224 protein-coding genes, 1 tRNA gene and 1 riboswitch (2 of these 226 running past the window's edge) are annotated in these 224,399 nt (G+C 72.9%); of the genes, 91 read left to right on the forward strand and 134 right to left on the reverse strand.

What is annotated here, in order from left to right:
* The 6 genes from yajC to pdxT all read right to left on the reverse strand — a co-directional run.
* Positions 1–270 carry the 5' portion of a preprotein translocase subunit YajC gene (gene yajC / locus SHK17_RS12585; protein WP_172274466.1) on the reverse strand. It extends 30 nt beyond the left edge of the window, so 270 of the gene's 300 nt are visible here — the first part of the coding sequence; its start codon is at positions 268–270; the stop codon falls past the left edge of the window.
* A 79-nt stretch (positions 271–349) separates the two neighbouring features.
* Positions 350–1,456, reverse strand: a complete 1,107-nt coding sequence (gene ruvB / locus SHK17_RS12590; RefSeq protein WP_172274463.1) for a Holliday junction branch migration DNA helicase RuvB — start codon at positions 1,454–1,456, stop codon at positions 350–352.
* A gap of 16 nt (positions 1,457–1,472) precedes the next feature.
* On the reverse strand, positions 1,473–2,072 hold the full coding sequence (gene ruvA / locus SHK17_RS12595; protein WP_322425383.1) for a Holliday junction branch migration protein RuvA: 600 nt from the start codon (positions 2,070–2,072) through the stop codon (positions 1,473–1,475).
* The gene (ruvC, locus tag SHK17_RS12600; protein WP_322919424.1) at positions 2,069–2,614 is read right to left on the reverse strand and encodes a crossover junction endodeoxyribonuclease RuvC; all 546 of its coding nucleotides are present in this window, start codon (positions 2,612–2,614) and stop codon (positions 2,069–2,071) included. Before ruvC ends, ruvA begins: the two co-directional genes overlap by 4 nt.
* A gap of 111 nt (positions 2,615–2,725) precedes the next feature.
* Positions 2,726–3,511 carry a YebC/PmpR family DNA-binding transcriptional regulator gene (locus tag SHK17_RS12605; protein WP_172274454.1) on the reverse strand — a complete coding sequence of 262 codons (786 nt, stop codon included), beginning with the start codon at positions 3,509–3,511 and terminating at the stop codon, positions 2,726–2,728.
* 37 nt (positions 3,512–3,548) lie between these two features.
* The gene (gene pdxT, locus SHK17_RS12610; RefSeq protein WP_322919426.1) at positions 3,549–4,145 is read right to left on the reverse strand and encodes a pyridoxal 5'-phosphate synthase glutaminase subunit PdxT; all 597 of its coding nucleotides are present in this window, start codon (positions 4,143–4,145) and stop codon (positions 3,549–3,551) included.
* A gap of 44 nt (positions 4,146–4,189) precedes the next feature.
* Between pdxT and SHK17_RS12615 the strand changes: the two genes are divergently transcribed.
* A complete protein-coding gene (locus tag SHK17_RS12615; RefSeq protein WP_322919427.1) occupies positions 4,190–5,326 on the forward strand; it encodes a serine hydrolase domain-containing protein in 1,137 nt (378 codons plus the stop codon).
* Between the two features lie 16 nt (positions 5,327–5,342).
* Here the strand turns inward: SHK17_RS12615 and pdxS are convergent, their stop codons facing one another.
* The 4 genes from pdxS to SHK17_RS12635 form a co-directional block, all read right to left on the reverse strand.
* Positions 5,343–6,263, reverse strand: coding sequence for a pyridoxal 5'-phosphate synthase lyase subunit PdxS (pdxS, locus tag SHK17_RS12620; protein ID WP_172274448.1), 921 nt, complete (start codon positions 6,261–6,263; stop codon positions 5,343–5,345).
* Between the two features lie 86 nt (positions 6,264–6,349).
* Positions 6,350–6,973 (reverse strand): phosphatidylinositol phosphate synthase, encoded by a 624-nt coding sequence (gene pgsA / locus SHK17_RS12625; RefSeq protein ID WP_322919428.1) that lies wholly within the window; start codon positions 6,971–6,973, stop codon positions 6,350–6,352.
* Positions 6,974–6,995: 22 nt separating this feature from the next.
* Positions 6,996–7,685: a class I SAM-dependent methyltransferase gene (locus tag SHK17_RS12630; RefSeq protein ID WP_322919429.1), complete on the reverse strand. Its 690-nt coding sequence runs from the start codon at positions 7,683–7,685 to the stop codon at positions 6,996–6,998.
* A gap of 16 nt (positions 7,686–7,701) precedes the next feature.
* On the reverse strand, positions 7,702–8,478 hold the full coding sequence (locus SHK17_RS12635; protein WP_322425389.1) for an inositol monophosphatase family protein: 777 nt from the start codon (positions 8,476–8,478) through the stop codon (positions 7,702–7,704).
* Between the two features lie 71 nt (positions 8,479–8,549).
* Here SHK17_RS12635 and SHK17_RS12640 point away from each other — a divergent pair, with 71 nt between their 5' ends.
* The 3 genes from SHK17_RS12640 to SHK17_RS12650 are packed head-to-tail and all read left to right on the forward strand — an operon-like array spanning position 8,550 to position 9,825.
* Entirely contained in the window at positions 8,550–8,687 is a 138-nt protein-coding gene (locus SHK17_RS12640) for a hypothetical protein (RefSeq protein ID WP_172274439.1), read from the forward strand.
* Positions 8,684–9,364 (forward strand): Rossmann-fold NAD(P)-binding domain-containing protein, encoded by a 681-nt coding sequence (locus SHK17_RS12645; protein WP_322919431.1) that lies wholly within the window; start codon positions 8,684–8,686, stop codon positions 9,362–9,364. The genes SHK17_RS12640 and SHK17_RS12645 overlap by 4 nt, the downstream gene beginning before the upstream one ends.
* Positions 9,310–9,825 (forward strand): Rossmann-fold NAD(P)-binding domain-containing protein, encoded by a 516-nt coding sequence (locus tag SHK17_RS12650; protein WP_322919432.1) that lies wholly within the window; start codon positions 9,310–9,312, stop codon positions 9,823–9,825. Before SHK17_RS12645 ends, SHK17_RS12650 begins: the two co-directional genes overlap by 55 nt.
* Here the strand turns inward: SHK17_RS12650 and SHK17_RS12655 are convergent.
* Positions 9,810–10,340: an HIT family protein gene (locus SHK17_RS12655; protein WP_322919433.1), complete on the reverse strand. Its 531-nt coding sequence runs from the start codon at positions 10,338–10,340 to the stop codon at positions 9,810–9,812. The two genes, SHK17_RS12650 and SHK17_RS12655, sit on opposite strands and share 16 nt — an antisense overlap.
* 22 nt (positions 10,341–10,362) lie before the next feature.
* Here SHK17_RS12655 and SHK17_RS12660 point away from each other — a divergent pair, with 22 nt between their 5' ends.
* A complete protein-coding gene (locus tag SHK17_RS12660) occupies positions 10,363–10,839 on the forward strand; it encodes a GNAT family N-acetyltransferase (protein ID WP_322919434.1) in 477 nt (158 codons plus the stop codon).
* Between the two features lie 73 nt (positions 10,840–10,912).
* On the opposite strand, the gene SHK17_RS12665 is transcribed toward SHK17_RS12660, so the two are convergent.
* A complete protein-coding gene (locus SHK17_RS12665; protein ID WP_322919435.1) occupies positions 10,913–11,554 on the reverse strand; it encodes a TetR/AcrR family transcriptional regulator in 642 nt (213 codons plus the stop codon).
* Between the two features lie 74 nt (positions 11,555–11,628).
* Between SHK17_RS12665 and SHK17_RS12670 the strand changes: the two genes are divergently transcribed.
* The 4 genes from SHK17_RS12670 to SHK17_RS12685 all read left to right on the forward strand — a co-directional run bounded on the left by SHK17_RS12670 (position 11,629) and on the right by SHK17_RS12685 (position 13,926).
* The gene (locus tag SHK17_RS12670) at positions 11,629–11,979 is read left to right on the forward strand and encodes a DoxX family protein (RefSeq protein ID WP_322919436.1); all 351 of its coding nucleotides are present in this window, start codon (positions 11,629–11,631) and stop codon (positions 11,977–11,979) included.
* A 30-nt stretch (positions 11,980–12,009) separates the two neighbouring features.
* Complete coding sequence (locus SHK17_RS12675) at positions 12,010–12,621, forward strand: cupin domain-containing protein (RefSeq protein WP_322919437.1); 612 nt, start codon at positions 12,010–12,012, stop codon at positions 12,619–12,621.
* A 67-nt stretch (positions 12,622–12,688) separates the two neighbouring features.
* On the forward strand, positions 12,689–13,330 hold the full coding sequence (locus SHK17_RS12680; protein WP_322919438.1) for a hypothetical protein: 642 nt from the start codon (positions 12,689–12,691) through the stop codon (positions 13,328–13,330).
* 59 nt (positions 13,331–13,389) lie between these two features.
* Entirely contained in the window at positions 13,390–13,926 is a 537-nt protein-coding gene (locus SHK17_RS12685) for a hypothetical protein (RefSeq protein WP_322919439.1), read from the forward strand.
* A gap of 15 nt (positions 13,927–13,941) precedes the next feature.
* On the opposite strand, the gene SHK17_RS12690 is transcribed toward SHK17_RS12685, so the two are convergent.
* The 8 genes from SHK17_RS12690 to SHK17_RS12725 form a co-directional block, all read right to left on the reverse strand.
* Positions 13,942–14,322: a hypothetical protein gene (locus SHK17_RS12690; protein WP_322919440.1), complete on the reverse strand. Its 381-nt coding sequence runs from the start codon at positions 14,320–14,322 to the stop codon at positions 13,942–13,944.
* Between the two features lie 98 nt (positions 14,323–14,420).
* Positions 14,421–15,374: an HNH endonuclease signature motif containing protein gene (locus SHK17_RS12695; RefSeq protein WP_322919441.1), complete on the reverse strand. Its 954-nt coding sequence runs from the start codon at positions 15,372–15,374 to the stop codon at positions 14,421–14,423.
* A 662-nt stretch (positions 15,375–16,036) separates the two neighbouring features.
* Positions 16,037–17,188 carry a MalY/PatB family protein gene (locus SHK17_RS12700; protein ID WP_322919442.1) on the reverse strand — a complete coding sequence of 384 codons (1,152 nt, stop codon included), beginning with the start codon at positions 17,186–17,188 and terminating at the stop codon, positions 16,037–16,039.
* Positions 17,189–17,195: 7 nt separating this feature from the next.
* Positions 17,196–19,187, reverse strand: coding sequence for a threonine--tRNA ligase (thrS, locus tag SHK17_RS12705; RefSeq protein WP_322919443.1), 1,992 nt, complete (start codon positions 19,185–19,187; stop codon positions 17,196–17,198).
* Positions 19,188–19,284: 97 nt separating this feature from the next.
* Positions 19,285–19,848: a DUF4142 domain-containing protein gene (locus SHK17_RS12710; protein ID WP_322919444.1), complete on the reverse strand. Its 564-nt coding sequence runs from the start codon at positions 19,846–19,848 to the stop codon at positions 19,285–19,287.
* Positions 19,731–20,633 carry an alpha/beta fold hydrolase gene (locus tag SHK17_RS12715; RefSeq protein WP_322919445.1) on the reverse strand — a complete coding sequence of 301 codons (903 nt, stop codon included), beginning with the start codon at positions 20,631–20,633 and terminating at the stop codon, positions 19,731–19,733. Before SHK17_RS12715 ends, SHK17_RS12710 begins: the two co-directional genes overlap by 118 nt.
* Positions 20,630–21,577, reverse strand: a complete 948-nt coding sequence (locus SHK17_RS12720; protein WP_322919446.1) for an SDR family NAD(P)-dependent oxidoreductase — start codon at positions 21,575–21,577, stop codon at positions 20,630–20,632. The genes SHK17_RS12715 and SHK17_RS12720 overlap by 4 nt, the downstream gene beginning before the upstream one ends.
* A complete protein-coding gene (locus SHK17_RS12725; protein ID WP_172274386.1) occupies positions 21,574–22,665 on the reverse strand; it encodes a YihY/virulence factor BrkB family protein in 1,092 nt (363 codons plus the stop codon). The genes SHK17_RS12720 and SHK17_RS12725 overlap by 4 nt, the downstream gene beginning before the upstream one ends.
* A gap of 74 nt (positions 22,666–22,739) precedes the next feature.
* Between SHK17_RS12725 and SHK17_RS12730 the strand changes: the two genes are divergently transcribed.
* Positions 22,740–23,204: an MSMEG_6728 family protein gene (locus tag SHK17_RS12730; RefSeq protein WP_322919447.1), complete on the forward strand. Its 465-nt coding sequence runs from the start codon at positions 22,740–22,742 to the stop codon at positions 23,202–23,204.
* On the opposite strand, the gene SHK17_RS12735 is transcribed toward SHK17_RS12730, so the two are convergent.
* The 3 genes from SHK17_RS12735 to SHK17_RS12745 are packed head-to-tail and all read right to left on the reverse strand — an operon-like array spanning position 23,171 to position 26,557.
* Positions 23,171–23,827: an HAD-IA family hydrolase gene (locus SHK17_RS12735; RefSeq protein ID WP_172274377.1), complete on the reverse strand. Its 657-nt coding sequence runs from the start codon at positions 23,825–23,827 to the stop codon at positions 23,171–23,173. The two genes, SHK17_RS12730 and SHK17_RS12735, sit on opposite strands and share 34 nt — an antisense overlap.
* Entirely contained in the window at positions 23,824–25,662 is a 1,839-nt protein-coding gene (locus tag SHK17_RS12740; protein ID WP_322919448.1) for an ABC transporter ATP-binding protein, read from the reverse strand. The genes SHK17_RS12735 and SHK17_RS12740 overlap by 4 nt, the downstream gene beginning before the upstream one ends.
* A gap of 10 nt (positions 25,663–25,672) precedes the next feature.
* Complete coding sequence (locus SHK17_RS12745) at positions 25,673–26,557, reverse strand: DICT sensory domain-containing protein (protein WP_172274372.1); 885 nt, start codon at positions 26,555–26,557, stop codon at positions 25,673–25,675.
* Positions 26,558–26,648: 91 nt separating this feature from the next.
* On the opposite strand from SHK17_RS12745, the gene SHK17_RS12750 reads away from it, so the two are divergent.
* The 16 genes from SHK17_RS12750 (at position 26,649) to SHK17_RS12825 (ending at position 42,396) form a co-directional block, all read left to right on the forward strand.
* Entirely contained in the window at positions 26,649–27,689 is a 1,041-nt protein-coding gene (locus SHK17_RS12750; RefSeq protein WP_322919450.1) for a polyprenyl synthetase family protein, read from the forward strand.
* Positions 27,686–28,570 (forward strand): phytoene/squalene synthase family protein, encoded by an 885-nt coding sequence (locus SHK17_RS12755; RefSeq protein WP_322919451.1) that lies wholly within the window; start codon positions 27,686–27,688, stop codon positions 28,568–28,570. The genes SHK17_RS12750 and SHK17_RS12755 overlap by 4 nt, the downstream gene beginning before the upstream one ends.
* Positions 28,567–30,198, forward strand: a complete 1,632-nt coding sequence (gene crtI, locus SHK17_RS12760; RefSeq protein WP_322919452.1) for a phytoene desaturase family protein — start codon at positions 28,567–28,569, stop codon at positions 30,196–30,198. The genes SHK17_RS12755 and crtI overlap by 4 nt, the downstream gene beginning before the upstream one ends.
* Positions 30,195–30,548 (forward strand): lycopene cyclase domain-containing protein, encoded by a 354-nt coding sequence (locus SHK17_RS12765; RefSeq protein WP_216652637.1) that lies wholly within the window; start codon positions 30,195–30,197, stop codon positions 30,546–30,548. The genes crtI and SHK17_RS12765 overlap by 4 nt, the downstream gene beginning before the upstream one ends.
* On the forward strand, positions 30,545–30,910 hold the full coding sequence (locus tag SHK17_RS12770; protein WP_322919454.1) for a lycopene cyclase domain-containing protein: 366 nt from the start codon (positions 30,545–30,547) through the stop codon (positions 30,908–30,910). The genes SHK17_RS12765 and SHK17_RS12770 overlap by 4 nt, the downstream gene beginning before the upstream one ends.
* On the forward strand, positions 30,907–32,301 hold the full coding sequence (locus tag SHK17_RS12775) for a cytochrome P450 (protein ID WP_322919456.1): 1,395 nt from the start codon (positions 30,907–30,909) through the stop codon (positions 32,299–32,301). Before SHK17_RS12770 ends, SHK17_RS12775 begins: the two co-directional genes overlap by 4 nt.
* Positions 32,298–33,464 carry a glycosyltransferase gene (locus tag SHK17_RS12780; RefSeq protein WP_322919457.1) on the forward strand — a complete coding sequence of 389 codons (1,167 nt, stop codon included), beginning with the start codon at positions 32,298–32,300 and terminating at the stop codon, positions 33,462–33,464. Before SHK17_RS12775 ends, SHK17_RS12780 begins: the two co-directional genes overlap by 4 nt.
* Entirely contained in the window at positions 33,464–33,970 is a 507-nt protein-coding gene (locus SHK17_RS12785) for a glycosyl-4,4'-diaponeurosporenoate acyltransferase CrtO family protein (protein WP_172274341.1), read from the forward strand. The genes SHK17_RS12780 and SHK17_RS12785 overlap by 1 nt, the downstream gene beginning before the upstream one ends.
* A complete protein-coding gene (locus tag SHK17_RS12790; RefSeq protein ID WP_322919458.1) occupies positions 33,960–34,844 on the forward strand; it encodes a phosphatase PAP2 family protein in 885 nt (294 codons plus the stop codon). The genes SHK17_RS12785 and SHK17_RS12790 overlap by 11 nt, the downstream gene beginning before the upstream one ends.
* Positions 34,841–35,701 (forward strand): UbiA family prenyltransferase, encoded by an 861-nt coding sequence (locus tag SHK17_RS12795; RefSeq protein WP_322919459.1) that lies wholly within the window; start codon positions 34,841–34,843, stop codon positions 35,699–35,701. The genes SHK17_RS12790 and SHK17_RS12795 overlap by 4 nt, the downstream gene beginning before the upstream one ends.
* On the forward strand, positions 35,698–36,912 hold the full coding sequence (locus SHK17_RS12800; protein ID WP_322919460.1) for an NAD(P)/FAD-dependent oxidoreductase: 1,215 nt from the start codon (positions 35,698–35,700) through the stop codon (positions 36,910–36,912). The genes SHK17_RS12795 and SHK17_RS12800 overlap by 4 nt, the downstream gene beginning before the upstream one ends.
* A 1-nt stretch (position 36,913) precedes the next feature.
* Positions 36,914–37,990: a type III polyketide synthase gene (locus tag SHK17_RS12805; protein WP_322919461.1), complete on the forward strand. Its 1,077-nt coding sequence runs from the start codon at positions 36,914–36,916 to the stop codon at positions 37,988–37,990.
* The gene (locus SHK17_RS12810) at positions 37,987–38,544 is read left to right on the forward strand and encodes an isoprenylcysteine carboxyl methyltransferase family protein (RefSeq protein ID WP_322425420.1); all 558 of its coding nucleotides are present in this window, start codon (positions 37,987–37,989) and stop codon (positions 38,542–38,544) included. The genes SHK17_RS12805 and SHK17_RS12810 overlap by 4 nt, the downstream gene beginning before the upstream one ends.
* On the forward strand, positions 38,537–39,571 hold the full coding sequence (locus SHK17_RS12815) for an NAD(P)/FAD-dependent oxidoreductase (RefSeq protein ID WP_322919462.1): 1,035 nt from the start codon (positions 38,537–38,539) through the stop codon (positions 39,569–39,571). The genes SHK17_RS12810 and SHK17_RS12815 overlap by 8 nt, the downstream gene beginning before the upstream one ends.
* Positions 39,568–40,155 carry an isopentenyl-diphosphate Delta-isomerase gene (gene idi / locus SHK17_RS12820; RefSeq protein ID WP_322919463.1) on the forward strand — a complete coding sequence of 196 codons (588 nt, stop codon included), beginning with the start codon at positions 39,568–39,570 and terminating at the stop codon, positions 40,153–40,155. The genes SHK17_RS12815 and idi overlap by 4 nt, the downstream gene beginning before the upstream one ends.
* Positions 40,156–40,254: 99 nt before the next feature.
* Complete coding sequence (locus SHK17_RS12825; RefSeq protein WP_322919464.1) at positions 40,255–42,396, forward strand: SpoIIE family protein phosphatase; 2,142 nt, start codon at positions 40,255–40,257, stop codon at positions 42,394–42,396.
* Here SHK17_RS12825 and SHK17_RS12830 read toward each other — a convergent pair.
* The gene (locus SHK17_RS12830; protein WP_172274315.1) at positions 42,384–42,533 is read right to left on the reverse strand and encodes a hypothetical protein; all 150 of its coding nucleotides are present in this window, start codon (positions 42,531–42,533) and stop codon (positions 42,384–42,386) included. The genes SHK17_RS12825 and SHK17_RS12830 overlap by 13 nt on opposite strands.
* A 148-nt stretch (positions 42,534–42,681) precedes the next feature.
* Between SHK17_RS12830 and SHK17_RS12835 the strand changes: the two genes are divergently transcribed.
* From SHK17_RS12835 to SHK17_RS12845, 3 genes are read left to right on the forward strand one after another with little or no spacing between them, the layout of a single operon-like run.
* Positions 42,682–43,374: a hypothetical protein gene (locus SHK17_RS12835; protein WP_322919465.1), complete on the forward strand. Its 693-nt coding sequence runs from the start codon at positions 42,682–42,684 to the stop codon at positions 43,372–43,374.
* Between the two features lie 5 nt (positions 43,375–43,379).
* Positions 43,380–44,939 carry a DNA polymerase Y family protein gene (locus tag SHK17_RS12840; protein ID WP_322922032.1) on the forward strand — a complete coding sequence of 520 codons (1,560 nt, stop codon included), beginning with the start codon at positions 43,380–43,382 and terminating at the stop codon, positions 44,937–44,939.
* Between the two features lie 24 nt (positions 44,940–44,963).
* Complete coding sequence (locus SHK17_RS12845) at positions 44,964–48,359, forward strand: error-prone DNA polymerase (protein WP_322919466.1); 3,396 nt, start codon at positions 44,964–44,966, stop codon at positions 48,357–48,359.
* A gap of 1 nt (position 48,360) precedes the next feature.
* Here SHK17_RS12845 and SHK17_RS12850 read toward each other — a convergent pair whose 3' ends face one another.
* On the reverse strand, positions 48,361–48,765 hold the full coding sequence (locus tag SHK17_RS12850) for a DUF1622 domain-containing protein (RefSeq protein ID WP_322425426.1): 405 nt from the start codon (positions 48,763–48,765) through the stop codon (positions 48,361–48,363).
* An 86-nt stretch (positions 48,766–48,851) separates the two neighbouring features.
* Between SHK17_RS12850 and SHK17_RS12855 the strand changes: the two genes are divergently transcribed.
* Both SHK17_RS12855 and SHK17_RS12860 read left to right on the forward strand, forming a co-directional pair.
* On the forward strand, positions 48,852–49,325 hold the full coding sequence (locus SHK17_RS12855; protein ID WP_322919467.1) for an SRPBCC family protein: 474 nt from the start codon (positions 48,852–48,854) through the stop codon (positions 49,323–49,325).
* A 39-nt stretch (positions 49,326–49,364) separates the two neighbouring features.
* Positions 49,365–50,153 (forward strand): hypothetical protein, encoded by a 789-nt coding sequence (locus SHK17_RS12860; protein WP_322919468.1) that lies wholly within the window; start codon positions 49,365–49,367, stop codon positions 50,151–50,153.
* Positions 50,154–50,239: 86 nt separating this feature from the next.
* Here the strand turns inward: SHK17_RS12860 and SHK17_RS12865 are convergent.
* Together SHK17_RS12865 and SHK17_RS12870 are read right to left on the reverse strand one after the other, a co-directional pair.
* A tRNA-Val gene (locus SHK17_RS12865) sits at positions 50,240–50,311 on the reverse strand.
* Between the two features lie 48 nt (positions 50,312–50,359).
* The gene (locus tag SHK17_RS12870; RefSeq protein ID WP_172274300.1) at positions 50,360–50,839 is read right to left on the reverse strand and encodes a PGPGW domain-containing protein; all 480 of its coding nucleotides are present in this window, start codon (positions 50,837–50,839) and stop codon (positions 50,360–50,362) included.
* Positions 50,840–51,042: 203 nt separating this feature from the next.
* Here SHK17_RS12870 and SHK17_RS12875 point away from each other — a divergent pair, with 203 nt between their 5' ends.
* Positions 51,043–51,477 carry an SsgA family sporulation/cell division regulator gene (locus SHK17_RS12875; RefSeq protein WP_322919469.1) on the forward strand — a complete coding sequence of 145 codons (435 nt, stop codon included), beginning with the start codon at positions 51,043–51,045 and terminating at the stop codon, positions 51,475–51,477.
* Positions 51,478–51,488: 11 nt separating this feature from the next.
* Here SHK17_RS12875 and SHK17_RS12880 read toward each other — a convergent pair whose 3' ends face one another.
* From SHK17_RS12880 to SHK17_RS12930, 11 genes are all read right to left on the reverse strand, one after another.
* Positions 51,489–53,309: an ABC transporter ATP-binding protein gene (locus tag SHK17_RS12880; RefSeq protein WP_322919470.1), complete on the reverse strand. Its 1,821-nt coding sequence runs from the start codon at positions 53,307–53,309 to the stop codon at positions 51,489–51,491.
* The gene (locus tag SHK17_RS12885) at positions 53,306–55,138 is read right to left on the reverse strand and encodes an ABC transporter ATP-binding protein (protein ID WP_322919471.1); all 1,833 of its coding nucleotides are present in this window, start codon (positions 55,136–55,138) and stop codon (positions 53,306–53,308) included. Before SHK17_RS12885 ends, SHK17_RS12880 begins: the two co-directional genes overlap by 4 nt.
* A gap of 112 nt (positions 55,139–55,250) precedes the next feature.
* Complete coding sequence (locus SHK17_RS12890; RefSeq protein WP_322919472.1) at positions 55,251–55,985, reverse strand: amino acid ABC transporter ATP-binding protein; 735 nt, start codon at positions 55,983–55,985, stop codon at positions 55,251–55,253.
* Positions 55,982–56,866, reverse strand: coding sequence for an amino acid ABC transporter permease (locus SHK17_RS12895; RefSeq protein WP_322425431.1), 885 nt, complete (start codon positions 56,864–56,866; stop codon positions 55,982–55,984). The genes SHK17_RS12890 and SHK17_RS12895 overlap by 4 nt, the downstream gene beginning before the upstream one ends.
* Positions 56,866–57,774 (reverse strand): ABC transporter substrate-binding protein, encoded by a 909-nt coding sequence (locus SHK17_RS12900; protein WP_172274282.1) that lies wholly within the window; start codon positions 57,772–57,774, stop codon positions 56,866–56,868. The genes SHK17_RS12895 and SHK17_RS12900 overlap by 1 nt, the downstream gene beginning before the upstream one ends.
* Positions 57,775–57,784: 10 nt before the next feature.
* Positions 57,785–58,576 carry an imidazole glycerol phosphate synthase subunit HisF gene (hisF, locus tag SHK17_RS12905; protein WP_322425432.1) on the reverse strand — a complete coding sequence of 264 codons (792 nt, stop codon included), beginning with the start codon at positions 58,574–58,576 and terminating at the stop codon, positions 57,785–57,787.
* Positions 58,573–59,019 carry an NUDIX hydrolase gene (locus tag SHK17_RS12910; protein WP_322425433.1) on the reverse strand — a complete coding sequence of 149 codons (447 nt, stop codon included), beginning with the start codon at positions 59,017–59,019 and terminating at the stop codon, positions 58,573–58,575. The genes hisF and SHK17_RS12910 overlap by 4 nt, the downstream gene beginning before the upstream one ends.
* Before the next feature lie 2 nt (positions 59,020–59,021).
* Positions 59,022–59,768 (reverse strand): bifunctional 1-(5-phosphoribosyl)-5-((5-phosphoribosylamino)methylideneamino)imidazole-4-carboxamide isomerase/phosphoribosylanthranilate isomerase PriA, encoded by a 747-nt coding sequence (gene priA, locus SHK17_RS12915; RefSeq protein WP_322919473.1) that lies wholly within the window; start codon positions 59,766–59,768, stop codon positions 59,022–59,024.
* A gap of 128 nt (positions 59,769–59,896) precedes the next feature.
* Positions 59,897–60,724, reverse strand: coding sequence for a DUF2382 domain-containing protein (locus SHK17_RS12920; protein WP_172274270.1), 828 nt, complete (start codon positions 60,722–60,724; stop codon positions 59,897–59,899).
* A 123-nt stretch (positions 60,725–60,847) separates the two neighbouring features.
* A complete protein-coding gene (locus SHK17_RS12925; RefSeq protein ID WP_322919474.1) occupies positions 60,848–60,994 on the reverse strand; it encodes a hypothetical protein in 147 nt (48 codons plus the stop codon).
* Positions 60,995–61,255: 261 nt separating this feature from the next.
* Positions 61,256–62,668, reverse strand: a complete 1,413-nt coding sequence (locus SHK17_RS12930; RefSeq protein WP_322919475.1) for an HNH endonuclease signature motif containing protein — start codon at positions 62,666–62,668, stop codon at positions 61,256–61,258.
* Between the two features lie 347 nt (positions 62,669–63,015).
* On the opposite strand from SHK17_RS12930, the gene SHK17_RS12935 reads away from it, so the two are divergent.
* Positions 63,016–63,522, forward strand: coding sequence for a hypothetical protein (locus tag SHK17_RS12935; protein ID WP_322919476.1), 507 nt, complete (start codon positions 63,016–63,018; stop codon positions 63,520–63,522).
* On the opposite strand, the gene SHK17_RS12940 is transcribed toward SHK17_RS12935, so the two are convergent.
* From SHK17_RS12940 to hisD, 5 genes are read right to left on the reverse strand one after another with little or no spacing between them, the layout of a single operon-like run.
* Positions 63,519–64,151: a hemerythrin domain-containing protein gene (locus SHK17_RS12940; RefSeq protein ID WP_322919477.1), complete on the reverse strand. Its 633-nt coding sequence runs from the start codon at positions 64,149–64,151 to the stop codon at positions 63,519–63,521. The two genes, SHK17_RS12935 and SHK17_RS12940, sit on opposite strands and share 4 nt — an antisense overlap.
* A 16-nt stretch (positions 64,152–64,167) precedes the next feature.
* Positions 64,168–64,809: an imidazole glycerol phosphate synthase subunit HisH gene (hisH, locus tag SHK17_RS12945; protein WP_172274255.1), complete on the reverse strand. Its 642-nt coding sequence runs from the start codon at positions 64,807–64,809 to the stop codon at positions 64,168–64,170.
* Positions 64,806–65,414, reverse strand: a complete 609-nt coding sequence (hisB, locus tag SHK17_RS12950; RefSeq protein WP_172274252.1) for an imidazoleglycerol-phosphate dehydratase HisB — start codon at positions 65,412–65,414, stop codon at positions 64,806–64,808. Before hisB ends, hisH begins: the two co-directional genes overlap by 4 nt.
* Positions 65,411–66,538 carry a histidinol-phosphate transaminase gene (locus SHK17_RS12955; RefSeq protein ID WP_322919479.1) on the reverse strand — a complete coding sequence of 376 codons (1,128 nt, stop codon included), beginning with the start codon at positions 66,536–66,538 and terminating at the stop codon, positions 65,411–65,413. Before SHK17_RS12955 ends, hisB begins: the two co-directional genes overlap by 4 nt.
* The gene (gene hisD, locus SHK17_RS12960; protein ID WP_405030414.1) at positions 66,535–67,851 is read right to left on the reverse strand and encodes a histidinol dehydrogenase; all 1,317 of its coding nucleotides are present in this window, start codon (positions 67,849–67,851) and stop codon (positions 66,535–66,537) included. Before hisD ends, SHK17_RS12955 begins: the two co-directional genes overlap by 4 nt.
* An 85-nt stretch (positions 67,852–67,936) precedes the next feature.
* Between hisD and SHK17_RS12965 the strand changes: the two genes are divergently transcribed.
* Together SHK17_RS12965 and ybaK are read left to right on the forward strand one after the other, a co-directional pair.
* Positions 67,937–68,602, forward strand: a complete 666-nt coding sequence (locus tag SHK17_RS12965; protein ID WP_322919481.1) for an LON peptidase substrate-binding domain-containing protein — start codon at positions 67,937–67,939, stop codon at positions 68,600–68,602.
* A gap of 25 nt (positions 68,603–68,627) precedes the next feature.
* The gene (gene ybaK, locus SHK17_RS12970; protein ID WP_322919482.1) at positions 68,628–69,122 is read left to right on the forward strand and encodes a Cys-tRNA(Pro) deacylase; all 495 of its coding nucleotides are present in this window, start codon (positions 68,628–68,630) and stop codon (positions 69,120–69,122) included.
* Between the two features lie 5 nt (positions 69,123–69,127).
* On the opposite strand, the gene SHK17_RS12975 is transcribed toward ybaK, so the two are convergent.
* The 28 genes from SHK17_RS12975 to mraZ form a co-directional block, all read right to left on the reverse strand.
* A complete protein-coding gene (locus tag SHK17_RS12975; RefSeq protein WP_322919484.1) occupies positions 69,128–70,750 on the reverse strand; it encodes a DUF3352 domain-containing protein in 1,623 nt (540 codons plus the stop codon).
* Positions 70,751–70,819: 69 nt separating this feature from the next.
* Positions 70,820–71,389 carry a hypothetical protein gene (locus SHK17_RS12980; RefSeq protein ID WP_322919485.1) on the reverse strand — a complete coding sequence of 190 codons (570 nt, stop codon included), beginning with the start codon at positions 71,387–71,389 and terminating at the stop codon, positions 70,820–70,822.
* On the reverse strand, positions 71,386–74,943 hold the full coding sequence (gene dnaE / locus SHK17_RS12985; protein WP_172274234.1) for a DNA polymerase III subunit alpha: 3,558 nt from the start codon (positions 74,941–74,943) through the stop codon (positions 71,386–71,388). Before dnaE ends, SHK17_RS12980 begins: the two co-directional genes overlap by 4 nt.
* Positions 74,944–75,037: 94 nt before the next feature.
* Complete coding sequence (locus SHK17_RS12990) at positions 75,038–76,042, reverse strand: DUF2332 domain-containing protein (RefSeq protein ID WP_322919486.1); 1,005 nt, start codon at positions 76,040–76,042, stop codon at positions 75,038–75,040.
* 30 nt (positions 76,043–76,072) lie between these two features.
* Complete coding sequence (locus SHK17_RS12995; protein WP_322919487.1) at positions 76,073–76,585, reverse strand: DUF6886 family protein; 513 nt, start codon at positions 76,583–76,585, stop codon at positions 76,073–76,075.
* A gap of 36 nt (positions 76,586–76,621) precedes the next feature.
* The gene (locus SHK17_RS13000; protein ID WP_322919490.1) at positions 76,622–77,338 is read right to left on the reverse strand and encodes a GNAT family N-acetyltransferase; all 717 of its coding nucleotides are present in this window, start codon (positions 77,336–77,338) and stop codon (positions 76,622–76,624) included.
* 4 nt (positions 77,339–77,342) lie between these two features.
* A complete protein-coding gene (locus SHK17_RS13005) occupies positions 77,343–78,281 on the reverse strand; it encodes an RluA family pseudouridine synthase (protein WP_172274222.1) in 939 nt (312 codons plus the stop codon).
* Positions 78,278–78,859, reverse strand: a complete 582-nt coding sequence (gene lspA, locus SHK17_RS13010; RefSeq protein WP_322919491.1) for a signal peptidase II — start codon at positions 78,857–78,859, stop codon at positions 78,278–78,280. Before lspA ends, SHK17_RS13005 begins: the two co-directional genes overlap by 4 nt.
* Positions 78,832–79,626 carry a TraR/DksA family transcriptional regulator gene (locus tag SHK17_RS13015; protein WP_322919492.1) on the reverse strand — a complete coding sequence of 265 codons (795 nt, stop codon included), beginning with the start codon at positions 79,624–79,626 and terminating at the stop codon, positions 78,832–78,834. Before SHK17_RS13015 ends, lspA begins: the two co-directional genes overlap by 28 nt.
* 156 nt (positions 79,627–79,782) lie before the next feature.
* The gene (locus SHK17_RS13020) at positions 79,783–80,535 is read right to left on the reverse strand and encodes a DivIVA domain-containing protein (RefSeq protein WP_172274213.1); all 753 of its coding nucleotides are present in this window, start codon (positions 80,533–80,535) and stop codon (positions 79,783–79,785) included.
* A gap of 111 nt (positions 80,536–80,646) precedes the next feature.
* Positions 80,647–80,940, reverse strand: coding sequence for a YggT family protein (locus SHK17_RS13025; protein ID WP_172274210.1), 294 nt, complete (start codon positions 80,938–80,940; stop codon positions 80,647–80,649).
* A 14-nt stretch (positions 80,941–80,954) separates the two neighbouring features.
* Positions 80,955–81,440 (reverse strand): cell division protein SepF, encoded by a 486-nt coding sequence (locus tag SHK17_RS13030; protein WP_172274207.1) that lies wholly within the window; start codon positions 81,438–81,440, stop codon positions 80,955–80,957.
* Between the two features lie 61 nt (positions 81,441–81,501).
* Positions 81,502–82,209: a YggS family pyridoxal phosphate-dependent enzyme gene (locus SHK17_RS13035; RefSeq protein ID WP_322919493.1), complete on the reverse strand. Its 708-nt coding sequence runs from the start codon at positions 82,207–82,209 to the stop codon at positions 81,502–81,504.
* Positions 82,206–82,901, reverse strand: coding sequence for a polyphenol oxidase family protein (locus tag SHK17_RS13040; RefSeq protein ID WP_322919494.1), 696 nt, complete (start codon positions 82,899–82,901; stop codon positions 82,206–82,208). Before SHK17_RS13040 ends, SHK17_RS13035 begins: the two co-directional genes overlap by 4 nt.
* Before the next feature lie 10 nt (positions 82,902–82,911).
* A complete protein-coding gene (gene ftsZ, locus SHK17_RS13045; protein WP_172274198.1) occupies positions 82,912–84,117 on the reverse strand; it encodes a cell division protein FtsZ in 1,206 nt (401 codons plus the stop codon).
* Between the two features lie 248 nt (positions 84,118–84,365).
* A complete protein-coding gene (locus SHK17_RS13050) occupies positions 84,366–85,100 on the reverse strand; it encodes a cell division protein FtsQ/DivIB (RefSeq protein ID WP_322919495.1) in 735 nt (244 codons plus the stop codon).
* Positions 85,101–86,513, reverse strand: coding sequence for a UDP-N-acetylmuramate--L-alanine ligase (gene murC, locus SHK17_RS13055; protein ID WP_322919496.1), 1,413 nt, complete (start codon positions 86,511–86,513; stop codon positions 85,101–85,103).
* A complete protein-coding gene (gene murG / locus SHK17_RS13060) occupies positions 86,510–87,601 on the reverse strand; it encodes an undecaprenyldiphospho-muramoylpentapeptide beta-N-acetylglucosaminyltransferase (RefSeq protein WP_322919498.1) in 1,092 nt (363 codons plus the stop codon). The genes murC and murG overlap by 4 nt, the downstream gene beginning before the upstream one ends.
* 10 nt (positions 87,602–87,611) lie before the next feature.
* Entirely contained in the window at positions 87,612–88,970 is a 1,359-nt protein-coding gene (ftsW, locus tag SHK17_RS13065) for a putative lipid II flippase FtsW (protein WP_172274186.1), read from the reverse strand.
* A 22-nt stretch (positions 88,971–88,992) separates the two neighbouring features.
* Positions 88,993–90,516 (reverse strand): UDP-N-acetylmuramoyl-L-alanine--D-glutamate ligase, encoded by a 1,524-nt coding sequence (murD, locus tag SHK17_RS13070; protein ID WP_172274183.1) that lies wholly within the window; start codon positions 90,514–90,516, stop codon positions 88,993–88,995.
* Positions 90,509–91,621, reverse strand: a complete 1,113-nt coding sequence (mraY, locus tag SHK17_RS13075; protein WP_322425454.1) for a phospho-N-acetylmuramoyl-pentapeptide-transferase — start codon at positions 91,619–91,621, stop codon at positions 90,509–90,511. The genes murD and mraY overlap by 8 nt, the downstream gene beginning before the upstream one ends.
* Positions 91,618–93,012 (reverse strand): UDP-N-acetylmuramoyl-tripeptide--D-alanyl-D-alanine ligase, encoded by a 1,395-nt coding sequence (locus SHK17_RS13080; RefSeq protein ID WP_322919499.1) that lies wholly within the window; start codon positions 93,010–93,012, stop codon positions 91,618–91,620. Before SHK17_RS13080 ends, mraY begins: the two co-directional genes overlap by 4 nt.
* The gene (locus SHK17_RS13085; RefSeq protein WP_449867022.1) at positions 93,009–94,568 is read right to left on the reverse strand and encodes a UDP-N-acetylmuramoyl-L-alanyl-D-glutamate--2,6-diaminopimelate ligase; all 1,560 of its coding nucleotides are present in this window, start codon (positions 94,566–94,568) and stop codon (positions 93,009–93,011) included. The genes SHK17_RS13080 and SHK17_RS13085 overlap by 4 nt, the downstream gene beginning before the upstream one ends.
* Before the next feature lie 17 nt (positions 94,569–94,585).
* The gene (locus SHK17_RS13090) at positions 94,586–96,313 is read right to left on the reverse strand and encodes a peptidoglycan D,D-transpeptidase FtsI family protein (protein WP_322919500.1); all 1,728 of its coding nucleotides are present in this window, start codon (positions 96,311–96,313) and stop codon (positions 94,586–94,588) included.
* Between the two features lie 131 nt (positions 96,314–96,444).
* Complete coding sequence (locus tag SHK17_RS13095) at positions 96,445–97,038, reverse strand: hypothetical protein (RefSeq protein ID WP_322919501.1); 594 nt, start codon at positions 97,036–97,038, stop codon at positions 96,445–96,447.
* Positions 97,035–98,024 (reverse strand): 16S rRNA (cytosine(1402)-N(4))-methyltransferase RsmH, encoded by a 990-nt coding sequence (gene rsmH / locus SHK17_RS13100; RefSeq protein ID WP_322425457.1) that lies wholly within the window; start codon positions 98,022–98,024, stop codon positions 97,035–97,037. Before rsmH ends, SHK17_RS13095 begins: the two co-directional genes overlap by 4 nt.
* Positions 98,025–98,037: 13 nt before the next feature.
* A complete protein-coding gene (locus tag SHK17_RS13105; RefSeq protein ID WP_172274162.1) occupies positions 98,038–98,199 on the reverse strand; it encodes a hypothetical protein in 162 nt (53 codons plus the stop codon).
* A 282-nt stretch (positions 98,200–98,481) separates the two neighbouring features.
* Positions 98,482–98,910 carry a division/cell wall cluster transcriptional repressor MraZ gene (gene mraZ / locus SHK17_RS13110; protein ID WP_172274159.1) on the reverse strand — a complete coding sequence of 143 codons (429 nt, stop codon included), beginning with the start codon at positions 98,908–98,910 and terminating at the stop codon, positions 98,482–98,484.
* Positions 98,911–99,290: 380 nt separating this feature from the next.
* Between mraZ and SHK17_RS13115 the strand changes: the two genes are divergently transcribed.
* From SHK17_RS13115 to SHK17_RS13125, 3 genes are read left to right on the forward strand one after another with little or no spacing between them, the layout of a single operon-like run.
* Entirely contained in the window at positions 99,291–100,271 is a 981-nt protein-coding gene (locus SHK17_RS13115) for an AAA family ATPase (RefSeq protein WP_322425459.1), read from the forward strand.
* Positions 100,264–101,532 carry a DUF58 domain-containing protein gene (locus tag SHK17_RS13120; RefSeq protein WP_172274153.1) on the forward strand — a complete coding sequence of 423 codons (1,269 nt, stop codon included), beginning with the start codon at positions 100,264–100,266 and terminating at the stop codon, positions 101,530–101,532. Before SHK17_RS13115 ends, SHK17_RS13120 begins: the two co-directional genes overlap by 8 nt.
* Positions 101,529–103,904, forward strand: coding sequence for a transglutaminase family protein (locus SHK17_RS13125; protein WP_322919503.1), 2,376 nt, complete (start codon positions 101,529–101,531; stop codon positions 103,902–103,904). The genes SHK17_RS13120 and SHK17_RS13125 overlap by 4 nt, the downstream gene beginning before the upstream one ends.
* A gap of 200 nt (positions 103,905–104,104) precedes the next feature.
* Here SHK17_RS13125 and SHK17_RS13130 read toward each other — a convergent pair whose 3' ends face one another.
* From SHK17_RS13130 to SHK17_RS13160, 7 genes are all read right to left on the reverse strand, one after another.
* Positions 104,105–104,542, reverse strand: a complete 438-nt coding sequence (locus SHK17_RS13130) for a DUF3040 domain-containing protein (protein WP_172274147.1) — start codon at positions 104,540–104,542, stop codon at positions 104,105–104,107.
* A 141-nt stretch (positions 104,543–104,683) separates the two neighbouring features.
* A complete protein-coding gene (gene dinB, locus SHK17_RS13135) occupies positions 104,684–105,853 on the reverse strand; it encodes a DNA polymerase IV (protein WP_322919504.1) in 1,170 nt (389 codons plus the stop codon).
* Between the two features lie 81 nt (positions 105,854–105,934).
* Positions 105,935–106,675 carry a methyltransferase domain-containing protein gene (locus tag SHK17_RS13140; protein ID WP_172274144.1) on the reverse strand — a complete coding sequence of 247 codons (741 nt, stop codon included), beginning with the start codon at positions 106,673–106,675 and terminating at the stop codon, positions 105,935–105,937.
* A gap of 37 nt (positions 106,676–106,712) precedes the next feature.
* The gene (locus SHK17_RS13145) at positions 106,713–110,597 is read right to left on the reverse strand and encodes a DNA polymerase III subunit alpha (protein ID WP_322919505.1); all 3,885 of its coding nucleotides are present in this window, start codon (positions 110,595–110,597) and stop codon (positions 106,713–106,715) included.
* Positions 110,587–110,988, reverse strand: coding sequence for an SAV_6107 family HEPN domain-containing protein (locus SHK17_RS13150; RefSeq protein ID WP_172275095.1), 402 nt, complete (start codon positions 110,986–110,988; stop codon positions 110,587–110,589). The genes SHK17_RS13145 and SHK17_RS13150 overlap by 11 nt, the downstream gene beginning before the upstream one ends.
* Before the next feature lie 13 nt (positions 110,989–111,001).
* Complete coding sequence (locus SHK17_RS13155; RefSeq protein WP_322425464.1) at positions 111,002–111,304, reverse strand: DUF6504 family protein; 303 nt, start codon at positions 111,302–111,304, stop codon at positions 111,002–111,004.
* Positions 111,305–111,479: 175 nt separating this feature from the next.
* Positions 111,480–111,947 (reverse strand): hypothetical protein, encoded by a 468-nt coding sequence (locus tag SHK17_RS13160; RefSeq protein ID WP_172274135.1) that lies wholly within the window; start codon positions 111,945–111,947, stop codon positions 111,480–111,482.
* A gap of 44 nt (positions 111,948–111,991) precedes the next feature.
* Between SHK17_RS13160 and SHK17_RS13165 the strand changes: the two genes are divergently transcribed.
* The 3 genes from SHK17_RS13165 to SHK17_RS13175 are packed head-to-tail and all read left to right on the forward strand — an operon-like array spanning position 111,992 to position 114,454.
* Complete coding sequence (locus SHK17_RS13165) at positions 111,992–112,495, forward strand: YbaK/EbsC family protein (protein ID WP_322425465.1); 504 nt, start codon at positions 111,992–111,994, stop codon at positions 112,493–112,495.
* Positions 112,496–112,523: 28 nt separating this feature from the next.
* Positions 112,524–113,114 carry a DUF4126 domain-containing protein gene (locus tag SHK17_RS13170; protein ID WP_322425466.1) on the forward strand — a complete coding sequence of 197 codons (591 nt, stop codon included), beginning with the start codon at positions 112,524–112,526 and terminating at the stop codon, positions 113,112–113,114.
* A gap of 26 nt (positions 113,115–113,140) precedes the next feature.
* The gene (locus tag SHK17_RS13175) at positions 113,141–114,454 is read left to right on the forward strand and encodes a phytoene desaturase family protein (RefSeq protein ID WP_322919506.1); all 1,314 of its coding nucleotides are present in this window, start codon (positions 113,141–113,143) and stop codon (positions 114,452–114,454) included.
* Position 114,455: 1 nt separating this feature from the next.
* Here the strand turns inward: SHK17_RS13175 and SHK17_RS13180 are convergent, their stop codons facing one another.
* Together SHK17_RS13180 and metF are read right to left on the reverse strand one after the other, a co-directional pair.
* Complete coding sequence (locus SHK17_RS13180) at positions 114,456–115,064, reverse strand: SIMPL domain-containing protein (protein ID WP_322919507.1); 609 nt, start codon at positions 115,062–115,064, stop codon at positions 114,456–114,458.
* Between the two features lie 36 nt (positions 115,065–115,100).
* The gene (gene metF / locus SHK17_RS13185; RefSeq protein ID WP_322919508.1) at positions 115,101–115,991 is read right to left on the reverse strand and encodes a methylenetetrahydrofolate reductase [NAD(P)H]; all 891 of its coding nucleotides are present in this window, start codon (positions 115,989–115,991) and stop codon (positions 115,101–115,103) included.
* Positions 115,992–116,054: 63 nt separating this feature from the next.
* Between metF and SHK17_RS13190 the strand changes: the two genes are divergently transcribed.
* Positions 116,055–117,119, forward strand: coding sequence for a polyprenyl synthetase family protein (locus SHK17_RS13190; protein WP_322919510.1), 1,065 nt, complete (start codon positions 116,055–116,057; stop codon positions 117,117–117,119).
* A 35-nt stretch (positions 117,120–117,154) separates the two neighbouring features.
* Here the strand turns inward: SHK17_RS13190 and SHK17_RS13195 are convergent, their stop codons facing one another.
* Genes SHK17_RS13195 through SHK17_RS13205 form a run of 3 tightly spaced genes read right to left on the reverse strand, consistent with a single transcriptional unit; the run spans position 117,155 to position 118,499 of the window.
* On the reverse strand, positions 117,155–117,589 hold the full coding sequence (locus SHK17_RS13195) for a barstar family protein (protein WP_172274114.1): 435 nt from the start codon (positions 117,587–117,589) through the stop codon (positions 117,155–117,157).
* Positions 117,586–118,128, reverse strand: coding sequence for a ribonuclease domain-containing protein (locus SHK17_RS13200; RefSeq protein ID WP_322919511.1), 543 nt, complete (start codon positions 118,126–118,128; stop codon positions 117,586–117,588). The genes SHK17_RS13195 and SHK17_RS13200 overlap by 4 nt, the downstream gene beginning before the upstream one ends.
* Positions 118,128–118,499, reverse strand: a complete 372-nt coding sequence (locus SHK17_RS13205; protein ID WP_172274111.1) for a helix-turn-helix domain-containing protein — start codon at positions 118,497–118,499, stop codon at positions 118,128–118,130. The genes SHK17_RS13200 and SHK17_RS13205 overlap by 1 nt, the downstream gene beginning before the upstream one ends.
* Before the next feature lie 73 nt (positions 118,500–118,572).
* On the opposite strand from SHK17_RS13205, the gene SHK17_RS13210 reads away from it, so the two are divergent.
* The 5 genes from SHK17_RS13210 to SHK17_RS13230 all read left to right on the forward strand — a co-directional run bounded on the left by SHK17_RS13210 (position 118,573) and on the right by SHK17_RS13230 (position 124,790).
* Positions 118,573–119,376 (forward strand): glycoside hydrolase family 16 protein, encoded by an 804-nt coding sequence (locus tag SHK17_RS13210; RefSeq protein WP_322919512.1) that lies wholly within the window; start codon positions 118,573–118,575, stop codon positions 119,374–119,376.
* Positions 119,377–119,534: 158 nt separating this feature from the next.
* Positions 119,535–120,308 carry a lytic transglycosylase domain-containing protein gene (locus SHK17_RS13215; protein WP_322919514.1) on the forward strand — a complete coding sequence of 258 codons (774 nt, stop codon included), beginning with the start codon at positions 119,535–119,537 and terminating at the stop codon, positions 120,306–120,308.
* A gap of 166 nt (positions 120,309–120,474) precedes the next feature.
* Complete coding sequence (locus SHK17_RS13220) at positions 120,475–122,637, forward strand: Stk1 family PASTA domain-containing Ser/Thr kinase (RefSeq protein WP_322919515.1); 2,163 nt, start codon at positions 120,475–120,477, stop codon at positions 122,635–122,637.
* A 17-nt stretch (positions 122,638–122,654) separates the two neighbouring features.
* A complete protein-coding gene (locus SHK17_RS13225; protein ID WP_322919516.1) occupies positions 122,655–123,554 on the forward strand; it encodes a DMT family transporter in 900 nt (299 codons plus the stop codon).
* Between the two features lie 102 nt (positions 123,555–123,656).
* Complete coding sequence (locus SHK17_RS13230; protein ID WP_322919518.1) at positions 123,657–124,790, forward strand: zinc ribbon domain-containing protein; 1,134 nt, start codon at positions 123,657–123,659, stop codon at positions 124,788–124,790.
* Here the strand turns inward: SHK17_RS13230 and SHK17_RS13235 are convergent.
* From SHK17_RS13235 to SHK17_RS13250, 4 genes are all read right to left on the reverse strand, one after another.
* A complete protein-coding gene (locus tag SHK17_RS13235) occupies positions 124,768–125,769 on the reverse strand; it encodes a threonine aldolase family protein (protein WP_322919519.1) in 1,002 nt (333 codons plus the stop codon). The two genes, SHK17_RS13230 and SHK17_RS13235, sit on opposite strands and share 23 nt — an antisense overlap.
* A gap of 98 nt (positions 125,770–125,867) precedes the next feature.
* On the reverse strand, positions 125,868–127,205 hold the full coding sequence (locus SHK17_RS13240; RefSeq protein ID WP_322919521.1) for a class II 3-deoxy-7-phosphoheptulonate synthase: 1,338 nt from the start codon (positions 127,203–127,205) through the stop codon (positions 125,868–125,870).
* 74 nt (positions 127,206–127,279) lie between these two features.
* Positions 127,280–128,641: a metallophosphoesterase family protein gene (locus SHK17_RS13245; protein WP_322919522.1), complete on the reverse strand. Its 1,362-nt coding sequence runs from the start codon at positions 128,639–128,641 to the stop codon at positions 127,280–127,282.
* Positions 128,642–128,704: 63 nt separating this feature from the next.
* The gene (locus tag SHK17_RS13250) at positions 128,705–130,159 is read right to left on the reverse strand and encodes an APC family permease (protein WP_322425478.1); all 1,455 of its coding nucleotides are present in this window, start codon (positions 130,157–130,159) and stop codon (positions 128,705–128,707) included.
* A 167-nt stretch (positions 130,160–130,326) separates the two neighbouring features.
* On the opposite strand from SHK17_RS13250, the gene SHK17_RS13255 reads away from it, so the two are divergent.
* The gene (locus tag SHK17_RS13255) at positions 130,327–131,523 is read left to right on the forward strand and encodes a pyrophosphate--fructose-6-phosphate 1-phosphotransferase (protein ID WP_322919523.1); all 1,197 of its coding nucleotides are present in this window, start codon (positions 130,327–130,329) and stop codon (positions 131,521–131,523) included.
* 345 nt (positions 131,524–131,868) lie between these two features.
* Here SHK17_RS13255 and SHK17_RS13260 read toward each other — a convergent pair whose 3' ends face one another.
* Positions 131,869–133,083, reverse strand: a complete 1,215-nt coding sequence (locus tag SHK17_RS13260) for an MFS transporter (protein ID WP_172274085.1) — start codon at positions 133,081–133,083, stop codon at positions 131,869–131,871.
* Between the two features lie 66 nt (positions 133,084–133,149).
* On the opposite strand from SHK17_RS13260, the gene SHK17_RS13265 reads away from it, so the two are divergent.
* Positions 133,150–134,016, forward strand: a complete 867-nt coding sequence (locus SHK17_RS13265) for a DUF1028 domain-containing protein (protein ID WP_322919524.1) — start codon at positions 133,150–133,152, stop codon at positions 134,014–134,016.
* Positions 134,013–135,482: a glycerol kinase GlpK gene (gene glpK / locus SHK17_RS13270; protein ID WP_322919525.1), complete on the forward strand. Its 1,470-nt coding sequence runs from the start codon at positions 134,013–134,015 to the stop codon at positions 135,480–135,482. The genes SHK17_RS13265 and glpK overlap by 4 nt, the downstream gene beginning before the upstream one ends.
* On the opposite strand, the gene SHK17_RS13275 is transcribed toward glpK, so the two are convergent.
* The 3 genes from SHK17_RS13275 to SHK17_RS13285 are packed head-to-tail and all read right to left on the reverse strand — an operon-like array spanning position 135,479 to position 137,778.
* Positions 135,479–136,393: a hypothetical protein gene (locus SHK17_RS13275; protein ID WP_322919526.1), complete on the reverse strand. Its 915-nt coding sequence runs from the start codon at positions 136,391–136,393 to the stop codon at positions 135,479–135,481. The genes glpK and SHK17_RS13275 overlap by 4 nt on opposite strands.
* Positions 136,394–136,402: 9 nt before the next feature.
* Entirely contained in the window at positions 136,403–136,885 is a 483-nt protein-coding gene (locus SHK17_RS13280) for a GNAT family N-acetyltransferase (protein WP_322919527.1), read from the reverse strand.
* On the reverse strand, positions 136,882–137,778 hold the full coding sequence (locus tag SHK17_RS13285) for an arylamine N-acetyltransferase family protein (RefSeq protein ID WP_322919528.1): 897 nt from the start codon (positions 137,776–137,778) through the stop codon (positions 136,882–136,884). The genes SHK17_RS13280 and SHK17_RS13285 overlap by 4 nt, the downstream gene beginning before the upstream one ends.
* 213 nt (positions 137,779–137,991) lie before the next feature.
* Between SHK17_RS13285 and SHK17_RS13290 the strand changes: the two genes are divergently transcribed.
* The 3 genes from SHK17_RS13290 (at position 137,992) to SHK17_RS13300 (ending at position 140,563) form a co-directional block, all read left to right on the forward strand.
* Positions 137,992–138,855, forward strand: coding sequence for a DUF4397 domain-containing protein (locus tag SHK17_RS13290; protein ID WP_322919529.1), 864 nt, complete (start codon positions 137,992–137,994; stop codon positions 138,853–138,855).
* 185 nt (positions 138,856–139,040) lie between these two features.
* Entirely contained in the window at positions 139,041–139,508 is a 468-nt protein-coding gene (locus SHK17_RS13295; protein ID WP_172274064.1) for a sortase domain-containing protein, read from the forward strand.
* Positions 139,505–140,563 (forward strand): hypothetical protein, encoded by a 1,059-nt coding sequence (locus SHK17_RS13300; RefSeq protein ID WP_322919530.1) that lies wholly within the window; start codon positions 139,505–139,507, stop codon positions 140,561–140,563. Before SHK17_RS13295 ends, SHK17_RS13300 begins: the two co-directional genes overlap by 4 nt.
* Before the next feature lie 30 nt (positions 140,564–140,593).
* Here the strand turns inward: SHK17_RS13300 and SHK17_RS13305 are convergent, their stop codons facing one another.
* Genes SHK17_RS13305 through SHK17_RS13325 form a run of 5 tightly spaced genes read right to left on the reverse strand, consistent with a single transcriptional unit; the run spans position 140,594 to position 144,549 of the window.
* Complete coding sequence (locus tag SHK17_RS13305) at positions 140,594–141,238, reverse strand: response regulator transcription factor (RefSeq protein ID WP_322919531.1); 645 nt, start codon at positions 141,236–141,238, stop codon at positions 140,594–140,596.
* Between the two features lie 53 nt (positions 141,239–141,291).
* Entirely contained in the window at positions 141,292–141,810 is a 519-nt protein-coding gene (locus SHK17_RS13310; protein ID WP_172274058.1) for a flavin reductase, read from the reverse strand.
* A gap of 4 nt (positions 141,811–141,814) precedes the next feature.
* Positions 141,815–142,948 carry a MacS family sensor histidine kinase gene (gene macS, locus SHK17_RS13315; RefSeq protein ID WP_322919532.1) on the reverse strand — a complete coding sequence of 378 codons (1,134 nt, stop codon included), beginning with the start codon at positions 142,946–142,948 and terminating at the stop codon, positions 141,815–141,817.
* Between the two features lie 29 nt (positions 142,949–142,977).
* A complete protein-coding gene (locus SHK17_RS13320; protein WP_322919534.1) occupies positions 142,978–143,730 on the reverse strand; it encodes a lysophospholipid acyltransferase family protein in 753 nt (250 codons plus the stop codon).
* Positions 143,731–143,739: 9 nt separating this feature from the next.
* Complete coding sequence (locus tag SHK17_RS13325) at positions 143,740–144,549, reverse strand: alpha/beta hydrolase (protein WP_322919535.1); 810 nt, start codon at positions 144,547–144,549, stop codon at positions 143,740–143,742.
* A 95-nt stretch (positions 144,550–144,644) separates the two neighbouring features.
* Between SHK17_RS13325 and SHK17_RS13330 the strand changes: the two genes are divergently transcribed.
* Positions 144,645–145,211, forward strand: a complete 567-nt coding sequence (locus tag SHK17_RS13330; protein WP_172274049.1) for a hypothetical protein — start codon at positions 144,645–144,647, stop codon at positions 145,209–145,211.
* Positions 145,212–145,239: 28 nt separating this feature from the next.
* Positions 145,240–146,478, forward strand: a complete 1,239-nt coding sequence (locus tag SHK17_RS13335) for an ornithine cyclodeaminase family domain (protein ID WP_322919536.1) — start codon at positions 145,240–145,242, stop codon at positions 146,476–146,478.
* Here the strand turns inward: SHK17_RS13335 and SHK17_RS13340 are convergent.
* From SHK17_RS13340 to SHK17_RS13350, 3 genes are all read right to left on the reverse strand, one after another.
* A complete protein-coding gene (locus SHK17_RS13340; protein WP_322919538.1) occupies positions 146,463–147,467 on the reverse strand; it encodes an ROK family protein in 1,005 nt (334 codons plus the stop codon). The genes SHK17_RS13335 and SHK17_RS13340 overlap by 16 nt on opposite strands.
* 3 nt (positions 147,468–147,470) lie before the next feature.
* Positions 147,471–147,875 (reverse strand): hypothetical protein, encoded by a 405-nt coding sequence (locus SHK17_RS13345; protein WP_322919539.1) that lies wholly within the window; start codon positions 147,873–147,875, stop codon positions 147,471–147,473.
* Between the two features lie 118 nt (positions 147,876–147,993).
* The gene (locus tag SHK17_RS13350; RefSeq protein WP_172274037.1) at positions 147,994–148,431 is read right to left on the reverse strand and encodes an SRPBCC family protein; all 438 of its coding nucleotides are present in this window, start codon (positions 148,429–148,431) and stop codon (positions 147,994–147,996) included.
* Positions 148,432–148,583: 152 nt separating this feature from the next.
* On the opposite strand from SHK17_RS13350, the gene SHK17_RS13355 reads away from it, so the two are divergent.
* The 10 genes from SHK17_RS13355 (at position 148,584) to SHK17_RS13400 (ending at position 159,781) form a co-directional block, all read left to right on the forward strand.
* Entirely contained in the window at positions 148,584–150,380 is a 1,797-nt protein-coding gene (locus SHK17_RS13355; RefSeq protein WP_322425494.1) for an AMP-dependent synthetase/ligase, read from the forward strand.
* A 280-nt stretch (positions 150,381–150,660) separates the two neighbouring features.
* Positions 150,661–151,437, forward strand: a complete 777-nt coding sequence (cpaB, locus tag SHK17_RS13360) for a Flp pilus assembly protein CpaB (RefSeq protein ID WP_172274031.1) — start codon at positions 150,661–150,663, stop codon at positions 151,435–151,437.
* Positions 151,434–152,681, forward strand: a complete 1,248-nt coding sequence (locus tag SHK17_RS13365) for an AAA family ATPase (RefSeq protein WP_322919540.1) — start codon at positions 151,434–151,436, stop codon at positions 152,679–152,681. Before cpaB ends, SHK17_RS13365 begins: the two co-directional genes overlap by 4 nt.
* 1 nt (position 152,682) lies before the next feature.
* Complete coding sequence (locus SHK17_RS13370) at positions 152,683–154,101, forward strand: ATPase, T2SS/T4P/T4SS family (protein WP_172274025.1); 1,419 nt, start codon at positions 152,683–152,685, stop codon at positions 154,099–154,101.
* Complete coding sequence (locus SHK17_RS13375) at positions 154,098–156,011, forward strand: type II secretion system F family protein (RefSeq protein ID WP_322919541.1); 1,914 nt, start codon at positions 154,098–154,100, stop codon at positions 156,009–156,011. Before SHK17_RS13370 ends, SHK17_RS13375 begins: the two co-directional genes overlap by 4 nt.
* Positions 156,012–156,015: 4 nt before the next feature.
* On the forward strand, positions 156,016–156,942 hold the full coding sequence (locus SHK17_RS13380) for a type II secretion system F family protein (RefSeq protein WP_172274019.1): 927 nt from the start codon (positions 156,016–156,018) through the stop codon (positions 156,940–156,942).
* Positions 156,943–156,949: 7 nt separating this feature from the next.
* A complete protein-coding gene (locus SHK17_RS13385; RefSeq protein ID WP_322919542.1) occupies positions 156,950–158,524 on the forward strand; it encodes a sensor histidine kinase in 1,575 nt (524 codons plus the stop codon).
* Positions 158,499–159,146, forward strand: a complete 648-nt coding sequence (locus SHK17_RS13390; protein ID WP_172274013.1) for a response regulator — start codon at positions 158,499–158,501, stop codon at positions 159,144–159,146. Before SHK17_RS13385 ends, SHK17_RS13390 begins: the two co-directional genes overlap by 26 nt.
* Positions 159,147–159,333: 187 nt before the next feature.
* Positions 159,334–159,525: a Flp family type IVb pilin gene (locus tag SHK17_RS13395; RefSeq protein WP_172274010.1), complete on the forward strand. Its 192-nt coding sequence runs from the start codon at positions 159,334–159,336 to the stop codon at positions 159,523–159,525.
* A 91-nt stretch (positions 159,526–159,616) separates the two neighbouring features.
* Positions 159,617–159,781 (forward strand): Flp family type IVb pilin, encoded by a 165-nt coding sequence (locus SHK17_RS13400; protein WP_172274007.1) that lies wholly within the window; start codon positions 159,617–159,619, stop codon positions 159,779–159,781.
* 81 nt (positions 159,782–159,862) lie between these two features.
* On the opposite strand, the gene SHK17_RS13405 is transcribed toward SHK17_RS13400, so the two are convergent.
* From SHK17_RS13405 to SHK17_RS13425, 5 genes are all read right to left on the reverse strand, one after another.
* Positions 159,863–161,080, reverse strand: coding sequence for a hypothetical protein (locus tag SHK17_RS13405; RefSeq protein ID WP_322425497.1), 1,218 nt, complete (start codon positions 161,078–161,080; stop codon positions 159,863–159,865).
* A 61-nt stretch (positions 161,081–161,141) separates the two neighbouring features.
* Positions 161,142–162,065: a C40 family peptidase gene (locus SHK17_RS13410; protein ID WP_322919543.1), complete on the reverse strand. Its 924-nt coding sequence runs from the start codon at positions 162,063–162,065 to the stop codon at positions 161,142–161,144.
* A gap of 99 nt (positions 162,066–162,164) precedes the next feature.
* Positions 162,165–162,286: riboswitch (cyclic di-AMP (ydaO/yuaA leader) on the reverse strand.
* Between the two features lie 141 nt (positions 162,287–162,427).
* Positions 162,428–162,634 carry a hypothetical protein gene (locus tag SHK17_RS13415; RefSeq protein ID WP_172273998.1) on the reverse strand — a complete coding sequence of 69 codons (207 nt, stop codon included), beginning with the start codon at positions 162,632–162,634 and terminating at the stop codon, positions 162,428–162,430.
* A gap of 90 nt (positions 162,635–162,724) precedes the next feature.
* Positions 162,725–163,966, reverse strand: coding sequence for an NYN domain-containing protein (locus tag SHK17_RS13420; protein WP_322919544.1), 1,242 nt, complete (start codon positions 163,964–163,966; stop codon positions 162,725–162,727).
* 10 nt (positions 163,967–163,976) lie between these two features.
* Positions 163,977–164,252 (reverse strand): hypothetical protein, encoded by a 276-nt coding sequence (locus SHK17_RS13425; protein WP_172273992.1) that lies wholly within the window; start codon positions 164,250–164,252, stop codon positions 163,977–163,979.
* 104 nt (positions 164,253–164,356) lie between these two features.
* Here SHK17_RS13425 and SHK17_RS13430 point away from each other — a divergent pair, with 104 nt between their 5' ends.
* Positions 164,357–166,147, forward strand: a complete 1,791-nt coding sequence (locus SHK17_RS13430; protein ID WP_322919545.1) for a DEDD exonuclease domain-containing protein — start codon at positions 164,357–164,359, stop codon at positions 166,145–166,147.
* A 60-nt stretch (positions 166,148–166,207) separates the two neighbouring features.
* Here SHK17_RS13430 and SHK17_RS13435 read toward each other — a convergent pair whose 3' ends face one another.
* A complete protein-coding gene (locus SHK17_RS13435; RefSeq protein ID WP_172273986.1) occupies positions 166,208–166,486 on the reverse strand; it encodes an Lrp/AsnC family transcriptional regulator in 279 nt (92 codons plus the stop codon).
* A 160-nt stretch (positions 166,487–166,646) separates the two neighbouring features.
* Between SHK17_RS13435 and SHK17_RS13440 the strand changes: the two genes are divergently transcribed.
* Complete coding sequence (locus tag SHK17_RS13440) at positions 166,647–171,272, forward strand: Ig-like domain repeat protein (protein ID WP_322919546.1); 4,626 nt, start codon at positions 166,647–166,649, stop codon at positions 171,270–171,272.
* 42 nt (positions 171,273–171,314) lie between these two features.
* On the forward strand, positions 171,315–171,938 hold the full coding sequence (locus SHK17_RS13445; protein ID WP_322919547.1) for a hypothetical protein: 624 nt from the start codon (positions 171,315–171,317) through the stop codon (positions 171,936–171,938).
* On the opposite strand, the gene trpD is transcribed toward SHK17_RS13445, so the two are convergent.
* The 3 genes from trpD to SHK17_RS13460 all read right to left on the reverse strand — a co-directional run bounded on the left by trpD (position 171,920) and on the right by SHK17_RS13460 (position 174,384).
* Positions 171,920–172,960: an anthranilate phosphoribosyltransferase gene (trpD, locus tag SHK17_RS13450; RefSeq protein ID WP_322919548.1), complete on the reverse strand. Its 1,041-nt coding sequence runs from the start codon at positions 172,958–172,960 to the stop codon at positions 171,920–171,922. The genes SHK17_RS13445 and trpD overlap by 19 nt on opposite strands.
* Before the next feature lie 70 nt (positions 172,961–173,030).
* Complete coding sequence (locus tag SHK17_RS13455) at positions 173,031–173,444, reverse strand: Rv3143 family two-component system response regulator (RefSeq protein ID WP_172273974.1); 414 nt, start codon at positions 173,442–173,444, stop codon at positions 173,031–173,033.
* A gap of 28 nt (positions 173,445–173,472) precedes the next feature.
* Positions 173,473–174,384 carry a cytochrome c oxidase assembly protein gene (locus SHK17_RS13460; protein WP_322919549.1) on the reverse strand — a complete coding sequence of 304 codons (912 nt, stop codon included), beginning with the start codon at positions 174,382–174,384 and terminating at the stop codon, positions 173,473–173,475.
* A gap of 74 nt (positions 174,385–174,458) precedes the next feature.
* Between SHK17_RS13460 and ctaE the strand changes: the two genes are divergently transcribed.
* From ctaE to qcrB, 4 genes are read left to right on the forward strand one after another with little or no spacing between them, the layout of a single operon-like run.
* A complete protein-coding gene (ctaE, locus tag SHK17_RS13465; protein ID WP_172273968.1) occupies positions 174,459–175,097 on the forward strand; it encodes an aa3-type cytochrome oxidase subunit III in 639 nt (212 codons plus the stop codon).
* 30 nt (positions 175,098–175,127) lie between these two features.
* Positions 175,128–176,000: a cytochrome bc1 complex diheme cytochrome c subunit gene (gene qcrC / locus SHK17_RS13470; RefSeq protein ID WP_322919551.1), complete on the forward strand. Its 873-nt coding sequence runs from the start codon at positions 175,128–175,130 to the stop codon at positions 175,998–176,000.
* The gene (gene qcrA, locus SHK17_RS13475) at positions 175,997–177,136 is read left to right on the forward strand and encodes a cytochrome bc1 complex Rieske iron-sulfur subunit (protein ID WP_172273962.1); all 1,140 of its coding nucleotides are present in this window, start codon (positions 175,997–175,999) and stop codon (positions 177,134–177,136) included. Before qcrC ends, qcrA begins: the two co-directional genes overlap by 4 nt.
* Entirely contained in the window at positions 177,133–178,899 is a 1,767-nt protein-coding gene (qcrB, locus tag SHK17_RS13480) for a cytochrome bc1 complex cytochrome b subunit (protein ID WP_405030375.1), read from the forward strand. The genes qcrA and qcrB overlap by 4 nt, the downstream gene beginning before the upstream one ends.
* A gap of 91 nt (positions 178,900–178,990) precedes the next feature.
* On the opposite strand, the gene SHK17_RS13485 is transcribed toward qcrB, so the two are convergent.
* The 5 genes from SHK17_RS13485 to ctaC all read right to left on the reverse strand — a co-directional run bounded on the left by SHK17_RS13485 (position 178,991) and on the right by ctaC (position 184,703).
* Positions 178,991–180,154, reverse strand: a complete 1,164-nt coding sequence (locus tag SHK17_RS13485) for an RtcB family protein (protein ID WP_322919553.1) — start codon at positions 180,152–180,154, stop codon at positions 178,991–178,993.
* A gap of 92 nt (positions 180,155–180,246) precedes the next feature.
* Positions 180,247–181,482 carry a L,D-transpeptidase gene (locus SHK17_RS13490; RefSeq protein WP_322919555.1) on the reverse strand — a complete coding sequence of 412 codons (1,236 nt, stop codon included), beginning with the start codon at positions 181,480–181,482 and terminating at the stop codon, positions 180,247–180,249.
* A gap of 139 nt (positions 181,483–181,621) precedes the next feature.
* Positions 181,622–182,020: a cytochrome c oxidase subunit 4 gene (locus SHK17_RS13495; RefSeq protein ID WP_172273953.1), complete on the reverse strand. Its 399-nt coding sequence runs from the start codon at positions 182,018–182,020 to the stop codon at positions 181,622–181,624.
* Entirely contained in the window at positions 182,017–183,759 is a 1,743-nt protein-coding gene (gene ctaD, locus SHK17_RS13500; protein WP_322425540.1) for an aa3-type cytochrome oxidase subunit I, read from the reverse strand. Before ctaD ends, SHK17_RS13495 begins: the two co-directional genes overlap by 4 nt.
* A gap of 29 nt (positions 183,760–183,788) precedes the next feature.
* Complete coding sequence (gene ctaC / locus SHK17_RS13505) at positions 183,789–184,703, reverse strand: aa3-type cytochrome oxidase subunit II (protein WP_322425501.1); 915 nt, start codon at positions 184,701–184,703, stop codon at positions 183,789–183,791.
* 173 nt (positions 184,704–184,876) lie between these two features.
* Here ctaC and SHK17_RS13510 point away from each other — a divergent pair, with 173 nt between their 5' ends.
* A complete protein-coding gene (locus SHK17_RS13510; protein WP_322919556.1) occupies positions 184,877–186,004 on the forward strand; it encodes a cysteine desulfurase family protein in 1,128 nt (375 codons plus the stop codon).
* Complete coding sequence (locus SHK17_RS13515) at positions 186,001–186,252, forward strand: sulfurtransferase TusA family protein (RefSeq protein WP_322425503.1); 252 nt, start codon at positions 186,001–186,003, stop codon at positions 186,250–186,252. Before SHK17_RS13510 ends, SHK17_RS13515 begins: the two co-directional genes overlap by 4 nt.
* Before the next feature lie 45 nt (positions 186,253–186,297).
* Here the strand turns inward: SHK17_RS13515 and SHK17_RS13520 are convergent, their stop codons facing one another.
* Positions 186,298–187,284: a PfkB family carbohydrate kinase gene (locus tag SHK17_RS13520; RefSeq protein ID WP_172273947.1), complete on the reverse strand. Its 987-nt coding sequence runs from the start codon at positions 187,282–187,284 to the stop codon at positions 186,298–186,300.
* Between the two features lie 64 nt (positions 187,285–187,348).
* Between SHK17_RS13520 and SHK17_RS13525 the strand changes: the two genes are divergently transcribed.
* Positions 187,349–187,603, forward strand: a complete 255-nt coding sequence (locus SHK17_RS13525; protein ID WP_172273944.1) for a hypothetical protein — start codon at positions 187,349–187,351, stop codon at positions 187,601–187,603.
* 104 nt (positions 187,604–187,707) lie between these two features.
* On the opposite strand, the gene erpA is transcribed toward SHK17_RS13525, so the two are convergent.
* From erpA to SHK17_RS13540, 3 genes are all read right to left on the reverse strand, one after another.
* On the reverse strand, positions 187,708–188,067 hold the full coding sequence (gene erpA / locus SHK17_RS13530) for an iron-sulfur cluster insertion protein ErpA (RefSeq protein ID WP_090971856.1): 360 nt from the start codon (positions 188,065–188,067) through the stop codon (positions 187,708–187,710).
* A gap of 258 nt (positions 188,068–188,325) precedes the next feature.
* On the reverse strand, positions 188,326–189,285 hold the full coding sequence (locus SHK17_RS13535) for a hypothetical protein (protein ID WP_322919558.1): 960 nt from the start codon (positions 189,283–189,285) through the stop codon (positions 188,326–188,328).
* A gap of 297 nt (positions 189,286–189,582) precedes the next feature.
* Positions 189,583–190,665 carry a glycerate kinase family protein gene (locus SHK17_RS13540; RefSeq protein WP_322919559.1) on the reverse strand — a complete coding sequence of 361 codons (1,083 nt, stop codon included), beginning with the start codon at positions 190,663–190,665 and terminating at the stop codon, positions 189,583–189,585.
* 61 nt (positions 190,666–190,726) lie between these two features.
* Between SHK17_RS13540 and SHK17_RS13545 the strand changes: the two genes are divergently transcribed.
* Positions 190,727–191,143, forward strand: coding sequence for an SRPBCC domain-containing protein (locus SHK17_RS13545; RefSeq protein WP_322919560.1), 417 nt, complete (start codon positions 190,727–190,729; stop codon positions 191,141–191,143).
* Positions 191,140–192,027 (forward strand): GNAT family N-acetyltransferase, encoded by an 888-nt coding sequence (locus tag SHK17_RS13550; protein ID WP_322919561.1) that lies wholly within the window; start codon positions 191,140–191,142, stop codon positions 192,025–192,027. The genes SHK17_RS13545 and SHK17_RS13550 overlap by 4 nt, the downstream gene beginning before the upstream one ends.
* A gap of 7 nt (positions 192,028–192,034) precedes the next feature.
* Here SHK17_RS13550 and SHK17_RS13555 read toward each other — a convergent pair whose 3' ends face one another.
* Positions 192,035–193,258: a glucose-1-phosphate adenylyltransferase family protein gene (locus SHK17_RS13555; protein WP_322919563.1), complete on the reverse strand. Its 1,224-nt coding sequence runs from the start codon at positions 193,256–193,258 to the stop codon at positions 192,035–192,037.
* Between the two features lie 55 nt (positions 193,259–193,313).
* Here SHK17_RS13555 and nadA point away from each other — a divergent pair, with 55 nt between their 5' ends.
* A complete protein-coding gene (gene nadA / locus SHK17_RS13560) occupies positions 193,314–194,498 on the forward strand; it encodes a quinolinate synthase NadA (protein WP_322919564.1) in 1,185 nt (394 codons plus the stop codon).
* Between the two features lie 24 nt (positions 194,499–194,522).
* On the forward strand, positions 194,523–195,710 hold the full coding sequence (locus SHK17_RS13565) for a winged helix DNA-binding domain-containing protein (protein ID WP_322919565.1): 1,188 nt from the start codon (positions 194,523–194,525) through the stop codon (positions 195,708–195,710).
* Here the strand turns inward: SHK17_RS13565 and SHK17_RS13570 are convergent.
* Genes SHK17_RS13570 through SHK17_RS13590 form a run of 5 tightly spaced genes read right to left on the reverse strand, consistent with a single transcriptional unit; the run spans position 195,707 to position 199,483 of the window.
* The gene (locus SHK17_RS13570; RefSeq protein ID WP_322919566.1) at positions 195,707–196,912 is read right to left on the reverse strand and encodes a sensor histidine kinase; all 1,206 of its coding nucleotides are present in this window, start codon (positions 196,910–196,912) and stop codon (positions 195,707–195,709) included. The two genes, SHK17_RS13565 and SHK17_RS13570, sit on opposite strands and share 4 nt — an antisense overlap.
* Positions 196,909–197,481, reverse strand: coding sequence for a PspA-associated protein PspAB (pspAB, locus tag SHK17_RS13575; RefSeq protein WP_322919567.1), 573 nt, complete (start codon positions 197,479–197,481; stop codon positions 196,909–196,911). The genes SHK17_RS13570 and pspAB overlap by 4 nt, the downstream gene beginning before the upstream one ends.
* Positions 197,482–197,491: 10 nt before the next feature.
* On the reverse strand, positions 197,492–198,403 hold the full coding sequence (gene htpX, locus SHK17_RS13580) for a zinc metalloprotease HtpX (protein WP_172273921.1): 912 nt from the start codon (positions 198,401–198,403) through the stop codon (positions 197,492–197,494).
* Positions 198,404–198,413: 10 nt separating this feature from the next.
* Positions 198,414–198,692, reverse strand: a complete 279-nt coding sequence (pspAA, locus tag SHK17_RS13585) for a PspA-associated protein PspAA (protein WP_172273918.1) — start codon at positions 198,690–198,692, stop codon at positions 198,414–198,416.
* Entirely contained in the window at positions 198,689–199,483 is a 795-nt protein-coding gene (locus tag SHK17_RS13590) for a PspA/IM30 family protein (RefSeq protein WP_172273915.1), read from the reverse strand. Before SHK17_RS13590 ends, pspAA begins: the two co-directional genes overlap by 4 nt.
* A 163-nt stretch (positions 199,484–199,646) precedes the next feature.
* Between SHK17_RS13590 and SHK17_RS13595 the strand changes: the two genes are divergently transcribed.
* The 5 genes from SHK17_RS13595 to SHK17_RS13615 all read left to right on the forward strand — a co-directional run bounded on the left by SHK17_RS13595 (position 199,647) and on the right by SHK17_RS13615 (position 202,217).
* A complete protein-coding gene (locus SHK17_RS13595; RefSeq protein ID WP_322919568.1) occupies positions 199,647–200,228 on the forward strand; it encodes a DUF3043 domain-containing protein in 582 nt (193 codons plus the stop codon).
* Positions 200,225–200,791 (forward strand): GNAT family N-acetyltransferase, encoded by a 567-nt coding sequence (locus SHK17_RS13600; protein WP_172273909.1) that lies wholly within the window; start codon positions 200,225–200,227, stop codon positions 200,789–200,791. Before SHK17_RS13595 ends, SHK17_RS13600 begins: the two co-directional genes overlap by 4 nt.
* 115 nt (positions 200,792–200,906) lie before the next feature.
* Entirely contained in the window at positions 200,907–201,134 is a 228-nt protein-coding gene (locus tag SHK17_RS13605; RefSeq protein ID WP_172273906.1) for a hypothetical protein, read from the forward strand.
* 55 nt (positions 201,135–201,189) lie between these two features.
* Entirely contained in the window at positions 201,190–201,921 is a 732-nt protein-coding gene (locus SHK17_RS13610) for an AzlC family ABC transporter permease (protein ID WP_322425511.1), read from the forward strand.
* Positions 201,921–202,217: an AzlD domain-containing protein gene (locus SHK17_RS13615; RefSeq protein WP_322919569.1), complete on the forward strand. Its 297-nt coding sequence runs from the start codon at positions 201,921–201,923 to the stop codon at positions 202,215–202,217. The genes SHK17_RS13610 and SHK17_RS13615 overlap by 1 nt, the downstream gene beginning before the upstream one ends.
* Before the next feature lie 14 nt (positions 202,218–202,231).
* On the opposite strand, the gene dapB is transcribed toward SHK17_RS13615, so the two are convergent.
* A complete protein-coding gene (dapB, locus tag SHK17_RS13620) occupies positions 202,232–202,999 on the reverse strand; it encodes a 4-hydroxy-tetrahydrodipicolinate reductase (RefSeq protein WP_322919571.1) in 768 nt (255 codons plus the stop codon).
* A 91-nt stretch (positions 203,000–203,090) separates the two neighbouring features.
* Between dapB and SHK17_RS13625 the strand changes: the two genes are divergently transcribed.
* A complete protein-coding gene (locus tag SHK17_RS13625; RefSeq protein WP_172273894.1) occupies positions 203,091–203,606 on the forward strand; it encodes a class I SAM-dependent methyltransferase in 516 nt (171 codons plus the stop codon).
* Between the two features lie 18 nt (positions 203,607–203,624).
* On the opposite strand, the gene SHK17_RS13630 is transcribed toward SHK17_RS13625, so the two are convergent.
* The 4 genes from SHK17_RS13630 to SHK17_RS13645 all read right to left on the reverse strand — a co-directional run bounded on the left by SHK17_RS13630 (position 203,625) and on the right by SHK17_RS13645 (position 208,265).
* On the reverse strand, positions 203,625–204,932 hold the full coding sequence (locus SHK17_RS13630; protein ID WP_322919572.1) for a M16 family metallopeptidase: 1,308 nt from the start codon (positions 204,930–204,932) through the stop codon (positions 203,625–203,627).
* Positions 204,933–205,016: 84 nt separating this feature from the next.
* The gene (locus tag SHK17_RS13635) at positions 205,017–207,269 is read right to left on the reverse strand and encodes a polyribonucleotide nucleotidyltransferase (RefSeq protein WP_322919574.1); all 2,253 of its coding nucleotides are present in this window, start codon (positions 207,267–207,269) and stop codon (positions 205,017–205,019) included.
* Between the two features lie 274 nt (positions 207,270–207,543).
* On the reverse strand, positions 207,544–207,819 hold the full coding sequence (gene rpsO, locus SHK17_RS13640) for a 30S ribosomal protein S15 (protein ID WP_056906479.1): 276 nt from the start codon (positions 207,817–207,819) through the stop codon (positions 207,544–207,546).
* Positions 207,820–208,001: 182 nt separating this feature from the next.
* A complete protein-coding gene (locus SHK17_RS13645; RefSeq protein WP_172273888.1) occupies positions 208,002–208,265 on the reverse strand; it encodes a DUF6458 family protein in 264 nt (87 codons plus the stop codon).
* A 117-nt stretch (positions 208,266–208,382) separates the two neighbouring features.
* On the opposite strand from SHK17_RS13645, the gene SHK17_RS13650 reads away from it, so the two are divergent.
* Positions 208,383–210,512: a molybdopterin-dependent oxidoreductase gene (locus tag SHK17_RS13650; RefSeq protein WP_322919575.1), complete on the forward strand. Its 2,130-nt coding sequence runs from the start codon at positions 208,383–208,385 to the stop codon at positions 210,510–210,512.
* Here SHK17_RS13650 and SHK17_RS13655 read toward each other — a convergent pair.
* Positions 210,496–212,670: an MMPL family transporter gene (locus SHK17_RS13655; RefSeq protein WP_322919576.1), complete on the reverse strand. Its 2,175-nt coding sequence runs from the start codon at positions 212,668–212,670 to the stop codon at positions 210,496–210,498. The genes SHK17_RS13650 and SHK17_RS13655 overlap by 17 nt on opposite strands.
* A 136-nt stretch (positions 212,671–212,806) precedes the next feature.
* On the opposite strand from SHK17_RS13655, the gene SHK17_RS13660 reads away from it, so the two are divergent.
* On the forward strand, positions 212,807–213,955 hold the full coding sequence (locus SHK17_RS13660; protein WP_322919577.1) for a sensor histidine kinase: 1,149 nt from the start codon (positions 212,807–212,809) through the stop codon (positions 213,953–213,955).
* Positions 213,907–214,545, forward strand: a complete 639-nt coding sequence (locus SHK17_RS13665; RefSeq protein ID WP_172273876.1) for a LuxR C-terminal-related transcriptional regulator — start codon at positions 213,907–213,909, stop codon at positions 214,543–214,545. Before SHK17_RS13660 ends, SHK17_RS13665 begins: the two co-directional genes overlap by 49 nt.
* A gap of 63 nt (positions 214,546–214,608) precedes the next feature.
* On the opposite strand, the gene SHK17_RS13670 is transcribed toward SHK17_RS13665, so the two are convergent.
* From SHK17_RS13670 to ptsP, 5 genes are all read right to left on the reverse strand, one after another.
* A complete protein-coding gene (locus tag SHK17_RS13670; RefSeq protein ID WP_322919578.1) occupies positions 214,609–215,700 on the reverse strand; it encodes a DUF1700 domain-containing protein in 1,092 nt (363 codons plus the stop codon).
* Positions 215,697–216,050 carry a PadR family transcriptional regulator gene (locus SHK17_RS13675; protein ID WP_172273870.1) on the reverse strand — a complete coding sequence of 118 codons (354 nt, stop codon included), beginning with the start codon at positions 216,048–216,050 and terminating at the stop codon, positions 215,697–215,699. The genes SHK17_RS13670 and SHK17_RS13675 overlap by 4 nt, the downstream gene beginning before the upstream one ends.
* A 125-nt stretch (positions 216,051–216,175) precedes the next feature.
* Positions 216,176–218,164, reverse strand: coding sequence for a PTS mannitol transporter subunit IICBA (locus SHK17_RS13680; protein ID WP_322425520.1), 1,989 nt, complete (start codon positions 218,162–218,164; stop codon positions 216,176–216,178).
* Between the two features lie 126 nt (positions 218,165–218,290).
* On the reverse strand, positions 218,291–220,027 hold the full coding sequence (locus SHK17_RS13685) for a zinc-binding dehydrogenase (RefSeq protein ID WP_322919581.1): 1,737 nt from the start codon (positions 220,025–220,027) through the stop codon (positions 218,291–218,293).
* Between the two features lie 31 nt (positions 220,028–220,058).
* Entirely contained in the window at positions 220,059–221,741 is a 1,683-nt protein-coding gene (gene ptsP / locus SHK17_RS13690; RefSeq protein ID WP_172273861.1) for a phosphoenolpyruvate--protein phosphotransferase, read from the reverse strand.
* Between the two features lie 86 nt (positions 221,742–221,827).
* Here ptsP and SHK17_RS13695 point away from each other — a divergent pair, with 86 nt between their 5' ends.
* The 3 genes in view from SHK17_RS13695 to SHK17_RS13705 are tightly spaced (each overlapping or abutting the next) and all read left to right on the forward strand, a layout consistent with a single transcriptional unit that may run on beyond the window.
* Positions 221,828–222,595, forward strand: a complete 768-nt coding sequence (locus SHK17_RS13695) for a DeoR/GlpR family DNA-binding transcription regulator (RefSeq protein WP_172273858.1) — start codon at positions 221,828–221,830, stop codon at positions 222,593–222,595.
* The gene (locus SHK17_RS13700) at positions 222,592–223,545 is read left to right on the forward strand and encodes a 1-phosphofructokinase family hexose kinase (RefSeq protein WP_322919583.1); all 954 of its coding nucleotides are present in this window, start codon (positions 222,592–222,594) and stop codon (positions 223,543–223,545) included. The genes SHK17_RS13695 and SHK17_RS13700 overlap by 4 nt, the downstream gene beginning before the upstream one ends.
* A protein-coding gene (locus SHK17_RS13705) for a PTS fructose transporter subunit IIABC (RefSeq protein WP_322425525.1) crosses the window boundary here: on the forward strand, positions 223,542–224,399 show its beginning. It continues 1,356 nt past the right edge of the window; the window shows 858 of its 2,214 coding nt (coding positions 1–858); it begins with the start codon at positions 223,542–223,544; its stop codon lies off the right edge, out of view. The genes SHK17_RS13700 and SHK17_RS13705 overlap by 4 nt, the downstream gene beginning before the upstream one ends.

The following is a 224,399-nucleotide window of genomic DNA, read 5'->3' on the forward strand; positions in this document are numbered from 1 at the left end:
CTCCCCGACGACCGGTGAGTCGACGCGCGCGATGGCGGCGCGGGCGATCTCGATGGTCGTGCCGGGCGCGATCTCGAGGCGGGCGCGGTCGTCCACGAGCGAGACGACGGTGCCGTAGACGCCCGACGACATCATCACGCGCTGGCCGACCTCGATGCTGTTCTGGAGCGCGGTGACCTCTCGCTGGCGGCGCTGCTGGGGGCGGACCACCATGAACCAGAACAGGGCCAGGATGGCGACCAGGGGCAGCAGGGCGGCGAGATCGTTCACGGTCGGGGCTCTCCTCGGAGGGATCGGGTGAGGGATCGGGTGGCGGAGCGCGTGGAGTCTACGCGGACGCCCGCCGGCCTCACACCTCGTCGAAGAGCGTGGAGTCGACCGTCGGCACCGCGGGCGGGGTGAGCCCCAGGTGGTGCCAGGCAGCGGGGGTCGCGACCCGGCCGCGAGGGGTGCGGGCGAGCATGCCCATGCGCACCAGGAACGGCTCGGCGACCTCCTCCACGGTCTCCCGCTCCTCGCCGACGGCGACGGCCAGGGTGGAGACCCCGACCGGTCCCCCGCCGAAGCGGCGGCACAGCACGTCGAGCACGGCGCGGTCGAGGCGGTCGAGCCCCGACTCGTCGACCTCGAACAGGTCGAGGGCCGCCTGCGCCACCGGCAGCGTGAGCACGCCGTCGGCGCGCACCTGGGCGTAGTCGCGGACCCGGCGCAGCAGCCGGTTGGCGATGCGCGGGGTGCCGCGCGAGCGCGACGCGATCTCGCTCGACCCCTCGGCGGTCAGGTGCACGCCGAGCAGTCCCGCGGAGCGGTGCACGATCTGGTCGAGCTCGTCGGGCTCGTAGAACTCGAGGTGGGCGGTGAAGCCGAACCGGTCGCGCAGCGGGCCGGGCAGGAGGCCGGCGCGGGTGGTGGCCCCGACCAGCGTGAACGGCGGGATGTCGAGCGGGATGGCGGTCGCGCCGGGTCCCTTGCCGATCACGACGTCGACCCGGAAGTCCTCCATGGCCATGTAGAGCATCTCCTCCGCCGGCCGCGACATCCGGTGGATCTCGTCGACGAAGAGGACGTCGCCCTCGTTGAGCCCCGAGAGGATCGCGGCGAGGTCGCCGGCGTGGGTGATCGCCGGACCGCTCGTGAGGCGCAGCGGCGTGCTCATCTCGCTGGCGATGATCATCGCCAGCGTGGTCTTGCCGAGCCCCGGCGGGCCGGAGAGGAGGACGTGGTCGGGGGCGCGGCCGCGACGGCGGGCGGCCTCGAGGACCAGCCCGAGCTGGTCGCGCACGCGCACCTGTCCGACCACCTCGTCGAGGCTCTTGGGCCGCAGCGCCGCCTCCACCACGCGCTCGTCACCGTCGGCGTCGGCGTCGGTGAGGCGCTGGAGGTGCGACAGCTCCGCGGCCGTCAGGTCGAGGTCGGAGTCGAGGTCGGAGTCGAGGTCGGTGTCGTCCCAGTCCATGTGCTCGTGTCCTCGCTCAGGCCTTGCTCAGGGTGCGGAGCGCGGCGCGCAGCAGGGCGCCGACGTCGGGCGCGTCGCCGGCCTCGGGCGCGACGGCATCGACGGCCTTCTCCGACTCCTTGGCCGACCAGCCCAGGCCGATGAGCCCCTGCTGGACCTGGTCGCGCCACGCGGGGACCGCGGCAGCCACGGCCGCGGGGTGGTGCACGCCGACGGGCGGGCCGATGCGGTCCTTGAGCTCGAGGATGATGCGCTGGGCGCCCTTCTGGCCGATGCCCGGCACGCGGGTGAGGGCCTTGACGTCCTCGGTGGAGATCGCGCGGCGGACGTCGTCGGGGCTCATCACCGCGACGATCGCCTGGGCGACCTTGGGGCCGACGCCCGAGGCGGTCTGCACGATCTCGAAGATCTGCTTCTCGTCGTCGTCGAGGAACCCGAAGATCGTCAGGCTGTCCTCGCGCACGACCATGCTCGTGGGCAGCGTCGCGGAGCGACCCACCCGCAGCGTGGCGAGCGTGCCCGGGGTGCACATCAGCTCGAGGCCGACTCCGCCGACCTCGAGGACGGCGCTGTTGAGCGTGACGGCGGCGACCTCGCCGCGGACGAAGGCGATCATCGGGTCCTCACCGTGGTCCTCCTCTGGATCGCGCGCGCCTGGGCGGCGGCAGCCTCGAGCCGGTTGCTCGCCGCGCCGCGCCACACGTGGGTGATGGCCAGGGCGAGGGCGTCGGCGGCGTCGGCCGGCTTGGGCAGCTCGGTGAGCCGCAGGATGCGCACCACCATGGCGCCCACCTGCGCCTTGTCGGCCCGGCCGTTGCCGGAGACGGCGGCCTTGACCTCGCTCGGGGTGTGCATGGCGATCGGCAGCCCCCGGCGCGCGGCCACCACGAGGGCGATGCCGCTGGCCTGGGCGGTGCCCATGATGGTGCTGGAGTCGGACCGGGCGAAGACCCGCTCGACGGCGACGGCGTCGGGCCGGTGTTCCTCGATCCAGGCGTCGAGGCCGCGCTCGATGGTCACGAGGCGCTCCGCGATCGGCAGCGTTGAGCTGGTGCGGATCACCCCGACGTCGACCATCGACAGGGGTCGGCCGACACTGCCGTCGACCACGCCGACACCGCACCGGGTCAGGCCGGGGTCGATGCCGAGCACGCGCACGCCTCACACCTCTCGCCGACCGGATCCGTCCGAACACCTGTTCGTGCGGCCACGCTATCCCGCGGCGTCGGCGCCACGGCGCACGACACGCGCGGCGGCAGCTCCTGCGGGTCAGGCGTCCGCGGCCTCGAGCTCCGCGAGGACGTCGGCGGGGACGTCGACGTTGGTGAAGACGTCCTGGACGTCGTCGAGGTCCTCGAGCGCGTCGACCAGGTGCATCACCTTGCCGGCGCCGGCGGCGTCGACGGGGATCTCCATGCTGGGCACGAACTCGACGTCGGCGGAGTCGTAGTCGATGCCGGCGTCCTGGAGGGCGGTGCGGACGGCGACGACGTCGGTGGCCTCGCTCTGCACCTGGAAGACGTCGTCGAGGTCGCTGACCTCCTCGGCGCCCGCGTCGAGGGTGGCCTCGAGGACGTCGTCCTCCGAGACCTCACGCACCGAGCCGTCGTGGTCCTGCGACTTCGGCACGACCACGATGCCCTTGCGGGTGAACAGGCGCGAGACGGACCCGGGGTCGGCCATCGTGCCGCCGTTGCGGGTCACCGCGGTGCGGACCTCCATGGCGGCACGGTTGGTGTTGTCGGTGAGGCACTCGACCAGGATCGCGACGCCCTGCGGGCCGTAGACCTCGTAGGAGATCGTCTTGTAGTCGACACCACCCGACTCGGCACCCGAGCCGCGCTTGAGCGCGGAGTCGATGTTCTTGTTGGGGACCGAGTTCTTCTTCGCCTTCTGGATCGCGTCGTAGAGCGTCGGGTTGCCGGCGGGGTCGCCCCCGCCCTGCTTCGCCGCGACCTCGATGTTCTTGATCAGCTTGGCGAACAGCTTGCCGCGCTTGGCGTCGATCGCGGCCTTCTTGTGCTTGGTCGTTGCCCACTTGGAGTGGCCTGACATCGGAACCTCTGTCTTCTCGTCGTTCGGGTGTACGTCGTCAGGCCGAGCGCACCAGGTCCACGAACATGCCGTGGACGCGGTCGTCGCTGCCGACCTCCGGGTGGAACGAGGTCGCCATCAGGGGGCCTTGACGGACCGCGACGATCCTACCCGCGGCGGGACCGTCCTCGACCCGAGCCAGCACCTCGACGTCGTCGTCGACGGCATCGACCCACGGGGCGCGGATGAAGACCGCCCGCACCGGGTCGGCCAGCCCGTCCACGTGCAGGTCCTCCTCGAACGAGTCGACCTGGCGACCGAAGGCGTTGCGGCGCACGGTGATGTGGAGGCCGCCGATGGTCTCCTGGCCGGCCGCGCCGTCCTCGATCCGGTCGGCGAGCATGATCATCCCGGCGCAGGTGCCGAAGGCGGGCAGGCCTCCGCGTACGGCCTCGCGCAGCGGCTCGAGGAGGTCGAAGAGGGTCGCCAGCTTGATCATCGTGGTGGACTCCCCGCCCGGGATGACGAGCCCGTCGCACGCGGCGAGCTCGGCGGGACGGCGTACGGACACGGGCTCGGCACCCAGCGAGCGCAGCGCCGTGAGGTGCTCGCGGACGTCGCCCTGCAGGGCCAGCACGCCGATGGTGGGACTCACGGACGCCGATCCTAGGACCGCGCCCCGCCCGTAGGCTCGGCGGCATGAGGCTCCCCCGACCCCCGGCCGTCCTGCTGGCGCTCCTGCTGACGGCGGGCAGCGCGTCCACGGCAGCGTCGGCCGTCCCGGCGCCGGCGGCGCCCGCACGTGACCGGGCCGCCTCCGTCGAGGGCTGGCCGGTGGGCACGCCCGCGGCTCTCGGCCTGCGGGGTGGCGCCCTCGAGCGGGGAGCCGCACGGGCGCGGCGACTCGGCTCGACCTGCTTCGCGGTGCTGCGGGACGGCAGGCTGGCGCGCGACTGGAACTGGCAGCTCGACCGCGAGGTGCCGCGCGAGGTCTTCTCGATCACCAAGTCCGTCACCAGCACCCTCGTCGGCATCGCGGTCCGCGACGGCGACCTGCGCCTCGACGACCCCGTGTCCACCTACGTCCCGCAGTGGCGCGGCACGCCGTCCGCGACGGTCACGGTGCGCCACCTGCTCTCCAACGACAGCGGCCGCTTCTGGTCGCTCGAGTCCGACTACGTCGACCTCGTGGGCGCGCGCGACCGGACGCGCTACGCCGTCGGCCTCCCGCAGCAGCACGCCCCGGGCACCGCGTGGGCCTACAACAACGCGGCCATCCAGGTCCTCGAGCAGGTCCTCCGGCGCGCGACCGGCACGCCGGTGGCGACGTACGCCCGCACGCGCCTGTTCGAGCCGCTCGGCATGACCCGGTCCCGCTTCACCACCGACCCGGCCGGCAACGCCGCGGTGTTCTACGGCGTCCAGACCACGTGCCTCGACGTCGCCCGACTCGGGCGGCTCTTCCTCGGGAAGGGCGAGGTGGACGGCCGGCGGCTCGTCGACAGGTCCTTCGTCGCGCAGGCCGTCGGGCGTCCGTCCACGGTCCACAACGCCGCCTACGGCTACCTGTGGTGGCTGAACCGACCGGGTCGGCTGCGCGGTGCGACCGACGCCGTCGACGCGCAGGGCCAGCCGGTGCGGCCGGTCACCGGGCAGCTCGCGCCCTCCGCCCCGCAGCGCGTGTACGCCGCCCTCGGGCTCGGCGGACAGGTGCTGCTCGTCGACCCGACGTCCCGCACGATCGTCGTGCGGCTCGGAGCTCCCGCCCAGCCCGGCGAGGAGGCCTACGGCTTCGTCGACGCCGCGCGCGTGCTCGTGGAGGCGGTGCGGAGGTAGCGCACGCGCCCCACGGTCACCAGCCGCGCTCGGCCAGGCGGTGCGGCTGCGGGATCTCGTCGACGTTGATGCCGACCATCGCCTCGCCCAGGCCGCGCGAGACCTTGGCGACCACGTCGGGGTCGTCGTGGAAGGTCGTGGCCTTGACGATGGCCTCGGCGCGCTCGGCCGGGTTGCCGGACTTGAAGATGCCCGAGCCGACGAAGACGCCCTCGGCGCCGAGCTGCATCATCATCGCGGCGTCGGCGGGGGTGGCGATGCCGCCGGCGGTGAAGAGCACGACCGGGAGCTTGCCCGCGGCCGCGACCTCCTTGACCAGCTCGTAGGGGGCCTGCAGCTCCTTGGCGGCGACGTAGAGCTCGTCCTCGGCCATGCCGTGCAGGCGGCGCAGCTCGCCGCCGATCGTGCGCATGTGCATGACGGCGTTGGAGACGTCGCCGGTGCCGGCCTCGCCCTTGGAGCGGATCATCGCCGCGCCCTCGGTGATGCGGCGGAGTGCCTCGCCGAGGTTGGTGGCACCGCACACGAAGGGCACGGTGAACTGCCACTTGTCGATGTGGTTGGCGTAGTCGGCCGGGGTCAGCACCTCGGACTCGTCGACGTAGTCGACGCCGAGGGACTGCAGCACCTGGGCCTCGGCGAAGTGGCCGATGCGGGCCTTGGCCATGACCGGGATCGAGACCGCCTCGATGATCGAGTCGATCATGTCGGGGTCGCTCATCCGCGACACGCCGCCCTGGGCGCGGATGTCGGCCGGCACGCGCTCGAGCGCCATCACCGCGACGGCGCCGGCGTCCTCGGCGATCCTCGCCTGCTCGGCGGTCACGACGTCCATGATCACGCCGCCCTTGAGCATCTCGGCCATGCCGCGCTTGACGCGGCTGGTGCCGTGCTCGATGGGGGTCTCGGGCGACGTCTGGGGGGTCTGCTCAGCCATGGCTGGATCGTAGTCCGGGCTCATCCGAAAGGACGTATCGGGACCGGGGCGGCCGGGGGCCGTCCGAGGGGCCGTCCGGGGGGCCGTCAGGCGCTGGACGCGGCGCGCTCGAGCGCCTGCCGGCGGACCACCCAGATCCGCTGCCCGACCGTCACCGTGGCGGCGACCGCGAGGGCCCACAGGGCGACGTGGAGCAGGATCCACAGGTCGAGGACGTCGGCGAAGAACGCCGGCACGAGCATCCCGACGAGGCGGTCGGGACGCTCGGCGATCCCGACCTTGGCGTCGTAGCCGAGGTGGTCGGCCTTCGCGCGGGCGTACGACGTCACCGCACCCATGACCAGGATGACGAGGCACAGCGAGAGGTAGAGCCGGCTCTCGGCCTGCCAGGCGAAGTAGAGGGCCAGGCCGCCGAAGAGGGCGCCGTCGGCCACCCGGTCGAGCGTGGAGTCGAGGAACGCGCCGAAGTCGTCCTTGCGGCCGGTCTTGCGGGCCATCGCCCCGTCGACGAGGTCGCTGAAGACGAAGGCGGTGATGAAGAGGACGCCCTCCCAGACCATGCCGCGGGGGAAGAAGAAGAGGGCCCCGAAGCTCACCCCGAACGTGCCGACGAGCGTCACCGCGTCGGGGCTGATGCCCAGACGGATGAAGAGGTTGATGAAGGGGGCGAGGACGACGCCCTGCCAGAACTGCTTGAACCTGTCGAGCACGGCCGCAGGCTACCGTCCGCGGTCACGCAGGGCGCGCGCGGAAGGCGAAGGCCATGTAGGAGAGGTCGCCGATGACCCGGGCGACCACGCGGGAGGTGCGCGGGTAGCGGGCGTTGCCCATGGCGACGACCGGGAAGAACTCGTCCACGACGTAGCCGGTCGACCCGAACAGGTCCTGGGCGCTGGACCGCGTGAAGAAGCGCAGGTGGGTGCGGTCGAGCAGGCCAGAGTCGACGTAGTCGAAGCTACCGCGGACCGCGAGGTCGACGAGGAAGGGCAGGTGTCGCACGTTGGGCAGCTCGCCCACGATCACGCCGCCGGGGGCCAGGCGCTCCCGCGTCGCCCGCAGCGCCTGCCACGGGTCGACCATGTGCTCGAGGACGTGGTTGAAGCTGACGCAGTCGAAGGAGCCCGGCACCTGCTCCAGCGCGTCGGGGTAGAAGCCGTGCGCCACGCCGGTCAGCCGTCCCGCGGCCGTGCGGGCGTCGAGGTCGTGCGGCTCGATCCCCCAGACCTGGCGGCCGGCACGGCGGGCCATCAGGCCCGCGCCGAAGGTGCCGTCGTTGCACCCCACGTCCAGCACCCGCGCGGCCGTCGGCGGGACGAGGTCCGCGACGTGCGAGCGGGTCTCGGACCAGTAGGGCGAGTCGACGCCCTCGAAGGCGCGGGTCACGTCGCGCGGCGCCTCCGGACGGCTCGGTCGGTCAGTCATGCGCCGACCCTAGTGCTCAGGCGGGCCCGAGGAGGGCGGCTCGGACGTCGGCGACCGCGGCCGGCGCGCCGCTGATCGTCCAGTCCACCCCCGCGGCGCGTACGACGACCGAGTCCCCGCCCGCGCCCCGGATGATCGCCGCGCCGGGCAGCCGGTCCCAGTCGGCGACGCTGTGCTGGAACAGGACGTCCCACTGGCCCGAGGCGATCGCGATGGCGTCCATGGTCCCCGACCCCAGCATCCGCAGCGTGCCGACCTCGCCGAGCGCGCGGGCGAAGGCCTCGCCCACCTCGCTGCCGAAGAAGGGCGGGTGCAGGTAGGTGGTCGCGCAGCGGGCCTCGCGCGGCGTGACGGGGAGCGGCGCCAGCGGGGACCCGTCGCAGGTGCTCGGCAGGTCGGGGCCGCCGACCCACGTGCGTAGCGACCCCGGGTGGTGGACGGCGCCGAGCAGGACGTCGTCCTCGCCGTGCAGGGCGATCGCGCTGCACCACCAGTCGCTCCCACGCGAGAAGTTGAAGGTTCCGTCGACCGGGTCGATGATCCAGGTGCGGCCCGACGTGCCGGGGCGCGAGGCACCCTCCTCCCCCACGATGGCGTCGTCGGGGCGCTCGGCGGCGAGCCGTTCGACGATCAGCCGCTCGGCGGCCGTGTCGGCCTGCGTGACGATGTCGGAGCCGCTGGTCTTGCGGGACACGTCGAGGCCGGCGACGCGGGTGCGGGCGGCCAGGCTGCCCGCCTGCCGGACCAGGTCCACGGCGAGGGCGGCGTCGTCGGCGAGGCTCAGGTCGGTCACGGCCGCCACGTTAGTGGGCAGGCGTACTGTGGCTGGACGGAGCCACCCAGGCTCTCGACAAGGGAGCCCCGATGAGCGACAAGTCGCCACGGCAAGGCATGTCCAAGAAGTCCGGCAAGTCCATCAAGGAGAAGCGCGCCGACAAGCACGCGAAGGCGGCCGGCAAGCAGGACGGGGCTGCCGACGGGTTCCTCCCCAAGAAGAAGTGAGCCTCCTCAGCCTCGGGGTCATCGGCACGTCGGCGAAGGAGAACGAGCACCGCCTGCCGCTGCACCCCGAGCACCTCTCGCGCCTCGATCCCGAGGTGGCGCGGCGGACGACCCTCGAGCACGGCTACGCCGCCCGCTTCGGGATCAGCGACGAGGACCTGGCCCCGCATGTGGCCGGGTTCGCCTCCCGCGAGGAGATCCTCGACGGCTGCGACGTCGTGGTGCTGCCCAAGCCGCAGCACGCCGACCTGGCCGCCATGCACGCCGGCCAAGTCCTCTGGGGGTGGCCGCACTGCGTGCAGGACCGGGCCATGACGCAGCTGGCGATCGACCGGGAGCTGACCCTCGTCGCCTTCGAGGCGATGAACCACTGGACCTCCGACGGCCACGTCGGCCTCCACGTCTTCCACAAGAACAACGAGCTCGCCGGCTACTGCTCGGTCCTCCACGCGATGGAGCTCGCCGGCATCACCGGCGACTACGGGCGCCGGCTGAGCGCGGTCGTGATCGGCTTCGGCGCCACGGCCCGGGGCGCGGTGACGGCGCTCAAGGCGCACGGCGTCGGGGACGTCGCCGTCCTCACCACGCGCGGGGTGGCCGCGGTCGGCTCACCGATCCACTCGTGCGGATCCGCCAGTTCGAGCACGACCCGGAGGACCCGGGTGCGAGCCTGGTGATCACCGACGCCGGCCGCGTGCCGCTGGCGCCGTACCTCGCCGAGAACGACATCATCGTCAACTGCACGCTGCAGGACACCACCGCGCCGTTGACCTACCTGCGCCTCGAGGACCTGGCCCACTTCCGCCGGGGCAGCCTGGTCGTCGACGTGTCGTGCGACGAGGGCATGGGCTTCTCGTGGGCGGTCCCGACGACGTTCGACGACCCGATGTTCACCGTCGGCGACCGGGTCCACTACTACGCGGTCGACCACAGCCCCTCCTACCTGTGGAGCTCCGCCACGTGGGAGAACAGCGAGGCGTTGCTGCCGTTCGTGCCGACGGTGCTCGGCGGACCCGACGCGTGGGACGCCAACGAGACCGTCAGCCGCGCCATCGAGATCCGTGACGGGCGCATCTGCAACCCGGCGATCCTCGAGTTCCAGGGCCGCGCGCCGGAGCATCCCTACCGGGTGGCCTGAGCCTCGTCCCACGCGTCCGCGACGAGCCTCCGCGTGTCCTCGAGGAGCTGGGGAAGCATCTTGGTGCCGCCCACGACGGTGATGAAGTTGGCGTCGCCCGTCCAGCGCGGCACGACGTGCTGGTGCAGGTGCTCCGACAGCGAGCCGCCCGCCGAGCGGCCGAGGTTGAGCCCGACGTTGAACGAGTGCGGCCGGCTGACGGCCCGGATGGCCCGCAGCGCCTGCTGGGTCATGGTCATCAGCTCGCCGGCCTCCTCCTCGGTGAGGTCGGTGAGGTCCGCGACGTGGCGGTAGGGCAGCACCATGAGGTGGCCGGGGTTGTAGGGGTGCAGGTTGAGCACGACGTACGTCCACCGCCCGCGCGCCACCACGAGGGACGTCTCGTCGGGGTGGTCGGGGATCGCGCAGAACGGGCAGCCGTCGTCGTCGACCGCGGTGCGGACGTAGGCCATCCGGTGCGGGGTCCAGATCCGCTCCAGCCCGTCGGCGCTCGCCTCGTCCGTGCCACCAGTCATGCCGCGATCCTAGGGTGGGCCCATGACCACGATCCGACCGGCCGTGGCCGCCGACATGGCGGCCGTCGCCGACCTGTGGCACGAGGGCTGGCACGACGGGCACGCCGGCCGGGTTCCTGACGGACTGACGGCGGCGCGCACCCTCGCCGCCTTCCACGAGCGCACGCCCCCGCGCGTGGCCGACACGACCGTCGCGCTCGACGACGCCAGTAGCCTGCTCGGCTTCGTGATGGTCGTCGATGCCGAGGTGGAGCAGGTCTTCGTCGTCCGGGCTGCGCGCGGCAGCGGCCTGGCCGAGGAGCTGCTGGCCGAGGCCGAGCGGCAGGTGGCGCGGGCCGGCCACGGCGAGGCCTGGCTCGCCGTCGTCGTCGGCAACGCGCGGGCGCGACGGTTCTACGAGCGGTGCGGCTGGCACGACGCCGGCGACCTGCCGTACGAGGTGACGGCGGCCGGACAGACGTTCGTCTCGCCGTGCCGGCGCTACGTGAAGAAGGTCTGAGGCGGAGCGCCGCGACGCCGACCGAACGGGGGGTGTGATCGAGCGCGGCGAGCGGTAGTGCCGGACAGGTCGCTCACCGGTCGGCGCCCGAACCGATGAGCAGCGCGGTGATCGTGTCCTCCAGCCAGCGCTCGATCCGGGGGCGGTCGTAGCCCAGCTCCTCGACGAGCAGGGCGACCGGGTGCCACCCGATCAGCGCCCAGACGGTGTCCGTGGCGGTGTCGGTGTCCAGTCCTGGACGCAGTTGCGACGTCTGCTCGAAGGCCTCGACCACGCGTCGGACGTCCGAGCGTCGTCGGGCCTGGTAGTCGCGCCACAGTGCTGCGACCTCGCCGTCGACCGCGGCAGCCTGCTCGAACGCGCGGTAGAGCGGGTAGAGGCGCAGCAGCAGAGCAGCGCCGAACCGGCCCACCAGGCGGGCTCGCTCGGTCGTGGAGTCTGCCTGCACGACGTCGGCGAACTCCTCGCCCTCGACCAGGGGCGCCGCGCGGTCGTCACCGGCGATGACATGGTCCAGGGCCAGGGACAACAGGGCGGCCTTGCCTCCGAGCGCGTAGACGGACCGAGCCGAGACCGAGGCTCGGGTGGCGATGGCACCGACCGTCGTGGCCCCGTAGCCCTGCGCGGCGAACAGCTCGGCCGCCGCTTCGACGATGGCTGCACGAGTGATCGTGGCCTGCTCGGCGCGGCGAGGGGCGTCGTACTTGCGCGTCATCCCTTGACCCTCCCAGTTGATTGCAGTTATGGTGCATTCAATTCATTGCTAGTGTAACGAATGAGGTTCCCGCCATGAGCCTGCTGGTCATCATCCCGGCCATCCTGCTGGCCGCCGCCATGCTCGCATCGGCCTGCCGCAAGGCCGCGCGAGCCCCGACCTCGCAGCACATGCGAGACGTGCTGCGGATCCCGCCGCCGATCTGGGCGTTGGTGGGGGTCGCGGAGGCCGCCGCCGCGTGCGGCCTCGCGCTCGGGATCGCCGTACCGCCGCTCGGCACGGCGGCGGCCACCGGCGTGGCATGCCTCATGACCGGAGCGGTGGGCGCACACCTCCGGGTCGGCCTCGCCGGGCGCCACCTCGTCCCCCCGGCGGTCCTGGCTGTCACCGCCCTCGCCACCGCCGCCGGCTTCGCCGGCTCCTGACCCACGACGACGCACAGAAATGGAAAAGACATGACCTATCCCGTCATCCAGAACCCCGTCACCAAGGAACGGGGGATCGTACGTCGGACCCCGAGCGACGAGCACCCGGGACTGATCGCCGACCTGTACGCAGCGCCCGGCGCCGCGGTCGTGGGCGAGCACACCCACCCGCACAGCACCGAGTCGTTCACCGTGGTCCGCGGCGAGCTGCGCATGACACTGGACGGAGAGGAGCGGGCGGTCGAGCCCGGTCGCCGCGTGGTCATCCCGCCCGGCACCCCCCACGACTGGTGGAACGCCGGCACCGAGACCGCCTACGTCATCCTGGAGGTCGACCCGGGGGCCCGGTTCGAGGCCATGATCCGCAACCTCTTCGGCCTTGCTTCCGACGGCAGGACGGACGACACCGGGCGGCCCTCCCTGCTGCAGTCGGCCCTGTTGGCACGCGAGTTCGACGACGTCATCCGGTTCACCTCACCGCCGCGGGCGATCCAGAGGCCGCTCTTCGCCGCACTCGCGCCTCTCGCGCGACGCACCGGCCTGCGCGGCTGCTATCCGCACTACCTGGGCGACACCGGCGAGACCGTCGACGAGATCGAGGCGCTGCCACCCGAGGTCGCCGCTCTCGTGCCCGGACTCTGACATGAACGGACCACAGCGCACGGTCGAGCCACGGCAGACCCGGACCACAGACGGCACGAGCACCTCCATGCCCACGACTCCAGCGACCGGCACGCGCTCTGCGGGGGCCCTCCGCCTCATGGGCGCACTCGGCACGGGCGCCGGCCTCGTCGGGGCAGTCCATGCCGCGCTGCTGGCCACGTGGCCGCCGGCAGTCGACGAGGGCAGCTACAGCCACCCCTTCGACGCCGGCGGGTTCGCCGTGTCCCAGGCCGTCCTGACTGCACGCGACCTCGTGCTGGCCGCCCTCCTCGCGGCGCTGCTCCGGACCGCGGTCGGCCGCACCCGGGTCGCCCGGGTGGGCCTGGTCAGCAGTGCCGTCTCGATGCTGGTCCTCGCCTGCCTCGAGGTGGCGTCGGTCGCCATGGCCGGCTCCGCCGACCTCGGAGCGTGGTACGGCCTGGCCTCCTTCGGTGTCGGACTGGGCCTGGTGGTGGCCGGGACATCCGCAGCGCGGACACCGCTGGACTCTCCGTGGCTCCGCTTCCTGCCTCTGGCCATCGGTGTCTACGTCTTCGCGGTCCTGACGCCCGGCATCCTCGCCGGCTTCGCGGCCGGCCAGCTCGTGATCAGCGGGTGGATGGTGCTCTTCGCCCGCTTGGGCTGGGAGCTCGCTCGTGGTCGGGTCGGGCCTCGCCGGTCGAGCCGCGGTCGCGAGGCGACACGATGAGGACGGTCGCCACCGGAGGTCTGCTGGGCCTGGCCTGGGCCGCGAGTCTCCGTGGCTGGATGGTCGACCTCGCCGGCGACGACTCCAGCGTCACCTGGACCGGCACCTTCCTGTGCCTCCTCTTGCCTGCAGCCGTTGTCGGCTGCTTGCTGGGGCGGGCCCTCGACCTGCAGCGGTCGGGCAGGCAACCACGGTGGCTCACGGCGGCGCCGCTCCTCCTGCCGCTCGGTCCGCTGGCGATCCCTGGGGCGGTCGGGCACCTGTTCAGGACCGGCGAGGGCAGCGCCTCCATGATCATGGTGCTGCTGGCGATGCTCGGCGGACACTCACTCTCTGGGCGCGGTCGGGCATGGGTGAGGATCTTGACGGGCATCGCCGGGTTCGCGTTGGTGCCCGTGCTGCTCAGCATGGCTCGCACTCCGCAGGATGCGTGGGCGGCCACCCTGTTCGCCAGCCTGTACGTGCTGCTTGCCCTCGCCTGCGCCGTGCCGATGCGCGTGGCTCGGCAGTCCCCGGACGTACGGCACGAACCTCCAGCGGTCGTGCCGCGCGGTTCGGCTCACCTGCACAGTGGTCAGGGCGCGCACGTGCCGTGACCGATCGGTCGGCGTCTACTGGCCACCGATCGCGGCGATCTCGACCTCGTCGGTCGGGCAGACCCACACCGCGTTTCCTCGGACCAGGGTCGCTTCAAGCGGGTGGTTCGCAGGGTGTCGTGGGCACGGGGGCCAATTCGTGCGCCCGGCCGTCCACAGCTCACCCTCGATGGCCCACTCCTGGACCCTGTCGGCCGCCTGCACGACGCGTTCGGGGAGTGGGGCCGATCGGCGGACGGACACGCTCGAGCCGGTGCCGTCGGACGACCACATCATCGTCGCCGCGTACTCGTCGTCACTCATCCAGTCCGTGCTGTCGAAGACGGGCGCGACGTGACCCGCGCGAGCCAGGTCGCGCAGCACCGGCTCGAGTGCTTCGCGCAGAACGTCGTCCATGCCACGCATCATCGCCGATCGGCCGTCCGGCCCGCCGCTGCTCGCGCGGGCATGGCTGTGGCCCCGCCGTGGTCAGGTCGGCGGGGTGTGGGGCGGGGTCATGGTCGGTCGGGTGGCTCGGGGTCCCCGATGCGGGTGGTGCCATCACGGTCGCGGCGGTAGCGGTGGCCGTGGGGGCTGGTCCACTCGTAGACACCCGGTCCGGTCACCTCGTATCGCCAGCCGGTGTGGGTCTTGAGGCGGTGGTGCCATCGGCACTCCGCGGCGAGGTTCGAGGACACGGTCGGCCCCGGCTGGGGACGGCCTTCAACTTGCGCGTCGTGGTCGTAGGCGATGACGTGGTCGATGTTGCAGGCTCGGGCGGGGCGGGTGCACCACGGGAAGACGCAGGTGTGGTCGCGGAGGATGACTTGTTCGCGGATCCGGTCGGGGATGTCGTAGCCGGGTGCGGTGAGCTCGGCGTTCAGGTCAATGACCGGCTTGACGGTCACCTTGGTCCGCGAGTCGCCGCACCAGTTCGTCACCTGCTCGAGGAGGACCAGCCGATGCCTCTCCTCCATGCGCCCAGTGGGACCGAACACGGTCTCCAGCCCGTCGAGCCCGCCGAGGCCGGCGTCGAAGTGGGCGTGCAGGACGACTTCCCGGGCGATGGGCAGGCCGTCCTCGCTCCTGGCGGCGGTCGAGCCTTGGGTGTGGAGGTCGAGCGCGGTCTGGGTGCGCGCCAGGTCGCCGAGCGCTTGAGAACGACGAGAATCCAAGGGTGCGACTGATCCCAACGCCGCGAGCGTCTCGGCGCCGTGGGCGAGGGCTCGGTCGAGGTCGAGGGCGTCGGCGATGTCGAGCTCGGCCTCGAACCGCATCGTGCCGGCGTAGTGGACGTCGTCGGGGTGGAGGGTCGCGTGGCGCGGGTCGACCGACAGGTAGCCGTCGTCGGGGTCCTTGGTCGGGTCGTGGGTGTCGAGGTGGTGGCGCTTGATGGTCTCCGCGACCAGCCGGTCGAGCTGCGCGGGACCGACCCGGCCGGCGACGGCCGCGACCTGGTGTCGACCCACCGCGCCGCCTCCATGGTCAGGGATGGAGTCGCGTGGATCGTCGCCTCCGCGACCGTCCGCGCCCGCCACGCCGGCACCGCACCAGCGTGGACCTGCGCCCACAGGCGTGGGAGGCGGTGACGCAGCTCGAGCGCGTGACCGATCAGCCGCTTCGCCGACGTCGACGAGATCCCGAGGACGGTGCCGAGCTCGGCGATGCAGAACTCCGCCACCACCGGGCAACCCTGACCGGCGGTCGGCTCCTCGTGCTCCAAGCCGTAACGGCCACCGTCGCCGAACACCGCGGCGGTGTGGATCGACTCCGGCGGGTGCAGGTCCGCCCACCGGGCGGCGAGGTCGAGCTGGTCGGCCGCGGCCCGGTCCTCGACCGCCTTGCGCTCGCGGAGCGCATGCAGCAGCTCGGAGGCGGAGAGGTCGTCGACCTGCGCCTTCGGCTCTGCCAGCGTCTCGATCATGTGTTCGATTCTACGGACGACCACCGACAGCGGACAGTGCTTGAGCAAGCCGATGGAGGGGTCTCGATACGCCTCGTTCCTCGGCTACTCGACCACCAGGAGAGGGGGTCTCGATACGCCTCGCTCCTCGGCTACTCGACCACCGAGGAGGACCATGCCCTCGCTCGGCCACTCGACCACCGAGGAGGAGCGCGACCACCGAGGTCCCTACACCCAGGCCTTCGCCAACCGCTCCACGATCTCGGTCAGCCGCTCGGGCGAGGTGGCGAAGTTGAGGCGGACCTGTCCGGTGCTGCCGGGGGCGTAGGAGGCGCCGTCGCTCACCATCACCCTCCCCCGCTCGAGCGCGACGGCCGCGGCGTCGTCGTGGCCGTAGGCGGAGGCGTCGAGCCAGGCGAGGTACGTCGCCTCGACCGGGCGCATCCGGACCTCGGGCAGGTGGCTGGCGAGCAGCTCGCCGAGGAGGGTCCGCTGCTGGTCGAGGCGCTCGATGAGCGAGACGAGCCAGCCGTCGCCGTGGTCGTACGCCGCGCGGGCCGCCCTGGCGCCAAGGGGTGACCAGGAGTCGTTGCGCGAGATCGGCTGGTCGGCGAGCCGCTGCCGCGCGGCCGGGTCGGGCACGACGAGCTGGGCGCAGCGCAGGCCGGCGGTGTTGAAGGCCTTCGACGCCGCGACCACCGCGACGGCGTGGTCGTGGGTGCCCTCGACGGAGAGGTAGGGGACGTGCTCGGCCCCCGGCAGCACCAGCGGTGCGTGGATCTCGTCGCTGACCACCCGCGCCCCGTGGCGTACGACGACGTCGCGGACGCCCTCGAGCTCGTCCCGGGTGAAGGCCCGGCCCCACGGGTTGTGCGGCTGGGTGAGCAGCAGCGTCTGCGCTCCCCCGGCCAGCAGCCGGTCGAGGGCGTCGAGGTCGATCTCGGCGCGGTCGGCCGAGGCCGGCACCTCGAGCGGGTGCTCGGCGCGACCGGTGACGCCGGCCAGCCCGTGCTGGGCGTTGTAGCCGGGGGTCGGGAACACCACGCCGCCCGGACCGCTGAGCACGTCGATCGCCAGCCGCACCCCGGCGGTCACGTCGACCACGGGCTGCACGGCCTCCGGCTCGGGCGCCCAGCCGAAGTGCCGTGCCGACCAGGCGGCGTAGGACTCGGCGAGCTGCGGGTCCTCCATGACGGGGTAGCCGGTGATGCCGTCGGCCACCATCCGCTGGACGGACTCGAGCACCACCGGGTCGACGGCGTAGTCCATCTCCGCGACCCACGCCGCGAGCACGCCCTCCGGCACGCCCCACTTCAGCGGCAGCCGGTGCCGCGCCTCCGCCTCGGTGAGGTCGACGATCGGGCGCCGGTCCGTCGCCATGACCGGCTCAGACCTGCTCGCGGCTCGCCACGGCCGCCGCCACCCGCTCGATCGCCTCGGCGAGGGGTACGCCGTTGTCCTGTCGGCCGTCGCGGTAGCGGAACGACACGGCACTCTTCTCGACGTCGTCGTCGCCGGCGATCAGCATGAACGGCACTTTGGCGAGCTGCGCGTTGCGGATCTTCTTCTGCATCCGGTCGTCGGAGTCGTCGACCTCGACCCGCAGCCCCTGCGCCTTCATCTGCCGCGCGATGTCGAAGAGGTAGTCGTGGTGGCGCTCGGCGACGGGGATGCCCTGGACCTGCACCGGCGCCAGCCAGGGCGGGAACGCGCCGGCGTAGTGCTCGACCAGCACGCCGATGAACCGCTCGATCGAGCCGAACTTCGCGGAGTGGATCATCACCGGCTGCTGGCGGGTGCCGTCGGCGGCGACGTACTCGAGGTTGAACCGGTCGACCGCCGGCTGGTTGAAGTCGTACTGGATGGTCGACATCTGCCAGGTGCGCCCGATCGCGTCCTTGGCCTGCACCGAGATCTTGGGCCCGTAGAACGCGGCGCCACCCGGGTCCGGCACGAGGTCCACGCCGAACTTGCGGGCGGCGGTCTCCAGCACCTCGGTCGCGGTCGCCCACTGGTCGTCGGAGCCGATGAACTTGTCGGGCTTGGAGTCGTCGCGGGTGGACAGCTCGAAGTAGTAGTCGTCGAGGCCGAAGTCGCGCAACAGCCCGGTGACGAAGGTCAGCAGGTGCTCGACCTCGGCCGGCGCCTGCTCCGGGGTGACGTAGGAGTGCGAGTCGTCCTGGGTCATCGCGCGGACCCGGGTCAGGCCGTGCACGACGCCGGACTTCTCGTAGCGGTAGACCGAGCCGAACTCGAAGAACCGCAGCGGCAGCTCGCGGTAGGAGCGCTGCCGGGAGCGGTAGATGAGGTTGTGCATCGGGCAGTTCATCGCCTTGAGGCGATACTCGGCGTGCTCCATCTCCATCGGCGGGAACATGGTGTCGGCGTAGTAGGGCAGGTGGCCCGAGGTGTGGAACAGGCCGTCCTTGCTGATGTGCGGGGTGCCGACGTAGTCGAAGCCCTCCTCGAGGTGCCGGCGGCGGACGTAGTCCTCCATCTCCCGCTTGATGACGCCACCCCTGGGGTGGAACACCGCCATGCCGGAGCCGATCTCGTCCGGGAAGGAGTAGAGGTCGAGCTCGCGGCCGAGCTTGCGGTGGTCGCGGCGCTCGGCCTCCTCGATGCGGTGGAGGTGCTCCTCGAGCGCCTCCTTGGTCTCCCAGGCGGTGCCGTAGATGCGCTGCAGCTGCTTGTTCTTCTCGTCGCCGCGCCAGTAGGCCGCCGCGCTGCGCATCAGCTTGAACGCGGGGATCCGCTTGGTGGTCGGCAGGTGCGGGCCGCGGCACAGGTCGGACCACTTGACCTCGCCGCTGCGGCCGAGGTTGTCGTAGATGGTCAGCTCGCCGGCGCCGACCTCGACGGCGGCGCCTTCGGTGTCAGCCGTGCCCGCGCCGCCCTTGAGCCCGATGAGCTCGATCTTGTAGGGCTCGTCCTTGAGCTCGTCGAGGGCGTCGGCGTCGGTGGTGACCCGGCGCTCGAAGCGCTGGTTCTCCTTGATGATCTTGCGCATCGCGGACTCGATCTTCACCAGGTCCTCGGGCACGAACGGGGTCTCGACGTCGAAGTCGTAGTAGAAGCCGTTCTCCACCGGCGGCCCGATGCCGAGCTCCGCCTCGGGGAAGAGCTGCTGCACCGCCTGCGCCATCACGTGGGCGGTCGAGTGCCGCAGGATGTCGCGCCCGTCGGGCGAGTCGATCGCCACGGACTCCACCTCGTCGCCGTCGGCGAGCTCGTGGGCCAGGTCCCTGAGCGCGCCGCCGATGCGGGCCGCGACGACGTCGGACTCGTCGCGGAAGAGCTCCCATGCCTTGGTGCCCGTCGTGACCGCCGTCTCCGCACGCTGACCGGCGTGGATGCGGACGACCTTGATGTCGGACACGGGGGCTCCTTCGGGAGGCGGTGCGAGGGGGGACGGATGTCCCGGCGATGCTATCGGCCGGTGCCGGGACACCTCGCCCCGGTTTCCCCGCCCGGGCTCAGCAGCCCCGCAGGCCGCGCAGCAGCATGGTCGCGTGCTCGTGGTGCTCCTGCAGCACGGGCAGCGACGCGGTGGCCGCCTGGGTCACCGCCGGGTCGGGGCCGGTCGTGACCTCCTTCTCGGTCATGGCGATCACGAGCTGGTGGTCGCCCCACTGGAACGGCACGTAGGCGCAGTCGAACGCCTTGCCGTCGAAGCGCGCCCACGCGCTGGCGAGGCGCCGCTGCTCGCGGGAGGGCCGCGTCGGCAGCGTCACGCCGACCGCCGACGCGACGCCCTCGAGGGCGCGGTACTGCCGGCGGTGGTCACGGACCATGTCGCGCCCGAAGTCGCGAATCTCCTGGCTGTGCGCGTGCTTCTTCGCCAGCTTGCCGAGGGCCACCTCCGCGAGGTTCGCCCGGGCGGCGAAGTCGAGGTAGGCGACGTCCTGCGCGCCGACCGGTCTCAGGCGACCGGGTGCTCGCGCACGAACCCCGCCACCTGGTCGGCGACGACGGCCGGGTGGGTCACCGGCGCCCAGTGCCCGAGCGGCAGGGCGCGCCGCTCCAGCGACTCGGTCCACGGGTCGCTCGCCGCGAGGGCCGCCGGCCTGATCGCCGGGTCCCGCGTCAGGGCGAGCTGGAGGACCGGGACCTTGGTGCGCAGGCCCGACCGGCGGTCGTGGCGGCGCAGCAGGTTCGCCCGGTAGTAGCGCAGGCCGCTCACCATGTCGTCGGCCAGCGAGTCGGCGTACGCCTCGGGTGCGGGCGGGCGGCCCTCCACCGCCCCGAGCAGGCGCCGCCACCCTCGAGGACCGCCGACCGCCCGGAGCACCGGCGGCGCGAGCGGCGAGACGAGGAACGGCACGTAGGACGACGACAACGCCTGCCCCAGGACCTCGCCCACCCCGCGCGCGCTGGGCCGCGACAGCGTCCCGCGCACCCACTCCGTCACGTGGCCGAGGTGGGGGCCGCTCATCGAGGTGAAGGACGCGATGCGTTGCTCCGCCCCGGGGCGGCACACCGCCTCCCACGCCTGGACCGAGCCCCAGTCGTGGGCGAGCAGGTGCACAGGCCGGTCGGGGCTGACGGAGTCCACGACCGCCAGCAGGTCGGACCCCAGCACGTCGAGCGTGAAGCCGTCGTCCGGCTGCGTCGAGACCGACTCGCCCTGCCCGCGGGTGTCGTAGGCGACGAGCCGGTGCGTGTCGGCGAGCAGGTCGGCGACGCCGTGCCACATCCGGTGCGTGTCGGGCCAGCCGTGGACCATCACCAGCGTGGGACCGTCGGGGTCGCCGCCCTCGAAGACGGCCAGGTCGGTGCGCCCGCGGTGCACGCTCCCGCGCCGGGACAGCGGCTGGGACGTCACCGATCGCGACCGAGGCGGCGCCGGCCCAGCTCGACCAGGTTGGCGCCGATGCCCACCAGGGCGTTGCCGTGGCCGCCGCGGAGGCCGTAGCGCTCCTGGCTCGACGAGAGCACGTTGCCGGGCCCGTGCTCGACGGGTGCCGTGAGGTCCTGCGCGGCGAGGGTGAACAACGGGCCGACGAGGCGGTCGTAGACCCACGGCAGCGCGTTGTAGCCGAACCGGATCACGTCGTTGGCGATCCCGACCTGGCTGCGACGCGTGCGTCCGTCGGCGACCGCGAGGGCCCGGGCGGCCACCCGCTCCGGGGTCGTGACGGGGAACGGCGGCCGGCCGACCGAGTCGCCGTAGGTCGCCGCCTGGCGGTAGATCGGCGTGTCGACGCCGCCGGGTGCGACGTAGCCGATGTGCACGCCCGGACGGTCGAGGTTCTCGACGCGGAGCTGGCGCACGAGCCCGTGCACGCCCCACTTGCTGACGACGTACGCCGCCATGTCCGGCACCGCGAGGTGGCCGACCACCGAGCCGACGATCACCATGCTCCCGGCGTCCTGGTCGCGCAGCACCGGCAGCACGTGGCGCGCGACGTTGACGGTGCCGAGGACGTTGGTGGTGAGGACGCGGTCGAAGACCTCCACGGGCACGTCGGGGATGCGGCCGTAGGCCACGACGCCCGCGCAGCTGACGACGACGTCGAGCCGTCCGTGCCGGGCCATGGCCTCGGCGACGGCGGCGGCGACCTGCGCGTCGTCGCCGACGTCGGCGGGCGTCACGAGGGCGGACGGCGCGCCGAGCGCCCGGCAGTCCACGGCCACCCGCTCCAGCGCCTCGCGTCCGCGCGCGAGGAGGACCACGTGGTCACCCCGCTCGGCCGCCTGTCGGGCGGCGGCCTCGCCGATGCCGCTCGAGGCTCCGGTGACCAGGACGACCCGGGGGCCCGGGGTCACCGGTCGCCGTTCCGCGACGCGTGCGCGTCGGAGGACGAGGAGGCGTCGTCCGGGTCGGCGTCGTTGCCGGCGGTCTCGCGGAGCCGGCGGCCACGCGCGACGTCCTCGCGCTCCTTGGCCTCGGCCTTGTCGATCTTGGTCGTGTCGCGGGGCGGCAGCTGGATCTCCTCCTCCGCAGGCAGGCCGGCCTGGAGCTCGCGACCGCGCTCGAGCTCGGCGTCGAGCTCCGCGCCGAAGAGCAGGGCGAGGTTGGTGATCCAGAGCCAGAGCAGGAAGACGATCACGCCGGCCAGCGAGCCGTACGTCTTGCCGTAGGAGCTGAAGTTGGCGACGTAGAAGCCGAACGCGGCCGAGGCCAGGATCCACACGACGATGGCGACGGCGGCGCCCACGCTGATCCAGCGGAACTTGGGCTGCTTGACGTTGGGCGTGGCGTAGTAGAGCAGCGCGACGATGAACACGACGACGAGCAGCATCACGGGCCACTTGGCGATGTTCCACACGGTCACCACGGTGGAGCCCAGCCCGATCGCGTTGCCGACCGCCTCCGCGGCCGGGCCGGTCAGGACGAGGCTGAGCGCCACGAGGGCGGTGAGGACGACGGTGATCACCGTGACGAGCAGCATCATCGGGCGCAGCTTCCAGATCGGGCGTCCCTCCTCGATCTCGTAGATGCGGTTCATCCCCCGGCCAAAGGCGCCGACGTAGCCCGACGCCGACCACAGGGCGGCCGCGATCCCGAGCACCAGGGCCAGCCCGGCCGCCGAGCTCTGGCTCAGCTGGACGAGGGTGGGCTCGAGGGTGCTGGCGGCGCTGCCCGCGCCGATGTCCTCCAGGACCTTCAGCAGCGCGTCCACGGTCTTGCGCCCGTCGCTGACCAGCCCGACGATCGACAGCATCGCGAGGGCGGCCGGGAAGAGCGCCAGGACGGCGTAGTAGGTGAGCGCGGCGGCGAGGTCGGTGCACTGGTCGTCCATGAACTCCCGCACCGTCTTGCGGAGGACGTAGGTCCACGACGGCTTGGTGAGCTGGCCCGGGGAGTCCGGCTTGTCGGTGTTCTCGTGGGTCTTCGTCGATGCACGATCCATGCGCCCCCGTACCCACCCGCGGCGGGTTCACCCGCAGTGGGTCCACGGGTCCGGCCGTGCCTAGGCTGGAGGCGATGCAGACCTTCCTGCCCTACCCGGACTTCGAGAGCTCGGCGCGGTCGCTGGACGCGCGCCGGCTCGGCAAGCAGCGGGTCGAGTGCCTCCAGGTGGTGCGCGGCCTCACCGTCCCCACCTACGGCTGGCGGCACCACCCGGCCGTGAAGATGTGGCGCGGCCACCTCGAGGCGCTGGGCCGCTACACGCTCGTGTGCTGCGAGGTGTGGACCGAGCCCGGACGCGCCGACACGTGCGCCGCCACGGTCATGACCGACCTGCGGGCCGCGGGCGTGACGCAGGTCCGGACCCAGGCCGAGCTGGCGGAGGCCGGCGCGCTGCCCGCCTGGCTGGGCGACGAGGACTTCCACCGCTCCCACCAGTCGGCGCTGCTGCGCAAGGACCCGGAGCTCTACGGCCCGCTCTTCCCCGGCGTGCCGCCGGACCTCGACTACGTCTGGCCGCCGCCGGTCGACGGCGGCTGACCCCGGTCCGCCTCGCCGTCGGCCTGGCGGGCGATGATCCGCTCCATCTCGGCGATGGACTCCTCCGTGCCGGTGTGCAGGACCGCGTGCCAGCCGGCCGCGCGGGCCGCCTCGACGTTGGCCTCGACGTCGTCGAGGAACAGCACCTCGCCGGGCGCGACGCCGAGGCGGCGGGCGGTGAGCTCGTACGCCGCCGGGTCGGGCTTGGCGAGCCCGACCTCGTGGCTGTAGACGATGTCGTCGGTGATGTCCTCGAAGCCGTGGAGCCGCTCGGCCTCGCGGGCACCGGGGCCGGAGTTGGACAGGATCGCGGTCAGCCGGGCCGGTCGCTGCGCGGCGAACCAGCCCGCCAGCCGGCGGTCCAGCGTGCCGACGTACCACCGCCAGAAGTCCGCCATCAGCTCGTCGGCCTGGACGTCGTCGAGGCCGAGGGTGCGCTGCCACTCGGCACGCACCTCCGCCTCGGTGACCTGCCCGAGCGCGGCGTCGCCCGGCAGCGCAGCCAGGCCGGCCGCGATGCTGCCGGGTGGGAGGCCGAGGCGCTGCTCGGCCGGCGCGGGGAAGGCGTCGTCGTCGACGACCTCCAGCACGCCCCCGACGTCGAGGACCACGGCGCGGATCACGGCCGGCCCACCGGGTCCTGCTCGCCGGTCTGCACCCGCCACAGGGCGGCGTACGCCCCGTCGCGGACGAGCAGCTCGTCGTGCGTGCCGGACTCGACGACGCGGCCGGCGTCCAGCACCCAGATGCGGTGGGCGTGCCGGACCGTGGAGAGCCGGTGCGCCACGACGATCGCCGTGCGCTGGGCGGTGGCCCGGCGCAGCGAGCGCTGGATCGCGGCCTCGGTCTCGTTGTCGACCGCGCTGGTCGCCTCGTCCAGGACGAGGACGGCAGGGTCGCGCAGCAGGGCCCGCGCCAGCGCCAGGCGTTGCCGCTGGCCGCCGGACAGGGTCACGCCCCGCTCCCCCACCCACGTGTCGAGCCCCTGGGGCATCGCCTCGATGAAGTCGAGCGCGGCCGCCCCCTCCGCGGCGGCCCGGACCTGCTCGCGGGAGGCGTCGGGACGGCCGTAGGCGATGTTGTCGGCGACCGAGCCGGCGAACATGAAGACGTCCTGGGCGACGTAGCCCATCGACCCGCGCAGCGAGTCCCAGTCGAGGTCGCGCACGTCCTGCCCGTCGAGGAGCACGTGGCCCTGGCGCGGGTCGTCGAAGCGGAGGACGAGGCGCAGCAGCGACGACTTGCCCGACCCGGTGGCTCCCACGATCGCGTGCGTCTCGCCCGCGGGCACCACCATGTCGATGCCGTGCAGCACGTCGGGCCCGTCGGCGTAGCCGGCCCGGACGCCCCGGAGCTCGACACGACCGGCCACGGGCCGGGCGAGGGCGGTGTGGCCGGCCGGCACGGTGACCGGCACCTCGAGCAGGCCGAGGATGCGGCTGGCCGAGGCCCGACCGCGCTGGTAGAGGTCGAGGACCTCGGCCACCTCGGTCAGGGGCCACAGCAGGCGCTGGGTCATGAAGACCAGCACGGAGTAGAGCCCCACCTCGAGGTCCCCGCGCAGCGTCGCCCAGCCACCGAAGAGCAGCGTGCAGGTGAACCCGGCGAGGATCGCCATCCGCACCAGGGGGACGAACGCCGCGGACGTGCGGATGGCGTCGGTGTTGGCGGTGCGGTAGGCCTGCGACACCGCGGCCACCCGGTCGCGCTCGCGGTCCTCGGCGGTGAAGGCCTTGATGGTCGCGATGCCGGCGAGGTTGGCGCTGAGGGTGCCCGAGAGGTCCGCAACGGCGACGCGCACCCGGTCGTAGAGCGGCTCGAGGCGGCGCTGGAAGACGAGCGAGCCGACCACGATGAGCGGGATCGGCAGGAAGGCCAGCACCAGGAGCTGGCCGGAGGCGACGGCGAACACGCCGCCGACGATGAGCACGTTGAGGGCGGTCTGCAGGATCGCCGGGGCCCCGATGTCGAGGAACCGCTCGAGCTGGTTGACGTCGTCGTTGAGCGTGGCCAGCGTCGAGCCGGCCGGTCGGCTCTCGTGCCACGAGAGGTCGAGGTGCTGGACGTGGTCGTAGGCCTCGACGCGGAGGTCGTGCTCGACGCCCTGGGCCAGCCCGCGCCACAGCACGTTGGCGACGTAGTCCGACAGGGACTCCACCACCCACACCACCACGTTGATGACGGCCAGCCAGCCGAGCTGGGCGTAGCGCGACTCCACCCCCAGGACGGCGCCCACGAAGGACCCGTCACCGCGGACCACGACGTCGACCGCGGCCCCGATGAGCAGCTCGGGCACGACGTCGGCCACCTTGTTGACGGTCGAGGCGACCACGGCCCCGACGAAGCGGCTGCGGTAGGCGCCGTAGCGGCGCCAGAGGGCGCGGAGGGGCTGGACGGCGTCGGGCGTCACGTCGGGCGTCGCGTCGGGCGTCGCGTCGGGGGTGGCGGGCTGTGGCACGCCGCACAGGTTAGGTGCGGGCCCGGCCTCGTCCGGAGGGGCGGGCGTCGTCGAGGTAGCCGAGCATCCGGTCGAAGAGCTGGGTCGCTCGCCGCAGGTCGCCCGAGGCGGCCGTCGGCTCGTCGTCCAGGACGGGTGCGTGGCGCGGTCCGGAGGTGCGCCACCCGGGCCGGTAGGCGTCGGCCAGCGACGCGGCGACGCGGCTCGCGGCCCGCACCACCTGCGGGTCGACCGACCAGATCGCCTCGAACGAGCGGCCCTCCGGCGCGCGCGAGTCCTGTCCCGGGAGCTCCACCGCCGCCAGGCAGGCGGGCAGGTCGGGCGCGTCGCAGATCACGAGCCACTCGCGGTTGAGCGGGGCGTGCTCGGGCAGCGCCACCTCCACCGGCGTGAGCGGCCGGACCGGCGTCGAGTGCGTGAAGTCGGCGAAGACCACGGTGTCGCAGGCGGTGCGCGCCAGCTCGCGCCAGCGGTCGTACGACGCCTCGAGGTAGGCCACGCGCTGGAACCCGCCGAACAGCAGGGGCTCCGCGGCGCGGGCGCAGCACTCGTCCTCGATCGCCCGGCTCATCGAGGACAGCGTGGCTCGGGAGAGGACCTGCGGGGCCAGTTCGGGCCGGCGGCGGCGCAGGTCGGCGAAGACCGACCCCGACGAGACCGGCTCGGCGACGACGCGCTGCACGGCCGCGTGCAGCGACAGGCCGCCGCGGCGGCGCTCGAGGACCTCCAGCACGGCGTCGACGTCGGACTCGGCGTAGCGCCGGTGACCGCCCGCGGCGCGGTCGGGCCGGGGGAACCCGTAGCGTGACTCCCAGCTGCGGAGCGTCGTGATGGGAACCCCCGTCCTGTGCGCGAGCTCTCCGATGGTGAGCGAGGCGCGGGACAAGGGCTGCAACCCGACCCCCCCTCCACGTTTCGCCTAGATTTAGTTGGCAGTGTTGCATAGGTTCATCAACGCGGGGACCGGAGCGACTCAGGGGGGACACATGACCTCGACCGACACCGACGCTGCCCTGGCGCGCCTGCTCGAGGCGGGGCGCAGCCGCGCCGCCGCCGTCGACCCGCACCACGCGAACCTGTGGACGGCCCTCGCCGCGGCCACCGAGGGCGGCAAGCGCTTCCGCCCCGGCCTCGTGGTGGCCGCGCACGACGCCCTGGGCGGCGCCCAGGCCAGCGCGGCGGCCGAGGTCGGCGCCGCCGTCGAGCTCCTCCACACCGCCTTCGTCATCCACGACGACGTCATCGACGGCGACCACCTGCGCCGCGGCCGCCTCAACGTCAGCGGGACCTTCCGCGCGCAGGCCCGCTCCGACGGCGCGGGACCCGACGAGGCCGCCGACTACGGGCTGACCGCCGCGATCCTCGCCGGTGACCTCGCCCTCGCCGCCGCCGTGCGGGCCGTCGCCACGTGCGGAGCCCCCGGCCCGGTCGTGCACCACCTGCTCGACCTCTTCGACGCCGCGCTGCACACGACCGCCTCCGGCGAGCTCGCCGACGTGCGCCTGTCCATGGACGTCGTCGAGGCCACGCTGCCGGAGAGCCTGGCGATGGAGGAGCAGAAGACCAGCGCCTACTCGTTCGCCCTCCCGCTGCAGGCCGGCGCCGTGCTCGCCGAGGCGGAGCCAGCGACGACGGCGCGGCTCGGGGAGGCCGGTCGCACCATGGGCATCGCGTTCCAGCTCGTCGACGACCTCATCGGGGTCTTCGGCGACCCGGACCGCTCCGGCAAGAGCTCGACCAGCGACCTCCGCACCCGCAAGCAGACCCCCCTCCTCGTCCACGCGCGGTCGACCGCGCAGTGGTCGGAGCTGAGGACCTACGTCGGCCGCGACCTCGACGCCGACGAGCTCGACCACGTGCGCGGGCTGCTGACGGCCTCCGGGTCGCGCCGCTTCGTCGAGGACCTCGCCGAGGAGCACCTCAAGGCGTCCCGCACGGTCCTCGACGAGCTCGGGATGAGCCTCGAGATGCTCGACGACGTCACCACGCGCCCCCCGGCGCTCGCCGGGAGCGGGGCAGCGGCATGAGCTTGTTCGTCGGCAGGGGCACCCCCCGCAGCCTCTACGACGTCGTCTCCGAGGCGAGCTCCGCGGTCGTCATCCGCGAGTACTCCAGCTCGTTCGGGCTCGCCTCGCGCCTGCTCGCCGAGCCGGTCCGCACCCAGGTCCGCAACGTCTACGCGCTGGTGCGGGTGGCCGACGAGATCGTCGACAACCCCGACCCGACGCTGGCGCGGGAGGCACGCGCCACCATGCTCGACTGGCTCGAGGACGACGTGCGGCACGCCCTGCGCACCGGCTACAGCGGCAACCTCGTCGTCCACGCCTTCGCCCGCACGGCGATCGCGGTCGGGATCGAGGACGACGTCGTGGCGCCGTTCTTCTCCTCGATGCGGACCGACCTCGACACGACCCGGCACACGCCGGAGAGCTTCGAGCGCTACGTCTACGGCTCGGCGGAGGTGGTGGGCCTGATGTGCCTGCGCGCCTTCCTCGCCGCACCCGACGCGCCGCCCGACCGGGGGCACCAGTACGACCGGCTGGCGCCCGGCGCCCGACGACTCGGGGCGGCCTTCCAGAAGCTCAACTTCGTGCGCGACCTGTCCGACGACCACGACGTGCTGCGCCGCGACTACTTCCCCGGCCTCGACGTCGAGGCCTTCTGCGACCGGGACCGCGACCTCATCCTCGACGACATCGACGCCGACCTGCGGGCCGCCGCGGCCGTCGTCCCCGACCTGCCGCCCAGCAGCCGCCGCGCGGTGCGGGCCGCGCACGCGACGTTCGCCGAGCTGGCCACGCGCCTGCGTGCCGCCTCCGCCGACGAGATCCGGCGGACCCGCGTCCGCGTCCCCACCGCCGTCAAGCTGCGCCTCGCAGTCGGCGCCATCCACGGAGGTCGGTCGTGACCCTGCGTCTTCCCGAGCGCATCACCCGGCGCGGTCCCGCGCTGCACCCCGCCGAGGACGGCTCGTCCGCGAGCGTGGTCGTCATCGGCGGCGGCATCGCCGGCCTCGCCACGGCGGCCCTGCTCGCCTCCCGCGGGCACAGCGTCGACCTGCTCGAGAAGAACGACGACCTGGGCGGGCGCGTCGGCAGCGTCGAGCGCGACGGGTTCCGCTTCGACACCGGCGCGTCGTGGTACCTCATGCCCGAGGTCTTCGAGCACTTCTTCGAGCTCCTCGGCACCTCGGCCGACGCCGAGCTGGACCTGCGGGTGCTCGACCCGAGCTACCGGGTGTTCTTCGAGGGGCACCCCGAGCCGATCGACCTGCGACCCGACCGCGAGCACAACCGGGCGCTCTTCGAGTCGCTGGAGCCGGGTGCCGGCGAGCGCTTCGACGCCTACCTCCGCTCGGCGGAGGACACCTACGACATGGCGCTGCGCCGCTTCCTCTACACCAACTTCGACTCGCCGTCGTCCTTCCTGCACCCCGACGTGGTGCGGCGCACGCCCCGGCTCGGCCGGCTGCTCACCCGGTCGCTCGAGAGCCACGTGGCCGCGTCGTTCTCCGACAACCGCCTGCGCCAGGTGCTCGGCTACCCCGCCGTCTTCCTCGGCTCCTCGCCCAGCCGGGCGCCGAGCATGTACCACCTGATGAGCCGGCTCGACCTGGGCGACCGCGTGCTCTACCCGCAGGGTGGCTTCACGCAGCTGATCGAGGTCATCGCCTCGCTCGCGCGCCGTCACGGTGCGCGCCTGCACACCGGCACGGCGGCGACCGGCATCGTCACCGCCGACCCCGCCGGCGGCGGGCGGCCCGGCGTCGCGGGCGTGGCCTACCGCGAGGAGCACGGCGGTGCGACCGGCACGTTCGCCGCGGACGTCGTGGTCGGTGCCGCCGACCTGCACCACCTCGAGACGGCCCTGCTGCCCGAGCCGCTGCAGACCCACCCGGAGCCGTCCTGGCGCGGCCGCTCCCCCGGTCCGGGGGCGGTGCTGGCCATGCTCGGCGTCGAGGGGCGACTGCCCGAGCTGCCGCACCACTCGCTGTTCTTCACCTCCGACTGGAGGCAGAACTTCGGCGACATCTTCGGCAAGGACGCCCGCGTCCCCGACCCGGCCTCGATCTACGTCTGCAAGCCCTCCGAGACCGACCCCTCCGTCGCGCCCGAGGGCTGCGAGAACCTCTTCGTGCTGGTGCCCGTGCCCGCCGACACCGCCATCGGTGCCGGTGGCGACGAGGGGGCCGGGTCCGAGCTGGTCGAGCGCACCGCGGACGCCGCCATCGACCAGGTCGCCGGCTGGGCCGGCATCCCGGACCTCCGCGACCGCATCCGGGTGCGCCACACCGTAGGCCCCGACGACTTCGCCACGCGCTACAACGCCTGGCGCGGCGGCGCCCTGGGCCTGGAGCACACCCTGCGGCAGAGCGCCTTCTTCCGGCCGGGCAACGTCTCGGGCAAGGTCGACGGCCTGCTCTACGCCGGCGCCAGCACGGTGCCGGGCGTGGGCCTGCCGATGTGCCTGATCAGCGCCGAGCTGGTGCTCAAGCGGCTGTCGGGCGACCGGTCCAGCCTGCCGGTGGGGCGATGACGCTGCCGCACTGGTCCTACGTCGCGATGCTGGTGTTCTGCCTCGTCGGCACCCTGCCGCTCGTGCCGGCGTTCCGCCTCCGGGTGCTGCGCCAGCCGCGCCGCCTCCTCCTGACCGTGCTCCTGGCCGGGACGCCGTTCCTGCTGTGGGACCTCTACGCCACCCACGCGGGCCACTGGTGGTTCGACGAGGAGCAGACCCTGCCGTGGCGGGTCGCCGGGCTGCCGCTGGAGGAGATCTCCTTCTTCGTCGTGATCCCGGTCGTGGCGGTGCTGACGCTGGAGGGGGTCCGCGCAGCCCGCCGGGGCGTACGGCCCGGGTCGGGCCGGCGCCGCGAGGAGGCCCGATGAGCTACACCGCCCTCGCGGCCCTCGGCGTCGTGGCCGCGATCGTCCTCGACCGCTGGGTCGCGCGCACCAGGATCACCTCGACCAGCGACTGGTGGTCGGCCTACGCCATCATCGTGTTCTTCCAGCTGCTCACCAACGGCTGGCTGACCGGGCGCGGCATCGTGCGCTACGACCCCGACACCATCCTCGGCAGCGAGGACGTGGTCCTGGTCGGGGACGGCCGGATCCTCTTCGCACCGGTGGAGGACCTGGCGTTCGGCTTCGCGCTCGTGCTCACCAGCTGCGTGGCCTGGACGTGGCTGGGCCGCCACCGTGCCGCGGACAGCACCGTCGACAGCGCCGTCGACAGGGCGACGTCGTGAGCGTCACGACGCGGATCCAGGCCTTCCAGGAGTCCATGCAGCCCACCGACGTGGGGGTCCCCGGGCCCACCTCGCTGGAGATGGCGCGGGGCTTCCGGTCCATCCGTGCCGATCCGCTGTCGTTCCTGGTGGCGGTGTCCGGGCGGTTCGGTGACCTCGTGTCCTTCCCGGTGCCGGGAGCCCCGGCGCTGCTGCTCAACAACCCCGCCGACGCCCGCCACGTCCTGCAGACCGCGGCCCGCAACTGGCGCAAGGAGACGGTGCAGTACGCCGCCCTGGCGCGGGTCACCGGTCCGGGCCTCCTCGCCTCGGCCGAGCCCAGCTGGATCGAGCACCGGCGGCTGGCGGCACCCGCCTTCCACCACCAGCGGCTCCTCGCGGTGAGCGCCCAGGTGCGCGCCGCCGCCCGCGACGCCGTCGGCGCGACGCTCGACCGGTCCGCCCCCGCGCAAGGCCGCACCGTCGACGTCGCGGCCCTGACGCACACCATCGGGCTCGACGCGGTCGGCCGCGCGCTCTTCTCCACCGACCTGTCGGGACAGGCGCAGGCGCTGCTGGACGCCACGAGCGACGCCGCCGAGCTCGTCGTGCGCCTCGGCCGCTCCGTCCTCCCGACGGCCGCCTGGACGCCCACCCGCACCAACCTGCGGCTGCGCTCGGCCCGGCGTCGCCTCGACTCCGGTGCCGCCGAGATCATCGCCCAGCGGCGCGCACGGGGCGCGACCTCGACCCACGGCGACGACCTCCTCGGCCTGCTCCTCGACAGCGGCATGACCGACGGCGAGGTGCGCGACGAGCTCGTCACGATGGTCGTCGCCGGGCACGAGACGGTGGCCGCGGGGCTGGCCTGGACGCTCATGCTGCTCGCCGAGCACCCCGAGGCCCAGGACCGGCTGCGCGCCGAGCTGGCCGACCACCCCGGACCCGTGACGCTGCTCGACCACCGCGACCAGCTGCCCTGGACCCGGGCCGTGATCGACGAGGCCCTCCGCCTCTTCCCGCCCGCCTGGGCGCTCTCGCGCCGCTCGGACGCCGCCGACGTCATCGGCGGGCGTGAGGTGCCGCCCGGGACGCTGGTCATCATCAGCCCGTGGTTGATGCACCGCCGCGAGGACCCGTGGACCGAGCCGCTGGCGTTCCGGCCGGAGCGGTTCCTCGACAGCGGGGCCGGACGATCGGCCTACCTGCCCTTCGGGCTCGGCCCGCGACTGTGCATCGGCCGCGAGTTCGCCCTCGGCGAGATGGTCGTGGTGCTGGCCGAGCTGCTGCGCGAGCACCGCGTCACCGTGCCCGCCGGCTGGGTCAGGCCGCGCGCGGAGGCCAAGGTCGCCGTGCACCCCCGCGGGGGGATGCCTCTCGTCGTGACCCGCACGGGAGGCGGCCCGGCATGACCGAGGTCGTGATCGTCCTGCTCCTGCTGGCCGCCGCGGCGTGGGCCCAGTGGCTGGTCGCCGACCTCCGGACGCTCCCTGCACCCGGGACTCGTCCCGCACCGGCTCCCGGTGCGGGACACCGGCGGGTGTCGGTCGTGGTGCCGGCGCGCGACGAGGAGCAGACCCTCCCCGACCTCCTCGCCTCGCTGGCGACGCTCACCGTGCCGGTCGCCGAGGTGGTCGTGGTCGACGACGCCTCGGCCGACCGCACCGCTGACGTCGCCGCCGGGGCCGGTGCGCGCGTCGTACCCGCCGGCACGCCTCCGCCCGGCTGGACCGGGAAGGCGTGGGCCTGCCACCGCGGCGCCGAGGAGGCGTCGGGCGACCTGCTCCTGTTCCTCGACGCCGACACCGTGCTCGCGCCCCACGCCCTCGAGTCCCTCCTGGTCGAGCATCGCCGGCGCGGCGGACTGGTGTCGGTGCAGCCGTTCCACGCCGTCCGCCGGCCCTACGAGCAGCTGTCGGCCTACTTCAACCTGGTGGCGGTGATGGCGAGCTCCGCCTTCACCCGGCACCCCCGGCGAGCGATGGCCTTCGGCCCGTGCCTGCTCACCGCCCGCGACGACCTGGCCCACGCCGGCGGGCACGCGGCGGTCCGCGGCGAGGTCCTCGACGACGCGTCGCTGGCCGCCGCCTACCACCGGGCCGGCCTGCCGGTGTGGTGCGCGGTCGGCGGCGACGCGCTGCGGATGCGCAGCTATCCCGGCGGGCTCGGTCAGCTCGTGGCCGGGTGGACCAAGAACATCGCGTCCGGGGCGTCGGCCGCCTCACCGTCCGCCACGCTGGGCACGGTGCTGTGGATCAGCGCCCACCACGCCGTGGCGGTCGGAGCGGTGAGCTCGCTCCTCGAGCTCGTGACCGGGCTCGGTGATGGCCTCAGCACCGGCCACCCGCTGCTGTGGGCCGTCGCCTGGCTGGGCACGTCGTGGCAGGTGCGCCACGTCCTGCGGCAGGTGGGGGCGTTCCGCTGGTGGACGTGGGCGCTGTTCCCGCTGCCGCTGCTCGCGTTCGACCTCGTCTTCGCGCGCTCCGCCGCGCTCACCGTCGTACGCCGCTCCGTGCCCTGGCGCGGGCGCGAGGTCGACCTGCGCGGGCGCGGGTCGGCCAGGGAGGTGGTGTGATGCTGCGCTACGTCATGCCGCAGACGCTCACCGTCGTCGTCGACGTCCTCGCGTGGGGCTTCTTCCACGCCGCCACCGGCTACGCCGCGCACCGGGTCCCCGCCGCGTGGCTCGACCGCGACCGCTGGGCGCTGCGGCCGCGACGCTTCGAGGCGGGCGGGACGTGGTACCGGCGGCGGCTGCGCATCCACCGCTGGAAAGACCGGCTCCCCGAGGCCGGCGCGCTGTTCCAGGGCGGCGTCAGCAAGCGCCAGCTGCCGGCCCACGACCTCGACGGCCTGCTGCTGTTCGTCCGCGAGACCCGGCGCGCCGAGCTGGCCCACTGGTGGGCCCTGTCGTGCGGTCCGCTCTTCGTGCTGTGGAACCCGCCCCTCGCGGCAGGCCTGCTGGTCGCCTACGGCGTGCTGGTCAACCTTCCGTTCATCGCCATCCAGCGCTACAACCGCTTCCGTACGCAGTCGCTGATCGAGCGGCTGTCCCGACGCCGGAGCCCGCATGAGCAGTGAAGCCGCCGAACGCCAGGCAACCCCCCGCGCCCGGGTCCGTCCCGACGAGGGGACCGGGTCGCGCCACGGGCCGATCGCGCAGCTCCTCATCGCCTGGTCCCCCCTCAGCGCGATCCTCGCCGCCTACTGGCTCGCCCAGTGGATCACCGCCCCGCTCGGCACCGGCGACGGCGCGTCCACCAACCGGCTCGGCGCCGGCCTGCACGTCCTGGGTCCGGCGCACGGCGACGAGCGCGTCTTCGGCACGGTCCCCAGCAGCTGGCTTCAGCAGCGCCTCACCGACGGGGGCACGCACTGGTACGACGCGGTGGCGGCCCTCGTCTACGTCACCCACTTCGTCACCATCCCGCTGCTGACGGCCGTGGTGTGGTTCCGGCTGCGCGACCGGTTCCGCGACTGGCTCACCGCCGTGCTGGCCATGTCGCTCATCGGGATCGCGGGCTACCTCCTCTACCCCGCCGCGCCGCCCTGGCTGGCCTCGCAGCGGGGCGCCATCGAGTCCGTGGACCGCATCTCCCACGTGGGGTGGGAGCACCTCGGGCTGGGTGGGATCGGGTCCCTGGTGGAGCTCGGCCAGTCCGGCAGCAACCCGGTCGCCGCCATGCCGTCGCTGCACGCCGGTGCCGCCCTGCTGACCGCGCTGTTCCTCTGGCCCTCCGTCGGCCGGATCGCCCGGGCCGCCCTGCTGACCTACGCCGTGGCGATGGCCCTGACCCTCGTCTACACCGGCGAGCACTACGTCGTCGACGTCGCGGCGGGCTGGCTCGTCGCCGCCCTCGGCGCCGCCGCCCCACGGGCGGGCCGCGCGCTGCTGGGCACGCATGCGCGGGTTCCCCACGGGTACCCCTCCTCACCCGGGCCGGGCGACGCATGACCGGCCCCGACGCGCGGACGGAGGGCCTGGTGACCGCCGGAGTCGCTCCTGAGCCGGCCGCCGGGCGTTCTCCCGTCCGGGGCCTGGTCGCCGCGTCGCACCCTGCGCCGGCGCTGGCCGTCACCGTCCTGGCGGGGCTCCTCGCCGCGGCGCAGGGCCTCAGCCCCGGCCGCGCCGCGCTCGTCGTGGCGGCGGTGCTGGCCGGACAGCTGTCCATCGGCTGGAGCAACGACCTCGTCGACCTGTCCCGTGACCGCCGGGCGGGACGCCTCGACAAGCCGCTGGTCACCGGCGCGGGGTCGGGGCGCGTCGTACGCCTGGCGTGCGCGGGCGCGGTCGTGGCCTGCGTCGGGCTGTCCCTGGCGCTCGGGACCGTCGCCGGGCTGCTGCACCTGGGCTGCGTCGCGTCGGCGTGGGCCTACAACCTCGGCCTCAAGGCCACCGTCTGGTCGTGGGTGCCCTACGCCCTGTCCTTCGGGGGGCTGACGGCCGTGGTGACCTGGGCCGACGGCGAGGCGCCGCCGTGGTGGTGGCCCGTCGGCGCGGCGCTGCTCGGCGTGGGCGCCCACCTGCTCAACGTCCTGCCCGACCTCGACGACGACGCCGCCACCGGCGTCCGCGGCCTGCCGCACCGGCTCGGCCCCCGTCGGATCGCGCCGGTGGCCGGCGCCGTCCTCGTCGCCGCATCCGCGGTGGTGCTCGTGGGTGCCGCACCGCCCACCGTCGTCGCCGTGGCGGCGGCCGCGTGCGTCCTGGTCCTCGCGGTCGTCGTGGTCCGCGGCTCGGGTCGGCTGCCCTTCCTGGCCGCCATCGCCATCGCCCTCGCCGACGCGGCGCTCCTGGTGGTGGCGCGATGACGACCCCGCAGGTGGAGGAGCACTGGGACGTCGTCGTGGTCGGGGCCGGCCCGGCGGGCGCCGCCGCGGCGCTGGGCGCGCTGACCGCCGACCCGGCACTGCGCGTCCTGCTCCTCGACCGCAGCGACTTCCCGCGCGACAAGTCCTGCGGCGACGGCATCGCGCCGCACGTCCTCGACTCCCTGGCGGAGGTCGGCGCCGGCGACGTCATCGACGACTGGGCGCCGCTGCGCGACCTCGAGATGTCCCACGGCCACGTGTCCGTGTCGGGCGCGATGCGGCGCGAGGTCCACGTGGTGCCCCGCGAGGTCTTCGACGCCCGCCTGGTCGAGCGGGCCGTCGCGGCCGGCGCGGTCCTGCGCCGGCACCGCGCCACCTCGGTCAGCACCCCGGGGGTCCCGGTCGTCTCCGGGGAGATCGGCGCCGAGGTGGTCGTCGGGGCCGACGGCGCCCACTCCCTGGTCCGCGAGGCGCTGCTGGGCAGGCGTCGCGACCCCCGCGCCATCGCGATCCGCGGCTACGCCCCCACCACGCCGGAGATGCGCGGTCGGCAGCTCATCCGCTACGGCCACCGCCGGCAGCCGTCGTACGCCTGGGCCTTCGACCGCGGCGACGGCCTGGCCAACGTCGGCTACGGCGAGCTGCTGCCGGACGACCGGTCCGGGGCCGCTCCCCCGAGCCGGGCGCTGCTGCTCGAGCAGCTCGAGGAGCTCGTCCCCGGCGCGGCCGCCACCGGCTCCGGCTGGCGCGGGCACCACCTGCCGCTCAGCAGCTGGCGGTGGGACCAGCCCGACGGGCGCGTCCTCCTGGTCGGTGACGCGGCCGGACTGGTCAACCCGATGACGGGCGAGGGCATCTACTACGCCGTCGCCACCGGCATCGCCGCGGGCCGCAACGCGGCCGGGGCGATCAGGAGCGGGCGGGCCGACGACGCCGGTGCCCGGCACCGCCGGGTCGTGCGCTCGCTGCTGGGCCGACACCTGCGTCACACCTTCGTGGCGTCCCGGCTGGCCCGCGCGCCCCGGCTCGTCGACGCCGGGATCGAGGCGGCCGGCCGCGACCGCCACGTCTTCGACACCCTCGTGGAGCTCGGGCTCGGTGGCGGCCGCATCGACGCCCGCCTCGCCACCGGCCTGCTCCGCTCCCTCGCCCGACCGTCCCGCCCCTCCCCCGAGCTCGACACCGACCCCCAGGAAGTCCGAGGTGGCTGACATGAGGATCCTCACTGTCCGCAGCGCCCTCCCGCCCTACGCGCACCCCCAGGCCGAGATCACCGAAGCGTTCTCGCACGTGATCTCCGAGCGCAGCCTCGACCACGCCCTGCTGCGGCGCTTCCACGCCAACGCCGGCGTCGAGCGGCGGCACACGGTGCTGCCCCTCGAGGACTACGCCGGCCTGCGCGACTTCGGGCACGCCAACGACCTGTTCATCGAGCACGCCGTCGAGCTGGGCTCGCGGGCGCTCGCCGACGCCCTGAAGGCCGCGGACCTCACCCCCTCCGACGTGGACCTCGTCGTCACCGCCACCGTCACCGGTCTGGCCGTGCCGTCGCTCGACGCGCGGATCGCGGCGCAGCTCGGCATGCGCGAGGACGTGCGCCGCATGCCGCTGGTGGGTCTGGGCTGCGTGGCCGGCGCGGCGGGCGTCGCCCGGCTGCACGACTACCTCCTCGGCCACCCCGACCACACCGCGGTCCTCGTGGCCGTCGAGCTGTGCTCGCTGACCCTGCAGCGCGACGACGTCTCGGTGCCCAACCTGGTGGCCAGCGGTCTCTTCGGCGACGGCGCCGCGGCCGTGGTCGCCACGGGGCCGGCCAGCGGGAGGGCCCACGAGAGCGGCTCGGGCGGGCGGGTGCAGGTCCTCGACTCCCGCAGCCGGCTCTACCCCGACAGCGAGCGCACGATGGGCTTCGACGTGGCCGCGAGCGGCCTGCGGATCGTGCTCGACGCGGAGGTGCCCAGCCTCGTCGAGCGCTACGTCCGCGCCGACGTGGACGCCTTCCTCGCCGACCACGGCCTCACCCGCGACGACATCGGGTTCTGGGTGTGCCACCCGGGCGGGCCCAAGGTCATCGAGGCGCTGCAGACGGCGCTCGAGGTGCCGCGTGAGGCCGTGCAGCTGACCTGGGAGTCCCTGGCCCGCGTCGGCAACCTGTCGTCGGTCTCGGTGCTGCACGTCCTGGAGGACACGCTCGCGCAGCGCCCACCGGAGCCCGGCAGCCACGGCGTCCTCCTCGCCATGGGCCCCGGCTTCTGCTCCGAGATCGTGCTGCTGAGGGCCGACGCGTGACCACCCTGCTCGCCTTCACCGTCCTGGTCGCCCTCGTCGGCCTCGAGCGGATCGCCGAGCTCGTCGTGTCCACCCGCAACGCCGCCTGGAGCCGCGAGCGCGGCGGCGTGGAGACCGGCCTGGGCCACTTCCCCTTCATGGTGGTGCTGCACATCGGGCTGCTCGTCGGCGCGCTCGTCGAGGCGTGGGTACGACGCCCCGACGTCCCATCGCTGCTCGCCTGGTCGATGCTCGCCCTGGTCCTCGCCTCCCAGGCCCTGCGGTGGTGGTGCATCGCCACCCTGGGGCGGCGCTGGAACACCCGGGTCATCGTCGTCCCGGGGCTCGCGCCGGTGCGGTCGGGGCCCTACCGCTTCCTCAGCCACCCCAACTACGTCGCCGTGGTCGTCGAGGGCGTCGCGCTCCCGCTGGTGCACGCCGCGTGGATCACGGCCGTCGTCTTCACCGTCCTCAACGCCGGGCTGCTCGCCGTACGCATCCGCGCGGAGGACGCCGCCCTCGCCACGCTCCCCCGCACCACGCTGCCCCCCACGACGGAGACCGCCGGTGCATGACGTGGTGGTCGCAGGTGGCGGCCCGGTCGGGATGGCGGCGGCGCTGCACGCCCACCGTGCCGGGCTCGACGTCGTCGTGCACGAGCCGCGCACCGGTCCCATCGACAAGGCGTGCGGCGAGGGCCTGATGCCGGGCGCCGTCGCCGAGCTGGCCGACCTCGGGGTGCACCCGCACGGGCGGCCCATCTCCGGAATCCACTACCTCGACGGGACCGGTCCCGGGGCCACCGCCCGCTTCACCGCCGGCCCCGGCCGCGGCGTACGGCGCACGGTCCTGCACGACGCGCTCGCCGCGGAGGTCGCGGCACGCGGCATCGAGGTGCACCCCCACCCCGTCCAGTCCGTCGAGGACGCGGGCGACCACCTCCTCGTGGACGGGCGTCCCACCCGCTACCTCGTCGCCGCCGACGGCCTCCACTCGCCGGTGCGCCGGCTGGTCGGCCTCGACGCCACCGCGCCGGGACGCCGCCGCTTCGGGCTGCGCTGCCACGTCCGGCAGGCGCCCTGGACCCCCTACGTCGAGGTCCACTGGTCCCACCGCGCGGAGGCCTACGTCACGCCCGTGGACGACCACCTCGTCGGCGTGGCCGTCCTCGGTGACGCCGGCGCCCGGTTCGAGGACCTGCTGTCCGACTTCCCGCTGCTGCAGGAGCGCCTCACCGGTCCCAGCACGCGCGTCATGGGCGCCGGTCCCCTGCGCCAGCGGGTGAGCGCGAGGTCGCGCGGGCGCGTGCTGCTGGTCGGCGACGCGGCGGGCTACGTCGACGCACTCACCGGCGAGGGCATCGCGCTCGGCCTCGGCCAGGCGCGGGCCGCGGTGGCGTGCGTGGCGGCCGGACGCCCCGACCGCTACGACCCGTGGGCGCGCCGGCTCGGGAGGCGCCACGAGCTGCTCACCCACCTGCTGCTCCGGGCCACCGCCCACCCACCCGTCCGCCGTCGGCTCGTGCCCGCGGCGACCCGGCTGCCCTGGCTCTTCGGGGCCGCCGTCAACCAGCTCGCCCGACCCGTGGGGAGGCCCGCATGACCGACACCGTCCAGCGCACGCCCGAGCTCGTCGTCCTCCTCGACGAGGACGGCGGCGCCGTCGGCACCGCCGACAAGTCGCAGGTCCACCACGCCGGCACACCGCTCCACCTGGCATTCAGCTGCTACCTGTTCGACGAGGCCGGCAACGTCCTCGTCACCCAGCGCGCCCTCGCCAAGCGGACCTTCCCCGGCGTGTGGACCAACAGCTGCTGCGGGCACCCCGCCCCCGGCGAGTCCCTGCCCGACGCCGTACGCCGCCGGGTGCAGCAGGAGCTCGGCACGGGCGTGCGCGACCTCACGCTCGTGCTGCCCCGCTTCCGCTACACGGCCGAGCAGGAGGGGGTCGTGGAGAACGAGATGTGCCCCGTCTTCGTGGCCGTCGTCGACGGACCGGTCACCCGTGACCCCGACGAGGTCGAGGCGACGACGTGGGAGCCGTGGCCGGAGTTCCGCGCCGCCGTCCTCGACGGCAGCCGGACGGTCTCCGCGTGGTGCCGCGAGCAGGTCCGGCAGCTGCCGGAGGACCCCCTCGGCGCTCCGGCGGCACCCACGTCCGACCTCCCCGCCGCCGCCCGGGGCTGAAGCCGGGCGGTTCGGCTGCGCCGCCTTGGTGGGTGTGAAACGCTGGGGCCGGTGCCTGGAGACGACGGGTTGCCCAGCACTCGCGTTGAGGACGGTCCGTTGCCCGAGGTCGGTGCCGCGTCCCCCGACGCACCCCAGCCGCAGGAACGCGCCTCCTCGGCCTCGTCGTTGATGCTGGGGCCCGAGAGCGACCGCGTGGCGTGGCGGCTGGCCGTGGACGCCGCCGGCGTCGGCGCGTTCGTATGGGACCTCGTCACCGGCGAGCTCCGGTGGGACGGGCGCCTGCTCGAGCTCTTCGGCCTCGACGAGGAGTCCTTCGGCGGGACCATCGAGACGTTCAACCGCTGCGTCCACCCCGACGACCTGCCCCGCGTGAGCGCCGCCCTCACGCGCGCGATCGAGTCGTGCGGGGACTACGACGCCGAGTACCGCGTCGTCCTCCCCAGCGGCTGCGTGCGCTGGCTGGAGGCGAGGGGCCGGGCGCTCCCCGACCCCGCCGGTGGCCCCGAGGGTCCCGCCGCCCTGCTCGTGGGCGCCGCCTACGACACCACCGAGGTCCGCGACGGCGAGGCCCGCGTCGGCCGTGTGCTCGAGTCGATGTCGTCGGCCTTCCTCCAGCTCGACGTGGACTGGCGCTTCACCTACGTCAACACCGAGGCGGAGCGGCTGCTCGGCTCGCCCCGCACGGACCTGCTCGGCGAGAGCCTCTGGGAGACGTTCCCCGCGGCCCTCGGCAGCGAGTTCGAGGAGCGCTACCGCGGCGCCGTCGCATCCGGCCGACCGGTCTCCTTCGAGGCGTTCTACCCGCCGCCGCTCGACGCGTGGTACGAGGTGCGCGCCTGGCCCTCGCCCGAGGGGCTGGCCGTCTACTTCGTCGACATCACCGCCCGCCGCGAGGCCCAGGAGGCCCTGGACCGCGCGGCCCGCCGCCTGGCGCTGCTGGCGTCGGTGTCGGAGGCGCTGACGAGCACCCTCGACCCGGCGGAGGGGGTCAGCAGGCTGGCCGAGCACCTCGTCCCCGAGCTGGCGGACTGGTGCCTCGTCACCCTCGTCGAGGACCCGCACACCTCCGACTGGCGACGCGGCCTGCGCGACGTCGGCTGGGCGCACGCCGACCCCGCCGCGGCCGAGGCCGTGCGCGAGTACGCCTCGCTCCGGCTCGGCGCGATGACCGACGAGTCCTACCTCGCCCGGGCGATCCGGGAGACCACGCCGGTGCTGATGGAGTCGGACGCCGCCGCCCTCGTGGCGGCCGTGCTCGTCCCCGGTCGCGCGCGCGACCGGCTGGCCGAGCTCGCTCCCGTGTCGGCCGTGGTGGTGCCGCTGCGGGCGCGCGGTCGTACGGTCGGCGTGGTCACCGTCTTCCGCGGCGCCGCACGCCGCCGGTTCGGGCGCGACGACGTCGTCCTGCTGCAGGACATCGGGTCGCGCGCCGCGCTCGCCCTCGACAACGCCCGGCTCTACGCCGGGCAGCGCGACGTGGCCGAGGCGCTGCAGCGCAGCATGCTCACGGACCCGCCGCAGCCCGAGCACCTGCAGATCGTGGCGCGCTACGCCCCGGCCGGCGAGGTGGCCCGGATCGGAGGCGACTGGTACGACGCGTTCCTGCAGCCGGCCTCGACCGGGGTGCCGGACGTGGTCGTGGTGGTCGGCGACGTGGCCGGGCACGACGTCGAGGCGGCGGCCGCGATGGGCCAGGTGCGGGGGCTGCTGCGCGGCATCGCCGTGCACAGCGGTGACGCGCCGGCCGCGATCCTGTCGGGCGTGGACTCCGTGATGGAGTCCCTGCAGCTCGGCGCGACGGCCACCGCGGTCGTGGCGCGCCTCGAGCACGCCGCGCCGGGCGAGGGCCCGGACGACGACGTCCTGACGGTCCGCTGGGCGCACGCCGGCCACCCGCCCGCCCTGCTCCTGCACGGCGACGGCAGCGTGTCCCGCCTCGCCGACGAGCGCGACAACGACCTGCTCCTCGGCCTGGACCCGGCCACCTCACGCGTCGAGCGCGTCACGACGCTCGAGCGCGGGGCGACGCTGGTGTTCTACACCGACGGGCTCGTCGAGCGGCGTGACCGCGACATCGACGTGGGCATCGAGCTCCTCGCGGAGCTGTTGCGCGACACCGCCTCCGACGGGCTGCCTGCCGACGACCTCTGCGACCGGCTGCTGGTCGGCATGATCGACGACCGGCCCGAGGACGACGTGGCGCTGCTCGTGGTCAGGCGCGTCGCTCAGGTGTTGTAGCGCAGCAGGGAGATGACCCCGAAGATCACCGCGATGAGCACGAGGAGGCCGAGCACCGCCAGCAGCGGCGTCACCTTGGGCCGCGGCCCCGGTGCGTTGAGGGGCTGGTTGGTGGTCGGGCGCTCGCGATCGTCCATGCCGCGTCGTACCCCTCAGGGCCACGCGCATGCGATCCCCGGCGACCGGTGGAGCGGCCGGCACCGACCGGTGTAGGTTTCCCTGCCTCGGGCGTCTAGCACCCGGGTCCACCTTGACTCGTTCGAACAGGTGTTCGAAGATGGACGCATGCCGTCCAGCCGCTCCGTCGTCGCGCTCGACCCGGCGCGGTCGGTGGTCGAGCAGCTGCGCGAGCGGGTGGCGGCCATGGAGCACAAGCCCGCCGCGCAGCCCGTCGCGACCCTGCCCGGTCTCGCCTCGCTGGTCCCCCTGCACGCCGGTGCGACCTACGCGGTCGACTCCGCGTCCCTGGCGCTCGCGCTCGCCGCCGGCGCCTCGCAGGCCGGGGAGTGGGTCGGCTTCGCCGGCTGCGCCGACTTCGGGGTCGAGGCGGCGGCCGAGCTCGGCATCGAGCTCTCCCGCACCGTGCTCGTGCCCGACCCGGGTGAGCACTGGCTGGAGGTCACCGCGGCGCTGGTCGACGTGCTGCGGGTCGTGGTGCTGCGGCCCCCGGCCTCGGTGGACGAGCGGACCGCGTCGGTCCTCGACTCGCGCCTGCGCACCCGCTCGGCGGTGCTCGTGGTGCACGGCCAGTGGCCCCGCGCCGACGCCCGGGTCAGCGTCGAGGAGTCGGTGTGGACCGGGCCCGGGTCCGGCGCCGGCCAGCTGCAGGAGCGCCGCGCTCGCGTCGTCGTGCGCCGGGGGGCACGGCCGCCTCAGCGCGCCGAGCTCACCTGGCCCGGCGTGCACCGCGTCGACCAGCCGGTCCGCGGCCTCCGGACCACGTCCGGCTCCGACGACGTCAGGGTGCGGGTCGGGTGAGGACGATGGTCGTGTGGTGCCCCGACTGGTCCGTGGTCGCGGCCCTCGACGAGGCGGAGCGGTCACCGCGCTCCCCCGCCGCGGTGCTGTCCGCCAACGTCGTCGAGGTCTGCAACGGTCCCGCCAGGGCCGAGGGCGTGCGCCGGGGGCAGCGCCGCCGCGACGCGCAGGCCCGCTGCCCCGAGCTCCTGCTGCTGCCCGCCAACCCCGACCGCGACGCCCGGGCGTTCGAGCCCGTGCTGGCCACGGTCGAGGACCTGCGGCCCGGGGTGGCCGCGCTGCGGCCCGGCCTGCTCGCCGTGCGCGCCCCCGGCAGCTGGTACGGCAGCGAGGCCGAGGCCGCCGCGACCGTCTGCCAGGCCCTGGTCGAGGCCGGCGTGTGGGACGTCCGCGTCGGGATCGCCGACGACCTGTTCACCGCCGAGCAGGCCGCACGCACCGCCGACGTGCAGTCCTGGGAGGTCGTCGTGGCCGGAGGGTCGGCGGCCTTCCTGCGCCGGCTGCCGGTGCAGGTCCTCCAGGACGACGGCCCCCAGGGACGCGAGCTGGTCAGCCTGCTGCAGCGGCTCGGCCTCCGCTCCCTGGGCGACCTCGCCGACCTGCCCGGCGACGCCGTCGAGCACCGCCTGGGCACCTACGGCGCCACCGTCCGGCGTCGGGCCCGCGGCGACGACCCGGCCCTGTTCTCGGCCCGCACGCCGCCACCCGAGCTCGACGCCGAGGTCGCGTTCGAGCCGCCGCTCGACTCGGTCGAGGCGATCACCTTCAGCGTGCGCACCACGGCCGAGCGGTTCGTCTCGCAGCTGGCGCACCACCAGCTGGTCGCCACGGGCGTGCGTGTGGAGGCGGAGTCCGATGGCGCCGTCTGCTCGTCGCGCACCTGGCTCCACCCTCGCCACTTCGGCGCCCGCGACCTCGTCGACCGGGTCCACTGGCAGCTGCAGTCCTCGACCGTCGGGGGTTCGCTGCGCGCCCGCAAGGACTCCGGCGGGGTGCGCGCTCCCATCGACCGGGTGCGGTTCGTGCCCGACGTCGTCGAGCCGGCCGCCGCCCACGGCGAGGCCCTGTGGGGAGCCGCCTCCGACGACCTCGTCGAGCGCGGGGTGGCGCGGGTCCAGGGGATGGTCGGCTTCGACGCCGTACGACGCCCCGTGCTGCAGGGCGGCCGCAGTCCCGCCGCCCGCCAGGCGCTGGTGCCGTGGGGCGAGCGCGCGGTCGACCTGCGCCCGGTCGACCGGCCCTGGCCCGGCCGGGTGCCGGGGCCGGCGCCGGTGCGGGTCTTCGCGACGCCGCCCGCGGCGGAGGTCGTCGATGACGCCGGACGCGACGTCTTCGTCACCGACCGCGGCGTCGTCACCGGGGAGCCGCGCCGGTTCCGGGTGGGCGGCGGGGTGCTGCCCTGGCAGCCGGTGACGGCGTGGGCCGGGCCGTGGCCGACCGACGAGGGCTGGTGGTCGGGAGGGGCAGGTCTCACGTCCCGGTTCCAGGTCGTGGGCGCCGATGGGCGGGCCTGGCTGCTGGTGCGCGCGCCCGAGGGCTGGTCGCTGGAGGCCGGCTATGACTGAGCCGCTGGGGCAGGGACGGCGCTGATGGGGTGGAACAACCCCGCCATGCGCTGGAAGGAGCTCGAGCGCCGGCTCAGCGGGCTGCCCGGTGCCGACGACGCGCCGGTGTCACGGCGCAAGCGGGCTCCCGGCACGCCACCGTCCATCGACCGCCCCGTCGAGGCGACGCCCTACGCCGAGCTCCACTGCCACAGCCACTTCAGCTTCCTCGACGGCGCCAGCTCCCCGGCCGAGCTGGTGGAGGAGGCCGTGCGCCTCGGGCTGCGGGGGCTCGCGGTCACCGACCACGACGGCTTCTACGGCGCGCCGATGCTGGCCGAGGCGGCGGCGGCCTACGACCTGCCCACCGTCTTCGGCGCCGAGCTGTCGCTCGGCCTCACCGGCCCCCAGAACGGGGTGCCCGACCCCGAGGGCAGCCACCTGCTGGTGCTCGCCCGAGGGGTCGAGGGCTACCACCGGCTCGCCGCAGCGATGACCGACGCCCACCTCCGCGGTGACGAGAAGGGGCGGCCGGTCTACGACCTCGACGAGCTGGGCGAGCGGGGACGCGGGCACTGGGTGGTGCTGACGGGCTGCCGCAAGGGCGCGGTCCAGCAGGCGCTGGCGCGCGGGGGCGAGGCGGCTGCCGCGGAGGAGCTCGACCGGCTGACGGCGCGGTTCGGGCTCGAGCACGTCCTCGTCGAGCTGTCACCGCGCCCGGGCGCCGACGCCACCAACGCGGCACTCGCGCGGCTGGCCGCGGTCCACGGCCTCGACGTCGTCGCGGCCGGCAACGTCCACCACGCCACGCCCCGGGGGCACCGGCTGGCGTCGGCCATGGCGGCCGTCCGTGCGCGCCGCAGCCTCGCCGACCTCGACGGCTGGATGGACCTGTCCGGCTCGGCCCACCTGCGCAGCGGCGCCGAGACGGCCGCCGCGCTGGCGGCGTACCCGACCGCCGTCGCCCGCAGCGTCTCGCTCGCCGAGGAGCTCGCCTTCGACCTCCGCAAGGCGTCCCCCGCGCTGCCCAAGCGCCAGATCCCCCCGGGCCAGACCGCAGACTCGTGGCTGCGCACCCTCGCCGAGCGGGGCTTCGCCGAGCGCTACTCCGGCGTCCCCCACGAGGCCGAGGCGCGCGAGCGGCTCGAGCACGAGCTGCGAATCATCGCCGAGAAGGACTTCGCCGGCTACTTCGTCATCGTCCACGACATCGTCGCCTTCGCGCGGGGGCGCGGCATCCTCTGCCAGGGCCGGGGCTCCGCCGCGGCGTCCGCGGTCTGCTACGCCCTCGGCATCACCGCCGTCGACGCCGTCTTCTACCGGCTCCCCTTCGAGCGCTTCATCTCCGCCCACCGCGACGAGGAGCCCGACATCGACGTCGACTTCGACTCCGACCGGCGCGAGGAGGTCATCCAGTGGGTCTACGACACCTACGGGCGGCGCAACGCGGCGCAGGTCGCCAACGTCATCGGCTACCGGCCGCGGATGGCGGTGCGCGACGCCGCGAAGGCGCTCGGCTACTCCCCCGGGCAGCAGGACGCCTGGTCCAAGCAGATCGACGGCTGGACGTCGGTGGTGGCCGGCGACATGGGCGACGCGACCGCGCACGACGTCCCGCCGGCGGTCGTCGCCCTCGCCGAGGAGATGCTGGGCGCGCCCCGCCACCTCGGCATCCACTCCGGCGGGATGGTGCTCACCGAGCGGCCCATCGGCGAGGTGTGCCCGATCGAGCGGGCCCGGATGGACCGGCGCACCGTGCTGCAGTGGGACAAGGACGCCTGCGAGTCGATGGGACTGGTCAAGTTCGACCTGCTGGGCCTCGGCATGCTCGGCGCCCTCGACCACATGATGCGGCTGGTCGCCGACCACCTCGGCGAGCGGTGGGACCTCGCGACGATGCCCAAGGAGGAGCCGGCGGTCTACGACATGCTCTGCCGCGCCGACTCCATCGGGGTGTTCCAGGTGGAGAGCCGGGCCCAGATCGGGACGCTGCCGCGGTTGCGGCCGCGGGAGTTCTACGACCTGGCGATCGAGATCGCGCTGATCCGGCCGGGTCCGATCCAGGGCGGCGCGGTGCACCCCTACGTCCGCCGGGCGACCGGCCAGGAGCCGGTCACCTACGACCACCCCGAGCTGGTGCCGGTGCTCGAGCGCACCAGGGGGGTGCCGCTGTTCCAGGAGCAGCTGATGGCCATGGCGGTGACCCTCGGCGACTGCAGCCGCGACGACGCCGACCTGCTGCGCCGCGCGATGGGGTCCAAGCGCGGAGTCGAGCGCATCGAGTCGGTCAAGCAGAAGCTCTACGCCGGGATGGAGCGACGCGGCATCACCGGCGAGCTGGCCGACTCGATCTACGTGAAGATCCTGTCCTTCGCCAACTTCGGCTTCGCCGAGTCTCACGCCCTGTCGTTCGCCCTGCTGGTCTACGCCTCCTCCTGGTTCAAGCTGCACTACCCCGCGGCGTTCCTCGCCGGCCTGCTGCGCAACCAGCCGATGGGCTTCTACTCCCCCCAGTCGCTGGTGGGCGACGCGCGCCGCCACGGGGTCGACGTACGCCGTCCCGACATCACCCGGTCCGCCGCGCAGGCCGAGCTGGAGGGCGTCGTCACCGGTCCGGTCGCCGCCACCGGGCCCGACGGGTGCTGCCGTCCCCGGTTCGAGCGCACCGAGTGGGTGCCGGGCACCCCCGACCCGGTCCCCGCCCACCGCCGCGACGGGGCTCTCGCCGTGCGGCTCGGGCTCGACTCCGTGCGCGGTGTCGGGCTGGAGGTGGCGCGCCGCATCGTCGCGGCCCGTGAGGAGGCGCCCTTCACGGGCGTCCCCGACCTGTCCCGGCGTGCCGGCCTCACCTCGGCGCAGCTGGAGGCGCTAGCCACCGCCGGCGCCTTCGACGCCTGGGGGATGGACCGCCGCGAGGCGCTGTGGGCGGCCGGCTTCGCCGAGGGCGCCGACCACCTGCCCGGCACGACACCGGCGCCCGCTGCGCCGACCCTGCCCGGCATGAGCGAGCCCGAGATCACCCTCGCCGACCTGTGGGCGACCGGGGTCTCCCCCGCCCGTCATCCCGTCGAGCACCTGCGCGAGGAGCTCCGCCGCGCCGGGGTCCGCTCGATCGCCGAGCTGGAGACCACCGAGGGCGGTCGGCGCGTCCACGTCGGCGGGCTCGTCACCCACCGCCAGCGCCCCGGCACGGCGATGGGCGTCACCTTCCTCAACCTCGAGGACGAGACCGGCATGCTCAACGTGGTGTGCTCGGTGGGCGTGATGAAGGCGCACCGGCAGGCCGCGCGCAACCGGGTCGCGGTGGTCGTCCGGGGCCGCCTCGAGCGCAACGAGGGCGTCACCAACCTCGTCGCCGACCGGGTCGAGCCGATCGACGTGGTCGTCCCGGGCGCCGGCGCCGTGCTGCAGGCACGGGCGTCGTCCCGCGACTTCCGGTGACTCAGGCGGACGGCCCCTCGCCGCTCGCGTCGGCGGCGCCCCGCCCGCTGGGTGCGGGCCGCCGACGCCAGGGCAGGCTGCCCTCGAGCTCGACCTCCAGCGAGAAGCTGAGGAAGGTCCGGACGATGACGATGAGTCCCAGGGCGAGCGCGCTGTCGAGCGTGGCGTCGACGGTGATGGTCAGCACGATGTCGGCGATGATGAGGAGCTCGAGGCCGAGGAGGATCGCGCGACCGACGCTCCGCCGGGCCGTCTCGTAGGCGGTCGCCGCGCCGTCCCGTCGGGCCACCAGGGCCGCGTGGACGAAGGCCGCGAGGGCCCCGATCACGAGGACGGCCACGCCGGCGAGCTCGAAGCCGTGGACCACCAGCTCCATCAGTCGGTCGAAACGCTCGTCGCTGGTCACCCGCCCACCCTCGCACCAGCCATGCCCGCCACACCACCCGCGGCGACCGGTGCCGCGCGGCGCGCCGCCCGGTTAGTGTGATCGCCATGTCGGGTCATCGGGTCGAGGCGTCGCGCGTGGTCCAGGTCGAACCGGGTGTCGCCTTCGAGCGGCTGATGGACGCGCCGCTGACGGACGTGTTCGCCCGGCGCTACGCGGCCCTGCCGGCCGTGGCCGAGGTGGTCGACCAGCCGGACGGCTGGGGCGTCGTCGGCCAGACCCGCACGATCGTGCTCGCCGACGGCGGTCGGCTGCGCGAGACCCTGACCGACGTCGCCCGGCCGCACAGCTTCGCCTACCGGCTCGACGGGATCGAGGGGCCGCTGCGGCACTTCGTCCGCACCATCGACGGGCTCTGGACGGTCGCGCCGCACGACGGCGGCGCTCGCGTCACCTGGGCCTGGACGTTCTACCCGAAGGCCTCGCCGGCCCGGCTGACCACGAACGTCATCGGCCGGATGTGGATGGGGTACGCCGACCGCGCCCTGACGGAGCTCGACACCATCCTGACGCGCGCCTGACGCGCGCACCGCCTTCGGCCGGCGACGTAGGCTCTCGGCATGGAGCTGATCCTGCTGCTGGTGGTCCTGGCCGTGGTGGGTGCCGGCGCGGTCGTCCTGGCACGACGCAGCAAGGCGCAGGAGCTCCAGCGGCGTGAGGACGAGCTCGCCCCGGTGAGGAAGCTGGCCTTCGAGGACATCACCGCGTTCGGTGTCGACCTCCAGGACCTCGACCTCGAGCTGAGCGGTCAGCATCTCGACGCCGGCGCCAACGCCGACTACCAGCGGGCGCTCGACACCTACGAGTCGGCCAAGACCGCCGGCGACTCCATCACCGAGCCGGGCGACATCCGGCACGTCACCTCGATCGTCGAGGACGGCCGCTACGCCATCGCGTGCGTGCGTGCCCGGGTCGAGGGGCGGCCGCTCCCCACCCGTCGGCCGCCGTGCTTCTTCGACCCACGCCACGGGCCCTCCGTCGCCGACGTCCTCTTCGTCCCGCCCGACGGCGTCGAGCGGGACGTGCCCGCGTGCGCCCTCGACGTCGAACGCGTCAACGCCGGCGCCGAGCCGGACGTCCGCAAGGTCATGGTCGGCGCGCAGCGGGTCCCCTACTGGCAGGGCGGTCGCGCCTACGAGCCCTACGCCGCGGGCTACTTCGGTGCCTTCGGACCCATGACGTGGATGTTCATGGGCGGGATGATGTTCGGCGACCTCGGTGGCGGCTACGACAGCGGCGACGGGGGCGGCGGTGACGGCGGATCCGACGGTGGCGACGGCGGTGGCGGTGACGGCGGGGGATACGACGGGGGCGGCGACGGCGGCGGGTTCGACTTCGGCGGCTTCTGAGCGCCCACCCCCGTCCGGGCACCGGACGAGGAGACGCAGCAGGCCCTGACCGGCGTCTCCGCTGGTCAGGGCCTGTGTGGCGTCGGTGGGCGATACTGGGTTCGAACCAGTGACCTCTTCGGTGTGAACGAAGCGCGCTACCACTGCGCCAATCGCCCGAGTCCGCGGGAACGATATCCCATGGTCCGCCCGGACCGGCAATCGGGTCAGCCCCGGTCGGCCCGCGCCGTCTCCACGTCGCGGTCCAGCTCGGCGACCGCCTCCGGCTTGCCGTGGAAGCGCCGGTAGCTGTAGACGATGAGCGCCAGGGCGATGAAGGCCGAGGCGACCTGGGTGACGCCCGTCCAGATCCCTCCGGGGAGCCACCACGTGTCGGACAGGGGCCACCACTCCGGCGACGGGGGCTTGACGATCCACAGCACCCCGCAGGCGGCCAGCACCGCGGCGCCGAGGCACGAGGCGATGATCCGCGGCCACGTCTCGACGCTCTCGGCCGCGCCGCGCAGCGCGCGCAGCCGGACCGGCTCCACGCGGCGCTCGGCCCAGTCGTACTGCTGGGAGAGCAGCGCGAGGCCGGCGAAGATGCCGAGCAGCCCCGGACCCGGCAGGAAGATCGCAGCCACGCCGAGCACCAGCAACAGCCAGCCCAGCCCTTCGAGCACGATGCGCTTGCCTGCCCCCGCCATGGGTGCAACCTACAAGGCGGCTCCACACCATTTCCCTCGCGAAACAGCACGTAGCGTCAAGGACGGCACGAGTGAGGCTCAAGATCCGGTCTGGACCGGTGTTGACCATATTTTGCCGTTTCGCATCACGACCCCGGCCGGATGCCGTCTCATGAGCACCACCACCCCCCGGGACCGTTCCCGGGAAACCCCAAGGAGTCTCGATGAACATGTCCGGTAGCGGGCACACCCTGTCCGACGTGGCGTTGGACATCACCGTCGAGTGCATGGACGACCGCGGCATCCGCCACGAGATCGACACCGTCCTGGGATACCGCAGCTCCGACCCGTTCGCGGTCGCGATGACCTTCGTCACCGGCGAGGGCAACCTCGTGTGGACGTTCGGTCGCGACCTGCTCATGCGGGGCACCGAGACGCCCACCGGTGACGGCGACGTCCACGTCTCCCCCGCCATCGGCCTCAGCGGCCGTGCCATGGTCAGCATCGAGCTCAGCTCGCCCGACGGCCACCTGGTGCTGCTCGCCCGCGCGTCCGACGTCGACGACTTCCTCGCCCGCACGGTCGCCATCGTGGCGCCCGGCACCGAGTCGGACTTCTTCGACGCCGACCTGCTCATCAGCCAGGTCCTGGCGTCCTGACACCCGCCTCGTCAGGCCTGCGAGTGCTGGGCGATCCAGCTGGCGTGCAGCCCTGAGTAGACGCTGCCCGCCTGCGTGACCAGCTCGGCGTGCGGTCCGCGCTGCACGACGCGGCCCTTGTCGACCACGATGACCTCGTCGGCGCTCTCCGCGGTGGAGAGCCGGTGCGCGATGGTCACGGAGGTGCGCGACTGCATCAGCCGCTCGAGCGCCCGCCCGATCTGCATCTCCAGCGCCGGGTCGACCGCGCTCGTGGCCTCGTCGAGGACGAGCAGGTCGGGGTCGGCCAGGTGGGCGCGGAGCAGCGCCACGAGCTGCCGCTCCCCCGCCGACAGCGACTCGCCGCGCTGCCCGACCTGGGTGTCCAGGCCGCGCGGCAGGCCGGCGAGCCAGTCGTCGATGCCGAGCTCGACCGCCGACGCGCGGATCTCGTCCTCCGTGGCGTCGAGCTTGCCGTAGCGGACGTTGGCGGCGATGGTGTCGTCGAAGAGGAATCCCTCCTGCGGCACCAGCACCACGCTGCGCCGCAGCGAGCGCGCGTCGATGCGGCGTACGTCGACGCCGTCGAGCAGCACCGCGCCCTCGACGGGGTCCATCAGGCGCGTGAGCAGCTTGGCGAAGGTCGACTTGCCGGAGCCGGTCTCGCCCACGATCGCGACGCGGGTCCCGGCGTCGATGGCCAGGTCGACGTCGCGCAGGACCGGCGGGCCCTCGGGGTAGGCGAAGGTGACGTCGGCGAAGCGTACGTCGATCGGGCCGCGCGGCAGCTGCTCGCCGTCGGGGCCGGGGTCGACGAGGTCGGCGGGCGTCTCCAGGATGCCCAGCACGCGGCGCCAGCTCGCGATGGCGTTCTGGGCGTCGGTGAGGATCTGGGTGCCCATCTGCACGGGTCCCACGAAGAGGGTGACGAGGAAGGCAAAGGCCAGCACCTTGCCCGGGGTCATGTCACCGGTGAAGCCGAGCAGGACGCCGACCACGATCACGCCGGCGTTGGCCAGGCCCGCGGAGATGCCGCCCAGCGAGAACGAGGTGACGGTGTAGGTCTGGGCGTGCGTGTAGGCGTTCTGCCAGTCCTGGATCGCGGTGTCGATGCGGGCCTGGGTGCGGTCCTCCACGCCGTAGGAGCGGACGACCGCGGCGCCGACGACCGGCTCCGAGATGGCACCGAGCAGGACGCCGACCTGGTGGCGCACGACCGTGTAGGCGGCGGACAGCTTCTTCTGGAACCACCGGATCGAGAGGAACAGCGGCGCGAAGCAGAGCCACACCACGGCCGCCAGCTGCCAGCTGTAGACGAGCATCAGGACGGTCGCGACGAGGATCTGCCCGATGCTCACCACGAAGATGAGGCCACCGAAGACGAGGAACTGGCTGACCTGGTCGACGTCCGAGGTCACCCGCGACACCAGGGCCCCACGGCGCTCGGTGTTCTGGGTGAGCAGCGGCAGGTCGTGCACGTGGCGGAACGCCTTGGTGCGCAGGGTCGCCAGGCCGTTCTCGGAGGTGGTGAAGAGCCGGTTGGTCATCAGGTAGGACGCCCAGCCGGTCAGGCCGATGGCGACGGCGGCCGCCACACCCATCCAGGCGACGTAGTCGAAGCGCGGCCCGCCCGGTGCGTTGAGGCCGCGGTCCAGCGTCTGCTGGACCGCGATGGGCACGACGATCTGGCCGCAGGACGCGATGATCGCGAGCAGGAAGGTCGTGCCGATGCCTTCGCGCAGCTCGGGCGAGTACTTCATCCCGAGCCGGATGGTGGCGATGGCGCCGATGTCCTCGCCGGTGTCCATCCGGGTGCCCGAGGTGGAGGTGGCAGCAGTCGTCGTGGTGCTCATTCGTGGCTCCCGGCGGATCGTCCGGTGGCAGGCCCGGGCTCGGCGGCGGCGTCGGCGCTGGACTCGTAGGCGTTGACCAGGTGGGCGTAGGCGGGGCTGGAGTCGAGCAGCTCGGCGTGGGTGCCGCGGCCGACGATGCGACCCCCCTCGAGGTGGAGCACCTCGTCGGCGAGGGAGATCGTGGCCTTGCGGTAGGCGACGACGACAAGCGAGGCGTCGGACCCGCCCACGTCGTCGCGCAGCGAGGCGAGGATCCGCGCCTCGACCTCGGGGTCCACCGCCGAGGTCGCGTCGTCGAGGATCAGCAGCCGCGGACGGCGGACGAGCGCGCGGGCCAGCGAGAGGCGCTGCCGCTGGCCACCCGACAGCGACGTGCCGCGCTCGCCCAGCTTGGTGTCGAGGCCCTCGGGGAGGGCAGCGACGAAGCCGTCGGCCTGGGCGGTGCGCAGCGCGGCCCACACCTCCTCGTCCGGTACGTCGGCGCCGAGCGTCACGTTGCCCCGGACCGTGTCGTCGAACATGAACGCGGTCTGCGGGACGAGGGCGACGTCGCGCGGGAGCTGGCCCTTGCGCAGGCCCTTGACGTCGTGGCCGTCGATGCGGATCGCGCCGGAGTCGGGGTCCACCAGCCGGGTCATCAGGCTGGTGAGGGTGCTCTTGCCGGACGCGGTCGCGCCGACGAGCGCGACGGTCCGGCCCGGTTGCACGTCGAGGTCGACGCCGCGCAGCAGCGGTGCGTCGGCGTCGTAGGAGTAGTGCAGGTCGTCGACCTCGAGCAGGGCGCCGACCGACGAGGGCGGCAGCTCGTCGTCGCCGTAGGCCATGTTGCCGCGGGCGTCGAGCACCGCCTTGGCGCGGCGGTAGCCGACCACCGAGCGGGGGAACTCCCCGAGCAGCCAGCCGATGGCGCGGATCGGGAACGAGACGATGGTGAGGAGGTAGGCGACGGTCACCACGTCGCCGGCCTCGGTGGCCCCACTGGCGACGCGGGAGACGCCCACGGCCAGCACCACGAGCACGCCGAGGCTGGGCAGGCTGGCCAGCGCCGGGTCGAAGAGGGCCCGCACCCGTCCGGCGCGGATGTTGACGTCGCGGAGCTCGCGGGCCTTGGCGCGGAAGCGATCGGTCTCCTCGCCCTCGCGGCCGAGCGTCTTGACGACCATCGCGCCGTCGAAGGACTCGTGGGCGATCTCGCTGACCTCGGCGCGCAGGCCCTGGGCCCGGGTCATCAACGGCGAGGAGTAGTGCTGGTAGACGAGGTTGGCGACCACGACCGCCGGGAAGACGAGGAGGCCGACCAGCGCCATGACGACGTCGGCGACGAACATCTGGGCGACCGCGATCACCATCATCACGACGGTGCCGAGCGCCATCGGCAGCGGCATGATCGGCGCCCAGGCCGCCTCGACGTCGGAGTAGGCGTTGGAGAGCAGCTGGCCGGTCGGGTGGCGCTGGTGCCACTCCATCGGCAGGGAGAGGTACTGGCGGGTCACGCCGCGTCGCGTGTGCGACTGCATCCGGTAGTACATGATGCCGCCGCCGAGGCGCCGGGCGACGATGCCGACCGCGCGCAGGATCGCCACGGCCATGAACAGCGCGACCACCCAGACCAGGAGCCCGGTGCCGATCTCGCCGTCGTCGAAGGCGGGGATCAGGACGTGCTGGGTCGACCAGCCGAGCACCCAGGCGTCGGCCACGGTGAGCACGCCGAACAGGACCGCACCGAGCGTCGCGACGGTGAAGATCCGGGGCTCGCGGCGGATGCCGACCCACAGGACCCGGAACCCGTCGAGAGTGGTGGCGCCCCGCGGCTCCGCATCCTTGCCCACCGGTGTCGCCCGCCCCCTCGTCGTCGCGTCAGTTGCCGAGCGCAACCACCCGACCGCGTCAGGCTATTCCTCGTCACCAACGCCGGGCGAATCGGCTGTGGTCGTCCGGGTGTCAGGCCCGGATGCGCGAGAGGAACGCGCGGGTGCGCTCCTCGCGGGGCTCGCCGATGACCTGCTGCGGGGTCCCCCGCTCGTGGATGCGACCGTCGTGGAGGAAGCAGACCTGGTCCGCGACGTCGCGGGCGAAGCCCATCTCGTGGGTGTTGAGCAGCATCGTCACGCCCTCGCCCTTGAGCTCGGTGAGCAGGTCGAGGACCTCGCCCACCAGCTCGGGGTCGAGCGCGCTGGTGACCTCGTCGAGGAGCATCAGCCGCGGGTTGGCCACCAGCGCCCGGGCGATGGCCACGCGCTGCTGCTGCCCACCGGACAGGTCGTCGGGTCGGGCCTCGGCCCGGGCGGCGAGCCCCACGCGGTCGAGCATCGCGAGCCCGCGCGACCTCGCCTCCTCGGCGTCGACCCCGTGCACGAGCCGCAGCGCGAGGGTCACGTTGCCGATCACGTCGAGGTGCGGGAAGAGGTTGTAGGCCTGGGAGACCATGCCCATCCGCGAGCGCACCTCGTCGCCGTCCACCCGCGGGTCGGTGATGTCGCGGCCCTCGAAGGTGATCACGCCGTCGTCGACGACCTCGAGGAGGTTGACGCACCGCAGGAGGGTGGACTTGCCGGACCCGGACGCGCCGATCAGCACGACGCACTCGCCGGGCTCGACGGTGAGGTCCACGTCGCGGAGGACGACATGCTCGCCGAAGGACTTGCGGACGCCGTCCAGCCGGAGCAGCTCGCTCACAAGTGTCCTCCTGCTCCGTGGTAGCCCTTGCGGCGGGCGTAGCGGTCGGTGAGCCGGGCCATCGGGATGGTCAGGCAGCAGAACAGCACGCCCGCGACGACGTACGGCGTGTAGTTGAAGTCGATGGCGGTCTCGATCTGCGCCGCGCGGATCGCGTCGGTGACGCCGAGCACCGCGATGAGGCCGGAGTCCTTCTGCAGGGAGACCAGGTCGTTCATGAGCGGCGGGATGACCCGGCGCCAGGCCTGCGGCAGGACGACGTGCCGCAGCGTCTGCCCGTAGCTCAGCCCCAGCGAGCGCCCGGCCAGCCGCTGGCTGGGGTGCACCGACTCGATGCCGGCGCGGAACACCTCGGCGACGTAGGCCGAGTAGGACAGCACCAGCGCGGCGCCGCCCCAGAACAGTGCCGAGGTCGGCAGCCCACCCAGGCTCAGGGCGGGGCCGCCGAACCCGAGCAGGAAGATCACCAGCAGCAGCGGCAGCCCGCGGAACACGTCGACGTACGCCGTGCCGAGCAGCCGCAGCGGGAATGCGACGGGCCCGCGGATGGTGCGCACGATCGCGATCGTGAGGCTGAGCAGGAGGATCAGCACCCAGCAGACGACCATGACGCGGATGTTGAGCCACAGCCCCTCGAGGACCGCGGGGAACGAGGACACCGCCTTGTCCCAGTCGAAGTAGGTCTCGCGCACCCGTTCCCAGCCCGGCGAGCTGACGACCGCCGTGCCCACCGCACCGAGCAGCAGCAGCGTGCTGACGACCGCGATCGCGGCGCTGCGGAGCGTACGGCGTCGCCGCCACTCGTCACGCTCGCGCTGCACCTCCGAGGGCTGCCAGTCCTCCGCCGGCCCTGCCGTCTCCCCGACGACCCGGTGGGCCATCAGGACAGCTCGGGGGCGCCCTGCTGGGCCAGCCACTCCTGGTTGATCTGGTCGAGGATGCCGTCCTCGCGCAGCGCGTCGACGGCGCTCGAGACGCAGTCGGTCAGCGGGCTGTCCTTGGCCAGCACCGCGCCGAACTGCTCGGGCTCGCCCTCCGGGAGCGGCAGCTGGCCGACGATCACGCCGTCGTCGAGCTGCACCGCGGTCATGAAGTAGGCGGTCGGCAGGTCGACGACGATGCCGTCGATCTGGCCGTTCTTGAGCGCCTGCACCGCCTGGTCGTTGGTGTCGAAGACCGCCGGGTCCTCCGACGGCTGGATCGTGTCGGTGATGGCGGTGTAGCTGGTGGTGCCGACCTGGGCACCCAGCTTGGCGTCGGCGAGGTCGGCGACGCTGGTGGCGCCGTCGATGGCGCTGCCCTCGTTGGTGATGACGGTCTGGACCACGTCGTAGTAGCCGGAGGAGAAGTCGACGGCCTTGCGGCGGGCCTCGGTGATGGAGACCTGGTTGACGTCGAAGTCGAAGTCCTTGGGGCCGGGCTGGACGACCTTGTTGAACGGCACCGTCACCCACGAGACCTGCTCGGCGGTGTAGCCGAGCTCCTCGGCGATGGCGTAGGCCACCGCGGACTCGTAGCCCTCGCCGTTGGTGGGGTCGTTGTCGACGAACCACGGCTCGTAGGCCGGGGTGTCGGTCGCGATGGTCAGCGTGCCGTCGGCGACCGTCTCCATCGAGTCGGGGGTGCACGCGTCGGCGGCGGGCGACTCCGAGGAGCCCGCGGAGTCCGAGGACGTGTCGGAGGCGGTGTTCTCGCCGCTGTCGGCCTCGTCGGTCGGTGCGCAGGCGGTGAGGGCGATCGTGGCGGCCGCGACGGCGGCGAGGCCGAACGGCCGGACAGTCTTCAGCATGGGCCGAATCCTACGGCTCGGGCGGTGCCCAGCGGACCGGGTGACCGGCCGTGGACAGGCCGGTCTTGACGTCCCCGACGCTCAGCGTGCCGAAGTGGAACACCGTCGCGGCGAGCACGGCGTCGGCGCCGGCGTCGACCGCGGGCGGGAAGTGCTCGACCGCACCCGCTCCCCCGCTCGCGATGACCGGGATCGTCACCTCACGGCGTACGGCGCGGATGAGCTCGAGGTCGAAGCCGTCGGTGGTCCCGTCGGCGTCCATCGCGTTGAGCAGGATCTCGCCGGCTCCCAGCTCGGCGGCGCGCACGGCCCACTCGATCGCGTCCAGCCCGGCGCTCCTGCGACCACCGTGGGTGGTCACCTCGAAGCCGCTGGCGGTGCCCGGCGCGTCCGGCCGCACCCGGCGGGCGTCAACGCTCAGGACGAGCACCTGGTTGCCGAACCGGTCGGCGATCTCCGCGACCAGGTCGGGGCGGCGGATGGCGGCGGTGTTGACCGCGACCTTGTCGGCGCCCGCGCGCAGCAGCCGGTCGACGTCGTCGACGCTGCCCACGCCACCGCCGACGGTGAGGGGGATGAAGACCTCCTCCGCGCAGCGGCTGACCACCTCCATGGTGGTCGCCCGGCCCTGGTGGGAGGCGGAGATGTCGAGGAACGTCAGCTCGTCGGCGCCCTCGGCGTCGTAGAGCCGGGCGAGCTCGACGGGGTCGCCGGCGTCGCGCAGCTCGGTGAAGTTGACGCCCTTGACGACCCGTCCGCCGTCGACGTCGAGGCACGGGATCACCCGGACAGCGAGGCTCATCGCCGGGCCTCCTCGCCCCGCCACGCGGCGAGCGCGACGTCGACGATCTCCGAACGCGGCTGGCCCCCGAGCTCGGCGAGCGGCACCCAGGCGGCGTGGTCGGTGGAGCCGCCGACCTCGGTGGTGCCCAGCTCGCCGCCCGTGATCGTCGCGTCGAAGACGAACCGCTGGGCGCGGAACCACCCGTCGAAGCTGCGGCCGCGCGCGGTGAAGAAGTGCTCGGCGACGAGGGGACCCGGCTCGACGTGGTAGCCGGTCTCCTCGAAGACCTCGCGCACGAGGCCGTCGCGGACCGACTCCTCGAACTCGATGCCGCCTCCGGGCAGCGACCACTCCGGGTCGCTGTGCCCCTCGCCGTTCCACCACGCGAGGAGCACCCGCTCCCGCTCGTCGACGAGCAGGGCGTAGGCCGCCAGCCGGGTGTGGTAGTCGGTGAACTCCATGCTCAGGCGCCCCTCGTGAGGGCGAGCGCGTCCTTGAGGGTGAAGCGGCCCTCGTAGAGCGCGGTCCCGGCGATGGCGCCCTCGACGCCCTCGTCGACGAGGCCCATCAGCGCGCGGAGGTCGTCCAGGGTCGTCACTCCCCCGCTGGCGACGACGGGCTTGTCGGTCGCGGCGCACACGTCGCGGAGCAGCTGGAGGTTCGGCCCCTGGAGCATGCCGTCCTTGTTCACGTCCGTGACGACGTAGCGCGCGCAGCCCTCGGCGTCGAGCCGGGCCAGGGTCTCGTAGAGGTCGCCGCCCTCACGGGTCCAGCCGCGCGCGGCCAGGGTCGTGCCCCGCACGTCGAGGCCGACGGCCACGCGGTCGCCGTACGTCGCGATCGCCCGCGCGCACCACTCCGGCTGCTCGAGCGCCGCCGTGCCGATGTTGACCCGGCGGCAGCCGGTGGCCATCGCGGCGTCCAGCGACTCGTCGTCGCGGATCCCGCCGCTCATCTCGACCTGGATGTCGAGGGTCCCGACGATCCGGGCCTGGAGCTCGCGGTTGTGCCCGTGGCCGAACGCCGCGTCGAGGTCGACGAGGTGGATCCACTCGGCACCGGCCTGCTGCCAGCGCAGAGCCGCCTCGACGGGGTCGCCGAAGCGCTTCTCCGAGCCGTCGACGCCCTGGACCAGCTGGACGGCCTGGCCGCCCTTGATGTCGACGGCGGGCAGGAGCTCGAGGTAGGGCTGCTCGGGGGTGCTGGGCATGGCTCGATCCTAGGAGCCGGCTCACCCGCTCCGGCACGTCGGTCCGGTGCGCAGACGCCGGTGGCCGGCGCCCCGAGGGGCACCGGCCACCGTGCTGGTCGTGCAGGGTCGTGCTGGGTCGTGCTGGGTCAGATCGTGCCGCGACGGTCGTCGAGGTCACCCTCGGTCTCGATGTGCTCCTTGCGGACCTCCTCGGTGACGGTCTCCTCGTCGGTGACCGTCTCCTTGCCGAGGCGTACGCGCTCCACCGGCTCGGCGGTCTTGCCGACGACGGCGTGCTCCTCCTGGAGGACGACCTCGTGCTCCTCCTCCGAGATGGCGGGGCCCGAGAGGGCCTCGTCGCGGTTGGCCTCGGTGATCGGCTCGGTCTCGAGGACCGCGCGCTCCTTCTTCACCGGGACGCTCACGGTCTCCTGCTCGGTGGTGACGTACTTGCGGAGCCGGACGCGGCCGGCCTCCTCGCGCGACGTGCCGACGTCGAGGCGCTCCTCCGAGCGCGTCATGGCCTCGTCCGTGGTGGGACCGGACGTGTCGTGGCCGACCGTGTGGTCGGTCCGGCTGGTGTCGTAGTCCGCCGTGCCGGCCGTGCCGGCGGCGTAGCCGGTGCCACCCTCGGGCAGACCCGAGTCGCTGGAGTACTCCGAGTAGGACATGTTGTAGTGCTCGTAGAGGCGCCGCTCCTCGGCCTGGTCGAGGTGCCCGCCGTCGACGTCGACGTTGGGGGCGTCCTTGACCTGGTCCTTGGTGAACGGGACCACGAGGCGGTCGCCCTCGACCGTGGCGTTCGTGATGGGCACGAACGTCTCCTTCATACCGAAGAGACCGGTGTTGACCGACGCGAACTCGGGCTGCCCGGTCTCGTCGTCCAAGAAGATGTGGCCGATGCTTCCGATCTTGTCACCGTTGCTGTCGTAGGCGTTCTTGCCGATGACACTCTGGATCTCGTTCTCGTGCATGTTCGATCCTCCTGGGTTGTTGCTTACGGGGACACATGGCGTACCCATCACTGACGAACCCATGTCCAACCCTGCCTCGAACGGGTGAAGAGAGCCCGTCGTCGCCTCACCAGGGGCCGTACGTCACCACTGGGGGTCGTTCACCCACTCGGCGAGGTCGGAGAACGCACCCGTGCCCAGCGCGGGGGCCAGCAGCACGGGCAGGACGACGACCAGGACCGCGAGCGCGAGCATCCCGAGCCACGGGCGGCCCTTGACCCCGTGCAGCACGAGCCCGCCTGCGGCAGCGGGAGCGACGAAGGGCAGCGACGCGGGCAGCGGGGTGTGGGCGGGGTCTCCTCGGGCGGGCCTGGCTCGGTGGCCCGGCCCCGATGGACGATGACCACGCCGCTTCGCTTGTTCTCCCGCACGCGAGTGGTCTTCAATCAGTCACTGTCCGGGACTGCTTCGCGGCCGTTCTCGAAGCTCCCCGGGCGGCTCGCCACATGCCTGTGGCCCCGCCGGGTCGGCTCGGCGGGGTGTGGGGCGGGGTCATGGTCGGCCGGGCGGCGCCGCGTCGTCTGCAGCGCCACTGATCCGAGTGGTGCCGGTGCGGTCGCGTCGGTAACGGTGGCCGTGGGGGCTGGTCCACTCGTAGATGCCGATTCCGGTCACCTCGTAGCGCCAGGCGGTGTGGGTCTTGAGGCGGTGGTGCCATCGGCACTCCGGGGCGAGGTTGGAGCTGACTGTCGGACCGGGTTGCGTGCGGCCCTCGGCGGCGGCGTCGTGGTCGTAGGCGATGACGTGGTCGATGTCGCAGGCCCGCGCTGGGCGGGTGCACCACGGGAAGACGCAGGTGCGGTCGCGGAGGATGACCTGTTCGCGGATCCGGTCGGGGATGTCGTAGCCCGGCGCGCTCAGCTCGGCGTTGAGGTCGATGACCGGCTTGACGGTCACCTTCGTCCGCGAGACGCGGCACCAGCCCTTCACCTGCTCGAGCAGGACAAGCCGCTGGCCCTCCTCGAGGCGTCCGGTGGGACCGAACACGGTCTCCAACCCGTCGAGGCCGGTGTCGAAGTGGGCGTGCAGGACGACTTCCCGAGCGGCTGGCAGGCCGTCCTCGCTCCTGGCGGCGGTCGAGCCCTGGGCGTGGAGGTCGAGCGCGGTCTGGGTGCGGGCCAGGTCGCCGAGCGCAGCCGATCGTCGGGCGTCGAGCGGAGCTTGTGAGCCGAGTGCTTTCAGCGTCTCGGCGCCGTGGGCGAGGGCTCGGTCGAGGTCGAAGGCGTCGGCGATGTCGAGCTCGGCCTCGAACCGCATGGTCCCGGCGTAGTGGACGTCCTCGGCGTGGAGGGTGGCGTGGCGCGGGTCGACGTGCTGCCACCCGTCGTTGGGGTCCGAGGTCGCGTCGGAGGTGTCGAGGTGGTGGCGCTTGATCGTCTCGGCGACAAGGCGGTCGAGCTGCGCGGGCCCGACCCGCGCGGCGACAGAGGCGACCTGGGTGTCGACCCACCGCGCCGCCTCCATGGTCAGGGACGGGGTCGCGTGGATCGTCGCCTCCGCCACTGTCCTGGCCCGCCACGCCGGGACCTGACCGGCCTGGACCTGCGCCCACAGCCGCGGGAGGCGGTGCCGCAGCTCGAGGGCGTGACCGATCAGCCGCTTCGCCGACGTCGACGAGATGCCGAGGACGGCTCCGAGCTCGGCGATGCAGAACTCCGCCACCGCCGGGCAACCCTCGCCGGCGATCGGCTCCTCGTGCTCCAGGCCGTAACGGCCACCGTCGCTGAAGACCGCGGCGGTGTGGATCGACTCCGGCGGGTGCAGGTCCGCCCACCGCGCGGCCACCTCCAACAGGTCAGCTGCCGCGCGGTCCTCAGCGGCCTTCCGGTCGCGGGCGAGTGCCAGCAGCGCGGAGGCCGAGAGGTCCTCGACCTCTGCCTTCGGCCCTGCCAGCGTCTCGATCATGTGTTCGATTCTACGGCGGACCACCGACAGCGGACAGTGCTTGAGCAAGCCGATGGAGGGGTCTCGATACGCCTCGTTCTCCGGCTACTCGACCATCGAGGAGGACCATGCCTCGTCCCTCGGCCACTCGACCACCGAGGGGGGGTCTCGAAACGCCGCGCTCGTCCCTCGCTCAGCCACCCGACCAGCGAGGCCGGGCAGGTCTCGATACGCCTCGTTCCTCGGATGCTCGACCACCAAAGCGCACCGTCACGCCGATAAGTGGTGACCTCGCCGCCCCCGGGGCAGCTGGTGGGCGAGGCCGTCCATCGAATGGGCCGGGGTAGGTCACGGGTAGCGTCGCCGTCATGATCGGCGACCGGTGGGGTGTTACGGAGGACGAGTTGCGGCGGCGCTACGGGTGCGACGACATCGTGCACGCGCCGACCCTCGAGGCGTGGCGCGGTGTCACCGTGCACGCCGACCCGGCTGCCGTGTGGGCCCGGCTGCGGCAGGTGCGGCTCGCGCCCTACTCCTACGACCTGGTCGACAACCTCGGCCGACGGTCGCCGCGCGAGCTCGTGGACGTGCCCGAGCCGGAGGTTGGTGATCCCTTCACGCGCGCGGGCGTGCGCGACCAGGGCCGCGTCGTGGCGGTGGACCCCGGCCGCGAGCTCACCGCGACGATCATGGGTGCGCACCTGTCGTACGCCGTGCTGCCGGCCGCGGACGGCGTACGCCTCGTGCTCAAGGTGGTCGCGCGGACCAGCCGCTGGCTGGCGCCGGCGCTGTCTGTGGGCGACCTGGTCATGGCGAGGAAGCAGCTGCTGACGCTCAAGGCGCTGGCCGAGGCCGACGCGACCCGTCAGGTCTAGCGCCAGACCGGGGCGACCTCGCGACGGTAGCGACGGGCCACCACCGTGGTCAGGACGGCGACGACGGGCCCGGGGATGGTCGCGCGCAGCGAGGACCGCTCCCGCTCCCCCGCACCGTCCTGCATCCAGGCGAGCGCGTTGGCGGCGTCGACGACGCTGGCCGGCCGCAGCTTCTTGGACAGCTCCTTGAACTCGGGGTCGTCGTGCAGCGCCCCCATCGGCCCCTCGACGTCCTTCTCCTCGTGGTCGAGATGCCCGTTGATGACGACCTCGGCACGGGCGACCTCCTCGGCGGCGGCCGTGGCGTTGGCCGCGGTCGTGTCCGCGACCAGCGCCTCGAGGCGCTCGCTCACCGAGGCGAGCGCCGTCTTCATCGCCACGTGCTCGGCCTCCATCTCCTCGAGGAGCCCCAGCCCGACGCCGCGCGACTCGAGGAAGGGCCACACGTGCTCGTCCTCGGCCTCGTGGTGGTGGGTCAGCTCGCGCACCAGGTTGCGCCAGGCGACCTGGAGCTCCCGCGCCCGCGCGGTGTCGCCGTCACCCAGGGCGCGCAGCGCCCGCTCCGTGCGTGCCACGTCGCGGCGCACGGCGGCGTGGATGATCTGGTTCATGCTGAGCTCCGGGGCCATCCCCGGACGGTAGCGCTCAGCGCTGCAGCGACTCGACCCAATTCTTGAGGAGCTTCGCGCCCGCGTCCCCGGACTTCTCGGGGTGGAACTGGGTCGCGGACAGCGGACCGTTCTCGACCGCGGCCACGAACCGGTCTCCCCCGTGCTCGGCCCACGTCACCAGCGGCGCGGCGGTCCGGTCGTTGGTGACCAGCTCCCAGTCGCGCACGCCGTAGGAGTGCACGAAGTAGAACCGCTCGTCCTCGATCCCCGCGAACAGGGGCGAGCCGGACGGCACCTCGACCGTGTTCCAGCCCATGTGCGGTACGACGTCGGCCTGCAGCCGGTCGACGGTGCCCGGCCACTCGGCGCAGCCGGCGGTCTCCACGCCGTGCTCCACGCCGCGCGCGAACAGGACCTGCATGCCGACGCAGATGCCCAGCACCGGGCGCCCGCCCGCGAGCCGGCGCCCGATGATCCGGTCGCCCTTGACCTCGCGCAGCCCGGCCATGCAGGCGGCGTAGGCGCCGACACCGGGCACCACGAGGCCGTCGGCCTCGAGCGCGGCGTCGAAGTCACCGGTCAGGGTGACCGACGCGCCGGCACGCTCGACCGCGCGGACGGCCGAGCGCAGGTTGCCCGACCCGTAGTCGAGGACGACGACGTCGGGGGCCGTCACAGCGCCCCCTTGGTGGAGGGCACGCCCGTCTCCCGGGGGTCGATCGCGACCGCGTCGCGGAACGCCCGGGCGAACGCCTTGAACTGCGCCTCGACGACGTGGTGCGGGTCGCGCCCGCCGAGCACGCGCACGTGGAGAGCCAGGTGGGCGTGGAACGAGATGGTCTCGAAGACGTGGCGCGTCAGCGATCCCTGGTAGGCCGCGCCCGTGCCGCCGATCGCGACGTAGGCCTGGCCCTCCGGCTCGCCGGAGTGCACGCAGTAGGGCCGGCCGGAGACGTCGACGACCGCCTGCACCAGCGCCTCGTCGAGCGGCACGGTCGCGTCGCCGAAGCGGCGGATGCCCACCTTGTCGCCGAGCGCCTGGCGCAGCGCCTGGCCGAGCACGATCGCGGTGTCCTCGACCGAGTGGTGCCCGTCGATGTGGGTGTCACCGGTGGTCTGCACGACGAGGTCGGTCAGCGAGTGGCGAGCGAAGGCGTCGAGCATGTGGTCGTAGAACCCGACACCGGTGGACACCTCGGAGCGCCCACTGCCGTCGAGGTCGACCTCGACGACGACCTGGGACTCCTTGGTGGTGCGCTCGATCCTGGCGGTGCGGCTCATGCCCGGGCCTCCGTCTCTCCGATGGTGTCCAGCAGTGACTGCCGGAATGCTGTCATCTCGTCGGGCGTGCCGACCGAGACCCGCAGCCACCCGTCGGGCCCGGTCTCGCGGATCAGCACGCCGCGGTCGACCAGACCCTGCCAGACCGCGTGCCGGTCGGCGAACCGGCCGAAGAGCACGAAGTTGGCGTCGGAGTCGGCGACCTCGAGATCCTGCTCGCGCAGCCAGGCCACGGTGGCGTCGCGCTCGGCGCGCAGGTCGTCGACCCGCCCGAGCAGCTCCGGCGCGTGCCGCAGCGCGGCCAGCGCCGTCGCCTGGGTGACGGCCGAGAGGTGGTAGGGCAGCCGGACGACGCGGATCGCGTCGCAGATCGCCGGGTCGGCGGCGAGGTAGCCCACCCGGGCCCCGGCCAGGGCGAACGCCTTGCTCATCGTGCGGGTGACGACGAGGTTGCGGTGGCGCGGGAGCAGCTCCAGGGCGCTCGGCGTGCCGGAGCGGCGGAACTCGCCGTAGGCCTCGTCGACCACGACGATGCCGCCGGGCTCGTACGACGCCGCGGCCTCGCAGAGCATGGTCACCGCCTCGGGCGGCAGGGCCGTCCCCGTCGGGTTGTTGGGGCTGGGCAGCAGGACCACCGACGGGCGCTCCTCCAGCACCAGCGCGCGGGCGGCGTCGAGGTCGAGCGAGAAGTCCTCCGCCCGGTGCCCCGCCACCCACGCGGTGAGGGTGTCGCGGGCGTACTCGGGATACATCGAGTACGTCGGCGCGAAGGACAGCGCGACCCGCCCGGGCCCGCCGAAGGCCTGCAGCATCTGCAGCATCACCTCGTTGGACCCGTTGGCCGCCCACACCATCTCGGGCGTGATGCCGGACCCGCCGGAGCCGTTGAGGTACGCCGCCAGGCCGGCGCGCAGCTCGACGTGCTCGCGGTCGGGGTAGCGGTTCAGCGAGACCGCGGCCTCGCCCACGGACCGGGCGATGTCCGCGGCGGCCTCGGGCGAGGGGCCGTAGGGGTTCTCGTTGACGTTGAGCTGGACCGGGGCCTGCTCCCGGGTCAGCTGCGGCGCGCCGTAGGGCTCGATCCCCTGCAGCTCCTCGCGCAGGGGTGGGAACGTGCCGGTCATCGGGCTGGGCGCTCGGAGTCGAACCGCACCGACACGGCCTGCCCGTGGCCGGGCAGGTCCTCCGCCTCGGCCAGCGTCACCACGTGGCCGGCGACCTCGGCGAGGGCTGCCCGCGAGTAGTCGACGACGTGCACCGACCGGGTGAAGGCGCGCACCGAGAGACCGCTGGAGTGGCAGGCGCACCCGGCGGTGGGCAGCACGTGGTTGGAGCCGGCGCAGTAGTCGCCGAGGGACACCGGCGCCCACGGGCCCACGAAGATCGCCCCGGCGTTACGGATCCGGGCCGCGTGGGCCGAGGCGTCGCGGGTCTGGATCTCGAGGTGCTCCGCGGCGTAGGCGTCGACGACGTCGACGCCCTGGTCCATGTCGTCGACCAGGACGATGCCGGACTGACGCCCACCCAGCGCGGTGAGGATGCGCTCGGTGTGGCGGGTCGCGAAGACCTGCTTGTCGAGCTCGGCCTCCACCGCGTCGGCGAGCGCCAGCGAGTCGGTCACGAGGACGGACGCGGCCATCGGGTCGTGCTCGGCCTGGCTGACCAGGTCGGCCGCGACGAACGCGGCGTCGGCGCTGTCGTCGGCGAGGACCGCGATCTCGGTCGGCCCGGCCTCGGAGTCGATGCCGACCACGCCGCGCAGGAGCCGCTTGGCCGCGGCGACGTAGATGTTGCCGGGGCCGGTCACGAGGTCGACCGGACGGCACGGGCCCGCGCCGTGGGCGAACATGGCGATCGCCTGCGCACCGCCGACGGCGTAGACCTCGTGCACGCCCAGCAGCGCGCACGCGGCTAGGATCGTCGACTCGGGCAGGCGGCCGCTGTTCTTCTGCGGCGGGCTGGCGAGCGCGATGGAGCGCACGCCGGCGACCTGCGCCGGGACGACGTTCATCACGACGCTGCTCACCAGCGGGGCGAGCCCGCCGGGGACGTAGAGACCGACGCGGTCGATCGGCACCTTGCGGTGCGTCACGGTGGCACCGTCGGCGACCTGGCTGGTGACGTCGTGCTCGAGCTCGGCCTCGCTCGTCAAGCGGAGCCGGCGGATCGACTCCTCGAGGCCGGCGCGCACGGCCGGGTCGAGGTCGGCGAGGGCCGCGTCGATGGCCTCGCGGGGGACGGCGATGTCGTCGCTGTCGACCCCGTCGAACTGCGCCGAGAACTCGGCGATCGCCTCGACGCCCCGGGCGCGCACGGCGTCGATGATCGGCTGCACCTGATGCGTGGCGGCCTCGACGTCGAACTCGGCGCGGGGCACGGCCGCGCGGTAGTCGACGGACGCCCGGTCGGCGCCCCTCAGGTCGATGCGACGGATCAGGGACATGCCCCCGAGTCTAGGTTCCCCGGCGGGTCGACCGAGAGCCGCGGGTGCCCGGTGGACACACCGGGCTAGGGTCTGGAGTGTGAGCGACCCGCTGCCGATGTTCCCGCTGAACACCGTGGTGTTCCCGGGGATGAGCGTGCCCCTCCACGTCTTCGAGGACCGCTACCGGATGCTGGTCCGCCACCTGCTCGAGGTCGGGGACCCGGCGGCGCGGGTGTTCGGCACCGTCGCGATCCGCGAGGGCTACGAGGTCGGCGACCACGGGGCCCAGTCGGTCTACCGGGTCGGCTGCGTCCTGCAGCTCACCGAGGCGGACCGGCGCTCCGACGGCACCTACGACATCGTGGCCGTGGCACGCGAGCGGCTCAAGCTGGAGCAGATGGAGCGCGGCGTCGACTTCCCCCAGGGCGTGGTGGCGGTGCTGCCCGAGCCGGAGGTCGAGGTCCCCCAGGAGCTGCTCGACAAGGCGCGGGCGACGTTCACGGCCTTCCGGGCCGCGATGGCCGAGCTCCAGGGCGACCCGTTCAGCGGCACGCTCCCCCGCGACCCCGACTACCTCGCCTGGACGCTGTCGGCCCTGACGCCGCTCCCGATGGCCGAGCGGCAGTCGCTGCTCGAGGCCGAGGACGCCACCGAGCGTCTCGTGCTGGTCACCCGCCTGCTGACCGAGGAGCTGCGCGCGATCAACGTCATCCCGTCGCTGCCCGCCACCCAGGTGGCGCGGACCGCCTGGTCCCCCAACTGACACGGCCGACCGGAGCCGGGCACCCATGGCGAAGAAGTCCCGCGCGGGCGGTGGCGGTACGCCGGCCACGGTGGCGCTGACGGCCGCGGGCGTGGCGTTCGAGGTGCGCGCCTACGAGCACGACCCCCGGGCCACGTCGTTCGGGCTCGAGGCGGCCGAGGCGCTGGGCGCGGACCCGGCACGCGTGTTCAAGACGCTTCTGGCCTCGCTCGACGGCCGGCTGGTCGTCGGCGTCGTGCCGGTCTCGGGCCAGCTGGACCTCAAGGCCCTCGCCCGGGCGCTCGGCGGCAGCAAGGCCGTGATGGCGGAGGTCGCCGCGGCCGAGCGCGCGACCGGCTACGTCGCCGGCGGCATCTCGCCGGTGGGCCAGAAGCGCGCGCACCCGACGGTCCTCGACGCGTCCGCGCTGGACCACGACACGATCCTCGTGTCGGGCGGTCGCCGCGGCTTCGACATCGAGCTGGCACCGCGCGACCTGATGGCGGTCACCGGAGCGGTGACCGCCACCATCGGTCGCTGAGCGGGTCAGTCGGTGGTCAGCCTCATCCGGCCGTGGACGACGTCGCCGTCGACCCAGCCGCTCACGCCGAACGCCGACAGCGGCTCGAGGTTCTCGCTGACCTCAGGCATGTCCTCGGTGAGCCGGACGAGCCAGTTGTCGTCGGCGTCGAAGTTGACGTAGAGCACCGTCTGCGCATCGCCGTCCTCGACGACCGAGGTGTAGTCGTCGCTGCCGCCGAGGTCGCCCTCGGACTCGAGCGCGCCGCGGTAGTCGTCCTGGAGCGCCAGCACGGCGTAGCCGTCACCCTCGGTGACCTTCATGTAGTCGGCCAGCTCGGGGCCCGCCTGGGCCGCGATCTTGTCGAGCACCGCCTGGATCTCCCCGGCGTCGCCCTTGATCTTGATGCCGACCGGCACCTCGCCCGGGCCGCCGTTGGCGATGGCGTCGGGGTCGATCCCGCTGCCGAGGGAGACCGTGACGCCCTCACCGAGCAGGGTCTCGAGGTCCTCGGGGAACGCCAGCCCCGTCTCGGTCTCCAGCTGCGCGAGCTGCTCGTCGATCGTGGCGCTGTCCTCGGGCAGGGTCGACCTGACGTAGTCGAGCATCGCCTGCGCCCAGCCCTCCTCGAGCGCGAAGCCGAACGCGGCCACGGTGTCGGTCGGCAGGCCGGCGACCATGGACACCCCGGCGTCGCCGTCGACGAACTTGGTCATGTCCTGCTGGTAGTTGGACATGGCGTACTCGACCTCGACGCCGCCGTCGTCGAAGCGCACCGTGGCCGCCGCGCCGTCGAAGTCGTCGATCATCTGCTGCAGCTCCTCGGGGACCTCCTCGCCGGACATCCCGTCGGGAGACGTGCCGGGCACGCCGCCGAGCATGGCGCCCATCCCGGCCGCGTCGTCGAGGTACTGCGCGGCCGCCTTGGCGACGTAGACGGACATGAAGCCGTCACCGCCGGCCTCCCCGGTCCACTTCTCGAAGGACGCGTCACCGGCCAGGGAGCCACCGTCGGCGGCGTCCACGACCTGCTGGGCGATCTCCTCGGTCTCGGCGACGACGATCCAGTCACCGTCGACGACCCAGCCGCCCACGTCGCCCTCGGCACCTGCCTCGGCGCCACCGCACGTCTCGATGAGCGTGGCGAGGCCGTCCTCCGCCTTGCCGGCGTCGGTGGTCTGCACGATGCCGACGGCAGCGGGCTCGTCCTCGCCCAGGTCGACCGCGGCCATCGCGGCGCGCGAGCCGAGCCACGGCTCCACGTCGGAGGCGTAGTCGAGGCCCTCGCACTCGCCGGACTTCGTGACCTCCTCGAAGAACCGCTCACGCAGGTCGTCGTCGGTCTCGAGGTCGACCTTGTCGGTGAAGCCCGGGAACTTGCGCAGCGTCCGGATCGCCTCGATCTTCTGACCCCCACTGGGGTCGAGGTCGACGCTGAAGTAGGCGACGGTCGAGTCGGGGAGCGCCTCGGCCGGCTGGGCGCCGGTGGCGAAGAAGCTCGTCGCCGCCCACGCGCCGCCCGCCACGACGGCACCGCCGGCGACGAGCGCGCCGACCGCGATGAGGCGCTTGCGGTTGTCGTTGTCGGGTGCGGCCGCTGCCGGGCCCGACGTGTCGAGGTAGTCCGGGCCGCCCGGTGTCATGCTCATGTAGGTCCTGCTCCCCCGTTGCGCCGACCCCGAGGAGCTCGGGACCGGCCGTGATTGGTCGCGGTCAGCCTACCCACGCGAACGGCCCGCGAACCCCCGACTTCCCAACAGATAGGTCCCGACCAGACCAGTCATCGCTCCCGCCGGGAACGCCACCAGCGCGGTGGAGTGCCACGGCACCCGGTCGGGATCGGGGGCGGTCAGGCCGAGGCCGCCCGGGAGCTCGGTGTAGTCGGGCTGCCCGGCGGCGAGCGCCTGCGGGTCGGCCGGGCCGAGGGAGCTGCCGACGGCGTACATCACGACGCCCGCCAGCCCGGCGCCGACGAGGACGGCCAGCAGGGTGGCGGTCTCGTGGTGTCGCCAGAGGCCGGCCAGCACCCCGAGCAGCAGCCCGAGCGGGAACGCGATGAGGACGAACAGCGCGATGCCCTCGAACGACACGTCCGGTCCGGCGGGCTCGAGGAACCACCGGCCCTGGTAGGTCAGACCGGTCGGGGGCTCCCACAGCCGCTCCCACAGCAGGCCGGCGCCGGCTCCCGCCACCGCGAAGGCGGCCAGGACCAGCACGATCCTCCGCAGCAGGGGCCGCTGCGAGCCGACACCGGTGTGCTCGAGCGACTCGTGCGTCACCGTGCTCATCCGGTCAGGCACCCCGGTCCGAGCAGCTGCTTGAGGTCGGCGAACAAGGCGGGGCTCGGGCTCACGCGCAGGTTGTCGTCGAGGCGCAGCACCTTGGTGGAGCTGCGGGTCAGGAGCCGCAGCTGCACCTCGGTCATGCCCGGGTGGGTGCCGAGGACGTCGCGCAGCTGCGCCACGACGGGCGGCGTGCAGCGCGTCGACGGCAGGCTGATGACCACCGGGCCCGCAGGTCCCTGGGTGAGGTCGGGCGCCGTGACCTCCTGCGCCCGCAGCTCGGGCTGGTCCTTGTCGCGCGACAGGTTGCCCTTGATCCGCACGATCTGGTCCTCGACGAGGAGGGTGGAGGCCAGCGTGTAGGCGCTCGGGAACAGCAGCACGTCGATGGCGCCGTCGAGGTCCTCGAGCGTGATGGTGGCCCACGGGTCGCCGCGCTTGGTGATCTTGCGCTGCACCGAGGTGATCAGGCCGCTGACCGTGAGGGTCGAGCCGTGGGCGCGGTCCTCGTCGAGCAGGAGCTGGCCGATGGTGCAGTCGGTGCCCTGGGACAGCACGTGCTCGAGGCCGAGGAGGGGGTGGTCGGACACGTAGAGCCCGAGCATCTCCCTCTCGTGGCCGAGCAGGGTCATCTTGTCCCAGTCGTCGATGTCGGGGATGGTCACGCTCACGCCGAAGCCGGCGTCGTCCTCGCTCAGCCCGCCGAAGAGCGAGTCCTGGCCGATCGCCTCGTTCTTCTTGAGGTCGACGAACTGGTCGACGGCCGTCTCGTGCACCGCGGCGAGCGCGCGCCGCTTGTGCTTCATGTCGTCGAACGCGCCGGCCTTGATCAGCGACTCCACGACGCGCTTGTTGCACACGAGCGCGGGGACCTTCTCCATGAAGTCGTTGAAGTCGGCGTAGCGGTCCTTCTCCTCGCGCGCGGCCACGATGCCGGCGACGACGTTGTGGCCGACGTTGCGCACGGCGGTGAGGCCGAAGCGGATGTCGTTGCCGACCGGGGTGAAGTCGGCGTGGGACTCGTTGACGTCGGGCGGCAGCACCTGGATCTTCATCCGGCGGCACTCGTTGAGGTAGATCGCCATCTTGTCCTTGTCGTCCTTCACGGACGTGAGGAGGGCGGCCATGTACTCGGTCGGGTAGTTGGCCTTGAGGTAGGCGGTCCAGTAGGTGATGACGCCGTAGGCCGCGGAGTGCGACTTGTTGAACGCGTAGTCGGAGAACGGGAGCAGGATCTCCCACAGCTTGTCGATCGCGACCTGCGGGAAGCCCCGCTCGAGCATGCCGGCCTGGAAGCCGGCGTACTGCTTGTCGAGCTCCTCCTTCTTCTTCTTGCCCATCGCGCGGCGCAGGTTGTCGGCGGCCCCCAGGGTGAAGCCCGCGAGCACCTGCGCGATCGCCATCACCTGCTCCTGGTAGACGATCAGGCCGTAGGTCTCCCCCAGCACCGGCTCGAGCGCGTCGGCGAGCGCCGGGTGGATCGGCTCGATCGCCTCGCGGCCGTTCTTGCGGCGGGCGTACTTGTTGTGCGAGTCGGCGCCCATCGGACCGGGGCGGTAGAGGGCGCTGACGGCCGTGATGTCGGCGAACGCGTCGGGCTGCAGCGAGCGCAGCAGGGACCGCATGCCCGAGCCGTCGAGCTGGAAGACGCCGAGCGTGTCACCGCGGCCCATCAGCTCGTAGGTCGCGCGGTCGTCGAAGCCCAGCTCCTCCAGGACGACCGTCTCGGCCCGGTTGACCTCGATGTTGCGCACAGCGTCGTCGAGGATGCGGAGGTTGGACAGGCCGAGGAAGTCCATCTTGACCAGCCCGAGCGACTCGCACATCGGGTAGTCGAACTGGGTGATGACCGCGCCGTCCTGCGGACGGGCCATGATCGGCACGATGTCGATGAGCGGCTCGCTCGACATGATCACGCCGGCGGCGTGCACGCCCCAGTTGCGGATCTGCCCCTCGAGGCCGACCGCGGTCTCGTAGATCGTGCGGACATCGGGGTCCTGGCCGTGCAGCGCGCGGAACTCGCCGCCGTCGTTGTAGCGCTTGTGGTCGGCGTTGAAGATGTCCTTGAGCGCGACGCCCTTGCCCATCACGTCGGCGGGGTAGGCCTTGGTGATCCGGTCGCCGATCGCGAAGCCGTGGTCGAGGACGCGGGCGGCGTCCTTGATGGCGGCCTTGGCCTTGAGCCGTCCGAACGTCGCGATCTGGGCGACCCGGTCGGCGCCGTACTTCTGGCTGACGTAGGTGATGACCTCGCCGCGCCGGGCGTCGTCGAAGTCGATGTCGAAGTCGGGCATGGAGGGGCGCTCGGGGTTGAGGAAGCGCTCGAAGAACAGGCCGTGCTCCAGCGGGCACAGGTCGGTGATGCGCAGCGCGTAGGCCGCGATCGACCCGGCACCCGAGCCGCGGCCGGGACCGACGCGGATGCCGTTGTCCTTGGCCCAGTTGATGAAGTCGGCGACCACGAGGTAGTAGCCGCAGTAGCCCTTCTGCGAGATGATCGCGAGCTCCATCTCGACCCGGTCGCGCACCTGCTGGTCGAGCCGCTCGCCGGGGTAGCGCGCCTCGATGCCTCGCCACACCTCCTTGCGGAACCAGGAGTCCTCGGACTCGCCCTCAGGCACGTCGGCGCGTGCCATGTAGCCGCCGGTGGACTCGGTGAACTCGACCTCGCAGCGCTCGGCGATGGCGAGGGTGTTGTCGCACGCCTCGGGCATCCCGAACTGCTCGCCCCACAGCTGCCGCATCTCGGCGGCGGACTTGATGTAGTAGCCACCGCCGTCGAACTTGAGCCGGTTGGTGTCGGAGAGCCGCTTGCCGGAGGCGACGCAGATGAGCGCGTCGTGGGCGGCGGCGTCCTCGGGGTTGTTGTAGTGGGAGTCGTTGGTGGCGATGGGCGGGATGCCCATCTGCTTGCCGAGGCGCAGCAGGTCGTCGCGGACCCGCTTCTCGATGTCGATCCCGTGGTCCATGAGCTCGAGGAACACGTTGTCGCGCCCGAAGATCTCCTGGAGCTCGCCGGCCTCGCGCACCGCCTCGTCGTACTGGCCCAGGCGCAGCCGCGTCTGGATCGCCCCGCTGGGGCAGCCGGTGCTGACGATGAGGCCCTTGCTGTGCTCGGCGAGGATCTCCTTGTCCATGCGGGGCTTGTAGAAGTAGCCCTCCATGCTCGAGCGGGACGAGAGCCGGAACAGGTTGTGCATGCCTTCGGTGCTCTCGGCCCACATCGTCATGTGGGTGTAGGCGCCACCGCCCGCGACGTCGTTGCCGCCCTCCTCGGCCAGGTCGCCCTGGCCCCAGCGGACCCGGCGGCGCTCGCCGCGCTGGGTGCCGGGCGTGATGTAGGCCTCGATGCCGATGATCGGCTTGATGCCGGCCCGCTTGGCCTTGCTGTAGAAGTCGTAGGCCCCGTGCAGGTTGCCGTGGTCGGTCATCGCGATCGCCGGCATGCCGAGGTCGCTGGTGCGGCTGAACAGGCCGTCGAGCAGCGACGCCCCGTCGAGCATGGAGTACTCGGTGTGCACGTGGAGATGCACGAAGCTGTCGTGTGAGCCGGCCGACATGGAGGAGTCTTCCGCACCTTTCAGGGGGTCGCAGACGGGGGTCGATCAGGGAGCGGGTGCTGACTGCGCAGCGAGAGGGGGAAGAGCAGCAAGCCTACGACAGTGTGCCGGTCCCCACCGACAGGACACTCGACCGGTCGAGCCAGTCGACGGCGTGCCCGTGGCCGTGGCTGAGGGCCACCGGCCGGCCGTCCAGGGCGGTGACGAAGCGGCCGCTCGGCACCTCGAGGTCGCCGGTCACCCCGGGCAGCACGCGGCGTCCCTCGTTGCTGATCCACCGGCACCGCCCGGCCTCCACGAGCCCGGTCATCAGCTCGTGGAACCGCCGTCGGCCGGGCTCCTCGAGGTAGGCGATCACCGCCGAGTGCATGACGACGGGGGTGCCGTGCGCCGCCGCCTCCTCGAGCAGCCCCGGGAGGTGGTCGAACAGGTCTCCCCGGACCACGGCGGGCGGGTCCTGGGCGGCGACGCCGACGGCCGCGCGGAGCCGCTCGCGCCGCTCGTCCTGCTCGGGCCACACCAGGTTCTCCAGCCACGCCATGGCGTCGGGGTCGGCCACGTCGAGGGGGTTGAGGTCGACCCCGCCGCGCCACGCGACCACGGGGTGACCGGCCGGGACCGGCAACGCTCCGGTCGCGTCGGCCCGCAGCACCGGGCCGCCGCTGCCCCGCAGCCCACCGAGCGGCGGCCAGTCGTAGTCGTAGCGGTCGGGGAAGAGGCACAGCCCGGCACTGGCGCCGACCTCGATGAGCGCCAGCGGGCCCTCGACCAGCCCAAGCACGGGCGTGAGCGCGGCGAGCCGGCCCACCTCGTTGGTCTGGGTGGCCCGCGTCATCACCGTCGACCGGACGGCGGCCTCCTGCCCGAGCAGCACGCTGCGGAGCCCGGCGTACGGTCCGGGCGCGGGAGCACCGTGCCAGCGGGCGGCGGCGAAGACGAGGTTGGGCTGGCGCTTCATCGCCGGCAGGGTCCCCAGCCAGGCGAGCACCTCGTCGTCGTCGACGACCCCCAGCGCCCACTCCTCGAAGCAGGGCGAGTCGCCCGCGGCGTAGGCGGCGAAGTCTCGGTAGGCCGCGATGACGTCGTCGTGGACCAGCACGGGTCCATCCTGCCCGGTGACCGGCAGCGCTCAGCGCCGGACCGCGAACGGGCCACCCGGACCGGTGCCGGCGTTGCCCATCCGGATGCCGGAGAACTCCAGGCCGCTGGCCCGCACCTCCTCGAAGTGGCCGTCGAGGGCGGGCAGCACGCGCAGCTCGATGCCGTGGTCGCGGTGCAGCCCGAGCAGGTCGCCCACCTCGATCGGCGGGCCCAGCGGTGCCACCGCGTGCGTGGCGACGTGGGCGTGTGGCCGCTCCCCGAACGGCTCGAAGTCCGTGGCCGCGAAGCGGTAGGCGTACAGCGTCGTGGTGCGGATCGTGTCCGACCACGCCTCCTCCACCGCGTGGACGCGGGGCCTGGTGTCGGACCACGAGCAGACGCGGGGGCACTGCCGCGGGAACCAGTAGCAGGGCGCGTTCAGCGCGTCGACCGTCCAGACGTACGCCTCGGGCTGGCGCGCCGTCCGGGCGACGTGCGGCACGAACCGCTCGATCCCGGGGTCCTCGCTGAAGTGGAGCAGCTCTCCGGGGCGTGGCAGCACCGGCACATCATGCCCCCGCGCCCAACCGTCCCGCGGTCACTCGCGGCGCAGTGCCTCGAGCGACGCCTCGACCGACTCGGCGATGATGACGTCGACGATGCGGGCGACCCGCTCCTCGCCCAGCTCCGGCACCACCGCCGCCACCCGGCGCGCGATCTCCGCCTCCCGGCGGGGGTCACGCTCGGTGGTGGGCTTGACGAGCTGCACCGCCCGGGTGAGGGCCGTACGACGGGCGAGGACGTCGCCGAGCACGAGGTCGACCTCGTCGATCATCGAGCGGAAGCAGCCGAGCGGGTCGTGGCCGGGCCACACCAGCCTGATGTCGGGCGCCCGCTCCTCGTTGGCGGTGCCGTCGGTGCGCTCGAGGGCCACGAAGCCGTGGCGGGCGTAGAAGTCGCGAGCCGGGCGGTTGGACTCGAAGACCCACAGCCCGACCCCCTCCGGGTGGTCCGCGAGCACCCGCTGCAGCAGCAGCGTGCCGACCCCTCGCCCCTGGGCGTCCGGGTGGACGTAGAGGTCGTCGAGCCAGGTCGGCGTGGAGCGGGTGTAGCCGACCACGCGTCCTCCGGACGTCGCGACCCGCACGTCGTGGGCCGCCAGGTCCCAGCTGCGCACCCAGGCGCGTACGTCGTCGTCGGTGTGCACGGCCGGCGGGAACGCGTCGCCGGCGCCGAGGCGCGCGGCCAGGTGCACGTCCGCGACCTCGGGGAGGTCGGCGGTCGTGGCCGCGCGGAGCTCGGTGCCGGCTCGCATCGCCTCAGTGCTCGTCCCGGATGACCTCGAGGGCCTCGGCCAGGTCGTCGGGATAGGTCGACTCGTAGACGACGTGGTCGCCGGTCTCCGGGTGCTCGAAGCCGAGCCGCATGGCGTGCAGCCACTGCCGCTGGAGGCCGAGGCGCCGCGCGAGGGTGGGGTCGGCGCCGTAGGTCAGGTCACCCACGCAGGGGTGCTTGAGGGCGCTCATGTGGACCCGGATCTGGTGGGTGCGGCCGGTCTCGAGGTGGACCTCGAGCAGGCTGGCGAAGCGGTGCGCCTCGAGCGTCTCGTAGTGGGTGACGCTGTGGCGGCCGTCGGCCATCACGGCGAACTTGTAGTCGTGATGCGGGTGGCGACCGATGGGGGCGTCGATCGTGCCGGCGAGCGGGTCGGGGTGGCCCTGCACCAGCGCGTGGTAGGTCTTGTCGACGGTGCGGTGGCGGAACGCGTTCTTGAGCACCGAGTAGGCGTGCTCGGACTTGCAGATCACCATCACGCCGCTCGTGCCGACGTCGAGCCGCTGGACGATGCCCTGCCGCTCGCTGGCCCCGCTGGTGGAGATGCGGAAGCCGGCCCCGGCGAGGTGGCCGACCACGGTCGGGCCGTTCCAGCCGGGCGAGGGGTGGACCGCGACGCCGACCGGCTTGTCGATCACGACGATGGCGTCGTCGTCGTGGATGATCCGGATGCCCTCCACGACCTCGGGGACGACCTCCAGCGGGTCGGACTCGGCCGGGATGGACACGTCGAGCATCGCGCCGCCGTGGACGCGGTCGCTCTTGCCCACCGCGGACCCGTCGACCTGCACGAGCCCCTGCGCGATCAGGTCGGCGGCACGGGTGCGGGAGAAGCCGAACATGCGCGCCATCGCGGCGTCGACGCGCTCACCGGCCAGGCCGTCGGGGACGAAGACCGTGCGCTGCTCGGCGTGGGTGCTCATCCGTCCGACCCGGCCGGGGCGGGGTCGCCCGCACCGGACTCCCGGCTGCCGTCGAGGGCGATGCCGCGGAACGTCTGGAGGATGATCAGCCCGGCGGCCACGTTGATGCAGATGTCGGCGACGTTGAAGACCGGCCAGTTGGGCAGCATGAGGAAGTCGACGACGTGGCCGTGCAACGGCTCGGGGTCGCGGACGAGCCGGTCGGTCAGGTTGCCGCCGACGCCGCCCAGCAGCAGGCCGAGCGCCAGGGCCCAGCCGGTGCTGCCGAGGCGGCGGCTCAGCCACAGCACGACGATGACCGCGACCACGGCCAGCCCGGTGAAGACGATCGTGAAGTCGGTGCCCGTGCTGAACGCTGCTCCGGGGTTGAAGGTCAGGTGCAGCGTGAACCAGTCACCGAGGACCGCGATGTCACCGTCGGCCAGCGCCGAGAGCGCCCACTGCTTGGAGCCGAGGTCGACGGCGTAGGCCAGCAGGGCCACGCCGGCGAAGAGCCACCGGGGGCCGAGCCGACGTCGGGCAGGACCCTCGTCGGCCTGGTCGCTGGGGTTCAGCGACGCTCCTCGCGCTGCTTGCATGACATGCACAGTGTCGCATGGGGCACCGCCATCAACCGATTCTTGCCGATGGCGTTGCCGCAGGAGTCGCAGACGCCGTAGGACCCGTCGTCGATGTGGGCCAGGGCCCGCTCGATCTGGGCGAGCGTCTCGCGCTCCTTGGCGAGCACCGTGAACTCGTGATCGCGCTCGAAGCTGGTCGCGCCGAGGTCGGCCTGGTCCTGGCCGGCGCCGTCACCGGCGTCGCGCATGAGGCCCGCCAGCTCCTCCTCGGACTGGTCCACGATGGTGGTCAGTCGCTCCTGGTGCTCACGGAGCTCCTTGACGACCTCGTTGAGCTCGGCGCGGGTCCACGGGTCCTCGCCCTCGAGGACGACGAGCGTGGAGGGGGTGGCCTTGCGGGCCTTCTTCGCCGGCGCGGCCTTCTGGGTGGGCGCAGGGGCGGCCTTGGTCACGGGCACTGCCTTCTCGGTCGGGGTGGATGGGGTGGCGGACTTCGTCGTGCTGGTCTTCTTCGCGGGGGTCTTCTTCGCCGCAGCCTTCGTCGCCGCAGCCTTCGCGGGGGCCTTCGCGGGGGCCTTCGTGGCAGCAGCCTTCTTCGCGGGGGCCTTCGTGGCAGCAGCCTTCTTGGCGGGGGCCTTCGTGGCAGGTGCCTTCGTGGCGGCGGCCTCGGTCGTCGCAGTCTTCGCGGGAGCCGGCTCCTCGGCGTCGGAGGCCTGGCGTCCGACCACCCGCTTGGCGGCGGCCGCCGCGGTGCCGGCGAGGGACCTGCGCGTTGTGCCAGCCATCTCCGCGGGCCTCCAGCCTGCTCCGGGTGTGGCGGAACCACACGGTGCAGGGAGGCTAGCCGTTGCGGCAGGGCCAGCCAACTCAGGCTCGCCGAAATGCGAGAACGACCACCCCAAGGGGCGGTCGTCCTCGCGAGCGGAGCGTGGGTGGAGCTGTCAGTTCTCCTCGTCGCCGAGGACGGAGCGGAGCCGCTTGGGCGCCGTGCCGCTGTCGACGGGCGCCTGGCTCTCGGCGCCGTTGGAGAGCGCCTCCAGCTGCTGCGTGAAGTAGGTCTTGAGCCGCGAGCGGTACTCCCGCTCGAACTGGCGCAGGGTCTCGACGTCGCTGTTGAGCTTGTCGCGCTCCTTCTCCAGGTCGCCGAACATCTGCTGACGGCGCTCGGCGGTCTCCGAGTCGAGCATCTGCGAGCGCTGACGGGCGTCGGCCTCCATGCGGTCGGCCTTGGTCTTGGCCTCGGCCTCGAGGCGGTCGGCCTTGGTGCGGGCGGAGCCGACGATGCGGTCCGCCTCGTTCTTGGCGTCCTCGACGAGCTCGTCGGCGTTGCGCGTGGCGATCTCGAGCAGGCGCGCGGCCGCGTTGGAGGCATCGGCGATGTTGCTGACGCGCGCCGTCTGCGTGGGGGGCGCGGCGACCGGCGCGGCAGCCACGGGCTCCGGCTCGGGCTCGGGCTCCGGCTCCGGCTCGGGAGCCGACGGCGCGAACGACATGGGGGCGGGAGCGGGCGCCGAGGATCCACCGGACTGCGCGGCCGACAGCTTGGCGCGCAGGTCGTCGTTCTCCTTGGTGAGCCGGGCGAGCTCGGCCTCGACCTCGTCGAGGAACTGGTCCACCTCACCCATGTCGTACCCCTCACGGAGGCGCACAGGTGTAAAGCGCTTGTTGCTCACGTCCTCAGGCGTCAGCGGCATGACGTCACCCAAACTTTCACGATCGATAAGACGGTGGCTCTGCTGTCAGGAGACAATAGCGCCCGGAGTCGCGCGGGGCACAGTGACCCGTGTGACGGATGGTTTCACACCTCAGACGCCGAAGACTCCTGCGACCACCCGGAGCAGCAGCCACGCTCCCACCATCACCAGCAGGAAGCTCAGGTCGAGGGCCACCTGGCCGAGGCGCAGCGGCGGCACGACGCGGCGCAGCGCGACGATCGGCGGGTCGGTGGCGGAGTAGACGCCTTCGAGCGCCACGAGCAGCGGACCTCGCGGCTGCCACTGCCGAGCGAACACCTGGACCCAGTCCACGACGAAGCGGATCCAGAGCAGCCCGATGAAGACGAAGAGGATCGTGTAGAGGATCAGACCGATGGCTTGCACGGTGACAGTGTTGCTCAGCTCTGGTTGAAGAAGCCGTCCTCGGCGATCCGCTGCTTGTCCTCGGCGGACACCGCGACGTTGGGCGGCGAGAGCAGGAACACCTTGTTGGTCACCCGCTCGATGGACCCGCGGGTCGCGAAGATCAGGCCGGCGGCGAAGTCGACGAGGCGCTTGGCGTCGTTGTCGTCCATCTCGCTGAGGTTCATGATGACGGGCGTGCCGTCGCGGTAGTTCTCCCCGACCAGGCGGGCCTCGTTGTAGTTGCGGGGGTGCAGCGTGGTGATGCGGCTCAACTCGGCCACGACTCCTGTCTGGACCGGCGCCGGACGACGGCGCTCGGCGAGGTCTGACACGGGGGCGGGGCGACGCTCGCGCTGGACCGGACGCTGGTCGACAGCCTCCTGGGTCGTGGTCTCGCTGTCGCCGTCGTAGTCGTCGTAGTGGCCGGTGTCCTCGAGCAGGCCGAGGTACTCGCCGATCTTGCGCATCGCGCCGCTCATGAGACAGATCCTCCGCTAGACCTGGCGCCCGGGACCGGACACCTGTTGACTGTTGTGGACATTACTGGACCCGGGGCCTCGGACCGAGGACCGCGGAGCCGACACGCACGTGTGTCGCACCGTGCGCGATGGCGGCCTCCAGGTCGCCGCTCATCCCGGCCGAGAGCTCGGTCGCACCGGGGTGCTCGAGCAGGAACGCCTCTCGCATCCCGGCGAGCCGGGTGAACGCGTCGGCGGGGTCCTGCCCCAGCGGCGCGACCGCCATCAGGCCGCGCAGCTGCAGGCCCTCAGCGTCGTCCACCCGCCGGCCCAGCTCGACCAGGTCGTCTGGGTCGGCGCCGGCGCGGTGGTCGGCCCCCGGCGGGTCGAGGCTGACCTGCAGGAGCACGTCGACCTGCTCCCCACCGGGGCGCGCCTGCGCCCCGCGCGACAGCGGTCCGACGAGCTTGGCGCGGTCGAGCGACTCGACCACGTCGGCGTAGCGGGCGACCGCGGCGGCCTTGTTGGACTGGAGGCCGCCGATGAAGTGCCAGCGCAGGCCGAGGTCGGCGCACTCGGCCGCCTTGGCCTCCGCCTCCTGGTGCCGGTTCTCCCCCACGTCGGTGACGCCGAGATCGGCCAGCAGGCGGACGTCGGAGGCGGGGAAGAACTTGGTGACGACGACGAGCGCGACGTCGTCCTCCCCTCGCCCTGCCCCCGTGCACGCGACCGCGATGCGACGGCGTACGGCGTCGAGGCTGGCGGCCAGCTCGTCGCGGCGGGCGCTCACGCGTGGCTCCAGACGACGCCGGCGAACCGGGTCGAGGCGGACCCGTCGCGGCGGTGCGAGGGCCACGACGTGTCCTCGCGGGTGCAGACGTCGACGGCGCGGACGTCGGTGATGCCGGCGGCGTCGAGCTGCGCGCGGACGCCCGCGCCGAGGTCGAGGGCGGGCGTGCCCCACGACGTCGTGGAGCGCGCCTCGGGGACGACGGCGGCGACCTCGTCCTGGAGGTCGGCGGGGACCTCGTAGCAGGCTCCGCACACGTGCGGGCCGATCCAGGCGACGGACGGGTCGCCGCCCCGCGACCGGATGGCCGCGACCGCGGCCGGGACCACACCCGCGGCGAGCCCGGGGCGGCCGCTGTGGACCGCGGCGATCCACCCCGTGGCCGGGTCGGCGAGCAGGACCGGCACGCAGTCGGCGGCACGGGCCAGCAGCGCGACGCCCGGCTCCGAGGTGCAGAGGGCGTCGCAGGTCTGCCGCTCACCCGCCGCCCCGCCGGCCACGAGCCCGACGTCGGCACCGTGCACCTGGCGCATCAGGACCGGCGTCGCCCCGGTGACCTCCGCGACCTGCGCGAGCGCCTCGTCGCGCACGTCGTCGGCAGCCGCGTCGCCCAGGCTGAGGGAGACGTCGGTGAAGGCGACCTCGATCACGAGGTCGCCTTCGATCCGGTCGCGGTGGTGCAGCAGGGTCACCGTGGTCGTGTCACTTCAGGAAGTCGGGCACGTCGAGGTCGTCGTCGTCGAACTGGACCTGCTTGGCGGGACGGGGCTGGACCGGTGCCGGCTGGCTCTCCTGCGACGACGGCGCGAAGGTCGTGGTCGCAGGCGTGGCCGCCGTCGACCCGCTGTGGGCGGGAGCCGGCGCCTTCGTGGCGAGCTGCTGCGCCGCGGCGCGGGTCTGCTCCTGCGTCTGGGCCGGCTGGGCCTGGCGCAGCACGTTGCCGTCGGAGCGGCGCTTGGGCATGCCGCCGTCGAACCCGGCGGCGATGACGGTCACCCGCACCTCGTCGCCCAGGGCGTCGTCGATGGTCGCACCGAAGATGATGTTGGCCTCGGCGTGGGCGGCCTGGGACACGAGCGCGGCGGCCTCGTTGATCTCGAACAGGCCGAGGTCCGAGCCGCCGGCGATGGAGAGCAGCACGCCGTGGGCGCCCTCGATGCTGGCCTCGAGCAGCGGGCTCGACACCGCCATCTCCGCCGCGGCGACCGCACGGTCCTCACCCCGCGCCGAGCCGATGCCCATCAGGGCCGAGCCGGCGTTGGCCATCACGGACTTCACGTCGGCGAAGTCGAGGTTGATCAGGCCCGGGGTGGTGATCAGGTCGGTGATGCCCGAGACACCCTGCAGCAGCACCTGGTCGGCCTGCTTGAAGGCGTCGAGGATCGACACGCTGCGGTCGGTGATCGACAGCAACCGGTCGTTGGGGATGACGATGAGGGTGTCGACCTCCTCACGGAGCTGGCTGATGCCCTCCTCCGCGGAGTTGGCACGGCGCCGGCCCTCGAAGGCGAACGGGCGGGTCACGACGCCGATGGTCAGCGCGCCGAGCGAGCGCGCGATCCGCGCCACGACGGGCGCGCCGCCGGTGCCGGTGCCGCCGCCCTCGCCGGCGGTCACGAACACCATGTCGGCGCCCTTGATGACCTCCTCGATCTCGTCGGCGTGGTCCTCGGCCGCCTTCGCGCCCACGTCGGGGTCGGCGCCGGCACCGAGGCCGCGGGTGAGCTCACGGCCGATGTCGAGCTTGACGTCGGCGTCGCTCATGAGGAGTGCCTGGGCGTCGGTGTTGATCGCGATGAACTCGACGCCCTTGAGGCCGACCTCGATCATCCGGTTGACGGCGTTGACGCCGCCGCCGCCGATGCCCACGACCTTGATGATCGCCAGGTAGTTCTGCGCTGCTGCCACGGCTCCGGGGCCTTCCTTGAGTGGGTCTGTGCTGGTCTGTGCTGCTGCTTCGTGGTGCTGGTGTCCTGGGGAAGGAACGAGGTGGTGGACCACTGCCCTCGATTCGCGGAACCCTAACCGTGAACCTGAGGGTTATAGTTATGTCAACCTCGCCTTTCGCTAGACCCTAGGGAGCGACGACGACGAAACCCTGCCGGACACGCCGGGCAGTGGCGGGTCGGACAGGAATTCCCGCCGGGTCGAGCGGGTCAGCGGACCGTCGGGTTCCCCGGGACGCTCACGTCGTAGACCTGCGCCTGCTCGGCGGCGAGGAGCCGGTCGATGACCTGGGCCTTGAGTCCGGACTCCTCGGCGCTCCCCCACAGCACCCGGCGCCGGTCGCGGAGGACCAGGGTGATCTGGTCGACGGTCGCCACCTCGACGTGATCGACGCGGGTGACGAGGTCCTGCGGGAGGGCCGACACGACGGTGGCGGCCTCCTTCAGCGCGTCGGTGCCCGCGGCTCCGCCGGGCCGAATGCGCGGCATGCCCTTGGGCGCGGCGTCGTACTGGCGGAAGACGACGCCCTCGGCGTCGAGGCCGCGCAGCCGACCGGCGATCTCCACGACGGCGACCGCCGTGCGCTCGACCACCTCGATGCGGACGGCGTCGGGCCAGGTGCGCGTGACGTCGACGGACCTGACCTCGGCGAGGGAGCCGACGCGGCTGTCCGCGCGCGCGAGGTCCACGAGGGCCAGCTGGTCGCCGAGCGGGACGTCGGCGATCTCGCGCACGCGCGCGTCGCTGAGGAGGTCGTTGCCGACGACCTGCACCTTCTTGACCTGCAGGACGGTGGAGAAGAGGACGAGGTAGATCGAGGTCCCGAGCAGCGCGAGCACCACGAGCAGGGCCAGGACTTTGCGCAGCGAGAGCCAGCGTCGTGCCCACTGCCGGCGCGCGAAGCGCCGCCGCGTGCGCCTCGCGGTGCGCTCCTCCGGCTCCACTCAGGCACCGCCGAGCAGGTCGAGCACCCGGGGTCCGACCCCCGTGATGTCGCCCGCGCCGAGGGTGATGACCAGGTCGCCGGGCCGGGACCGCTCGGCGAGCACCTGCGCGGCCGCGCCGAGGCCGTCGACGTAGGTGACGTGCTGCGCGGGCAGGGGTACGGCGTCCGCGACGAGGAGCCCGGTGACCTCCGGGTCGGCGTCCTCGCGCGCGACGTAGACGTCGAGGACGACGACCTCGTCGGCGGCACCGAGCGCGACGCCCATCGCCTCGCCGAAGATGCGGGTGCGCGAGACCAGGTGCGGCTGGAACGCGGCGACCACACGGCCCTCCCCGGCGAGGGCTCGAGCGGCCTCGAGGTCGCCGCGGATCTCGACGGGGTGGTGGGCGTAGGAGTCGTAGACGCGCACGCCCGCTGCCTCGCCCTTGAGCTCCATCCGGCGCCCGGTGCCGGTGAACCCGCCGAGCCCGTCGACCAGCGCGTCGAAGGGCAGGCCGAGACGCAGGCCCATGGCGAGGGCCGCGGCGGCGTCGAGGACGTAGTGCCGCCCGGGGATCCGGAGCCGCAGCACACCGAGGTCGGTGCCGGCCCGGGAGACCCGGCAGGTGGAGGTGGAGCCGTCGAGGGCCAGGTCGTGGATGCGCAGGTCGGCGTCGGCGGACTCCCCCACGGTGATCACCTCGAGGCCCTGCGTCCGGGCCTGCCGGGCGAGCTCGGCAGCGCCGGCGTCGTCGAGGACGCAGACGAGGAAGCCCGATCGGTCGACGGTGTCGGCGAACTCCTCGAAGGCCCGGTGGTAGGCCTCCTCGGTGCCCCAGTTGTCGAGGTGGTCGGCCTCGACGTTGGTGACGATCGCGGCGTGGGGGCGGTAGACCAGGAACGCGCCGTCGCTCTCGTCGGCCTCGGCGACGAAGAGGTCGTCGGCGCCGGAGTCGGCGTTGCGTCCGGTGGCGGTCAGCACACCGCCCACGGCGTACGACGGGTCGACGCCGGCCGCGAGCAGCGCCGAGGTCAGCAACCCGGTGGTCGTCGTCTTGCCGTGCGTGCCGGCCACGGCGAGGACGCGGGAGCCGGCCATCACCGCGGCGAGGCCGGCGGACCGCGGCAGCACGCGCAGCCCCCGCCGGCGGGCCTCCACGACCTCGGGGTTGTCGTCGCGGGCGGCGGTCGTGACCACGAGCGTGTCGGCGTCGCCGACGTGGGCGGCGTCGTAGCCGAGGTGGCAGGTGACGCCGAGCTCGCGCAGCGCCGGCAGGAACGGGGTGTCGTGGTCGTCGCTGCCCGTGACCGTGATCCCATGGCGGGCCATGATGCGGGCGATCGCGGAGATCCCTGCGCCACCGATGCCGACGCAGTGGACGCGACCTAGCTCGGCGGCCGGGAGGATCTCGTCGGGAACCGGGATCCTCACGAGCCGCTCCTCGCGCGGGACGCGCCGGCGTCGAGGACCATCCGGGCCAGCTTCTCGTCGGCGTCGAGCGGGATCACGCCCCTGGCGGCCGACCCCATGGTGGCGAGCCGCTCGGCGTCGGTGAGCAGCCCGGGCACGCTGGCGGCGACCCACTCCGGGGTCAGCGCCTCGTCGGCCACGAGCAGGCCGCCTCCGGCGTCGACCACCGGACGGGCGTTGAGCGACTGCTCGCCGTTGCCGATCGGGAGCGGGACGTAGACGGCGGGCAGGCCCACCCCGGAGACCTCCGTGACGGTGTTGCTGCCGGAGCGGCACAGCACCGCGTCGGCGGCGGCATAGGCCAGGTCCATGCGGTCGACGTAGTTGAGCACGACGTAGGGGACGTCGCCCTGCTCCACGGTGAGCTCGTGCTTGGGGCCGACGATGTGGAGCACCTGCACCCCGGCCGCCGCGAGGGCGGGAGCGGCACCGGAGGCGGCGGCGTTGATCCGGGCAGCTCCCTGGGAGCCACCGGTCACCAGCAGGGTGGGCAGGTCGGCGCGCAGCCCGAAGGCGGCGAGGGCCTCCTCGCGCAAGGCGGCCCGGTCCATCGTGGAGATGAGCCGGCGGATCGGCAGCCCGGTGCACACGGCGTGCGGCAGGGCGGTGCCGGGGAAGCTGGTGGCGACGTGGGTGGTCATCCGGGCGCCCAGCCGGTTGGCCACGCCGGCGATCGCGTTGCCCTCGTGGACGACGATCGGCAGGCCGCGCTTGCGAGCCGCCAGGTAGGCCGGCACGGAGACGTAGCCCCCGAAGCCGACGACGACGTCGGGGCGCACCCGGTCGACGATCGCGATGGCGGCGGCGCGGGCGGCGCGCAACCGCGCCGGCGTACGCAGCAGGTCGGGGCCGGGGCGGCGCGGCAGCGGCACCCGCGGGACGACCTCGAGCGGCAGCCCCGCCTCCGGGACCAGGCGCGCCTCGAGCCCCTCGCGGGTGCCGAGGCAGGTCACCTCGGTGGCGGGGTCCAGCCGGCGCAGGGCGTCGGCGGTGGCGAGCAGGGGCGAGGTGTGGCCGGCGGAGCCGCCGCCGGCGAGAAGGACGCGCATCGGGGCAAATCTAGCGGGGGCCGTCGGGAGGGACGGGGCCGGCGGACGCGGGCGAGGAGGTGGTGGCTGAGGTGGCGGCTGAGGCGGGGACCGGGGTCGGGGCCGAGGTGGTCGCGGTCGTCGCGGTGGCGGCGGACAGTCCGGCGGAGCGGTTGCGCCGGCGTGCCGCCAGGGCGGCCGCGGCCTCGGGCTCGCGCCGGGCGAAGCCGATGACCAGGCCGAGGGCGACCAGCGACGGCAGGAGCGCCGAGCCGCCGTAGGAGACGATCGGGAGCGGGATGCCGATGACCGGGAGCACGGCGAGCACCATGCCGACGTTGATCATCATCTGCCCGAGCAGCCACACGACGATGCCGAAGGTGGCGTAGCGGACGAACGGGTCCTGCGTGCTGTGGGCGACCCGGATCGCGGCGTAGGCGATGGTGAAGAACAGCCCGATGACGAGCAGCGTGCCGACCAGGCCGAGCTCCTCGCCGAGCACGGCGAAGATGAAGTCGGTGTGCGCCTCCGGGAGGTCGCCCCACTTCTGGGTCGAGGCGCCGATGCCCTGGCCGAACCAGCCGCCGCTCGAGAGGGCGTAGAGCCCGTGGGCGGGCTGCCAGCCGGCGTCGGTGTAGTCCTTGAACGGGTCGGTGAAGTGCGTGATGCGCTCGAGGCGCTCGGGGTCGGTCGCGGCCAGGGCGACGGCTGCGACGCCGAGGACGGAGAGGCTGAGGCCGAAGAGCCGCAGGGGCGCGCCGACCACCCACAGCATCCCGAGCAGGATGGCGGCGAGCACCATCGCGGTGCCGAGGTCGCGGCCCACCAGGACCAGGGTGATGACGGCGAAGAGCCCCGGCACCACGGGCACGAGCAGGTGGTGCAGCTCGCGCAGCCGCCGCTCCTTGTGGGCGTAGATGTTGGCCGCCCACAGCACGATCGCGAGCTTGGCGACCTCGGCGGGCTGCATGGTGAAGGGGCCGATCGCCAGCCAGTTCTTGTTGCCGTTGATCACCACGCCGAAGCGCGCCACCAGGGCGAGCAGCACCAGCGCGAAGAGGAAGCTGGGGTAGGCCAGGCGGCGCACGTGCTTGACCGGGATCCGGGAGGCGACCCAGGCGCACGGGAGGCCGACGGCCACCCACACCAGCTGGCGCTTCACGACGGCGTAGGAGTCGTCGTAGGTGAGGTAGGACCGCACGCTCGACGCGCTGAGGACCATGATGAGACCGATGGTGAGCAGCAGCGCGGAGGCGCCGACGAGGAGGTAGTAGGACGCGAGCGGCTTGTCGAGCGCCTCGCGCAACGACCGCCAGCCGGCGACGACCCCCGAGCCCAGCGGCGCGCGGACCTTCGGCCCGACGACGTCCTCGGGGTCCACGGTCGTCATCGTCGCGGTCCCCCTCGGGCGTCTAGTCGGGCGTCTGGTCGGGCGTCTGGTCGGGCGCGGGACCGCCGCGGGCGATCCTGCGGTGCACCGCCGCGGCGAACGCGTCGCCGCGCGCGCCGTAGTCGGTGAACATGTCCATGGACGCGCACCCCGGCGCCAGCAACACGGTGTCCCCGGACCTGGCGAGCCCGGCGGCGGCGTCGACCACGCGCTCCATCGGATCCCCAGTCTCGTCGGCACCCACATCGATGACCGGCACATCGGGCGCGTGTCGCGAAAGAGCGTCGGCGACCACCTGCCGGTCCCGGCCGAGCAGCACCACGCCCCGCAACCGGTCGCGCACCGCGACCACCAGGTCGTCGAAGCGGGCGCCCTTGGCGAGCCCGCCCGCCACCCAGACCACGGAGTCGTAGGCGCTGAGCGAGGACTGGGCGGCGTGCGGGTTGGTCGCCTTGGAGTCGTCGACCCAGTCGACGCCGTCGGCCGCTGCGACGTGCGCGATCCGGTGCCCGTCGGGCCGGAAGTCGCGCAGTCCGTCGCGGACCGCCTGCTGGCTCACGCCGTGGGCCCGGGCGAGGGCAGCGGCCGCGAGCGCGTTGGCGACGTAGTGCGGTGCCGACGAGGCGAGGTCGGCGAGCGTGCACAGCTCCGCCGCACTGGTGGCGCGCTCCTCGATGAACGCGCGGTCCACCAGCAGGTCCTCCACGATCCCCACGTCGCCCGACGACGGCGTCCCGAGCGTGAACCCGACCGCGCGGGCACCCTCGACCACGTCGGCCTCGCGCACCATCTCCTCGGTCGCGGGGTCGGCGAGGTTGTAGACGCAGGCGCGCTGCACCCGCTCGTAGATCCGCGCCTTGTCGGCGGCGTACTGCTCCATGCCCGTCGGTCCCCCGGGCTCGTCGTCGTACCAGTCGAGGTGGTCCTCGGCGACGTTGAGGACGACGGCGGACTCCGCCGACATCGACCAGGTGTAGTGGAGCTGGAAGCTGGAGAGCTCGACGGCCAGGACGTCGTAGGGCTCGGGGTCCATCACGGCCTCGACGATCGGCATGCCGACGTTGCCGACGGCGGCGGCGCGCAGCCCGGCGGCGCCCAGGATCGAGCGGAGCATCTGCACCGTCGTCGTCTTGCCGTTGGTGCCCGTGACGGCCAGCCACGGCGCGGCGGTGGCAGGGTCGCGCAGCCGCCAGGCCAGCTCCACCTCGCCCCACACCGGGATCCCCCGCTCGGCCGCCTGCGCGAGCAGCGGGGCGGTCGGACGCCAGCCGGGCGAGGTGACGACGAGGTCGACGTCGTCGGGGAGGACCGCGGTCTCGCCGGGTCCGAGGCGGACGGTGGCGCCGAGGGTCTCGAGGAGCTCGGCCTTCTCGGCCTTCGCCTCGCTGGTCGCCTCGTCGAGCGCCGTCACCCGGGCGCCGAGGAACAGCAGGTTGTCGGCGGCGGCGTAGCCGGAGACACCGAAGCCGGCGACCACGACGCGTACGCCGGACCAGTCGCTGCCGCGGCCGAGCGACTCCACGTCCGGGGCGGGCCCGTCAGCCAATGCCCGCGACCCACTCGGCGTAGAAGATGCCCAGGCCGGTGGCCACGGTGAGGCCGGTGACGATCCAGAAGCGGATCACGATGGTGACCTGCTCCCAGCCGAGCATCTCGAAGTGGTGGTGCAGGGGCGTCATGCGGAAGACGCGGTAGCCGGGCTGGACCTTGAAGATGCTGCGGAAGAGCCCGCTCGCGCGGCTGACCTTGAAGACGGACACCTGGATCATCACCGAGAGCGTGATGACCACGAAGAGGCCGCCGATGATGAGCAGCAGCAGCTCGGTGCGGGTCATGATCGCGAAGCCGGCCATGGCGCCGCCGAGGGCGAGGGAGCCGGTGTCGCCCATCATGATCTGGGCGGGCGAGGCGTTCCACCACAGGAAGCCGAAGCAGGCGCCGGTCAGCGCCGCCGCGACGACGGCGAGGTCGAGCGGGTCGCGCACCTCGTAGCACTTGGGACCCGCCTCGATGGCGCAGGACTGGCTGTTCTGCCAGATGTTGACCAGCGTGTAGGCGGCGAAGACCAGGATGCTCGCGCCGGTGGCCAGCCCGTCCAGGCCGTCGGCGAGGTTCACCGCGTTGCTGGCGCCGGTGACGATCACCCACACGAGCAGGATGGCGACGATCGTCGGGAGCGCGAACCGCTCGTAGTCGCGGATGAAGGAGATGTGGTCGGACGCCGGTCGCCAGCCACGCTCGTCCTCGAGCATCGGCGACAGCGCGAGGAAGCCGAAGACGACCGCCACCACGGTCTGGCCGATGACCTTCGCGCGGCTGCGCAGGCCGAGGTTGTGCTGGCGGCTCACCTTGAGGAAGTCGTCGAGGAAGCCGACGCCTCCGAGCCCGACGAGGAGGAACAGCAGGAGCATCGCCGAGGCGGTGGGGGCCTGCTGGGTGATGATCTTGGCGGCGAGGTAGCCCACGACCGTGGCGAGCACGATGACGGCCCCGCCCATGGTCGGGGTGCCGCGCTTGACGTGGTGGGTGGTCGGCCCGTCGTCGCGGATCGGCTGGCCGAAGCCCTGCCGGGTGAAGAACCGGATGGCGTAGCGCGTGCCGAGGAGGGAGATCAGCAGGGAGAGTCCTCCTCCGAACAGGATGGCTCTCATGTGGTGCTACTCCCTTCCTCGAGGAGGACGTCGGCGATGAGTTCGAGCGAGGCCCCCCGTGATGCCTTCACCAGGACGACATCAGCAGCCGAGACATTGTGCCGCAGCCACTCGGCCGCTTCGTCACGCCCCGCCGTGGGGATCGTCACTCCCCCGCCGGCTCCCCGGGCCACCGCGGTCGCGAAGCCCTCGGAGACCGGCCCCGCGCCGTCGCCCACGGTGAGCACGACGTCGACGCCGACCTCGGCGGCGTACGTGCCCACGCCGCGGTGTGCGGCGACCCCGCCGTCGCCGAGCTCGAACATCTCCCCCAGCACCGCGACCGTACGACGACCGCTGCGCGACCCGATGCCGGCGAGCGTGTCGAGGGCGGCCCGCATCGACTCGGGGTTGGCGTTGTAGGCGTCGTTGAGGACGACCAGCCCGTCCGGGCGCTCGGTGACCTCCATCCGCCAGCGGCTCGCGGGCACCGCGTCCGCCAGGGAGTCGGCCACCGTGTCGAGGTCGAGGCCGGCGGCGAGCGCCATGGCGGCGGCCGCTGCCGCGTTGCGCCACTGGAACGCGCCCACCTGGGCCAGGTGCACGGTGGCGCCGGAACCGCGGTGGAGGACCTCGAACGACTGGCGGCCCAGCTCGTCGGTGGTCACCGCGGTGACGGCCACGTCCGCGCCCTCGCCGCCGAACGTGCGCACGGTGGCGTCGGTGCGAGCGGCCATGGCGGCGACGAGCTCGTCGTCGGCGTTGAGCACGGCGGTGCCGTCGGCCGGCAGTGCCTCGACGATCTCGCCCTTCGCCTGCGCGATCGCCTCGCGGCTGCCGAACTCACCGATGTGCGCCGTGCCGACGTTGAGCACGGCTGCCACGTGCGGCGGCGCGACGGCGCAGAGCCGGGCGATGTGGCCCACGCCGCGCGCGCCCATCTCCACGACGAGGTAGCGGGTCTCGGGCGTCGCGCGGAGCACCGTGAGCGGCACGCCGAGGTCGTTGTTGAAGTTGCCGCGCGTCGCCACGGTCGGGCCCGCCTCCGAGAGGACGTGCGCGAGGTAGTCCTTCGTGCCGGTCTTGCCCTGGGAGCCGGTCATGGCGAGCACCACCACGTCGGGCAGGCGGTCGACGACGTGCCGGGCCAGCAGCCCCAGGGCGGCCACGACGTCGTCGACGACGACGGTCGGCAGCTCGGTCGGCCGGCTGCCCAGCACCGCGACGGCGCCGGCCCCACCGGCCGCGACCACGAAGTCGTGGCCGTCGACGCGCTCGCCCGCGACGGCCACGAAGAGGCCGCCCGGCTCGGGGGTGCGGGTGTCGATGAACGCCGCCCCGGTGACGACGGCCTCGCCGTGCGCCTCGCCGCCCACGACGTCGGCCACCTCGGCCAGGGTCATCTCGATCATGCGGGCTCCCCGGCGGCGGTCAGCAGCGCCCGGATCTCCTCGGCGGCGACGACGCGGTCGTCGAAGGGATGCACCTCGCTGCCGACCTGCTGGCCGGTCTCGTGCCCCTTGCCCGCGACGAGGACCACGTCGCCGGGGGCGGCGCGTCGCAGTGCCTCGCGGATCGCCAGCCGGCGGTCACCGACCTCGAGGACCTCCGCGGCACCGCCGCGGGTGCCCTCGAGCACGGCCGCGCGGATGTCGGCGGGGTCCTCGGTGCGCGGGTTGTCGTCGGTGACGACCACGACGTCGGCCAGCCGCGCGGCGATCTCCCCCATCACCGGTCGCTTGACCCGGTCGCGGTCGCCGCCCGCGCCGACCACGACGATCACCCGGCCCTCGGTGAGGGGCCGCAGCGTGGCCAGCACCGCCTCGAGGGCGTCCGGCTTGTGGGCGTAGTCGACGACCACCGCCCAGTCCTGGCCCGCCGCGACCCGCTCCAGCCGGCCCGGCACACCGCCGACGCGTGCGATGCCGTCGGCGACCGTCCGCGGGTCGAGCCCGGCGAGGGCGGCCGAGGCGATCGCCGCCAGCGCGTTGGACACGTTGAAGGCGCCCGGGACGCGGACCGCCGCCGGCACCGTGACGCCGGGGCCGACGACGGTGAAGGTCGCCCCCGACGGCGCCAGCGCGACGTCGACCGCCCGCCAGTCCGCGTCGCGGCCCTCGGTGGAGAAGGTCGACATCGGGATCGTCGCCACGTCCAGCAGCCGCCGGCCGTGCTCGTCGTCGAGGTTGGTCAGGCCCTGTGCAGCGCGCTCCGGGGTGAACAGGCTCGCCTTGGCGGCGAAGTAGTCGTCGACGTCGCGGTGGAAGTCGAGGTGGTCACGGCCCAGGTTGAGGAAGGCGGCGACGTCGAACACCACGCCGTCCACGCGGCCCATCACGAGCGCGTGGCTGGAGACCTCCATGGCGCAGGTGTCGACGCCCCGCTCGCGCATCACCGCGAACAGGCCGTGCAGGTCGGGCGCCTCGGGCGTCGTCAGCTGGGTCTGCACGTCCTCGCCGGCGATGCGGGTGCCGACGGTGCCGATCACCGCGGACGTCACGCCGGACGCGGTCAGCCCCTGCTCGAGGATACGGGTCGTGGTGGTCTTGCCCTGCGTGCCGGTGACGCCGATGACCCGCAGGTCCGTCGCGGGCTCGCCGTAGAGCCGGGCGGCCAGGCGACCGAGCACCCGCCTCGGCTCGGGTACGACGAGCGCGGGCGTGCCCGGCGGGAGCAGGTCGAGCCCCGCGCGGTCGGTGAGGACGGCCACGGCGCCCGCGGACAGCGCCTCGGCGGCGTAGTCCGCACCGTGGGCGCGGGCGCCCGGGAGGGCGGCGTACAGGTCACCGGGCCGGACGCGGGCGGTGCTGAGCGAGATCCCGGAGACCGGCACGTCGAGGTCGCCGTGGGCGGCCACCTCGGTCGTCTCGGCGATCCAGGCGGCCAGCTCGCTCGCGGCCGTCGAGGGGGTGCGACGCGGTCGGGTCGGGGGCACGACCTCCTCGCGCGGGTCCACTGGGCGGTCCACCGAGCGAGGGTATCGACTCACCACTCGACGGGGAGGCGGGAGGGCTTGCCGTCGGTCGGCTCGACGCCGTAGCGGCCGAGCACGTAGCCCATGACCCGGGAGAACACGGGACCGGCGATCGAGCCGCCGCCGCCGTCGACCTCCGGGGCGTGGACGACCACGTAGACGGTGAACCGGGCGTCGTCGGCGGGCGCGAAGCCGCCGAAGGAGACCGACGTGCTGCCGTCGTAGCAGCCGCAGTCCGCAGCGACCCGCTGGGCGGTGCCTGTCTTGCCGGCGACGAGGTAGCCGGGCACCTGCGCGCCAGGCGCCACCCCGTCCTCGGGGTCGACGACCTTCTCCATCATCCGCGCGGTCGCACGGGCGGCAGCCTTGCTGACCACCCGGGTGCGGGTGGCCACGTCGGTGCCGACGGTGACGCCGTCGTCGGTGACCGCGGAGCCGGCGATGAGGCTGGGCGAGACCCGGACGCCGCCGTTGGCGATGGTGTTCACCGCGGCGGCCATCTGGGCGACGTTGACCGACAGGGACTGGCCGAAGGCGACGCGGTCCTTGGTCTGCGACGTCATCGCCTCGCCGGGCGTCAGGATGCCGGCCGTCTCGCCCCGCACGCCGATGTCGGTGCGCTGGCCGAGGCCGAAGCGCTGGAGGTAGTCCACGAGCTCGATGGGCGAGAAGGCGTCGGCGGCGAGGACGGTGCCGATGTTGGACGACTGGGCGATGATCCCGGCCAGGGTCAGGCGGATGTTGCCGTGGTCGAACCAGTCACCGATGACGCGGTCCTGGCGGGCCAGGCTCGGGGGCACCTTGAACCGCTGCCGCGGGAACGCCTTGCCGGCGTCGATGAGGGCCGACGCGGTGAGGACCTTCTGCACCGACCCGGGCTCGTAGGTGTCGTTGAGCGCGCGGGACCCGAGGTCCTCCTCGGGCGCCTCGGTGGGCTCGTTGGCGTCGAAGGTGGGGACGTCGGCCAGCGCCAGCGTCTCGCCGGTGCGGGTGTCCAGGACGATCGCCGAGCCGCTCTCGGCGCGGTACTGCTGGACCGCCTGGGCCAGCACCTTCTGGGTGAACCACTGCAGGTCGCGGTCGATGGTGGTGCGCAGCGGGGCGCCGTTCTGCGCGGCCTTCAGCGTGCTCTCGCGCAGCGGGATGCGCACGCCCTTGCCGGAGTTGGACTGCCACGTCGCCTCGCCGTCGACGCCGGCGAGCTGCTCGTCGAAGGTGCGCTCGAACCCGCCCAGCGGCTCGTCGGTGCCCATGTAGCCGACCAGGTTGGCCGCGACGTCGCCGGCCGGGTAGTCACGGATCGGGTCGTCCTGCAGGCTGATGCCCTCGAAGCCGGCGTCGTCGAGCACCTCGAGGGTGTCGGTCGCGAGCGTGCTCGGCACCCGCCGGGCAACGTACTCGTAGCGGCTGCCCTCCTGGCGGCCGCGCAGCGCGGTCAGCGTGCGGAAGTAGTCGACGGAGAGCCGGTCGGACAGCAGCCGGGCCAGCTCGGGCGCCTGCGCGGCGGTGAGGGCCGGGTCGGCGACGACCATCTTGCCCTTGATCGAGCCGGCGAGCGGGACGCCGTTGCGGTCGAGGATGTCGCCGCGCTCGGCGGCCAGCGGGACCCGGACGGCCCCCTCGGCCGCGGCGCGGACGGCGTACGACTGGGGGTCCATGCCCTGCAGCTGCACCAGCCGCGCGCCGAAGAAGGAGAGGACCATCGCGATGAGGACGAACCCGACGCGCAGTCGCAGCATGGGTGCGCCGCGAGAGGCGCCACGCCTGGTGCGGGTGCTCGGCACTGGTCTCCCTGGGTCAGGGCCCGGGTGCGTCCCGGGCTCGGTCGAAATCTAGGTCGGCTGCCGCGCGGATCCGCGCGACCGCGCCGTCAGCGGTCGCGGTTCTTGCGACCCTGCTTGTTCCTGTTCGTGACATCGGTCGTGCCGGTCGTGCCGGTCGTGCCGGTCGTGGTGGTCGTGTCCGTGGTGGTGGTCGTGGTGGCCGGCACCTCGACGATGGTCGGGTCCGGTGCGAGAACCTTGGGCTTGATGGGCGCGGGGGGCAGCAGCTGGATGGCGTTCTCCCGCGTCGCCGGCGTGCGCACGCCGCTCGTCTCCCCGGTCTCGAGGTCGAGGAAGACTGGCGCAGTCGGGATGACCATGCCCATCTGCTGGGCCTCCAGCGCCACCCGCTGGGGGTCGCGCAGCTCGTCGAGCTCCATGCGCAGCGTCTGCTCGCGGGCGGCCAGCGTGTCGGCCTGGTTCTCCAGCGCGGACGCCGTGAAGGAGGCCTGCTGCATCGAGGTGTTGAACAGGAGCAGTCCCACGATCCCACCGACGAGGACCAGGCTGACGAGGGTCACGAACGGCACCCGGGGGGCGCGCGTGCGCACCCGCGGGACGACGGTGAGGCGGGCCTTGTCGACAGCCTCCTGGGCGATCCGGGTGACCCGGGTCCTCGGCTGCAGTGCGGGACTGCTCATCTGACGGCTCCATGGGGAAGGTGGCGGGAGGCGGGGGAAGGGGGACGGACGCGCTCGACGGCGCGCAGGCGGACCGAGGCCGCCCGGGGGTTCTGCTCGACCTCGTGCACGTCGGCCTGCTCGGCGCCGCGGGTGACCAGCCGCAAGGCCGGCTCGGCGCCCTCGGGGACGAACGGGAGGTCGGGCGGCACGTCAAGCCGGGTCGCGTCGGCGAAGGCCCGCTTGACCAGGCGGTCCTCGAGGGAGTGGTAGGACTCCACGACCACCCGGCCGCCGACGCCGATGACCTCGATCGAGGCGGGGACGGCCCGCCGGAGCACGGCGAGCTCGTCGTTGACCGCCATCCGCAGCGCCTGGAAGGTCCGCTTGGCGGGGTGCCCACCGGTACGCCGCGCCGGAGCCGGGATGGTGGCGTAGAGCAGCTCGACCAAGTCCGCGCTGGTCGCGAACGGCGTGGTGTCGCGTCGACGTACGACCTCGCGGGCGATCCTGCTGGCGAACTTCTCCTCGCCGTACTCGCGCAGGATGCGGGTCAGCTCCTGGGCGGTGGCCGTGTTGAGCAGGTCCGCGGCCGTGGGTCCCGTGGTGGGGTCCATCCGCATGTCCAGCGGGGCGTCCTCGGCGTAGGCGAAGCCGCGCTCGCGCACGTCGAGCTGCATCGAGGAGACCCCGAGGTCGAAGAACACCGCGTCGACGTGGTCGAGCCCGAGGGAGGCGACCACCTCCGGGAGCTCGTCGTAGACGGCGTGCACTGCCGTGAAGCGGTCACCGTGGGCCGCGAGCCGCTCGGTCGACATCTCCAGCGCCGTCGGATCGCGGTCGATGCCGATGACCCGGGCCTCGGGGAGCCGCTCGAGCACGGCCTCGCTGTGGCCGCCGAGGCCGAGCGTGCAGTCGACGTAGACCGACCCGGGGTGCTCGAGGGCAGGCGCCAGCAGGGCGACGACCCGGTCGAGGAGCACCGGGGCGTGGCGGGGAGTCGTCATCGTCCGGCCCGGCTCAGCCCTGGTGTCCCAGGTGCATGAGCACGAGGAGCGCCAGCGCCAGGCAGGAGGCCGTGGCAGCGGAGAACGCGATGAGGACGGCCGCCGCGCGCGCCTGGTCGCGCACCCGCAGCGGCGGCGCCGCCGACGTGCGTGCCCAGGGCTGGGTGGTGCTCATGGTCTCGACCCCACTCAAAGGTGCTGGTTGGTGCTGGATGCTGCTGGCTGCTGCTGGCTGGTGCTGGGTTTGTTGCCGGGGTGCTGCTGGTGATGGCGGTGCGGCTGACACTCCCCGCCGGGTGGCACGAGGTGAGCCGCCGCACCAGGTCCCTGCCCGCTCCCTGGCATGAGGTGCCCTCTGGTGCCGGGGAAGTGCCCCAGATGGCCACGCGAGGGAGCGGGCTCGAGACCTGGTGATGCGGGTCCGATGTCAGCTGTGGAGTTGTGGTGCGGGTCCTGCTCAGATCCCGGGGAAGACCTCGTCGCTGAGCTCGGAGAACTTCTGCTCCTGCTCCTCGGAGTAGGCCGCCCAGGCTGCGGGGTCCCAGATCTCGATCCGGTTCATCGAGCCGATGACGACGCACTCCTTGCGGAGCGAGGCGTACTCGCGCAGGGGTGCCGGGATGTTGATCCGGCCCTGCTTGTCGGGCACCTCCTGGCTGGCGGCCGCGAACAGCATGCGGACGTAGTCACGGGTGCCCTTCTGGGTGACCGGCGCCTCGCGGAGCCGGTCGGTGAGCCGGCCGAAGTCCTCCAGCGACCAGACAGTGAGGCAGCGCTCCTGCCCCCTGGTCACCACGAGTCCCTCCGTCAGCTCGTCCCTGAACTTGGCGGGGAGGAAGAGGCGTCCCTTCTCGTCGAGCTTGGGCGTGTAGGTGCCGAAGAACATCCGGCACCTCCCCCTTGCTCGGCGGGAAGATCGACCCTGTCCCCCACTTCGCACCACAGTACTCCACTTCGCTCCACCGTCAACCAGATCGAGCGTGTCTCCGGCGGCAATTTGCGCGTTGTCAGGTCGGACGCGTCGGTCCGTCGCTGCCCGACGGCAGCCCTCGTCGAGCGTGGAACCGCCCCGATCCACGCTCAGCAGGGCCGTGGTGGAGCGCCGGTGGAGAGAAAGGGCACCCGGTGGTGGGGCGAAGTGGGGGAACCGAGGCGCAGGGGCAGCTCGGCCGGCGGTCGGAAGGCGCTGCCCGGCGACGGTGGCCCGGTATGTTGCGCGCACCACATACCGTGGTCACGAGCATGCAGCGAGGGGACGGACACAACGTGACGACTGGGCTTTCCGGGCAGGCGCCCGACCTGGACACCGTGCACCGGGTCACCGGCGCGGTCCGCCACAACATCGAGCGCGTGATCGCCGGCAAGCCCGACGTGGTCAACGCCGCGCTCGTCGTCCTGCTCGCGGAGGGTCACCTGCTCATCGAGGACGTCCCCGGCGTCGGAAAGACCCAGCTGAGCAAGGCCCTGGCGCGCAGCATCGACTGCTCCGTGCGCCGGATCCAGTTCACCCCCGACCTGCTGCCCTCCGACGTCACGGGCGTGTCGGTGTTCAACCAGGACACCCGGGAGTTCGAGTTCCGCCCCGGCGGCGTCTTCGCCAACATCGTGGTCGGCGACGAGATCAACCGGGCCTCCCCCAAGACGCAGTCCGCCCTCCTCGAGGCGATGGAGGAGCGCCAGGTCACGGTCGACAACGCGACCTACATGCTCGAGAAGCCGTTCATGGTCATCGCCACCCAGAACCCCATCGAGATGGAGGGCACCTACGCCCTGCCTGAGGCCCAGCGCGACCGCTTCATGGCGCGGGTCTCGGTCGGCTACCCGGTGGAGTCCGCCGAGATCGCGATGCTCGAGGGCCACACCGCCCACAACCCGCTCGACGACCTCGAGCCGGTCACCGACGCCGGCGAGATCCGCAAGGTGATCGAGATCGTCGGCCGGGTCCACGTCTCGTCCGCGGTGCACCGCTACGCCGTCGCGCTGACGACCGCCACCCGCACGAGCAACGACCTGCACCTCGGCGCGTCGCCGCGGGCCACGCTCCACCTCGTCCGCGCCGCCAAGGCGGTCGCCGCGACGCAGGGCCGCGACTACGTCCTGCCCGACGACATCCACGGCATCACCTCGCCGGTGCTCGCCCACCGGCTGCTGCCCAACGTCGAGGCGACGATGAGCGGCCGCACCACCGCGGCGATCCTGTCCGGGCTGGTGGAGTCGGTCCCCGTCCCCGACGCGAACCGTGCGTGAGGCACTCGCCGCCCTGACCGTCCGCGGACGGGCGTTCCTGGCCGCCGGCATCACCACCGTGGTGGCCGCGATCGTCGTCGGCCACTCCTCGGTGGTCCGCATCGGCGTGCTGGTCGCGGTGCTGCCGCTGCTGACGGCATGGTGGGTGGGGCGCTCGCGCTACCGCCTCGCGCTCGTGCGCACGCTCTCCCCCCAGCTCGTGGTGGCCGGCCAGCCGGCGACGGTCGAGCTGACGGTCGCCAACGAGTCACGCACCCCGACCGGCGTCCTCCTGCTCGAGGAGCGACTGCCCTACGTCCTCGGCACGCGGCCCCGCTTCGTGCTCGAGGGGCTCGGCCACGGCTGGCGCCGCCACGCGACCTACCAGGTCCGCTCCGAGCTGCGCGGGCAGTTCGAGATCGGCCCGATGGCGGTGCGCGTCACCGACCCGTTCGGCCTCGTCGAGCTCGGTCGTACGTTCCACGCGACCACGCGGCTGACGGTGACGCCGCGCACCATCGCGCTGCCGAGCATCCCGCTGGGCGGCGCGTGGACCGGGTCCGGCGACAACCGTCCGCGCGCCTTCGCCACCGGCAGTGCCGAGGACGTCACCGTGCGCGAGTACCGCCGCGGAGACGACCTGCGGCGCGTCCACTGGCGCAGCTCGGCCCGGCTCGGCGAGCTCATGGTGCGCCGCGAGGAGCAGCCGTGGCAGTCGCGCGCCACCGTCTTCCTCGACAACCGCGGCACCTCGCACCGCGGCCAGGGTGCCGCGAGCTCCCTCGAGGGCGCGGTCTCCGCCGCCGCGTCGATCGCGGTGCACCTCGCGCACCACGGCTACACCGTCCGGCTGGTCACGGCCTCCGGCGACAGCCGCGAGACGCAGTGGCACTCGCAAGCGGCCGAGGCGAGCACCATCCCGCTCCTCGAGGCGCTGGCCGTGGTGCAGCTCGACCACTCCCCCGCACCCGACACGCAGTGGCTCGCCGAGCCCGGCAACGGCGGTCTCACCATCGGCGTCTTCGGCGGCCTGGGCGAGATGGACCTGCCGTTCCTGCGCCGGCTCCAGCACCACGCGTCCTCCAGCCTGGCGATCGCCCTCGACGTGGACGCGTGGGCGCCGCACCTACCGGTGCAACCCGGCCTCGGCGCGGCGTCCCACCTCACCGCGACCGGCTGGCGCTCGGTCACCCTCGGTCCCCGTGACCGCCTCGACACCGCCTGGCAGGAGCTCGGCATGATGCGGAGCCGGTCCACCGCCTCGACAGGAGTCGGACGATGAGGTCCTCCTGGAGCACGCTCCCCCACCAGCTCAGGGTGGCGGGCATCGCCATGCTGGCCGCCTGGGTGACGATCCTGTCGTGGCGCGTCCTGACCGCCGGCTTCGCCGAGGTCGGCTTCCCGCTGCTCTTCATCGGCGTCGTCCTCGCGGGCGGCGGCGCGCTGGCGAGGTGGAGCCGCCTGCCGGCCCCGGCCATCATCGGCGCGCAGCTCGTCGTGGGCGGCCTGCTGGTCCTCGGCACCACGACCGGCTCCCCGCTGCCGACGCCCGACAACGTCGACGCGTTCCGGGCGGCGCTCGGCGACGCGATGGAGACCTCGCGCAGCTACGCCGCGCCGGTCCAGCTCGGCGTCCCGCCCGTCCACCCGCTGCTGCTCGTCGGCGGCACGCTCGTGGTCCTCCTCGTCGACGTCATCGCCTGCACCCTGCGCCGCGCACCGGTGGCCGGGCTCGTGCTGCTGGCGGCGTACACCCTCCCGGTGGCGGTCACCGGCGAGGCCGTGTCGTGGTGGCTCTTCGCCGTCATCGCCGCGCTGTTCCTCACCCTCGTCTACATCCAGCACAGCGATCGCGTCACCTCGTGGGGCCGCTCGCCCGAGGGCGAGAAGGCGTCGTTCTCCGTGCGCACCGGCGCCATCGGCAACACCGCCGTGGCCCTCGGCGCCGCCGCGATCGCGCTCGCCGTGGTGGTGCCGGCGGCCGTCCCCACGATGAGCATGAGCGTCTTCGACGGCAACGGCCCGGGCACCCGCGAGGTCGAGGTCAAGGACCCGATGGTCGACCTGCGCCGCGACCTCGCCCGCGGGGAGGACGTCCCGCTGCTGTGGGTCACCACCCCCGGCCCGCGGCCGACGTACCTGCGGATCTCGGTGCTCGCCCGATTCAACGGCTCGACCTGGACCCCCGGCGACCGCGAGATCCCCGAGACGCAGACCGCCACCGGCTCGCTGCCGCCGCTCGACGGCGTCTCCAGCGACGTGGCGCGCCGGGAGTTCAAGTACGACGTCCGGGTCAGTCCGGACTTCAGCTCGGCCTGGCTCCCCACCACCGCGCAGGTCACCCGGATCGCGGCCGGCACCGACTGGCGCTACGACGTGAGCACCCGTGACTTCATCGGCGCGCGCGACGACGTGACGACCGCCGACCGCACCTACGACTTCACCGGCGCCCAGCTGACCTACGACGCGCAGTCGATGAACGAGTCGGTCTCCGGCGCCGGGTCGGTGGCCGGCATCTTCACCGACGTGCCGACCAACCTCAACAACGAGATCCGCCGGCAGGCCGCCAGCCTGACCGCCGACGCGCCGACCCGGTTCCAGAAGGCCCAGGTGCTGCAGCAGTGGTTCCGCGAGGACGGCGGCTTCCGCTACGACCTCGGGCAGGTGGAGTCGGCCGGCGGCGGGGGTGCGGACCTGACCCAGTTCCTCGACGACAAGGTCGGCTACTGCGAGCAGTTCGCCGCCGCCATGGCGATCATGGCGCGGGTCATCGGCATCCCCAGCCGGGTCGCGGTCGGGTTCCTCGAGCCGGAGAAGTCGACCAGCGGCTCGTGGGAGTTCTCCTCGCACGACCTGCACGCCTGGCCGGAGCTCTACTTCCCCGGGTCGGGCTGGGTGCGCTTCGAGCCCACCCCGCAGGCGCGCGCGACCGGCATCCCGGAGTACACCAGCGCCGAGTTCGAGGCCGTCACCGAGGCGCCGTCGCCGAGCGCGAGCAGCTCTACCGAGCTGCTCCCCGAGCGCGGCGAGTCGCCGAGCGCCGACTCGGAGTCGGCCGACGAGGACACCTCGTCGATCCCCTGGGTCCCGGTCCTGGCCGGCCTCCTCGGGCTCGGGCTGCTCGCCCTCGTCCTGCTGACCCCCCGGCTGGTCCGCGGCGCCCGCCGCAAGCGCCGGATGGCCGGCGACATCGAGGACCTGTGGGTGGAGCTGGCCGACGTCGCACGCGACCTGGGCCACGCCTGGCCCGCGGGCCGCTCACCCCGCCGCGTCGGCGACTGGCTGGGCCGGCAGCTCGCCGCCCCTGCCTCCGACGGCCCGCGCCCCGATCGTCCGCGCCGCGGCCGCGACCAGGCGCCGGAGGCCGCCCACGCCCTCGACCGCCTCGTGGTGGCGCTCGAGCACAGCCGCTACGCCCGCGACCCGGAGACCTTCACCGCCGACCGGTTCGCCGGGGACGCGAGCCTCGTCGAGGAGTCGCTCGCGGCCGGTGTCCCGCCCCGTGACGTACGACGTGCCACCTGGTGGCCCGCGTCGGTCGTCGGACGGCGTACGTCCTGGCGCCGACCGGGGCGTCCGCCCCGCTCGAGCCGGACCCGCACCGCGACGCCGGACGGCGAGACCACGCGGACGGTCGACGAGCTCGTCGGCTGATCACGCGGGGACGCGGGCGTGTCCCGGCGCGGCGGTGGCTGAGCCAGGTTCCGTCAGCGCCGGATGTGGCTGGCGCACCGCTGCGCACAGGGATCGAGGATCGTCGCGTCTCCGCAGCACGCGGCGACACGCGGCTCGGACGGTGGAGCAGCGACCCTCCGCGGACCGGTGCGGTCCCGCGGGTCAGTGCGGCGGGTGGGTCAGAGGCCGCGCTCGCGGCGGCGACGCCACCGCTCCTCCATGCGCTCCATGAAGGGGCTGCCGGAGCGCTGGCGGCTCGGGCGGTGCGGACGGCCACCGTCGACGACGCCGAGGCCGGACTTGCCGGAGGCACGCACCTTGGGCACCGAGTGCCCCGGGCTGCGGGCGGAGGTCAGCGCGAGGATCGCGCCCCCCAGCATCACCACGAAGCCGAGCACCCCGACGACGGTCTGGAGGACGGCGGTGAGGTCGAGCAGGACCGCGACGATGAGCAGGCCGATGCCGACGAGGAGGATGGCGCCGCCCAGGATCATGCGGCGACGAGCCATGCGTTGGAACGACGTGCCACGCAAGGTGGAGGCGAGCTTCGGGTCCTCTTCGACGAGGGCGCGTTCCATCTGCTCGAGCAGTCGCAGTTCTTCCTCGGAGAGCTCCACGGTTCCTCCTCACCTCTTCACTTGCAAGTCTAGGCACGCCGGTGCACCAAGGGTAGGCGTCATGGTGAAAATTCACCCTCACGCAGGGTCCGCAGGCGGGACGGATGTCCAAGGTTGGTCCCGGGACCGGTCGCCGGCCGGTCACATCAGGCTCCCGGGCCGGACCGCCGCCGACCCGAACCGCCTCGTCGCCCGGTCCACCGCGCGGTCGGCCTCGGGCCACCCGCGCTCCGGCTCGCCCAGCACGAGCTGATGGTGGACCGTGTCGCGCGGCACCAGGCCCTCGACGCGCACGCCGACCAGGCGGAGCCGCGCGCGCTGGAGGCCGAGCGCGTCGTAGAGCCGTGTCACCGTGCGGTGGATCTCCACGGTCACGTCGGTGGCCTCGGGCATCGTGCGCGACCGGGTGATCGTCGTGAAGTCGGCGAAGCGCACCTTGAGCGTGATCGTGCGGCCGGCCACCCCGGCGGCACGCATCCGCCCGCCCACCTTGGCGGACAGCCGCAGCAGCTCCCGCACGACGAACTCGCGGTCGTCGGTGTCGCGGGCGAACGTCTCGTCGGCGCCCATCGACCGCTCGGGCTCGTGGTCCCCGGCCCGCGGCACGAGCTCGCTGCGATCGGTGCCCCACGCGAGGTGGTGGAGCTCGCGACCGAGGTGCGCCCCGACCGCACGCTGGAGGGTGCGCAGCGGGGTGTGCGCCACGTCGCCGACGGTGAGCAGGCCGAACCGGTGGAGCAGCGCCTGGGTCTTCTCCCCCACCCCGTAGAGCTCACCGACGTCGAGGGGGTGCAGGAAGGACGTGACCTCGGCCGGCGGGACCACGACCACGCCGTCGGGCTTGGCCCGACGGCTGGCCAGCTTGGCCACCGACACCGACGCCGCCACGCCGACCGAGCAGGTGATGCCCTGCTCGTCGTGGATGGTCGAGCGCAGCTGCTCGGCGATCTGCCGCGGCGGGCCGAGGCGGCGTGTGGACCCGCGCACGTCGAGGAACGCCTCGTCCAGCGACATCGCCTCGACGACCGGCGTGACCTCGCGGAACGTCTCCATCACCGACGCCGAGACGCTGGTGAAGGTGGCGTAGTCGGGAGCGAGCACCACCACGTGCGGGCAGAGCCGGCGGACGCGGGTCATCGGCAGCGCCGAGCGGATGCCGTAGCGGCGCGCGACGTAGTTGGCGGCCAGCACCACGCCGCGCCCGCTGCCGCCCACCACCACGGGCTCGTCGACGAGGTCGGGACGCTCGCGCAGTGCCACGGACGCGTAGAACGCGTCCATGTCGACGTGGAGGATCGGGGTGTCGGTCACCGGCCGCCACCCGGGCGTGCGGCGGCATGTGGGCCGCTCCGGCGGACCTGTCGGCGGACGTGTCGAGGGACCTGCGACCGGTCAGCGACCGGCGAGGACGTGCAGCTGGGTCGCGAGGGGAAGGTATTCCGGGCGGGTGGCGACGGCGCGCTCGAGCTCGAGGAGGGCAGCCGTCGCACCGGGCTCGACGTCGAGGAGGCTGCCGGGCACCAGGTCGGCGAACACCCGGACCGCCTGCACGGACGCCGGCTGCAGGCCGGCCGCGGCGAGCAGGTCGACCACGTCGTCGTGGGTGAAGCGGCGCCCGCCCCGGTGCCCGGACCCGGCCGCCGGGCCTGCGTCGAGCAGCTCGCGAGCGGCTTGGAAGTGTCCGGCCATGGCGCGCGCCACCACGGCGGCGTGACGCTGGGCCACCAGCAGGCTGAGGTGACCACCGGGACGTAGCACCGCGGCGATCGAGGAGAGGGAGGCGGCGGGGTCGTCGACCATCTCCAGGACGCCGTGGCACAGGACGAGGTCGGCCTCGTCGACGAGGTCGCCCAGGTCGGACAGGTCGCCCTGCTGGCCGGTGACGCGGTCGGCCACCCCGCGCTCGCGGGCCCGGCGGTCGAGGGCCGCGAGCGCGTCGGGACTGGGGTCGATGACCTGGACGGTGTGGCCGAGCTCGGCCAGGGGCACCGCGAAACCGCCCGTGCCGCCGCCGATGTCGACGATCCGGACCGGCTCGCCGGGAGTGCCGTCGTCCAGCAGGCGGCGTACGCCCTCCCACACCACGCCGGTGCGGACGGACTGGCGGCGGTCGCTCGCGGAGGGCTGTGCCATGCGGGCAACCCTAGTGGTGCCGCCGTGGCAAGGCCGCTCATCCCGGGCTCCCCGGGCTGCGGTGCCACAGCTTGCGCGCGACGTCGCGGGCATCGTCGCCGGCGGGCCTGACGTCGGCGTAGGGCGAGAGCTGGAAGCCACTGGTGTGCACGAGGACCCGGCGCCGGGCCGGCTCGTGGTCGTCCTGCGCCAGCGCCTCGGGGACGCGGGCCAGCTCGGCCCGCACCAGCCCGACGCCCTCCTCGTCGGTGCGACCGCGCTGCCACAGCGCGTGCAGGACCGGCAGCTCCCACGCGCCGGTGGCGCGCACCGAGACACCGCGGCGTCCCGTGCGCCGCAGCTCACCGCGCACCAGCAGCAGCCAGGACGAGAACACGGTGGTGGCGTAGGGGCCCTGTGCGTCCTCGAAGAACGTGGCGTCGACCGGTCCGGTTCCGTCGTCGAGGGTCAGGAACACCACCCGGCGACCGGACCTGATCGGCGGGGTCTGGGTGGCGACCTTCACCCCCGCCACCAGCAGCTCGGCACGGCTGCGGCGGCGCAGCAGGTCGCGGCTGCGGGTCACCCCGAGCGCGTCGAGGAACGGGTCGTAGGCGGCGACGGCGTGCTGGCTGACGTCGAGGCCGAGGATCTCCAGCTCGGCCCGCATCCGCTCCACGGTCGTCATCTCGGGCAGCCCCGTCGGCTGCTCCCCCGGCTCGCCCGGCTCGTCGCCCAGCCGGAGCGTGAGCTGCACCGAGTCCGCCGCGACCACCGGCCGGGCCGCCCGCGACTGGGCCGCCGCGCGGGCCCAGACCCCGCCGTCGGCGAGGGCGTGCCGCTCGACGGGCCCCGACGCCGCCCGGACGGCGGGGTCGGAGCTGTTGCGCGCTGCCGCGTCCACCGCCGCGGTGGTGGCCGGGAGGGGCGTACGACGGGTCGCCGGTGCGCGGCCGCGGGCCCGCGAGGCGCGGTCGATCGAGCGGGCGTGGAGGTCGAGCTCGGCGACCTGGAGCAGCAGGTCGCGCCGGGTCACCCGGCCGCGCCGGGTGACGGCCTGCTCCCCCGACCCGATGCCGTAGACCCCGTCGAACCCGCCCGCCAGCACCAGCCGCTCGAGGATCGGCCGGGACACCCGTGCGCGGTGGAAGAAGTCGGACAGGGAGACGTAGGGGGCGCCGTCGCGGGCCTCCACGATGCGGGCGACCTCCGACTCGCTGATGCCCTTGACGTCGGTGAGGGAGAGCCGGATCGCGTGCCCGCCCCCGCCGGTCTCGCCGTCACTGGCGTCGCCCTCGTCCTCGTCGCCCTGGTCCTCGTCGCCCTCGTCCTCGTCACGCTCGACGACGTAGGTGGACGCGCTCGCGTTGACGTCGAGGCCGCGGACGCCGACACCGAACTGGCGGGCGTCGTCGAGGATGAGCCGCTTGGGGTACATGCCGGGGTCGTGGGTGAGCACACCGGCCAGGAAGTGGGCCGGCCAGTGGGCCTTGAGCCACGCCGACTGGTAGGTCGGGAGCGCGAAGGCGGCGGCGTGGGCCTTGCAGAACCCGAACGACGCGAAGGCCTTCAGCACCTTCCAGATCTCCTCGACCAGCGACACGTCGTAGCCCCGGGCCAGCGCACGGGGACCGAACCATGCCCTGGTCGCGGCCATCCCGTCGGGATCGCCGAGCGCACGGCGCTTCTCGTCGGCCTCGGCGAAGGAGACGCCGCCGAACCGGGCGATGATCTCGATGACCTGCTCGTGGAACACCACCACGCCGCGGGTCGGACCGAGGATGGGCCGCAGGTCGTCGTGGAGGTAGTGGGCGGTCCGCCACCCCTGCTTGACCTCGAGGTAGGGGGTGATCATGTCGCTCTTGACCGGCCCCGGACGGAACAGCGAGATGTCGGTGATGATGTCGTCGAAGCTCTCGATGCCGGACTTGCCGACGAGCTCGCGCTGACCGGGCGACTCGATCTGGAAGACGCCGAGGGTCCGCGCCGTGCTGATCATGTCGAAGGTCGTCGAGTCGTCGAAGGGCACCACCACCTCGTCGTCGAGGTCGATGCGGACGCCGTCGACCCGCTCCACCTCCGCGACCGCGTGCGCCATCGCCGACTGCATCCGGATGCCGAGGACGTCGAGCTTGAGCAGGCCGAGCTCCTCGACGTCGTCCTTGTCGAACTGGCTCATCGGGAAGCCGGCCCAGGACGCCTCGACCGGCGTGCGGTCGAGCAGCGTCGCGTCGGACAGCAGCACGCCGCAGGGGTGGACCGCGATGTGCCGCGGCAGGCCGTCGAGGCGCTCGACGAGGCCAAAGAAGCGGTCGAGGCCGCCGTCGGCGAGGCCGCCGACCCGCAGCTCGGGGAGGTCGCGCAGCGCCATCCGGGCGTCGCGGGCGCGGATGTGGGGGAACGCCTTGGCGATGGCGTCGATCTCGCCCGGCGGCATCCCGAGCGCGGCGCCAACGTCGCGGACGGCGTGGCGGACGCGGTAGGTGTCCATCATCGACACGCACACGCACCGCTCGCCACCGAACCGGTCGAGGATCGCGCGGTAGACCTCCTCGCGCCGGGCGGACTCCACGTCGATGTCGATGTCGGGCAGCGAGGCGCGCAGCGGCGACAGGAACCTCTCCATCAGCAGGCCGTGGCGGATCGGGTCGACGCCGGAGATGCCGAGCAGGTAGTTGACGAGGCTCCCGGCACCCGAGCCGCGCGCCGCCCGCCGCACACCCATCTCGCCGATCAGGTCGGTGACGTCGGCGACGGTGAGGAAGTAGGAGGCGTAGCCCAGCGTGCGGATGGTCTCGAGCTCCTGGTCGAGCCTCGTCCAGATCCGCATCCTCGGCGCGTCGCCGTAGCGCGCGCCGACCGCCGACTCGCAGCGCTGGCGGAGCGCGACGTCGGCGGACGGTGCCGTCGTGTCGGACAGCGCGAGCTCGGGAAAGTGCACCTCACCCAGGCCGAGGTCGGTGCGCGGGTCGAGCGCGCACCTGTCGGCGACCGCTCGGGTCCGCGCGAGCAGCCGCCGGGCCTCCCCGTCACTGTCGTGCCCGAGCCCGGCGAGCCGGCACACCTCCTCGGCGACCTCGTGCATCTGCTTGCCGGACTTGAGGAAGCCCTCGGCGTTGCCCCGGCCGGCGTCGGGGCCGATGTCGCGCAGGCTGGCCGAGCCGAGGGGGACGAGCCGGCGGGCGGCGTCGAGGACGTCGACGGTCGGGGCGTCGAGCCGGTCGGCGTAGCGCACGGCGTTGGTCAGCACCGTGGTGAGGCCGGCGGTGCGGGCGATGCCGGCCATCCGGGCCGCGTGGGGGGACGAGCCCGGTCCCCACGCTCCCTGCCGGCCACCGAGCCGGTGGGAGACGAGCTCGACGACGAGGTTCTCCCGGGCGACGACCTCGAGCCAGGGAGCGAGCGCGGCGAGCCCGAGGTCGTCACGGCGCCGGGTCGCGGCGACTCCCAGCTCCGAGGACGGGCCGAGCAGGACGAGCACGTCACCGCCGGCGAGGTGGGGAGCCACCACGTCGAGGGTGGCGACCGGACGGCCGCGCTCCCCCGACAGGTGGACCGCGGAGACCATCCGGCAGAGCGCGGCCCAGCCGGTCCGCCCGCTGGCGAGGAACGTCACCCGGGCGCTGCCACCCTGCTGGGAGGAGGGGTCGCGCAGCGCGCCGCCACGCACGGGTGTACGCCGCGGGGCCGGTCGACCCGCGCCTGCGGGACCGGGGCCGGTCGGCGCGACCGCGAGGTCGACACCCAGCACCGGGCGGATGCCGGCCGACTCGGCGGCGCGGACGAACTTCACCGCGCCGTAGGTGCCGTCGCGGTCGGTGAGCGCGAGCGTGTCCATCTCCTGCTCCGCGGCCCGCTCCACCAGGACGTGCGGGTGCGAGGCGCCGTACTGGAGGGAGTAGCCGGAAGCGACGTGGAGGTGGACGAACGGGTCAGGCGACACTGGCGTGCGGCACCAGGCCCAGCGCCTGCTCGACCACCGCCAGGAACCGGTCGGAGTCGCGGACCAAGTCGTCGGCCTCGCGCTCGGTGACGGCGCGCGTCGACCCGGCCTCGGCGGCGGCCCGCTTGGCGGCGCCGGCGGCGAAGAAGCTCGCCCACTCGGACAGCTCAGGAGCGACCTCGGCCAGCAGCACCCACGCGTTCTTCTGCCGCCGACCGCGCGGTGCCGGCCGGGCACGCGCCGCGAGCAGCGCCGCCGCGGCGCACAGCGCCGCGACGTGGGCGCAGGCGTAGCGGGTGGGCACGTCGCGTGCGGTGATCGCGTCGTGCAGGGAGGTCGCCGACCGCTGCAGGTAGTGGTGGGCGGTGGCCGGGAGCAGGTGGGGAGTCATCACGTCGCTCCCCTCAGTCCAGGCAGCCGACGAGCTGCCAGCGCCCGTCGGTCCAGTCGAAGGACAGGTCGAAGACGCCGTAGGTCTCCTGCTCGCCGCGGCCGGCCTCCACCCGCCACAGCTCGCGCTCGGCCACCAGGTCGGCCACCGGGTCGGACACCGCACCGTCGTCGCCCCGCCCCTGCCACCACGGGCCGGTCTCCACCCAGTGGGCGACGATCGCCCGCACCTTCCACAACCGCCCGCGCCACAGGAACTGGTCGGGGTCCTCCGCCTCGCCTCGTCGCACCTCGACGGGGTCGTCGTACTGCCTCATCGCGCCTCCTCGACACATCCGTCGACCCCGGGGCCGACCCGGGCGGAGGTGGGGGTCGAGGTCACCGCCACCCGGGTCGCATCGAACATGTGTTCGAACACCCAGAACGGTACTACCCCCCACCGACAACGCGTCAAGGCCCGTCCACCGATCCGGCGGACGCGGCGCCAATCGGTCAGTCGTCGCGCAGGTGGGACGTGGTCTCGCGCTGCCAGAGGAAGAAGACCAGGGCGAGGCCCTCGACGATGACCAGCGCGGAGAGCACCACGAAGATCACCGGCAGGTGCGCGTCGAGGCAGACGGCGCCGACGAGGACGCCGACGCCGGCGGTGGCGGCGAGGACCGGCCGGGTCCAGGCGTGCCCGCCGAGGAAGAACGAGCCGAGGACCAGCGCGAGCAGGGCGAAGCCGACGAACGCCACCACCGACAGCGCGACGAAGCCGGGCACGATCGGGCTCTCGCGCAGCTGCTCGATCCCACCCTGGGCGAGGATGTCCTGGGCCGACGGGTTGCCCTCCGCCCAGCCGAGGACCACCTCGTCGCGCATCCACCAGATCAGCAGGGTGATCACGCCGGAGGTGGCCACGATCAGGCCCAGCGCTCGCACGCTGTTGAGCACAGGTCCGGGCAGGTCGCGCGCCATCTGATGTCCCCCTGGGCAGTCGTCGTCGTCGCTAGGCTCGCATCATGTCGATCGAGCACGCATCCGTCGCCTCATTCCGAGGCGAGCTCTCCCGGCGCGGCGGCACCGGTGACGTGGTCATCCTGCCCGACAGCGCCCACACCGCGGCACTCGCCGCGGCGGCCCTCGGCTGCGAGGTCGGCGCCATCGCCAACAGCCTCCTCTTCGACGCCGACGGCGAGCCGGTGCTGATCCTCACCTCGGGCGCCCACCGCGTGGACACCGGGGCGGTCGCGGCGCGCATCGGCGTGGGTCGCCTCAAGAGGGCCGACCCCGACTTTGTGCGCCGCCACACCGGCCAGGTGATCGGCGGCGTCTCCCCCATCGACCACCCCGCCCCGATCCGCACGTGGATCGACCCGTGGCTGCGACAGCACGACGTGGTGTGGGCGGCGGCCGGGCACCCGGCGGCCGTGTTCTCCTCGACCTATGACGAGCTGGTCGCGATGACGGGCGCCGTCGAGGTCGAGGTGGAGCCCGAGGTGCAGTCCGAGGTCGACGAGCCGTGACGTCGGACGAGGCTGGCAGGATCGACGCGTGGACGCCCTCGCACTGACCTTCTCCAGCGGGTGGGCGAGCGGCATCAACGCCTACCTCGTCGTCCTGGTGCTGGGCCTCGCCGACCGCTTCGGCACCGTCGCAGACATCCCCGACGTGCTGGGCCGGTGGGACGTCCTCGCCGTGGCCGGATTCCTCTTCACGATGGAGTTCGTCGCGGACAAGATCCCCTACATCGACTCGACGTGGGACGCGTTCTCCACCGCGATCCGACCCACCGCCGGTGCCGTGATCGGCATCCTGCTCGCCGGTGACGCGTCCTCGCTCGACCAGGCCGTGCTCGGCGTCGTCGGCGGCGGCACCGCGCTGCTCAGCCACCTCGCCAAGGCCGGCGGCCGGCTCGCGATCAACTCCTCCCCCGAGCCGGTGACCAACGTCGTCGCCAGCCTCACCGAGGACGCCGCCGTGCTCGGCGTCGTGTGGTTCTCCCTCGAGCACCCGCAGGCGGCCGCGGCCATCGCCGGGGTGCTGCTGCTCGTCGGGCTGGTCCTGCTGGTCGTCCTCACCCGACTGGTCCGACGGGGTTGGCGCCGGTGGAAGAAGAAGGACCCGGTGCACCCCACCGCCTGACCACGACCGGGTCCTAGGGTTCCCCCGTGGCTCGTGTCGTGGTGATCGGTGGCGGCTTCGGCGGCATGGCCGCCGCGGCCCGGCTCGCCAAGCTCGGCCACGAGGTCACCCTCCTCGAGCGCTCGGCCCGGCTCGGTGGCGCCCTGACGACCCTCGAGGTCGACGGCTTCGCGTGGGACGCCGGACCGAGCAGCACGCTGCTCCCGGCCGTCGTGCGCGACCTCTTCCGCAAGTCCGGGCGTCCGCTCGAGCGCGAGGTCGACCTCCAGCCGCTCGACCCGGTGCGCGAGCACCGGTTCGCCGACGGGTCGTCCGTGCGGCTGCCCGGCGGGTCGCGCGCGGCGCAGCTCGCGGCGTTCGAGCAGCTGGGACCGGGCCTCGGACAGCAGTGGGTCGACCACGTCGCGTCGTACGGCGACACGTGGGAGCTGCTGCGCAAGGAGTGGTTCGAGCGCCCCTTCGACGACGACGTCGCACCACGCGAGCTGATCGCCCTGCTCGACCGCCGCGAGTCGCTGCACAAGAGGCTCCGTCGGACGTTCCGCGACGAGCGGCTGCGGCTGGTGGCGGGGCACCGGCTGGTGATGGACGGCCACGCGCTGCGCGACGTGCCCGTCCTCGCCGGCGTCGACGTCTACCTCGAGCAGCGGTTCGGGGCGTGGACCGTGCCCGGTGGGCTCGCCGCGCTGGGCACGGCCATGGCCGACCGGCTCACGCTCCGCGGCGTCAGCGTGCTCACCGGCACGGACGCGACCGACCTGGTCGTGCGCGAGGGCCGGGTCGCCGCGGTGCGGACCCGGCAGGACGGGGTCCGGGCGCAGGTCGACGCCGACCACGCGGTCGTCGCGATCGACCCGCGACGGCTCCCGGCGCTCGCGCCCTACGTCCGGCGCACGACGCCGGCCATGCCTCCCGCGGTCAGCCACGTCGGGCTCGACGGCGACGTGCCCGACCTGCCCCACGAGGTCGTCCTGCACGGCGACCCGCTCCTCGTGGTCCGGACCGGCGGGCGCGCGCCCGCCGGCGGTGCCGCCTGGACGGTGCTGGCCCGCGGCACGATCACCGAGGACGTGCTGACCGGGCTCGCCCGCCACGGCCTCGACGTCCGCGAGCGGGTCGTCGCGCGCGTCGACCGCAGCCCGCGCGAGCTCGTGGAGGCCTGGGGCGGCTCGCCGCACGGCATGCGGTGGCAGGGGCCGCGGACCGCACGCACCCGACTGGGACCACGCACGCCGATCGCAGGCGTGCTGGCCGCGGGCGCCCACGCGACGACGGGCTCGGGGCTGCCGTTCGCCGGGCTCAGCGCGGCCCGCGTCGCCGACCTGGTGGGGCGCGCCTGAGTCAGTGGGCGAGCTCCCACACCACGGTCACCGTCGTCGTCATCGTCGCCTCGCCGGGCTCGAGACCGCCCGCCTGGTCGCGGGCCAGGGCCAGCTTCGCCACCGGGGACGGCCCGTGGCCGCCGTCGGCCTCGACGATCGTCTGCACCGCGCCGAGCCCGGCGCCGGCCATCCGGGCGAGCTGGGCGGCGCGGTCGCGGGCGTCGTGGAACGCCGCCTCGCGGGCCTTGGCCCCGGCACCGTGGTCCTCGGTGACCTCGAGGCCCACGCTGTCGATCGCTAGCCGGTCACCGACCTCGTCGGCGAGCGCAGCCAGCATCGCGCCCGCGGCGGCGAGGTCGGCGCACGCGATGGCGTAGGAGTGGCGCGCCTCGAAGCCGGCCTCGCGGCCCTCGTGGTCGCGGGCCGGCCAGACGGTGATGCCGGTCGAGGCGGTCCGCCGCTCGTCGGTGTGCCGCAGGGCGACCTCGACCACCGACGCGGCGGCGGCCGACATGACCGAGAAGGCCTCCGCGACGCCGCTGCCACGCCCGACCGCCGCGAGCCGGACGACCGCGGAGTCCGGAGCAACGCTGGCGGTGCCGGTCCCGGTCACGGTGACGGTCTGCATGCCCTCACCGTAGTGGGCCCGGCGCGGACCTGTCGGTCAGGCGGTGATGCGGAGGTTGGCGAAGATCTCGCGCGTCGCCCTCGAGCGGTTGAGCGTGTAGAAGTGCAGGCCCGGTGCGCCCGCGTCGAGCAGCGCCTCGCACAGCTCGGTCGCGATGGCGATGCCCTCCGTGCGCAGCCGCTGCGGGTCGTCGGCGAGCGGCGCCAGCCGGTCGGCGACCTCCTGCGGGAGCTGGCGCCGCGAGAGCTCGACCATGCGCTCCATCGAGCGGAGGTTGAGGATCGGCATGATGCCCGGGATGATCGGCAGGTCCGCGCCGACCGCCCGCGCCCGCTCGACCAGCCCGACGTAGTCGGAGGCGCGGAGCACCATCTCGGTCACGGCGAACTCGGCGCCCGCGTCGTACTTGCCCTTGAGCACCCGTGCGTCCGCGTCGAGGTCCGCGGCGTCGACGTGGCCCTCCGGGAAGGCCGCGACGCCGATCCGCATGTCGGGGCGCCGGCGGATCAGCGCGACCAGCTCGTCGGCGTACGTCAGGCCGCCCTCGGTCGGGGTCCACGGCGTCCCCGGGCCGCCCGGCGGGTCGCCGCGCAGCGCCATCACGTGCCGTACGCCGGCCTCGCTGAGCTCGTCGAGGATGGCGCCGATCTCGTCGGTGGTGTGGCCCACGCAGGTCAGGTGCGCCACTGGCAGCATGCTCGTCTCCCGGGCGATGCGCTCGGTGATCGCGACCGTGCGGTCGCGGGTGGTGCCGCCGGCGCCGTAGGTCACCGAGACGAACGTCGGCCCGAAGGGCTCGAGCTCGGTGATCGCCTGCCACAGCTGCTGCTCCCCCGCCTCGTCCTTGGGCGGGAAGAACTCGAAGGAGAAGGACCGGTCGCCACGCTCCAGGAGCTCGCGCATGCTCAGGTCCCGTCCGTGCGTCATGCGCAACAGCCTACGGATGACCGGAATGCGTCGGGCACCTGTCCCACTGTCTAGGCTGCTCGCGTGACGACCTGGGACCCCGCCGCCTTCCGCGACCAGGTCCAGCAGGTGCTCGACGACTTCCTCGCCGCGCGCGAGGCCGAGCTCGCGCCCCTCGGGCCCGACGCCGGCCGGCTCGTCGCGGAGGCCCGCACCGCGGTCCGTGGCGGCAAGCGGTTCCGGGCGTCGTTCTGCCACTGGGGCTACCGCGCGATCCGGCCGGAGGTCGCCGACCCGGCCGCCCTCGCCCGCGCGTGCGCCTCGCTGGAGGTGCTGCACGCCAGCGCCCTGGTGCACGACGACTACATGGACGCCTCCGACACCCGGCGCGGCCGCCCCGCCACCCACCGGACCTTCGAGGCCGAGCACCGAGCGGCGGGCTGGCGCGGCGCCCCCGAGCAGTACGGCGCCGCGGCGGCCATCCTGCTCGGCGACCTCCTCCTCGGCTGGGCCGGCGACATGCTGCGCGGCAGCGGCTTCGGCACCCAGGAGACGGCGGCCGGCCTCGCCCTGTTCGAGCAGTGCCGCAGCGAGGTGATCGCGGGTCAGTTCCTCGACGTGTCCGTGCAGGCGCGCGGGCGCGCCGACGTCGACACCGCCATGACGGTGCTGCGCTACAAGTCCGCGAAGTACTCCATCGAGCGTCCTCTCCACATCGGGGCGGGGCTCGCCGGCGCCGCGGCCGACCAGATCGAGCAGCTCACCCGCTTCGGACTGCCCCTCGGCGAGGCCTTCCAGCTCCGTGACGACCTGCTCGGGGTCTTCGGCGACCCCGAGGAGACCGGCAAGCCGGCCGGCGACGACCTGGTGGAGGGCAAGCGGACGGTCCTCGTCGCGCTCGCCCTGGACGCGGCCTCGCCGGCCGCCGCCCGTCGCCTCGACGGCGCACTCGGTACGCCGCTCGGCCCCGCCGACGTCGACGAGCTGCGCGGCATCATCGAGGACTCGGGCGCCCGCGCCCAGGTCGAGGACGTCATCGGGGCGCTCACCGACCGTGCGGTGGCTGCCCTGCAGCCGGCCGACGTCGACGACCACGCCCGCGTCGTGCTGACCGAGCTCGCCGCCGCCGCCACGCAGCGGACGCTCTGACCGCTGCCCGTCCCGGGCCGCGGGGGTGGCGGCCCTCAGTCCAGGCTGGGGACCCCGGGCACGACCGGGCCCTCGCCGCGCAGCAGCACCGCGAAGGGGATGCCGCGATCGGCGTGGACCCGGGAGCCGAGCACGCTGAGCGCGATGCTGAAGGCCTTCTCGTCCGAGCGAGCCAGGGTGGCCCACCCGTCCCAGAGCAGCACCACGCCGTCGTGACCGGTGCCGACGTCGTGGAGGCAGTCGGCGAGCGCGTCGAAGTTCTGGCCGTAGTGGTCCGGGAAGTCGAGCGCCTCCCCGACGGCGGCGAGGAACGCCGGCTTGGTGTCGGCGCCGGTCCAGCCGTCGACGTGCCCGAACCCCCAGCCGGCGTGCTCGACGGTGTGGCGGACGTCCTCGGGGTCGAAGGCGGCGTGCCACAGGTAGAGGTCAGGCGCCTCGCGCCCCGCGAGCAGCGCTGCCAGGCCGCTCACGGCGAGCCTGCGATGCGCGAGAAGGACCGGTAGTGGTCGGCGGTCCAGTAGAGCTCGCCGCCCTGACCGGCCACGATGCGTCGGGCGCCGCGGTCTGACGAGCCGGGCGTCGGCACGGTGAACTCGCGGTAGTAGCCCCGCGCCCGGTCGGGCAGCAGCTCCTCGCGGTTCTCGAACGTCACCCCGTCGCGGTCCTCGGGGAACGGTGGCCCGTCCGCGATCGCCTCGACGATGCGAGTCGCCTCGGGCGGCAGGTCGTCGAGCCGCACCACCGGGAGGCCGCTCCCGGGGTCGGTGGCTCCCGACGCGGACGGCGGTGGGGTCGCCGGGAAGTTCGTCGAGTCCCTCGTGGGGGTGGCGGCCACCGTCGGTGAGGAGAAGTCCGGCTCCGAGGCCCGCTCCGACGTCGCGTCCTCCGCGCCCGCTCCCGAGTCGGTGCCGTCCCGGTCGGCGGGGATGAACATCGACACCAGCAGGATGGCCGCGGCGACCAGCAGCACCAGCCACCGGTAGCGCCGCCGTCCCGCCGACGCGGCCATCAGTACTCCAGCACCTGCGCGCGCCGCTTGACCTCGCTGCCGCGGTTCTCTCGCAGCGCGTCGATCGGGCGGCCGGGGAGGTCGTCGTCGGTGAAGAGCCAGGCGATGCACTCACGGTCGTCGAACCGGTGGTCGTGCAGCAGGGTCAGCAGCCCCGGCAGGCCCTTGACCACGAGGCCGTCGTGGATGAACTCGGCCGGCACGCGCGGCCCGGCGCCGGGCCAGGGGACGGCGGCGGCCAGCTCGTGCTCGCGGATCATGGTGCGGACCTTGCCGGGCGTCACGCCGAGCAGCTGGGCGACCTCGCTCCAGTCGAGCCACTCCGGCACGAGGGCCGCCAGGTCACGGTCGGCCAGGGGTACGTCACTCATGCGCGAAGCCTAGGTGAGGCGGCCCGGGAGGCGGGAGTTGTGGGCGCGGCGGGCGCCGCCTAGCGTGTGGCGGATGCACCCCCTCCGCTCCGTGCTCGCCGCGGCCCTGGTCGGCCTGATGGCGCTCACGCTCTCCCCCGTCGCCTCCCCCGCGTCGGCCGACCACCACAACGGCGCCGCACCGGGTCCCATCCACGCCGGCAACACCTTCGGCTGGTACCAGCACGGGGTGTTCCGCCAAGAGTTCATTGGCCCGAAGCCGGGCTACTGGAAGAAGTCCGGCCGCGGGATCGTACGGACGCAGAACGGCATGCTCACCCTGATGACCACCCGCAAGGGCAGCGTCGCGGCCACGCTCGACCTCCCCGGCCACACCTACGGCCGCTGGGAGATCCGGATGCGCGCGCGCCGCATGGACAAGACGCAGGGCGGCAAGGACTACAAGGTGGTCACCGAGCTGGTCCCGGCCGGCAGCCGCGACCAGCACTGCGGCGGGCGCGACATCGGGGTCCAGAACTTCACGGTGGGCACCAACACGGTGAAGTCCTACGTCCACACGCTGCCCAACAGCTCCTACCGCGGCTTCCACGGCCGCCATCTCGAGAACGACCGCTGGCACACCTACGCCGTCGAGGTCGCCGAGGACCACATCTCGTGGTTCGTCGACGCGCACGTCATCAACACCGAGCGCCGTCCCGAGGCCCTCGACCCGGTGCGCCGCCAGCTCAAGTTCGAGCTGCGTGCCCGCGACGGCGCCACGATGCACCCGGCCCGGATGCAGATGGACTGGATGCGCTACTGGACGATGCGTGCCCCCAACGAGCGCTCGATCAAGGCCCCGCCGTTCGAGCTGAGCTCGTTCCCCGCCGCCTGCTGACCCGCCTCCCGGCCCTCCGCCCGGGCAGCGCCCGACACGCCCGGCCGGCGCCCCGACACGCCCGTGCGGAGCCGGGTCGGTAACGTCGAGTGCTCGTTCGCGCGCTTCCCTCCCGGGTCCCCGGACCCGGGCGCAACGGACGAGCAAGGAGAGCAGCCGTGCCCCGACCCGACCGCACCCCGACCCGCAGCATCGCCCGGAGCCGCCCGGGAACGACCCTGGCGAACCTCGTGCTCGGCCTCGCGGTGACCTGTGGCTCGCTCGGGGTCGCCGCACCGGCCCGCGCGGACCACGAGCGCCTGCCTGCCGGCCGCACCCCGGTCTCGTACGTCGTCCAGCCCGGCGACACCGCCTCCGGACTGGCCGTCAGGTTCCACGCGTGGACCGCGGAGATCCTCGCCCACAACCACCTCGGCAGCGCCGGGCGCCTGCGGGTGGGGCAGGAGATCGTGATCCCGGTCGTGCGCACGGGCGGGTCGCCGGACGACGACCGTGCCGCCGCGGCGTGGCAGCACCCCGACGGCGACCGGGAGAAGGTGCGCCGGGTGATCGCCGGGGCCGCACGCCGTCACGACGTCGACCCGCACCTGGCGCTGGCCGTGGCCTGGCAGGAGTCGGGGTGGCAGATGGACGTGGTGTCGCACGCGCGTGCGATCGGCGCCATGCAGGTCCTGCCCTCCACGGGTCGCTGGATGGAGCACTACGCCGGCAGGCCGCTCGACCTGCGCCGCCTCGGCGACAACGCGAGGGCCGGGGTCCTGCTGCTCCGCGTGCTCGCGACCCACACCGAGCGCCGCGCGCACAAGATCGGCGCCTACTACCAGGGCCTCGGCGCGGTGCGCCGCCACGGCCTCTACGACAAGACCCGCACGTACGTCCGCAACGTCGAGGCCATCAAGCGCCGCCTCGAGGACGGCCGGCCACCGGCCTGAGCGTCCGCGCCCGGCAGGCGCGGGACGCCACGCCACGCCGGAGCCCGCGCGTCGGCGTGGCCGCACGCGGCCCTTCCGTACGATGGTCGCGCCGGATCCTTCCCCGTCCGGCGTTGGAGGTCGATCAGTGGAGCCATCCGAGCACGCCCGCGCAGCCGCGCCCGGCGTGTCTGGCGACCCCTTGGTCGGACGGCTGCTGGACCGTCGCTACCGCATCCTCTCCCGGGTGGCCCGCGGCGGCATGGCCAGTGTCTACGAGGCCACCGACACCCGCCTCGACCGGACGGTCGCGGTGAAGGTGATGCACCCCGGCCTCGGCGACGACCAGGCGTTCGCGGAGCGGTTCGTGCGCGAGGCCCGCGCCGCGGCCCGCCTCAACCACCCCCACGTGGTGGGTGTCTACGACCAGGGCGACGACACCTCCGACGGCACCGACACCGTCTTCCTGGTCATGGAGTACGTGCCCGGCCACACGCTGCGCGACGTGATCCGCAAGGAGGCGCCGATGCCTCCCACCCGGGCGCTCGCGCTGCTGGAGCCGGTCGTCTCGGCGCTCGCCGCCGCCCATCGCGCCGGGCTGGTGCACCGCGACGTGAAGCCCGAGAACGTCCTCATCGCCGACGAGGCGCACGGCGGCCGGGTGAAGGTGGCCGACTTCGGCCTGGCCAAGGCGGTCAGCGCCGACACCCAGCACACCGCCACCGGCGGGGTGCTGATCGGCACCGTGTCCTACCTCGCTCCCGAGCTCGTGGTCGACGGCAGGGCCGACGCCCGCGCCGACGTCTACGCCGCCGGGGTCGTGCTCCACGAGCTGCTGACCGGGAAGAAGCCGCACGAGGGAGAGTCGCCGATCCAGGTGGCCTACCGCCACGTGCACCACGACGTCCCCATGCCGTCGGTGCTGCAGCCCGACATCCCCGACTACGTCGACGCGCTCGTCGCCCGCGCCACCTCGCGCGACCGCGACCAGCGTCCCGCCGACGCGACGGTGCTGCTGCACCACCTGCACCGCGTCGAGCAGGCGCTGCGCGACGGACTCGCGTCTGACCCGGACCTCGCCACCGACCTCCTCCCCCGCCGGGTCCCCGGCGACGACGGCGCGGGCACCGCCGGCGACACCCGCAACGACACCACGCCCGAGCCGTTCGACGCCGGCGCGCTGGCCCTGCTCACCGAGGTCGACCCGCGCGACTCCGGGCTCGTCGCCGACGGCAGCCCGGACCGGACGACCGCCCTCGAGCGCCACCTCGTGCCCTCGACGGGTCCCGCGCCGGCCCCGATGACCGAGCCGATGACGACCACGCCGCGCCCGGACGGCACGGGGTCCGTCGAGGCGGCGACCACCGCGCTGCCCGCAAGCGCCGACGCGCCGCGTCGTCCGGGCCCCGCTCCCGGGCGGGCGCCGTCGAAGGTCGCCCCCGTCGCCACGACCGCGAGTCGCCGCTCCCGGAAGGGTCCGATCGCGTTCGTGCTCGCCGTCCTGCTGGTGGCCGGGGTCGGCGCGGGGGCCTGGTGGTTCGGCTGGGAGCGCTACACGACCACGCCCGGCGTCCTGTCGGTCGACGAGGCCACGGCGACCGCCGAGCTCGAGTCCGCCGGCCTGGAGGCCGAGGTCGGCGAGCCGGCATACTCCGAGAACCTCGCCGCCGGGCTGGTCATCTCGACCGATCCCGGTCCCGGCGACCGGGTCCTCGACGGCGGCACCGTCACCCTGGTCCTCTCCCTCGGCCCGGAGCGCTACGGCGTGCCTGACCTGGCCGGGCAGACCGAGGACCAGGCGCAGGACGCGCTGGCCGCGACCAACCTCGACTTCGGCGAGAGCGTCGGCCGGTGGAGCGAGACGGTGCCCGAGGGACAGGTCATCCGCACCTCGCCGAAGGTGGGAACGGTCCTCAAGCCGGGCGCCACCGTCGACCTGGTGCTCAGCCGCGGCCGTAAGCCGATCGAGGTCAAGGACTGGACCGGCCGGTCGTTCGACGCCGCCCGGACCGCGCTGGAGAAGCGCAGGCTCGAGGTGAGCGTGGCCGGCGAGGAGTACAGCGACACCGTCCCCGAGGGCACCGTCATCTCGCAGGACCCCGCGACCGGCACGCTGTTCCGCGGCGACACGGTGTCGTTCGTGGTCTCGCTGGGACCGGAGCTGGTCGAGGTGCCGCGGCTCGAGGCGATGGGCGTCGAGGCGGCCACGGACGTGCTCGAGGACCTCGGCTTCGAGGTCGAGACCGAGCAGGCCCAGATCTACCTCGGCCTCGGCTACGTCTCGAGCTCGGACCCCGGTGAGGGCGAGCGCGTGCCCAAGGGATCCACGATCACGTTGTTCGTCGTCTGAGGTCCTAGCCTGTCGGCGTGCACGCCGAGCAGACCCGTCGTACGACCCTGCTGGCCAGTGCCGCACTCCTCGCCATCGCGGCCTGCTGGGGCAGCACGTTCTTCCTCATCAAGGACCTGCTCGAGCGGGTGCCGACGCTCGACTTCCTCGCCGTCCGCTTCACCATCGCCTCGGTGGTGCTCCTGGTCGTGGCGCCGCGGGCGCTGGGCCGGCTCTCCCCCGAGGTGCGCACGCACGCCGCCGTCCTCGGACTGCTCTACGGCGTGGCGCAGATCCTGCAGACGGCCGGCCTGGCGCACACCCCGGCGAGCGTCAGTGGCTTCGTCACCGGCCTCTACGTCGTCTTCACGCCGCTGCTCGCGGCCGCGATCCTCAAGACCCGCATCCCGCCCGTCACCTGGGCCGCCGTGGTGCTGGCGACCGTCGGGCTCGGCGTCCTGGCGCTCGACGGCTTCAGCATCGGCTACGGCGAGCTGATCACACTGACCTCGGCCGTGCTCTACGCGCTGCACATCGTGGGGCTGGGCGCCTGGTCGCGTCCGCAGGACGCCCTGGGCATGACCATCCTGCAGATGGTCGTCATCGCGACGGTCTGCACGGTGGCGACCGCGCACGACGGCATCGTCCTGCCCGACCGCACGTCGGACTGGCTGTCCGTGCTCTACATGGCCGTCGTGGTCGCGGCGCTCGGCCTCTTCGCGCAGACCTGGGCGCAGGCCCACCTGCCGCCGACCCGCAGCGCGATCCTGATGAGCATGGAGCCGGTGTTCGCCTCCTTCTTCGCCGTCTGGCTCGGCGGCGAGAGCCTGACCACCCGGTTGCTGCTCGGCGGGTCGATGGTCCTCGTCGCGATGCTCACCGTCGAGCTCGCGCCACGCCGCGTCGTCGAGGGCGAGGTCACGCACATCGCCGTCTGACCCGCATGCGACGACCTCTCGGGCGACCTCAGCGTCCACCGCCCGTCGACCCTGTCCCTGGGAAGGAGGCACGCCGTGGGCGCGTCCCCCTATCGTGGGCGCGTGGACAGGTGCGTGGCGTGCGGGGCCGAGCTGGGCGTGGGCCGGTTCTGCCTCAACTGCGGCCACCGCATCGGCGCCCCCGCACCAGTGCGCCAGGAGGCACCGCCGGTCGCGGCGCCCGTCGCCGCGCCGACGGCCGCAGCGGTCGTCGAGCCCGCTACCCGAGCGGACGAGGCACCGGCCGCGCCAACGCCCGACCCGACGCCCGACCCGACCACCGAGCCGACCACCGAGCCGGCCACCGATCACACCCCGGAGCCGAGCACCTCGGCACCGACCCCTCCGGAGGCGACCACCGTGATGCCCGTGCAGGCCGCCGACCCGACCCCGGTCCCGCCGGTCACCGCCCCAGGACCCGCGCCCGCGCGCCGCGCGTCGGAGTGGGACCCGCGCGTCGAGCTGCTCCCCTACGAGGAGGTGGACGACCTCGACGCCGACGCCCCGCTCCGCGGACGCGCCTGGATCGCCTGGGTCGTCGGTGCGGTGGTGCTGCTCGCGCTGGTGTTCGTGCTGCTCCGGGTCCTCGGCACCGACGGCGACGACACCGCCTCCGACCCGACGACGGAGGAGACGTCAGCGGGCAGTGCCGCCGAGCGTCCGCAGGAATCCGCGTCCGAGGGCGAGGCGCCGGACGAGGGACCGACGGGTGTCGGCGAGCGCCTCGACCTGGCACGCGGGGCCACCTTCGAGGTGCCCGGCACCGGTCCCCCGACGACCGACTTCGACGGCAACCTGGTGGCCTACGAAGCCAGCCAGATGGGCGACGGCGACCCGAGCACCACGTGGCGCACCGCCGGCGACGCCACCGGCCAGGCCGTGACGGTGACCCTCACCGAGCCCGGCGTGGTGTCGCGAGTGGGGCTCGTCAACGGCTACGCCAAGCAGGTCGCCGGCGTCGACTGGTACCCCAACAACCGCCGCATCCTCGCCGTCACCTGGACCTTCGACGACGGCACCTCCGTCGACCAGACCTTCGCCGAGCGACCCGGGCTGCAGACGCTCAAGGTCCCGCCGGTGGAGACGGGCACCGTCACGATCACCATCGGCTCCGTGACCCCGCCGGGCAGCGGCAACCTCGGGCGCGACTACACCGCGATCAGCGAGGTGTCGGTCATCGGCCGGCGAGCCGGCTGAGCACGGCCGCCGCCCGCTGCGCATCGGCCTCGGTGAGGTCGAGGTGCGTCACCAGGCGTACGGTCCGCGGACCCACCGCGGCGATCCGGACGCCCTCCTCGGCCGCTGCCGCCACGAACGCCGCCGCGTCGGGGCGCTCGACGACGACGATGTTGGTGTCGATCGTCGCCGGGTCGAGGCCCAGGGCCTCGCCCAGCAGCCGCGCGTGCGCGTGGTCCTCGGCGAGCCGCTCGACGTGGTGGTCGAGGGCGTACGCCCCCGCCGCGGCCAGGACGCCGACCTGCCGCATCCCGCCGCCCATCCGCTTGCGGCGCACCCGGGCCTCGGCCACGGCGTCCGCCGAGCCGACCATCAGCGAGCCGATGGGCGCACCCAGGCCCTTGGACAGGCACACCGCGAGGACGTCGGCGATGCGCCCGTAGTCGGCGAGCGGGGTGCCGGTGGCGACGTGGGCGTTCCACAGCCGGGCGCCGTCGAGGTGGATCCGGGTGCCCGTGCCGTCGGCCCACGCGCGCAGGGCCCGGAGGTCCTCGAGCGGCAGCACCGCACCGCCGGCGAAGTTGTGCGTGTTCTCCACCGACACCGCGGCGGTCCGGACGAAGAAGGGGCCCATGTCGGGCGCGTGGAGGGACTCGACCGCGGCCAGGTCGACCTGCCCGCGGGGGTGGGTCCAGGTGCGCATGGTGATGCCGCTGATCGCCCCGTGCGCGCCCAGCTCGGCGCGGGCGATGTGCGCGGAGGACTCGCAGAGCACCTCCTCGCCGGGGGCGACGAGGGACGCGACCGCCAGCACGTTGGCCATCGACCCGGTGGGCGTGAACAGCGCGTCCTCGTGGCCGAACATGTCCGCGACGCGCTCCTGCAGGGCGGTGACCGTCGGGTCCTCGCCGTAGACGTCGTCGCCCACCTCGGCGCGGGCCATCGCCTCGCGCATCGCGTCGGTCGGCCGGGTGAGGGTGTCGGAGCGCAGGTCGATCACGGGGCGAACCTACCCGGCGTCGCAGGCGTACCGGGCAGCGGTGCGTGAGCCAGGTTCTGCCGCCCGGAAAGGTGCCTCACTCACCGCTCGGGCGGTGCTCAGGCCTTGCGCAGCATCTCCGCGACGAGGAACGACAGCTCGAGGGACTGCACCCGGTTGAGGCGCGGGTCGCAGACCGACTCGTAGCGGTTGGCCAGGCCGGCCTCGTCGATCTCCTCGCCGCCGCCGATGCACTCGGTGACGTCGTCGCCGGTGAGCTCGACGTGCACGCCACCGGGCCACGTGCCGAGGCTGCGGTGGACGTCGAAGAAGCCCTGCACCTCCTCGATCACGTCGTCGAAGCGGCGGGTCTTGTAGCCCGAGGAGGCCTCGAACGTGTTGCCGTGCATCGGGTCGCAGACCCACGCCACGTTGAGGCCCTCGGCGCTGACCTTCTCCACGAGGGCCGGGAGGCCGTCGCGGATCTTGCCGGCACCGAAGCGGGTGATGAAGGTGAGCCGGCCGGGGGTGTTCTCCGGGTTGAGCCGGGCGGCGTAGGCCAGCGCGTCGTCCGGGGTGGTGGTCGGGCCGAGCTTGATGCCGATCGGGTTCTTGATCCGCGACATCAGCTCGACGTGGGGGCCGTCGAGCTGGCGGGTGCGCTCGCCGATCCACACGAAGTGGGCCGAGACGTTGTAGGGCAGGTCGGTGCGCGAGTCGATGCGGGTCAGCGCCTGCTCGTACTCCAGCAGCAGCGCCTCGTGGCTGGAGTGGAAGTCGACGCGGTGGAACTCGTCCGGGTCGGCGCCGATGGCCTTCATGAACGTCAGCGCCCGCTCGATCTCGTCGGCCACGGCCTCGTAGCGCTGGCCGAACGGCGAGGACTGCACGAAGTCGGTGTTCCAGGTGTGCACCTGGCGCAGGTCGGCGTAGCCACCGGTGACGAAGGCGCGCACCAGGTTGAGCGTCGCCGCGGAGGAGTTGTAGACGTCGACCAGCCGCTGCGGGTCGGGGATGCGCGCCTCGGGCGTGAAGTCGTAGCCGTTGACGGCGTCGCCGCGGTAGGCCGGCAGCGTCACGCCGTCGCGCGTCTCCTCGTCGGAGCTGCGCGGCTTGGCGTACTGCCCGGCGAGCCGGCCGAGCTTCACGACCGGGACGGAGGCGGCGTAGGTCAGGACGACCGCCATCTGCAGCAGCACCCGCAGCTTGTTGCGGACGTTGTCGGCGGTCACGCCGGCGAAGGTCTCGGCGCAGTCGCCGCCCTGGAGCAGGAAGGCCTCGCCGCGGGTGACCGCGGCGATCTTCTCGGTGAGGTCGTCGCACTCGCCCGCGAAGACCAGCGGCGGCGCGGTCCTCAGTCGGGCCACGGCTGCGTCGACCGCCCCGGCGTCGGGGTAGCGCGGCTGCTGCAGGGGCCCGAGCGCGTGCAGCTGCTCGAGGGTGGGGATGGCGTTCACCCTGCAAGGGTACGGCGGGCGCCGCAGGTCGCCCGAACCGTGACCGACCCCTGAACGGACCGGTCGGGGAGCGATCAGCGCCGCAGCGTGAAGATGCCGTCGGCGTCGTCGACGCGGACCCCGCCGGAGCGGGTGCGGCTGGCCTCCAGCGTCCCCGTGACGATCGAGCGGCGCGGATAGCTGATGTGACCCGGCGCACCCTGTCGCGAGGTGGTCCAGAGCCGGTCCTCGAAGCCGACCTCGCCGCGGAACTGCCGGTTCTCGAGCACGAGGCGGTCGCCCGTCACCTGCCCGACGACGTAAGACGCCTCTCCGCGGTAGAACAGCGACCCGTGGGACACCTCGAGGATCCCGTCGCGCTGGTGGACCGTCTGGTCGTGCACCTCACCGCTCAGGTAGACGTCGACGCCGCCCTCGACCATGGTGCGCCACAGGTCCGAGCGCGCGCCGCGCTCGTAGACCAGCCTGCTGGAGCTGCGGGTGCGGACGTCGGCGGTCATCGGCGTGTGTCCCTGCACGACCACCCAGGGGACCTCGTCGGCGCGGGCTCGGCGCAGCACCTGTCGCAGCCAGCGCAGCTGTGCCGGGTCGAGGGACGTGTGCACGTCCCCGTCGCGGCGCTCGAAGACGTCGAGGGTGACGAGCAGGACGTCGGCGTCGAGGCGCACGGCGTACGCGGTGTCGCGGGCCGGACCGCGGCGGGGCCGGTCGGTGAACCGGGGCGTCCCGTCGGCGCGGGTGAGCATCTGCTCGGCGTAGATCTCCTTGAACTGCGGGACGTGTCGTCGCTTGAAGTCGACCCACGGGCTGTGCGGCGCCCGCCACGGGTCGTCGCCGAGCTCGTGGTCCCCGACCGCGGTGTAGGTCCGCAGGCCGCGCTCGGCGAAGCGCTCGCGCCAGGCCGGGTAGTAGACCGCGGCCGCGCGGCGCCAGGCCCGGAGCCGCTGGGCCTCGGTCCGCACCGGCCCGAAGACCCCGGTGCCCGAGTCGTCGCGGCCCCACCGGCCCTCGACGAGGTCGCCGGCGACGAGGACGTCGTCGGTGCCGTGTGAACCCATCTCGTCGAGGACCCGGTCGAGCGCGACGTCGTACTCGGAGTTGGTGGAGTTGGCCACCTCGCCGGTGGCCTCGACGACGTACTCCTCGCGGCCCCCGGCGGTGAGGTCGGCGACGTCCTGGTTGAGGAAGTCGGGCGCTGAGATGAAGCGGTAGGCACCGGGCACGTCGGGCGCGTGCGGCACCTGGGGGCGGTCGCGCGGGCCCCCGGGCTCGCGTGCGGCGGGATCCTGCGCCGGAGGCGTCGGGCGCACCGTGGCACCGGACTCGTCCCCGCCGGGCGTCGCGCTCGCCGACGGCGCCGACGGGCTGACCGACGTGCAGCCGAGCGCCGAGGCGATCAGCACGGCGAGCACCGGGCCGAGGGGTCGTCGAGTCACGCGCCAACCGTAGATGGCGCGACCCACCCGGCCGGTAGGTGCCCGGCCGTGTCGCGGAGGGGCTCAGTCCTCGAGGTGCTCGATGTCGCGGAACCCCGTCTTCTTCGCCCGACCGCCCCGGTTGACCAGCCAGGTGACCACCCAGAGCACCAGCCCGGCGAGGAGCAGGAAGCCCGCGATGACGTACTGCTCCTGCTGCTCCTCGCTGCGCGCCCACGGACCCGCCAGGAACGCGCACGTGATGGCGCCGACGTAGGGCAGCACCGTCGGGGCGGTGAAGTGCTGGTGGTCGGACGGGCGGCGCCGGATGACGATCAGCGCGATGTTGACGACGGTGAAGACGCACAGCAGCAGCAGGGCGGTCGTGCCGCCCAGCAGGGCCACCGAGGTGGCGCCCTCCTCCGACGCGCTCGCCCGGACGACGTAGATGATCAGCGCGAACGAGATCGCGGTCGTGAACAGGATGGAGACCCACGGCGTGCGCCGCGTCCGGTGCACCTTGCCGAGCACGCGGGGAAGGACGTCCTGGTTCGCCATGCCGTAGAGAAGGCGGCTGGCCATGAGCATGTTGATGAGCGCCGAGTTGGCCACGGCGAACATGCCGATGAAGGGGAAGATCGTGTCGAAGGGGAAGTCGGGAGCGCCGGCGGCCACCACCTGGGTCAGCGCCTGCCCCTTGGCCGGGTCGGTGAGGTCGCCGACCGGCACCAGGGCCACCGCCGTGATCGAGACCAGGAGGTAGATCACCCCGGTGACGCCGAGGCCGGTGAGCATCATCTTCGGGAAGTCGCGGATCGGGTCGTGGCACTCCTCGGCCATGTTGACCGAGTCCTCGAAGCCGACCATCGCGAAGAACGCCAGCGACGTGGCGGCGGTGATCGCGAAGAAGGTGCTCTTGTCGCTGGGGCTCTCGAAGACCACCACCCGCGAGAAGTCGGCGTTGCCCTGGGTGACGGCATACAGGCCGATGAAGATGATCATCAGCAGACCGGACAGCTCGACGAGCGTGAGCACGACGTTGGCCTTGACGCTCTCGCCCACGCCGCGGAAGTTCACGGCCGCCACGAGCGCCATGAACGCCAGCGCGGTGACGAGGATGCCCACGCCGCCCACCTCGAAGCCGAGGTCGAAGCCGTCGTTGAGGAAGCCGGCGAAGGCGTTGGACGCCGTGGACGCCGAGGTGATGCCGGAGCACATGACGGTGAACGCCACCAGGAACGTCACGAAGTGGATGCCGAACGCCTTGTGCGTGTAGAGCGCGGCACCGGCGGCTTGGGGGTATCGGGTGACCAGCTCGAGGTAGGAGAAGGCGGTGATCGTCGCGACCACGAACGCCACGAGGAACGGCGCCCAGGCGGCACCACCGACCTCACCAGCGACCGACCCGGTGAGGGCGTAGACGCCGGTGCCGAGGATGTCCCCGACGATGAACAGCAGCAGCAGGCGGGGGCCGATCACCCGGTTGAGCTCCGGCTCGGATCCGTTGACGTCCTTCTGGGTCGCTTCCGTGGCGCTCATCGAGACTCCCCTCGTCGGTCCACGCACGTGCGCGGTCAGGCTCACAATGGACCTCCGCGTGGGAGGTGGCAACCACCCCTCCCCCTCGGGGTGCACCGTGTCGTCCGGGGGCCCACGGCGCCGGACCGCCCTTCCGGTGTTGGATCGTTCTAACTACCCTGTCGCCCATGCCGAAGCGTGTTGCGCTCCTGACGGCCGGCGGCTACGCCCCGTGCCTGTCCTCCGCCGTGGGTGCCCTGATCGAGACCTACGACGCCACCGACCCCGAGATCGAGCTGATCGCCTACCGGCACGGCTACCACGGCCTGCTCACCGGCAACAGCGTCACGATCGGGCCCGACGAGCGTGCCGGCGCCTCGCTGCTGCATCGCTTCGGCGGCAGCCCGATCGGCAACAGCCGGGTCAAGCTGACCAACGACGCCGACTGCCGCCGTCGCGGGCTCATCGGCGAGGACGAGACCGCGCTGGAGGTGGCGGCGGCCCGGCTGCAGGCCGACGGCGTGGACGTCCTGCACACCATCGGCGGCGACGACACCAACACCGCGGCGGCCGACCTCGCGGCGTACCTCCGCACCCAGGGCTCCGAGCTCACGGTCGTCGGCCTGCCCAAGACCATCGACAACGACATCGTCCCGATCCGGCAGAGCCTCGGCGCCCAGACCGCCGCCGAGCAGGCGTCACGGTTCGCGCAGAACGTCCTGGCCGAGCACGGCTCCAACCCGCGCATGCTCATCGTGCACGAGGTGATGGGCCGCGCGAGCGGCTGGCTGACCGCCGCCGCAGCGCGCGACTACATGGCTTGGCACGCCGAGCAGGACTGGCTCCCCGGGATCGGGCTCGACCCGCGCCGCTGGGCGATCCACGCGGTCTACGTCCCCGAGCGCGGCATCGACCTGGCAGCGGAGGCGACGCGGCTGCGCGCGGTCATGGACGAGATCGGGTGCGTCAACATCTTCCTCGCCGAGGGGGCCGGCATCGACGACATCGTCGCGGACCTCGAGGCCGCCGGGGAGACGGTGGGTCGCGACCCCTTCGGCCACGTCAAGATCGACACGATCAACCCGGGCCGCTACTTCGCCGAGCGGTTCGCGCGCGAGATCGGCGCGGAGAAGCAGATGGTGCAGAAGTCCGGCTACTTCTCCCGCTCCGCGCCCGCCAACGACACCGACCTGGCGCTCATCCGCGAGATGGCCGAGCTGGCCGTGACCTGCGCGCTCGAGGGCCGGCCCGGGGTCATCGGTCACGACGAGGACCGCGGTGACGAGCTGCGCTCCATCGAGTTCGAGCGGATCGCCGGCCACAAGCCCTTCGACGACTCGCAGCCGTGGTTCACCGAGCTGCTCGCGGGGATCGGCCAGGGCTGAGGGCCCGGCCGGCTTCGTCTGCGGCGGTGGGTGGCGGCACATCGCTGTTGCGGACCCCCGCCGCCTGCAACCTGCCGCCACCCCCACGGCGTACGTCGGGAAGGTGGCGGCACATCGCTGTTGCGGACGCCCGCCGCCTGCAACCTGCCGCCACCCCCACGGCGTACGTCGGGAAGGTGGCGGCACATCGCACCCGTGCCAGCCCGAAACTGCAATCTGCCGCCACCCCCACGGCGTACGTCGGCAAGGTGGCGGCACATCGCACCCGTGGCATCCCGAAGCTGCAATCTGCCGCCACCCAGCGGCGGACCGGCGGACCGGCGGACCGGCCGGCAGCCCCCACCCTCAGGCGGCGTCCGGCTCCGGGGCGCGCTGCGTGACACGGGCGCCGGCGGCGGGCAGCACCCGCGGCAGCGTCTGGAGGTACGCCGCGCTGACGAGCGCCACGAGCCCGAGGACCCACCACAGGGTGGTGTCGCCGTGGGCGAGCAGCCACGTGAAGGCCACCGGCGTCACGGCACCGCCGAGTCCCCAGCTGAGCTGGAAGAGCCCGAGGTAGCGCCCGCGGAGGTGGTCGGGGGCGGCCTCGGCCGCCGTCGCGCTGAAGACCGGGCCACCGGTCAGCTCGCCGAACGTGTAGACCGCCGATCCCGCGAGCATCACCACCACGGCGAGCCACACCGGCAGCCACCCGGCGACGACGAACATGGCGTAGCTGGCCACGAAGACCAGCTGGGCCAGCCCCATCATCCGGGCGCGGACCTGCCCGGTCATCCCGCGGACGACGAGTCCCTGCCCCAGGCCCACCAGGGCGGTGTTGAGCGTGAAGATCGCTCCCACGACCCAGCCGGGGAGGTCGATGGTCTCGGCGGCGTAGACCGGCAGGGCGAAGTTGAGGACCATCATCCCGGTCACGAAGCCCAGCTGGGCGACCACCAGCCGGAGGTAGGCGCGGTCGCGCAGCACGACGCCCCAGCCCTCGACCGGCGCATCGTCCGCGTGGGCGACGCGGTGGTCGGGCACGTCGAGCAGCAGCACGAACGCCACCACGAACGTCACCGCGTTGATGACCACCACCGCCTGGAAGGCCACGTCCGTGCCCACCTGCAGGGCGATGCCGGCCAGCACGCCGCCGACGGAGTAGCCGAGGTTGCGCACGGCCTGCAGGAAGCCGAACCAGACCTCCCGCTCCCCCGGCGCCGAGATCGCGGTCACCACGTTGCCGAAGGACCCCCAGAACGCCTGCCGGCCGACGTTGAGCAGGGCCGTCCACAGTGCCACCGCGAGCAGCGAGTCGGTCCACAGGTAGGCGACCATCCCTGCGGCCTGGACGAGGTTGCCGCCGAGCATCATCAGGCGGGGCCCGAAGCGGTCCACCAGGGTGCCGATGACGAACGCGCCGGGCATCGTGAGGATCGCCGACAACGACAGCGCGGAGCCGATCTGCACGAGCGACAGGTCGGTCATGGCGAGGAAGTAGAGCAGCGTGATCGGCATGAAGAGCCCGCTGCCGACGGTGTCGGCCACGATGGCCGTGACGAACCTGCGATGCTCCCCCACGCGGGGGAATCCGAGACGGGACAGCACACCCTCACCCTAGGGCCGGCTCCGGCTATGTTTCGGTGCATGACGTTCTCGATCGTGGCCAGGTCCGACGACGGCGAATCCTGGGGCGTGGCCGTGGCCTCCAAGTTCCTGGCGGTCGGCTCCGCCGTGCCCGCCGCCGCAGCCGGCGTGGGGGCCATCGCCACCCAGGCCGACGCCAACATCTCCTACAAGTACCTCGGCCTCGCCCACCTCGACGAGGGCGCCACCGCGCAGGTCGCCCTCGACCGCCTCGTCGAGGAGGACGAGGGACGCGAGCACCGCCAGGTCGGCGTGGTCGACTCCGACGGCAACGCCGCCACGTGGACGGGGGCGGAGTGCTTCGCGTGGGCCGGCGGGGTGACCGGTCGCAGCGGCGAGCGCGGCGGCTACGCCATCCAGGGCAACATCCTCACCGGCCCGGAGGTCGTCGAGGCCATGGAGCGGGCGTGGCAGGACGCCGGTGACCTGTCGCTGGAGCGCCGGCTCCTCGCGGCGCTGACGGCCGGCGACGCCGCCGGTGGGGACAGCCGCGGGCGCCAGTCGGCCGCGCTGCTCGTCGTCCGCGACGGCGCCGGCTACGGCGGCCACGACGACGTCGCCGTCGACCTCCGGGTCGACGACCACAGCGACCCCGTGACCGAGCTGGCGCGGCTGGTCGGCCTCAACGAGCTCTACCTCACCGCCTCGACCCCCGAGGAGCAGGTGCCCGTCGACGACGCGCTGATGATGGAGCTCGAGGCGCTGGCGAAGGCCGACGGCAAGGAGAGCTTCCACATGTGGGTGGGCTCGGAGAACTACGAGATGCGCGTGGACTCCGGTGCGCGACCCGCGTGGATCGACCGGCGGATCCTCGCCATCATCCGCGACCAGAACCCCGACGCGGCCCAGGGCGGGGACCCCGCGTGAGCATCCTGGCCATCGACGCCGGCACGACCGGCGTGACGGCCGTGGTGGTGACCGCCGACGGCCGGATCCGGGCCAAGGGCTACCAGGAGTTCAGCCAACACTTCCCGCAGCGCGGCTGGGTCGAGCACTCGCCGGAGGAGATCTGGCAGGCCACCCTCGAGGCTACCCGCGAGGTGCTCGGCAAGGTCGACCGGTCCGAGCTCACCGCGGTCGGCATCACCAACCAGCGCGAGACGGTCGTGCTCTGGGACCGCGAGACGCTGGGCTCGCCGCGGCGCGCCATCGTGTGGCAGGACCGGCGCACGGCCGACATCTGCGACCGGCTGCGCGCCGAGGGCCACGAGCAGAGGGTCGCCGAGCTCACCGGGCTGCGCCTCGACCCCTACTTCTCCGGCACCAAGCTCACCTGGCTCGCCGAGCACGAGCCGCACACGTGGGCCCTCGTCGAGTCCGGCAGGTACGCCGTCGGCACCGTCGACTCCTACCTGGTGGCGCGGATGACGCGCGGCACCTGGCACGTCACCGACGTCTCCAACGCCTGCCGCACCCTGCTCTTCGACCTCGAGGGCGGCGACTGGTCCGACGAGCTCTGCGACCTGTTCGGCGTCCCGCGCGACGCCCTCCCGGACCTGGTCCCCAACTGGGGCGAGGTCGCACCGACCGACCCGGCCGTGTTCCTCGGGCTCTCGCTGCCCATCGCCGGCATCGCCGGCGACCAGCAGTCCGCGCTCTTCGGGCAGACCTGCTTCGAGGAGGGCGAGTCCAAGTGCACCTACGGCACCGGGTCCTTCATCCTCACCAACACCGGTGACGCGGTGGTGCGCAGCGACGCCGGCCTGCTGTCCACCGCAGCCTGGCGCGGCCCCGACGGCGCGATGACGTACGCCCTCGAGGGCGCCATCTTCGTGACCGGAGCGGCGGTGCAGTGGCTGCGCGACGGGCTGCAGGTGGTCGGCAGCGCCGCGGAGACGGCCGCCATCGCGGCCACGGTCGACGACACCGACGGCGTGGTGTTCGTGCCGGCACTGACGGGGCTCGGCGCACCCCACTGGGACCCCCACGCGCGCGGCCTGATCATCGGCATCACCCGCGGCACCACGCGGGCGCACCTCGTGCGGGCCACGCTCGAGGCGATCGCCTTCGAGGTCCGCGACGTCCTCGAGACCCTGCCCGGGCTGACGACCCTGCGCGTCGACGGGGGCGCGGCGGCCAACGACCTGCTGTGCCAGGTGCAGGCCGACCAGGTGGGTCGGGCCGTGGAGCGCCCCGAGATCGTCGAGACGACCGCCCTCGGGGCGGCCTTCCTCGCCGGGCTCGGCACCGGCCTCTGGGCCTCGACGGACGACCTGCGCGACACGTGGGCGCTCGACCGGCGCTTCGAGCCGGCCGGTGACCGCGAGGCGCTCGACGCGTCGTACGCCCGCTGGAGCGACGCCGTGGAGCGGTCGAAGGGCTGGGCCGGCTAGCCGCCCCGGAGCTTGTCGCGGGCGGCACGCGCCGTCTCGGCCTCCTCGCGCGCCTCGTCCACCGCCTCCTCGGTCTCGGCCTGGACGGCCTCGGCGTCGCCCAGCTCGTCGTCGACTTCCTCCAGCGCACCCTCGAGCTCCGCGATCCGGCTGCGCAGCTCGTCGATCTCGGACTGCACCTGCAGCGTCCGGGCCTGGAGCTTCTCCACGGTCCGGCGCGCGGCCCGGTGCTCCTTCTCCGCCTCCGACAGCGCCGACCTGGCATCGGAGAGCCGCTCGTCGGCTGCCGCGCGGGCCTTGGCGTCCGCGTCCGGGTCGGGTACGACGTGCAGCTGGGGCCGGGTGGTCGGGTCGGGGCCCGGGGCGGGTCGGGCCGTGGCGCTGAAGCCGAGCGCCTCCGGCAGCGCCACCGCGCCGCTGAGGTCGAGGTCGCCGAGACCGGTGGCCTCGATGGCGGTCACCAGCAGTCCGCTCCGCACCGCCCGGGCGGCGTCGGGCTCGAGCATCGCCGCGGTGAGGGTCGCCTCGACCTGGTCGGCGACCGACTCGGTCGTCCGGACGCCCTCCTCGCGGGCCATCCGGCGCGCTGCCGTGGTGACCGAGGCGGTGAGCTGGCGACGCTGCTTGGTGAACTCGCGCAGCTGGGCCGCGTCGAGGTTCTCCTGGGCGTCGCGCAACGCCGCGCCCACCGCCAGGACCTGGTCCACCTGGTCGGGGTCACGGCGCACGAGGAGGTTGACCACCCACGCGGCGGCGGACGCCTTGCGCAGTCCCTTGATGCCGGCCGCGAGGGCCTTGTCGGCCTTGTGCTCCTTGACGAGCGCGTCGCGCGACGGCGTGAAGTCGGCGAGCGGCAGGGCGTAGAGGTCGTCGGCGATCTGCAGCAGCGGGTCGGACCTCGAGTCGGGCATGGGGTGATCCTAGGAGCCCGCCTCCGCGGGGGCGGCGTACTCCACCTCGGTCGGGTACGGCGCCCACGGGCACTCCTGGCTCTCGCCGGTGGGCCGCCAGCCGAGCGACTCGTAGAGCGTGCGTGCCCGGTGGTTGTCGGCCAGCACCCACAGCCGGCGCGCCCCCGCGGCCTCGGCGCGGGCGAAGCCGTCGCGCGCCAGCCCCGCGCCCCAGCGGTCGGGTCGCACGGCGAGGTGCCGCAGGGTGGATCCGTCGTGGGCGGCCAGCACGACGAGCCCGTGCTCGTCGTCGACCACGTCGACGACGACGGTCGGGTCGTCCAGCAGGAGAGCCCAGCGGGCGAGCACGTCGTCGTCGGGGTAGGGCAGGTCGCCGAACACGTGCGCCAGGCCGGCCCGGCTCGCGGCCCGCTCGAGGTCGCGGAGGGCGACGACGTCGTCGGCCGTCGCACGACGCCACCCGCGACGCGGTGCGTGGCCCTCGGTGGTCACGGCCGCCCCGCCTCGTCCCACGCGCGGTGCGAGGCCTGCGTGCGGTCCCACAGCGAGCGCCACTCCTCCGGCGTCACGTCGTCGACCGGCAGCAGCAGGTCGTCCACGAGCGCGCCGCGCCACTCGTCGTACGACGCCAGGTCGTGCTGGTCGCGCCCGGCCGGGGTCATCACCTGGTGCACCAGCCCGCGCACCGTCCGCTGGTCGGGCCCGTCGACGCGCTGGGCCACCAGCACCCGGCGGAAGGGGGACTCGGGGGCGAGGCTGAGCCACTCGTGGGCCGTGGCGACGGCCGCCGGCGAGTGGTCGCGAGAGGTCACCACGATGCCCCGGAGCACCCCGCCCGGCAGGTGGCGGTAGGTCCAGGCGGCGGGGCCGGTGGGGCGGCCGGCCGCCTGTGCCCCGAACCCGGCCCCGATGCCGAACGACCACCCCTCGACCACGTGGTCGCCCCGGACGAGGGGCAGCGGCTCGGCGAAGCCCTCCCCCAGCCCCGCGTCGGCCCACCAGTGGCCGCCGGGGTTGTCGTCGGTGGGCAGTCCGGAGACGACGAGGACTAGGTGGTTGAGCGTGGTGCCGAGCTGGTCCTCGGGGCGGACCCACACGTGCCCGTGACGCCGGCTGACGGAGAACCCGAGCTCGGAGAGCAGCCAGCCGAAGGCACCGTTCTGGTGGAAGCAGTAGCCCAGCCGTCCCCCCGCGGCGGCGCGGGAGGTCCCGGCCGCTGCGTCCACCGGGTCGGGACGGCCGAGCATGATGGAGAGGTTGTCGTAGGCGATGCGCGCGACGTGGGCCCGGTGCACCCGGCGGAGCCCGGCCAGGGTGGCGGGAGGGCGCTCGGTGAGGCCCAGCCGCCCGAGGTACGCCTCCAGCAGCGTCTCCGCCTCGCCCACCCCTGCCTCCCTCTCCGAGTCGTCACTGCCTCGAGCCGTGGTCCTCCGGCACCCGTCGCCGGCACGCCCGGCGCTCCGCAGCGCGTCGAAACCTACCCCGATGGGTGCGGGTTGCCACCCCTCGTACCCGATTTGGGGGTTGAGGCGCCCGCCCCCCGGTGTTCAGGTGGGAGCCAGTCCCGCGCCCGGGACCCGACACGGGGGTGAATCCAGATGCGCAGAGCTGTTCCGTCATTGCTGGTCGCGACGCTCGCGATGCTCGCACTCGCCCCCGCGCAGCCGGGATCGGCCGCCGCCGGGACCGCCCGGGTGACCGTGATCCAGGCCGTCCCCGGCGTCGCGGTCGACGTGTCGGTCGACGGCCGCTCCGTCGCGCAGGACAGCGCGGTCGGCGACGTGCTCGGGCCGTTCGAGCTGGCGCCCGGCGCCCACGACATCGCCTTCAGCGGTGACGGGGTCGACGTGGAGTCGACGCTCGAGGTGCGCGCCGGCGCCGCCAGCGACGTCGTGCTGCACCTGCCCGCCGAGGTCGGCGGCGAGCCGCTGGTGCACTCCTACGCCGCGCCGGACGGACCGATCGGCCCCGGGAAGGCACGCGTCCTCCTCGCCCACACCGCGACGGTCGCACCGGCCGACGTGCAGGTGGACGGGCAGACGGTGTTCACCAACATCGCCAACGGCGAGTTCGCCGACGCCGACGTCCCGGAGGGCAGCATCGAGGTGGCACTGCTGCCGTCCGGATCGGCCGCCGACCCCATCCTCGGCCCGCTCGACGTGAGCCTCGAGGCGGGGACGCTGTCGATGATCTACGCCTACGGCAACCCGCGCGACAGCTCCATGAACGTCATCGCCCACACGGCGGAGCTCGCTCCGGACGGCAGCGTGCAGCCCACCCGCATCGACACCGGGTCCGCGGGCCTGGCCACCGAGGCCGTCGTCACCTTCGACGGCCCCGCGGACGGTGCCGGTGGCCCGACGCTCCTCGGCCTGCTGGGCGTCCTGCTCGCCGCCGCGGCCGCCGTGGCCCTCGGCCTGCGCCGGCGTACGCCTGCCGCGCACCGCCGCCCGGCAGGATGAGACCGACACCGGCGATGATCGTGGCTGGCGCACTGCTCTGGACGAGCGCGGCCTGCGGAGGTGGGACCGTCGAGCCCGCCGGTGCTCCGACCGCCTCCTCGACCCCACCCGGTTCTCCCACGCCCACCGCCCGGTCGACCGCGGAGGGACGACCCGTCGCACCGGCACGTCGGGCACCCTCGGTGGTGGCCGCCCGGGCGCCCCGCGAGGCCACGCTCCCCAGCGGTCGCACCGTGCGGATCAGCGCCGTCGGCACGACGCCGTCGGGGCTCCTCGACGTGCCCGACGACGTCGACGTCGCGGGGTGGTGGCGAGGCGGGTCGCGCCTCGGTGACCCGTTCGGCTCGATCCTCGTGGCCGCCCACGTCGACTCGCGGACCGAGGGCCTCGGCCCCTTCGCCGAGCTGCTGACCGTCGGTCGCGGGGCGCGAGTCGTGCTCGTGTCGGCGGGGGTGCGCCAGGCCTTCGAGGTGCGCTCGCGGCGCCTGGTGCCGCAGGGCACGCTGTCGGACGACTCGTGGATCTTCGACGTGTCAGGTCCAGGCCGGCTGACCCTGGTCACCTGCGCCCCTCCCTACGATGCCTCTCGAGGCGGCTACCAGCACCTGGCCGTCGTGACCGCCGTGCCCCTCGGACCACCGGAGCAGACGTGAGCCCGAAGAAGCAGTACAAGAAGCGCCTCCCCACCGTGCTCCCGCCTGTCCAGCGGCCGGCGCCGGAGCAGGAGTCGCTCGCCCCCCACGTCGAGCCCGTCGCCCCGACGGCCGAGCCCGAGGCCGCCGCCACGGCGCCCGCTGCCGAGCCCGTGGCCGCCGCACCGGTCGTCGAGCCGGAGGCGCTGCGAGCCCCTGCGGCTCCGGCGCGGCCGGCCGCACCGGCCGCGCCGGCACAGCCGGCACAGCGGCAGGTGCCGGTGACCGCCCCGGCCACCGCTGCGGCCACCGCCCCGGCCATCACGGCACCCGCCCCGGCACCCGCCCGGGCACCCGCCCGGGCACCCGCCCCGGCACCCGTTCCGGTCGCCGCGCCGGTCGGCCCCCCGTCCGATCGCGCTCGCGGCAGCCGGCGGAGAGCAGCCGCTCTCGCCCTCCTGGGCGTGGCCGCGCTCGTGGTCGGCGGCCTGGTGGTCTGGCAGGTCGTCGACGACGGGCGCGACGACGCCGGCACGGCGTCCGCCGCCGCCGAGAGCTGGCCGGAGGCGGGCGCGTCGCGCACGGTCACCCGCGTCCGCCCCGACGGGGTGCTCGAGGTGACGCACTGGATCCACGCGGCCGAACCGCTGGACCAGGTCGACGTCGCGCTGCCGGAGCTCGCGCCCGGCATCCTGCTCGAGGCGTCGGCGGTCGAGGTCACGGCCGACGACCAGCCGGCGTCGGGTCCCGAGGTGATCACGTTCACGAGTGCGTCGTACGTCTTCAGCGAGGCGACCCGGGTCCTCGTCAGCTACGAGCTGGCCGGGGCCGTCGAGCGGAGCACCTCGGTGCTCGGCCGGGGGCTGGCCACGACCACGGCGCTGGAGGTGTCGGCCCAGCAGCCCGAGGACACCCGTGTCATCCGCTCGAAGGCGGTGCTCTCCCTGGCGTGCGCGACCGCCGGCTCACCGTCCCCCACGCCCTGCGGCGAGGCGGACACGGAGGGTCAGTGGCACGTCGAGCTCACCGGCGCCGACGCGGGTGGCCGCGTGGTGGCGCAGGTCGACCTGTCCTGAGCCGGTCCGGCCCGCAGGCTCGGTCAGGGGTCAGTCGTCGCCGTCGAGCCCGTGCTCGATGGCCCACCGGGTGAGCTGGACGCGGTTGTTCATCTGCAGCTTGCGCAGGGTGTTCTGGACGTGGTTCTGCACGGTGCGGTGGGAGAGCACCAGGCGGGCGGCGATCTGCTTGTAGCTCATGCCGGTCGCGACCATCTTGAGGATCTCGGTCTCGCGCTCGGTCAGCTGGTCGCGCGGGTCGTCAGCGGGACCGTCGGCGATCCGGCGGAACTCCCCCAGCACCAGCCCGGCCAGCCCGGGGGTGAAGACGGTGTCGCCGTCGGCGACCCTGGTCACCGCGTCCACCAGCTCCGCGCTGGACGCGGACTTGACGAGGTAGCCGGTGGCGCCGGCCTTGATCGCCTCGAGGACATCGGCCTGCTCACCGCTGGCGGACAGGATCAGCACCCGGGCGGTCGGGTCGTGCTCGAGCATCATGCCCGTCACCTGCACGCCGCTGTGGTCGGGCAGCTGGAGGTCGAGCACCACGACCTGCGGTGCCGCCGCCGGGAACCGCGCCATCGCCTCGCGGCCGTTGGAGGCGATCGCCACGACGTCGTGACCGGCCGCCTGCAGGTCGCGCTCGACCGCGTCGCGCCACATGGGGTGGTCGTCGACCACCATCACTCTCACCACGTCATCACCCTCGCCACGTCGTCCCCCTCGTAGGTGTGGGAATCGTAGACCGGTCAGTCGGCGGGCGGACGGTAACGGCCACGCCGATGGACCAGCGGTGCCGTGTCCTCGCCGACGACCACCTCGACCAGCCGGCAGGTCACCAGCCGCGACCACCCGACCTCGACGTCCGACTCGACCTCCAGGCCCGCCCACGTGGTCGCGTGCGCCAGCCGCGGGCCGTGCGGGGACGCCACCCAGTCGGCGAGCCGCCACGGACCGCCCGGGGCGGGCGCGGTGCCGGCGAAGGCGTCGGCCAGCTCGCGGTCGTCCCAAGTGAGCAGCTGGAGCACGCCGCGACCGGTCTCGAGGAGGGCGTCGGTGAGGTCGGCGTCGGGGTCCAGCAGGGCCAGCGCGCGCCCGGGCTCGCCACCGGCGACCAGCCACGACGACACCGTCAGCCCGGCCCGCCCGCTCGCCTCGACGCCGGCCGTCCACAGCGACACCGTGCCGCCGACACGCCCGCGCAGGCGTCGTACGGGGTCGCGGTCGCCCTCGGGCTCGAGGAACGGGTGGGTCGTGTGGATGGTCACCCGGTCACGCTAGCGGGACGGTCAGGTCCCACTCGGTGCCCCAGGGTCCGCTGTCGACCGCGGCGGTGCCGCCGAGCTCCTCGATCCGCCCGCGGATGGAGGACACGACGCCCAGTCGGCCCTCGGCCTCGGCCTGCTCGAGCCGCCCGGGCTCGATGCCCGGGCCGTCGTCGCGCACCGAGACGGTGATGGCGTCGGGCGCGGCCTGCGCGAGGATCCAGGCCGTCGCGTCGGCACCGACGTGGGTCAGGACGTTGTCGAGGCAGGACCGCGCCGCCGCGACCACCTCGGTCGCGACGCGCTCGTCCACCAGCACGGTCCCGCCGGGCGTGGCCACCTCCACCCGCACCGGGTGAGCGGTGGCCATCGCCTCCAGCGCGCCCGCGAGGTCCACCTGTCCCGTCGGCCGGTGCCCGTGCCCCGCCGGCACGGTGTCCTGCTGGCGGATCAGCGAGCGGAGGCTGCGCTCCTGCTCGCCCGCCAGCCGGCCGAGGTCCGCCCAGTCGCCACCGGCCGCGGCACCGCGGCGCTGCGTCATGGCCAGCACCTGCAGCACGCCGTCGTGCACGGCCCGGGCCAGGCGGGTGCGCTCCTCCGCCGCCGCGGCCGCGCGCTCGGCGACGTCGCGCTCGCGGGCCATGCGCTGCAGCGACTCGCACAGGTAGCCGACGACGGGACCGCCGATCAGGACCAGGAACACGTTGCCGTAGTTGCCCTGGTCGACCTCCGAGCGCGGCAGCAGGTCGGCCGCGGCGATCAGCGCGGCCGCCGCCAGGCCGCCGCGCCAGTGCCAGTGGATGGCCCACGCGAGCAGGGCGCCCATCACCCAGTAGCCCGGGATCGTGGCGTTGAAGCCCTCCGACTTCACCCACGGCGTCACGGCCATCGCCGCCAGCGCGATCGCCAGGTCGGCCACCAGCAGCGCCGGCACACGACGGCGCCGGTCGCGGTAGAGCCAGATGGCGACGGCGGTCCAGCCGGCGAGGGCCGCGACGACCACCAGGCCGGCCGTCGGGTGCTCGAAGCTCTCGCGCCGGTAGGCGTTGAGGCCGACCATGTTGATCGTGACGACGACCCGCACGATGGCCAGGGCCGAGTAGAGCCGGTCCTCGACGGCGAGCGCCGAGTCGCCCCGCACAGCCGCGGAGGACGGACCGGGTCGGGCGCTCAGGACGCCTTCTGCTCCGGCCCGTCCGCGGCCTTGTCGCGCTCGGCCTGCTCGGCCGCGGCCTGCTTGGCCCGCTCCTTGTCGAGCTCCTTGGCCTTGCTGGCGTAGAGGTCGACGTACTCCTGCCCGGACAGGCGCATGATCTCGTACATGATCTCGTCGGTGATCGACCGCAGGATGTAGCGGTCGTTCTCCATCCCGGCGTAGCGGGAGAAGTCGAGCGGCGGGCCGAAGCGCACGACGGGGCGCGTCCAGGTGCCGTAGACCTTGCCGGTCGGAGCGACGACATCGGTGCCGACCACGGCGCACGGGACCACCGGGGCGCCGGTCTCGAGGGCCAGCCGGGCGACGCCGGTCTTGCCGCGGTAGAGCTTGCCGTCGTGGGAGCGGGTGCCCTCGGGGTAGATCCCGAACAGGTCGCCCTGGGCCAGGATCTTCATCGCCGACTTCATCGCCCCCTCGGCGGCGTTGGCGCCCGAGCGATCGATCGGGACCTGGCCCGCCCCGGTGAAGAACTTCTTCTGGAACCAGCCCTTGATGCCCGGCGAGGTGAAGTACTCCGCCTTCGCCACGAAGGTGACCCGCCGGTTGAGCGTGAGCGGCATGAACAGCCAGTCGGCGTAGGACAGGTGGTTGCTCGCGAGGATCGCGGGACCCACGTCGGGGACGTGCTCCACGCCGTAGGCCTTGGGCCGGAACACGAGTCGCAGCACCGGCCCGAGGGCGATCCACTTCAGGAACCAATAGAGCACGGGCCGAGCCTAGTCCCGTGCCGCGGTGACCCGCTCGATGAACTCCGCGGACTCGGCGAAGATCCGCGGGGCGTCGTGGTCGAGGGTCGCGACGTGGTAGCTGTTCTGCAGCACCCGCTCCTCGAAGTCCTTGGAGGAGAGCCGCGCGTTGAGCGCCCGCGAGCTCGAGATGTCGACGACGTGGTCCTCCGCGGAGCGGAAGAACAGCACCGGGACCGTCACCCTCGGCAGGTCGCGCCGCAGCTCGGCGTAGCCGGCGAACATCGAGGCGGCCGCCTTGAGCGGGGTGGTCGGGTAGCCGTGCTCGTCGGCGCCCGGCTTCTTGATGTCGTTGGCGATGCCCGGCATCCCCGGCACGACGCGCTTGAGGGCCGGCAGCAGCTTGACGTCCTTGCGGAGGGTGTCGACGGCAGCGTTGACGACCACGATGCCGGCGAGCTCGTCGCCCCGGTCCGCCGCCAGGCGCAGGCAGAGCGCCCCGCCCATCGACAGCCCGACCGCCACGACCGCGTCGTTCTCGGCTGCCAGCTTGTCGAACGCACCGTCCACGGTCGCCACCCAGTCGCCCCAGGTGACCTGGTTGCAGTCCTGCCACCGGGTGCCGTGGCCGGGCAGCAGCGGCATCTCGACGGCGTACCCGCGACCCGCGAGGTCCTGTGCCCAGGGACGCATCGAGGCGGGGTTGCCGGTGAACCCGTGCTGGACGAGGACGCCGAGCCGGCGGCCACCGGTCCTCGCGGGGTCGGCCGCGGTGGACATCGGCGCGACGAGGGCGGGGTCGAGGGGAGCCGCCGGGGCACCGAGGAACGGGATCTTCACGGGCACAGTGTGCACCACACCGACACCGCCGCACCGCCGCCCGAGGGACGGTCGCGGCACCCGTCGAGAACCACGTGCCGGGTACCGTGGCGGGCGTGACGACGCCTGGCGACGAGAGCCGCACCGAGCTGGCGTGGCGCGAGATCGTGGAGCACTACGGCGAGCGCGCGGTGCTCCCCGACGACGAGGCGTACGACGCGCGCGCCGGCGCCGGCGAACCGACCCAGGACGTGCCGCCCGGAGCCACCGCCGACCCGTCGACCGGACCGGCGACCGACACCGGCACGTCCCCGTCGGAGTCCGAGCCCTCGTCCGAGCCGCCCGCCGCTCCGGCGGGCCACGCGCCGACCGAGCCATTGCCCGACCACCTCGTCGACGACGACGAGGTCGAGGTCCGCGAGCGGGCGATCGCCGCCTCCGAGCGATTCACCCCGCCGCCCCCTCCGCCCCTGCCGCTCCCCCGCACGTGGCAGCGCGGGCTCGCCTGGGCCGGCATCGCCGTGGCTCCGGCCATGGCGCTGCTGATCGGGCTGCTGTCGCTCTACGTCCCCTCCGTCGTGGGGTGGCTCCTGGTCGCCTGGTTCGTCGGCGGGTTCCTCTACCTGGTCCTCGAGATGCCGCGCTCGCCCCGTGACCCCTGGGACGACGGCTCGCGCGTCTGAGACCGAGGGACCCAGTAGGGTCGCTCGGGTGGGGGCACGCGAGACCGTCGAGGTGACCGGACACCTGATGGACAGCGGCATCCTGTCCCGCGTCCTGGACGACATCCGCGACTACGGCTGCGACTACGTCATCGAGCAGTTCGACGTCGGCCACGAGGCCCATGACCCCTCCAGCGCGAGGATCACCGTCGAGGCCGAGGACGACACCTCCCTCCAGCGGCTCCTGATGCGGCTGCAGACCCGCGGCGTCAACCAGGTCGCCGTCGGTGACGCGCTCACCGCGGAGGCCGAGATCCCGGGCGTGCTGCCCGACGGCTTCTACGCCACCACCAACCTCGAGACCCGTGTCCGCATCGGCGGCGCCTGGCACGAGGTCGAGAACCCCGCCATGGACTGCGGCCTGGTCGTCGACGAGGCACCGGCCGGCGACGTACGCGTGCGCACGGTGCCGATGTCGGACGTCGAGGCCGGGATGCGGTGCGTCGTCGGCGCGTCGGGGATCCGCGTGTCGGTCCCCCGGCCGGCGCCGGTCGACGACGGACTCCTCGCCGCGCGGGGCGGCTCCCCCACGGACCGCCCGCAGACGGTCGTCGTGCGCCAGGTGGCCGACGGCATGCGCCAGGCCCGGGAGGCCGGCAAGAGGCTGCTGTGGGTGGCCGGCCCGGGCGTGGTGCGGACCGGCGCCTCCCAGGCACTGGTCTCCCTCGTCCGCGCCGGCTTCGTCGACGCGCTGTTCGGCGGCAACGCCCTCGCCGCCCACGACGTCGAGTCCGCGCTCTACGGCACCGGCCGCGGCGGCGAGGTGTCCGCGGCCGGCGTCGAGCACGGCCACGAGCACCGGGTGCGCGCGCTCAACACGGTCCGCAAGGCCGGCTCCATCGCCGCCGCCGTCGAGGCGGGCGTGCTGACGAGCGGGATCATGCACGCGCTCGTGACGGAGCGGAAGCGCTTCGTGCTCGTGGGCTCCGTGCGCGACGAGGGCCCGCTCCCCGACGTGCACACCGACGTGCTCGAGGGCCTGCGCGCCATGCGGGAGGAGATCCACGACGTGGGCTACTGCCTGATGCTCGCCACCCAGCACCACTCGGTGGCCACGGGCAACATCCTCCCGGCGACGGTCCCGCTGGTGTGCGTCGACCTCGACCCGGCCACCGTCACGAGGCTGGCCGACCGCGGCACCCACCGTGGTCGCGGCATCGTGGCCGACGTGGGGCTGTTCCTCGAGCAGCTCTCGCTGGAGCTCGTGCCGGACTACCGGCGCGCCTGACCCGCGGGGTCGGGACGACGACCCGGACGCGACACGAGCAGCGCCCCGCCGATCATCCCCGCCTGAGGCCCGAGCTGCGCGGCCACGAGCGGCGGGACCCTCCGGTGCGCGGCCCCCACCAGCGTGCGCTGCAGCGCCGCCCGCGCCGGGTCGAGCAGCCGGTCGCCCGCGGCGGACACCCCTCCCCCGATCACCACGACCTCCGGGTCCAGCGCGGCGACGAGGTTGGCGGTGCCGACGCCCAGCCAGTCCCCCACGGACGCGTAGGCGCGCCGCGCCACCAGGTCGCCCTCCTCGGCGGCGGCCGTGACCATCGGGCCGGTGATCCGGTCGTGGTCGGAGCCGCTCATCTCGGACAGCACGGACGGCTGCTCGCGCATCAGCATCCGGGCCTCACGGACGAGCGCGTTGCCCGACGAGTACTGCTCCCAGCACCCACGCCGCCCGCACTCGCACGCCTGCCCGTCGGGGACGACCTGCATGTGCCCGAACTCCCCGGCCATGCCGTTGGCGCCACGCAGCACGTGGCCGTCGACCAGCACCGCGCCCCCGATGCCGGTGCCCATCGTGATCATGAGTGCCGAGGTCGCACCCCGGGCCGCCCCGTGGCGGGACTCGGCCCGCGCCGCGCAGTTGGCGTCATTGTCGAGCCGCACCTCGCACCCGAGCCGGTCCTCGAGCAGCTCGCGGAGGGGCTGGCCCTGCCACGGCAGGTGCGGGGCGAACATCACGCGCTCGCCGCCCGAGTCGACGAAGCCGGCCGCCGCCACCCCGACACCGGCCAGCGGCCGACCGGCCGTCGCCTCCACGATCGCCTCGACCAGGGCGTCCTCGACCCGCTGGGTCACGACCCGGCGCCCGGGCGTCGTACGCCGTGCCGTGCTCGAGACCCGGCCGTCGTCGCCCACGACCCCGGCGAGGACCTTGGTGCCGCCGATGTCGACGCCGACCACGACACCCGGCCCGACACCCGGCCCGTCAGCGGCCACCGGTCACGCGTCCTCGGGCCACGCGTCGTCGTGGTCGGCGTGCTCGTCACTGGCGGCGCGCTCGTCACCGGAGGCGTCGTCCTGCGCCGGTGGACGGGTGGACAGCAGGGAGGCCGCCGCCTGGGCCAGCGACGTCAGCGCGCTCGACAGGTGCGTGACCACCTCGGGGTCCAGCTGACGTACGGCGTGGATCGTGCGGCAGACCGGGCACACGGTGCACTCGGCGGAGCCGGTGGCGAGGTGCTCGTCGAGGTCGTGCACGGTGGCCGCCGCCTGCGCGGCCATGTCGGACAGCCCGTCCCCCGCATCCTCGACCTGCTCGCGCGCCCACCCGGAGAGGGCGCCGAACAGCTTCGCGGCCTCCTCGCCCAGGGAGCCGACGGGGTCTGTGCCGGCGGCGTCGGTCATGAGGTCTCCTGACGGGTCGCGGGCTGGGCGTTCAGGAAGCGACGATACGACGCGACGGACACGACCAGCTCGTCGCCCGCGGTGGTGGACGGCAGGATCCGCACGCCGGACCCGGTGGTCAGAGCTGCTCGACGCGCTTCTTGAGGCCCTTCAGCGCGGTGTCGATCAGGATCTTCTCGCCCTTGCGCTTGAGCATCCCGATGAGGGGGATGGTGACGTCGAGCGCGAGCCGGTAGGTGACCTCGGTGCTGCCGTCGCCGCGGTCCACCAACGTGTAGGCGCCGTCGAGGGCCTTGAGCATGTTGCCCTCGACCAGGGTCCAGGTGACCTCCCGGTCGCCGTCCCAGTCGTAGGCGAGGGTGTACTGGTCCTTGATCGGGGAGACGTCGAGCGCGAAGTAGACCTGCTCGGCCCGGCCGTCGGCGCCCGGTGCGGTGACCTCCGCGGTCTGCACGCCCTTGGCCCACTCGGGGTAGGATTCGAAGTCGGCGATGACGGCCATGATGTCGGCCGGAGCGGCGTCGATCGTGATCGACGAAGAGGTCTGTTCGGCCATGGCCGGGAGCCTAGCCGACAGCCGGCGCCCGCCCGGGCCACGGCTGCGCCACCGCCCGGGCGGGACGGGCGTGCGGGACGGGCGTGCGGCGCCGCCCGCGCCGGGCGATAGCCTGCGCTTCGCAGTCGATCGCCGATCCAGGAGGTTCCCCGGTGCGTGAGTTCACCACGCCGCTCTCCGTTGCCGTCCCCACCACGGGCAACCTCACCGACGACGTCGTGGCCAACGCCCGCGAGGCAGCGTCCACCGCGGTGTTCAGCCGCCCGTCGGACGACGGCTGGGTCGACGTCACGGCCGCCGAGTTCCACGACGAGGTCCGCTCCGTCGCGAAGGGCCTCGTCGCCGCGGGCGTCGGGGCGGGCGACCGGGTCGCCCTGCTGTCCAAGACCCGCTACGAGTGGACGCTGCTCGACTACGCCATCTGGTTCGCCGGCGCCGTCACCGTGCCGATCTACGAGACGTCCTCGGCCGAGCAGATCGGCTGGATCCTCCAGGACTCGGGTGCGCGCGCGGTCGTCGCCGAGGGCCCCGACCACCTCGCGCGGGTGCGCGAGGCCCGGCAGTCGGCCGACCTCGTGGAGCTCCAGCACGTCTGGTCGCTGCAGGACAACGCCGTCGACGTGCTCGGCCGCCTCGGCTCCGACATCTCCGACGAGCTGCTCGAGCAGCGGCGCACCACCGCCACCCCGCACGACCTGGCCACGCTCATCTACACCAGCGGCACCACCGGCAAGCCCAAGGGCTGCATGCTGACCCACGGCAACTTCATGTTCGAGCTCGGCGTCGCCGTCGACGAGCTCCCTGAGCTGTTCGAGGGCGACGAGGCCTCGACGCTCCTCTTCCTGCCGCTGGCACACGTCTTCGCCCGCATCATCCAGGTCGGCTGCGTGAAGAGCCGCGCCCGGATGGGGCACAGCGCCGACATCAAGAACCTCGTCGCCGACCTGCAGGGATTCAGGCCGACGTTCATCCTCGCCGTGCCCCGGGTCTTCGAGAAGGTCTTCAACACCGCCTCGCAGCGCGCGACGGCCGACGGCCGCGGCAAGATCTTCGACCGCGCCGCCGACACCGCGATCGCGTACTCCCGTGCCCTCGACGGCAAGCGGGTCCCGCTACGCCTGCGCGCCCGGCACGCCCTCTTCGACCGGCTCGTCTACGGCAAGCTGCGCCAGGCGCTCGGCGGCAGCTGTGCGTACGCCGTCTCCGGTGGCGCGCCGCTGGGCGACCGGCTCGGCCACTTCTACCGCGGCATCGGCCTGTCCGTGCTCGAGGGCTACGGCCTGACCGAGACCACGGCCGCGCTGACCGTCAACCTCCCCGACGCGCAGAAGGTGGGCACCGTGGGTCGCCCCCTGCCCGGCACGAGCGTCCGCGTGGGCGATGACGGCGAGCTGCTGTTCAAGGGCGGCCAGGTCTTCGCCGGCTACTGGGGCGACGAGGCCGCCACCGCCGAGGCCGTCGACCGCGACGGCTGGTTCCACACCGGCGACGTCGGCGAGGTCGACGACGAGGGCTTCGTCCGCATCACCGGGCGCAAGAAGGAGATCCTGGTGACCGCCGGCGGCAAGAACGTCGCCCCGGCCGTGCTCGAGGACCGCCTGCGCGCCCACGCCCTGGTCGACCAGTGCCTCGTCGTCGGGGACGGGCAGCCGTTCATCGGCGCGCTGGTGACCATCGACCGCGAGACGTTCCCCGGCTGGGCCGAGCAGCACGGCAAGTCCGGCGACCTCGCCGGCATGCTCCACGACCCCGATCTGGTCGCGGCCGTGCAGGACGCGGTGGACGACGCCAACAAGGCGGTCTCCCAGGCCGAGTCCATCCGCAAGTTCACGATCCTCCCCGGGGAGTGGACCGAGGAGGGCGGCCAGCTGACGCCCAGCCTCAAGCTCAAGCGCAACGTCGTCGTGCGCGAGGCACGCGCCGAGATCGAGGCCCTCTACCTCGGGTGACCCGGTCCGGACTACCTCCGCGTAGTCACTTCGGACTACCCCGGCACCACCTTCGGGTGGTTTGTGAGGTTTAGCCCCACCCGCCGTTCAGGGCGCCCATATGTTCGGTCCGCTGGGGATCATCCGGGACCCCCGCCGAGCTGCGAGAGGGGTGCATCCACGTGCGCGAACGCGTCCTCGAGCCGCGAACGCGTCGGGCCTGCCACTCCTCAGCGACGCCGTCACGAGCGACCCCCGTCTCCTGACGTCACCGGACACCCACACCCGAAGGAAGGCCCCTATGGCACGCCGATCTGTTCTCCTCACGGTCGCGCTCATCATCGCCCTGGTCGGCACCGCGCTGATCGTGCTCTACGTCCAGGGCATCGACAAGCGCGCCTCCGCGGGCCAGGAGCTGGTCGAGGTGCTGGCCGCCACGGACACCATCGAGCCCGGTGAGTCGGTGTCCGCCGCCATGGAGGCTGGCAAGTTCGCGAAGCGTCAGGTGCGCCGCGACGACATGGTCGACGGTGCGCTGTCCTCGACCGGCTCGATCTCCGACCTGGTCTCGCTCGGCACGATCTTCGCCGGCGAGCAGGTCATCGCCCCCAAGTTCGGCACCCTGAGCGACACCGAGGGGCTCATCATCCCCGACGACAAGCTCGCCATCTCCGTCGAGCTCAGCGACCCGGCCCGGGTGGCGGGCTTCGTGAACCCGGGCTCCGACATCGCGATCTTCTTCTCCGCCGACCCCATCCGCAAGCTGCCCGACGGCACCGAGGAGACGCTCCCTGCCTACACCCGCCTGCTGCTGCCCAAGGTGCAGGTCATCGGCGTCGGCACCTCGAGCATCTCGTCCAAGACGACCACGACGGACGAGGGTGAGCAGATCGTTGAGGAGGTCCCGCGGGCCATCCTGACCGTCGCGGTCGACCAGACGCAGGCCGAGAAGATCATCTACGCCGCCCGCAACGCCGAGATCTCCTTCGCGCTGCTCTCCGACGACTCCAAGGTCGACGACGGCCCGGGCGTCACCGCCAGCGACCTGATGCCCGAGATCCTGCGGACCGCGTCATGACCGCGATCGTCGAGTCCGACCGGGCGCACCTCGCCCTGCTCCAGGCGATGCTGCACGGCTCCCACGCCTTCAGCTCCATGGAGGAGCTCGGCGATCACATCCAGGCCACACCTGCCGAGTTCGCGGTCGTCATCGGACCCTCCATCACCTCCGAGGACGCCTCGACGCTCGCGCAGTGGGCCCGGGTCAACCGACCGAACCTCGGCGTGATCCTGCTGCGCCACGAGGTGGACAGCAACGCCCTCTCGCTCGCACTGCGCGCCGGGATGCGCGAGGTGGTCGCCGCCAAGGACCTCGCCGGCATCACCACCGCCGTGCAGCGGGCCCGCAACGTGGCCTCCGCGATCGTGCAGACCTTCGAGGACGAGGTGCAGGCCGCCGCCCAGAGCGCCCTGCAGTCCGCGCAGGCGGCAGCCGCGGCCGCCACCGAGGCGGAGAACAACCCCCGCGCCAAGGTCCTCACGGTCTTCGCCACCAAGGGCGGCGTCGGCAAGAGCCTCGTCGCCACCAACACGGCCGCCGCGCTCGCCGACCTCGGCCACAACGTGTGCCTCGTCGACCTCGACGTCAACAACGGCGACGTCGCGATCATGCTGCAGTCGACCCCGCACCGGACCGTGGCCGACCTGGTCGCCTTCAACGGCGACATCGACAAGTCGGCCGCCGAGACGCTGCTCACGCCGCACTCCCCCGGGCTCTCGATCGTGGCCGCACCGGTCCACCTCGACTCGCCGGACAAGGCCACGGCCGAGGACGTCGGCAAGCTGCTCGACACCCTGCAGCTGATGTTCGACTTCGTCGTGGTCGACACCTCGGGGTCCTTCGACGACTTCGCCCTCACCGCGCTCGACCACTCCGCCACCATCGTGCTCGTCGCGACGTTGGACATCCCCTCGCTCAAGGGCCTCAAGCTCGCGACCGGCACGCTGGACCTGCTCAACTTCCCACGCGAGACGTGGAAGTTCGTGCTCAACCGGGCCGACGCCAAGGTCGGCCTGTCGGTCGACGAGTTCGAGTCGACGGTGGGCCTCAAGGCCGACCACTCGCTGGAGTCGGCCCGCGAGGTCCTCGCCTGCGTCAACAGGGGCGAGGCCATCGTCCGTGCCCACCCCGGGCACGCCAACAGCAAGGCCTTCAAGGCCCTCGCCGCCTCGCTGGCGGCGGCTCTCTCGCCCAAGGTCCCCTCGCAGGGGACGCCCGAAGGCCGGAAGTCCCCCGGCCGCCTCCGACTGAGGAAGGCCTGACGTGAGTCTCACCGATCGGCTGGCCGCGGCTCGCTCCCGCACCGAGGCCCCCGCCCCCAGCACCGCCAACGGAGCCGCGCCGGCGCCGGACGGCAACGTCCCGGCCACGACCGTGGCGGGCGCCCGCAAGAAGGTCAGTGCGGTCGACCCCTTCATCGACGTCAAGCGGGTCGTGCACGCCCAGCTCGTCGAGGCCCTCGGCCCGAAGCTCTACGACGCCCACATGACCCAGGGCGACCTGGAGCAGCAGGTGCGGATCGCCCTGGCCCGCGCCATCGACGACAACGACCGTCCGATGTCCTCGGCGGACCGCACCCGGATCTCGCAGGAGATCGCCGACGACATCCTGGGCTACGGGCCCATCGAGCCGCTCCTGCGTGACTCCACCCTGTCCGAGGTCATGGTCAACGCCTACGACTCGATCTACGTCGAGCGCAGCGGCAAGCTCGTCAAGGTGGACACCGCGTTCACCGACGAGGCCCACCTGCGGCGCACGATCGACAAGATCGTCAGCAAGATCGGCCGCCGCGTCGACGAGACCAGCCCGATGGTCGACGCGCGGCTGCCAGACGGCAGCCGTGTCAACGCGATCATCCCCCCGCTCGCGCTCGACGGCTCCAAGCTCACCATCCGCAAGTTCTCCGAGGACCCGTTCACGGTCGAGGACCTCATCCGGTTCGGCAGCCTGAGCCGTGCCTCGGCGGGCCTGCTCGAGGCCTGCGTCCGCGGTCGCCTCAACATCCTCGTCTCCGGAGGAACGGGTGCCGGCAAGACGACGACGCTCAACGTGCTGTCCTCCTTCATCCCCGAGGACGAGCGCATCGTCACCATCGAGGACGCCGCCGAGCTCCGGCTCGGCCAGGACCACGTGCTGCGGCTCGAGTCGCGCCCGCCCAACATCGAGGGCAAGGGCGCGATCCTGATCCGCGACCTGGTCAAGAACTCCCTCCGCATGCGTCCCGACCGCATCGTCGTCGGTGAGATCCGTGACGCCGCGGCGCTCGACATGCTCCAGGCGATGAACACCGGTCACGACGGGTCGATCTCGACGCTGCACGCCAACACGCCGCGCGACGCCCTCGCCCGACTCGAAACCATGGTGCTCATGGCCGGCATGGACCTGCCGGTCCGCGCCATCCGCGAGCAGGTGTCCAGCGCCGTCGACCTGATCATCCAGCAGACCCGTCTCAAGGACGGCACGCGTCGCATCACCGCCATCACCGAGATCGTGGGCATGGAGGGCGACATCATCACCACCCAGGACGTGTTCCTGTTCGACTACGCCGCCGGCGTCGACGACCAGGGCAAGTTCAAGGGCCACCTGATCTCCACCGGGCTGCGCCCCCGCTTCCTCGAGCGGCTCCAGGACCACGGCGTCCGGGTCGACCCGGCCATCTTCATGACCGCGAGGGGCGCATGAGCACCACGCTGCGCCGCGTCCTGGCCACCACGGCCGCGGGTGCGTTCGTCGCACTGGCGGTCGCGGCGCCGGCCCACGCCACCAACGAGATCAACATCGACCACGTCCAGTCGAAGTCCGGCTCCGTGTCGATGCTCCTGTCCGCCGACGGCCTGCCCGAGGGCAGCGTCGTGGACGACGAGACGCTCTCGGTCACCGTCGACGGCAACCCCGTGCAGGCGAGCGTCGAGACGGCGGCCTCCGGCGACATCGTGCGGTCCACGGTGCTCGTCGTCGACACCAGCTCGAGCATGAGCAAGGGCAACAAGTACGACGCCGCCGTCGCGGCCGTGCAGGCCTACCTCGAGTCCACGCCGCCCGAGATCGCCGTCGGCCTCGTCACGTTCGCCGGCAAGGTCAAGGACCAGATCCCGCCGTCCACCGACCGGGACGCCATCCTCCAGGCCGTCGAGGACGCCGAGCTCACGCGCGGCACCAGCGTCTACGACGCCATCGACGCGGCGCGGGAGCTCCTCGGCACCGAGGGTGCCCGCTCGCTCATGGTCCTCTCCGACGGAGCCGACACCAGCAGCTCGACGACGCTCGACGTCGCCGGCGGTGGCGCCGTCGACGCCGGCGTCGTGGTCGACGTCGTGGCGCTGCAGACCGAGGGCCAGGGCGACTCCAAGCAGCTCAGCTCGCTCGCGGACAGCACCGGTGGTCGCGTCATCCCGGCCGACCCCGAGGCGCTCAGCTCCGTGCTGGCCGAGCAGGGCGACATCCTCGCCCACCAGCTCGTGGTGAGCTTCGACGTCCCCGAGGGCGTCGAGGACGAGGCGTCCGTGGACGTGTCGGTGACCTCCGGCGAGCAGACGTACTCCGACTCCGCCTTCGTCGCGCTGGGCGCCTTCGGCTTCGACACTCCGGACGTCGTCAAGACCGGCAAGGCGCTGGTCAGCACGCCCGTCATGCTGCTCGGCGCCGTCGCCGTGTTCCTCGGCCTGGGCGGGCTCCTGACCGTCTCGCTGACCGGTCCGCGTGGCCCCTCGACCGCAGAGGCGCGCCTCGACGCGTACTTCGCCGGCACGGACACGACGGCACGCAGCAAGCGCAAGAAGAAGACGCGCACCGAGGCCGCGTCGCTGCGGCAGTCCGCGCTCGCCGTCACGGACAAGGTCGTCAACGCCGACCTCGAGACCCGGATCGCCCGGCGCCTCACCGGAGCCGGCTCGGCGCTGACCGCGTCCGAGTGGCTGCTCCTGCACTCCGGCATCGCCGTGGCGGGTGCGGTCGTGGGCTTCCTCATGGGCGGCGGCGTCCTCGGCGTGCTCGGCCTGGTGATGGGCACGGTCGTGCCCTGGATGTACCTCAAGTGGCGCCACGGTCGTCGCCTCAACGCGTTCAACGGCCAGCTGGCGCAGACCCTCGGCCTCATGGCGGGCGGCCTCCAGGCCGGCCTCTCGCTCCCGCAGGCGGTGGACACCGTCGTGCGCGAGGGCCACGAGCCGATGGCCGGCGAGCTGCGCCGTGCCCTCATCGAGCAGCGCCTCGGCGTCGACATCACCGACGCCCTCGACAGCGTCGGGGCGCGGATGGACAGCGAGGACTTCGGGTGGGTCGTCATGGCCATCCGCATCCAGCGCGAGGTCGGCGGCAACCTGGCCGAGATCCTGCACACGGTGTCCGAGACGCTGCGCGAGCGGGAGTACCTGCGCCGCCAGGTGAAGGCGCTCAGCGCCGAGGGCCGTCTCTCCGGCTACATCCTCGTCGGCCTGCCGCCGCTGATCTTCCTCTACATGTTCTTCACGAACCGGGAGTATGTTTCGGTGCTCTACACCACGGGACTGGGGTACATCATGCTCGCAGCGGCCGTCACGCTGCTGACCGTCGGCTCCTGGGCCATGTCCAAGCTCGCGACAGTGAAGGTGTGACCCCATGTTCTTGATGATCGGTGCCGCACTCGTCTTCGTGGCCATCGCCCTGTCCCTGTCCATCATCGGCGTCGTCACGACCGAGCGTCGGGGCGTGGCGCGGTCCGTGGCCGCCATCCAGGCCATGGACCGGGCTCCCGACATCGTCAAGCAGGAGCTCGAGCGCCCGTTCGCCGAGCGCGTCCTGGGTCCGCTGGGCGACCAGCTGGTCGGCACCGGGCGCAAGCTGGTGCGGGCCGACACGGCCAAGAAGCTGCACTACCGCCTCAACGTCGCCGGCAACCCCGAGGGCTGGGACGTCAACCGGCTCATCGGCCTCAAGGTGCTCGGCCTGTCCGTGCTCGGCGGGGTGGGCCTGCTCTACCTCATCGGCATGGACTGGCCCTTCTACCGCGTCCTCCTCGGCACCGCGGCCATCGCGGCCTTCGGCTACTGCCTGCCCAACCTCCTGCTCTACAACGCCGGTTCCAAGCGTGAGCTGCTGATGCGCAACGCGCTCCCGGACGCCATCGACCTGCTCACCGTCTCCGTCGAGGCCGGACTCGGCTTCGACGCCGCCGTCGAGCGCGTCGCCCGCAACACCACCGGACCGCTGTCCGAGGAGTTCGCGCGGCTGCTCCAGGAGATGCAGCTCGGTGTCGGCCGGGTCGACGCCATGCGCGCCATGGCCGAGCGCAGCTCGCTGGAGGACCTCAAGTCGTTCTGCCTCTCCATGGTGCAGGCAGACAGCCTCGGCATCCCGATCGGCCGGGTCCTGCGGATCCAGAGCCAGGAGATGCGGACCAAGCGGCGCCAGCGCGCGGAGGAGAAGGCCCAGCAGGTGCCGGTGCGGATGATGATCCCGCTGGTCCTCTTCATCCTGCCGTGCCTGTTCATCGTCATCCTCGGCCCGGCAGGGATCCAGATCGCAGACACGTTCAGCAAGACGTGATCCGTCGATGACACCTCCGGCGCTGGACTCGGGCGCGCCCCGGCCCGCACTGCAGTCGTGGCGGACCACGACGGCGGTGCGGGTCTTCGCGACGGCGCTCGCGACCGGCGCCGCCCTCCGGGCAGGCGTCCTCGTGGAGTCGGCGCCGCTGATGGTGGTGCTGGCGCTCGTCGCCGCCGTGACGTCGACGCTGGAGTGGATGACCCGCAACCGGCCCGCGCACTGGCACGCGGTGGCGGAGGCCGTGGCGGTCACGACGTTGATCGTCGCCACTCAGTCCACCTCCGAGCTGGGCCCCTACCTCGCGGTCCCGCTGATCGCCGCGGGGGTGCGGCACGGCCTCGTCACCACGCTCAACGTGACGCTCGTGTCCGCGCTGACCGTCGGCGCGACCGTCGCGGCCGACCCTGCCGACGAGGGCCTGACCCGCATCGCCGAGGCACTCCCCTGGCTGCTGGTCGGCCTGGGCGTCGGCCTGCTCGCCAGCTGGCAGTCGCGCTCGACGCGCACCTTGGTGGCCCGCCAGGCGCCGTACGCCGCCGCGCACCAGCTCATGGAGCGCGTCCACGAGCTGGCCAGCTCGGGCAACCTGGGCCTCGACACGGCCTCCCTCGCCATCGACCTCGACACGGCCATGCGGGAGGTCACCGGGTGCGCCCGGTCCACCGTCTTCGTCGTCGACCCCGACGAGACGATCCGCGCACTCAACGGCGGTGACGACGTCGAGCGCCTGGCCCGCGAGATCGAGCTCCCCCGGGCCGAGTGGACGCCCGGCGCCGCGGTCGTGCCGCTGCGCGGCGCCCAGCAGACGCTCGGCTACTGCGTCCTCGTCGGGGTCCCGCGCTGGACCCACGAGCTGGACGAGCGTGCGCTGGAGGTGGCCGACGAGTTCGCGGTCCGCCTCGACACCGCGGTCCTCTTCGACGACGTACGCGCCTTCGCGGCGTCGCAGGAGCGCAACCGGATCGCGCGCGAGATGCACGACGGCGTCGCGCAGGAGATCGTCGGCCTCGGCTACATCGTGGACGAGATCGAGTCCATCAGCGACCACGAGCAGACGCGCGAGCTCGCGGCAGCGCTGCGCACCGAGATCACCCGGCTCGTGTCGGAGATCCGGTTCTCCATCTTCGACCTGCGCCACGAGGTGACGGACGGCCGGCTGGCCGCCTCCCTCGCCGACTACGCCCGCGGGGTCAGCGACGCCGCCGGCCTGCGGGTCCACCTGTCGCTGGCGGAGTCGGGCCCCCCGCTCCCCCCGCGGGCCGCGACCGAGGTCCTGCGCGTGGCGCAGGAGGCCATCGGCAACGTGCGCAAGCACGCCCGTGCCTGCAACCTGTGGGTCAGCCTCGACTCCGACGGGTCGGCGCTGCGCCTCGAGGTCGCCGACGACGGCGTCGGCAACGCCGGACCGCGCGAGCACCACTGGGGCCTGCAAGGCATGCGCGAGCGCGCCGACAGCGTCGGTGCCGCGCTCGACGTCACCCCTCGACCTGGCGGCGGAACCGTCGTCACCCTGCGGTCCCCCGCGACCGCACCTCGTGAAGGAGAAACTGCCCATGGGCATCACCGTGCTACTGGTTGACGACCACGAGCTGATCCGTCAGGGCCTCGCCCGCGCCTTTGAGCGCGACGAGGAGATGAGCGTGATCGGCCAGGCCGGGAGCGTCTCCGAGGGCGTCTCGGTCTGGCGTGACCTGCAGCCGGACGTCGTGGTCACCGACCTGCAGATGCCCGACGGTCACGGCCTCGACGTCGTACGGGCGATCCGGGAGACGGACACGACCACCGGTGTGGTCGTGCTGACCATGCACGCGGGCGACGACCAGATCTTCGCCGCCATGGAGGCCGGGGCATCGGCGTTCGTCGGCAAGGACAGCAAGGCCTCGGAGGTCGTCAGTGCCGCCAAGCACGCCGCTGTCGCGCCGCGCACCTTTCTCTGCGCCGGCCTCAGCGCCGCGATGGTGCGTCGCACCACCGGCCCGTCCACGCCCCGGCTGTCCGGACGCGAGGAGGAGGTCCTGACGCTCCTCGCCGACGGCCTGGGCACCAGCGAGATCGCCGGCCGGCTCTACCTCAGCGAGTCGACCGCCAAGACCCACATCACGCACATCTACCAGAAGCTCGGGGCCGCGAACCGCGCCCAGGCGCTGGTCACCGCGATGCGCATGGGCCTGTTGGACCACCTCTCGCCCCAACGGTTCTGACGGGTGCCCTGACCGGCCCTCCCCGGTGGTCCGAGGAGACATCCGGAACTAGTCACAAGGGACTACCCACCTGCGGCCGATCACCCGATTCGTGCAGCTCGGGAAAAGACGAAGATTCTTCTTGACGGGTCCACTGGGGCTCGGACATCCGGACTCATCAATCCACATCTTCCAAGGGGTTATCACCATGATCCAGTTCCTCACCATCCTGCTCAACGCCCGCCGCGACGAGGAGAAGGGCGCCACCGCCGTCGAGTACGGCCTCATGGTCGCGCTGATCGCCGTCGCCATCATCACCGTCGTCGCCACCCTGGGTGACAACCTCTCCGCCCTGTTCGACGGTGTCGGCGGCGAGATCGCCGACAACACCGCGCCCTGATCCGTAGGGACATGACAAGGGCCGGCGCCCGCCTGAGGCGGCGCGCCGGCCCTTTCCCTTTCCCGCTCCACACGTCCAGAGGAGGCTGCGCATGAGGACACCTGACCTCGAGCGCGACGAGCGCGGAGCCACGGCCGTCGAGTACGGCCTCATGGTCGGCTGCATCGCGGTCGCCATCATCATCGCGGTGACGGCGTTCGGTGTGTCCGTCAGCGAGCTCTTCATGGTCCCGGCCGGTACGTTCGACGGTCCGTGACCGCAGGGCTCGCGGAGCCCGCCAGATCGCTGCTCATGGAGGCGACCGGAACACCCGGTCGCCTCCAGCGCATTTCCGGGGTCAGCGGGCCAGCGCCGTCAGCTCGCCGCGCCACGCTGCGGTGAGCTCGGCGAGCGGGAGTCCGGCTCGGGCGAGGGCCCGCTCCACTGGGACACCGCGTGCGGCGCCGTCGTACACCTCCACCAGCGCCTGCTCCCCCAGCCTCTCCGCGATGATCCGGCAGGCGAGCCAGGCCGCCTCGTAGCTGGCCTGCAGGGCGCCGCCGGGAGCGTCGAAGTCCGCCGCCGTCGGCAGGGCGCGCGGCGCGCCGTCGCGGCGCACCTCCGCGAGGAGCCGACGCAGCGTGGTGCGGTCCGGCAGCACTGCGCGAAGCGCGACGTGGTCAGCGAAGCCCTCGAGCAGCCACGGCTCCACGGGCGTGCGCGCCGCGTCGGTGACGAGGTGCACCAGCTCGTGGCTCATCACCGCCTGCGCGCCGGCACGACCCAGCATCGAGGTGATCTCCGGGTTCAGGAAGACGTGGACAGGAGCGTCGTCGTCCATTGAGGTGCCGGGCGCGGCGGTGACCGCGGCTGTCCCTGCGTACGTCCCGGGCCGGGCGCCGAGCGCCTCCTCGAGGTCGGCGGCGCTGCTCGGCACCTCGACGACCACGGGCCCGGTGCGGCCGGGCAGCACCCGTTCGACGACCCCGATCCCGCGCACCACCCGGCGGGCCACCGCGCGGGCCTCCGCGCGCGCCTGCGGCCGGTCGCCGTCCAGCATGACCAGCACGTCCCGCGCACGGGCCACCGCGAGCTCGTCACGCAGCCACAGCGGGAGCCGGCCGTCGGCAGCGGCACCGTGCGGACCGAAGCCGCCGATCGCCAGGCCGTCGCCGGCAGGCACGAACCGGACGGCCACCTCAGCCCGGGACGGCGACGGGTCCAGCGCGCCGACCCGCCAGGTCAGCTCGACCGTCCCCGTCCAGGCGCCGTCCGCACCGACCGTGCCCACCTGGTCGACGTGGCGCGCGCCCACCGCCCGCAGGTCGAGCGAACGCGCGTTGGCCGCGATCCCGGCCAGCAGTGCCTCCGCCGCGCGGTCCTGAGGAGGGGCGAGGTCGACGAGCGTCCCGACGTCGCGCGCGACCACCCCGTCGACGAACCTCGCCAGGGCGTCTGCGGCCTCGGCCGGGCTGGCCCGCCACGCCTCGCCGCCGACGCGCCCCACGGCGGCCGGGTCGACGTCGTGGCGCCCGTCGCGCGCCGGCACCAGCACGCCGATCGTCGTGACGACCACCAGGCACAGCGAAAGGCCGGCCGCCCACAGGAGTGGACGGCCGGCCTTCGTGGTCTGCTGGTCAGCCAGGGCGGACCGCGCCGACGAACGGCATCGAGTGGAGACCCGAGACGGCGACGCCGGTGCCGGGGTTGGCGGCGTGGACGATCATGCCGTTGCCGATGTACATGCCGACGTGGCTGATGGGGCTGTAGTAGAACACCAGGTCGCCGGGCTGCAGGTCGCTCACGGCGACGCGCGGTCCGGAGCCGAACTGGGCGCTCGAGGAGTGCGGGAGCGACACGCCGGCCTGGGCCCAGGCACGCATGGTGAGGCCGCTGCAGTCGAAGGCGCTCTCGCCCATGGCGCCGTAGACGTAGGCGTCGCCGACCTGGGCCATCGCGTACTGGACGGCCGCGGCGGCGCGGCCGGAGGCGGGCACGGAGCTCGGCATGCGGGTAGTCGTGCCGCTGCGCGAGGCGAGCAGGCGCTCGCGCTCCTCGGCCTCGAGGTCCGCGAGGACCTCCTTGGCCTCGCCGAGCTTGTCGTCGACGGTCGCCTTCTCGGCGCCCAGCTGCTGGGTGAGCTCGGCGATCTCACGGGCCCGGGCGTCGGTCGCCTCGCGGCGGATCTCGAGGGCCTGGAGCTCGGTGTCGTAGTCGGCGAGCAGCGAGGCCTGGAGGTCGTTGAACGACGACATCGTGGAGAGGCTGTCGAGGAAGGAGCCGGGGTCCTCGGAGACCACGATCTGGCCGACGGTCGAGATGCCCTCGCCCTCGATCTGGCGCACGACGGCGTCGGAGACCTGGTCACGGACGACGTCGAGGCGGTCGTCCTGGCGCTCCTGGTCGGCGCGCAGGTCGGCGAGGTCGCCACGCAGGTCGGTCAGCTCCAGGCGGGCGTCGTGCAGCCGCTCCTGGGCGGCCTCGGCCTCGTGGTAGAGGCGGTCGACGCGGGCCTTCACGTCCTTGATGTCGGGGTCGGCCTGCGCGGGGGTCGCGGGCACGAGGGCGATGGCAGCGATCGCGGACAGTCCAAGAGCGGACGCGACGACTCGCTTGCGGGTGTGAGCCACGAGCGGGGGAACTCCTCGGGGATGTCGTACGCCTACCGGGTGAGCTGACGGGTTCGGCACGACTGTCCTACCCCTGCTCCACGCACCGCTCGCGCGGTGCGCCTCACAGGGGATTCACCCCAGGGGGAAGTGTGGTTCCCCGGCTCGTCGGCCACCGTGGTGCGGGGGTGTGGCCTTCGACTCGGCGCGACGCCCGCGCGGGCCTGGTGACCCACTGCCACGGACGTCAGCCCACACCCTAGACCGGAGCCGTCGGCCCCGCCAATCTTCGGGGAAACTTCTCACGACGTGTCTCAGGCGGACTCGATCACCGGCCCCGCGACCGGCTCCACCAGCCGCAGCGGTGGCACCAGTCCCCCGGTGGCCAGCGCGTCCAGCGCGGCCATCTCGTCGTCGTCGATGGTCAGCTCCGGCGGTGGCCCGAGGAGCACCGTCACCACGCAGTCGTGGCAGTGCAGCCCGCGCACCACGCAGGTGTCGCAGTCGATCCGTGTCGTCATGTGCTGAACCGTCGCAGGGCCCACCGACAACGGCCCTGCGGACCGTCCCGCGGGCGGCGGACGCCTCGAGCCGGTCAGCCCGTCAGCCGGTCAGCCCGCGACGATCCCGAGCAGCGACGAGGCGGGCACGGCCCGCGCCCCGGCCCGCACGACGTCGCGGGACAGCTCCCGGTCGCCGGTGACCACGACCACGACGCGGCCGCGCGGCTCGGCCGCGACCAGCTGGCGGATGACGTCGTCGGCGATGACGCCCTCCGGGCTGAAGACCACGCGGACCCCCCGGGGCGCCGGCATGACGGTCCTCGTCGACGACTCCGCGGCGTCGAAGACGACCGTGGTCTCCGCCCCGGACCGGGCGACGACGGGCCCCAGCGCGGCGACCAGCCGGCTGCGCTGCGCCTCGAGGCTGGCGTGGGGCCAGGCCTCCTTGGTGACGTTGTAGCCGTCGATGACGAGGCGGGCGCGCGGCATCCCGAGCACCTGCTCGAGCAGGGCGGGGGTCGCGGGCGCGCTGGACGCCGGCGCCGCCTCGACGCCGGCCAGCTCCCCCTCCACGGCGTCGCCGGGCGTCCCGCTGACGGCAGGCAGCCCGAGCTCGCGGCGCAGCCCGGTGGCGGACTCGACCACGGCGTCGAGCAGCAGCCGGGTGCGGATGGTCGCCGCGTCGCGCTCCGAGCGGGTGCCGCGGCGGCTGGCGGCGAGCCCGGCCTCGGCCTCCTCGAGCTGCGCCCGCAGGCGTCGTACGTCCGCCTCGGCGGTGCGGGTGGCGACCGCCGCCGCGGCGACGGCCTCGTCACGGGCAGCGAGGGCCGCGTCGCGCTCCGCCTCCGCGGCCCGCAGGGCGCTCCGAGTCTCGCCCAGGCGCTGGCGCAGCACCTTGTGCTCGGACCGGACGCGGTCGAGCTCCTGGCGGTGCTCCGACCGCAGCGTCCCGACCTCGGCCTGGAGGGCTGCCACCTGCGCGACGAGACGCCCGAGCTCGGCGCGGCCCTGGTCGTCGCGCGCCTCCTCCTCGCCGAGGCCGTCGGCGACCTCGGCGACGACCGCCTCCCAGCCGTCCTCGCGCACCAGCCAGGCCCGGGCGGCAGCGTCGAGCGGGTCGTCGGGGGCGGCGGGGACCGCCGCGACCTGGACCGCTGCGTGCTGACGGAAGTCGTCGTCGGCCAGGGCGTCCCAGATGGCGCCGCCGCCGAGGCGCGCGCGCCGGGCGGGAGCGAAGGAGGCGACCTTGCGCAGCGGCGCCGGGACCGGGCTGACGGAGGGCAGCACGGCGGAGACGAGGGCCACCACCCGCAGGCGCAGGCGCTCGGGAAGGGGCACCGGGCCGGTCACGGCCGTCCCGTCACCCGGCGGCCGGGTCGGCGGTGGTGTCGGCCGACGCGCGGTCGACGACCTCGATCGCGTCGGCACGACCGCACCAGCGGCAGGCCACGGACTCGACCGCCTCGGACCGCACGGTCTCCTCCTCGACCTGGTGCTCGCCGGCGAGGTCGAAGTGCCAGTACTCGGTGGTGCGGCGGGTGCGGGTGACGTCGAAGCGCGTGAGGTTGCCGCAGCCGGCGCAGCGCCACCGCTCGCCGTCGCCGGGAACGCGGAGGTCGGCGGTCTGGTCGCTCACGGGCGGGTGCTCCTCGGTCGGGGACGTCTGTTCGGACAGGCGCGGTCAGCGTAGTGCGCGTGCCCTCCCACCATTGTCGGATCCCACGTCTAGCGTCGCCCGACATGAGCACCACCGCCCACCGCCCGTCCCGGGAGCAGTCCCGCTGGGAGGCGCAACGCAGCTTCGACGAGCTGGGGCGGCCGCTGCGCGACCTGACCTTCTGCGTGGTCGACCTCGAGACGACCGGCGGCTCGGCCCAGGCCGGCTCGATGATCACCGAGATCGGGGCCGTCAAGGTGCGCGGCGGCGAGGTGCTCGGCGAGTTCCAGACCCTGGTCAACCCCCACACCGAGATCCCGGCGTTCATCGCGGTGCTCACCGGCATCACCAACTCGATGGTGCACGACGCGCCGTCGATCGACTCGGCGCTGCCCGCGTTCCTCGACTTCGCGTCGGGCTGCGTGCTCGTGGCCCACAACGCGCCCTTCGACGTCGGCTTCCTCCAGCACTTCGCCCGGGAGCAGGGGCGGCCCTGGCCGAGGTTCGAGGTGCTCGACACGGCCAAGCTCGCCCGTCGTGTGATCACCCGCGACGACGCGCCCAACTGCAAGCTGTCCTCGCTGGCCAAGGCGTTCGGCTCCACGACCACGCCCAACCACCGGGCGCTGTCCGACGCCCGCGCCACCGTCGACGTGCTCCACGGCCTGATGGAGCGGCTGGGCGGGCTCGGGGTGCAGACGCTGGAGGAGCTGCAGACCTTCTCGGCGCGGGTCAGCCCGGCGCAGCGCCGCAAGCGCCACCTCGCCGAGGGGCTCCCCCACGCGCCGGGTGTCTACCTCTTCCGCGACGACAGGTCCCGCGTGCTCTACGTCGGCACGTCCCGCGACCTGCGCACCCGCGTCCGCACCTACTTCACGGCGTCGGAGACCCGCACCCGCATGGGCGAGATGGTCGGGCTGGCCACCTCGGTCACCGGGATCGAGTGCGCCACCCCGCTCGAGGCCGAGGTCCGCGAGCTGCGGCTCATCGCCGAGCACAAGCCGCGCTACAACCGTCGCTCGCGGTTCCCCGAGAAGGTCCACTTCCTCAAGCTCACCCGCGAGACGTGGCCGCGCCTGTCGCTGGTCCGCACGGTGCTCGACGACGACGCCGACTACCTCGGCCCCTTCTCGTCCAAGAAGACAGCCGAGAAGTGCCTGGCCGCCCTGCACGAGACGTTCCCCGTGCGGCAGTGCAGCGGCCGGCTGCCGCGGACGCCGTCGCGCTCGGCCTGCGTGCTGGCCGAGATGGGGCGCTGCCTGTCGCCCTGCGACGGGTCGACCGACGAGACGACCTACGCCGCGGTCGTGCGCCAGCTGCGCGACACGCTGCTGCGCAGCCCGCACGAGGTGGTCGAGGCCATCAACCAGCGGATGGCGGCCCTCGCCGACCGCGAGCGCTTCGAGGAGGCCGGCGTGCACCGCGACCGGTTGGCCACATTCGTCCGCGCGGCGGCCCGGACGCAGCGGCTCTCCGCCCTGACCCGGTGCCCGGAGATCGTCGCCGCCCGACGCGAGGACAGCGGCCGCTGGGCCGTCCACGTGGTGCGGCACGGCCGGCTGGCAGCGGCGGGCGTGATCCCGCCGGGGGCCGACGCCCACCAGTACGTCCGCGAGCTCACCGCGAGCGCGGAGACGGTGACCGATGCGCCCGGCCCGGTGCCCGCGGCCACGGCCGAGGAGTCCGAGAAGGTCCTGCGGTGGTTGGAGTCACCCGGCGTCCGCCTCGTCGACGTCGAGGGCGACTGGATCTGCCCGCTCGGCGGGGCCGCGCGGCACCTCGCCGTCTACGACGCCGTCAACGAGTCGCGGCTCTCGCTCGTGCCCTTCGACGAGCGACGCCTGCCGTCACCGGTGCACCGGCCCGCCCGATAAGACCTGCGCGAGGGCGGTGGGCCTGGGCGAGAGGCGTGGCGCGTCGGGTGCGCCCGTGGGTCAGTCCAGCCCGATGCTGAACGCCGACTCCAGGTCGTGCCGGGAGTAGGTGCGGAAGGCGATGTGCGTCTCGGTCTCGGTGACGCCCTCCACCTTGTTGAGCCGGTCGGCCACCACGGCGGCGACGTCCTCGTGCTCGCGCACCCGCACGAGCGCGATGAGGTCGATCTGGCCGGTCACGGAGTAGACCTCGCTCACGCCGTCGAGGGAGGCGATGGCCTCAGCGACCTCGGGGATGCGCGCGACGTCGGCCTTCACGAAGACGATGGCGGTGATCATGACGTCACCGTAGCGCCCGCGCCGCCGGCCGGCGCCGGCTGACCGATCAGCCGGACCACCTAGTCATTTCGGACTACCCGGTCCCATTCGCCGTTCGGGGGACGACGGGCGCCCCTAGCGTGATCGGGTCACGGACCTGCTCGAGGGGAAGTAGTCACACATGTCGCACACCGCCGGCCGCCCGGACCGCACCGCACGCGGTGCCGCCCTGGCCACCATCGCCCTGGTCGTCGCGCTGGTCGCCGCCCTGGCGGCACCCACGACGACCGCCTCGGCGGCCCCGCCTGCCCAGCCGGGCTCGCTCAACGTGCAGCAGCCCGACGACTCCTCGAACATCCTGACGTGGGCGGCCGTCGCGGGTGCGACCCGCTACGAGGTGCAGGTCGACGACGACCCCGCCTTCGGCAGCACCTACCTGAGCGTCTCGACGGTCAACACCTCCTTCGTGCCGCCGATGAACCTCGCCGGGGGCACCATCTACTGGCGGGTCCGGGCCTTCACGGGCGCCGAGGCGTCCGCGTGGTCCGGCTCGGAGTTCGGCAAGGCACCGGTCGCCCGGCCGACTCCCGTCGCCCCGACCAACGGAACGACGCTCGCCCAGCCGATCAACCCACCGCTGCTGTCGTGGACCGCCGTGCCCGGGGCCATCGGCTACAAGGTCGAGGTCGACGACGCCGCCGACTTCGTGGGGGCGATGTCCTTCGAGACCAGGACGACCTCCCTCGTCGTGGACCGACCGCTCAACGCCGCGCCGTGGTTCTGGCGGGTCTCGGCGCTCAAGGGCCCCACCCTCCAGTCCCTGCCGAGCGACACGGCCACCTTCACGGTGCTCCCCCTCCCCTCGCCGACGCGCACCTCGCCGCCGGACGACGCCAACCTCGAGCTCCAGGACGTCGTGCTCGACTGGGACCCCGTCCCCGGCGCCAAGTCCTACGACATCCAGGTCTCCACCAGCGAGGACTTCACCCAGGGTGCGTCCCTGATCGAGACGAAGACCGGGATCGTCGGCACCCGTTACTCCCCGGCCACGACCTACGACAACAACCAGTACTTCTGGCGGGTCCGGGCGGTCGACCTGGACGACCGCGCCACCGCCTGGAGCCCCGCCCGCTCCAGCTTCAACCGCACCTGGCCCGACGTGCCGACGCTGGTCTTCCCCGCCGCGCCCGGCAACGAGGTCGTGGGTGCGTCCATCTACTTCCAGTGGGAGTCGGTGCGGCACGCGTCCGAGTACGAGATCCAGATCGGCACGCAGCCGAACTTCACCGTCGGCACCTTCGAGAGCTGCCGCGTCGCGGGCACCACCTACCTGCCGGGCCAGTTCGCGGTGAACACCACCGGCCAGCCCTCCACCAACCGTGAGAACGAGGACTGCGAGCCGCAGCAGGGCCAGCTCAACTACTGGCGCGTGCGACCGCTCGACCGCCCCTTCACCAAGGCGGGCGACATCCCTGGCGTCCAGGGCATCTACTCCGAGACCCAGGCCTTCCTCTACCAGCCGGTCAGCATCGCGGGGCGGTCCCCGTCCGGCGGGCAGACGGTGGCCGTGCCGACCTTCTCCTGGACCCCCGTGATCGGTGCGGAGCGCTACGAGGTCGAGGTCGCCACCAAGGCCGGGACGGTCGTCGGTGCCGCCGAGACCAAGTCCCCGTCCTGGACCATCCCCGGCACCGCCCGGCTGGACCCGGCCGACAACCCCCACACCTGGCGCGTCCGTGCGATCACCACGAAGGGCCAGAGCTCGGTCCTCTACTTCACGCAGTTCAACATCGCGGGTGAGCCGCCGACGACGGGCGCGGCGCCGCTGACCCCGCTGACGCCCACGTCGTCGACCACGGGCATCAAGCACGCGCCGCAGCTGACCTGGGAGCCGATGCCCGGCGCGCACCACTACTCGGTCGACATCGGCACCGCCATGGACACGGGCCAGATCTGGTTCGGCACCAGCGGGGACAACCTGTTCCGCAAGTCGGTGCCCTACCCGGCCATGACCGACACGTCCGACCGGCTGCTCCTGCCCGGGCAGTACGACTGGCAGGTCAAGGCCTACGACGAGGACAACGCCGTGATCGGCACTGGGCCCGAGGGACGCTTCACCGTCGAGGACGTCGCGCTCACCACCGGCCACGAGGTCGCCCTCGACGGTGCCGCCGTGGCCCAGGACAACACCGCGAACGCCTGCACGCCGGGCGAGGTCTGCACCGTCCCGAGCACCCCGGTGCTCCGCTGGACCCCCGACCCCTACGCCGCGTTCTACATGGTCTACGTGAGCGAGGACGCGAGCTTCACCAACCTGCTCGAGCCGAGCAACCGGGTGCCGGCCACCACGAGCAACATGTACGTCCCGACACTCGACAACGACGCCCACACCTACGCCGACAGCCAGGCGGGTGGCGCCTACTACTGGTACGCCCGACCCTGCCGCAACCGGCTGAACTGCGGCCCCGACCCGGTGTCGACGATCGGCAAGTGGCAGCACAGCTTCGTCAAGCGCTCCCCCAAGGTGACCGGCCTGCAGAGCACCTCGCCGAGCGGGACCGAGATCACCTTCCGGTGGGACGACTACTTCGACACCAACCGCAGCGCCCAGTGGCCCCAGACCAACGAGGACCGGCCGCAGGCGGCGATGCGCTACCGCATCCAGGTCAACAACGTCGAGTCCTTCGCCGGGACGCTCGTCGACGAGCGCCTCGTCGACCAGACCACCTACACCGCTCCCGACGAGCTCTACCCCGAGGGCCCGCTGTTCTGGCGGGTCCAGGCAGTGGACTCCGACGCCAACGGCCTCGCGTGGTCCGACGTGCAGAGCTTCACCAAGGCGAGCCCGCAGGTGCCTCTGCAGTCGCCGGTGGGCAACCTGTCGGTGAGCAGCCGTACGCCGTTCCGCTGGCAGCCGCAGGCGTTCGCCAGCTCCTACGACCTCGAGGTCTTCAAGAACGACGACGCCACCTTCTCCACCGCCAACCGCGTCGTCAACAGGCCGGCCCTCAAGACGACCGCGTACGCCCACACCGACCCGCTGCCCGCATCCCCGTCGGCCTACCGCTGGCGGGTGCGGCGCACCGACGCCGAGGGCAACAAGGGGCCGTGGTCGGTGACCGGCCGGTTCTTCGTGGGCAGCCAGGAGATGAACCCGCTGGCCCCGGTAGCCGGCGTCAGCCAGCGGCCCAACGGCCCGGTGCTGCAGTGGGCTCCGCTGGAGGGTGCGCGCAACTACAACGTGAGCATCACCCCGCTGTCCCCGGGTGGGACGTCGGTCAGCACCCAGAGCACCGTGGCGTCGGCCTACGCCGCTCAGGTCAACTTCGTCACCGGCAACTACCAGTGGACCGTGACCGCCCGCGACGCTGCCGACAACGTGATCGGAAGCGCGACGGCGACCTTCACCGTCGACGCCGGGCTGCAGATCGTGCAGGGCCCGCAGATCGAGGCGACCGGGGGCACGGGTGTCGGCCAGGTCGTCACCAGCGTGCCGCCGGCCTGGAGCGAGCCCGGTGTGGTGAACAGCTACCAGTGGCTGCGCGACGGCGCGAAGATCTCGGGCGCGACGAACGCCACCTACACCCTCACCACGGCCGACTTCGGCAAGTCGATCTCGCTGCAGGTCACCGGGTCGAAGCCCGGGTTCGCCAGTGAGGTCGCCATCAGCAACGTCATCGGCGCCACCGCCGGCGGTGCGCCGCAGTGCACGGAGCTGCCGGCGATCTCCGGCACCCCGTCCCTGGGCAGCCGACTGACGGGCAGCCGCGGCACGTGGTCGGGACAGGGAACGATCAGCTACTCCTACGCCTGGCTGCGTGACGGGGTCCTGATCCCGGGTGCGACCAGCACCAGCTACACCCCGACGGAGGCCGACCTGTCGCGGGACCTGGTCTTCCGCGTGACGGCGTCCGTCAACGGCTACGCCGACGGGCTGGCGCACTCCGCCCCGGTCCGGGTGCAGTCGCTGCTCGCGACCTCGCTCCCCCAGGTCAGTGCCCCCTCCGGCACCGGTGTCGGCGCGACCCTGGTCGCGGTGGCTCCCACCTGGAACCAGCCGGACGTGGCCACGTCGTTCCAGTGGCTGCGCAGCGGCGCCCCGATCAGCGGCGCGACGGCGCCGACCTACGTGCTGACCGCGGCCGACCTCGGCAAGGAGGTCTCGCTCCGGGCCACCGGCTCCAAGACCGGCTTCCAGGACGCCGTCGCGGTCAGTGGCGGAGTAACGGCCACCGCGAGCGGTGCGCTGCAGGCCACGACGCCGCCGAGCGTCACCGGCACCCCGAGCGTGGGGCAGACCCTCAAGGCCGCGCCCGGCACGTGGTCGCAGCCCTCGCCCACCTTCCGCTACCAGTGGCTGCGCACCGGGGCGGCGATCCCCGGTGCCACGAGCTCGACCTACCGCCTGATGCCCGAGGACGCCGGGAAGGACGTCTCGGTGGTCGTGAGCGCGACGAAGACCGGCTTCGCCGATGGCGCTGCCGCCAGCGCGGCGGTGCCGGTGGCGCGGATGACGTCGACGGTCAGCGGCTCGCTCAAGGCCGACCGGGTCAAGGTGGGCAAGAAGGCGAAGATCACCGTCACGCTCAGCGTGTCCGGGATGGCGGCGCCCAACGGCACCGTCCAGGTGCTCGACAAGGGCAAGAAGGTCGCCTCCTTCACCATGGCCCCGGTGCACAAGGGCAAGAAGACGCTCACGCTCGCCAAGCTCAAGAAGGGCAAGCACAAGCTGCAGGTGGTCTACCTCGGCACCTCGGAGGTCCTGGGCTCGAAGTCCAAGAAGATCGTGCTGTACATCGTCAAGTGACGCGTCCGCGGGCCGGTTCGCGGCGGGAAGTAGGCTCCCGCCGTGAACTGGCTCGCTGACCACTGGCTCGACGTCCTCGGCTGGGGTGGCAGCGCGCTGCTCGTCTACTCGCTCCTGCAGGCCAGCGTGCTCAGGCTGCGCGTGCTGAACGCCGTGGCGTGCGTGCTCCTCATCGTCTTCAACGCGATGCTCGCGGTCTGGCCGATGGTGGGGATGAACATCGTCCTCGTCGCCATCAACGCGTGGTTCATCGTGCAGCTCCTCCGCGAGCGGCACGACGAGACGGCCTTCGAGGTGCTCGAGGTGGGCCCCGCCGACGAGTACCTGCGCCACACCCTGCGGGTGCACGGCGCCGACATCCTCAGGTTCAACCCGGACTTCGTCCACGACCCGGCCGACACCCACGACGCCTTCCTCGTGCAGAAGGGCGACGAGACCGTCGGCGTGGTGCTGCTGCGCAAGCACGGCGACACCGCCGACGTCCTCCTCGACTACGTCACCCCGCGCTACCGCGACTTCTCCCCCGGCGAGTTCGTGTGGCGGCGCAGCGGCCTCCTCACCGACCGCGGCATCCGTCGGGTGGTCACGCCCCCCGGCATGGTCGGCGCCTACTACGACCGGCTGGGCTTCCGGCGCGAGGGCGAGTCCTACGCGCTCGAGCTCTGACCCGTCGCCCGGACCCACCGCTCGAGGGCGGCCTGCGCCGCACCCGAGTCGATCGCGTCGGCGGCCTTCTCCACCCCGGCCGCCAGTGCGGTGTCGACGTCCTCGGCCGGCGCGTCGTGAACCGCCAGCGCAGCGCCGGCGTTGAGGACCACCGCGTCGCGCACCGGACCGGCCTCTCCCGCCAGCAGGCGCCGTACGACGTCCGCGTTGTGCGCCGCGTCGCCGCCGCGGAGGTCCTCGGTGGTGGCCCGCGCGATCCCGAGCGTCGTCGGGTCCACGGTCAGCCGGGTGACCGCCCCGGCGTGGACGCGCCACACGGTCGAGGTCGTGGTGGTGGTCAGCTCGTCCAGGCCGTCGTCGCCCCGGAACACCCAGGCGTCCACGCCGCGCTCGGCCAGGACCCCGGCCATCACCGGCGCCATCCGGGCGTCGGCGCAGCCGATCGCCTGCGCCTGCGGTCGCGCCGGGTTGGTGAGCGGACCCAGGATGTTGAAGGTCGTGGCGATGCCGAGCTCGCGACGCGGGACCGCGGCATGACGCATCGCCGGGTGGAACGCGGCCGAGAAGCAGAAGGTGATCCCCGCCTCCTCCGCCACCTCGGCGACGCGCGCCGGTGGCAGGTCGAGCCGGATGCCGAGCGCCTCGAGCACGTCGGCCGAGCCCGACTGGGACGACGCCGACCGGTTGCCGTGCTTGACGACCTTGGCCCCGGCACCGGCCGCGACGATGGCAGCCATGGTCGAGATGTTGACCGACATCGACCGGTCGCCACCGGTGCCGACCACGTCGAGCAGCCGGCCGGGGACCGAGATCGGGTTGGCCGCGGCGAGCATGGCCGCCGCGATGCCGGACACCTCCTCGACCGTCTCCCCCTTGGCGCGCAGCGCCACGACGAACCCGGTGAGCTGCACGGGCGTCGCCGCGCCGGCGAAGACCTCGTCCATCGCCCATCGCGCCTGCTCCGTCGTCAGGTCGCTCCCGGCGACCAGCGTGGAGAGGACGTCGGGCCAGGTGTGGGGCATGGGGATCAGGCTAGTGGCGAGCGGACCGGGGACCCGCTCGGGTGTCAGGTGGTGGTTCGCGCGGGACGCCTCAGGAGGTGGCCGGCACCGACGGTCGCAGCAGCCCGATGACCGCCTCGGCCAGCTGGATGGGGTCGATCGGGTGCGGGACCGCCGCCTCGGCACGCGACCAGGTCGCAAGCCAGGCGTCCTGCGGCCGGCCGGTCAGCACGAGGACCGGCGGGCACTTGTAGATCTCGTCCTTGAGCTGCTTGGCGATGCCCATCCCGCCGGCCGGGACCGCCTCGCCGTCCAGGATCGCCAGCGCGATGTCGCCGCGGTCCATGTTCTGCAGCACCACCGGCTCGGTGGCGACCTCGACGTACTCGAGCTCCGGCAGGTCGGGGTGCGGGCGACGACCGAGCGCCAGGATCACCTGCTGGCGGGTGTTCACGTCGTCGCTGTAGACGAGGACCTTGATGCGGTCTGCGGGGGGCGGAGTCACCCGAGCATCGTAACCGGGCCTGACGGCCTCAGGCGCGGGCGCGTCGTTCCTCGAGGTCGAGGCGCCGGTCCTCGCGCGCGGCCTCCTTGAGCGACGAGCGCACCCACTGGGTGAACAGCACCGCGAAGAACAGGATGCCGATGAGGTCGCCGCTGGCCCACAGGATGCCGCCGGCGAGGTGCTGGTCGTCGATCGCCGCCGGCAGCCAGGACGCCATGGGTCCCTCCCGCAGCTCGGCGTAGTGCTCCGCGCCGATGAGCGTCGTCTGGCCCATGATCGTCACGCCGAGGAAGGCGTGGAAGGGCAGCGTCATCAGGGTGAGCAGCACCCGGAAGGGGTGGCTGACCCGGCCGGGGACCGGGTCGACCCCCATGAGCGGCCAGAAGAACAGGGTGCCGACGAGCACCAGGTGGATGTGCATCATCTGGTGCACGAACGACGAGCTCAGGCTGGCGTCGTACCACGGGCTGAAGTAGAGCGCCCACGGCGAGGCGACGTAGAGCGCGAAGGTGAGCGGCGGGAACGCGAGCACCGTGGCCACCGGTGAGTGCAGCACCGTCAGGAGCCACCGCCTCGGCCGCGGTGGCAACGTGCGCAGCGCCAGGGTGACCGGCGCGCCGAGGGCCAGGGCGAGCGGCACGACCATCGACAGGACCATGTGCTGCACCATGTGCACGCTCAGCAGGGTCGTGTCGTAGCGGCCGAGGCCGGACATCGTGGCGAGCGCGAAGGAGCCCATGCCGAGACCGCAGAAGGAGAGCGTGCGACCGACCGGCCACCGGTCCCCGCGACGGGCCAGCACCCGCACCCCGAGGGCGTACAGACCCACGGCCCAGACGGTCACGACGAAGGGGATCGGATCGATCCCCCAGTCGGTCAGGGCCCGGCCGAGCGTGAATCTCGGGAGGACCTCCGCGTCGGTCGCGAGGGTGAGCAGCACACTGTGAACTTTATGACCCCACTACACAGGGGGTCGGGGTGCCCTCCTCCTCCCCCAGCAGCCATAATGATGTCGTGGCGACTGCAGCAGCGATTCCGGCCTCCCGACTTCACGGGCACCACGACCGACCCAGCATGGTCAGCGTGGGCACGATCATCTGGCTCGCCAGCGAGCTGATGTTCTTCGCGGCGCTGTTCGCGGCCTACTTCACCATCCGCGCGGTCAGCCCGGAGCTGTGGGCGCAGGAGACGGAGAAGCTCAACGTCCCGTTCTCCACCGCCAACACCGCGATCCTCGTGGCGTCGTCCTTCGCCTGCCAGTGGGGCGTCTTCGCCGCCGAGCGCGGCCAGGTCGGCCGCACCGGCTCGCTGCTCAACTTCACCCGGTGGGGGCTGCGCGAGTGGTTCATCCTCACCTACGTCATGGGCGCCATCTTCATCGGCGGCCAGGCGCTCGAGTACGCCGAGCTGATCCACGAGGGCGTCACCATCCCGAGCTCGGCCTACGGCTCGATGTTCTACCTGACCACCGGGTTCCACGGCATCCACGTGACCGGCGGACTCATCGCGTTCCTGTTCGTCCTGGGCCGCACCTACCTCGCGCGACGCTTCACCCACGAGCAGGCCGTCACCGCCATCGTGGTTTCCTATTACTGGCACTTCGTCGACGTGGTCTGGATCGGGCTCTTCTTCACGATCTACGTCATCAAGTAAGCACCGAACCGCAACCGGCAAGGACTCATCGTGCGTTTGCTCAACCGAACCGCTGGGCGCCTCTCCCGGCACCGCCGCGGACCGCTTGCGGGGATCGTCGTGCTGCTCCTCGGGCTGCTCGTCAGCGGCTCGCTCTACACCGCCCTCGCCCCCGCGCAGGCCGACAGCCAGGCCAGCCAGACCGACCAGGTCGCCGAGGGCAAGAAGCTCTTCCTCGCCAGCTGTGCGTTCTGCCACGGCAAGAACGGTGAGGGCATCCCCACCGTGCGCGAGGGCTACCAGGTCGGCCCGTCGCTCGTCGGCGTCGGCGCCGCCGCTGTCGACTTCCAGGTCGGCACCGGCCGCATGCCCATGGCACAGCCCGGCCAGCAGGCCCAGGACAAGCCGGTCGTGTTCAGCCAGGACGAGATCGACGCGCTCGCGGCCTACGTCGCCTCGCTCGGCCCCGGCCCCGCGGTCCCCAACAAGTCCGACTACACCCTCGAGGGTCTCTCGGAGGAGGAGCGCGAGGAGGCGATCTCGCGCGGTGGCCAGATCTTCCTGACCAACTGCACCGCCTGCCACAACTTCAACGGCGCCGGCGGCGCCATGCCGCGCGGCGGCTACGCCCCCAGCCTCCACGGCGTCGAGGGCAAGTACATCTTCGAGGCCCTGCTGACCGGACCCCAGCAGATGCCCAACTTCAGCAACGGCAACCTGTCCCCCGAGGAGAAGCGCGACGTGATCGCCTACCTCGGCAGCCTGCAGGAGACCCCCGAGTACGCCGGCTTCACCCTTGGCGGCCTGGGTCCGGTCTCGGAGGGCCTGTTCGGGTGGCTCGTCGGCATCGGTGGGCTCGTGGGCGGCGCCGTGTGGATCGCCTCGCACACGACCCGGAGCAAGAAGAACAAGGTGGAAGCGTGAGCAACGACGACAGCCGGCAGGTCAACGGGCCCGACGGCACCCCCGAGCCCTACGCCGACGACTCGCACGCGTCCTCGGTCGAGCCCCACGAGTCGCACGTCCCCGCGCACCGCGAGGCCGACCCGATCCCCGACCCCGGGCTGCCCGCGCACACCTGGCGCCCGACCGACGTCGACCCCCGCCTCGAGAAGCGTGCCGAGCGCCAGATCGCCGCGATGTTCATCGCCGCGATGCTCAGCGCGGTGCTGTTCGTCGTCGCCTACTTCACCCTCGACATCGGCGACAACTGGACCACCTTCGCCGGCATGGGTGCCTCCACCATCGCCCTCGGCCTGACCCTGGGCACCTCGCTGCTGCTCATCGGCATCGGCATCATCCACCTGGCCCGCAAGCTGATGGCCGACGCCGAGATGGTCGAGATGCGCCACCCGGCCGCCTCGCCGGTCGAGGACCGCGAGGCCACCGTCAAGGCCCTCCAGGACGGCATCGAGGAGTCCGGCATCGGCCGCCGCCCGCTGGTCCGCAACACCATGATCGGCGCCGTCGGCGTCCTGGGCCTGCCGGCCGTCGTCCTCCTGCGCGACCTCGCGCCCGGCGACGCGCTCGACACGAGCAAGCTGGCCCACACCATCTGGGAGCCGGGCATGCGCCTGGTGCGCGACGTCGTCGGCACCCCGATCCTCGCCAGCGAGATCGAGATGGGCGACCTGATCAACGCCGCCCCGGAGGCCATGTTCCCCACCGAGGAGAACGGCTACCCCGAGCTCGAGGGCGCCGAGGAGCAGGCCGAGAAGGCCAAGGGCGCCATCATCATCGTCCGGATGAACCCCGACGACCTCACCCCGGCCACCCGCCCGGACAAGTGGACCGTCGACGGGATCATCTGCTACTCCAAGATCTGCACCCACGTGGGCTGCCCGATCTCCCTCTACGAGCGCACCACGCACCACGTGCTCTGCCCGTGCCACCAGTCGACCTTCGACCTCGCCGACGGCGCCAAGGTCGTCTTCGGTCCGGCTGCCCGCCCCCTTCCCCAGCTGCCACTGGCAGTGGACGATGAGGGGTACCTGGTCGCTCAGAGCGACTTCAACGAGCCCATCGGGGCTAGCTACTGGGAGCGTGAGAAGCACAAGTGAGCACCGACGCGAGGCTGGACACCAGCAAGGTCGCGACGAGCAACCGCACGGATGCCGCGACCGCCACCAAGCCGGGCCCTGCGGGCTCCCTCGCCACCTGGGCCGACGAGCGCCTGGGCCTGGGCACGGTGATGAAGAAGAACCTGCGCAAGGTCTTCCCGGACCACTGGTCCTTCATGCTCGGTGAGATCGCGCTGTGGAGCTTCGTCGTGCTGCTCCTCACCGGCGTGTTCCTCACCCTGTGGTTCAACCCCTCCATGGGCCACGTCACCTACGAGGGCTCCTACGACCAGCTCCGCGGCGTCGGCATGTCCGAGTCGATGGCCTCCACGCTGCACATCTCGTTCGACGTGCGCGGTGGCCTGCTGATGCGGCAGATGCACCACTGGGCGGCGTCCATCTTCATCGCCTCGATGCTGGTCCACCTGCTGCGCGTCGCCTTCACCGGCGCCTACCGCAAGCCACGCGAGCTCAACTGGGTCATCGGCTGCGTGCTGCTCCTCCTCGGCACCCTCGAGGGCTTCACCGGCTACTCGCTTCCCGACGACCTGCTCTCGGGCACCGGCGTCCGGGCCGCGGACGGGTTCCTCAAGGCCACCCCGGTCGTGGGCTCCTACATGTCGTTCCTGCTCTTCGGCGGCGAGTTCCCCGGCGAGGCGATCATCCCGCGCCTCTACATCATCCACGTGCTGCTCATCCCGGGCATCCTGCTCGCGCTGATCGCCGCCCACATGCTGCTGCTCGTCTACCACAAGCACACGCAGTGGCCCGGGCCCGGCCGCACCGAGCAGAACGTCGTCGGCTTCCCGATGCTCCCCGTCTACGCCGCCAAGGCCGGTGGCTACTTCTTCATGGTGTTCGGCGTCATCGCCATCATGGGCGGTCTGCTGTCGATCAACCCGGTGTGGAAGTTCGGCCCCTACGACCCGACCAAGGTGACGGCCGGGTCCCAGCCCGACTGGTACATGGGCTGGCCCGACGGCCTCCTGCGGATCATCCCGAGCAACTGGGAGTCGGTGATCTTCGGCTACACCATCTCGTGGAACGTGATGCTGCCCATCCTCATCGTGCCGCCGCTCATGCTCGTGGTCCTCATGCTCCTGCCCTTCCTGGAGGGCTGGATCACCGGCGACAAGCGCGAGCACCACCTGCTCCAGCGCCCGCGCAACGCGCCGACCCGCACCGCGGTCATGGTGGCCCTGATGACGTTCTACGGGCTCGCCTGGGCGGCCGGTGGCAACGACATCATCGCGATCAGGCTCGACCTGAGCATCAACCAGATCACCTACTTCATGCGGGTCGCGATCTTCGTGGGTCCGGTGATCGCGTTCCTGATCACGCGCCGCTGGTGCATCTCGCTCCAGCGCCACGACAACGAGAAGCTGCTCCACGGCTACGAGACCGGCATCATCACCCGCTCCCCCGACGGCCAGTACGCCGAGCGGCACCTCCCGATCAACGAGAAGGCGGCCTACGCGCTCACCGCGCGTGACCGCGACGAGGTGTTCGCGGTCGACGGCGAGACGGACGCGGCCGGCGTGCCCGCACCCAACTCGCGGTCCGAGCGGGTCCGAGCGAGCCTGTCGTCGTGGATGTACAGCCACAACGTGCAGAAGCCCACCCGCGCGGAGCTCGAGGCGGCGCACCACCACGCGGAGCACGAGGCGGAGCTCCAGGCCGGCCTCGACCACCCCGCTGACGGCCACCAGTTCGACGACCACCAGCTGCGCAACACCGACGACGTACCGCTGCGCGACCACTGATCGCCTCGCGACCGCAGCACGACACGAGGGCCCGCCGGGAACATCCCGGCGGGCCCTCGTCGTCGCAGCCCCAGCGGAGCGCCGATCGGCGTCAGTCGCCCTTGACGTTGACCAGCTGGCGCAGCACGTGGCGCACCTCGACGAGGTCGGCGGCGTCGGCCATCACCTGGTCGATGTCCTTGTAGGCCGCCGGGATCTCGTCGATGAAGGCGTCGGTGTCGCGGTACTCGATCCCCACCATCGCGCTCCGCAGGTCGGCGGCGGTGAACGTCTTCCGGGCCCGGGTCCGGGAGTACTCCCGGCCGGCCCCGTGCGGCGCCGAGTTGAGCGAGGTCGCGTCACCCTTGCCCACCACGACGTACGACGCCGTGCCCATCGAGCCGGGGATCAGGCCCGGCCGCCCGGCCTCGGCGTTGATGGCGCCCTTGCGGGAGAGCCACACGTCGCGGCCGTAGTGGTGCTCGGGCTCGGTGTAGTTGTGGTGGCAGTTGATCTCCTCCACCCGCTGCACGCCGCCTCCGACCCACTCCCCGAACTGGCGCACGACCCGGTCCATCATCTCCTCGCGGTTGAGCAGGGCGTACGTCTGTGCCCACCGCATCTCGCGGATGTAGGCGTCGAACTGCTCGGTGCCCTCGGTGAGGTAGGCGAGGTCGCGGTGCGGCAGGTCCACTCCGGCGCAGGCCTCTCGTGCCACGGCGATGTGCTTCTGCGCGATCTTGTTGCCCACGCCCCGCGAGCCGGAGTGCAGGAACAGCCACACTCCCCCGCCCTCGTCCGCCGTCACCTCGATGAAGTGGTTGCCCGATCCCAGGGTGCCCAGCTGCAGCTCCCAGCGCCCGGCGTACGTCGTGGGGTCGAAGCCGGCCTCCGCCGCCAGCTCGCGGAGCCGCTGCAGGCGCTCCTCGGTGTGGTCGCGGCTGACGCTCCGGTTGGCGGCTCCCGCGTTGAGCGGGATCGCACGCTCGATCGCCTCCCGGACCGGCCGGCGGTCGCGGGGCAGGTCGTCGACGGCGTACTGGGTGCGCACGGCGATCATGCCGCACCCGATGTCCACGCCGACGGCTGCCGGGATGATCGCCCCGAGGGTCGGGATCACCGACCCGACGGTGGCGCCCAGGCCCAGGTGGGCGTCGGGCATGAGCGCGACGTGCGGGTGGATGAACGGCATCTCCGCCGTCTGCTCCGCCTGCGCACGCGTGTCGCGCTCCAGGATCGACGCCCAGCTGACGAGCCCGGGGGTCAGGTGCTCCATCGGTCCTCCTCCTTCGTCGCGGCCCGCTCGTGCGGACCGGGCGCGACCCTACGTACCCGGAATCGGCTTGCACCGCCCGTTTCCGGTGTGCGTCAGGAGAGGGCGGAGCCGGCCTTCCAGTCGGCGAACGGGAGGTTCCAGTCGCCGTAGCCGTTGTCCAGCGTCATCTGGCGGTCGGTGCCGGTGTACTCGACGACGTCTCCGCGCCGGCTCATGGCGTAGAGCCAGCCGGCATCGGCGGTCGACAGACCGGTGCAGCCGTGGGAGACGTTGGCGTACCCCTGCGAGCCGACCGACCACGGTGCGGCGTGGATGAACTCACCGGAGTACGTCACCCGCATCGCCCACTGGACGTCGTCGATGTCGTAGGCCTCGGGGCTGTTGCGGTTGATGCCGACGGTCTCGGAGTTCATCCGCTTCGTCTCGAACTTCTCCATGATCACCTTGGTGCCGGACCGGGTGGTGAAGCCGGGCTTGCCGGTGGTGATCGGGATGCTCCGCAGCAGGTCGCCGTTGGAGAACACCTGCATCTGGTGGGTCCGGGCGTTGACCTTGTAGACGTGCGCGTCGCCGATCTGGAAGTCGATGCTGCGCGACTCCTGGCCGTAGATGCCCTTGCCCGCGGGCAGGCTGTTGATGTTGAGGTCGACCGAGACGTCCGTGCCGGCCTTCCAGTAGGTCGCCGGACGCCAGTGCACCTCGCGGTTGCTCAGCCAGAACCACGAGCCGCGCTGCTGGGGGGTGCTCGTGACGCGCATGTGCTTCTCGAACAGTGCCCGGTCGGTCACCGGGAGGTCGAAGCTCACCACGACCGGCATGCCGACCCCGACGGTCTCGCCGTCGAGCGGGGCGACGGCGGCGAAGGTCTGCTCGTCCAGGGTGAGGTCCACCGTGCGGAACCGGCGCGTGCGCTCCACGCGCTCGCCGTCGGACCGGGTCGCGGAGGCGGTGATGGTGTAGGCGGTGCCGGGCTCGAGGCGGTCGACGGCGGTCCACGTGCCGCCGGCCATGCTGCCCGCGACGTCACCCTCGGGCGAGCTCACCGCGACGTCGTCGAGGGTGCCGGAGGAGGTCGCGACCGTCAGCGGCGCTGCCACCGGCACGGCCGTCGGGTCGGCGAAGCTCGTCGTGAGCCGGACCGGCTCCGGACGGGGCGCGTCCGAGGCGGTCGAGGCACCGGGGCCGCCCCCGGAGCCGTCCCCCGGGCCGTCGGACCCGCCGGACGTCGACGTGCAGGCGGCCAGCGCGCCGCTGAGCGCGAGGAGCGCCGCGGCGAGCGTCGTACGACGGTGCGCGGAGCGCAGTGGACGGAGCGCGCGAGTGCGCATGCGACGGACCCCCAGGCGGTGCAGGTGGTGGAGCAGATGGAACGAGCTGCGGCCAGGCGCGGACGCGCAAGGACCCGCCCAGCGTACGTGCTGGGCGGGTCCTGCCGAAGTCGGCGCGAGCGTGTCCTAGGTGCGCAGGTCAGTGCGCGTGCTCACCGCGGTAGTACTCGAAGATGAAGCCGCAGACCACGACGGCCCCGATGGTGAAGCCGATGATGACGAGCCACCACGCGGTCATCGCCGTGCCGTAGACGATCACGCCGAGGGCGAGGGCGCACCACAGCGGCCACCACGAGTAGGGCGGGAAGAAGCCCAGCTCGCCGGCACCGTCGGCGATCTCGCCGTCCTTGCGGTCCTCGGGCCGTGCGTCCATGCGGGAAGCGTGGAAGCCGAGGTAGAGCGTGATCATGCCGAACAGCAGCGCCGTCATGACGAGCGCCGACGTGCCGGTCCAGTCCTCGGAGAGGAACCAGTAGGCCGGGCTCACGACCGCCACAAAGATGGCCGTGATGCCGAAGATCCAGGCTTCCGCCTTCATCGGTTCTCCTCCTCGGTCGGTCCGTCGGGGTCGACGCGGTCGCGCAGCATGCCCTCGCGACCCTCGACATCGGGCGCGTCGGCGACGTCACCGTCACGCTCGGCGTCGTTCTCGTCGAGCTCGAGCAGCGCGACCTCCGGGTGGTGCAGGTCGAAGGCGGGCGACTCCGACCGGATGCGCGGCAGTGAGTGGAAGTTGTGGCGCGGCGGCGGGCAGCTGGTGGCCCACTCGAGGGAGCGGCCCCAGCCCCACGGGTCGTCGACCGTGACCTTCGGCGCCTTGACCGAGACGTAGACGTTGTAGAGGAACGGCAGCGTCGAGGCGGCCAGCAGGAACGAGCCCACCGTCGAGATCTGGTTGAGCGTGGTGAAGCCGTCCTCGGGCAGGTAGTCGGCGTAGCGGCGCGGCATGCCCTCGACACCCAGCCAGTGCTGGACGAGGAAGGTGGTGTGGAAGCCCACGAAGAGGATCCAGAAGTGGAGCTTGCCCAGTCGCTCGTCGAGCATGCGGCCGGTCATCTTCGGCCACCAGAAGTAGAACCCGGCGAACATCGCGAACACCACGGTTCCGAAGACGACGTAGTGGAAGTGCGCCACCACGAAGTAGGAGTCGGACACGTGGAAGTCGAGCGGCGGGCTCGCCAGGATGATGCCCGTCAGGCCGCCGAAGAGGAACGTGACCAGGAAGCCGATGGACCACAGCATCGGGGTGTCGAACGACAGGCTGCCGCCCCACATCGTGCCGATCCAGTTGAAGAACTTCACCCCGGTGGGCACCGCGATCAGGAACGTCATGCCCGAGAAGAACGGCAGGTCCACCGCCCCGGTGACGAACATGTGGTGGGCCCACACGGCGACCGACAGCATCGCGATGCCGAGCGTGGCGGCCACCAGGCCGACGTAGCCGAAGATCGGCTTGCGGCTGAAGACCGGCAGGATCTCGGAGACGATGCCGAAGAACGGCAGCGCGATGATGTAGACCTCCGGGTGCCCGAAGAACCAGAACAGGTGCTGCCACAGGATCGGACCGCCGTGCGAGGGGTCGAACACGTGGGCGCCGAGGATCCGGTCGGCCTCGAGCGAGAGCAGGGCGCCCGCGAGGATCGGGAACACCATGATCACGAGCATGCTGGTGATCAGCGTGTTCCACACGAAGATCGGCATCCGGAACATGGTCATGCCGGGCGCGCGCATGCAGATGATCGTGGTGATGAAGTTGACGCCACCGAGGATCGAGCCGAGGCCCGCCATCCACAGGCCCATGATCCAGAGGTCACCTCCGACACCCGGGCTGCGGACGGCGTCGGAGAGCGGCGTGTAGGCGAACCAGCCGAAGTCGGCGGCGCCCGAGGGGGTCAGGAAGCCCGAGGCGGCGATGAGGCCGCCGATCAGGAACAGCCAGTAGCTGAACATGTTGAGGCGCGGGAACGCCACGTCCGGCGCACCGATCTGGAGCGGCATGATGACGTTGGCGAAGCCGAAGAACAGCGGGGTCGCGAACAGCAGCAGCATGATCGTGCCGTGCATGGTGAACAGCTGGTTGTAGACCTGCTCGTTGACCACCTGCTGGCCGGGGTAGGCCAGCTCGGAGCGGATCAGCATGGCCATCAGGCCGGCGATGAGGAACCACGCGAACGAGGTGCCGAGGTAGAGCTTGCCGATCAGCTTGTGGTCGGTCGTGGTCAGCAGACGGACGACCTGGGTGCCCAGCGCCTTGCGCGGCGGCTCGCCGGGCGTCATGCGCTGTGACTCGGTCGCGGTCGGAGCACTCACTCTTCGCTCCCTTCCTGGGACTGGCTCTCGCCGAGTCCGGTCTGCGTGGTGGCGTTGGCGCCGCCCAGGAGCGGCTCCTCGGAGGTCTGGCCGGCCTCGGCCAGCTCGGCGAGGTAGGCCTCGTACTCGGCCTGGCTCACGATCTCGACCTGGAACAGCATCCGCGAGTGGTAGACGCCGCAGAGCTCGTAGCACTTGCCGGCGTAAGTCCCCTCGACGGTGGGGGTGACCTGCAGCTTGTTGACCCGGCCCGGGATGACGTCCATGCGGGTGAGGAAGGACGGCACGCCGAAGTTGTGGATGACGTCGGGCGAGTGCAGGTTGAACTGGATGCGCTGGTCGACGGGCAGCACCAGTGTCGGGATCTCGCTCGCGTCGCCGGTCGTGTAGACGTACTCCTCGTAGGCGAAGTCGCCGTCGTCGCCGAACGCGTCCGGGTTCTGCTCGCCGATGCCGTGGTTGAAGCCCCACTGCCACTGGTAGCCGACGACCTCGACGGTCAGGTCGGGGGTGTCCTCGAGCTCGGTCATCACGTCCTGCACGCGGACGGTGTGGAAGAAGAACACGATGCACATCAGGACCGGCGCGATCGTGTAGAAGACCTCGAGCGGCAGGTTGTAGCGCGTCTGCCGCGGGACCTCGTCGTCGCTGCGTCGGCGGAACTTGACCACGACGTAGGCGATCAGGCCCCAGACGATGACGCCGGTGATCATCGCGGCGACCCAGGCCCATTTCCAGAGCTCGTAGGTGTAGGGGCCCTGCTCGGTGGCGCGGTCGGGCATGGCGAGGTTCCTGATCTGGCGCGTGTCGGCCTCGGAACACCCGGCCAGCACCAGCATCGTCACGCCCAGGAGCGCGACCCTCAGGCTGCGCCGCAGCGCGCCCGAACGCTTGGGGACTTGCAGACCCACTGACGAGCCTCTCTCTCGGTCCTTCTCGACACACAGAGGGTATCCCCATCTTCCCCGTCCGTGCGGGGCAGGGTCCGGTGTCGCGCGATCGTGCCGACCGTCACACCCCGAGGGCTGTGATCCCGGCTGGCCAAGGTCCGGACAACGTTCCGGTACGTGCTTAGGCTGCCCCTGTGACACGGCCTGGCCAGGGAGCAGGAGACCTCGACAGCGCCTCCGCCGCGCCGCTGCACCCGGCGGCGCGGGAGGTCCTGCTCGCGGCCCTCGAGCGGGGGTACGCCGACCCGCGTCGGCTGCACCGCGCCGGCCGCGAGTCACGCCTGCTGCTCGACAACGCGCGCGAGGCGACGGCCGACGCGCTGGGCGTGCGCCCCGACGAGGTCACCTTCACGCCCAGCGGCACCCACGCCGTGCACCTCGGCCTGCTCGGGCTGGTCCGCGGCTCCCGGCGCGGCGACGTGGTGGTCCACCCGGCGGTCGAGCACTCCGCCGTGCGGCACGCCGTGGCGTGGGGCGCCCGGGCCCGGGTGGTCCCGTGCGGGAGGAACGGCCGGGTCGACGACGCCCGCCTGATCGAGGAGGCAGCCGCCCCCGATGTGGGCGTCGTGGCGCTGCAGACGGCCAACCACGAGGTGGGCACGACGCAGCCGGTCGGGGAGCTCGGGCTGCCGGACGACGTCCCGCTCTTCACCGACGCCTGTGCGGCGATGGGGCGGCTCTCGCTGCCCTCCGGCTGGGCCGCGGCCGCCGGCTCTGCGCACAAGTGGGGCGGCCCGGCGGGGGTGGGCGTGCTGCTGGTGCGCAAGCGCGCCCGATGGCGCAACCCGTTCCCCGGCGACGACCGCGTCGACGAGCGGTCCACCGGCTTCGAGAACGTGCCCGCGGTCCTCGCGGCCGCCGCCGCGCTGCAGGCCGTGGTGGCCGAGCGCACCGAGGTCAACGCCCGCCAGCACGAGCTCGTCGACGTCGTACGCCGACGGGTGGCGGCGGAGGTGCCGGACGTCGAGGTGGTCGGCGACCCGGACCGGCGGCTCCCCCACCTGGTCACCTTCTCGTGCCTCTACGTGGACGGGGAGGCGCTGGTCACCGAGCTCGACCGCCGTGGCTTCGGGATCGCGAGCGGCTCGGCCTGCACCGCCTCGACCCTGACCCCGAGCCACGTGCTCGAGGCCATGGGTGTGCTCACCCACGGCAACGTGCGGCTCTCGCTCCACCGCGACACCACCCGCGCCGACGTCGACGCCTTCTGCGAGGTCCTGCCCGGGCTGGTGGCCGAGATCCGGGCGCGGGTGGGCCTGTGAGCGCCGACCCGGTCCCTGACGTCGCGCTCGAGCTGGACTGCCGTGCCCTGCCCTGCCCGATGCCCGTCATCGAGCTCGCCCGCCACCTCGCCGACGTCGAGGTCGGTGCACTGCTGGCGGTCGTCGCCCACGACCCCGCAGCGGCGGTCGACGTGCCGGCGTGGTGCCGGATGAAGGGCCAGGACTACGTGCGCGCGGACACCGCCGACGACGGCGCCCCACGCCACGTCGTACGCCGCGTCAGCTGACGCCGGACCCCCGGGCATCTGTGGGGCGCTGGGGGCGCTCGGCCCTCAGGGCCGGATGGTCTCGAGGTGCGGCTCGAAGTCGGCAACGGCCTCGTCGCCGTAGGTGGCCGCGCAGCGCGCGAGGAACGCCGCACGCGAGATCTCGTACTCCTGGGTGCCGACCTGCTCCACGACGTAGACCGCGAGCAGGCAGCCGAGCTGGGCCGCGCGCTCGTGGCCGAGGCCCCAGCTGAGCGCGGCGAGGAAGCCGGCGCGGAAGGCGTCGCCCACGCCGGTGGGCTCGACCTTCTCGATCTCCGGCACCGCCTGGACGACGATCGACTCCTCGCCCTGACGGTCGATGCGGACACCGGCGGGGCCGAGGGTCACCACCCAGGTGCCGACGCGGGAGAGGACCTCCTCGGCGCTCCAGCCGGTCTTCTGCGTGATCAGGCTGGCCTCGTACTCGTTGGAGAACAGGATCTCGGCGCCGTCGACGAGGGGACGGATCAGGTCGCCGTCGCCGAAGGCGAGCTGCTGCGACGGGTCGGCGAGGAAGGGGTAGCCGCGCTGGCGGCACTCCTCGGTGTGGCGCAGCATCCCCTGCGGGTCGTCGGGGCCGATGAGGACGTAGTCGGGGGCGCCGACGCGGTCGATGATCGGCTTGAGCTCGATCTCGCGCGACTCGCTCATCGCGCCGGCGTAGAAGCTGGCGATCTGCGCGTGCGCGCTGTCGTTGGTGCACACGAACCGGGCGGTGTGCCGGGTCTCGGAGACGTGCACGGAGTCGCAGTCGACGTTGTGCCGCTCCAGCCACGAGCGGTACTCGGCGAAGTCCTCGCCGACGGCACCGACGAGCACCGGGCGCAGGCCCAGGTTGCCGAGGCCGAAGCAGATGTTGGCGGCGCAGCCACCGCGGCGCACCTCCAGGTCCTCGACCAGGAAGGACACCGACAGCTTGTCGAGCTGGTCCACGACCAGGCTGTCGGCGAACTTGCCCGGGAAGGACATCAGGTGGTCGGTCGCGATGGATCCGGCAACGAGGAGGGACACGCCGCGAGACACTACCTCCCGGTACGCCTCCGGATACGCATCAGTAGCCCCTAGCGTCGACCTCATGACGACGTCGCGACACCCCGCACACCTGGTCCACGACGAGCTGGGCACGCCCGCGGAGCTGGCCGCCGACTGCGAGGAGGCCGGACGCAACCTGCGGCTCGGCTCCCCGCTCGAGCGTGCCGCCCGGGCCGCGGTGACGGCACCGCCGAGCCTGCGCTTCGAGGACTACCCGGCCGAGGTCGGCAAGCGCGAGATCCGGGTCTCCGACGCCGCCGCCCGCCTGGCCAACGCGCTGCACCTGCACCTGGACTGACGCCTGACCGGCACGCCACCCACGTACGACGAAGGGCCCCAGCCGGGTGGCTGGGGCCCTTCGTCATGGTGCGTCAGGTCTCGACACGCGGGTCGTGACCTCGCTCAGTGGAACGAGTCGCCGCAGGCGCAGGACCCGGTCGCGTTGGGGTTGTCGATGGTGAAGCCCTGCTTCTCGATGGTGTCGACGAAGTCGATCTCGGCACCGTTGAGGTAGGGGACGCTCATCCGGTCGACGACGACGGTCACGCCGTCGAAGTCGGTGGTCACGTCGCCGTCGAGGGTCCGCTCGTCGAAGAAGAGCTGGTAGCGCAGGCCCGAGCAGCCACCGGGCTGCACGGAGATGCGCAGGGCCAGGTCGTCACGACCCTCCTGCTCCAGGAGGCTCTTCACCTTGCCGGCGGCGACAGCGGAGAGGTTGATCTGGTCGGTGCGGCGCTCAGTGGTCTCGACCTGCTCGGTCATCTCATCACTCCAGGAAGTCTCGGGGTACTGCAGGCTCCAATGGTCGCACACGCGGGGTTATTCCCCACGGCGGCGGGTTCGGGCGGTCCGCCTGCCCGCCTTCCTTCCTGCGCCGACTGCCTGCCGCCGGGGGTGGCGGCACATCGCGGGTTGAACCGGCCGTTCGAGGCGATCTGCCGCCACCTCGCGCCGCGATGTCGGAAAGGTGGCGGCACATCGGTCCCCCGACCGGCCCTTCCAGGGGATCTGCCGCCACCCTCACGCCGTACGACGTCGCACGGGCGCCGCAGGGACGCGTGCGAGGAGCGCCGCCCGGCCGGCGGGGGTGAAGAGCGAGTCACGCAGGAGCTCGTGCCACAGCCTGATCCGCGCGGGGTCGTGCGGCCGGTCGAGCGCCCGGTCGGCGTCCTCGAGGATGGTCACCGCGCGGTGGATGACGTCACCGGCCGTGTAGCCGCGACGCGTGAAGCCCTGCCTCTCGATACGGCGGTCGCGTCGCCGGTCCTGCACCCGTCGGGGCGCCTTCTCGTGCTCGTCCCCGTCGAACTCGTGCAGCGCCGTCGTGCCGCACAGCCACAGGTCCGCGTCGGCGACGAAGACGCCGTCGCCGTCCGTCAACGTCCACTGGGGCTCGACGTCGATCCCGCACGAGACGTGCACCAGCCTCAGCAACGACTCCCAGAGCGACTGGGAGCGTCCGTCCACCAGGGTGAGCGCCTCCCGCAGTCGACGGGCGCCCGGACGCCTCGTCGCAGCCACCTCGCTGAGCTCCTCCTCGGCCACAAGCTCGAGCTGGAGGGCCGCGTCGACCATCGCCACGAGGTCGATGAGCCCGACCCAGCGGCCGGCTGCGGCAAGCGCCTCGGCGACGACGGCGACCCGCAGACCGCGCTGGAAGGCGTACGGCACCGGGCGCACGTGCCGGCTGGTGTGGACGCCGCGACGCAGCGGTCGCGGGTCGTCCTTCCCGAGTGCCAGGAAGACCGGGCACTCGGCGGGCAGCGGCGGATGCGGGACGCCCCAGACCTCGAGGGCCGTCAGACCGGTGAACGCTCCGTCGTCGGTCAGGAGCAGCTGCCATCCGGCGAGGTCGTCCTCGTCCCAGAACGGTGGGTGGTCGACGGGTTCAGGCGCCGTCGCGCCACGGTGGATCCCGTAGGTGACGTGAGCCCACGCCCGGCCCCGGCGGTGTCCCCTGACCGGCTCGCTCGATCCCATGACCGCAGGTTGAGGCCGTCCGGACGGTCTCCGCCCATGTCGCTGGTCGAGCCTGGGGACTGCCGGGTGTCGGGGTCACCTGTGGACTCCCGGTGGCTCGCCCCCGGCGAAGGTGGCGGCAGATCACCGATCGACAACCCCGCCACACGCGATGTGCCGCCACCCAACAGCGCAGGCGGCGTCGCCCCCGGCGAAGGTGGCGGCAGATCACCGATCGACAACCCCGCCACACGCGATGTGCCGCCACCCAACAGCGGAGGGCGGAGGGCGAAGGGCCAGGACGAGGACCCCCGTCCCTCAGCGCGACCAGGTCCGCGCCACCCGCTGCGCGAGGTCGGCGAGGGCCTCGGCGGGGGCGGCGAAGGCGCGCTCCTCGCCGACCAGCTCCACGACGGAGTACGCCGACTCGATCCCGAGGGCGCGCATCTCGCGCGAACCCACCAGGACCTGGCCGGCCAGCGCGATGCAGGGGCGGAGCGCCTCGGAGGCCACGCCGGCCACGCCGTAGGGCACCTTGCCGGCGCGGGAGGAGAAGTCGAAGGCGCCCTCCCCCGTCACCACCAGGTCCGCGCGGCGGGCGCGCTCGGCCAGCGAGACCGCGTCGGTGACGAAGCCGATGCCGGGCTCGCGGGTCGCACCGAGCACGAGCAGGGCGTAGCCGATGCCGCCCGCGGCGCCCGCGCCCTTCTCGAGGGACGTACGCCGGTCCGTGGCGGCGGCGAACCCCTCCAGCCAGCCGTCGACCTCGGCGATCCGGTCCTCGCCGATGCCCTTCTGCGGCCCGTAGGTCTTGGTGGCCCCGAAGAGCCCGGTCAGCGGGTTGTCGACGTCGCTCGCGGCGACGAGCGTGACACCGGCCAGCCGCTCCCGGGCGCCCGCGAGGTCGACCTCGGACACGGAGGCCAGTCCGGCCGCGCCCCGGTCGAGCGTGCCGTCGGAGGTCGCGCCGAGCGCGGCCAGCAGGCCGGCTCCGCCGTCGTTCGTGCCCGAGCCGCCCAGTCCCACGACGACCGTCCGCGCGCCGCCCGCGACGGCGGCCAGCACGAGCTCGCCGACGCCCCTGCTGGACGCCGTCTCGGCGTCGCCGTCGACCAGGTGCGGCCCGACCGCCTGCGCGCTCTCGACGTACGCCGTCCCCGCCACGCGCAGCACGACGGCGGGAACCGAGGCCCCGTGCGGGCCGGAGACCGTCACGGCGGAGAGCTCACCTCCGAGCGCGGCGTGCAGGACGTCCACGAACCCGGGTCCGCCGTCGGCCATCGGCGCCAGGTCGAGGTCGTCGTGGGGTGACTGGCGGCGCCACCCGGCGGCGATCGCCTCGGCGGCCTGCACCGCGGTGAGGGTGCCGGCGAACTTGTCGGGGGCGATCAGGACACGCATGGCGGCCATGATCCAGCACGGCCCCGGAGCCCCGGAGCCCCGGTTCCGGCATGCTTGCGGCATGACTCTCGATCCCATCGTCGCGGAGGTCACCGTGCCGGTGACGACCACCGAGGCCTTCGTCGGCTTCACCGCCCAGATGGGCGAGTGGTGGGACCCCATGCTGACCCCCGACCCGGCCGGCTACACCGGCATCGCGATCGATCCCGACGGGCCCGTGGCGAGCGTGCACGGCGACGAGCAGTACGTCTGGGGCCGGGTCGTCGGGTGGGACCCGATCGGCCACTACACGCAGGAGTTCTGGCTCGGCCACGCCGAGGAGGAGCCGACCACTCTCGACGTCACCTTCACCGAGGCGCCGGAGGGCACCTTGGTCCACCTCGAGCACCGCGGCTGGACCGAGGGCAGCGAGGACGTGCGCGCCAGGTACACCCACTGGGACGACCTGCTCCGCCGCTACGCCGCGCACGTGTCGTGACCGCACCCGTCATCCGGCCGATGCGCCGCGAGGACCTCGAGGACCTCGCCGACATCACGGCGACGAGCTACTACGAGGTCGACGCCCGGACCTACCAGCGCGCCTGGCCCGACCCCGTGCGCCGCCCGGCGTCCCGCAACGGGCACTGGCTCCACCGGACGGGGCAGGCGCTGGTCACCGACCCCGGTGGGTGCTGGGTCGCGGAGGTGGACGGGGCCGTCGTGGGTGGTGCGGTGTCACGCGTCCGCGAGCTCATGTGGATCCTCGCGTCCTTCGCCGTCCGGCCCGAGCACCAGGGGCAGGGCATCGGCGCCCAGCTGCTCGCGGCGGCCATGCACCACGGCCGTGGGTGCCTGCGCGGCATGTTCTCCGCCAGCGCCGACCCCGGCGCCGTACGCCGCTACCGGCTGGCCGGCTTCGACCTGCACCCGCAGATGATGCTCACCGGGGTCGTCGACCGCGACGCCATCCCGGTGGTCGAGCGGGTCCGCGAGGGCACGGCGAGCGACATCGACCTGATGGACTCGGTCGACCGGCGCACCCGCGGCGCCGCGCACCTCTCGGACCACGAGCTGCTGCTCGCGCAGTTCCGCCTGGTCGTCACGGACCACTCGACCGGCTCGGGCTACGCCTACGTCGACGACGACGGGGTGCCGGTGCTGGTCGCGGCCACCAACCGGCGTACGGCCGCCCGGCTGATGTGGGAGGCGCTGGCCTCGACCCGCCCCGGGTCACAGGTGTCGGTGCAGCACATCACCGCTGGCAACGCCTGGGCCCTCGACGTCGGGCTGGCGGCCCGGCTCGCGATCCACCAGAGCGGCTACCTGTGCCTGCGCCGGATGAAGCCGCCGGTGCCCTACCTGCACCACGGCAGCCTCCTCTGAGGACGGGCTAGCCGCCCGAGCCCGGCTCGAGGCGTGCTCCGGCCGCGATGTCGAGGTCGACGCGCGAGTCGCGCCCGACGAGGACGAGGTCCTCGTCGCGGGCCCGCCTCCGCGACGACTCCGAGCCGACCGTCGTCCTCCGCACGACCTCGCAGCGCTCGTCCAGGATGGCGGTGCGCACGACCGCGCCGGCGCGGATGACGCAGTCCTCCATCACGACGCTGTCGTGGACCTCGGCGCCCTTCTCCACCACGACGCCCGGCCCGAGGACGCTGCCGACCACGAGGCCGCCGACGTCCGCACCCGGCGACACCACGGAGTCGCGGCACTCGCCGGACGCCCGTACGCGCGCGGCGGGCCGGTCGGGCCAGTGCGAGATCACCGGCCGGCCGGGGTGGTCGAAGACGTCGACCCGGCCGGCGAGGAGGTCGCGGTGGGACTGGAGGTAGAGCGACGGCTGGCCGACGTCGCGCCAGTAGCCGGTGAGCGGCACGGCCCTGGCCCGGCCGGTCTCCACGAGTCGCGGCAGCAGGTGCTCGCCGAAGTCGCCGATGCCGCTGTCGCCGTCCTCGTCGCCGGAGAGCTCGCGCCGCAGGTCCTGCAGCACGCCAAGGAGCACCTCGGTGTCGTAGAGGAAGATCTCGGTCGCGACCGTGCCGCCCGACGGGCGCGCCGGCTTGTGCTCGACACCGGTGATGGTGCCGTCCGCGTCCGCCAGCACCACGACGTTGTCGGAGGCGTCCCGCTTGGCCACCTCGCTCGTCAGCACGGTCGCGACGCGGCCGGAGGCGACGTGCTCCTCGATCACGGGCGCCAGGTCCATGTTGAACACGTGGTCGGCGCTGCACACCGCCAGCGTGCGCGCACCGAAGGACTCGATGTCGGCCGACATCCGCAGCAGCAGGTCTCCGTTGCCGTGGGCGAACCCGCTCTCGGTCGCCGGGCCGGTCCCGGTCTGCGGCACGATGCGGCGGAAGCCGCCGCGGTTGCGGTCCAGGCTCCACGGCCGCCCGCCGGAGAGGTAGTCGTCGATGGAGGTGACCTGGTACTCCAGCGAGACCCACACGTCGGAGAGGTCCGCGTGGACCAGGCCCGACAGCGCGAAGTCGATCAGCCGGTGCACCCCGCCGAAGGGCAGCGCCGGCTTGGCGCGCTCTCGCGTCAGCACGTCCATCCGGGACCCCTGGCCGCCCGCCTGGACCAGGGCGAGCACTTCTCCGCGTCGTGACATACCCCCAGCCTGCCAGCACAGGGGCTTCGGCCGGGTCCCCTCTTAGGATGGCGCCATGAGCATCGTCGACCTGCCGCTCCTCCCCCTCGGCAAGGGCCGCGACCTCGACGCGGAGCGTGGCGTGGAGTGCCCCGGTGACCTGCCGGCGGCCTCCGACCCGGACCTGGTCGCCCGGGCACGCGCGGCCAAGGAGGCGCTGGGCGAGCGGGTGTTCGTGCTCGGCCACCACTACCAGCGCGACGAGGTCATCCAGTTCGCCGACGTCACCGGCGACTCCTTCAAGCTGGCCCGGGACGCCGCCGCGCGACCGGACGCGGAGTTCATCGTCTTCTGCGGCGTGCACTTCATGGCCGAGTCGGCCGACATCCTCACCTCCCCCGCCCAGCAGGTGGTCCTGCCGGACCTCGCGGCCGGGTGCTCGATGGCCGACATGGCCCGGCTCCGCCAGGTCGAGGACGCGTGGGACGCCATGGCCGATGCCGGCATCCAGGACAGCGTCGTGCCGGTGACCTACATGAACTCCAGCGCCGACATCAAGGCGTTCTGCGGCCGCAACGGCGGCGTGGTGTGCACCTCCTCCAACGCAGATGTGGCGCTGGAGTGGGCGTTCGACCAGAAGGCCGGCCTCGCCGACGGGGCCAAGGTCCTGTTCCTGCCCGACCAGCACCTCGGTCGCAACACCGCCGTGCTGCAGATGGGCATCGCGCTCGACGAGTGCGTCGTGTGGGACCCCCAGCAGCCGGGCGGGGGCCTGAGCGCCGAGGAGCTGCAGCGGGCCCGGATGATCCTGTGGAAGGGCCACTGCTCGGTCCACGGCCGCTTCTCCGAGGACGTCGTCGACGAGCTGCGCGCCCAGCACCCCGGGATCAGGGTGCTGGTGCACCCGGAGTGCAAGCACGAGGTGGTGCTCAAGGCCGACCTCGTGGGGTCGACCGAGTTCATCATCAAGACGATCGAGGCCGCCGAGCCCGGCACCGTGTGGGCCATCGGGACGGAGCTCAACCTCGTCAAGCGGCTCGCGGACGCCCACCCGGACAAGACGATCGTCTTCCTCGACCGCAACGTCTGCTACTGCTCCACGATGAACCGCATCGACCTGCCGCACCTCGTGTGGGCCCTCGAGAACCTCGTCGCGGGCACGGTCGTCAACCGGATCGCCGTCGACCCCGAGACCGAGGCCGACGCCCTCGTGGCGCTGCAGCGCATGCTCGACCTGCCGGGCAAGTCCCACCGCGACTGACCCACCGGACCAGGGGACGCACCGATGACGGCACTGCGCAGGATCAGCGACTCCGAGCGTCGGAGCCGGATCGCCGTACGCCACGCGCTGGCGCCCGCGCACCGGCTCGACAGCGTCCTCGCGGTCACCCGGGCGATGACGGTGCTCCACGCCACGGAGGCGGCGACCGTCCACCTCGCCGTCGCAGCCCGCTCCGAGGGCCTCGCCCCGCAGGACGTCGACGCCGCGCTCCACGACGAGCGCTCGGTCGTCAAGCAGCTGGCGATGCGACGGACGCTGTTCGTGTTCCCGCGCGAGCTGCTCCCCGCCGCCTGGGGCAGCGCGTCGGCGCGCGTCGCCACCGCCGAGGGCCGGCGCATCGCCAAGGCCATCGCCGCGGCCGGCATCGCCGAGGACGGCGAGGCGTGGCTCGCGGCGGCCCGCGACGCCACCCTCGCCCGGTTGGCCGCCGGCCCCGCCACCACCGCCGAGCTGCGCGCACAGGTGCCCGAGCTCGCCGGGATGGTCGGTGGCGACTCGGGCAAGCCCTACGACCGGGCCGTGCCGGTGGCGCCGTGGGTGCTCACCCACCTCGGCCTGGAGGGCGCCGCGCTGCGCGGCCGCAACGCCGGGCACTGGCGGCTCAACAAGCCGACGTGGACCCGCGCGGAGGACTGGCTCGACACGGTCCCGGCACCGCTGGACGAGGCCGCCGGCTACGCCGAGCTCGTACGCCGCTGGCTGGGCACCTTCGGGCCGGGCACGGCGGCCGACCTGCAGTGGTGGCTCGGCTCGACGAAGACGGCCGTGACCCGGGCGCTCGCCGACCTCGAGGCGGTCGAGGTCGCCCTCGACGACGGCTCCAGCGGCTGGGTGCTGCCCGACGACACCGACGTGGGGCCGGTCGAGCCATGGGCCGCGCTGCTGCCGACGCTCGACCCGACCGTCATGGGCTGGCGGTCCCGGGCCTTCTACCTCGACCCCGCCCACGTGCCCTACCTCTTCGACACCAACGGCAACGCCGGCACCACCGCGTGGTGGGACGGCCGCGTCGTCGGCTGCTGGGTGCAGGACGACGCGGGCGTGGTGCGCCTCTCCCTGCTCGACGACGTCGAGCCGGCCGGGCGGGACGCCCTCGAGCGGGAGGCCGAGCGGCTCACCGCATGGCTCGACGGGACCGTGATCGGCAACGTCTACGCCTCGCGGCAGATGAAGCAGGCGAGGCTGCCCTAGCCCCGGTGGTCCGCGGCGGGCTCGTCGTCGCCGGCGTCGGGCAGCTCGAACCAGAACACGGAGCCGCCGCCCTCGCGCCCGTCGACGCCCATCGTCCCGCCGTGCGCCTCGACGATGCGCCGACAGGTGGCCAGGCCGATGCCCGAGCCCTCCACGCTCTTGTCGAGCCGCGCGAGCGGCGCGAAGACCCGCTCCCGCTTGTCGGGCGGGATGCCGCGGCTGCGGTCGCGCACCTCGATGCGGTGGTGCCCGTCGAGCGGGCGCGAGTCCACCTCGATCTCCGGGGCCTCCCCGTCGTCGACGAACTTCGCTGCGTTGTCGACGAGGTTCATCAGCACCGAGCGCAGCTGGGCGGCGTCGCCCCGCACGCGCGGCAGCGGACCGACCTGCACCCGCTCGCGGGCGACCCGCCCGGCGAGGTCGTCGAGCGCGGAGGACAGCTCGGCACCGAGGTCGACGACCGCGTCGCCGGGGGCGTCCCCCTGCGAGGCGAACTCGAGCAGGTTGTTGATCAGGCCCGTCATCCGGTCGACGCCGCGGCGCGCCCGCGCGACCGTGTCGGCCTGGTCGGGCTCGGTGACGTCGAGCTCGAGCGTCTCGAGCGAGAGCGAGACGGAGGTGAGCGGATTCTTGAGGTCGTGGCTGACCTGTCCCGCGAAGTGCGCGAGGCGCTCGTTGGAGGTGCTGAGGCGCGCGTTGGCCTCGCTCAGCCGCCGCGAGGCGAGCTCGAGCTCCAGCACGTCGACGACGCGGTCGGCGAGCTGTGCGAGCCCCTTGGCGGCCTCCGGGGTGACCTCGTGCGTCTCGTCGTCGTAGACGCAGAGCGTGCCGATGACGACGCCTGCCGGGGTCGTCAGCGGGTGGGAGCCGTAGAACCGCACGTCCGCCCGCTCACCCGTGGTCCAGGGGCTGTGGGACCAGCGCTCGTCCCTGCTGGCGTCCTCGACCATGACAGGGCGGCCGGACTCGACGACACGCCGGCACATCGACTCCTCGATCGGCATCCGCTCCGGGGGGAACCCCCGGGTGGCGATCGCGTGCTGGGACTCGGCGTCGAGCAGGTTGACGGCGGCGAAGGGCACGCCGGCGACCTGTGCCGCCAGGTCGACCAGGGCGCTGAGCTCGCGACGCGGTGGAGCGTCGACCACGCCGTACGCCGCGATCGCCTGCTCGCGGCGTCGTGCTCCGTGGTCGTCGCTCACAGTCCCGGGGCCTTCCAGATCGCCAGCCACCGCTGCAGGTCGGGCTCCATCGGCAGCTCCTCTCCCAACAGGTCGCGCACGGACAGCTCGAGCAGCGTGTCACGGGACTGCTCGCCGGCGGGGGCGAACGGGTAGAACGTGCCCTGCTTGTAGAGGTAGGTCAGCCCGAAGGCCTGTCCCGAGGCGTTGCGGAACGGCACCATCGAGCACAGCAGGCCGCCCTCGAAGCCGTTGAGCTCCAAGGAGGTGTTGACGGCGTGCAGGTCGGTGCACAGCCCGGACATGTCGGAGGCGTCACCGGAGACGACGAGCCAGGTGAACCCGAAGTCGTCCTGGGTGACCGAGACCTCGGGCGCCTCGGCGTCGTCACGGATCAGCGCGACCACGTCCTGCTGCGTCTGCGCGAAGGCCGCGCCGGCGGCGGAGCGGTAGCAGACCGAGCCGGAGCCGGTCGGCTCGAAGCCGAGGGCGGTCTGCAGCGTGATCGCCGCGCTCGGCACGAGGAACAGTGCGTCGAGGTTGTTGCGCTTGGGCTGCGTACGACCCCGCAGCGCCTCCCAGAGTCCCATCGGGTGCCCCTCAGCCCGTCGGCCGGCTGAGCTCGGCCTGGATGCGGGCCAGCTGCTCGAGCCGCTGCTGCAGGGGCGGGTGGGTGGCCATCAGGCCGCCGAGGCCACCGCCGCGGAGGGCGGGGACGATGCACAGTGCGCTGGCCGCGCTGGCCGAGCGCAGGTCGCGCTGCGGGGTGGCGGCCACCTCGCCGCTGATCTTCTGCAGCGCGGAGGCCAGCGCCGCCGGCTTGAGCGTCAGGTAGGCCCCGGCCCGGTCGGCGCTGAGCTCGCGGTAGCGCGAGAGCAGGCGCAGGAGGACGAAGCTCACGGCGTAGACGACCAGGCTCACCAGCAGGGCGACGAGGACCGCCGGCAGCGCGTTGTTGTTGTTGCTGCGCGAGCGGCCCATCCCGCCGAACTGCGCGAAGCGCATCAGCAGCCCGGCGGCGATGCCGGCCGACGACGCGACCGTCATGACCAGCACGTCGCGGTGCGCCACGTGGCTCAGCTCGTGGGCCAGCACGGCCTCGAGCTCCTCCGCGTCGAGCGTCTGCAGGATGCCGGTCGTCACGCACACCACCGCGCGGTCGGGCGAGCGCCCGGTCGCGAAGGCGTTGGCGAGCGCCATGTCGGAGATGCCGACCCGCGGCTTGGGCATGTCGGCGAGCGCGCAGAGACGGTCGATCATCCCGTGCAGCTCCGGGGCCTCCTCGGGCGCCACCTCACGGGCCCGCATCGCCCGCATCGCCACCTTGTCCGAGCTCCACCACTGGTAGAACGCCATGCCGATGGCGATGATCGCGACGACGGGCGCGTAGCCGGGACCCACGGCGTAGATCAGCCCCACGACGAGCCCGACGAACAGCGCGCCGAGCAGGAACATGGTGAGGGTCATCCGGGCGGTGAGCCCGCTGTCCTTGATGAAGCGAGAGGTGGCCATGCGGTGGGCGTCAGCCCGGGATCAGGCCGTCGTCGCCCAGCAGCTGGCGCACCTCGTCGATCGTGGCGTCCGGGGGCGGCAGGATCAGGTCGGACTCGTCGAGGGAGTCGAGCTCGTGGTGCGTGCCGCTGGCGCGCACGCCCGACAGGAGTCCGTGCAGCGCGGTGCGGAACATGTCCTCGTCGCCGGCGTCGATCGCCTGCTCGATCTGGTTGTCGAGGCCGTTGAGGGCGTCGAGGGCGTGGTCGTCGAGGTCGTACTGACCCTCGCCGAGGATGCGGACGATCATGCCCGGCCGCCCTCGGTGGAGTCGCCCTCGGCGCGCACGGCCTCGGGCTCGGCGGCGAGGATGTCGCCGTCGGGGGCCTCGATGGCCTGCGGGGCGGAGCCGGCCTTCAGCCGCGCCAGCTCGGCCTCGACGTCGGAGTCGGAGCTGAGCGCGTCGAGCTCGCGGGAGATGTCGTCGCCGGCGTTGAGCTGGGAGGCGTCGTCGAGCGCGCCCGAGGCGATCAGCTCGTCGATGGCCGCACCACGGGCCTGCATCTGGGCGGTCTTGTCCTCGGCGCGCTGGATGGCGAGACCGACGTCGCCCATCTCCTCGCCGATGCCCGACATCGCCTCGCCGATGCGCGTCTGCGCCTCCGCCGCGGTGTAGGTGGCCTTGATGGTCTCCTTGCGGGTGCGGAAGGCCTCGACCTTGGCCTGCAGCCGCTGCTGGGCCAGGACGAGCTTCTCCTCCTCGCCCTGGAGGGCGGCGCGCTGCTCCTTGAGGCTGGTGATCTGCGAGGCGAGGCCGGACTTGCGGGTCAGTGCCTCGCGGGCGAGGTCCTCGCGGCCGGCGCCGATGGCCTTCTCGGCCTGGCCCTGCAGCTTGGCGGCCTGCTGCTCGAGCTGGTTGACCTGCAGCTCGACGCGCTTGCGGCTGGTCGCCACGTCGGCGACCCCGCGACGGACCTTCGAGAGGAGCTCGAGCTGGCGCTGGTAGCTGTAGTCGAGGGTCTCGCGGGGGTCCTCCGCCTTGTCCAGCGCCTTGTTGGCCTTGGAGCGGAAGATCAGGCTGATGCGCTTCATGAGACTCATCGGGGTGGAAACCCTCTCTTGGTCAAGCGTGGGTGGTGGCTCGGTCGACGTTCTCACCCTAGGACCAAACCCAAGTCGGAGGTAGGGCATCCCGCGGGCGCGCCTCGTGGGGCCCGCGGGGATAGGGTGCCCCCAGCATCCGAACCACCTGAAGGCAGCACGCGTGTTCCGTCGCACCAGCCCCGAGCCGGAGACCCCGCCGATCGACGACAAGATCGGTGGCAAGGGTCGCCCCACGCCCTCTCGCAAGGAGGCCGAGGCGGCCGCGCGCGCCCGCGCCAAGGTCCCCCGCACCCGCAAGGAGCAGGTGGCCGCGCAGCGCTCCGCGCGCGGTGACACCTCGCGCCGGATGCGCGAGGCCATGAAGACCGGCGACGACCGCTACCTCCCCAGCCGCGACCGCGGACCGGTCCGCCGCTTCATCCGCGACTTCGTCGACTCCCGCTTCTCGTTCATCGAGCTAATGGTCCCGCTGCTGGTGGTGTCGATGGTCCTGGGCTACTCCGGCAACCGGTCGATGCAGAACCTGAGCAACACCATCCTGTTCACCACGCTGCTGGTGATCGTGTTCGACGTCGTGATGCTCCGCTTACGCCTGCGCCGCGAGCTGGCCCGGCGCTTCCCCGACGAGTCGCCGAAGGGTGCGGTGCTCTACGCCGCCATGCGCTCGCTGCAGATGAAGTTCCTGCGCCTGCCCAAGGCCCAGGTCCGGATCGGCGAGAAGCTGCCCGAGTCCTACCGATGAGCCACTCGCACGGCCCCGGCGGGGGGCCGAGCGCCGACGTGTCGGTGCGGGTGGCCTGGGCCGACGACGCCGCGGCGATCGCCGAGGTCCAGCTCCGGGCGTGGCCCGTCCTCTACGCCGGCCTGCTGCCGGCCGAGGTGCTGCCCACCGACGTGGCGGCGGTCGCCGCCCAGTGGCGCGAGGTCCTCGCCCGGCCCGCCGACGCCCGCAACCGGGTGCTGGTCGCCCTCGAGCGCAACCGCGTGGTCGGCTTCGCGCTGACGTCCGCGGCCGCCGACCCCGACTGCGACCCCGTGGCGGACGGCGAGCTCTCCGAGCTCACGCTCGACCCGACCGAGCGCGGCAAGGGCCATGGCTCGCGGCTGCTGCAGGCCGCGGTGGACACCCTCTCCGCGGACCGCTTCACCCGCGCGGTGTCGTGGGTCAACGCCGCCGACGACGCGCTGCGCACCTTCCTCACCGACGCCGGCTGGGCCCCCGACACCGCCCACCGCGAGCTCGACCTCGACGGCACCGGGAGCACCACGGTCAAGCAGGTCCGCCTGCACACCGCGATCGGCTGAGCGGACCACCGGCCGTCCGCCGCGGCAAAATCCACCCCCGGAGGACCTTGCTTTTCGCCCGCGGCGAGTCACCATGGAGGTCCGGCTACTCCGCCGGCCTGTTCGGGGGTCCGTCATGCTAGGTCCGCTTCCCGCTCTGCACCGGTTCGTCCTCGTCCTCGCCGCCCTCGTGGTGTGCATCGGCCTCGGCCTGTGGTTCGGCGCCGTCCCCGAGACCCACGTGAACCTCCGGGTCGGGCTCCTGGCCGGCGCCGGCGCGGGCGTCGCGGCAGCGTTCGTGCTCGTCCACGACTTCCATCGCCGCGAGTCGCGCCGACTGCGCGCCCGTCGTCGGCCTCACTGACGGAGCCGGCGAAAATGCGACGGGGCTGATGCGCAGGGTGCCTTAGCCTTCGGGCGTGTCCGAGAGCACCCTCGACCCCGGCGACCGATCCGCCATCATCCGTGACGGCCTGGCCGTCGGCGTCGCCACGGGCGCGTACGGCGTCGGGTTCGGCGCCGTGTCGGTCGCCTCCGGGCTCAGCGTCGCCCAGACCTGCGTCCTGTCGCTGCTGATGTTCACCGGAGCCAGCCAGTTCGCCCTCATCGGCGTCGTCGCCGCCGGCGGAGCGCCGATGTCCGGTGCCGCCACGGCCCTGCTGCTCGGCACCCGCAACACGCTCTACGGCCTCCGGATGGCCCCTCTGCTGAAGTGGCGCGGCTGGCGCCGGTTCGCCGCCGCCCACGTCCTCATCGACGAGTCCACGGCGATGTCGGTCAACCGCGACACGACCGAGGCCGCCCGCCTGGGGTTCCTGACCACCGGCGCCTCGGTGTTCGTCCTGTGGAACGTCGCGACCGCGATCGGCGCGTTCGCAGGTGAGGCCGTCGGGGATCCGCGGACCTTCGGCCTGGACGCCGCAGTGGGCGCCGCGTTCCTCGCACTTCTGTGGCCTCGGCTCCACGACCTGCGCAACGTACTCGTGGCCCTCCTGGCCGCCGCCGTCGCCCTGGCGATGGTGCCCCTCACCGCGCCCGGCGTACCCGTGCTCGCGGCCGGCGGCGTGGCCCTCCTCGTCGGGGTGCTGGGCCGGCACCCGGAGCGGGACCCGGCTCCGGGCACCGACGAGACGGCGGAAGGGCAGCGCTGATGTGGACCGCGGTGCTCCTCGCCTGCGCGGGCTGCTACCTCCTCAAGCTCGCCGGCATGTCGCTGCCCGAACGCGTGCTAAGCCACCCGACGGTCGAGCGGGTGGCCGACCTCATCCCGGTCGCGCTCCTCGCGGCGCTGGTCGCCGTCCAGACCTTCTCGTCGGGCGACGCCCTCGCCGTCGACGCCCGGGCGCTGGGGCTCGCGTTCGCCGTCGTGGCCCTGCTGCTGCGGATGCCGTTCCCGGTCGTCGTGGTGGGTGCGGCGGTCGTGGCCGCCGTGGCCCGCCTGCTCTGAGCGACCCGACCGGGTCACCCGAGGTCGAGCAGCTCCTCCAGGCCCACGGTCAGGCCTGGCCGGTCACCGATCGAGCGGACGCCGACGAGGACCCCCGGCGTGAACGACACCCGGTCGAGGGAGTCGTGGCGGATGGTCAGGGTCTCCCCCGCGGTGCCGAGGAGGACCTCCTGGTGCGCCACGAGGCCGCGGACCCGCAGGCCGTGGACGCGTACGCCGTCGACGTCGGCGCCGCGGGCGCCCTCGAGGCCCGTGGACGTGGCGTCGGGCATCGGCGGGCTGCCCGCCTCACGACGCGCGGCGGCGATCATCTCCGCCGTGCGCCGGGCGGTGCCGGACGGCGCGTCGGCCTTGTCGGGGTGGTGCAGCTCCACCACCTCGACGGACTCGAAGAACGGCGCCGCCTGTGCGGCGAAGCGCATCATCAGGATCGCGCCGATGGAGAAGTTGGGGGCGATCAGCACGCCGACGCCGGGCGCGTCGGCGAGCCACTCCTCGAGCCGGTCGAGCCGGGCACGATCGAAGCCCGTGGTCCCGACGACCGCGTGGATGCCGTGCTCGATGCAGAACCGCAGGTTGTCCATGACGACGTCGGGGTGGGTGAAGTCGACGACCACCGCAGCGCCCGAGCGGGCGAGCTCCTCGATGTCGTCGCCCGCGTCGACCCGCGCGACGAGCTCGGTGTCCGGGGCCGCCTCGACGGCGCGGCAGACCTCGGCGCCGACCTTGCCCCGCGCTCCGAGCACGCCGACGCGGACGGTGGTCTCTCCTGGTGCGCTCACGGGTCCAACCTATCGGCCGACGCGCCCGGTGCCCCCACGTGCCGGGTGGCGGTGGCTGACGGGCGAACACGGGTCTGGCAGGCTGTGCGCCATGCCCGTTTCGACCATCCCGCCGCGCATCAAGTGGGCCGTCGACCTCATGGACGTCCAGCCGGGCGACCAGGTCCTCGAGATCGGCTGCGGCCCCGGAGCCGGCGCCGAGGCGATCTGCAGCAAGCTGGAGACCGGCAAGCTGTTCGCGATCGACCGGTCGGAGTCGGGCGTGGACCGCACCAAGCGCCGCAACCAGAAGTACGTCGACGCCGGCCGGCTCGTCGTACGCCAGATCGACCTCGCCACGCTGCGGGTGCCGGTCAAGCGGCTCAACAAGGTCTTCGCGTTCAACGTGAACCTGTTCTGGGTCCGCGACTGCGACGACGAGGTCGCCCTGCTCCACGAGCGGGTCGTCCCCGGTGGCGCGGTCTACCTGTTCTACGACGCCGTTCGCCCCGAGCTGGTGCCCAACATCGTCAAGAAGGCCTCGGAGAACCTCGTCCGCGGCGGCTTCCGGGTCAGCGTGGTGGAGCAGAAGGCTCCCCCGGTGATCGGGCTCATCGGCCGCCGCTGACGCTGCCGGTGCCGACCGTCACGTCGTCGGCCCCACGACGGCCAGCAGCTCGGGCTGCGTGAAGAGCTCGCGTGCCAGGGCGTTGACGTCGTCGAGGGTGACGGCCTCGATGCGAGCGACGACCTCGTCGATGGTGAGCAGCTCGTCGTGGACCAGCTCGGCCTTGCCGATGCGCGACATCCGGGAGCCGGAGTCCTCCAGGCCGAGCACGAGCCCGCCCTTGAGCTGGCCCTTGCCGCGCTCGACCTCCTCCGCGGTGAGACCCTCGGAGGCGACCTTGGCGAGCTCGCCGCGCACAGTCTCCAGCACGGCGTCGTACTTGCCGGGCAGGCAGCCGACCGAGACGCCGACCACGCCGGCGTCGGCGTGGTGGGAGGCGAAGGAGTAGACGGAGTAGGCCAGGCCGCGGTGCTCGCGCACCTCCTGGAACATCCGCGACGAGGTGCCGCCGCCAAGAGCGGTGTTGAGCACGCCGAGGGTGTAGCGGCGGGGGTCGGTGCGGGTCATGCCCTTGACGCCGAGGACGAGGTTGACCTGCTCCTGCGGCCGCACGGTCCGCGCCTCGCCGGGGTGCACCTTGCGGGCCTTCTCCGACTGCTGCGTCGGGGTGGGCTCGGCCTCCCCGTCGAGGAATCCGGCGCGCCCGAAGGCCTGCCGGACCTGGCGCACGACAGCGGCGTGGTCGACGTTGCCGGCCACCGAGACGACCATGTTGTCGGGGCGGTAGTGGCGGCGGTAGAAGCGGTGGATCTGCGCGCGGGTCATCGCGGTGATCGACGCCTCGGTGCCGGCGATGGGACGACCGAGCGGGGTGTCGCCCCAGGCCTGGTGGGCGAAGAGGTTGTGTACCACGTCGTCGGGGTCGTCGTCGTGCATGGCGATCTCGTCGAGGATCACGTCGCGCTCGGCCTCGACGTCGGCCTCGGTGATCGTGGAGGCGGTGACCATGTCGCCGAGCACGTCGACCGCCGTGGCCAGGTCCTCGTCGAGGACGCGGGCGTGGAAGACGGTGTACTCCTTGGTGGTGAAGGCGTTGAACTCGCCCCCGACCGCGTCGAGCGCCACGGAGATGTCCATCGCGGTGCGCTCGGGGGTGCCCTTGAAGAGCAGGTGCTCGAGGAAGTGCGAGCAGCCGTGCAGCACGGGCGTCTCGTCGCGCGAGCCGACGTTGACCCACACGCCGATGCTGGCCGAGCGGGTGCCGACCATCTGCTCGGTGACGATCCGCAGGCCGCTCGGCAGGACCGTGCGCCGGACGCGTGAGGTCACCGCACCGTCGGCGTCCTTGACGGTGTGGAGGGTGCGGGTGGTGCCGTTCTTCTGCACAGGGGTCCTTCCGGGGGTGATGCCTGGGGTGAAGCAACACGACCGGCCGGCCAGGCGGCCGGCCGGTCGTGGTGGTGGATCAGGTCACTCGGCGTCGGTCGCCTCGGGGCTGACGTCGGAGCCGGCGTCGGCCTCGTCCTCGGAGCCGCCCTCGGCCTCGTCGACGACGGGGACCAGCGAGAGCTTGCCGCGGTCGTCGATCTCGGCGATGGAGACCTGGACCTTCTGGCCGACGGACAGGACGTCCTCGACGGCCTCGACACGCTTGCCACCGGCGAGCGCACGCAGCTTGCTGATGTGCAGCAGGCCGTCCTTGCCCGGCATGAGCGAGACGAAGGCACCGAAGTTGGTGGTCTTCACCACGGTGCCGAGGTAGCGCTCGCCGACCTCGGGCATGGTCGGGTTGGCGATCGCGTTGACCGCGGCCTTGGCGGCCTCGGCCGCCTCGCCGTTGGTCGCACCGATGTAGACCGTGCCGTCGTCCTCGATGGACAGCGTCGCGCCCGTGTCGTCCTGGATCTGGTTGATGACCTTGCCCTTGGGCCCGATCACCTCGCCGATCTTGTCGACGGGCACCCGGATGGTGATGATGCGCGGGGCGTGGACCGACATCTCCTCCGGCGCGTCGATGGCCTCGGCCATCACGTCGAGGATCGCCAGGCGCGCGTCGCGGGCCTGGGTCAGGGCGGCGGCCAGGACCTCGGCCGGGATGCCGTCGAGCTTGGTGTCGAGCTGCAGCGCGGTCACGAACTCGCGGGTGCCGGCGACCTTGAAGTCCATGTCGCCGAAGGCGTCCTCGGCACCGAGGATGTCGGTCAGCGCGACGTACTGCGTCTCGCCGTCGACCTCGTCGGAGATGAGGCCCATCGCGATGCCGGCGACGGAGGCCTTGAGGGGCACACCGGCCTGCAGCAGCGACAGGGTCGAGGCGCAGACCGAGCCCATCGAGGTCGAGCCGTTGGAGCCCATGGCCTCGGAGAGCTGGCGGATCGCGTAGGGGAACTCCTCACGCGAGGGCAGCACCGGCAGGAGGGCGCGGCGCGCGAGGGCGCCGTGGCCGACCTCGCGACGCTTGGGCGAGCCCACGCGGCCGGTCTCGCCGGTGGAGAACGGCGGGAAGACGTACTTGTGCATGTAGCGGCGGTGCTTCTCCGGGGAGAGCGTGTCGAGCTGCTGCTCCATCTTGAGCATGTCGAGGGTGGTGACGCCCAGGATCTGGGTCTCGCCACGCTCGAACAGCGCGGAGCCGTGGACGCGCGGGATCACGTCGACCTCGGCGTGCAGCGGACGGATGTCGGCGAGGCCGCGGCCGTCGATGCGGACCTTGTCGCGCAGCACGCGCTGGCGGACCAGGCTCTTGGTCAGCGAGCGGAACGCCGCGCCGATCTCCTTCTCGCGGCCCTCGAACTGGCCGGAGAGCTGCTCGAGGAGCTCGCCCTTGATCTCGTCGACCTTGAGCTCGCGCTCCTGCTTGTCGCCGATGGTCATCGCGGCGGCCGTGTCGTCCTTCGCGGCGGACTCGACCGCGGCGTAGACGTCGTCCTCGTAGTCGAGGAAGACCGGGAAGTCCTGGACCGGCTTGGCGGCCTCGGCCGCGAGCTGGGCCTGCGCCTCGACGAGCTGCTTGATGAAGGGCTTGGCGGCGTCGAGGCCACCGGCCACGATCTCCTCGGTCGGCGCCTGGGCGCCGTTCTGCACGAGGTCGAGCGTGGCCTCGGGGGCCTCGGCCTCGACCATCATGATCGCGACGTCGCCGGACTCGGTGACCCGACCGGCGACGACCATGTCGAAGACGGCCGACTCGAGCTGCGAGTGGGTCGGGAAGGCCACCCACTGGCCCTCGATGAGGGCGACGCGCACGCCGCCGACGGGGCCGGAGAACGGCAGGCCGGAGAGCTGGGTGGAGAGCGACGCGGCGTTGATCGCGAGCACGTCGTAGGGCATGTCGGGGTCGAGCGCCATGACGGTGATGACGACCTGGACCTCGTTGCGCAGGCCCTTCTTGAACGTCGGGCGCAGCGGGCGGTCGATGAGGCGGCAGGTGAGGATCGCGTCCTCGCCCGGGCGGCCCTCGGAGCGGAAGAAGGAGCCGGGGATCTGGCCCACGGCGTACATCCGCTCCTCGACGTCGATCGTGAGCGGGAAGAAGTCGAAGTGGTCCTTGGGCGTCTTGCCCGCGGTCGTCGCCGAGAGCAGCATGGTCTCGTCGTCGAGGTAGGCCGTGACCGAGCCGGCGGCCTGGCGGGCGAGCAGGCCGGTCTCGAACTTGACCGTGCGCTTGCCGAAGGAACCGTTGTCGAGGACGGTCTCGACAGCGGAGATGATGGGTTCACTCATGGAAGCAGGATCTGCTTTCTCTTCGCGGAGCGATCCGCGTCGTCCACACTCGAACGTGTGGGGCATCGAGGGCCCCGCGGGGCCGGTCTTCGATCGAGGCCCGCAGATCTCCCGGTGACGGGTGCCGATCTGAAGGCCACTACCGAGGACCGGGCCGGACGTGCGGGTCGCTCCTGTTGGCTGTGTGTTCAGTTGTTCCGGGTCGACACTAGCGCGGCGGGTCCCGGATGTGAGAGGAGCGGCTCCCCGTGGCGGGGAACCGCTCCTGTCGCGATCAGCGGCGGAGGCCGAGGCGCTCCACAATCGAGCGGTAGCGCTCGATCTCCGTCTTCTGCAGGTAGTTGAGCAGCCGGCGGCGCTGGCCGACCAGCAGCAGCAGTCCACGACGGCTGTGGTGGTCGTGCTTGTGCGTCTTGAGGTGCTCGGTGAGGTGCGAGATGCGGTGGCTGAGCAGCGCGATCTGGACCTCGGGGGAACCGGTGTCACCCTCGGTCAGGGCGTACTCGGCGATGATCTTCTTTTTGGTCTCCGCGTCGGTACCAATCGACATGGGGGCTCCTTCGGTTCTCGTTGCGCGGCGCGCCCGGGCCTGTTCACCGGGGCACTCTGGATCCGCGGCCGTCGTGACGGCGTGTCACCCTCCCGGGCAACCGCAGCAGCATATCGAGGCCCCGGACCGCCGGCCCAATCCGCGCCGCGCGACGAGGACGTACGTCCCCCGGTCGGGATCGCTCAGACGGCCGGCGGGGGCGGGTCCGACTCGGTGGTGCGCTGGCTGCTGGCCTGGCGTCCCTGCGCGTCGGTCGTGGTGGCCGTGGTGGTGTGCCGCCGGCGGGTGTTCTGCTGCACGATCGTGAGCACGAGCCAGAGCGCGCCGGCCAGGACCAGGATCCAGCCCAGCGTGGTGACGTTGAGCGGTCCCACCTGCTCCTGGTTGAACGCGAGCGCCAGGACGAGCCCGACGACGATGAGGCCGATCGGCCCTCCGTAACCCATGACGGTCTCCCTTTCTGTGGGGATGCGGCCCGGCGGTGGCCGGGCCGCGCAGAGTCTGGCCGCCTCCCGGTCCGGTGTCACCCTCCCCTGGGGTGCCCGACGTGCGACGATCCCGGGATGGGTGAGAAGCGGATCGGCGTGTGCAACCTCTGCGAGGCCATCTGCGGGCTCGAGCTGACCGTGGAGGGCCGCGACGTCGTCGCCGTCCGCGGCCACGCCGCCGACCCGCTCTCCCGCGGCCACGTCTGCCCCAAGGGCGTCGCGATCGCCGACGTGTACGCCGACCCCGACCGGTTGCGGCGCCCGGTGCGCCGGGTCGGCGAGGGCGCCGGGGCACGGTGGGAGGAGATCGGGTGGGACGAGGCGTTCGACCTGGTCGCCGACAACCTCGCCCGGGTGGTGCGGGAGCACGGCGACGACGCCCTCGCGCTCTACCTCGGCAACCCCAACGCGCACAGCCTCGGCTCGATGACCCACGGCACCGCGATGGCGAAGTCCTTCCGGACCAGGAACCGCTACTCCGCGACCTCGGTCGACCAGCTCCCCCACCAGCTGGTGGCCCACCTCATGTTCGGCCACCAGCTGTTCCTGCCGGTCCCGGACATCGACCGCACGTCGTGGTTCCTCGTCGTCGGCGCGAACCCGATGGCCTCCAACGGGTCGCTGATGACCGTGCCCGACTTCCCCCAGCGGGTGCGTGACCTGCGCGCCCGCGGCGGCCGGATGGTCGTGCTCGACCCCCGCCGCACCGAGACCGCCAAGGTCGCCGACGAGCACCACTTCGTCCGCCCCGGCTCCGACGCGTGGGTGCTGCTCGCGATGCTGCACGTCCTCACCACCGAGGTCTCCCCCGACGACCTGCCCACCGTGCCGTCGTACGTCGACGGGCTGGGCACGGTGGTCGACCTCGTCGCCGACGTCACGCCCGAGCTGGCCGAGTCGATGAGCGGGCTCCCCGCCGGCGAGGTCCGCCGCCTCGCGCGCGAGCTGCTGGCCGCCGACGGCGGCGTCGTCTACAGCAGGATCGGCGTCTCCGCCGGCCCGTGGGGCACGGTGTGCCAGTGGGCCGTGAACTGCCTCAACATCCTCACCGGCAACCTCGACCGGGTCGGCGGGGCCATGTTCACCACGCCCGCGATCGACGCGGTCGGCACCGGGTTGATCGGGCGCGGGCACCACGACGTGTGGCGCTCACGGGTCCGCGGCCTCCCCGAGACCGCGGGCGAGCTGCCGGTCGCGGCGCTGCGCGAGGAGATCGAGACGCCGGGCGAGGGCCAGGTCCGCGCGCTGCTGACGGTGGCCGGCAACCCCGTGCTCTCCACCCCTGACGGAGCGCGGCTCGACCGCGCGCTGGACGGGCTCGACTTCATGGCCGCCGTCGACATCTACGTCAACGAGACCACCCGTCACGCCGACGTCATCCTGCCCCCGACCACGGCGCTCGAGCGCGACCACTACGACCTGGTCTTCCACCTGCTGGCGGTGCGCAACACCGCGCGCTTCACCCCGGCGGTCTTCGAGAAGGAGGCCGACCAGCGGCACGACTGGCAGATCTTCCGCGAGATCACCCTGCGCACCGCCGCCCGGCTCGGCCGCAGGGCACCGCTGAGGAAACGGCTGGTGCAGCGGGCCCGCCTCACCGCCAGCCCGACGCTGCTGGTCGCCGGCCTCCTGCGCCGCGGCACCAGCGGCGTGACGCTGAAGAAGCTCCGCGCGCGGCCCGCCGGCATCGACCTGGGACCACTGCGGGGCGGCCAGCTGCCCGGGCGGCTGCCCTCCCGCGACCGGCGGATCGACCTCGCGCCGCCCCTCGTCGTCGAGGACGTCGTCCGGCTGGCGGCGGCGGCTGCGCCCGACGAGGGGCTGCTCCTCATCGGCCGCCGCCACCAGCGCGACTGCAACTCCTGGATGCACAACTCCGAGCGGTTGACCCGTGGCCGTGCCCGCCACCAGCTGCTGATGAACCCCGCCGACCTCGCCGTCCGCGAGCTTGCGGACGGGGCCCGGGTGCGGGTGACCTCCCGCACCGGCACGGTGGAGGTCGAGGTGGCCGCCTCCGACGACCTGATGCCCGGGGTGGTCTCGCTCCCCCACGGCTACGGCCACGCCCGCGAGGGCGTCCTGATGACCCGCAGCCGTGAGGTGCCGGGCGTCTCGGCCAACGACCTGACCGATCCCGAGCTGCTCGACGTGTCGGGCAACGCGGCCCTCAACGGCGTACCGGTGGAGGTCACGGCTGCCGGCTGACCGCCAGCTCCGGGACCGGCTCCACCACCTGCTCCCCGGGCACCTCCCGGCGCCCCCAGACCCGGTCGCCGAGCAGCACCAGCACCGCCGGCAGCATCACCAGCCGGATCAGGGTCGCGTCGAGCAGGATCGCGACGGCGAGGCCGACGCCCATCATCTTCATCTCGAGCATCGACAGCGTGGCGAAGATGGCGAACACCGACACCATCACCGCGGCGGCGCTCTTCACGACGCCCGCCGTGTCGGTGACGCCCTGCTCGACCGCGAGCCGGGCGGGCAGCCCGCGTCGCACGTGCTCGCGGACCCGGCTGAGGACGAAGACGTGGTAGTCCATCGACAGGCCGACCAGGATGACGAGGACGATCATCGGGATCCAGTCGATGAGGAAGCCCGGCGAGGTGAAGTCGAGCGCTCCCTCGAACCAGCCGTGCTGGAACACGAGCGTCATCATCCCGAAGGCGACCGCCACCGAGGCGAGGTTGAGCACCGAGGACACGAGCGCCAGCCGGACGCTGCGGAACGCGATGCCCATCATGACCATCGTCAGCAGCGCCACGAAGCCGATCACGATCGGGAGGTACGTCGCCAGGTGGTGCGCCGAGTCGTACGACTCTGCCGCTCCCCCGCCGACCGCGTGCTCGACGTCGAGGCCGTCGAGCGCCGTGGGCACGAGCTCGTCGCGCAGCAGCTCGACCGCCTCGTCCACGCGCGGGTCGCTCTCCTCGTGGGGGATGGCGAGGTCCAGGACGGTCGTCCGGCCGCCGTCGGAGACCTCGATGCCGGCGTCACCCGCCGCCACGAAGTCGCCGGTCCGGGCCGCCGCCTCGTCGAGCCCGACCAGCGCCGAGCGGACCCGAGCCGCGTCGGCGGCGTCGGCCTGCACCACGACCTCGGCCGACGCACCCTCGAGCGGGAAGGCCTTCGCCATGTCGCGAGCGGTGACGACCTGCGGAATGGAGTCGGGCAGCGTCTCGAGGTTGGCGCTGTGCACCTTCATGCCCAGCATCGGCACGGCGAGCGCCACCACGACCGCGCCGCCCAGGGCGAGCGCCACGACCGGGCGTCGCAGCACCGGCGCGAGCAGCCGACGGCTGATCCCGCCCCGCCCGATCCGGCGGTTGAGCCGCCAGAGGCCGGGGACGCGCGGGCGGTCGACCCAGCGGCCGAGCGTGACCAGGAGGGCGGGCAGCACGGTGATCGAGCCGAGCACGGCGATCGCGACCACGAGGATCGCGCCGGTGGCCAGCGAGTTGAAGGTGACGCCGCCGACGACGTAGAGGCCCGACATGGCGACGACGACGGCGAGGCCGGACACCAGGATCGAGTGGCCGGAGGTCTCGGCGGCCACCTCGACGGCGTCGAGGGTCGAGCGACCACGGGCGCGCTCCTCGCGCTCGCGCTTGAGGTAGAAGAGCGAGTAGTCGACACCGACCGCCATGCCGATGAGCACGATCATGCTGGTGACGGTGGCCTCGGCCGGCACCAGCCACGAGACGGGTGCGGTGATGCCGATCGTCACGACGACACTGCTCGCCGCCAGCAGGACGGGGATGCCCGCCGCGATGAGGGCCCCGAACGCGAAGAGCATCAGCACGAGCGTCACGGGCAGGCTGATGCCCTCGGCCGAGGCCAGGTCGGCCTCGACCTGCTCGTTGATGCCCTCGTCGATGGTGAGGTCACCGGCCTGGCGGATGCGCAGGTCGGCGTACTCCTCCTGCACCGCGTCGGTCACCGCCGTCATCTCCCCGGTCTCCTCGTGGTCGGCGGCGAGCCGCACGGCGACCAGCAGGGCGGACCGGTCCTGGCTCCACACGGGCGCCATCGCCTCCTCGACGCCGGGGACCTTCGCCATCTCCCGCCCGAGCTGCGCAGCGGCCTCTTCAGCCCGCGCGGGGTCCAGGCCGGAGGCGCCGGCGGTGACGAGGACGTTCTCGGTGAGCGGGTCGGACATGCCGGCGTCGTCGATCCACTGGGCGGCGCGCCCGGACTCGTGCTCGCGGTAGTCGACGTCGTCGGCGGTGTTGGTGGGGACGGCCGCGGCGAGCACCACGGCCACGGCGACCAGGGCGAGCCAGCCGAGGATCGCGCGCCACGGGTGGGTGGCGCTCCAGCGGGCGGCCCGGATCGGGGCTCCGGCGAGAGGGTTGCGGACGGACATGACGGACTCCTGGGTCGAGGTGGAGGGACGTCCTCAGCCTCGGCCGGCGCGAGGGCCGCGTCGCTGGCGCCAGGTCCCCTGCCGGGGTGGACCTAGGTCCACTGCGCCCAGCGCCCGGCTCGGGGAGGATGGGGGCATGCGCACGCCAGCCGGTCCGTGGACCGTCACCGGGTTCGCCGCCTGCCAGCTGCTGCTCCTCGTGCCCACGGTCGTGGCCTTTGTGCTGGTGGGTGTCGGAGGACTGCTCGCCCTCGTCACGGTCGGCGTCCCGATCCTGGTGCTGGGCCTGCCGGCGCTGCGCTGGATCGCCGAGCGGCACCGCTCGATGGCGGCGCGCACCCTCGGCCACGAGGTGCCCGCCGGCTACCTGCCGACCAGCGGCCTCGGCACGCTGGCCCGGGTGCGCACGTGGGCGGTGGACCCGATGACCTGGCGCGACCTGCTGTGGGTGCTGGTCTCCCTGACGGCGGGCTTCGCCCTGGCCCTCCTCACCGTGCTGCTGCTGCTCCTCGTCGTCACCGGTGCCATCTGGTGGTACGGCGCGCCGCACGTCATGCGCCTGCGCGCCACCCTCGACCGGACCTTTCTCACGCGCGGCCACACCGAGCAGCTCGAGCAGCGCGTCGTCGACCTGACGGTGTCGCGGGCCGACACCGTCGACCACAACGCCGCCGAGCTGCGACGGATCGAGCGCGACCTCCACGACGGGGCGCAGGCGCGGCTCGTCGCGGTCGGGATGACGCTCGGCCTGGCCGACGACCTGTTCGAGCGCGACCCCGAGGCCGCGCTCCGGCTCGTCGCCGAGGCGCGTGACACGACCGGGGCGGCCCTCGCCGACCTGCGCGCCGTCGTCCGCGGCATCCACCCGCCGGTGCTCGCCGACCGCGGGCTCGCCGGCGCCGTCGAGGCGCTCGCGCTCGACATGGCGCTGCCGGTGACGGTGCTGTCCGACCTGGAGGGCCGACCACCCGAGCCGGTGGAGTCGGCGGTCTACTTCGCGGTCGCGGAGTGCCTCGCCAACGTGGGCAAGCACGCGGGGGCGAGCCGCGCGTGGGTGGACCTGCGCCACGGCTCCGGCGTGCTGCGCGCCTCCATCGGCGACGACGGCCGCGGCGGGGCCGATGCGCGACACGGCACCGGCATGCTCGGCGTCATGCGACGCCTGTCGGCGTTTGACGGCACGATGGTGGTCTCGAGCCCCGACCGGGGGCCCACGCTGATCACGTTGGAGATTCCGTGCGCCTTGTCATCGCCGAGGACAACGCTCTCCTCCGCGACGGACTGATCCGGCTGCTGGAGGCCAACGGCTGCACCGTCGTGGCGGCCGTCGACAACGCCCCACAGCTCGACGCGGCCCTCCGTGACGTCGAGGCCGACGGTGCCGTGCTCGACGTGCGGATGCCGCCGACCTGGTCCGACGAGGGACTGCGGGCCGCCATCGCCGTGCGCACCCGGCGACCCGGCTACCCCGTGATGGTGCTCTCGCAGTACGTCGAGCAGCTCTACGCCCGCGAGCTGCTCGCCAGCGGCGAGGGCGGGGTCGGCTACCTCCTCAAGGACCGCGTCGCCAACGTCGGCGAGTTCGTCGACGGCGTACGCCGGGTGGTGTCCGGCGGGACCGTCATCGACCCCGAGGTCATCGCCGCGATCATGGCCCACCGGCGCGACGAGCCGCTCGACCGGCTCACGGCCCGCGAGCGCGACGTGCTGTCGCTGATGGCGGAGGGGCGCTCCAACGCCGCCATCGCCGGCGCGCTCTTCGTCTCCGAGAAGGCCGTCGCCAAGCACACCAACAGCATCTTCACCAAGCTCGACCTGCCCCTCGCGCCCGACGACAACCGGCGGGTGCTGGCCGTGCTCGCCTGGCTGCGCTGAGGGCCGGCGGTCATGGGGAGAGGTCACCCCCGCGACCACTCCCCATGACGTGCGCAACCGGGGTCATGGCCTTCGGTCGTTCCGTGGGGTCTCACGACCCTCGCCGGCCTTCTCGCGCCGCTCGGCCCGGTCCGGTTGCGGCTCGTCCGCCGGTCCGGGGCTCACGAGCGGGTGGGTGACCTCCGGCGTCGTGGCCCGGTCAGGGACCGGGAACGCAGTCTCGCCGAGGTCGGCACGGCGCGCCGACGTACGAGCGGGACGCTCGCGCTCGGCGAGGGGGAAGACGTTCCAGCGCGCGACGTCGCCGAGGATCCACGGAACGGTCCGGGCTTGCTGGTCCCAGCACCGCACGTCGAGCGGTCGTCCTTCCTGGTCGAAGAGCTGCACGCCGGTCAGCGGCTGACCCGACGCGTCGTAGGCCGCGATGTTGCAGACCTCGCGGCCGCCGTTGAGGACGCCGGACTCCGTCATGAAGAGCTCGGCCTCCCCGTAGCCTTGGTTGTAGCGGCTCCAGGACTGCTGGTCGAGCTCGCCGTTGATGACGGGCAGGCTCACGATCGCGCACAGGTTGAGCGCCAGGAGCACCACACGAGCCAGCAGACTCCGCGAGCCGGGGGTGCGCGCGCCCGGCCACAGCACACCGAGCCCCACGAGCGCGCTTCCCACCACGCAGACCGCGAGCATGAGGAGGCCGATCGCCGGGTGCACGCCCGGCAACCAGGTCAGCCCGTAGTCGTACCACCCCGGCCACAGCAACGCGACCACGACCGAGGCGGCCCAGGCGCGCAGCACCCACCAGGCAGGACGCAGGGTGACGAGCACCCGCCACGCCGACACCACACGCGGCCGCGAGACCTGGAGGTCGAACCACGCCCGGGCGGCGTCGAGCTGCTCGAGCAGCATCACTCCCGCCGGCGGGCTCGGGCGCCGGCCAGGGACCGGGTCGAACCCGGCGGCGGTGCGCAGCTCGCGGGCATAGGCCACCGCGTCGCCGAGGACGTCCGCCCCCTGCTCCGCGACCTGGTCCGCCAGGTCGGCCTCGAGTCCCTCCGTCAGCTCGAGCCGGTCCTCCTCGGGAAGGTCGGAGAGGAGGTCGCGGACTCTGTCGACGAAGCCGGCGACGTCAGGTCGGACGGGAAGATCGGTGGTGCTCATGCGCTGACTCCCGGAGTGGTCGAGTGAGGTGCGGTGGAGGCGAGGAGCCCGTCCAGGGTGGACGCGAAGGCGTACCAGTCCGTGCGCTGCTCATGGAGCTGCCCACGACCGACCGGCGTGATGCCGTAGTACTTGCGGTGCGGTCCGCTTTCGGAGGGCACGACGTACGACGTCAGTGCGCCCGCGGCGTAGAGGCGGCGCAGCGTCCCGTAGACCGAGGCGTCGCCCACCTCCCGCAGGCCACCGTCGCGCAGCCGCCGCACGATGTCGTAGCCGTAGCCGTCCTCCCCCTCGACCACCGCCAGCACGGCGAGGTCGAGCACGCCCTTGAGGAGCTGGGTCTGATCCATGCAGCGCACACTACTCCGTATCGCGCAGTACCGCGCAGCACGCTGTCAGCGTGTCGCCCGTGGCCCGGACGTGCGAGACGGGGCCGACCCCCATGGGCCGGCCCCGTCGCGCTCACGCTGGTGGGTCAGACGGTGACCCCGTCGAGGACGGCGAGGACCTCGTCGGCCGTCGTGGCCGCCCGGAGACGAGCCACCTGCGACTCGTCCGCGAACACCATGGCCAACGAGCGGAGCAGGGCCAGGTGGTCGTCGCCGGCGCCGGCGATGCCCACGACGAAGTCGGCCTGCTTGCCGTTCCAGTCGATGCCCTGGTCGTAGCGGACGAACGACAGCGCGGAGCGGCGGATCGCCCCCTTGGCCTCGTTGGTGCCGTGCGGGATCGCCAGGCCGTTGCCCATGTGGGTCGAGACCGACTTCTCGCGCTCGTGCATCGCCTCGACGTACGACGCGTCGACCGCGCCCGCCGCGACGAGGAGCTGGCCCGCCTCGGCGATGGCGTCGTCCCGCGTGCGGGCGGAGCCGCCGAGGACGATCGAGTCGCGCGAGAGCACGTCGGCCGCCGCGGCGGCCGGGGCCTCGTCGGCGACGGCGGTCCCGGAGGAGGTGCCGAGCATCTCCACGATCTCGTCGTAGCGCGGGCTGCCCATGAAGTTGTCGACCGAGACGTGCATGGCGGACGGCGTCCTCTGGCGGGCCCGGTCCGTGAGGTCCTGGTGGGTGACCACGAGGTCGTAGCTGTCGTCGAGGCTGGAGATCGCCTTGTTGACGACCGTGACGTCACCGTGGCCCGCCTGCTGGATCTTCCGGCGGAGCACCGAGGCGCCCATGGCGGAGGAGCCCATGCCGGCGTCGCAGGCGAACACGATGGACCGCACCGGGCCCGCGGCGGCGGCGGAGCCGCCGAGCATGCCGCTGACCGAGGACTTCTTGCCCTTGTTGGCCTCCATCTGCGCGGTGGCGGCCGCGAGGTCGCCCTCGTCGGTGGAGCGGTCGAGCTTGAGCAGGAAGGAAGCGATCGCGAAGGACACCGCGGTGGCGGCGACCACCGACAGGGTCACCCCGACGAAGCTGCCGGCCGGGGTCGAGAGCCACACCGCGATGATCGAGCCGGGCGAGGCGGGCGAGCGCAGGCCGGAGCTGAAGGCCACGTTGGTCGCCACACCGGCCATGCCGCCGCCGATGACGGCGAGGACCAGCTTGGGCTTCATCAGCACGTAGGGGAAGTAGATCTCGTGGATGCCGCCGATGAACTGGATGATGATCGCGCCCGGCGCCGACGCCTTGGCGGCACCACGGCCGAAGAACGTGAAGGCCAGCAGCAGCCCCAGGCCGGGGCCGGGGTTGGCCTCGAGCAGGAACAGGATCGACTTGCCCTCCTCGAGCGCCTCGGTCGTGCCGAGCGGCGTCAGGATGCCCTGGTTGATCGCGTTGTTGAGGAACAGGATCTTGGCCGGCTCGATGAAGATCGAGGTGAGCGGCAGCAGGCCGTTGTCGACGAGCGTGTCGACGACGTTGGACGCCAGCTTGCTGAACTGCTCGACGAACGGCCCCGCCACGACGAAGCCGAGGATCGCCAAGATGGCGCCCCAGATGCCGGCGGAGAAGTTGTTGACGAGCATCTCGAAGCCGGGTCGGATCTTGTGGGACCACAGCGCGTCGAGCTTCTTCATCGACCAGCCGCCGAGCGGGCCCATCACCATGGCGCCGAGGAACATCGGGACGCTGGCACCGGCGATCGCGCCCATGGTGGCGATCGCGCCGACCACGCCGCCGCGGGTGCTGTCGTCGTACATCATCCGACCGCCGGTGTAGCCGATGAGCAGCGGCAGCAGGTAGGTGATCATCGGGCCGACGATGCCGACGCTGTCCGTGCCCTCCCAGCCGCCGAGCTGGCCCACGAACCCGTAGGTGTAGCCCTCCTCCAGCGTGTAGCCGAAGGCGTTGTCGCCGATGAGGGCGATCCAGCCGGTGGGGATGAAGAGCGCGGTGATGAGCCCCCACGCGATGAACGCGCCGATGTTCGGCAGGACCATGTTGGAGAGGAACGTGCCGAACTTCTGCACGCGCACCCGCGCGCCGGAGCTCGACGCGGGAGTGGAAGTTGTGGTCGCCATGCTTGATGTCCTCCAGTCGAACGTGGGGTGAGCCCCATCACATGATGTCCGCGATTAAACCTCACGAACGGGCCTGTTGCCAAGCATTCGGGCACGTTTTCGTGCCCGACTGTGTGGCTTTCCGCCTCAGTCGTTCAGCTGGCTGTCGAACAACGCCCTCTCCACCTCGTCGTTCCACGTGCCGCCGGGCCCCAGCTGGGCGGCGACGTCCGGAAGCTTCTCCTCCAGCTCGTCGAGTCCCATGAGGGGGAGGTCGTGGATCTGGGGGAAGATCAGCACCTTGCCGGAGTAGGTCCCGTCGACCAGGGCCCGGAGGCCGTCCTTGGCCGCCAGCATGCCGCCGACGGCGCCCACGATGGATCCCGGGGAGAGCTGGCCCTGGTTGGCCAGGTCCACGACCTGCTGCTGGTCGTGGATGGTCAGGCCCGACGTCCCGGTGTACTGCGCGTTGCCGAGGTAGACCGCGCTCAGGTCCAGCGGCGCCAGCGTGCCGTTGGGGACACCGGCGAAGAAGACCAGCATCCCGTCGGGCCGCATCAGCGTGTCGGCCTCGGCCATCACGGCGGAGATGGGGACGCTGACCACGACGTCGTCGGCCCCCTGACCGTCGGTGAGACCCATGACGAAGTCGACGAGGGACTGGTCCGCGGTCTGGGAGTTGAAGGTGATCAGCTCGCAGTCGTTGCTCTCCGCCAGGTGGGCCAGTCGGTCCTCGAGGCTCCTGAGGCGTTCGTCGCTCACCTCGGTGGCGATGATCCGCTTCGGGCCGTCGGTCTGCTGGATGGCCCTCTGGACGTGCATCAGGCCCATCGGGCCGCCGGCGCCGACGAACACCGTCGTACCTCCCGGGCGCAGGTCGCAGCGGTTGCGCGCCTCGCCGTAGGAGGCGGCGATGTCCGGACCCCGACCGCCGAGGTAGGCGGTGTAGTCGTAGTGCAGGCGGCCCACGTCGAGGTCCACGAGGCCGTCCAGGGCGGTCTCGCCCACCAGGTTGAGGGTGCCCCGCCGCGCGATGTGCGTGGCGACGGCACCTGCCGTCGCGGCGGAACGAGGGTCGAGCACGACGATGTCGTCGAAGCCGGCGCCGTCGGTCAGCTCGTCCACCAGGGCCTGGTAGTCGTCCACGCCGATGCCGTCGCGCACGACCACGTCGGCCGAGGTGCTCTCCAGCAGCTCGCGCACGGAGGCGGGCACGTCGGACGTCACGATGGTGGCCGGGGCGTCGAGCCCGGAGGAGAACTCGTAGTCCCGCTCGTCCCCGGGCCGGCCGACGATCCACATCGTCCCGCCGGTCTTGGGCTCCAGGCGGCGACGCTGCGTGTAGGCCGCCATCACGCACCCCCAGGGCTCCAGCGTGGACCCCTCGGCGTAGCCCATGGTGTCGGGGAGGGGCAGCAGGCAGGCGCCGTCATCGGTCTCGAGCATCTCCGCGCCCATGAGGTGGTACTGCGTCAGGCCGCCGGGGACGGTGTAGCCGTAGGCCGTGCTCCTGCCGTCCTGGTAGATGTCGGGCTGCACCGCCAGCCTCTGGCCCGGGTGGTAGCGGTCCTTGAGGTTGTCCCCCACCTCGATGACGGTGAGGCTCACCTCGTGCCCGAGCCGGGTGGGGTCGTGGGCCAGGTCGCGGTCGTAGAGCTTCGGGTGGCTGCCGCCCTGACGCATGATCTTCACGTCGGAGAAGCAGAGTCCCACGCTGTCGATGCGCACCAGCATGTGGTCGGCGTCGGGCGTGGGGACGGGGACCAGCTCGGGGGCACCGTCCTTGCCCATGTTCTCCTCGCCCGCGCCGTGCAGGTACCAGGTCCAGGAGCCGTCCGGCAGCTCGGCATCCGCCGCGCGGTACCGGTCGTACGTCGATGTCATGCGTCCTCCGTCGTGAGATGGGTGGGGGTTGTCAGTGGCCGAGCAGCTCGCGGACGGCTGCTCGCGCGGCCATCGGGTCGGGCGCCCCGAGCGCAGCCTCGGCTGCCGCCTCGCACGTCTCCAGGCTCACCATGCCGAGCTGGGCACCGACAGGACGTACGGCGCGTGCGGCCATGGAGAGCGACGAGATGCCCATGCCGATGAGCGCCGTGGCGAGCAGCGGGTCGGCGGCGGCCTCCCCGCAGACGCCGACCGGCTTGCCGGCCTCGGTGCCGGCGTGGGCGGTGATCGCGATCAGCTGGAGGACGGCGGGCTGCCACGGGTCGGTGAGGTGGGCCAGGTCCGTGGCCATCCGGTCGGCGGCCATGGCGTACTGGGTGAGGTCGTTGGTGCCGATCGAGAGGAAGTCGACGACCTCGAGCATCCGGTGGGCGAGCAGGGCGGCGCTCGGGATCTCCACCATCACGCCGGCCTTGAGGCCGCGGGCGTGGACCTTCGCGGAGAAGTCGGCCGCCTCGGCCACCGTCGCGACCATCGGCGCCATCACCCAGGTCTCGGTGCCGGTCCGCTCGGCCGCTGCCGCGATGCCGTCGAGCTGGCGGTCCATCAGGCCGGGGTTGTCGAAGCTCAGCCGGAGCCCGCGCACCCCGAGCGCCGGGTTCTCCTCGCCCGTGTGGGTCGCGAAGGCGACCGGCTTGTCCGAGCCCGCGTCGAGGGTGCGGACGACGACGTAGCGGCCGTCGGCGTAGGGCGCGAGAACCTTGCTGTAGATGTCGGCCTGCTCCTCCACGCTCGGCTCGTCCTTGCGGTCGAGGAAGCACAGCTCGGTGCGGAACAACCCCACGCCCTGCACCGGCTCGCGGCCGGCCGACTCCGCGGAGGCGCCGTCGGCGACGTTGGCGAGCAGCTTGAGCGGCAGTCCGTCGGCGGTGGCCGCCGGACCGCTCCAGGACGCGAGCTGCTCACGGAGCCGCAGGCTCTCCGCGACCCGCGCGCGGGCGTCGTCGGGGTCGGCGCCCGTCTCGATCGTGCCGGTCTCGCCGTCGACCACCACGAAGGTGCCCGCGGGCAGCTCGGTGACCCCCGCGGCGCCGACGACGCACGGGATGCCGAGCTGGCGGGCGATGATCGCCGTGTGGCTGGTCGCGCCGCCGCGCTCGGTCACCAGCGCGGTCACGAGCGCGGGGTCGAGGCCGGAGGTATCGCTCGGGGCGAGGTCCTCGGCCACCAGGATCGACGGCTCCGTCGGGGTGGGCACGCCGGGGGCCGGCTCGCCGACGAGGTGGGCGACGACCCGGCGCTCGATGTCGCGCAGGTCGGTGACGCGCTCGGCCATGAGCCCGCCCATGCTGGTGAAGATCGTGACGAACTGCTCGACGGCGCCCTGCACGGCTGCCACCGGCCCCTGGCCGGCCGTGAGGTTCTTGGCGACGCCCGAGCGCAGTCCCTTGTCGCGCGCCAGGCCTGCGCTCGCGGTCAGCACCTCGGCCGCCGCGCCCTCGGCGCGGGCCGCCTTGTCGGTGAACGTCTGCGCCACGGCGCCCACCGCGTCGTCGTACGCAGCGAGTGCGGCGTCCGGATCGGCGAAGTCACCCTCGCCGTAGCGCGCGATCGCCTCGGGCGAGACCTCGCCGCGGACGTGCAGGACGGGGCCCGCGGCGACACCCGGTACGACCGGGGTCCCGCTCAACGAGGGGTGCTCGGCTGTGGTCATGGACACACCGTAGAACACCGCGTTGTTGACAAGCAACATATTCGGGACTAAAACAACACATACACAGATCCTCGGGAAGGGGACCGATGTACGCCGAAGAGCGCCAGCAGGCCATGGCCCACCTGATCAGTCGCCGCGGCCGGTTGTCCGTGGTGCAGCTGGCCGAGGAGTTCGAGGTCACCACCGAGACCGTGCGCCGCGACCTGTCCACCCTGGACCGGATGGGTCTGGTCCGCCGGGTGCACGGAGGCGCCGTCCCCGCCGGCTCGCTCACCGTCATCGAATCAGGGATCGGCGAGCGCGACCAGTCCAACACGCAGGCCAAGGAGGCGATCGCCAACGCGGCGGTCGCCCTGCTGCCGCCGCCCGACTCGGTGGTCGTGATCGACGCCGGGACCACGACCTCCCGCTTCGCGGCCGCCCTCCCCCGCGACCACCGCCTGACCGTGGTCACCCACGCCGTCCCGGTCGCCACCCGCCTGGCCGGCCTGCCGCAGATCGAGCTGCACCTCCTGCCCGGCAAGGTGCGCCCGGCCACCCACGCCGCCGTGGGCGCCGACACCGTCACCGCCCTGTCCGACCTGCGCGCCGACGTCGCCTTCGTGGCGACCAACGGCATCACCGTGGGCCACGGGCTCACCACGCCCGACAGCGACGAGGCGGCGAGCAAGCGGGCCATCATCGCCTGCGCGCGGCGTACGGTGGTGCTCGCAGACTCGACCAAGTTCGGCATCGAGACGGCCGTGCGCTTCGCGACCCTCGACTGCCTGGACGTGCTCGTCACCGACAGCGACATCGAGGCCGCGGACCGCCGCGCGCTGGAATCCGCCGGAATCGAGGTAGTGATCGCATGATCCTCACCCTGACGCCCAACCCCAGCTTCGACCGGACGGTCGCCCTCGACGGCCACCTCGACCGCGGCCAGGTGCACCGCGTGGTCTCGGTGACGTCGCAGGCCGGCGGCAAGGGGGTCAACATCTCGCGGGCCGCGGTCAGCGCCGACATCCCCAGCATCGCCGTCGTGCCCGCCCTCAAGGACGACCCGTTCGTCCTCGAGCTGCTCGGCGTGGGCATCGACTGCCGCCCGGTGCGACCGGCCGGCAACGTGCGCGTCAACCTGACGATCACCGAGCCCGACGGCACCACCACCAAGCTCAACTCCCCCGGCGCCGAGGTGGCCACCGAGGACCTCGAGCGGATGGCCGAGGCGGTCCTGGCCCGCGCGTCGGTCGCCGCCTGGACCGTGCTGGCGGGCTCGCTGCCCGCAGGCGCCCCGCCCGGCTTCTACGCCGACCTCGTACGCCGCCTGCGCGCCGTGGGTGGCCACGTGGCCGTCGACACCAGCGACGGCCCGCTGCAGGCGCTGGTGGAGGCGCTCCCGGCAGCCGCCCCGGACCTGATGAAGCCCAACGGCGAGGAGCTCGCCTCCTTCACCGGCGGCGACGCCGAGAAGCTCGAGGCCGATCCCGCTGCCACGGCGGTGGCCGCCCGCCAGCTCATCGAGCGGGGCGTGGGCGCCGTCCTCGCCACCCTCGGGGGCAACGGCGCCGTCCTCGTGACGGCGGAGGGCGCCTGGCACGCGACTCCCCCGCCCACCACCGTCGTCAGCACCGTGGGTGCCGGCGACTCCAGCCTGTTCGGCTACCTGCTCGGCGACATGCGGGGGCTGCCGGCCCCCGAGCGCCTCGCACTCGCCGTCGCCTACGGCAGCGCCGCCGCAGGTCTGCCCGGAACGACCATCCCCCAGCCCTCGCAGCTCCGCACCGAGCTCGTCGGCGTCACCGCCCTCGGAGGCACAGCATGACCGACCTCATCACCACAGACCTCGTCCGGCTCGGTGCCGGCTGGGGCGCGGACAAGCACGAGGTGATCCGCGCCCTCGCGGCCGTCGTCGACGACGCCGGCCGCGCCACCAGCAGGGACCAGCTGATCGAGGACGCGTTCGCCCGCGAGTCCACCTCGTCCACCGGGCTGCCCGGCGGCATCGCGATCCCCCACTGCCGCACGGCCGGGGTCGAGACGCCTACGCTCGCCTTCGCCCGGCTCGACCCCCCGGTCGACTTCGGCGCCAAGGACGGCCCCGCGGACCTGGCGTTCCTCATCGCGGCACCGGCCGGCGGCGACGCCGACCACCTGACGATCCTCACCAAGCTCGCGCGTGCCCTCGTCAAGCCGGCCTTCACCGACTCGCTGCGCTCGGCCGGATCGGCCGAGGAGGTCGTCGACCTGATCACGCACGAGATCGGCGAGACGGCCCCCGTGGCGAAGAAGACCCCCGCCCCGGCGTCCGGCACCCCGTCCGGTGCGGCCGAGCCCGGAGGCGGCGAGACCCGGGCCCCGGGCCAGGCCGTCGCCGACGCGACCGGCTCGACGCCCCCCGCCACCTCCGACGGCGCGCCCGCGACCTCGGCCGGTACGTCGGCCGGCACCTCGGCGGCCGCCGCGACGGCACCCGCCTCCGACGGCATGCCGACCCTGGTCGCGGTCACCGCGTGCCCGACCGGCATCGCCCACACCTACATGGCGGCCGAGGCCCTCGAGGCCGCTGCCGAGCGGGCGGGGGTCCAGCTCGAGGTCGAGACCCAGGGGTCGGCCGGCGCCACCCCGCTGGCACCCGCCACCATCGCCGCCGCCGGCGCCGTCATCTTCGCCGTCGAC

This window comes from Nocardioides renjunii, assembly GCF_034661175.1.
Lineage (GTDB): Bacteria > Actinomycetota > Actinomycetes > Propionibacteriales > Nocardioidaceae > Nocardioides > Nocardioides renjunii.

Coding starts and splice junctions, on each gene's coding strand:
- ruvB (WP_172274463.1), bottom strand. CDS start 1,456: ATGGACTGGGACGACACCGACCTCGACTCCGACCTCGACTCCGACCTC.
- ruvA (WP_322425383.1), bottom strand. CDS start 2,072: ATGATCGCCTTCGTCCGCGGCGAGGTCGCCGCCGTCACGCTCAACAGC.
- SHK17_RS12605 (WP_172274454.1), bottom strand. CDS start 3,511: ATGTCAGGCCACTCCAAGTGGGCAACGACCAAGCACAAGAAGGCCGCG.
- SHK17_RS12615 (WP_322919427.1), top strand. CDS start 4,190: ATGAGGCTCCCCCGACCCCCGGCCGTCCTGCTGGCGCTCCTGCTGACG.
- pdxS (WP_172274448.1), bottom strand. CDS start 6,263: ATGGCTGAGCAGACCCCCCAGACGTCGCCCGAGACCCCCATCGAGCAC.
- SHK17_RS12630 (WP_322919429.1), bottom strand. CDS start 7,685: ATGACTGACCGACCGAGCCGTCCGGAGGCGCCGCGCGACGTGACCCGC.
- SHK17_RS12640 (WP_172274439.1), top strand. CDS start 8,550: ATGAGCGACAAGTCGCCACGGCAAGGCATGTCCAAGAAGTCCGGCAAG.
- SHK17_RS12655 (WP_322919433.1), bottom strand. CDS start 10,340: ATGACTGGTGGCACGGACGAGGCGAGCGCCGACGGGCTGGAGCGGATC.
- SHK17_RS12660 (WP_322919434.1), top strand. CDS start 10,363: ATGACCACGATCCGACCGGCCGTGGCCGCCGACATGGCGGCCGTCGCC.
- SHK17_RS12665 (WP_322919435.1), bottom strand. CDS start 11,554: ATGACGCGCAAGTACGACGCCCCTCGCCGCGCCGAGCAGGCCACGATC.
- SHK17_RS12670 (WP_322919436.1), top strand. CDS start 11,629: ATGAGCCTGCTGGTCATCATCCCGGCCATCCTGCTGGCCGCCGCCATG.
- SHK17_RS12675 (WP_322919437.1), top strand. CDS start 12,010: ATGACCTATCCCGTCATCCAGAACCCCGTCACCAAGGAACGGGGGATC.
- SHK17_RS12680 (WP_322919438.1), top strand. CDS start 12,689: ATGCCCACGACTCCAGCGACCGGCACGCGCTCTGCGGGGGCCCTCCGC.
- SHK17_RS12685 (WP_322919439.1), top strand. CDS start 13,390: ATGGTCGACCTCGCCGGCGACGACTCCAGCGTCACCTGGACCGGCACC.
- SHK17_RS12690 (WP_322919440.1), bottom strand. CDS start 14,322: ATGGACGACGTTCTGCGCGAAGCACTCGAGCCGGTGCTGCGCGACCTG.
- SHK17_RS12700 (WP_322919442.1), bottom strand. CDS start 17,188: ATGGCGACGGACCGGCGCCCGATCGTCGACCTCACCGAGGCGGAGGCG.
- SHK17_RS12725 (WP_172274386.1), bottom strand. CDS start 22,665: ATGGATCGTGCATCGACGAAGACCCACGAGAACACCGACAAGCCGGAC.
- SHK17_RS12730 (WP_322919447.1), top strand. CDS start 22,740: ATGCAGACCTTCCTGCCCTACCCGGACTTCGAGAGCTCGGCGCGGTCG.
- SHK17_RS12750 (WP_322919450.1), top strand. CDS start 26,649: ATGACCTCGACCGACACCGACGCTGCCCTGGCGCGCCTGCTCGAGGCG.
- SHK17_RS12755 (WP_322919451.1), top strand. CDS start 27,686: ATGAGCTTGTTCGTCGGCAGGGGCACCCCCCGCAGCCTCTACGACGTC.
- SHK17_RS12765 (WP_216652637.1), top strand. CDS start 30,195: ATGACGCTGCCGCACTGGTCCTACGTCGCGATGCTGGTGTTCTGCCTC.
- SHK17_RS12770 (WP_322919454.1), top strand. CDS start 30,545: ATGAGCTACACCGCCCTCGCGGCCCTCGGCGTCGTGGCCGCGATCGTC.
- SHK17_RS12780 (WP_322919457.1), top strand. CDS start 32,298: ATGACCGAGGTCGTGATCGTCCTGCTCCTGCTGGCCGCCGCGGCGTGG.
- SHK17_RS12785 (WP_172274341.1), top strand. CDS start 33,464: ATGCTGCGCTACGTCATGCCGCAGACGCTCACCGTCGTCGTCGACGTC.
- SHK17_RS12790 (WP_322919458.1), top strand. CDS start 33,960: ATGAGCAGTGAAGCCGCCGAACGCCAGGCAACCCCCCGCGCCCGGGTC.
- SHK17_RS12795 (WP_322919459.1), top strand. CDS start 34,841: ATGACCGGCCCCGACGCGCGGACGGAGGGCCTGGTGACCGCCGGAGTC.
- SHK17_RS12800 (WP_322919460.1), top strand. CDS start 35,698: ATGACGACCCCGCAGGTGGAGGAGCACTGGGACGTCGTCGTGGTCGGG.
- SHK17_RS12805 (WP_322919461.1), top strand. CDS start 36,914: ATGAGGATCCTCACTGTCCGCAGCGCCCTCCCGCCCTACGCGCACCCC.
- idi (WP_322919463.1), top strand. CDS start 39,568: ATGACCGACACCGTCCAGCGCACGCCCGAGCTCGTCGTCCTCCTCGAC.
- SHK17_RS12830 (WP_172274315.1), bottom strand. CDS start 42,533: ATGGACGATCGCGAGCGCCCGACCACCAACCAGCCCCTCAACGCACCG.
- SHK17_RS12835 (WP_322919465.1), top strand. CDS start 42,682: ATGCCGTCCAGCCGCTCCGTCGTCGCGCTCGACCCGGCGCGGTCGGTG.
- SHK17_RS12840 (WP_322922032.1), top strand. CDS start 43,380: ATGGTCGTGTGGTGCCCCGACTGGTCCGTGGTCGCGGCCCTCGACGAG.
- SHK17_RS12845 (WP_322919466.1), top strand. CDS start 44,964: ATGGGGTGGAACAACCCCGCCATGCGCTGGAAGGAGCTCGAGCGCCGG.
- SHK17_RS12855 (WP_322919467.1), top strand. CDS start 48,852: ATGTCGGGTCATCGGGTCGAGGCGTCGCGCGTGGTCCAGGTCGAACCG.
- SHK17_RS12860 (WP_322919468.1), top strand. CDS start 49,365: ATGGAGCTGATCCTGCTGCTGGTGGTCCTGGCCGTGGTGGGTGCCGGC.
- SHK17_RS12870 (WP_172274300.1), bottom strand. CDS start 50,839: ATGGCGGGGGCAGGCAAGCGCATCGTGCTCGAAGGGCTGGGCTGGCTG.
- SHK17_RS12875 (WP_322919469.1), top strand. CDS start 51,043: ATGAACATGTCCGGTAGCGGGCACACCCTGTCCGACGTGGCGTTGGAC.
- SHK17_RS12880 (WP_322919470.1), bottom strand. CDS start 53,309: ATGAGCACCACGACGACTGCTGCCACCTCCACCTCGGGCACCCGGATG.
- SHK17_RS12895 (WP_322425431.1), bottom strand. CDS start 56,866: ATGGCCCACCGGGTCGTCGGGGAGACGGCAGGGCCGGCGGAGGACTGG.
- SHK17_RS12900 (WP_172274282.1), bottom strand. CDS start 57,774: ATGCTGAAGACTGTCCGGCCGTTCGGCCTCGCCGCCGTCGCGGCCGCC.
- hisF (WP_322425432.1), bottom strand. CDS start 58,576: ATGAGCCTCGCTGTCCGGGTGATCCCGTGCCTCGACGTCGACGGCGGA.
- SHK17_RS12910 (WP_322425433.1), bottom strand. CDS start 59,019: ATGGAGTTCACCGACTACCACACCCGGCTGGCGGCCTACGCCCTGCTC.
- priA (WP_322919473.1), bottom strand. CDS start 59,768: ATGCCCAGCACCCCCGAGCAGCCCTACCTCGAGCTCCTGCCCGCCGTC.
- SHK17_RS12920 (WP_172274270.1), bottom strand. CDS start 60,724: ATGCACGAGAACGAGATCCAGAGTGTCATCGGCAAGAACGCCTACGAC.
- SHK17_RS12930 (WP_322919475.1), bottom strand. CDS start 62,668: ATGATCGAGACGCTGGCAGGGCCGAAGGCAGAGGTCGAGGACCTCTCG.
- SHK17_RS12935 (WP_322919476.1), top strand. CDS start 63,016: ATGATCGGCGACCGGTGGGGTGTTACGGAGGACGAGTTGCGGCGGCGC.
- SHK17_RS12940 (WP_322919477.1), bottom strand. CDS start 64,151: ATGGCCCCGGAGCTCAGCATGAACCAGATCATCCACGCCGCCGTGCGC.
- hisB (WP_172274252.1), bottom strand. CDS start 65,414: ATGAGCCGCACCGCCAGGATCGAGCGCACCACCAAGGAGTCCCAGGTC.
- SHK17_RS12955 (WP_322919479.1), bottom strand. CDS start 66,538: ATGACCGGCACGTTCCCACCCCTGCGCGAGGAGCTGCAGGGGATCGAG.
- ybaK (WP_322919482.1), top strand. CDS start 68,628: ATGGCGAAGAAGTCCCGCGCGGGCGGTGGCGGTACGCCGGCCACGGTG.
- SHK17_RS12975 (WP_322919484.1), bottom strand. CDS start 70,750: ATGAGCATGACACCGGGCGGCCCGGACTACCTCGACACGTCGGGCCCG.
- SHK17_RS12980 (WP_322919485.1), bottom strand. CDS start 71,389: ATGAGCACGGTGACGCACGAGTCGCTCGAGCACACCGGTGTCGGCTCG.
- dnaE (WP_172274234.1), bottom strand. CDS start 74,943: ATGTCGGCCGGCTCACACGACAGCTTCGTGCATCTCCACGTGCACACC.
- SHK17_RS13000 (WP_322919490.1), bottom strand. CDS start 77,338: ATGCGAGCCGGCACCGAGCTCCGCGCGGCCACGACCGCCGACCTCCCC.
- SHK17_RS13005 (WP_172274222.1), bottom strand. CDS start 78,281: ATGAGCACCCACGCCGAGCAGCGCACGGTCTTCGTCCCCGACGGCCTG.
- lspA (WP_322919491.1), bottom strand. CDS start 78,859: ATGCAAGCAGCGCGAGGAGCGTCGCTGAACCCCAGCGACCAGGCCGAC.
- SHK17_RS13015 (WP_322919492.1), bottom strand. CDS start 79,626: ATGGCTGGCACAACGCGCAGGTCCCTCGCCGGCACCGCGGCGGCCGCC.
- SHK17_RS13020 (WP_172274213.1), bottom strand. CDS start 80,535: ATGCCGCTGACGCCTGAGGACGTGAGCAACAAGCGCTTTACACCTGTG.
- SHK17_RS13030 (WP_172274207.1), bottom strand. CDS start 81,440: ATGAGCGGCGCGATGCGCAAGATCGGCGAGTACCTCGGCCTGCTCGAG.
- murG (WP_322919498.1), bottom strand. CDS start 87,601: ATGCGCGTCCTTCTCGCCGGCGGCGGCTCCGCCGGCCACACCTCGCCC.
- ftsW (WP_172274186.1), bottom strand. CDS start 88,970: ATGACGACCGTGGACCCCGAGGACGTCGTCGGGCCGAAGGTCCGCGCG.
- mraY (WP_322425454.1), bottom strand. CDS start 91,621: ATGAGAGCCATCCTGTTCGGAGGAGGACTCTCCCTGCTGATCTCCCTC.
- SHK17_RS13080 (WP_322919499.1), bottom strand. CDS start 93,012: ATGATCGAGATGACCCTGGCCGAGGTGGCCGACGTCGTGGGCGGCGAG.
- SHK17_RS13090 (WP_322919500.1), bottom strand. CDS start 96,313: ATGCTGCGACTGCGCGTCGGGTTCGTCCTCATCGCGATGGTCCTCTCC.
- SHK17_RS13095 (WP_322919501.1), bottom strand. CDS start 97,038: ATGAGCAGTCCCGCACTGCAGCCGAGGACCCGGGTCACCCGGATCGCC.
- rsmH (WP_322425457.1), bottom strand. CDS start 98,024: ATGACGACTCCCCGCCACGCCCCGGTGCTCCTCGACCGGGTCGTCGCC.
- SHK17_RS13105 (WP_172274162.1), bottom strand. CDS start 98,199: ATGAGCACCACCCAGCCCTGGGCACGCACGTCGGCGGCGCCGCCGCTG.
- mraZ (WP_172274159.1), bottom strand. CDS start 98,910: ATGTTCTTCGGCACCTACACGCCCAAGCTCGACGAGAAGGGACGCCTC.
- SHK17_RS13125 (WP_322919503.1), top strand. CDS start 101,529: ATGAGGTCCTCCTGGAGCACGCTCCCCCACCAGCTCAGGGTGGCGGGC.
- SHK17_RS13140 (WP_172274144.1), bottom strand. CDS start 106,675: ATGGCACAGCCCTCCGCGAGCGACCGCCGCCAGTCCGTCCGCACCGGC.
- SHK17_RS13150 (WP_172275095.1), bottom strand. CDS start 110,988: ATGACTCCCCACCTGCTCCCGGCCACCGCCCACCACTACCTGCAGCGG.
- SHK17_RS13155 (WP_322425464.1), bottom strand. CDS start 111,304: ATGAGGCAGTACGACGACCCCGTCGAGGTGCGACGAGGCGAGGCGGAG.
- SHK17_RS13160 (WP_172274135.1), bottom strand. CDS start 111,947: ATGGCGCGCGACCTGCCCGGACCTGTGCTCAACAGCGTGCGAGCGCTG.
- SHK17_RS13165 (WP_322425465.1), top strand. CDS start 111,992: ATGTCGATCGAGCACGCATCCGTCGCCTCATTCCGAGGCGAGCTCTCC.
- SHK17_RS13180 (WP_322919507.1), bottom strand. CDS start 115,064: ATGCAGACCGTCACCGTGACCGGGACCGGCACCGCCAGCGTTGCTCCG.
- metF (WP_322919508.1), bottom strand. CDS start 115,991: ATGACGCACGGACGGGACCTGAGCATGCGCGAGCTCCTGGAGCGTGGC.
- SHK17_RS13200 (WP_322919511.1), bottom strand. CDS start 118,128: ATGGCCGCGTCGGCGGGACGGCGGCGCTACCGGTGGCTGGTGCTGCTG.
- SHK17_RS13205 (WP_172274111.1), bottom strand. CDS start 118,499: ATGAGTGACGTACCCCTGGCCGACCGTGACCTGGCGGCCCTCGTGCCG.
- SHK17_RS13210 (WP_322919512.1), top strand. CDS start 118,573: ATGCACCCCCTCCGCTCCGTGCTCGCCGCGGCCCTGGTCGGCCTGATG.
- SHK17_RS13250 (WP_322425478.1), bottom strand. CDS start 130,159: ATGAGCGCCACGGAAGCGACCCAGAAGGACGTCAACGGATCCGAGCCG.
- SHK17_RS13255 (WP_322919523.1), top strand. CDS start 130,327: ATGCCGAAGCGTGTTGCGCTCCTGACGGCCGGCGGCTACGCCCCGTGC.
- SHK17_RS13265 (WP_322919524.1), top strand. CDS start 133,150: ATGACGTTCTCGATCGTGGCCAGGTCCGACGACGGCGAATCCTGGGGC.
- SHK17_RS13275 (WP_322919526.1), bottom strand. CDS start 136,393: ATGCCCGACTCGAGGTCCGACCCGCTGCTGCAGATCGCCGACGACCTC.
- SHK17_RS13290 (WP_322919529.1), top strand. CDS start 137,992: ATGCGCAGAGCTGTTCCGTCATTGCTGGTCGCGACGCTCGCGATGCTC.
- SHK17_RS13345 (WP_322919539.1), bottom strand. CDS start 147,875: ATGACCGACGCCGCCGGCACAGACCCCGTCGGCTCCCTGGGCGAGGAG.
- SHK17_RS13350 (WP_172274037.1), bottom strand. CDS start 148,431: ATGGCCGAACAGACCTCTTCGTCGATCACGATCGACGCCGCTCCGGCC.
- cpaB (WP_172274031.1), top strand. CDS start 150,661: ATGGCACGCCGATCTGTTCTCCTCACGGTCGCGCTCATCATCGCCCTG.
- SHK17_RS13365 (WP_322919540.1), top strand. CDS start 151,434: ATGACCGCGATCGTCGAGTCCGACCGGGCGCACCTCGCCCTGCTCCAG.
- SHK17_RS13375 (WP_322919541.1), top strand. CDS start 154,098: ATGAGCACCACGCTGCGCCGCGTCCTGGCCACCACGGCCGCGGGTGCG.
- SHK17_RS13380 (WP_172274019.1), top strand. CDS start 156,016: ATGTTCTTGATGATCGGTGCCGCACTCGTCTTCGTGGCCATCGCCCTG.
- SHK17_RS13385 (WP_322919542.1), top strand. CDS start 156,950: ATGACACCTCCGGCGCTGGACTCGGGCGCGCCCCGGCCCGCACTGCAG.
- SHK17_RS13390 (WP_172274013.1), top strand. CDS start 158,499: ATGGGCATCACCGTGCTACTGGTTGACGACCACGAGCTGATCCGTCAG.
- SHK17_RS13395 (WP_172274010.1), top strand. CDS start 159,334: ATGATCCAGTTCCTCACCATCCTGCTCAACGCCCGCCGCGACGAGGAG.
- SHK17_RS13400 (WP_172274007.1), top strand. CDS start 159,617: ATGAGGACACCTGACCTCGAGCGCGACGAGCGCGGAGCCACGGCCGTC.
- SHK17_RS13415 (WP_172273998.1), bottom strand. CDS start 162,634: ATGACGACACGGATCGACTGCGACACCTGCGTGGTGCGCGGGCTGCAC.
- SHK17_RS13430 (WP_322919545.1), top strand. CDS start 164,357: ATGAGCACCACCGCCCACCGCCCGTCCCGGGAGCAGTCCCGCTGGGAG.
- SHK17_RS13435 (WP_172273986.1), bottom strand. CDS start 166,486: ATGATCACCGCCATCGTCTTCGTGAAGGCCGACGTCGCGCGCATCCCC.
- SHK17_RS13440 (WP_322919546.1), top strand. CDS start 166,647: ATGTCGCACACCGCCGGCCGCCCGGACCGCACCGCACGCGGTGCCGCC.
- trpD (WP_322919548.1), bottom strand. CDS start 172,960: ATGCCCCACACCTGGCCCGACGTCCTCTCCACGCTGGTCGCCGGGAGC.
- SHK17_RS13485 (WP_322919553.1), bottom strand. CDS start 180,154: ATGGAGCACCTGACCCCCGGGCTCGTCAGCTGGGCGTCGATCCTGGAG.
- SHK17_RS13490 (WP_322919555.1), bottom strand. CDS start 181,482: ATGCGCACTCGCGCGCTCCGTCCACTGCGCTCCGCGCACCGTCGTACG.
- SHK17_RS13495 (WP_172273953.1), bottom strand. CDS start 182,020: ATGAAGGCGGAAGCCTGGATCTTCGGCATCACGGCCATCTTTGTGGCG.
- ctaD (WP_322425540.1), bottom strand. CDS start 183,759: ATGACGCCCGGCGAGCCGCCGCGCAAGGCGCTGGGCACCCAGGTCGTC.
- SHK17_RS13525 (WP_172273944.1), top strand. CDS start 187,349: ATGACGACGTCGCGACACCCCGCACACCTGGTCCACGACGAGCTGGGC.
- erpA (WP_090971856.1), bottom strand. CDS start 188,067: ATGACCGAGCAGGTCGAGACCACTGAGCGCCGCACCGACCAGATCAAC.
- SHK17_RS13535 (WP_322919558.1), bottom strand. CDS start 189,285: ATGGGATCGAGCGAGCCGGTCAGGGGACACCGCCGGGGCCGGGCGTGG.
- SHK17_RS13540 (WP_322919559.1), bottom strand. CDS start 190,665: ATGCGTGTCCTGATCGCCCCCGACAAGTTCGCCGGCACCCTCACCGCG.
- SHK17_RS13545 (WP_322919560.1), top strand. CDS start 190,727: ATGACTCTCGATCCCATCGTCGCGGAGGTCACCGTGCCGGTGACGACC.
- SHK17_RS13555 (WP_322919563.1), bottom strand. CDS start 193,258: ATGTCACGACGCGGAGAAGTGCTCGCCCTGGTCCAGGCGGGCGGCCAG.
- nadA (WP_322919564.1), top strand. CDS start 193,314: ATGAGCATCGTCGACCTGCCGCTCCTCCCCCTCGGCAAGGGCCGCGAC.
- SHK17_RS13565 (WP_322919565.1), top strand. CDS start 194,523: ATGACGGCACTGCGCAGGATCAGCGACTCCGAGCGTCGGAGCCGGATC.
- pspAB (WP_322919567.1), bottom strand. CDS start 197,481: ATGGGACTCTGGGAGGCGCTGCGGGGTCGTACGCAGCCCAAGCGCAAC.
- htpX (WP_172273921.1), bottom strand. CDS start 198,403: ATGGCCACCTCTCGCTTCATCAAGGACAGCGGGCTCACCGCCCGGATG.
- pspAA (WP_172273918.1), bottom strand. CDS start 198,692: ATGATCGTCCGCATCCTCGGCGAGGGTCAGTACGACCTCGACGACCAC.
- SHK17_RS13590 (WP_172273915.1), bottom strand. CDS start 199,483: ATGAGTCTCATGAAGCGCATCAGCCTGATCTTCCGCTCCAAGGCCAAC.
- SHK17_RS13600 (WP_172273909.1), top strand. CDS start 200,225: ATGAGCCACTCGCACGGCCCCGGCGGGGGGCCGAGCGCCGACGTGTCG.
- SHK17_RS13605 (WP_172273906.1), top strand. CDS start 200,907: ATGCTAGGTCCGCTTCCCGCTCTGCACCGGTTCGTCCTCGTCCTCGCC.
- SHK17_RS13615 (WP_322919569.1), top strand. CDS start 201,921: ATGTGGACCGCGGTGCTCCTCGCCTGCGCGGGCTGCTACCTCCTCAAG.
- SHK17_RS13625 (WP_172273894.1), top strand. CDS start 203,091: ATGCCCGTTTCGACCATCCCGCCGCGCATCAAGTGGGCCGTCGACCTC.
- SHK17_RS13635 (WP_322919574.1), bottom strand. CDS start 207,269: ATGAGTGAACCCATCATCTCCGCTGTCGAGACCGTCCTCGACAACGGT.
- rpsO (WP_056906479.1), bottom strand. CDS start 207,819: ATGTCGATTGGTACCGACGCGGAGACCAAAAAGAAGATCATCGCCGAG.
- SHK17_RS13645 (WP_172273888.1), bottom strand. CDS start 208,265: ATGGGTTACGGAGGGCCGATCGGCCTCATCGTCGTCGGGCTCGTCCTG.
- SHK17_RS13650 (WP_322919575.1), top strand. CDS start 208,383: ATGGGTGAGAAGCGGATCGGCGTGTGCAACCTCTGCGAGGCCATCTGC.
- SHK17_RS13655 (WP_322919576.1), bottom strand. CDS start 212,670: ATGTCCGTCCGCAACCCTCTCGCCGGAGCCCCGATCCGGGCCGCCCGC.
- SHK17_RS13660 (WP_322919577.1), top strand. CDS start 212,807: ATGCGCACGCCAGCCGGTCCGTGGACCGTCACCGGGTTCGCCGCCTGC.
- SHK17_RS13670 (WP_322919578.1), bottom strand. CDS start 215,700: ATGAGCACCACCGATCTTCCCGTCCGACCTGACGTCGCCGGCTTCGTC.
- SHK17_RS13675 (WP_172273870.1), bottom strand. CDS start 216,050: ATGGATCAGACCCAGCTCCTCAAGGGCGTGCTCGACCTCGCCGTGCTG.
- SHK17_RS13680 (WP_322425520.1), bottom strand. CDS start 218,164: ATGGCGACCACAACTTCCACTCCCGCGTCGAGCTCCGGCGCGCGGGTG.
- SHK17_RS13685 (WP_322919581.1), bottom strand. CDS start 220,027: ATGACATCGACGTACGACCGGTACCGCGCGGCGGATGCCGAGCTGCCG.
- ptsP (WP_172273861.1), bottom strand. CDS start 221,741: ATGACCACAGCCGAGCACCCCTCGTTGAGCGGGACCCCGGTCGTACCG.
- SHK17_RS13695 (WP_172273858.1), top strand. CDS start 221,828: ATGTACGCCGAAGAGCGCCAGCAGGCCATGGCCCACCTGATCAGTCGC.
- SHK17_RS13700 (WP_322919583.1), top strand. CDS start 222,592: ATGATCCTCACCCTGACGCCCAACCCCAGCTTCGACCGGACGGTCGCC.